Source organism: Bradyrhizobium agreste (genome assembly GCF_016031625.1).
GTDB lineage: Bacteria > Pseudomonadota > Alphaproteobacteria > Rhizobiales > Xanthobacteraceae > Bradyrhizobium > Bradyrhizobium agreste.
This window is the reverse complement of the sequence record NZ_JACCHP010000020.1, coordinates 56,367-251,874: the sequence shown is the minus strand read 5'-3', so window position 1 is coordinate 251,874 and position 195,508 is coordinate 56,367. Positions and strand designations below refer to the sequence as shown.

Below are 195,508 nucleotides of genomic sequence, written 5' to 3'. Positions count from 1 at the left end.
AACGTTCCGAGGTCCGTCTGGCCGCCTCCGCCAGCATCTCCTCGCAGGTGAACGCCTCGTTACGCAATAGCCGGGTCAGGCGAATCTCTCCCGCCCGATTGCCGCCCAATCGACGCACCCGCAGCTTTCGGCCGCCCGACGCGACCAGCCGGCCCAGGAGAAAGGCCCCCCTTTTTCCAGGCGACGGTCGCCAAACCGTCCCAGTCCAAGCTCCATGCCATCCTCCTCGACAATGAGAACAACACGGAATCAGACATTCTGCCCGTCTTCAACTTCGATGTGTGAATGCCGTAGCCCTTGTGGGGGAGGGCTAGGGAGGGGGGTAGCCCAGGAAAAGCTACCGGTTGTTGATGATGCAATTGGACTGGTGAACGAAGGAAAGAATTCCCGTGCGGCACCCCCCTCCCTGCCCCTCCCCCACAAGGGGGGAGGGAACGGATAGAGCGCTGTTGTGGAGCGAATTCGATCTGACCTCACGATTTAGAACGGCCGAACGATTCCGACGCGTGGGATCAGCGTGAGGATCAGACCGAAGACATTTGTCTTGCGATCCTCGGCCGGAATCGGCGCAGCTTCGTGCTTCGCCGGCAGCATCTTCACCGCGTGCAGGATCAGGAACATGCAGACCGCCCAGTTCGAGATCCAGCGCGAATAGTCGAACACCATCGCGAACATCACGAGATAAGCGACGCTGATGCCGACCAGGGCTGCGACGACGAGCCGCTTGTGCAGATCGCTCGCGAGCGCACCGATCAGGCGCGCAAGGTAGCGCCACAACGGCGTGTGCAGCCAGATCAGAAGCGCGAACACGGGCACGCCGAGGATGTTGTGCGGCAGGCGCCCCCATGTATCTGCAACCTCCTTCGCCAGCGGCTGGTACCAGATGTAGGCGAATTGCAGGAGGTCGGTACGCGCAGGATCGGCCATCCGGCTTTTGAGATAGGCGACGAAGTCTGCTTCGGGGATCGGCATCGTTCCCAGAAACTGCGCGGCGAAGAACAGCGCGGAGACGACGGCGAGAGCGATCACACCGAAGACGACATTGCCGCGATGGCAGCCGCAAGCAAGGTAGTGCCGGATCACGACGATGGCGATGATCGTCGGCACATACATCAGGAGATGAATGTGATGGATCAGCACCAGAACGATCGAGAATAGCGCAGCTGTCGCCACGAAGACGAGCGAGCCCGCCGGCATCAGCAGCAGGACGATGGCCAGCGCGCAGCCATAGATGTCGAAATGGCCGAGCGTGTGCATGAAGTTCTTGAGGAAGAACGGCGAGCCCGCGGTGAAGACGAACAGCGGCAGCGTTCCTGCGGTGAAGCCGAACGTTTTCTGAAACAGCCTTGCGTACAGGGCGAGCGTCGCAAGCCACGTTGCGCCGCCGAGCGCGAAAACCAGCCAGACCGGCACCTTGTCCGTGAACAGCGCGACGATTGCCCCGATCAGCGCGCGCTTGATGAAGCCGAAATGATAGTCGACCAGGAGATGGATGTAGGGGACGTAAGGCGGCAGCTGGATCTTGTGAACGAAGACGCCAACGAGGACCGCCGCGTTGAGCGCGAGCAGGAGCCGCCAGGGATTTTGCAGGATGCGTACGGTCACGCCGCATCCATAGCGTGACCGCCCCGAATTACAAAATGAACCGGCTCAGATCCGCGTTCTTGGCGAGGTCGCCGATGTGCTTTTGTACGTAATCCGCATCGAGCCGGACGGTCTCGCCGTTGCGGTCAGGGGCGGTGAAGGAGATCTCGTCCAGCACCCGCTCCATCACCGTCTGCAGCCGCCGGGCGCCGATGTTCTCGACCGTTGAATTGACGGCAACCGCAATGTCGGCCAGCGCATCGATGGCGCTGTCGGTGATGTCGAGCGTCACGCCTTCAGTCTGCATCAGGGCGACATATTGCTTGATCAGCGAGGCCTCGGGCTCGGTGAGGATGCGGCGCATGTCGTCGCGGGTCAGCGCCTGCAATTCGACGCGGATCGGCAGGCGGCCCTGCAATTCCGGCAAGAGGTCGGACGGCTTGGCGACGTGGAAGGCGCCGGAGGCGATGAACAGGATGTGGTCGGTCTTGACCGCGCCGTGCTTGGTCGAGACCGTGGTGCCTTCGATCAGCGGCAACAGATCGCGCTGCACGCCCTCGCGCGAGACGTCGCCGCCGACGCGGCCGTCGCGCGCGCAGATCTTGTCGATCTCGTCGAGGAACACGATACCGTTGTTCTCGACCGCGCTGATCGCCTCCAGCGTTAGCTGCTCGGTGTCCAGCAGCTTGTCGGATTCCTCGTTGACGAGAATCTCGTGCGAGCCTTCGACCGTCAGCCGCCGCGTCTTGCGTTGGCCGCCGAGCTTGCCGAAGATGTCGCCGATCGAGATCGCGCCCATCTGGGCACCCGGCATGCCCGGGATCTCGAACATCGGCAGGCCGCCGCCGGACGATTGCGTCTCGATCTCGATTTCCTTGTCGTTCAATTCGCCGGCGCGCAGTTTCTTGCGGAAGGATTCCCGCGTCGCCGAGCTCGCATTGGCGCCGACCAGCGCATCGAGCACGCGCTCCTCCGCGGCAAGCTGGGCGCGCGCCTGCACGTCCTTGCGCTTCCGCTCGCGCACTTGCGCGATCGCGACCTCGACGAGATCGCGGACGATCTGCTCGACGTCGCGGCCGACATAGCCGACCTCGGTGAACTTGGTCGCCTCCACCTTCAGGAACGGCGCATTCGCGAGCTTGGCGAGCCGCCGCGCGATCTCCGTCTTGCCGACGCCGGTGGGGCCGATCATCAGGATGTTCTTCGGCAGCACCTCCTCGCGCAAGGAGCCTTCGAGCTGCTGCCGCCGCCAGCGGTTGCGCAGCGCAATCGAGACGGCGCGCTTGGCGTCGCCCTGGCCGACGATGAAACGGTCGAGTTCGGAAACGATTTCGCGGGGGGAGAAGTCTGTCATGTCACCTTAGCTAGGGTCAGAAGCGGGTCGGGACAAGCTGCTTTTTTCCGCCGTCAGATGATCGGCGGGCCGGATTGCCATTGCTTCACGGCCTCGACCGGATGGATCAGCATCAGGATATTGAGCGTCAGATTGTCGCGAATGTGGAGCGCCAGCATGATTTCCAAGGCGAGCCCAAGCAGCACGGTCGCGGTGACAGGAAGCGCGCGTGCGGCCAGGAACCCCAGGATCATGGCGAGATTGTCCGAGACCGAATTGACGATGCTGTCGCCGTAATAATCCAGCGAGATCGTACCGGCGCGGTAGCGTTCGATGATGAACGGCGAATTCTCGACGATCTCCCACGTGCCTTCGATCAGCATCGCGATGATCAGCCGTGCGGGCCAGGAGAGAGGCAGGAACGGCAGCCGTGCGAACAGCAGCCAGGTCAGGCCGTAGAACAGGAAGCCGTGCAGCACGTGTGAGAAGCTGTACCAGTCGGCGATCTGCTGGGAATTCTCCGAGCTGTTCACCACGCCGTGCCACAGCTTGATGGTGCCGCAGGTGCAGATCGCCACGCGCCCCATCGCAAGCAGGATCGCCGCCTGCAGCGCCAGCAGCAACAGCGCGATGCCGGCCCAGCCGAGCGGCGGGACGGCGATCTTGGTCTCGCGGGCCTGCACCAGCGTCACGGTTCGCGCACCATCAGCAGTGCCGGACCATCAGGCGTCTCGACCATGCGATCGCGGACGAATCCTGCCTTCTCGTAGGCGCGTATCGCGCGTGCGTTGTGCGGGTCCGGATCGGTGACCATGCGCGGCAGTCCCTGCCGAAACCATTCGTCGACGAATTGGCGGATCAAGGCCGAACCATGGCCGCGCGCGATCATGTCGCCCTCGCCGATGAACTGGTCGATGCCACGCGTGCCCTCCGGTTGCGGCCCGAAGCCCGTATTCCAGGCGGTCAGGCGGTAGCATTGAAGATAGCCGAAGGGCTTCTCGCCGGCCAACACGATGAACTGGTCCATCGCCGGCTCGTCGAGATCGCCGCTGACGAGGGAAAACTGCACGTCCGGATCGCCCCACCACTCCCGCACATGCGCCTCACCCAGCCACCGCCCGATCAGCGGCAGGTCGGTCGTGCTCATCGGGCGGAAGGTGTAGGTGGGGGTCATAGATCAAGGCGTGACTAGCTGAACGAATTTCGGTCGGTAGCAACGCTCTCTCCGTTCCCTCCCCCCTTGTGGGGAAGGGTCAGGGAGGGGGGTGCCACTCGGGGATTCTTTCCGTCGCGCGACCGCACTTGGTGCATCATCAACAACCGAGACCTTTTGCTGGGCTACCCCCTCCCTAGCCCTCCCCCACAAGGGGGGAGGGAACGCATCTGTGTCGGGGCGCCGGCTGACCTTATCTCAGCAAGGCCTTACCCCGCCGCCAGGCTCTCGATCGTCACATTCCGGTTGGTGTAGACGCAGATGTCCGCGGCGATGTCGAGGGAGCGGCGGACGATGGTCTCGGCGTCCTTGTCGGTGTCGAGCAGGGCCCGTGCCGCCGCTAGCGCGTAATTGCCGCCGGAGCCGATCGCCATCACGCCGGCCTCGGGTTCGAGCACGTCGCCGGTGCCTGTGAGCACCAGGGAGACGTCCTTGTCGGCCACGATCATCATGGCCTCCAGCCGCCGCAAATAGCGGTCGGTGCGCCAGTCCTTGGCGAGCTCCACCGCCGCTCGGGTCAGCTGCCCCGGATATTGCTCGAGCTTGGATTCGAGCCGCTCGAACAGCGTAAACGCGTCAGCCGTGGCGCCGGCGAAGCCGCCGATCACGTCGCCCTTGCCGAGCTTGCGGACCTTCTTGGCATTGGACTTGATGACGGTCTGGCCGATCGAGACCTGGCCGTCGCCGCCGACCACCACCTTGCCGCCCTTGCGGACCGTCAGAATTGTGGTGCCGTGCCAGCCCGGCGAGCTGCCTTGGGAATCGCGCATGAATGATCCTCGTTGTCCGGCCTGATTTAGGCGGTCAGGACCGGGGGTACAACGGGCCGTTCCGGGCCGAATTCGCTCACCATAGGCAGAAGTGGAGCCCCGGTCGGCCGTTCCCGCAGTAGCGAAGGCGTCATTTGGCTGTTAAGAGACTGGCGTTTTCGGACCAAAACCCCAGCGAAAGCCTTCAATGCGCACCGCGACGATCAAGCGCAAGACCAAGGAAACCGACATCGAGGTCTCCGTGAACCTCGATGGATCAGGCGTGGCCAATATCGCGACCGGCATCGGCTTTTTCGACCATATGCTCGATCTCCTCGCCCGCCATTCCCGCATCGACCTCACGGTCAAGGCAGTGGGCGACCTGCACATTGATTATCACCATACCACCGAAGACACCGGCATCGCGCTTGGCCAGGCGGTCAGGCAGGCGCTCGGCAACATGGCGGGCATCACCCGCTATGCCGGCGTGCACATGCCCATGGACGAGACGCTGACGCGCGTGGTGATCGACATCTCGGGCCGCCCGTTCCTGGTGTTCAAGGCCGACTTCCCCCGGCACAAGATCGGTGAGTTCGACACCGAGCTGGTGCGCGAGTGGTTCCAGGCCTTTGCCATCAATGCCGGCGTGACTCTCCACGTCGAGACCCTATATGGCGATAACAGCCATCATATCGCCGAGTCCTGCTTCAAGGGTCTGGCGCGGGCGCTGCGCACGGCCGTGGCGATCGATCCGAAGGCGGCGGGCGAAATCCCCTCCACCAAGGGCTCGCTCGGCGGCTGACATCTCCGTCTTGCGGCGAATGCTGCTGGCGGCATCACTGAATTTCGAGAACGGGGCATCACCATGCCTGTCTACACAGTTCACGCTCCCTCACCCGCCGGAGCAAATCTGCGCGCGACCGACAAGATCGTGTTCGTGCGCGACGGCTTCCATTTCTGGGCGATGATCTTCGGTCCGTTCTGGCTGTTGTGGAATCGGCTGTGGCTGGCGCTGATCGGCTATCTGATCTTCGTGGCTGCGTTCAACGCGGGGCTGTCGAGCCTCGGGCTCGGGCGCTCCTCGATCTTCTTCGCCGACCTCGTCATCGCGCTGCTGATGGGCTTGGAGGCCTCGAGCCTGCGCCGCTGGACCTTGTCGCGCGGCAAGTGGCGGCAGCTCGACATCGTGGTCGCCGACGACAGCGATACCGCGGAGCGCCGCTTCTTCGAGCGCTGGAGCCAGAAGCAGAACGGCATCGCCAGCGATCAATGGGCCGTTGATCGCGGCGGGCCGCCGCCGACCCGGAACGTGCCGGGCCAGCCATTTTCGAATCCGCCGCCGATTCCGGCCGGCGGCATCATTGGATTGTTTCCAGAACCGGGAGGGTCAAGATGAGCGTCGCGATCATCGATTACGGTTCGGGCAATCTGCATTCCGCCGCCAAGGCGTTCGAGCGCGCCGCGCGCAGTCTCGAGAAGCCGCAAAAAGTCTTCGTCACCAGCGATCCCGATCAGGCTTACGAGGCTGACCGTCTGGTGCTGCCGGGAGTCGGTGCCTTCGCCGATTGCCGGCGTGGGCTCGATGCCGTCAACGGCATGGTCGAGGCCATCACCGAAGCGGTGCGCGTCAAGGCGCGGCCGTTCTTCGGCATCTGCGTCGGCATGCAGCTGATGGCGAGCCGCGGCAAGGAGCACGTCGTCACCGAAGGCCTGAACTGGATCGGCGGCGACGTCGAGAAGATCACGCCGCGCGATGAGAACCTGAAAATCCCGCACATGGGCTGGAATACGCTCGAGGTGCTCAGGGAGCATCCGGTGCTGGACAAGCTGCCGCTCGGCCCGAAGGGCCAGCACGCTTATTTTGTGCACTCCTATCACCTCAACCCCGCCAGCGAGGCGGACGTGCTCGCGCGCGCCGATTACGGCGGGCCCGTCACCGCGATCGTCGCGAAGGACACCGCCATCGGCACGCAGTTTCACCCCGAGAAGAGCCAGCGTTTCGGCTTGGCCCTGATCTCGAACTTCTTGCGATGGAAACCGTGATCCTCTTTCCCGCGATCGACCTCAAGAACGGCCAGTGCGTGCGCCTCGAGCAAGGCGACATGGCGCGCGCGACCGTGTTCAATCTCAATCCGGCCGCGCAGGCGCAGAGCTTTGCCGCGCAGGGTTTTGAGTATCTTCACGTCGTCGACCTCGATGGTGCCTTCGCCGGCAAGCCGGTGAATGCTGACGCCGTCGAGGCGATGCTGAAGACGATCAAGATTCCGGTGCAGCTCGGCGGCGGCATTCGCGATCTCGCGACCGTCGAAGCCTGGCTCGACAAGGGCATCACCCGTGTCATCATCGGCACCGCCGCGGTGCGCGATCCGGAGCTGGTGAAATCCGCTGCGAAGACATTCCCCGGCCGCATCGCTGTGGGTCTGGACGCGCGTGACGGCAAGGTCGCGGTCGAAGGCTGGGCCGAGACCTCGCAGGTCACAGTACTGGAGATCGCCAAGCGGTTCGAGGATGCCGGCGTTGCCGCCATCATCTTCACCGACATCGCGCGCGACGGCCTGCTCAAGGGCCTGAACTTAGAGGCGACCATCGCGCTGGCCGAGGCCATCACGATCCCGGTGATCGCCTCCGGCGGCCTCGCCTCGATCGAAGATGTCAAAGCCATGCTGACGCCGCGGGCGAAAAAGCTCGCCGGCGCGATCGCCGGCCGTGCACTCTATGACGGCCGGCTCGATCCCGCCGCCGCCCTCACCTTGATCCGCGACGCGCGCAGGAGCTGACCCATGTTCAAGGTGCGCGTGATCCCCTGCCTCGACGTCAAGGACGGCCGCGTCGTCAAGGGCGTCAACTTCGTCGATCTCAGGGATGCCGGCGATCCCGTCGAAGCCGCCATCGCCTATGATGCCGCCGGCGCCGACGAACTCACCTTCCTCGACATCACCGCGACCCACGAGAACCGCGGCATCATGCTGGACGTGGTCCGGCGCACGGCGGAAGCCTGCTTCATGCCCGTGACCGTCGGCGGCGGCGTGCGCGAGGTCAACGACATCAAGACGCTGCTGCGCGCCGGCGCCGACAAGGTCTCGATCAACAGCGCCGCGGTATCGCGGCGCGAATTCGTCAAGGAAGCGGCCGAAAAGTTCGGCGAGCAGTGCGTGGTGGTCGCGATCGACGCCAAGCGCGTCAAGCGTCCGGGCGGCGACCGCTGGGAGATCTTCACCCATGGCGGGCGCAACTCCACCGGCATCGATGCGATCGAATACGCGCAGGAGGTGGTTTCGCTCGGCGCCGGTGAGATCCTGCTCACCTCGATGGACCGCGACGGCACAAGGCAGGGCTTCGACATTCCGCTGACCCGCGCGATCGCCGACAGCGTACCCGTTCCCGTGATCGCCTCGGGCGGCGTCGGCAATCTCGACCATCTCGTCGACGGTATCCGCGACGGGCACGCCACGGCGGTGCTGGCGGCCTCGATCTTCCATTTCGGGGAATTCACCATCCGTGAGGCCAAGGAGCACATGGCGCGGCGTGGGCTGCCGATGCGCCTGGATGCCTGACGACTCCCGTTCGCAACGATGCTACATTGGCGGATGGGCATGGCCGCCGTGGCCAAATCTGTTGCCAAGCGTGTTTTTCGAGTAAGTCCGATGCCGCGTTTCACGATCCATGATCTGGCCGAGACCATCGACGCCCGCGCGGCGTCCGGCGGCGAAGCATCGTATACCCGCAAGCTGCTCGACAAAGGCCCCGAGCATTGCGCCAAGAAGTTCGGCGAGGAAGCAGTCGAAACCGTAATCGCTGCAGTCGAAAACGATCGCGCGCATCTGATCGCTGAAAGTGCCGACCTGCTCTATCATTTCCTTGTGTTGCTCAAGGCCCGCGGCATAAAGCTGGAAGAGGTCGAGGCCGCGCTGGACAAGCGGACCTCGATGTCAGGGTTGGAAGAGAAGGCGTCGCGCAAGGGCGGCTAGGGCGAATAGATCGCAACGGAAAGGCGGCGTCATGGATATCCGCGCACCCGAGCAGCAGTACAATCCCTACCGCGTCTATACGCGCGAGCAATGGGCGCGGCTGCGCGACGATACGCCGATGACGCTGGAGCCGGGCGAGTTCGACCGGCTGCGCTCGCTGCACGACCGCCTCGACCTGCAGGAGGTCGAGGACATCTATCTGCCGCTGTCGCGCCTGTTGTCGATCTACGTCGACGCGACGCAGCGGCTGTATTACGCCGAGCGCCAGTTCCTCAACATCCGGGATCGCAAGGTGCCCTACATCATCGGCGTCGCCGGCTCGGTGGCGGTCGGGAAATCCACCACCGCACGCGTGCTCCAGGCCCTCCTGGCGCGCTGGTCGCCGCGGCCGAAGGTCGAGCTGATCACCACGGACGGCTTTCTCTATCCCAACGCGGTGCTCGAGCGCCACGGCATCATGCAGAAGAAGGGTTTTCCGGAGAGCTACGATCTGCCGCTGCTGCTCAGCTTCCTCTCCGACATCAAGGCCGGCCGCCGCCACGTCCGCGCGCCGGTCTATTCGCATCTGACCTACGACATCGTGCCGAACCAATGGGCCGAGATCGACCAGCCCGACATCCTGATCGTCGAAGGCGTCAACGTGCTGCAGACCGGCAAGCTGCCGCGCGACGGCAAGGCGGTGCCTGTGGTCTCCGACTTCTTCGATTTCTCGGTCTATATCGACGCCGACGAAGCGGCGCTGCGGCAATGGTACATCAAGCGCTTCCTGGCGCTCCGCGACACCGCATTCACCGATCCGAAATCCTACTTCAACCGCTATGCGCTGTTGTCGGACGAGGAAGCCACCGCCACCGCGATCGCGATCTGGGAGCGTACCAACCTCGCCAACCTCGAGGACAACATCCTGCCGACCCGCCCCCGCGCGACGCTGATCCTCAAGAAGGGCGCCGACCACACGGTGGAGAGCGTGGCGCTCAGGCGGCTGTAAGCGCGCCGGACAGCCGGGCCGATTGCAATTTTCCGGCTGAGTATCTTTTGATGCAGACCGACAAAGGGTATTCCGATATGGCCTTCGAAAACGTGAGGGGCCATGGTTGATCGTCTCAGAAGCGCTGCAGAGCATCTTGAAGCGCCGACATGTCCAGACTGTCACGTCGAGATGAGGTGGTTCCGCTCGGAACTGCTCACGGACGAGCCGACCCCGGTCATCGCGCATCTCTTCGTGTGCCCGCATTGCAAGCGTGCCGCGCAGGCAAATACCGTCTTCCGGGGAGGCCAGACGACGCCCGACAGGCTGTCTGCACCGCGCTTTATTGCCTCTCCTGCATGGACATGCTGCGTCGGCCGATCGCTCCAGGCCCGGCATGACGATCATTTCGGGACCCCTGTTGCGACTTCGAGACGACGAAGATGTGCCACGTCGTCAGAAACATCGCAGCGACGAGCGGGCCGATGACGAAGCCGTTCGCTCCGAAGGTCGCAAGGCCGCCCAGGGTGGCAAGCAGCACGACATAGCTCGGCATCTGGATCGACTGGCCGACCAGGATCGGGCGAAGAAAATTGTCCGCAAGGCCGATCACGAAGGTGCCGAAAGCGAGCAGGATGATCCCCTTCGTGACGGCGCCTGCCACGAGCAGATAGAGCGCGACCGGAACCCAGACCAGGGCGGAGCCGAGCACGGGCAGCAGCGAGACCAGCGCCATGAGCGCGCCCGCCAGCAGCGGCGCAGTCAGTCCGAGCACCCAGAAGATCAGTCCGCCAAGCGCTCCCTGGATCATTGCAACCAGGATGATGCCCTTGATCGTCCCGCGAACCGCCAGGGTGAACGCATCCAGGATCTCGGCGGTATGGCTCACACGCAGCGGCAGCGCGCTGCGGATGCGCAGGTTCAGTTCGTCACCGTCGCGCAGGAAGAAGAACAGCAGGTACAGCATCACGAGCAGGCTCGCGACGAACTCCACGGTCAACTGGCCGATATTGATCGCGTGCCCCGCCAGTTGCTGTCCGGCCGGGACCACCAGGCTCGACAGGCGTTCTTTCAGGGCCGTCAGATCGATGCCAGCCAGGCGATCCGAGATGGACGCGGCCCAGCCCGGCAGCGCGGCTTTCAGCTGCTGCAGGGGATGCGCCAGATTGATTTCGCCACTTTGGACGCGCTGAACCAGCTCGCCTCCCTGCTCGATGAGCGAAGCGATCACGATCCCGACGGGGATCAGGACCATGACGACCACGACGATGACAGTGAAAAGTGCCGCAAGGTTGCGCCATTTCGGAAACGTTTCCAGGCAACGCCGATAGAACGGCGCGAAGATGATCGCCAGCAGCGTGGCCCACAACACAGCGCCGGAGAAAGGCCAAAGCAGCCAACCGAACGCGAGTGAGATCACGCCAAGCCAGACGAGGAATGAGCGGTTGTCCAATGGTCTCACGTGCTTGCCGTGCCTCCAGTCGCTACTTGCCCGGCGTGCTAGCACACGACGGAGGCTGGGCGGCAAGTTTCGCCCCGCCTCCGTCGCGCCGGCGGCGGGATCAGATGCGGCCTGTCACTTGCCGGCTTTGGCGGCCCAATCGGCCATCTTGATGCGGCCCACAAAGATGGCGGGGCCCGAGCTGCCGGCCTTGTAGACGAAGGCCTCGCCTTCCTGGACGTCGCCCGCGTCCTTGCCGAAGGCATCAGCGATGTTGGTCTTGTGGGTGACCAGGACCGTGTTGGTGCCGGCCTTCGGCGGCGCATCGACGAGCTGGCGCACGGCCTGCCCGGCCTTGGCATTGGCGCCGGTCGGGTTTGCCATTCCCGAGGCGCTGGCGTTGCTGCTCAAGGATCGTGACGCGCAACGCGCGCGATTTCGATTGCGATCGCCGGACGCGATCAGGTCCCCGTGAGATCCGGAACTGTCAGGTGCCGGGACGCGGCGAGGCCCGCCAGCGCCTCCTCGAGCTTCTCGCGGTCGAGCGGCTTGATCAGAAATCCGTTCATGCCCGCCTCGAAGCAAGCGTAGCGATCCTCCACCAGCGTGTTGGCGGTCAGCGCCAGGATCGGCGTGTGCTGACTGCCCAAGTGTCCGCCCAAGGCGGCCTCGTGCGCGCGGATGCGCTTTGTCGCCTCGATGCCGTCGAGCTGCGGCATCTGGATGTCCATCAGCACGAGATCGTAGGGCGTGCCGGCCGATGAGGCGGCGAGCCAGGATTCCAGCGCGGCCTCGCCATGGACGGCGATGACGACGCGGTGGCCGAGCTTGGTCAGCAGCGAGCGCATCAGCAAGGCGTTGATCTCGTTGTCCTCGGCGACGAGGATCGACAGGCCTTTCGCCGGCGCGGAGCCGGCGGACTTCGCAGGCGGCTCCGGCGCGAGATCGGGCGAGGCGACCTCCGGCGTCAGGGCAAGGCGCGCGGCGAGCGAGGCCGCGCGCAGCGGCTTAACCAGAAAGCCGGTGAAGGCCGGCGACAGCTTTTCGTGCCGCGAGCTCGACGTCAGCAGCACGAGGCGCTGCAAGGCGTGCGCGCGGGCGGCCTCACCGAGATGATCGGCCACGGCAGGACCGATCGCCCGATCGATCAGCACCGCGTGCCAGGAGCGTTCCGGCAGCAATGCTTCGGCAACCGCCGCATCTGCAACCAGGCAGGTCTGGCCGCCCCAGCGTTCGAGGCGCCGTGCGATGAGCGAGGCTTCGATGCCGTCGGCGACGAGGAGCATTGACTTGCCGGTGAGGTCGGGGCTCGGAAATGCGGTTTGCCCCGCGCTGCCTTGCGACGGCGCAAGCGGCACCGCGACCTCGAAGGTCGAGCCCTTCCCCGGCTCGCTGGTGAGCGTGATCCGCCCGCCCATGCGCTTGACGATGCGCTCGCTGATGGCGAGGCCAAGTCCGGTGCCCCCATAGGTGCGGGCGACGCGCTCGTCGGCCTGCTCGAATTCGCGGAAGATGCGCTGCTGGGCCTCGGCTGCGATGCCGATGCCGGTGTCGCGAACCAGGAAGCTGATCTCGTTCGGCCAGATGCCGGGCTCGACGATCAGTGCCACGCCGCCGTCGCTCGTGAACTTGATGGCGTTGCCGGCGAGATTGAGCAGCACCTGACGCAGCCGCGCGGCATCGCCGACCACTTCGAGCGGCAGGCGCTCGTCGACATAGGCGGCGATCTCGAGCGTCTTCGCCTGAGCGCGCGGCGCGAGCAGCTCGGTGATCTCCTCGACCAGGGTCGAGAGCGCGAAGGGACGTTGATCGAGATCGAGCTTGCCGGCCTCGATCTTGGAATAATCGAGCAGCTCCTCGATCAGCGCCATCAAGGCTTCGCCCGAGGTCTTCACCGCCCTGGCATAGGTCGCCTGCTCCGGTGTCAGATGGGTGTCGAGCAACAGGCCGCCCATGCCGATGATGCCGTTCAATGGCGTGCGGATCTCGTGCGAGGCCATCGCCAGGAAGCGCGACTTGGCGCGATTGGCAGCGTCGGCCTGGTCGCGCGCGTCGGATAATGCGCGTTCGGTCTCGGTGCGGTCGGTGACGTCGCGTCCCACGCTCTGCAACTCGGCGGGCTGGCCAGCATCGCGGCGGACATAGCCCTCGCGCCAGGCGATCCAGCGCGCGCCGAGCGGCGTTGCGATCTTCTGGTCGTGAATGCGCGTGCCGCTGCTCTCGCGGGCGCTGTCGCCCTGCTCCAGCACGTCGAAATCGAAGCGCGTGCCGACCAGCGCGCTGCGCGCCTGTCCTGCGAGCGCACAATAGGCCTCGTTGGCAAAGGTGATGCGGCCATCGGTAGCGCGCAGCACGATGAGGTCGCCCTGCTGCTCGAACAGGCTGCGGGCGCGCTCTTCCGCTTCCTTCAGCTCCCAATTGCGGTCGATCAACGTCTCATTGTGGGCGGCGAGCGTCCGCAGCCGCTTGTTGACGAAGCGCAGGCGCATGCTCAGCGTTGCAAGGCCGAGGCAGGCGAGTGCGAACAGGAAGCTGGCGCCGATCGCAAAGGTATGGGGATCGTAGCCGGAATTCTCGGACCGGCTGCCGGAGACGAAACCATAGGCGCCGCCGAAGGTCGCCGAGAAGATCATGAAGGAGCGGATCGCGAAGGCGAGCCTCGGATGTCGCCGCCTGAAGCGACGCATGCGCACCTTGATCCGGAACGTCCGACCCATCGCAACCGACCCTTGCCTGAAACCCCGCCGCCGCGTGCGACGATGGCCCGCCGACCTTGCGAACTGCTTGCGGCTGTGGCGCCGCCTCCGAACAGGGTTGACGAGGTGTTAACGGGGCAGAGCGCTCAAACAATTGAGCTCTACAGCGAAGCCGCCTGGACGCGGCCATGGCCGCCGCGCGCGCCGACGATCAGCGCCGCCGCCTCGCGCGGCGAGAACGTCTTCGAGCGCACATAGATGCGGTAATCCGCCGGTCCTTCGCTGGAGAGATAGACCACCTGGCCGCCGTCGACCGGCTGCGCGGCGATCGAGACGAGGCGCGTCGAGGGACTAGCTTGGCAGGAGTCCGGTTCGGAGCCGAGCCCGTCGTCGACCACGGCGAAATCCGCAGCGTCGGCATCCTCGGTGATCTGGACCCGCACCGTGGCCCGCGCGGGATCGTCGGTGAAGGCGACATGCACGCCGGCGGTCCAGAACAGCGAGGTGAGCTCGACCGATGTGTCGCCCAGCGCGATGCAGGGATGCGATACCGATCCGATCTCGACGCGGGCGAAGACCGCGGCCGCCAATAGGGGAAGGGCCGAGGCCAGGAACTTGAAACGCAACATGACGCTCTACTCGCCGGGCCCGTGGGGAACTCACAACCGAAACGCGTCGGGCCTCATGGTTTGCAGAGCGTAAAGGAAAGTCGTTACCGCCGGGTTGATGCGCGGGCACGCTTAGGCCAGCTGCCGCACATCCTCCGCGAGTGCGCGGTAGGACAGGGCTTCGGCGAGGTGCAGTCGGCCGATCTTGTCGGCATGGTCCAGGTCGGCCAACGTCCGCGCCACCCGCAGCACGCGGTGATAGCCGCGTGCCGACAGGCGCATCGTCTCGGCGGCATCGCGCAGCAGTTTGGCGCCTTGCGCGTCCGGCTTTGCGATCTCTTCCAGCACGGAAGCGGGTGCTTCGGCATTGGTGCGGACATGGGGCAGGCCTGCCTCCGCATAGCGCGCCAGCTGGATGTCGCGTGCGGCCGCGACGCGGGCGGCGACCTCGGCCGATCCTTCCGCCGGCGGCGGCAGGATCAGGTCGGCGGCGGTCACCGCCGGCACCTCGATGCGCAGATCGATGCGGTCCATCAGCGGACCGGAAATGCGCGCCTGGTAATCGCCGGTGCAGCGGTCGATGCGGCCGCGCTTGCAGGCATAGCCGGGCTCGAACGCATTGCCGCAGCGGCAGGGATTCATCGCCGCGACCAGCATGAAGCGGGCAGGGTAGGTGACGCGATGATTGGCGCGCGACACCGCGACCTCGCCGTTCTCCAGCGGCTGGCGCAGCGAATCCAGCACGCGCGGATCGAACTCGGGCAATTCGTCGAGGAACAGCACGCCCTGATGCGCCAGCGAGATCTCGCCGGGCTTGGCACGCGCGCCGCCGCCGGTGAGCGCGGCCATGCTGGCGGAATGATGCGGCGAGCGGAACGGGCGCCGCGCCGTTAGCGCGCCGCCTTCGATCTCGCCGGCGACGGAGGCAATCATCGAGACTTCCAGCAGCTCGCTGGGCGACAGCGGTGGCAGGATCGAGGGCAGGCGCGCGGCCAGCATGGATTTGCCGGCGCCCGGCGCGCCAATCATCAGCAGATGATGCCCGCCGGCGGCCGCAATCTCCAGCGCGCGCTTGGCGCTTTCCTGGCCCTTGATGTCGCGCAGGTCGAGCGTCGAGGCGGCGGCCTCGTGCACCTTTGGCGAGGGCCGCGACAGCACCTGCGTGCCCTTGAAATGGTTGGCGATCTGGATCAGCGAACTCGCCGCGATGATCTGGATGTCCGGGCTCGCCCACGCCGCTTCCGAGCCGCAGGACGCCGGGCAGATCAGCCCTTCCTCGCGCATATTGGCGCCGATCGCGGCGGGAAGGACGCCGGCCACCGGCGCGATCGAGCCGTCGAGGCCGAGCTCGCCGAGCACGGTGAAGCCGGTGAGCGCATCCGGCGGGATCGCGCCGATCGCCGCCATCAGCCCGAGCGCGATCGGCAGGTCGTAATGGCTGCCCTCCTTGGGCAGGTCGGCGGGCGCCAGATTGACGATGATCCGCCGCGCCGGCAGCGCCAGCCCCGAGGCGATCAGCGCCGAGCGCACCCGCTCGCGCGCCTCCGACACCGCCTTGTCCGGCAGGCCGACGATGGCAAAGGCCGGCAGGCCAGGCGCGACCTGCACCTGCACGTCGACCGCGCGGGCCTCGATCCCCTCAAAGGCGACGGTAGAAACCCGCTGAACCATGCCGAACCAGCCTGCCCTCTGCTGCAATTAGGGGTAGCAGAGCGCGGCCGGTTTCGCAAGAACAATACGGGAACGATCTGCCGTCATTGCAGCGTGTGGCCGCCATGCGTAGACCGATGCTGAGAAGAATAGATCCAATATGCGTGGAGAGCCTCTCTCTCTCTCTCTCTCTGGAGGAAAGGGTGCGCCGGCCTCACACCACGTAGGCAAGACCGGCGCGATACGCCTCAGGCTTTGAGGCACTCAGGGAGAGACAGCAAATTGTTCGGCTGCTCTCCATCGGCGGTCGTCTTCAGATACTTGTTACCAAAGCGGCTGGTGGCAACGAGAACCCAGACCCGGTCGGCATTGGCCGGCTTCACCCAGAACTTCCATTGCCTAGTCTCAATCAGGACAATGGCGTCCTCCTGGGTGAGGCGCCAACCACCGCCAGCATTTCCGCCTACATGCGTGATGCGCTCGTGCGGATTGTAACGGTCGCTCTTGTTGATGCAGCTGATCTGAGCGGTCTGAGTTTTGACCGTGATGTTCATAATTATCACCTGTGTCTTGCGAGACAGGCTTGACCACCGGCTGTATCTCCGATTCTATCGGAGTTGCGTAACGACCAATGTCCCGCTTGACCTGTCTCGCGGGTTGAGTAGCGGACAAGAACTACCGAAGCCGTTGAACCTTGCCGGGTTTGGCGGCTTCATTCGTTCAGGTTCCCACAGGTTGAGGGCTTCGTCCGATTCCGTCAAGTATTAGTCGCTGGTATCCGTGATCACCCCTACATGTGGGGTATAAGTGGGATAACTGGCTCTTCGGGCGTGCGCGCCGAGTTGCCGCCTCCGCCGCAGCCACCGATCCCAAATAGCGTTGATTCCGCCATGGAATGACGGCGGCCGTTTCAGGTGCCGCGGATCAGCATCCCCAGGGCAGTAATCAGAAATGTCGCAGCTCCAGCCACGTACCCGATGGAGCGCAGCGGATGAAACTCTCCCTGCTTGAAGAACCACTGCGCGAGGACGCCGGCCGCACGTAGAGAATTGATCGCTTTGGCGAAAGCGACACCCAGGGCGAAGAGCGGCAACCAAAGATGCACGAGCAGCGCCGGCACCAAGAAGGCCCATCTGAAGGTCCCGTTCCGGATGTATTGGCGCCACTCGTGAATATCGTCCAAGAAATAATGCCACTCGAAGGTTCGGGTGGAGATAGAAAATCGGGCTACATCCGTAAGATCGTAGCAAATCGCGACGATGGCTATCCCGAGCACAGGTGCAGTGGTCAGCGCGAGCAGGGGACGAAGTCCACCGAGAATGAGCCAGCGCCTAACCAAGAACAGCGACAAGTAATCGGCGAGAATGTTCTGCAGCAGCTGCCACACCGCTGAGAACCCGATGGCTTCGGGTGAATGCCGAATCAGCGCGAAGCTCATAGGAAACACTTGGTAGGCTACGATCACAGTGACGACAGTTGAGACGCCAGCTGATCGAAACACGGCCCGCCAGCCGAAAAGAGGCGCGGTGTAGAACTTATCGAAGACATATAGGACGGCAGCGGCCACGTCTTGCTGGTTGTAGTGAGGGCCCGCAAACCAGCCGGAAATTGCCTTGCGAGCGCGAGGCGCGGCGTTACGGTCCAGCAGCCAAAACAATGAGAATACCGCGAAGGCGTACACCAATGGCGGCCAGAAGCCGAGGATCTTGAGGACTTGTTGCATCACGTTCCCTACCCCTAGCAGGCAAGATAACGAGCAGGGTTGCAATTCCAAGACGCTCAAGCATTGAGATGACCGGCTGCTGAAACGTCGGCGGCGGCTGGCCCTTCAAGGCAAGGAACTGGAAGGCCCGGGCGCGAAGTCGATCAAAATAGGGTCCGGTGACCGATAGGGGACCCGTGGTGATATAGTTGTCATTGACAGCCAGCCTTTGGGAAGGCCGGCAGGCCGGGCGCGACCTGCACCTGCACGTCGACCGCGGGCCTCGATCTATTCAAAAGGCGACGGTGGAAACCCGCTGAACCATGCCGAACCCTGTCCCGCAATTAGGGCGGCAGAGCGCGGCCGGCTTCGGTGGTGCCTCAAGACAGGCACTACCCCCAGTTTCGCAAGAATAGTACGGGAACGGTCCCTTGGCGCCCGGTCAAATCTTAACCGGCCGTAAACGCGACGCGGAGACTACGTCTCGAATGCCACCGGCTCTCCTCAGCACATTCCAACGAATGTCCGCTATTCCTGGGCCTGCGGGATGGGCCGTGGTCTAACGGGTGAACAGTTCAAATGCTTGTAAATCGCCGGAGAAGCGAACGTCGGGTGTGCAGCCGGCTCGCAAAGATCCATTTTGGCGCGGGCTCGCTGCCGCGGGATTGCACGATCACGGATATTTCGGATGGCGGCGTGAAGGTGGTGGCGGAATTCTTGGAAGTGCCGCCGCAATTCACCATCATCTTCGCGCCGGATTATTCGCGCCAATGCCGCCTGCGCTGGCGCATCGGCTGCGAATTCGGTGCCGAGTTCGTCGATTGAGACGCGAAGGGTTCGCGTCCTTAACGGGACTTTAGCGTTAATCGGTAAGCATCTCTGATCAGTTGCCGAGTGATCAGAGTATGTCCAAGCGTTCGTTCCTCGCCTTTCCCCCGGCGGGCTATCTGTGTTCCGCCGTCCTGATCCTCGCCCTCGGCGGCTGTCAGACCGCCGGCATCGACGTCACCGGTGCGCTCGGCGGCAAGCAGGACTCCGTCGCCAAGACCGACGGCAAGACTGACAGCAAGGCCGACGCCAGGCCGGAGATGGACGCACTTCGCGAGCGTTACCGCGCCAAGCCCGGCGATCCCGCTATCGCTCTCGAATACGGCAAGGCGCTGCGTGGCAGCGGCCAGCGCGCGCAGGCAGTCGCGGTGCTGGAGCAGGCCGTGCTCGCCCGTCCCGGCAACAAGGCGTTGCTCGCCGGCTATGGCCGCGCGCTCGCCGACAACGGCAATTTCCAGCAGGCCTTCGACGTCCTCGGCCGCGCGCATTCGCCTGAGGATCCCGATTGGCGCATCCTGTCGGCGCAGGGCGCGGTGCTCGATCAGCTCGGCCGCAACGAGGAAGCCCAGCAATATTACGCCGCGGCGTTGAAGATCGTGCCGAACGAGCCGACCGTGCTGTCCAATCTCGGCCTGTCCTACATGCTGCAAAACAATCTGTCGAAGGCGGAACAGGTGCTCGGCCGCGCTTATCAGCGCAATCAGAACGATGCGCGGGTGCGCGCCAACCTCGCGCTCGTGCTGGGATTGCAGGGCCGCGAGGCCGAGGCGGAAATCCTCGTGAAGGCAGACTTGCCGCCGGACCAGGCCGCGGCCAAGGTCACGGCGCTGAGGCAGCTGCTGGCGAAGAAGCAGCAGCAGCGCGCCGAGAAGTAGCCCGTTCGTGCACCGATGGAGGTGCGTTCCCTCCCCCCTTGTGGGGGAGGGCTAGGGAGGGGGGTAGCCCAGGAAAAGGTACTGGTTGTGTTGACGATGCGCCGGGTGGTGCGCGACGGAAAGAGTCCCCGTGTGGCACCCCCCTCCCTGCCCCTCCCCCACAAGGGGGGAGGGAACGGAGGAAGCACCACTGTGGCCCTTACGACGCCTTGCGATGCGGGGCCGAGCTGCGTCCCGACTTGCCCTTCAGCTTCTTCAAAAGCGGCTCGAGCAGCGAGCGTCTCGGCTTCTTCACCTCGCCGCGGCCGGCGAGGCGGTTCGCCATGTTCTGGAACAGAAGGGTGGTGCGGTGGTTCTTCGAGACTTCCGCGATCATCTGGCCGTTATTGGCCGCGGTCGAGAACAGTTTCGAATCGAACGGGATCACCGCGATCGGCTGGCTCTCCATGGTCTTGGCGAAGGCCTTGACCTCGATCTCCGCGCGCTTGGGCATGCCGACCTGGTTGATGCAGTACAGCGGCGGCCGGTCGTTCGGTCGCGCCGCCTTCAGCACGCTCAGCATGTTCTTGGTGTTGCGCAGGTTGGCGAGATCGGGCTCCGCCACGATCACGATGTCGTCGGCGTTCACCAGCGCGCGCCGGGTCCAGCCGGACCATTGATGGGGGACGTCGAGCACGATGCACGGCGTCGTCATGCGCAGCGTGTCGAACACCGCATCAAAAGCTTCGGCACCGAAATCGTAGACGCGGTCGAGCGTGGCGGGCGCCGCCAGGAGGCTGAGGCGCTCGGTGCATTTGGCGAGCAGGCGCTCCATCAGCGCCGTGTCCGGCCGGTCCTGCGACAGCACCGCGTTGGCGATGCCCTGCACCGGATCCTGATTGTAGTCGAGGCCCGCGGTGCCGAAGGCGAGGTCGAGATCGATCACGACGGAATCGAGCGAAAGGTCGCGGGCGATGGTCCAGGCCAGATTATGCGCGACGGTGGACGCGCCGACGCCGCCCTTGGCGCCGACCACGGCGATGACGCGGCCGGTGATGATGGCCTCGGAGGCCGAGAACAGGCTGCAGATCGAGCGGACCACGTCGAGGGTGTCGACCGGTCCGACCACGTAATCGTTGACACCGCGGCGCACCAGCTCGCGATAGGGCGCGGTGTCGTTGGGGCTGCCGATCACGACCACGCGGGTGCCGGGATCGCAGACGCCGGCGAGGTCGTCGAGCCCCTCGAGGATGTCGCGCGTGCCGTCGGACTCGATGACGATCACGTTCGGCGTCGGCATCGATTCATAGGCTTCGATTGCCGCTGCGAGGCCGCCGTCCTTGGCGGTGAGGTGGGCCTTGGCGAGCCGGCGGTCCTGGCCGGCCGCGGTCACCGCCTTGAGCGTCTGCTCGGTCTCGCAGAAGGCTTGCACCGAAATGCGAGGAACCGGTGCGATGTGTTCCTCGGGATGCTGCGGATCGCCCGCGTCTTCGTCGTGGATGGCTGTCATCTGCCGGTGTCGCTGAGTTTGGCCTTGTCGGATTCGGGATAGGTGGTCGCCGTCGTCGTGCCCTTGCGATAGCGCTCGAACGCGATGTCGCGTCGTGCGGTATAGGCGGGCGTCTCGGCGCGCGGTTGCTCGAGGTCGGCCGGGTTATCGATCATCGCGGCAAAATTGCGCTGGCTGGCGCAGCCCAGGTTGAAATAGGGCCGGTTCTCGGTGTAGCCGGGATCGAGGATCGAAGGGCCGACGTCCTCCGGCCACAACCCGCAGGGGCCGGCGACCGCGCGCGCATTGGCAGTGTCGACGGGCACGTCGACGACGACCGAACCGGTGCCTTCGCGCACCCAGTCCCGCGCGATGCCGGCGACGTCCGCATGCTGCGCAGCCGAGAGGCCGCCTCTGCTCTTGCCGACAAAGATCACGATCGACTTCCTGCCTTCCTGCACCGCGATCGGATGGCGCTGGCGATAGTCGGTCGGCACCGTCTGGGTGACGATCTCGGTGGTGTTGCAGGCGCCGAGCACGACGGAGAGGCCCGTCAGTGCCAGCGCGATTCTCAAGCTGCGACGTCGATCGGCCGATAATGTCGTCATCGCCTGGTCCCCTCTTGCCCCGTGTCTTGCCCGGTCCGCAAACCGTTCGTCTCAGTCGATGATGAAGCCGAAATCGCCCGGCGTGCCGGCGATCGGATCGACACGGCTCGCGATGCCGTAGAGGCGGTTGACCCGGCCGAGCAGCGCTCTCTGCGCGTCCGAGGCCGGCGCGAAGCCGTCATCGGGCCGCGACAATTCTTTCTGGGCGACCGCGCGCACCACATAGGGCGTCACGATCACCATCAGCTCGGTCTCGTTGTTGACGAAGTCCTGGCTGCGGAACAGCGCGCCGATGATCGGCACCTGGTCGACACCAGGCAGTCCGTTGATCGCCTGCTTGGTCTGCTGCTGGATCAGGCCGGCCATCGCCATCGAGCCGCCCGAGGGAATTTCCAGGGTCGTTTCGGCGCGGCGGGTCTGGATCGAAGGAATGGTGATCGAGTTGGTCGAGTTCCCGGACGCGGCCTGCGTCAACGTGATCGAGTTGGTGTTCGACAGTTCAGAGACCTCGGTCATCACGCGCAGGCTGATGCGGCCTTCGCTGAGCACGACCGGGGTGAAGTTCAGGGAGATGCCGAACTTCTTGTAGGTGACCTGGGTGGTGCAGACGTGAGTGACCGGATCGCAGGCATAGCCGCCGGGAATCGGGAATTCACCGCCGGCAACGAAAGTGGCGGATTCGCCCGAGATCGCGGTCAGGCTCGGCTCGGCCAGCGTGCGCATGACACCGGCGCTCTCCATCGCCCGCATCGTGGCATTGACGGTGGCGACGCCCTTGGCGAAGCCGGTGACGCCGAGCCCATTGCTGCCGACGATCGGCCCGCCGGAGACCGAGAACGGATTGGAATTGTTGAAATTCACCACGGCGGTGCCGGCGTTCAGGCTGGCGCTGAGATCGACGCCGAGCTGCTTGACGATGTCGCGGCGGACCTCGCCGACCACGACCTTGAGCATGACCTGGTCGCGGCCGCGCACGACGATGTTGTTGACGACCTTGTCCGAGCCGCCGACCAGCTTTGCGGCGACGTCGCCGGCCTGCTGGGCCTCGACCGGGCTCGACACCGAGCCGGTCAGCATCACGCTGTCGCCGACGCCTTCGATCTGCACGCCCGGCAGCGACTGGCGCAGCGCTGCACGCATGCCGTTGAGGTCGCGCTTCACCGCGATGTCATAGGAGGCGACCTGCTGGCCGTCGGCGGCGAAGAACACGACGTTGGTCTGGCCGACCTGGCCGCCGATAATATAGGCGCGCTGGGCCGAGCGGATCACCGCATTGGCGATCTTGGGATCGGCCACCAGCACGTCCTTGACCTCGCGCGGCAGGTCGATGACGACGGACTTGCCGATGCCGAGCGACAGAAAACGCGTCCGCGCCGGTGCGATCGTCGCAACCGGCGACACGCTGAGATCCGACGCCTGCATCGGCGCCTGGTCGCCGACCGGCGCCTCCGCAGCACTGAGGACGCTCGGTGCCAGCAGCCCCAGCATCAACATCGTCCCCGTCAGGAACGAGCGCACGCGCTTCCCCCGAATGCGCAGGCCCGTCCGATCACCCCGGTAGTTCATGCTGTCCCCATCACTTCTGTGACGTCAGTTGCCATGCCTGGACGCCGTAACGGATCACGTTCACGCCGCCCGGGCGCTTGATCGCCTGGTCCTCGGGCGTGCCGTCGGCTGCGTTGGCATCGACGATGCTGCGCAGCGCGAGTGTCAGAGTGCCGCCCTGGCGTGCGGCCGAAAGCGTGGCGATCTGGTCGGGCCGGAGCTCGAGCGTGACGGTCTTGCCGACGACCGCGTTCTGGCCTTCCTTTTCCTTCGGGGCCTGGTCGATCGCGAGCACGCGGATGTTGGTGAGAATGACCTCGGACAGGATGAGGTCGTTGCCGCCGGTCGGGCCGTTGCTGTTGCCGCCGTCCGGATTCTTCAGCCGGCGGGTCAGGACGATGTCGACGCGGTCATTCGGCAGGATGAAGCCGCCGGCGCCGGTCTCGGCCGAAATCTCGGTGGAGACCGCGCGCATCCCGGACGGCAGGATCGCGGCCATGAAGCCGGAGCCTTCGGCCTTGACCAGCTTCTGCTCGCGGATCGGTTCGCCCTGCATCAACGGCACGCGCGCGATCGAGCCCGCGATCTGGGTCGGTGCCTGGGGCCTGCTGTCGCGGCGGATGAAGGCGCTGCTGGCGGTGGCCGCGGGCCAGGCCTGCCATTGCAGGTCCTCGGGCTTGACGGCCTGGCCGAGCTGGATGTCGTTCTTGGCGATGAGCACCTCGACCGTCGGCAGCTTCTCGGCGACGGACAGGACGGGCGCGGGCGGATTCTGGTAGCCGCTCGCCAGATACGCGGCGACGCCGCCGGCGCCGAGAGCGATGACGAGAACGACAATGCGTGCGGTATTCATACGCTTCTACTCTTACGCGGGGCACTCGAACCGCACCTGGCGTGTTCCCCCGCCTCGATGAGTAGGGAGCAAAAGTATAAGGGGTGTTGCGAGCCCGAACGCGATCGCCGGCCGCGATGCTGGTTTTCGGCAGATGGTGAACGCAGCGTTATTGGGCCGGCTGGCGGCCCCGTAGTTTCACGTAGGCGGGCACGCGCGTTCGCACGACGCGCGCGGGCGTCATGGTGAATACGTCGTTAGCGCGCCAGGTGGCCGCGAGCGTCGTCCGTAGCCCGGATGGAGCAAAGCGTAATCCGGGGCCGGTGCGAGTGATGAGCGTCCCGGATTTCGCTAACGCTCCATCCGGGCTACGCGCAGAGCTCTACTTCTTCCGCTTCGCTTCGATCACGTCCCAGATCTTCGCCGCGACATCGGGGCCGCCGAGCCGCGCGATGGCGCGGATGCCGGTCGGCGACGTCACGTTGATCTCGGTGAGGTTGCCGTTGATGACGTCGATGCCGACGAACAACAGGCCGCGCTCGCGCAGCGCAGGTCCAACTGTGGCGCAGATCTCGCGCTCGCGCGGTGTGAGCTCGGTCTCCTGCGCCGCGCCGCCGCGCACCATGTTGGAGCGGAGGTCGTCGGCGGCCGGCACGCGGTTCACCGCCCCGGCGAACTCGCCGTCGACCAGGATGATGCGCTTGTCGCCGTGCTTCACCTCGGGGATGAATTGCTGGATCACCCAGGGCTCCCTGAACGTCACCGAGAACATGTCGAACAGCGAGCCGAAATTCATGTCCTGCGGCATCACGCGGAACACCGCCGCGCCGCCGTGGCCGTGCAGCGGCTTCATGACGACGGCGCCGTGCTTGTCGCGGAACGCGTTGATCTCGTCGAGGTCGCGCGAGATCAGCGTCGGCGGCATCAGCTGCGGAAAATTCATCACGAACAGCTTTTCCGGCGCGTTGCGCACCGAGGCGGGATCGTTGACGACCAGCGTCTTCGGATGGATGCGCTCCAGGAAATGCGTCGAGGTGATGTAGGCGAGGTCGAACGGCGGATCCTGGCGCAGCAGCACCACGTCGAAGCCGTTCAGCGCCTCGCGCTTGGGCTCGCCGAGGGTGAAATGGTCGCCGGGCTCGTCGCGCACGGTCAGGAGCTGAACCGGCGCGACCAGTTCCTCGCCGACCATCGAGAGCTTGTCGGGCGTGTAATAGGACAGGCCATGGCCGCGCTTCTGCGCCTCCAAGAGCAGCGCGAAGGTGGAATCGCCCTTGATGTTGATGCGGGCGATGGGATCCATCTGGACGGCGACGTTCAGTTTCATGGGCTGCCTTTCAGGTCGAGGCGTCGAATGCCGCCAACACATGGCGCGGAAGCGAGCGCGGCGCAATCAGCATGGCGTCGAATCGCAATTCGAATTCGGCATGCTCGGGATGCGCTGCGAGCCAGCCTTGCGCGGCGTCGATGATGCGCTGCTGCTGGCGGGCCGTCACGGCGAAAGCGGCGTCGTCCAGCGTGGCGCGGGCCTTGACCTCGACGAAGGCGATCAGGTTGCGGCGCCGCGCCACGATGTCGATCTCGCCATGCGGCGTGCGATAACGTTTGGCGAGAATGCGGTAGCCCTTGGCCATGAGGTAGGCGGCGGCGCGGGTCTCCGCGGAAATACCCGTCTGGAACGCCGCGACGCGCTCCGGCGATGCGACTTTTGGTTCCGCAGGAGTCTCAGTCTTCGCCATCGCTGCCCCGCGATTCTTTTGCGAGCTCGAGCGCGCGGGCATAGACCTCGCGGCGCGGCCGGCCCGACAATGCAACCGCATGCGCCACGGCATCCTTGACGCTGTGCGCGGCAAGCTGCTTGCGCAACAGACCGTCGAGCGCGTCCGATGTCAGAACCTCGGCGTCGGCCGTGGGCGGACCGATCACCAGCACGAACTCTCCGCGCGTCTCGGGCGCGTCCGCTTGTCGCGCAAGCTCGGCGAGGGGCGCGCGTCTGACCTCCTCGTGCAGCTTCGTCAGCTCGCGGCAGACCGCGGCGTCTCGCTCACCCATGATCTCGGCGAGATCGGTCAGGGTGGCCTGCATCCGATTTCCGGACTCGAACATCACCAGCGTGGCGTCGATGCGCGCGAGCTCGGCCAGACGCGCGCGGCGTGCGGCGGATTTCGCAGGCAAGAAGCCTTCGAGGAAGAAACGGTCGGTCGGCAGCGCGGCGACCGACAGCGCGGCCAGCACCGAGGACGGGCCGGGCAGCGCATACACCGCGTGGCCAGCGGCGCAGACCTCGCGCACCAGCTTGAAGCCGGGATCGGAGATCAGCGGCGTGCCGGCGTCCGACACCAGCGCGACCGAGCCGCCCTGTCCGAGGGCTTCGAGGATTTTTGGACGCGCGGCCTCCGCATTGTGCTCGTGATATGGCTTGAGCTGCGCCGTGATCGCATAGCGCTCGGTCAGGCGGCGGGTGATGCGGGTGTCCTCGCAGGCGATGACGTCGACGCCGGCGAGCGTCTGTAGCGCCCGCAGGGTGATGTCGCCGAGATTGCCGATCGGGGTCGCGACCAGATGGAGGCCCGGCGCGGCCTTCGGCGCCGCGACCCGATGGGCATCGATGGAGAAACCGCGCGAGGCGGCATCTTGAGCTTCAGGCGTATTTATCGGGGCCGGCTTTGCGCGCATAATGAAGTCAACTTAGGCACGATCCGCGGGGCTGGGAACCAGCTCGCCGAAAAAGATCGTGCCGAGGTGAGGGGCGAGGAACGGACGGGAATGTGATCGGTGGAAGATCACGTCGGGAGGGAGTGAGGGCCCTCGCGCCATATTCGCGACGGAAACGCCGCCTTGATGAGTGAATGAGTGACGGCGAAGAGCTGCCGGGACGGGATGGCGGCCGCGTTAAGCGGTTGTTATCCTTTTGTTTTGGTTAACTATTTGCCGACACTATCCTGAATTCGCGGCCTGTGTCGCGGAAGCAATGTCGTGATCGGCCGGCGAACGGCGGGTCAGAAGAGAAGCTGCCATGGTCGGCCCGCGTCATCCAAAGTCTCACCTTCCGGGTCCCCGATCGCATGGGGCGACCCGGCGGACTGCGCTCGGCCTGTTGCTCGGTGCGCCCGTGCTGTCGGCCTGCGCGGGCGTGCAGCAAAGTCTCAGCCAGTTCTCCAACCCGTTCTCGAGCTCCGCACCGCCGGCCCAGCCGGCCGGCCCGCAGCAGCAGGCGACCACCGCCGGCACCGGCGGCGTGAAGGTCGGTCTGATCCTGCCGCTCTCGGCTGCCGGCAATGCCGGGCTCGCTGCGCAATCGATGCGCAACGCCGCCGAGATGGCGCTGGCCGAGTTCCAGAACCCGAACATCCAGCTCCTGATCAAGGACGACAATGGCAGCCCGCAAGGCGCGCAGGCCGGCGCGCAGCAGGCGGTCGACGAGGGCGCCGAGATCATTCTGGGGCCGCTGTTCGCGCAATCGGTTCCGGCGGTGGCGCAGGCCGCACGCGCGCGCGGCATCCCGGTGATCGCGTTCTCGACCGATTCCAGCATCGCCGGACGCGGCGTCTATCTGCTCTCGTTCCTGCCGGAGTCCGACGTCAACCGCATCGTCGAATATTCCGCCGGGATCGGAAAGCGCTCCGTTGCCGTGCTGGTGCCCGACAACGCCTATGGCAATGTCGTCGAGGCTGCCGTGAAGGCGGCAGTGCCGCGGCGGGGCGGGCGCATCGTCGCGTTCGAGAAATACGGCGCCGATCGCGCCACGCCGGCGCGCACCGTGGCGCAGCAGCTCGGCGGCGCCGATGCGCTGTTTATTGCCGATGATGGCGATGCCGTCGTCTCAGTGGCGGATGCGATGACGGCCGCGGGCGCGAACCTGCGCAACATCCAGCTGCTCGGCACCGGCCTGTGGGACAATCCGCGCGTCTATGCCAGCGCCGCGCTGCAGGGCGGCCTTTACGCCGCGCCCGACCCGGCCGGTTTTCGCGCGTTCTCGGGCCGCTACCGCACGAAGTACGGCGCGGAGCCGATCCGCACCGCAACGCTCGCCTATGACGCGGTCGCGCTCGTCGCCGCGCTGGCGCGCACGCAAGGCGGCCAGCGCTTCTCCTCCGACGTGCTCACCAATCCATCCGGCTTTGCCGGCATCGACGGCCTGTTCCGCTTCCGTGCGGACGGCACGAATCAGCGCGGCCTTGCGGTGATGAAGGTGACGCAAGGCGGCGGCGTCGCGGTGGCGGGCTCGCCGAAGAGCTTTGGGGCGTAGCTGGTTCACCTCTCTCGCTTGCGGAGACACCCTCTCCCCAACCCTCCTCCCGCAAGCGGGCGAGGGAGCGCACAGCCAGTTTGGCTAAGACTACGCCGCCAGATCCGCAACCACCGCGTCCAGCACTGGAAATCCGCTGCTGGTGACGCGCAGCCGTCCCGTCGCGTCGACCGTGATCGCGCCTTCCTCGCGCAAGAGCGCGATGCGGCGGGGGTCGAGCGGGCGGCCGGCGAGGGCCTTGTAGCGCTCGGGATCGATGCCCTCAGTGAGACGCAAACCCATCAGCAGGAATTCGTCGGCGCGCTCCTCGCTGTTGAGGAGCTCGTCGCTGACGATTCCGTCGCCGTTGGTCTCGACCCGCATCAGCCAGGCCTCGGGACGCTTCTCGGTGGCGGTGGCGTGCCTGATCCCGTCAATGTCGAGGCGACCATGTGCGCCGGGCCCGATGCCGGCATATTCCTCGCCGCGCCAATACACCAGATTGTGCCGGCACTCGGCGCCGCGCCGCGCGTGATTGGAGATCTCGTAGGCGGGTAGCCCGAGCTTGTCGCAGGTCTCCTGCGTGACGTCGTAGAGCGCGCGTGCGAGCGCTTCGTCCGGCGTCTTCAGCTTGCCGGCCTGGTGCAGGCCGAAGAACGGCGTGCCTTCCTCGATCGTCAATTGATAGAGCGACAGATGCTCGGCCGCTTCGTCGATGGCGTGCCGTAGCTCGCCCGCCCACATCGCCGGCGTCTGGTCGGGGCGGGCGTAGATCAGGTCGAACGAATAGCGCTCGAACGCGCGGCGCGCGATGGCGACGGCATCGAGCGCTTCGCGCGCGCTGTGCATGCGGCCGAGCGCCTTCAGCGAGGCATCGTCGAGCGCCTGCACGCCGAGCGAGACGCGGTTGACGCCGGCGATGCGATAGCCGGCAAAGCGCGTGGCCTCGACGCTGGTCGGGTTTGCTTCCAGCGTCACCTCGACGTCATCAGCGACGGTCCAGTGCTTGCCGATCGCATCTAACACCGCGCCGACGGTCGCAGGCTGCATTAGCGAGGGCGTGCCGCCGCCGAGGAAGATCGAGGTGACTTCGCGACCCGGCACGCGCTCGGCAGTCGTTGCGATCTCGCGCGCGAAAGCCGAAGCAAAGCGCGCCTCGTCGATCGCGGCGTGGCGGACATGGCTGTTGAAGTCGCAATACGGGCACTTCGACAGGCAGAACGGCCAGTGCACATAGACGCCAAACGCATCCTTGTTAGCGCGGCTCAAGGCAGATCTCCGCCAGTTTCCGAAAAGCGCGGGCGCGGTGCGACAGGCCGAGGCCGAGCGGCGGCAGGCCGTGCTTCTCGATGCTGGTCATCTCGCCGAATGTGCGCGTGTGCCCGTCCGGCAGGAACATTGGGTCGTAGCCAAAGCCGGCAGTGCCGCGCGGCGGCCAGATCAGCGTGCCGTCGACGCGCGCCTCGACCTCCTCGCGATGATCGTCGGGCCAGGCCACGCAGAGCGCGGAGACGAAGTGGGCCCTGCGCTTGTCCGGCGTGGTGGCGCCGCGCTCCTGCAGCAGCCGCTCGATCTGCGCCATCGCCGCTGCGAAGTCCTTGTTTGGCCCGGCCCAGCGCGCGGACAAAATGCCGGGCGCGCCGTTGAGCGCCTCGACCACGATGCCGGAATCATCGGCGAAGGACGGGAGCTTGGTTGCCCGCGCCGCCGCGATCGCCTTGATCGCGGCATTGCTGCGGAAATCGTTGCCGGTCTCTTCGGGTTCGCCCAGGCCGAGCTCACCGGCCGACACCGCCTCGATGCCGTACGGCGCAAGCAGCTCCCGCATCTCGGCGAGCTTGCCGGGATTGTGGGTGGCGATGACGAGCCTGTCGGTGATTCGACGGTGCATGGGCCTATTGACTACGCCACGGCCAGTTTCTGCAAGTCCACCAGGCGCGCAATGCCTTTTTGCGCCAGGGCGATCAGCTTCAGGAACTCGTCCTGCGTGAACGGCTCGCGCTCCGCGGTGCCCTGCACCTCGATGATACGGCCGTCGCCCGTCATGACGAAATTGGCGTCGGTCTCGGCCTCCGAATCCTCGGCATAGTCGAGATCGAGCACCGGGGTGCCGTTGAAGATGCCGCAGGAGATCGCGGCGACGTTGTCGCGCAGCACGTTGGCCTTCACCATGTTGCGCGCCTTCATCCAGTTGATGCAATCGGCGAGCGCGACCCAGGCGCCGGTGATCGAGGCCGTGCGGGTGCCGCCGTCAGCCTGGAGCACGTCGCAATCGACCGTGATCTGGCGCTCACCGAGCGCTTCGAGATCGACGATGGTGCGAAGGGAGCGGCCGATCAGGCGCTGGATCTCGACGGTACGGCCGCTCTGCTTGCCGGCGGAGGCCTCGCGGCGGGTGCGTTCGGAGGTCGCGCGCGGCAGCATGCCGTATTCGGCGGTGACCCAGCCGCGGCCTTGACCCTTCAGCCACGGCGGCAGGCGGTCCTCCAGCGTGGCGGTGACCAGCACATGGGTGTCGCCGAATTTCACCAGGCAGGAGCCCTCCGCATATTTGACCACGCCGCGCTCCAGCGTCACGGGGCGCAATTCGTCGGGCGCACGGCGGCTTGGCCGCATGGGAAATCTCCAAAACTCACGGGAAAAGGCTGCTCGCGGTGCTTGTAGGTGGGGCGGGGGTGGGCGGCAAGGGCTTATTCACGCCCTGATCGCAAGGCCGCAAACGCCGCGCTTGTCAGAAGCGGCCCGGATGGACAAATTATAAGCATCTGAGAGGAGTTACCGTCTGTGGCCCATCACGATCCGATCCATCTGATCGCGCCGCGCGCAGGCCTTGCCCAGCTCAACGAGCGTTCCCGCGACATCTTTCGTCAAATTGTCGAAAGCTATCTCGCGACCGGTGAGCCGGTCGGCTCGCGCAACATTTCCCGCCTGATCGCCATGCCGCTGTCGCCGGCCTCGGTCCGCAACGTCATGGCCGATCTGGAACAGCTCGGCCTGATCTATGCCCCGCACACCTCCGCCGGGCGGCTGCCGACGGAACTGGGCCTGCGCTTCTTCGTCGATGCCCTGATGCAGGTCGGCGACCTCAACGAGGCCGAGCGGCAGTCGATCCAGAGCCAGCTCTCCTCCGTCGGCGAGGCGCAGTCGGTCGAGGCGGCGCTGGACCAGGCCTTGATGCGGCTCTCCGGCCTGACCCGGGCCGCCGCCGTGGTGCTGACGCCGAAATCCAATGCGCGGCTGAAGCACATCGAATTCGTCCGCCTGGAACCGGAAAAAGCGCTGGTGATCCTGGTCGGCGAGGACGGCCAGGTCGAAAACCGCGTGTTGACGCTGCCGCCCGGAGTTCCCTCTTCAGCGCTGACGGAGGCCGGCAATTTCCTCAATGCACGGATCCGTGGCCGCACGCTCGCCGAGGCGCGGCTCGAGCTCGAAACCGCGCTCGGCGAGGCCCGTGCCGAGCTCGATCAACTGACACAGAAAGTGATCTCGGCCGGCATCGCCAGCTGGTCCGGCGGCGAGAGCGAGGACCGCCAGCTGATCGTCCGCGGCCATGCCAATCTGCTCGAGGATCTGCACGCGCTGGAGGATCTGGAGCGGGTGCGCCTGTTGTTCGACGACCTCGAGACCAAGCGCGGCGTGATCGATCTGCTCGGCCGGGCCGAGACCGCCGAAGGCGTGCGCATCTTCATCGGCAGTGAGAACAAGCTGTTCTCGCTGTCGGGGTCGTCCACCATCATCTCGCCCTATCGGGATGCCGCCGGCCACATCGTCGGCGTTCTCGGCGTGATCGGCCCGACGCGGCTGAATTATGCCCGCGTGATCCCGACCGTGGACTACGCCGCCCGCATCGTCAGCCGCCTCTTGGGGGGCTGACCGGCCTTTCCGCCGATCACGGGCGCTTGATTTTCGCGGGCTTAAGCACGATATCCGGGCCAACATCCCTGAAACCAGTTCGAGATCAGAGCCGATGACCGAGCAAGACCGGCAACCCGAAGACACGACTGCAGCGACCGGTGAGCCCGTGGTGTCGAAACCCTACATCATGCCCGACGAACCCGAGCCCGGCTCGCTCGAGACCCTGCAGAAGGAAGCCGCCGAGGCGCGCGACCGCATGTTGCGGACGCTGGCCGAGATGGAGAATCTGCGCAAGCGCACCGCCAAGGAAGTCGCCGACGCCCGCCTCTACGGCATCACCGGCTTTGCCCGCGACGTGCTCGAAATCGCCGACAATCTCCAGCGTGCACTCGACGCCGTTCCGGCCGACGCGCGGGCCGCGGCCGATCCTGGCTTGATCTCGCTGATCGAGGGCGTCGAGCTCACCGAACGCTCGCTGCTCAACGCGCTCGAAAAGCACGGCGTGAAGAAGCTCGATCCCCAGGGCCAGAAGTTCGATCCGAACTTCCACCAGGCGATGTTCGAAGTGCCCGATGCGTCGGTGCCGTCGGGCACCGTGGTGCAGGTCGTGCAGGCCGGCTACACTATCGGCGAGCGCGTGTTGCGCCCGGCGCTGGTCGGCGTCGCCAAGGGCGGCGCGAAGGCTGCGCCCGCGGCGAACAACAATAATGAGGCTAGCGGCGCGCCGAACTGAGCTTTGAGGTCATTCCGGGGCGATGCGTAGCATCGAACCCGGAATCTCGAGATTCCGGGTTCGGCTCTGCGAGCCGCCCCGGAATGACTGATTGGCACTTACGCGCTCACCGCGATCTCCGCAGACTGAATCCGCTTCACGCCCGCTTTGGCCATGTCGGCCCAGGCCTTGGCGAGCGAGCCCTGCGTGTCGATGCCGCGGCAGGCGTCTTCCACCACATAGACCTCGAAGCTGGCCTTGCGCGCATCGAGCGCGGTCCAGGCGACGCAGAAGTCCGTCGCGAGACCCGCGACGAAGACGCGCTTGATCTTGCGGCCCCTCAGGTAGCCGGCGAGCCCGGTCGAGGTCTTGCCGTCGGCTTCGAGGAAGGCCGAATAGCTGTCGACGTCTTTGTGAAAACCCTTGCGGATGATGAGCTCGGCATGCGGGATCGACAGGTCCTTCGACAGCGCCGCGCCGTCGGTGCCCTGCACGCAATGGTCCGGCCACAGCACCTGCTTGCCGTAGGGCAGGTCGATCGTCTCGAACGGCTTCTTGCCGGAGTGCACGGACGCGAACGAGATGTGGCCCGGCGTGTGCCAGTCCTGCGTCATCACCACGTTCGAAAACGCTTTGGCGATCCTGTTGATGACCGGCACCACCTGCTCGCCTTCCTTCACCGCGAGGCTGCCGCCGGGCAGGAAGCAGTTCTGCACGTCGATCACGAGCAGCGCGGACGCTTCGTCCGGCTTGATCGATGCGGCCGCGAACAGCGCGGTTGGCGCCAGCGTCGCCAGCGCCGTCGTTCCAAGCATTGCCAAGACTTGTCGCCGATCCAGCATTGCACGCCTCCCCTGAAGGTGATCCAACGGGAGGGAAGCCTAGTTCCGTTCGTGTACGAACAGAAGCCCGAAAATGCAGCCGGGTTTGCTGCAGGGTTGGGCTCGAGCCGCGGGCTCGGTGCACCTCTCCCGCTTGCTTGCGGGAGAGGTCGGCGCGCGAAGTGCGACGGGTGAGGGGTTCTCTCCTCTGGGGGAGCCCCTCTGCGGAGACACCCTCTCCCCAGCCCTCCCCCGCAAGCGGGGAGGGAGCGCATCTCGTTCGGAGATGCAGCTAGCCCTTCGGCTGAATCCCGTCGCGCACGGCGCGGAAGCGGGTGAAGGCGGCTTGCCATTGGTCGCGCGGGGCGCTGGCGATGATGCGCAATGATGCGCCGCCCGTCGAGAAGCGGATCCACTGCACCACCGTCACGGGGACCTTGTCCTTGCCGCTGACGCCGTCGATCCGGGTCTCGAAGCCTTGTTGGCCGTTGATGCGGATCGGCTCGGACATGGTGATGCGCGGCTCGCGCACGCCGGGAATCTGGAGCGCCGCCTCCTGGGCGAAGCGGGCGCGGTCGTCGGCGGCTTGCGGGCTGGCGCCGATCAGCCCGAGGATCATGAACGGCCTCGTTTCGTAGCCGGCGCTCTCGTTGCCGTCGGCCAGGATGATGCTCGAGCCCGGTGCCAGCGTTCGGATGTCCTTGAAGTCGGCGAGATCGGTGATCTTGAATGGCAGCAGCGCGATCTGCTCTTCGGCCGAGACCTGCCTGCGGGTGGTGGCGCTCGCGAACATCTGTCGCACCGCCTCGTCCGTGTAGATCTTGGTCGCATTCTCCGGGATCTGCACCGCGACATAGCCGGAGAAGCCGGCGCCGGGCACGATCATCGAATAGCGCTTCACCGGGGTATCGCCGGCCTTGCCGCTTTCGGTGGTGAAATAGGCAAGACCGGCGGGGGTCTCGACCTTGTCCTGCTTGACGCCGCCCGTCCCGCCGGGATTGGAATTGAAGGCGCTCACGACCTCGCCATAAGCGGCCGGCGGCAGCTCGGTGACCAGCACCTTGACGCTGCCGTCCTCGCTCTCGAAGCCCGGAAAGGTCTTGGCCGTGCTGAGGCCGATCAGCGGCACCATGCCGAGACGCAAGCCAGGTGGGAAAACGACGTCGGCGGCGAAGGCCGGAAGCGCGGAGGCGGCGAGGAGGGCGAGCGCGGCGAGGGGGCGGATCAGCATCATGGCCACTCTGATTGGTTCACATTGAGGCCGTTCGATGGTCGGCCACCGGGCCGCTTTGTCGCGCGAAGCAGCTGCGGCGGCTGTGCGGTTGGTCCGCCTTTTAGCCGGTTTGGCCCCGCCGCAACAGGGCGGACGGGCTCGCGGGTGCGGGGGCTTGCCGAAGCCCGGACCCGTTAATAATTCCTCACCGGCAAGGGCGGTTGAGCCCGGATATCATCTTCCAAAACCCGATGTTTTAGCGACAGAAACGTAGCTTCGGTCCTTGCGGGCCCCTCCCCCCCTCCTATATGAGCCTCAATCATCGCAATATCGCGGATGTTTGATCTTAGGGGGTTTCGGTCGGGTGCCTTCTGGGCCCAGCCAACCTGCCGCAAAAAGAAGGATATCAGGACCATGGGAAAGGTCATTGGGATCGACCTCGGCACCACGAATTCGTGCGTCGCCGTGATGGATGGCAAGAACGCCAAAGTCATCGAGAATTCCGAAGGCATGCGCACGACGCCTTCGATCGTCGCCGTCACGGATGACGGCGAGCGCCTCGTCGGCCAGCCGGCCAAGCGCCAGGCCGTCACCAATCCCGAGCGCACCTTCTTCGCAGTGAAGCGCCTCATCGGCCGCCGCTACGACGACCCGATGGTCGAGAAGGACAAGAAGCTCGTTCCCTACAAGATCATCAAGGCTTCCAACGGCGACGCCTGGGTCGAGGCCGACGGCCAGACCTACTCGCCCTCGCAGGTCTCGGCGTTCATCCTGCAGAAGATGAAGGAGACCGCGGAAGCCCATCTCGGCCAGAAGGTCGAGCAGGCCGTCATCACCGTTCCCGCCTACTTCAACGACGCCCAGCGCCAGGCGACCAAGGACGCCGGCAAGATCGCGGGCCTCGAAGTGCTGCGCATCATCAACGAGCCGACCGCGGCCGCGCTCGCCTATGGCCTCGACAAGACCAAGGCCGGCACCATCGCCGTGTACGACCTCGGCGGCGGCACGTTCGATATCTCCATTCTCGAAATCGGCGACGGCGTGTTCGAGGTGAAGTCGACCAACGGCGACACCTTCCTCGGCGGCGAAGACTTCGACATGCGCCTCGTCGGCTATCTCGCCGACGAATTCCAGAAGGAGCAGGGCATCAACCTGCGCAACGACAAGCTCGCCCTGCAGCGCCTGAAGGAAGCCGCTGAAAAGGCCAAGATCGAGCTGTCGTCGACGACGCAGACCGAGATCAACCTGCCCTTCATCACCGCGGACCAGACCGGCCCGAAGCATCTGACCATGAAGCTCACCCGCGCCAAGTTCGAGGCGCTGGTCGACGACCTCGTGCAGAAGACCATCGAGCCGTGCCGCAAGGCGCTGAAAGATGCCGGCGTCACCGCCGGTGAGATCGGCGAGGTCGTTCTGGTCGGCGGCATGACCCGCATGCCGAAGGTCCAGGAAGTCGTGAAGCAGCTGTTCGGCAAGGAGCCGCACAAGGGCGTCAACCCGGATGAAGTTGTGGCGATCGGTGCCGCGATCCAGGCCGGCGTGCTCCAGGGCGACGTCAAGGACGTGCTGCTGCTCGACGTGACCCCGCTGTCGCTGGGCATCGAGACGCTGGGCGGCGTGTTCACCCGCATCATCGACCGCAACACCACGATCCCGACCAAGAAGAGTCAGGTGTTCTCGACGGCTGAAGACAATCAGAACGCCGTCACCATCCGCGTCTTCCAGGGCGAGCGTGAAATGGCGGCCGACAACAAGATGCTCGGCCAGTTCGACCTGATGGGCATTCCGCCGGCGCCGCGCGGCATGCCGCAGATCGAGGTGACCTTCGACATCGACGCCAACGGCATCGTCAACGTCTCGGCCAAGGACAAGGCAACCGGCAAGGAGCAGCAGATCCGCATCCAGGCCTCGGGCGGCCTGTCGGAAGCCGACATCGAGAAGATGGTCAAGGACGCCGAGGCCAATGCCGAGGCCGACAAGAAGCGCCGCGAGGCCGTCACCGCCAAGAACGAGGCGGATGGCCTGGTGCATTCGACCGAGAAGGCTTTGGCCGAGCACGGCTCGAAGGTTGCCGAGAGCGAGCGCCGCGCCATCGAGGATGCCGTCAGCGACCTCAAGGAAGCGCTGAAGGGCGACGATGCCGAGGCGATCAAGGCCAAGACCCAGACGCTGGCCCAGGCTTCGATGAAGCTCGGCGAGGCCATGTACAAGCAGCAGGCCGAGGCCGACGCCAAGAAGGATGCGGCCAAGGACGACGTCGTCGACGCGGAATTCACCGAGGTCGACGACGACAAGAACAACAAGAAGTCCGCTTAAGCCCCGAGAGGGTGAACGATGCGGACGGCTTGGACCCCACACACGCTACCGGCCTCCTCCCTCGCGGGGGAGGCCGTCGTGTCGGGACGGACGGGCCAGGAGTCTTTTAAAGTCGGCCCCGTTACGATCGATCAATTCCCAGCCGTTATTCTCAACGCTGCGAGGCTGCCCTCTGCCGCAAGGTCGAAGGGCGCCTATATCGCCACATGTCAGCGTTGTTCCGCGCCAACTTGAATCGCGATTGGATAGACCGAGCTCATCATGTCCACGTCCACCAAGCGCTGCTATTACGAGACCCTCGAAGTCGACCGCGACGCCGACGAATCCAAGCTGAAATCGTCGTTCCGCAAGCTGGCAATGAAATTCCATCCCGACCGCAATCCCGGGGATGAGACCAGCGAAGTCAAGTTCAAGGAAATCAACGAGGCGTACGAGGTCCTGAAGGACAAGGACAAGCGCGCCGCCTATGATCGTTACGGCCACGCCGCGTTCGAGCAGGGCGGTGGCTTCGGCGGCGGCGCCGGTTTCGGTGCGGGCTTCGCCTCCTCTTTCTCCGACATCTTCGAGGATCTGTTCGGCATGGCCGGACAGCGCGGCCGCGGCGGCCGCGAGCGCGGCGCCGACCTGCGCTACAACATGGAAATCACGCTCGAGGAAGCCTTTGGCGGCAAGACCGCGCAGATCGAGATTCCGGTCTCGGTCACCTGCGAGGCCTGCTCAGGGATCGGTGCCAAGGCCGGCACCAAGCCGAAGACCTGCTCGACCTGCGGCGGCGCCGGCCGCGTGCGGCAGTCGCAGGGCTTCTTCACGCTGGAGCGGACCTGCCCGGGCTGTCAGGGCCGCGGCCAGATGATCGAGGACGCCTGCCCGTCCTGCTCGGGACAAGGGCGGGTCACCAGGGAGCGGACGCTCTCGGTCAACATTCCGCAAGGTGTCGAGGACGGCACACGGATCAGGCTCGCCGGCGAGGGCGAGGCTGGCGTCCGCGGTGGACCGCCCGGCGATCTCTACATCTTCCTCTCGCTGGCCCAGCATCAGTTCTTCCAGCGCGACGGCGCCGACCTGCATTGCCGCGTGCCGATCTCGATGGTGACCGCCGCGCTCGGCGGCGAATTCGAGGTGCCGACCATCGACAAGGGCAAGACCAAGGTGAAGGTGCCCGCCGGCACCCAGTCGGGCCGCCGGTTCCGCATTGCATCAAAGGGTATGCCGGTGCTGCGATCGCGCCAGATGGGCGACATGTATGTTCAGGTCGTGGTCGAGACCCCGCAGAACCTGACCAAGAAGCAGCAGGAATTGCTGGCCGAGTTCGAAAAGCTCTCCTCCGGCAACACCCAGCCGGAAGCCGAGGGTTTCTTCGCCAAGGTCAAGGATTTCTTCGGCAATCGGGCGAATTGACTCGTCTTGACCGTACCGCCTCAGGCCTATACGTCTTTATGACCATTTTCTGACACGCCGCGGTCCCGCGGTTCCGTCCGGTCCCGACATGCCATTGCCATCGTCCGCGCGTGCGTTGAAGAAGCCTCGTCTCGACGACGAGGTGCGCTTTCTCAGGTCGTGGATCGAAAAGCCGCTGCACATGGGCGCGGTGATGCCGTCCGGCAAGCTGCTGGCTCGGACCATGGCGCATTATGTCGATCCCGATTCCGACGCACCGGTGGTCGAACTCGGACCCGGCACCGGCGCCATCACGTCTGCGCTGATCGAGCGCGGAGTCGATCAGAAGCGTCTCGTTCTCGTCGAATACAATCCCGGCTTCTGCGCGCTGCTGCGCGACCGCTACCCGCAAGCCAAGGTGGTGCAGGGCGATGCCTACCGCCTGCGCGACACGCTCTGGAACGTCTTGAGCGCACCGGCAAGCGCGGTCGTCTCCGGCCTGCCGCTCGTCACCAAGCCGATGCTGACGCGGCTGCGGCTGGTTCGCGATGCCTTCACCGCGCTCGCGCCCGGTGCGCCCTTCATCCAGTTCACCTATGCGGTGGTGCCGCCGATCCCGAAATCGCTGCCCGGCGTGTCCACAGAGGCCTCGGAACGGATCTGGATGAACCTTCCGCCGGCCCGCGTCTGGGTGTATCGCAAGCATTAATTCCGCCGGCTCCTCTTTGCGCGGCGGTTGGTTTCGCCGAACGCAGGGAAGTGGATGCCCGCACCCAAGATCCTGATCATTCCCGGCTCGCTGCGCACCGGCTCGCATAATGCGAAGCTGGCCGCGGTGGCGGCCTACGAATTCCTTCAGGCCGGCGTCGACGTCACCCGCATCTCGCTCGCCGATTTTCCGCTGCCGATCTATGACGGCGATCTCCAGGCCAAGTCCGGCGTGCCCAAGAACGCGATCAATCTGAAGCGCATGATCGGCGCGCATCATGGCGTTCTCATCGTCTCGCCCGAATACAACGCCTCGGTGCCGCCGCTCCTGAAGAACGCGATCGACTGGGTCAGCCGGGTGCACGAGCTGCACGAGGCGCGCGGCGAGGTGTTCCGCAGCCGGATCTTCGCGCTTGCCGGCGCGTCCCAGAGCCGGTTAGGTGCCGCCCGCGCGCTGCAGGCCCTGCGGTTGATCCTCTCCGCGTGCCACGCCAACGTGATTGCCAGCCAGCTCACGCTCGCCTTTGCCGACCAGGCCTATGACGATCGAGACAGGCTGAAGAACGAAGGCGATATCGCCGCGCTGAAGGAGCTGGTGGCGCATTTGATCGACGTTTCCCAACGCATGATGTGAGGTGACATGACGCCAGCCGAGATCGCCCCGAAGGACCGCCTGATCGTAGCGCTCGATCTGCCGAGCGTTGATGCCGCGGAGGCGATGATCGCGAAGCTCGGCGACAGCGTCACGTTCTACAAGATCGGCTATCAGCTCGCTTATGCCGGCGGCCTGCCGCTGATCGGCAAGCTCGCCGACAAGGGCAAGAAGGTGTTCGCCGATCTCAAGATGCACGACATCGGCAATACCGTGACGCGTGGCGTGGAGAGCGTCGCCAAGCTGGGCGCGACCTTCGTCACCGTGCACGCCTATCCGCAGACCATGAAGGGCGCCGTCGAAGGCCGCGGCAGCGCCAGCCTGAAGATCCTCGCCGTCACGGTGCTGACGTCCTACAACGACGACGATTTGCATGCGGCGGGCTATCGGCTCAGCGTGTCGGAGCTGGTCGAGGCGCGTGCGCAGCAGGCGCAGGTGCTCGGTGTCGACGGCCTCGTGTCCTCGCCTGAGGAGGTCGGGGCCTTGCGCAAGATCGTCGGCCACCAGATGAGCCTCGTCACCCCCGGTATTCGTCCGGCGGGCGCTGCCAGCGGCGACCAGAAGCGCATCATGACCCCGGGCCGTGCGATCGCGGCGGGGGCGGATTATCTGGTCGTCGGGCGTCCGGTTGTGGAAGCCGCCGATCCCAAGGCCGTCGCGGACACCATCCACGCCGAGATCGCGCAAGCGCTCGGCTAACCACCAACACGAGGGAGAACAACAATGGCGAAGGGCTACTGGATCGGGCGTGTCGACGTCAGCAATGACGAGGGCTACAAGCCCTACGCGATTGCCAACGGGCCGATCTTCAAGAAATGGGGCGGCCGTTTCGTCGTCCGCGCCGGCAAGTTCACCACCGTCGAAGGCGCCAGCCGCAACCGCAATGTCGTGATCGAATTCCCGGACTACGAGACCGCGCTCGCCTGCTACAATTCGCCGGAATACCAGGCCAACATCAAGGTGCGCCAGCCGCACTCGATCGCCGACCTCATCATCATCGAAGGCTACGACGGCCCGCAGCCGCAGGACAGTTGAGACGCGATCTCTCTCACCCTCCCCTGGACGGGGAGGGTCGGCACGGAATCGAGCAAAGCGAGATTGCGTGGCGGGGTGGGGTGATCTCTCCACACGGGCACTGTTCGTTTCGGAGAGACCGTCACCCCACCCCGCTGCGCATTCCGCTTCGCTGCATGCTCAGCGACCCTCCCCCTCCAGGACCCCTCCAGGGGAGGGTAAGAGGCGTCGCTGCTCCTGATCCCCGTCGGTTGCCGGAACTGCCTCTCCCCGCTACAACGGCCCCGAAGAGGATCACACCATGTCCGACATGCGGTTGATTGTTGCGGGAGCCGGCGGCCGGATGGGCCGGGCGCTGGTGCGGGCGATTGCCGAAAGCGATGGCGCGGTGCTGGCGGGCGCGCTGGAGGCGCCAGGCTCGGAGCTGCTCGGCAAGGATGCCGGCGTGCTCGCCGGCCTGCCCGCCAATGGCATCACGCTCTCCGCCGATCTCTGGGCGATGTCGAAGGATGCCGACGGCATCCTCGATTTCACGGTGCCGGCGGCGACCATCGCCAATGTCGCGATCGCCGCCCAGCGCGGCCTCGTGCACGTCATCGGCACGACCGGCTTGTCCGGCTCGGACAATGCCGTGATCAAGAGCGTCACCAACCGCGCCGTCGTGGTGCAGTCGGGCAATATGAGTCTCGGCGTCAATCTGCTCGCCGCCGTGGTCAAGCGCGTTGCCAAGGCGCTCGACCAGAGTTTCGATATCGAGATCGTCGAGACCCATCACCGCATGAAGGTCGATGCGCCCTCGGGCACGGCGCTGATGCTGGGCCAGGCCGCAGCCAGCGGCCGCGGCGTCACCCTCGATGACCATTCCGAGCGTGGCCGTGACGGCATCACCGGCGCGCGCCGGCCGGGCAATATCGGTTTCGCCTCCTTGCGCGGCGGCACCGTGGCCGGCGATCACAGCGTGACCTTCCTCGGCCCGTTCGAGCGCCTGACGCTGTCGCATCAGGCCGAGGACCGCATGCTGTTCGCTCATGGTGCGCTGAAGGCGGCGCTGTGGGCGCACGGCAAGCCGCCGGGGCATTACTCCATGGCCGACGTGCTCGGCCTATCCGACATCTGAACTGAACAACACGGAAAGCAGTTGATGAGCGAACGTCTTCTCGTGCTCGTGCGCCACGGCCAGAGCGAATGGAATCTGAAGAACCTGTTCACGGGCTGGAAGGACCCCGACCTCACCGAGCTCGGCGTGAAGGAAGCCAAGGAAGCCGGCCGCAAGCTGAAGGCACAGGGCCTGGTGTTCGACGTCGCCTTCACCTCGGTGCTGACGCGCGCGCAGCACACGCTCGATCTCATCCTCGCCGAGCTCGGCCAGGAGGGTCTGCCGACTTCGAAGAACCTCGCGCTGAACGAGCGCGACTACGGCGATCTCTCCGGCCTCAACAAGGACGACGCCCGCAAGAAATGGGGCGAGGACCAAGTGCATGTCTGGCGCCGCTCCTACGACGTGTCGCCGCCGGGCGGCGAAAGCCTGAAGGACACGCTCGCGCGCGCGTTGCCATACTACGTGCAGGAGATTCTGCCCGGCGTGCTCAACGGCAAGCGCACGCTGGTTGCCGCCCACGGCAACTCGCTGCGCGCGCTGATCATGGTGCTGGAAAAGCTCTCGCCCGAAGGCATCTTGAAGCGCGAGCTCGCCACCGGCGTGCCGATCATCTACCGCCTCAACGCGGATTCGACGGTGGCCTCGAAGCTGGATCTGGCGGGGTAGTACGGTCTCGTAGGGTGGGCAAAGCGAAGCGTGTCCACCAAGGCCTGCGACTGCGGGACGACGGTGGGCACAGCGCGCGAAGAGCGCGCCTTAGCCCACCGTACGAAACCTACTGCAGCCCCAGCTGACCCGCCTCCCAGCCCAGCATCGCCTGCTTGCGGGTGATGCCCCAATGATAGCCGGTGAGCGTGCCGCTCTTGCCGAGCGCGCGGTGGCAGGGCACGACGAACGAGACCGGGTTCTTGCCGACGGCCGCGCCGACGGCGCGCGAAGCCTTCGGATTGTTGATGTTGCAGGCGATGTCGGAATAGGACACCGCGCGGCCCATCGGAATCTTCAACAGCGTCTCCCACACCCGCACCTCGAAATCGGTGCCGATCAAAACCACGCGCAGCGGCTGATCCGGCCGCCATAGCTTTGGATCGAAGATGCGCGCTGCGAGCGGCGCGGTGCCGTCGTGATCTTCCACATAGGTGGCGTTCGGCCAGCGTCGCGTCATGTCGGCGAGCGCGATCTTCTCCTCGCCGTGATCGGCGAAGGCGAGGCCCGACAGGCCGCGGTCGGTGGCGATCACGATCGCGGTGCCGAACGGCGAGGGATGGAAGCCGTAGCGCAGGGTGAGCCCCGCGCCGCCGTTCTTCCATTCGCCCGGTGACATCGCTTCATGGGTGACGAAGAGATCGTGCAGCCGGCCCGGCCCGGACAGGCCGGAGTCCAGTGCCGCGTCGAGGATGCTGGCGGAATCCCTCAGCAGGTTCTTGGCGTGGTCGAGGGTGAGCGCCTGCATGAAAGCCTTCGGCGTGATCGAGGCCCAGCGGCGGAACAGATGGTGCAGCTCATCCGGCGTCACCCCGGCCGCATCCGCCATCGCCTCGATGGTCGGCTGCGCGCGCCAGTTCGCCGAGATGAAGGCGATCGCCCGCCGCACCGAATCATAGTCGCGCAACGCGGCGTTCTGGGTGCCCGGTCTGGCCAGGCGCTGGTCATGTATCGCAAGGGTCATCATGACCGGAAATGTAGGGGAGGGGGCGGCGCGAAACCACCCGATTTCCGACTGTGCTCAGGTCACCGGATTATAAGTCGGGCCACGCCGCGCGGCGTTCAGAGCCACAACCAAGGCATTGTAAAAGCTAGCTTTTTCTTCCGGCCCGAGAAACCCTCCGATGAGCAGGCGGCGGCCGCGGGAGATCAGATAGAGGTGCTCGATGCCGTATTCCTCATCGACCTCCTGGTCGAGCCGGACCCAGAGCGGATTGAAGGTCCATTCGGCAACCTGGCCACGATGGCTGACGCGTCGCACCCGCAATTCCGACAGCGTCACCACGATCTCCTCGCTGGCCAGTGCCGCGCGAAAATTGACCTTGAAGGCCCACCAGATCACGAGCACGTCGAGACCGAAGAAGCCGAGCACCGGCCAGGCGCCCATCATCAGGAAAGCGAGGCCCGTGACGAAGCTGACGGCGCTCAGGAACAGCATCACGGCGAGAAAGCCGGTGCGGTTCAGCGAGCGGTGCGGCGTCAGCAGCGCGGAGAAGATCTGAGGCTCGTCCTCGCATTCAGATCGCGCTCGCGCAATTTCGTTGCCTGTGCTCATCGTCCATCAGTATATCCCGATCATGGCGAAAATCACCCGCAAGCCGGTCCCGCGCAAAGCGATAGTTCCGAAGAAAAAGGCAAAGCCGGTCGCGACCAAGCCGAAAGCGCCCGCGAAGAAATCACTCAAGGCCGCAAAACCGTGGACGCCGGCCGAGATCCACGAGGTCTTCAGCCGTTTCCGCAAGGCCAATCCGGAGCCGAAGGGCGAGCTCGAGCACATCAATCCGTTCACGCTTCTGGTCGCCGTGGTGCTGTCGGCGCAGGCGACCGATGCCGGCGTCAACAAGGCGACACGCGCGCTGTTCGAGGTTGCCGACACCCCGCAAAAGATGCTCGATCTCGGCGAGGAGCGCTTGCGCGACTACATCAAGACGATCGGCCTCTACCGCACCAAGGCCAGGAACGTGATCGCGCTGTCGAAAAAGCTGCTCAGTGAATTCGGCGGCGAGGTGCCGCGCACGCGCGCGGAGATCGAGTCGCTGCCCGGAGCTGGTCGCAAGACCGCCAACGTCGTGCTCAACATGGCTTTCGGCGAGCACACGATGGCGGTCGACACCCATGTCTTCCGCGTCGGCAACCGCACTGGCCTAGCGCCCGGCAAGACGCCGCTCGAGGTCGAGCTCGGCCTCGAAAAGGTGATCCCGGCCGAGTTCATGCTGCACGCGCATCATTGGCTGATCCTGCACGGCCGTTATACGTGCCTCGCCCGCAAGCCGCGCTGCGAAGTCTGCCTGATCAACGACCTCTGTCGGTGGCCGGAGAAGACGGTTTGAGACAGCGCCGGGCGCCGTCACCGCACCTGCCGCGCCGGCTCGATCAGCCCGGGCCGCGGGCCCGTCAGGCGCTTGTGCATGTGGACCATGAAGGCCATGCCGAAGATCGGCGTCGCCAGATTGACGATCGGGATCGAGACGAAGGCGGCGATGAACAGGCCGGCGGTGAAGATGGTCGCGGCATTGTCGCGCCGCATCGCCTTGGCGTCCTCCGGCGGGCGGAAGCGCATCGCGGCGAGCTCGAAATATTCGCGGCCGAGTAGCCACGCGGCGGCGAGGAAGAAGATCAGGAAACCGGCGCCGGCGAACAGCACCAGCGGCAGAGCGGCGAGATAGACCAGGATGGTCAAGAGCGCGGTCTTTATGCCCTCGAGCATTGCCTGGCTGAACGGCAGCGCGACGCCCGGCCGCTCGGCGGGATAATGCTCGCGCTCGACGATCTCGGCGACGTCATCGACGAACAGGCTCGCCACCAGCGAGGTGATCGCAGGCATCAGGAAGATGCCGCCGAACACCACACCCAGGCCGGCCGCGATCGAGACGATCCAGGAGAGAACCTCGAGCGAGGAATGCCAGCTCGGCCCGAGCAGGCCTTCCAGCCACACCTCGCCGGAGGTCGCAAACCAGCTGAGCAGCCGCTGCAAGCCGATCGCCAGCACGGTGATCAGCACCAGCGCGAGCCCGATCGACCGCCACAGGATCGAGCGCATCGGCGGCGAGATCATTTGCGACAGCGCCTTGATGGCGGCATCCAGCATGGAAGACCCTCTGAGGTAGACACTGCGCGAGAGGTAGACACCCATTGCGGCTTCGGCAAGGGCGGCTGGCCGCTGCGAAGATGCCGCGATTTCTTGCTTACCCTCCCCTGGAGGGGGAGGGTCGGCACGCGATCGAGCGTAGCGAGATTGCGTGACGGGGTGGGGTGACGGTCTCTCCACGGGTGCACTGCCCGTGTTGAGAGATCACCCCACCCCGCTCGCGCTGCGCGCGATCGACCCTCCCCCTCCAGGGGAGGGTAAGAGCGCTACTCTCTTCTGGAGTAGCCTAGTCGTGCCGGTGCCCGTGCTTGCGCGCTTTCGCCGGCTTGCCGTCGCCGGTCGGGATCATCACCACGCGGCCGTAGCGCACGCCGCGTTCTGCGATGATGTGGTCGGCGAAATGCCTGACCTCGGAGGCCGCGCCGCGTAGCGCCGTCATCTCCATGCAATTGTTGTGGTCGAGATGGACATGCAGCGTCGCCAGCGCGAGGTCGTGGTGGCCGTGGAATTCCTGCACCAGCCGTTTCGACAGATCGCGCGCCGCGTGATCATAGACGTAGACAAGGCCGGCGACGCATTGGCCGGTTTGCGCCGTGTCCTCGGCGCTCTGCTGCAGGCCGGCGCGGGCGAGATCGCGGATGATCTCGGAGCGGTTCTGGTAGCCGCGCGCTTCGGCCGCCGCATCGATCTCCGCCAGGAGATCGTCCTCGATCGTGATGGTGATCCGCTGCATCAGGTCCTCTCCGCGCATATCGCCGAACGGAGCTGTTTTACACGGATCTTGCGACGCTCACAGCCGCGTCGCGCGCAACCGCAGCGCGTTGCCGACGACGCTGACCGAGGACAGCGCCATCGCCGCCGCGGCGATGATCGGGGAGAGCAACAGACCGAACGCCGGATAGAGGATGCCGGCGGCGATCGGAATCCCGGCGGCGTTGTAGATGAAGGCGAAGAACAGGTTCTGCCGGATGTTGCTCATCGTCGCCTGCGACAGTCTTCGCGCGCGGACGATGCCGACGAGGTCGCCCTTGAGCAGCGTCACGCCGGCGCTCTCCATCGCCACGTCGGTGCCGGTGCCCATGGCAATGCCGACCTCGGCAGCCGCCAGCGCGGGCGCATCGTTGGCGCCGTCACCAGCCATGGCGACGCTGCGGCCGGCATTTTGCAGCTTGGTCACCACCGCGCTCTTCTGATCCGGCAGCACCTCGGCCTCGACATCGGCGATGCCGAGCCGGCGCGCCACCGCTTTCGCCGTGGTGCGGTTGTCGCCGGTCAACATGATCACCTTGATGCCCTCCGCCGCGAGCGCCTTCAGCGCCTCCGGCGTCGAGGCCTTGACCGGATCGGCGATCGCGAACAGGCCGGCGAGCCGGCCGTCGACAGCCATGTTGATCACAGTGGCGCCGTCGCCGCGCAGCCGTTCGGCCTCAGTGTCGAGCGATTGGGTGTCGATGCCGATCGACGACAGGTATCTGGCGTTGCCGAGCACGATAATCTTGCCGTCGACCTTGCCGGTCGCGCCCTTGCCCGTCGGCGAATCGAACTGCTCGACCTGGCCGAGGCTGAGCTGCTTCTCCTTGGCCGCGCGCACGATGGCGTCGGCCAGCGGATGCTCGCTGGCGCGCTCGACGGTGGCTGCCAGCCGGAGGACGTCGTCCTCCGCAAAGCCGGACGCCGGCACTATATCGACAACCTTGGGCTTGCCTTCGGTCAGCGTGCCGGTCTTGTCGACCACCAGCGTGTCGATCTTCTCCATCCGCTCCAGCGCCTCGGCGTTCTTGATCAGGACGCCGCCCTGCGCGCCGCGGCCGACGCCGACCATGATCGACATCGGGGTCGCCAGGCCCAGCGCACAGGGGCAGGCGATGATCAGCACGCTGACTGCCGCGACCAGGCCGAAGGCGAGCCGGGGTTCCGGTCCGAACCAGGCCCAGGCGGCGAAGGCGGCGATGGCGACGACGATCACGGCGGGTACGAACCAGCCGGCGACCTGGTCGGCCAGGCGCTGGATCGGCGCACGCGAACGCTGCGCATCCGCGACCATCTGCACGATCTGCGACAGCATCGTCTCGCGCCCGACCTTGTCGGCGCGCATGATGAAGCTGCCGGACTGGTTCAGCGTGCCGGCGATGACCTTTGCGCCGGTTTCCTTGGTGACCGGCATGGATTCGCCCGTCACCAGCGATTCATCGAGCGACGAGCGGCCTTCGAGGATGATGCCGTCGACCGGCACCTTCTCGCCGGGGCGGACGCGCAAGCGATCGCCGGCGTGGAGCGTGTCGATCTCGACCTCGTGCTCGCTGCCATCGGCATCGACGCGGCGCGCGGTCTTCGGCGCGAGCTGTAGCAGCGCCTTGATCGCGCCCGAGGTCGCATCTCGGGCGCGCAGCTCCAGCACCTGGCCGAGCAGCACCAGCACGGTGATGACGGCGGCCGCCTCGAAATAGACCGCGACCGCCCCTTCATGGCCGCGGAACGTGGCGGGGAAGATCTGCGGCGTGACCGTGCCGAGCACGCTGTAGACATAGGCAACGCCCGTGCCCATCGCGATCAGCGTGAACATGTTGAGATTGCGCGTCAGCAGCGATTGCCAGCCGCGGACGAAGAACGGCCAGCCGGCCCACAGCACCACGGGCGTTGCGAAGACGAGCTGGATCCAGTTCGACAGGGTCGGATCGATCCAGCTGTGGGGGCCTGCGAGATGGCCGCCCATCTCCAGCGCGATCGGCGGCAGCGACAGCACGGCGCCGATCCAGAACCGCCGCGTCATGTCGGCGAGCTCGGGATTGGGACCGGTCTCCAGGCTCGCGACCTCAGGCTCCAGCGCCATGCCGCAGATCGGGCACGTGCCCGGACCGACCTGGCGGATCTGCGGGTGCATCGGACAGGTGTAGATCGTGCCCGCGGGCATCTCCGGTTCGGGCGCCTTGTCCTTGGCAAGATATTTGCCGGGATCGGCGGCGAACTTGGTGCGGCAGCCGGCCGAGCAGAAATGGAAGGTCTCGCCATGATGTTCGAAGCGATGCTTCGAGGTCGCGGGGTCGACACTCATGCCGCAGACGGGATCTTTGACCTTGGTTGCGGCGTCGCCATGATCATGGCCGTGATGATGGTCGTGGCCGGCATGACCGCCGCAGCACGAGGAAGCCTCGGGCTTGGCCGCCGCCGCTGCGGCTTTCGTGGAACAGCCGCACCCGGAAGGCGTTTGCGTGCTGTGCCGATGCTCGTGCTCGTTGTTGTTCATTGCCATGTTCCGGCTCTTGCGCCCGGTCTTGAAACCTATACCCGGTAGGGGTATATAGACCCCATGCGCAAGGACATCAAGGCATCCGTCGGAAAGCGTCTCGGCCGGATCGAGGGCCAGGTTCGTGGCCTCTCGAAAATGGTAGAGGAAGACCGCTACTGCATCGACATCGTGACGCAGATCGCGGCGGTGCGTGCCGCGCTGCGCCGGGTCGAGGAAGAGATTCTGAAGGATCACGTCGCCCATTGCGTCGAGCACGCCATCGCGAGCGGCGACAAGGCCGACCAGCGCGCCAAGATCGCGGAGCTGATGGCGGTGATCGGACGAGCGGAGCGGTAACGCGCCCTCTCTCCCGACAAGAGGGGCGGGTGGTTACGCTGCCATCTCCCGCGCCCGCGCGCGGTAGATCGCGAGCTCGCTCAACTGCACGAAATGCGCGGAGAAAGCCGCGCTGATTTGCGCAGGCTGCGCACTCACTTCTTCAGCCGGAACTTCAGCCGGCGTCTCTTCGTCAATCGCCTCAGGAACGAGCGGCGGCGCACTGAGCGTTTCTGGAAACACACTGAACGTGCCCGCCACCTCCTCGAGCGGCTTCTGCTTGTCGGCCCAGTGCAGGGCGGTGTAGTCGAACCCGTGCACGATGGTGGGTTTGACGACTTCGAAATAGGGCGAGATGTCGAAGTCGCGGGGCATGTAGAGCGAGGAATCGCGGATGTGCAGGATTTCGCGCCGGGCGGCGCGGCTGCCGGCCTTGGTGATCTTCGGCAGGATCGGGTAGCGCACGGCGTCGAAGGCCTGCGCGATCAGGGCCGAGCAGATGATCTTGGTCGGGTCACCCGAGCCGATCGCGATCATGCGCCGGCGCCAGCGCTGCGGTATCGGCAGCGGGAACAGGTAGCGCATGAGGTCGACGATGTTCTTGGTGTCGTAGCCGAAGCCGATGCGGTTGATCGCATAGCGGCAGACCGTATGGCGGTCCTCATAGGACAGCCCGACCGGACGGCAGAGGCGGGTGTGATAGGGGAAATATTTCGACAGCGGCGCCGAGGTGACGCCTTCACCGATATTGGCCTCGATGAGAACGTGCGGCTCGCCGCTCGGCTCCTCGGCCCCCTCGATCGGGCCGACATAGAGCGCGGCATGCGACCAGGTCGACTGCGTCAGGTATTTGATGATGCCGGAGATGCGGTTGTTGCCCTCGACCAGCAGCACGTCGCCGGGTTCGATGACGCCGCGCAGATGCTCGGGGTCGCTCGGCGTGAACGGCTCATAGCCCGGCACCTCCTTCGAGAGGTACGCGGCAATCAGCTTGCCGACAGAATCCAGGACCGTCCCCATGTCGAACCCCCCACGGCCTTTTCCGGCCGTCTTTTTCCCTTCTCTATCATGGTCGAAACGTGTTGCAATTCGGTTCATTGCTCTGTGAGATCAACCATGATTGATTCACTATGCTGGTTGCTGCGCAACATCGGATACGGCAAGGTTCGCGGGCTGTTCACGTGCGCCGCAAGTCCCCGGAAACCATGAGATGACAATCACGCGCCGCGGCTTTCTTTCGGCGTCGGCGGCCCTTGCGGCGATGCCGGTGCTGCGCGCATCCGCCGCGCCCCTGCCGCGCGAGGCCGACATCGTCGTGATCGGTGCGGGGGCGGCGGGAATTGCCGCGGCGCGGCGTATCATGGCAACCGGCCGCAAGGTCATCGTGGTGGAAGCGGCCTCGCAAGTCGGCGGCCGCTGCATCACCGACAGCACGACCTTCGACACGCCGTTCGACCGTGGCGCGCGCTGGATGCACAATCCCGACACCAACCCGATGATCCGGCTGGCGCGCAATGCCGGGCTCGACGTGCTGCCGGCGCCCTCGGGCCAGAAGATGCGCATCGGCCGCCGCAACGCGCGCGCGGGCGAGACCGAGCAGTTCCTGGCCGCCCTGGTGCGCGCCAACCGCGCCATCGACGAGGCCGCGCGGGGCAAGCTCGACACCTCCTGCGCATCGGTGCTGCCGAAGGATCTCGGCGACTGGGCCGGCGCGGCCGAGTTCATGCTGGGAGCCAGCTTCGCCGGCAAGGACCTGAAGGAGCTGTCCGCGATCGACAAGGGGCGCGCGCAGGATCGCAACGCGGCGATCGCCTGCCGGCAGGGTTTGGGCACGCTGATCGCCAGGCTCGCCGAACAGGCGCCGGTGGCGCTGGCGACGCCGGCGAGCCGCATCGCCTGGAGCAACCGCGACGTCAGCGTCGAGACGCAAGCCGGCAAGATCGCCGCGCGCGCCGCCATCGTCACGGTCTCGACAAACGTGCTGACTTCGGGCGCGATCAAGTTCGCACCCGACATTCCCAAGCGGACCCTGGATGCGGCATCGAAGCTCAGCCTCGGCAGCTACGATCGTATCGTGCTGCAGCTGCCGGGCAATCCGCTCGGCCTCTCGCGCGACGACATCCTGATCGAGCAGAGCAATTCGACCCGAACGGCGCTGATGTTCGCCAATATCGGCGGCTCCTCGCTGTGCTCGATCGACGTCGGCGGCTCGTTTGGCCGCGATCTCGCCGAGCAGGGCGAGAAGGCCATGGTGGCTTTCGCCAAGGAATGGATCACAAAGCTGTTCGGCAGTGAGGCCGCTGCCGTGGTGCAAAAGACCAGCGCCACGCGCTGGAACGCCTCGCCCTATGTCATGGGCGCGATGTCGGCAGCCTCGCCCGGCGGCCAGCTCTCGCGGAAGATCCTGGCCGAGCCGGTCGGCAATGTGTTCCTCGCCGGCGAAGCCACGCACGAGACGCTCTGGGGCACCGTCGACGGCGCCTGGGAGAGCGGCGAACGCGCCGCGGACGCCGCCCTGCGCAAAATCGGCGCGCTCAAGGACGAACCGGCCGACGTGCCGACGCAGTCGACGAAGAAGCGGCGGGTAAGGTCGCAGTAGCGGCAGCCAAGCAGCGACAAACTCCACTGTCGTCCCGGACAAGCGCAGCGAAGCGGAGCGCAGATCCGGGATCCATACCCACAGGGCGTGATTTGGCGAAGACTTGGAGTTACCAGCTCGACCCATAACCACTCCCTGGGGTTATGGGTCCCGGGCTCGCGCTACGCGCGCCCCGGGACGACAGCGGAGATTGTCAGCGCAGCACGCCATCCAATGCCGGCAGCCCAAAAACCACCGCCAACGCAATCAGCGCATAGCAGATACCGCGAAACACCTTCTCGCTGGCGCGGCCGAACAATGAGCTGCCGAACGCAACCCCAGCCGCATAGACCGGGCCGACGATGAGCGACAGCAGCAGCGAGTCGCGGCTGATCAGGCCCGTGCTCGCATAGCTGATCATGGAGAAGAAATCCGAGGCGCCGAAGAACAGCACGATGTTGGCGCGCGCGACGACCGGCGCGATCGGGCGTCCCAGCCAGTAGCCGACGATCGGCGGCCCGCCGGTCTGCGCCAGTCCGCTGCAGAAGCCGGAGAGGCCGCCGATACCGACCGAGAGCCAGGCGTGGTCCTTGCCGCGATAGCGCCAGCCCGACAACAGCAGCAGCAACAGCGCGGCCACGAAAACGGAGATGATCCAGCGCGTGGTGACGGGTTCGAGCACGCTGAGGAAATAGGTGCCGGCGGGGACGCCGATCAGCGCGCCTAGCACGATCACCGCGGTGGCCTCGCGGTCGGCCTTTCGCCAGGCATCGGGCAGCAGCGGCGCGGCCGCAACGAAATCGATGACGAGCAGCACGGCGGCAACGAGCCGCGGCCCCGCGATGCTGCTCGCCAGCGGCATGAAGATCAGCGCCGCGCCGAAGCCGGAGAAGCCGCGCGCGGTGCCCGAAACGAAAGCGACGGCGCAGAGCGCCGCCGCAATCGTGAGGCTGACGTCCTCCGGAAGGAAATCCGCCAGCGTCATCCGCGAAGAGTGCCGCCGGTCTTCTTGGTGACCTCGGCGACGATCTTGGCACCGACAGCTTCGATCTCCTGATCGGTCAGGGTTTTCTCGCGCGGCTGAAGCGTGACCGCGATCGCGATCGACTTCTTAGCCTCATCGATGCCCTTGCCCTCGTAAACGTCGAAGACATTGACGCCGGTGATCAGCTTCTTGTCGACGCCTTGCGCCGCGCGGACGATGTCGCCGGCCTTGACGGCGCGATCGACGATGAAAGCGAAGTCACGCGACACCGGCTGGAACGCCGAGAGCTCGATCAAGGGCTTGGCGCGCGTCGGCTTCTTCTTCGCCTCGGGAATGCGGTCGAGGATCACCTCGAACACGACAAGCGGCCCGTCGGCGCCGAGCGCCTCGAGCGCTCTGGGGTGCACTTCGCCGAAAGTGCCGAGCACGTTCTGCGGCCCGATTTGGATCGTGCCGGAGCGGCCCGGATGCAGCCAGCCGGGACCACCCGCCACGATCTGCAGCGCCTGCATCGGCGCGCCGGCCGCCGCCAGCACCGCCAGCGCATCGGCCTTGGCGTCGAATACGTCGGCCTGCGCCGAGCCCGTCCAGTGCCGTCCGAGCCCTTCGGACGACGCAAGGCCGCGGCGCACGCCGCTCGCCGCCATGAACTGGTCCTGCGGGCGATCGCCCTTGAACACCTGGCCGACCTCGAACAGCGCGACATCGCCGAAGCCGCGATCGGCATTGGCCTGCGCGGCTGCGATCAGGCCGGCGAGCAGGGTCGGGCGCATGTCGGAGAGATCGGACGCGATCGGGTTGGCCACCTCTAACTCGCGCTGTCCGCCGCCGAACAATTCGGCTGCCGGCCTGGCGATGAACGACCAGGTCACGGCTTCGACCATGCCGCGACTCGCAAGCGCGCGCCGCGCGCGGCGGGTGCGCAGCTGCAGCGGCGTCAGCACCGGCTTGCGCGGCTCGTCGCCGCGCTCGAACGGCGTCATCGGCACCTTGTCGACGCCGAAGATGCGGACGATCTCCTCGACGATGTCGGCCTTGCCGTGCACGTCGGTGCGCCACGACGGCACCGCGACCTTCACCACCGGGCCGGGGCCTGCCATCATGAAACCGAGATGGGTCAGGATGCGCTTCATCTCGACCTGCGGCACGTCGATGCCGGAGAGGCGCTTCACTTCCGTGACCGGGAAGTCGATCACGCGGTCGTCGGCGAAGGACTTGCCGACCACGAACGTTTCGGACGGCGTGCCGCCGCACATCTCCATCACCAGCTTGGTCGCGAGTTCGACGCCGGGCACCATGAAGGCCGGATCGACGCCGCGCTCGAAGCGGTAGCGTGCGTCCGAATTGATGCCGAGCTTGCGGCCGGTCTGGGCGATGTTGATCTCGTTCCACAGCGCCGATTCGATCAGCACGTCAGTCGTGTTCTCGTCGCAGCCCGAGGCCTCGCCGCCCATGATGCCGGCGAGTGATTCGACGCCGTGCTCGTCCGCGATCACGCAAATGGCGGGATCGAGATTGTAGGTGCGGCCGTCGAGCGCCAGCAGGGTCTCGCCCTCGCGGGCGCGGCGCACGACGAGATTGCCCTTCACCTTCCTGGCGTCGAACACGTGCAGCGGGCGCGCGCGGTCGTAGGTCATGAAGTTGGTGATGTCGACCAGCGCGTTGATCGGACGCAGGCCGATCGCGGTCAGCCGCTTCTGCAGCCATTCCGGCGACGGTCCGTTCTTGACGCCGCGCACGAGGCGGAGCGCAAAACCCGGGCAGAGCGTGGCGTCCTCGACCGTGACCTTTACGGGGCAGGGGAATTCGCCCTTGATCGGCTTGATGGTCGGGTCCTTGAACTTGCCCATATCGGCGGCGGCGAGATCGCGCGCGATGCCGTGCACGCCGGTGCAGTCCTGCCGGTTCGGCGTCAAATTGATCTCGATCACGGGATCGCCGAGCCCGGCCCATTCGGCATAGGCAGCGCCAATGGGCGCGTCCGCCGGCAATTCCATGATGCCGTCATGGTCGTTGGAGATCTGCAGCTCGGCCGCCGAGCACAGCATGCCGCGGCTCTCGACGCCGCGGATGGTGCCGATTCCAAGCGTGATGTCCTTGCCAGGAATGTAGGTGCCGGGCGGGGAGAACACGCTGACGAGCCCGGCGCGCGCATTCGGCGCCCCGCACACCACCTGCACCGGCGCACCGCCGTCGCCGGTGTCGACCATGCAGACGCGCAGGCGATCCGCATTCGGATGCTGCTCGGCCGAGATCACCTTTGCGATGGTGAACGGCTTCAGCGCCTTCGCCTTGTCCTCGATGTTCTCGACCTCGAGTCCGATCATGGTGAGCTTGTCGACAAGCTTGTCCAGCGGCTCGTCGGTCTCGAGATGATCCTTCAGCCAGGAGAGGGTAAATTTCATGGCTGCTTCTTCTCCACGGAGACGGTCTGCTCCCTCCCCCGCTTGCGGGGGAGGGCTGGGGAGAGGGTTCTCTCCGCAATGGCAGTGATTATTGTTTCAAGAACACCGGAACGGTTTGTCATGACATCGAGATTGCTGAAGCGGAGCACCTTGAAGCCCTTCGCCTCGAGCACGGTCGAGCGGCGTGTATCCGCGCGCTCGCCTTCGTCCGAGAAGTGCTGGCCGCCATCGAGCTCGATGACGAGCTTGGCCGCGTGGCAGATGAAATCGGCGATGTAGTTCTCGATCGGCACTTGGCGGCGGAAACTCGCGCCGTTCAACCGCCCAGCGCGCAGCTCCGACCAGAGGATTCGCTCCGCATCGGTCGAGTCGCGTCTGAGCGCGCGCGCATTGGCGCGCAGCTTGTCGGATATTTTCCAGGCCGGATGCTTGGGATCGACCATTGGCAGCCCCATCGCGGAGAAACCCTCTCCCCACCCCTCCCCCGCAAGCGGGGGAGGGAGTCCGACCTGTCGGGCGGACAGAGAATACGTATCCATGAGATAGCCGCCCCACACACGCTCTTTCCATCCCCTCCCCCGCTTGCGGGGGAGGGGCAGGGAGAGGGGTGTCTCCGCGGAGGGAACGGAGAGAGTCTTGGCAGACTCCAAGTCGAGTGCCGCCCTCACGTGCTCAATCCCCCCGCCAGCGTCGGCACCTCCAGCGGCTTGAAGCCGTAGTGAGACAGCCAGCGGACGTCGCTGTCGAACAGCTGGCGCAGATCGGCGATGCCGTATTTCAGCATGGCGATGCGGTCGATGCCCATGCCCCAGGCGAAGCCCTGGTACTCGTCGGGATCGATGCCGCAGGCGCGCAGCACGTTGGGATGCACCATGCCGCAGCCGAGAATCTCGAGCCAATCCTCGCCCTCGCCGAAGCGGATCTCGCCCTTGTCGCGGCGGCACTGGATGTCGACTTCCAGCGACGGCTCCGTGAACGGAAAGAACGACGGGCGGAAGCGCATGTTGATGTGGTCGACCTCGAAGAACGCCTTGCAGAACTCGTGCAGGATCCATTTGAGGTGGCCGAGATGCGAGCTCTTGTCGATGACGAGGCCCTCGACCTGGTGGAATTGCGGCGTGTGGGTCGCGTCCGAATCGATGCGGTAGGTGCGGCCCGGGCAGATCACGCGGATCGGCGGTTTCTGGCTCAGCATGGTGCGCACCTGCACCGGCGAGGTGTGGGTTCGCAGCAGCATGCGCGAGCCGTCCTGCTTCGGATGGAAGAAGAACGTGTCGTGCATCTCGCGCGCGGGATGGCCCTCGGGGAAGTTCAGTTTGGTGAAGTTGTAATCGTCGGTCTCGATGTCGGGGCCTTCGGCCACCGAGAATCCCATGTCGGCGAAGATGGTGGTGAGCTCGTCCCAGACCTGGCTCAGCGGATGGATGCGGCCGGCTTCCGCCGGCGCATCGCGCAGCGGCAGCGTGACGTCGACGGTCTCGGATGCGAGCCGCGCATCGAGCGCCGCCGACTTCAGCACGTCGCGCCGCGCCGCAAGCGCCTGGCTGACTTCGTCCTTGGCCTGGTTGATCGCCGCGCCTTGCGTCTTGCGCTCGTCCGGCGACATCTTGCCTAGCGTGGCGAGCAGCGCCGAGATCGAGCCCTTCTTGCCGAGGGCTGCAACACGAACGGCTTCGAGCGCAGCCTCGTCGGCAGCCGCGGCGATGTCGGCGATGATCTGGGTTTGGAGCTGGGCAAGATCGGTCATGGCAATCCCTTTTGGCCAGGATGCTGAGCCGATGATCCTAGCCCGTCACGCCCGGCCCAAAAGCGCGAAGCGCGTCTTCGCGTTAGATTCGCCGGGCATCCACGTCGGAGAAGTGTGCTTGCGCGAGAGATGACGGCCGGGGCGATGAAAGCGCGACACGCGCCCTCTGCCCGGGCCATCACAAGCTCGATGCTGCGCAAGTCGCGCAGTGGAGCAGCTTTTACGCCGCCAGTGCGGCTTTGGCCTTCTCGGCGATCGCCTGGAACGCGGCGGGCTCGCGGATCGCGAGATCCGACAGCACCTTGCGGTCCACGGTGATGCCCGACTTGGCCAAGCCGTCGATAAATCGGCTGTAGGTCAGGCCAAACGGACGGACGGCCGCGTTGAGGCGCTGGATCCAGAGCGCGCGGAAGGTGCGCTTGCGACGCTTGCGGTCGCGGAAGGCGTATTGCTGGGCCTTCTCCACGGCCGGCTTGGCGGCGCGGATAGTGTTCTTGCGGCGGCCGTAGAAACCCTTGGCGGCCTTGTAGACTTTCTTGTGCTTGGCGTGGGCGGTCACACCGCGTTTAACGCGAGCCATGACGAAATCCTTCAGAGATGACTTTGGTTATCGGATTGCCGCGCGGACGCGGCAGGGATGGCAATGATCGTGGACGCGATCAGGCGTTCGGCAAGAAGTACTTCTTGACGTTGTCGCCGTCGGTCTTGAACAGCACGCGGGTGCCGCGCAGCTGACGGATCTGCTTCTTCGTCCGCTTGATCATGCCGTGACGCTTGCCGCGCTGGGCGTGCATCACTTTGCCGGTGGCAGTCACCTTGAAGCGCTTTTTAGCGCCCGATTTGGTCTTCAGCTTGGGCATTTGGCTCTCCTCATGGCCACAGAGATCCGCCCGCGAAGGCGGCTGGACCGTCAAAATTGCTCGTTAGAGCGTTGATTGTGCTCAGGTTTTGCGAACGAGCGCGAAACCCGCACGAGACATCGCCACGGCAGCCCGTAAATCAGCCGGGCGATGAAGGCTGGGCTTATGACAGAGGACAGGCCAATTGGCAACGATGAACCGCCGCAACCGGCTCGCCGACCATTGGAGGCTGCCACCTCATATCCAAGCCTTTCTCGTCTGAAGCAGGTCCAAAATGGCCCATTTCCAGCAATTTCCGGCTTCACTGGCCGATTTCGCCCATCCGCGCCGCCTGGCGCTGTTCGCCGTGCTCGCCGCGGCTGCGCTGCCGCAGGCGGCCGACGCCCGCGCCGGCGGCTATGATGGCATCTGGAACGTCACTTTCGCCACCACCCGCGGCAATTGCGGCTCGGGCTACAGCGTTCCCTTCACCGTGACAGGCAGCCGCGTCTCCTCCGCTGGCGGCGGCCGGGTCTCGGGCCGGGTCAACCGCTCCGGCGCTGTCGCCGTCCAGGTCTCGGTCGGCGCCTCCCACGCCAGTGGCGGCGGCCGGCTCGCCGGGGTGACCGGCGCCGGGTCGTGGAGGGGCATCATTTCCGGCGACCCGTGCAGCGGCACCTGGGTGGCGACGCGGGCGTAGTTGTCACGACGCCGGTGCGCTCCCTCCCCCGCCTGCGGGGGAGGGCTGGGGAGTGGGCTGTCTCCGCAACGGGATAGTCTCCCAGAGGAGAGAGCCCTCACCCGGCGCTTCGCGCCACCCTCTCCCGCAAGCGCCCCGCAAGCGGGCGAGGGTGCAGCGGCGCCCGCGGCTGCACCTCGACAAAAAACAAAACGGCCCGCCGGAGATCCGGGCGGGCCGTTGAATTCTCAAGTCCCAAAGCGTGGCGCGTCAGCGCGGCGCCAGCACCATCACCACTTGGCGACCTTCGAACCGCGCGTCCTGCTCGACCTTGGCGAGCTCGGCGACGTCGGTCTTGATCTTGTCGAGCAGCTTGGTGCCGATCTCCTGGTGCGCCATTTCGCGGCCGCGATAGCGCAGCGTGATCTTGACCTTGTCGCCCTCCTCGAAGAACCGCTGCATCGCGCGCATCTTCACGTCGTAATCGTGGTCGTCGATCATCGGACGGAGCTTGATCTCCTTGATCTCGACGGTCTTCTGCCGCTTGCGGGCTTCCGCGGCTTTCTTCTGGGCGGAATACTTGTACTTCCCGTAGTCCATGATCTTGCAGACGGGAGGGCTGGTATTCGGCGAAATCTCGACCAGATCCATTCCGACTTCCTGCGCCATGCGGATGGCGACGACGGTCTCGACGGTACCTTTGTTCTCACCGGTCTGGTCGATCAGCTGGATCTGCGCATTGCGGATATCATCATTGATGCGTGGCCCGTCTTTGCTGGCAGCGGGCGGAGCTTTATTAGGACGGCGAATGGGTGGTTCTCCAAAGTTGTGAAGGAAGCGGCTATCTTGAAGGAAGATGCGTTTGCCGGCAAGCAAGTCGCTGGGACGAGGCGCGAAAAACCCTCAAATGCGAGGCATTTTGGTCACGGCCCTCGGCACGCCGATCGACATAGACACCTTGCCTCTGTTCCGCAAGCGTCCCAACGGACCAATAGCGATGCCGGTCGTGCTTTCGGAACAGGTCCGGACAGCTCAAACCGCACAGCCAGAGTAAACGTTCCATGACCGATGCAATTCCCGATGCCGCGCTCGAGTTCATCGATGTGGGTGAGGGGCCGTCCGCACGCAGGATCGCGGTGCGCCGCCGTCACGGAAAAGATCCCGGCCTGGTCTGGCTGGGCGGATTCAAGTCGGACATGCAGGGCGGCAAGGCCGTGGCGCTGGATGCCTGGGCCCACGAGCGAGGCCGCGCCATCGTCCGGTTCGACTATTCCGGCCACGGCGAATCCAGCGGTGATTTCGCCAATGGGACCATCGGCAGCTGGCTCGAGGATAGTGTTGCGGTGTTCGAGCGCTTCTGCGATGGCCCGCAAATCCTGATCGGCTCGTCCATGGGCGGGTGGATGGCGCTGCTGCTCGCGCGCGAGATCAAGAAGCGTGCCGGCAAGGCGTCGCTCGCAGGGCTCGTGCTGATCGCGCCGGCGCCCGATTTCACCGAAGAGCTGATGTGGAAGAATTTTTCGCCCGCGGTGAGGAAGGAGATCGAGACCAAGGGCTTTTGGCTGCGCCCCTCGGAGTACGGCGACGGCACACCCTATCCGATCACGCGGAACCTGATTGAGGAGGGACGCAAGCACCTCGTGCTCGGCAGCGCCATCGATCTCGGCTGCCCCGTCCGCATCCTGCAAGGCGCGAAAGATCCCGATGTGCCCTGGCAGCACGCGTTTGCGCTGACCCATCGCCTGCCGGCCGACGACGTCGTGCTGACCATGATCCAGGATGGCGATCACCGCCTCTCACGCCCGCAAGACATCGCGCGCATTCTTGCCGCGGTGGCGGAGATCGGGTGAGATGCTTTTCTCTTCCTTCTCCCCTTGTGGGAGAAGGTGGCATAGGCGGCCTTCGGGCCCGCCGTTCTTGAGAACGCCGAAGCGTAGCTTCGGCTATGGCGCCGGATGAGGGGTTCTCTCCACGAGCCCGACTCGCGGAAGCAACCCCTCACCCAAATGAATGCGCGTCAACGAGCGGAGCCGCCCTCTCCCACAAGGGGAGAGGGCGCAATAACTGAGAGGCAACGCCAATGACCACCACCGCCATGCTGCGCGCCTTCTGCGACGCCGTCGAGCAGCGCAACGGCAAAGCCTTCGCCGAGCTGTTCACCGAGGACGGCGTCTATCACGACGTCTTCTACGGCACCTTCGCCGGCCGCACGAAGATCGCCGCGATGATCGACGACTGGTTCTATCGCACGGCGACCGATTTCCGCTGGGACATGCATGACCCCGTCACCGACGGCACCACGCTCTATGTGCGCTACACCTTCAGCTACAAATCGACCTTGCCGGAAGCGGGCGGCGCCCGCGCGATGTTCGAGGGCGTTGCGATCATGACGCTGAGGAGTGGCAGCCGTCAACTACCGTTTCGACGGATTCACCATCGGCTTGCGCTGCGCCAGCGCGGCCACCGTCGCGGTGCCGGCAAAGCCGAGCAGGCCGATGATGACGCGCCCGTGCAGCGATTTCGGATTCCATGGACCGTTGGCGGCTTCCGTCGGATGGAATGTATCGCCGTCGCGGGTGAAGAAAGGCATGTTTGTCATGCGCGCGAGATTGCGGGAATGCACGGGGAAATCAAGGGTAGTGAGGCGCCAGCCACAACACAGGTGTCATCGCCCGACTTAATCGGGCGATCCAGTACGCCGATACGGCAGTGATTGAGTCGAGAAGCCGCGGCGTACTGGATGCCCCGGTCCCGGCTCCGCCAAGGCTACGCCGGGGCCACAAGGGTGCTCGGCCGCCGAAGCCTTGGCGAAGGCGGCAAGCCGGGGCATGACAGCGGTGGACTAGGATGCGGCCCGCCACTCCTCGCGTACATTCTCATGGTGCTCGCTGCTCGCAGCAGCAGACTTCATCGCCTCAAACTCGTCCCGCTCCAGCAACTGCGCCAGCGCCCACACCGCCGCCCCACGCACCAGCGGGCTCGTGTCATCGAGCAGCCGCCGCGCCTCCTCAGCCAGCGAAACATCACCGGAATTGCCGATCGCAATCAGCACGTTGCGCAAGAACCGGTCGCGGCCGATGCGCTTGACCGGCGACTTCGTGAACAGCGCCCGAAACGCGGCATCGTCGAGCCGCGCCAGCTCGGCGAGCGAGGGCGCACGTAATTCATCGCGCGCGGCGAGCTTGGCCTCGCGCCCCTCTTGCGCAAACTTGTTCCACGGGCACGCGGCAAGGCAATCGTCGCAGCCATAGATGCGATTGCCGATAGCCTTGCGAAACTCGCGCGGGATCGGGCCCTTGTTCTCGATGGTCAGATACGAGATGCAGCGCCGCGCATCGAGCTTGTAGGGCGCAGGGAACGCCGCGGTTGGGCAGATGTCGAGACAGGCGCGGCACGAGCCGCAATGGTCGATCTCGGCAGCGTCGCGCGGCAGATCGAGCGTGGTGTAGATCGCACCGAGAAACAGCCATGAGCCGAACTCGCGCGAGACGAGGTTGGTGTGCTTGCCCTGCCAGCCGAGATGCGCGGCCTGCGCCAGCGGCTTCTCCATCACCGCCGCGGTGTCGACGAACACTTTCACCTCGCTTGGCGCGGTCGCGACCAGCCAGCGCGCCAGCGCCTTCAGCCGCTTCTTGATCAGGTCGTGATAGTCGTCGCCCTGCGCATAGACCGAGATCGCCGCGCGCGCGCGCTGCTTCAGGACCGCGAGCGGATCGGAGTCGGGACCGTAATTGACGCCGAGCATGATCACGCTGCGCACGTCGGCCCACAGCCCGCGCGGATCGACGCGCCGTTCCGGCTGGTTGGCGAGCCAATCCATGTCGCCATGGCCGCCCGAGGCGATGAATTCGAGGAAGTGCTTTCCGGCTGCATCGATCGTGCCCGGCGCGGTAACGCCGATGCAGTCGAAGCCGAGCGCGTGCGCTTCGCGCGCCAGCGCCGCCTTCAGCTCAGTCGGATCAAGGCTCAGAAATCCAGGTCCACATAGGTCCGCGACGCCGGCACGCCGGCCAGCCATTCGCTCAGCAGCGGACGGAACGACGGGCGGGATTTCACCCGCGCGTACCACGCCTTTGCTGCGTCGTCCTCGCTCCATGGCACGTCGCCCAGATAGTCGATCGCCGAAAGATGCGCCGCGGCGGCGAGATCCGCGTAGGTGAGCCGGTCGCCGGCGAGGAAATTGCGGGTCTGCGCCAGCCAGCCGATATAGGCCAGATGATAGCGCACGTTGGCCTTCGCTGCGCGCATCACGTCGGCCGAAGGCGGCCCGCCGCCGTTCTCCTCGCTCATGAAGCGCTTGTAGATGCGCTCGGTGACGAGCGGATGCGAGACCTCCTCGAAGAACTTTTCGTTGAACCAGGCCATCAGCCGGCGCACCTCGACGCGCTCGAAGGTCGTCTCCGGCATCAGGCGCTTGACGCCCATCCCTGCGCCATAGGCCTCATCGACATATTCGGCGATGATGGCCGCGCCCGGGATCGGCGGCTGTTCCCCGTCCACCAGCACAGGCGTGGTGCCGGCCGCATTGAGCAGCAGAAACGCCTCGCGCCGCTCCCAGCTGCGCTCTTCGATCAGCTTCAGGTCGAGCCCGTATTCGCCCACGATCAGGCGGATGAAGCGCGAATGCGGGCAGAACGGATGATGAAACAGCGTAAACATGAAGCCTTTGACTATTTGATGGTGCTTAAGAATCCATCAATGTTTGTGCGGCGCCACACTAGTCCCTCAAAACCGCGAAGCAAGAGCGTGATGCCGCATTTTGCGATTGCAGCATTGGGGGGAATAGGCGAGAAGAGCCCCGCTTTTCCAGCCGAAATGGACCGTAAATATGTCAGACGCAATACGGGCAGTGCTCCTCGGCATCATCGAGGGTGTGACCGAGTTCCTTCCCGTATCCTCGACCGGCCACCTCCTGCTCGCGGAGCGCTTCTTTCATCTCGGCGAAGGGACGTTCTGGGATTCGTTTACGGTTCTGATCCAGCTGGGCGCGATCCTCGCGATCGTGGGGCTGTATTTCCGGAAGTTGTGGGACGTCGCGATCGGCCTGTTCACGGGCGATGCCTATGCGCGCCGCTTCGTGATCGGCGTGCTGGTGGCGTTCCTGCCGGCTGTCATCGTCGGCCTCGTCGCCGGCAAATACATCAAGCTCATGCTGTTCAATCCGTGGGTGGTCTGTTTCACGCTGATCGTTGGCGGCGCCATCCTGCTCTGGGTCGATAAGCTCGAGCTCAAGCCGCGCGAGTTTGAGGCCACCAAATTTCCGCTGCTGATGTATCTCTATATCGGCATCGCGCAATGCGTGGCGATGATCCCGGGCGTGTCGCGGTCCGGCGCCAGCATCGTGGCCGCCATGCTGCTCGGCGCCGACAAGCGCGCGGCGGCGGAGTTTTCGTTCTTCCTGGCGATTCCCACCATGATCGGTGCGTTCGCCTACGATTTCTACAAGAGCCGCGCCGAGATGACGATGGACCATATCAACATCGTCGGGATCGGCTTCGTGGTGTCGTTCATCACCGCGGTCATCGTGGTGAAAACGTTCCTGACCTACGTCACCCGGCACGGCTTCGTGCTGTTCGCCTGGTGGCGCGTCATCGTCGGCACGCTCGGCCTGATCGCACTGGCGCTGGGACGGTAGGCTTGGGATCCGGGCTCCGCGCCAACCGCGCTTTCAACGCAATGTAAGCTTTTGATCGGTACTCAGTTTCGCAATGCAGGGCGGCGCGCCCGGCGCAGGAGCTGAGCCATGACCCTCGTCAGCGGTTGGGGGCGCTTCCCGGTCGTCGATACCGAGATGCTGCGCCCGCGCGCGTTCGCGGCGGTCGCGGACGCCGTCGTCTCCGGCACCGTCGCGCGCGGCAATGGTCGCGCCTATGGCGATGCCGCAATCGGGGCCGTCAGGACGGTGACGATGACGGGCTTCGACCGCATCAGGTGGTTCGATCCCGTGACCGGCAGCATCCGCCTCGAGGCCGGCGTGCTGCTCTCGGATCTGATCGAGACCTTCGGCCCGCGCGGCTTCTTGCCCTTCGTGCTGCCCGGCACGCGTTTCGTGTCGATCGGCGGCGCCATCGCCGCCGACGTCCACGGCAAGAACCATCATTGCGAAGGCGGCTTCGGCCGCTATGTCGACGCCATCCTGCTGCGCACGGGCTCGGGCGAGGTGATCGAAGCCTCGCGCGAGCAGAACTCCGATGCGTTCTTTGCAACCATCGGCGGCATGGGCCTGACCGGAATCATCCTCGAAGCGACCTTGCGGTTGCGCAAGGTCGAAACGGGGTGGATTCGCGAGCGCGTGATCTCGGCATCGGATCTTGATGCCGCGATGCGCGCGCTCGATGCAGGCGATGCCGCGACCTATTCGGTGGCGTGGATCGATTGCGCCGCACGCGGCAAGGATCTCGGCCGCTCGCTGATCTATCTCGGCGAGCACGCCGGCAAGGACGAGCTCCCTGCCGGCGCCGCCGTATTTCCCGCCGGCAAGGCTCCCGGTCTCGGCGTGCCGATCGATTTGCCCGCGATGACGCTGAACCGCCTTAGCATCCGTGCCTTCAACGAGCTTTATTACCGCATGGGTGCGCGCCGCGCCGGCGGCAGCCATGTGGTCTCGCTCTATCCCTATTTCTTTCCGCTCGACAGCATTGCCGACTGGAATCGCATCTACGGCAAGCGCGGCTTCCTGCAGCATCAATGCGTGATCCCTGAGAACCGCGCACGCGACGTGCTCGGCGAGATCCTCGATCGCGTCGCGCGGCGCGGCGACGCCTCCTTCCTCGCGGTGCTGAAGAAGCTCGGCCAAGGCGAGGGCATCCTGTCGTTTCCGTTGCCCGGCTACACGCTGGCGCTGGATTTCCCCGTGCGCGGCGACATCCTGAATTTTCTCGACGAGATCGACCGTCTCGTTGTCGCGGCCGGGGGCCGGCTCTATCTCGCCAAGGATGCGCGCCAGTCGCGGGAGACGCTCGAAGCCGGCTATCCCGCGCTGTCGCGCTTCAACGCGATCCGCAAATCGCTCGATCCTGCCGGCAGAATCCGCTCCAAGCTTTCACAACGTCTGTTTGATGAGGTCTAGGCCGTGACGTCGCGCAAGTCTGTACTGGTGCTGGGCGGCTCATCCGACATCGGCCGCGCCGCGGCGCGCGCCTTTGCCAGAGCGGGATACGACGTGGGGCTCGCCGGCCGCGATGTCGCCGCGCTGGAGCCTGACGCCGCCGATCTGCGCGCACGCTACAATATCGAGGTCGGTCTCCACAAATTCGACGTGCTCGACACCGCCTCTTTCGAGGGCTTCGTCGCCGGCCTTCCCGCGTTGCCCGATGTCGTCGTCTCGATCGTCGGCTTGCTCGGTGTGCAAGAGAGCGCGCAGAGCGATCTCGCCCACGCCACCGCGATCATGCGCTCCAACTACGAGGGCCCGGCGCTGATCCTCGGACTGTTCGCGGAAAAGTTCCTAAGCCGCGGCAGCGGCACGCTGGTCGGTGTGTCCTCGGTTGCCGGTGATCGCGGCCGCGCCTCCAACTACGTCTATGGCTCGGCCAAGGCCGGCTTCTCCGCCTTCCTGTCCGGCCTGCGCGCCCGCGCCAGCCGGGGCGGCGTCCATGTCGTTACGGTCAAGCCCGGCTTCGTCCGCACCAGGATGACGGAAGGCATGAAGCTGATCGGCCCGCTCACCGTCGAAGCCCCCGTCGTCGGCGATGCGATCCTTCGCGCCGTCGAGAACAAGACCGACATCGTCTATGTCAGCGCGAAATGGCGCCTCGTGATGCTGATCATCAAGACGCTGCCGGAAGCGGTGTTCAAGAAGTTGAAGTTTTGACGCTGTTGCCGCTCCGTTGGCGCGCTCCCTGGCGACGCTCGTCCTCGTCATGGCCGGGCTTGACCCGGCCATCCACGCGCATCCGCGACTGCAGCGATACGTGGATGCCCGGGTCAAGCCCGGGCATGACGATGGATAGAGAGGCGCTTCACACGCTCATGCGCTGGAACTGCCCTGCGGCGCGGAAGCGCCAGAGATATTGCGGGGCGATCGCCTCCAGCGAATCGGGCGTGATGCCGAGGCCTTCCAGCGTCAGCCCGGCCGCCTTGGCTGCCTCCGACACGACATTGTCGCGCTCGAGCAGCGTGACCTGGTCCGACGTCAGCTTGAACGCGCCAGGCGCGAATTGCAGGAAGGCCGCCTGGACGCGGGCGAGGCCGAACGACAGCGGCACCAGCATCCGCTTGCGGTCGGTGATTTCGAGGATGGTCTCGATGATCTCGCGCATGGTCAGCACTTCCGGCCCGCCGAGCTCGTAAGTGGCGCCCGCCTTGGCCTTGCCGTCGGCCGCATCGGCGATCGCGCTGGCCACGTCGCCGACATAGACCGGCTGCATCTTCGTCTCGCCCCCGATTAGGGGCAGCACCGGCGACATCCGGGCCAGTGCGGCAAAGCGGTTGGTGAACTGGTCCTCCGGGCCGAACATCACGGAGGGGCGGAAGATCGTGGCGGAGGAAACCGCGGCGAGGACCGCCGCTTCGCCGGCCGCCTTGGTCCTGGCATAGCGCGAGGGCGATTGCGCATCGGCCCCGATCGCCGAGACATGCACCAGCGTGCTACCTGCGGCGGCCGCCGCCTTGGCGACGGTCTCGGCGCCCTTGGACTGGACGGCGTCAAACGTCTGCGCGCCGCTCTCGGTGAGCACGCCGACGAGGTTGATCACGACATGCGAATCACGCAGCGCCGCCTCGACCGAGGCCGGATAGCGCAGATTCGCCTGGACGGTGTGGACCTGCCCGACCCGGCCGAGCGGCTGGAGGTATCCGGCGAGTTCCGGCCGCCGCACCGCAACCCGGACCCGGTAATCCCGCTTGCACAGGGCGCGGACCACGCTGCGGCCCAAAAACCCCGATCCGCCGAAAACCGTGACGAGCGTGTCCAGATTCGATGCCATGGGAGCCGTTCCTGCGGAAAAGAGTGCGTCGTGTCAGGCTTGTATCGGGCCGTTTTGCGATGCGCAATCGGCATCCCGACCCCGGCCTCACGCATGAATTGACAACGGCGTCACCGAACCGTAGTAACCGCCTCCGTGCCCCAAACGGCATGCCCAGGTGGTGGAATTGGTAGACGCGCTGGCTTCAGGTGCCAGTGGCTTAACGGCCGTGAAGGTTCGAGTCCTTTCCTGGGCACCATTTTGCGGGGTTTGGACCCAAAATAGAGCGACCTCAGATCGGTACGGATGGCAGGCGGCGAACGCCGCGCCGCTGCCGCGTGGAGGTCCCGGGAGCCCGGATCGGTCCTCTCCCCTCACACCCCCCTTTTCCCCGCCCGCTCCGCCACCGCCTTCTGCACGAAATACATCATCACCAGCGTGACGATCGTGGTGGTCACGACGACGTAGCCGACCCGATCGAAATGGAGCAGGGCGCCGTCCGCGCCTTGCGCGATGATCGCGCCGGCGAGCACCGAGCCGAGCCCGCCGGAGAGTTGCTGCAGCGAGGCGCTGACCGCGCTGAACGAGCCGCGCTGGCTCGCATCGGGAATCGCCGACATCAGCGCCTGCGACGGGATCATGCGCGAGAAGATGCCGACGAACATCAGCACGTTGACGAGGATCGCGGTCGCCAGCGAGACGTGGCCGAGATGGGTGTAGATCAGCACCATGAGGACGGTCATGGCGCAGCCGAACACGAAGGTCGAATATTTGCCGAACGCGTCGCTGGCGCGGCCGACCAGCGGCCCCGTGACGATGCTGAACAGGCCGGAGACGAGATAGATCGTCGGCAGGTGCGTGATGTCGATGCCGAGATTGTGCACGGTGTAGGCGCTGGAGAACGGCATCAGCATGTAGCCGCCGGTCGCCAGCAGCGTCGTGACGGCGAAGGCCAGGGTGTAGCGCGGCTCGGCGACCGTGGCGACCAGATGGTGGAACGGGTTTCTGTCCTGCTTCAGCTTCAGATGTGCGTCGACCGGCTCCATGGCGAACGCGATGACGGCGATCGTCACGAGCGACAGCACGACGATCGCGATGAAGCAGATGTGCCAGCTCCAGTGATTGGCGAGAAACAGGCCGGCGGGAACGCCGAGCACCTGGCTGGCGGCGAACGCCGTCTGGATGATTCCCATCACGCGGCCGCGCATCTGCAGCGGAAACAGGTCCGTGATGATGGCGAGCACGACCGCACCGATCACGCCGCCGAACAATCCGGTCACGATCCGGCCGATCAGCAGCACGTGGTAGTTCGGCGCCACCGCGCACAGCAGCGTGCCCAGCGTGAAGCCGACATAGAAGAACAGCAGGAGGCGCTTGCGATCGAAACGATCGGCAAAGCCGGCGGCGAGGATGCCCGATAGGCCCGCACTGAAGGCGTAGGCCGACACCGCGACGCCGAACTGCCCCGCCGTGATGCCAAGCGAGGGCATCAGGATGGCGCCGAGCGGCGACATGATGATGAAATCGAGGATGATCGTGAACTGCGTCAGCGCCAGCAGCGCGATGAGGAGGGACTGGTAGCGCGAGAATCCGCGTGGGCGCTGGTCGTCGATCGGCGCAGCGAGCGTTTGTTCGGTCATCACATCTCGATCGCAGTAAGGGGACAGGATAGTGCGGGGCTGGAAATAGATGGGGTGCGCCTGGGCGAATTGCAGCAGGCTCTAGTCCGGCGGGAAGAGCAGTGGCTCATAATCTCGCGCGCCATGGAGAATGTGAATCACCTCGATGGCATCGCGACCGACACGATAGAAAATCAGATAGTTCCCGAATGGGCGCCGGCGAATGCCTTTCTGCTCGTAGCGCGGCACCAAGGGGTAGCGGTGCGGTGCATCGGCGAGCGTTTCGCATCTGTCCCGCAATCCACGGATGAGCGTGAGTGCGCTTTGCGGGCTTTGCGCGGCAACGTAGGATGCGATCTCCTCGAGGTCAGACTCGGCTTCCGCGGTGAGGACGACGATCACGTGCGATCGGCCTTCTCGGCCAATCCCGCTTCGAGCCGGTCAAAAACCTCTGATAGCGATTTGACCCGTCCCGCGTCCGCATCGCTGAGCCCGCGCGCGATTGCTGCATCCAACGCAGCGAGCCGCGCCTCCCGCTCCTGAATGAGCCGCACGCCCTCCCTGAGCACCTCGCTCTTGGAGTGATAGCGTCCCGACGCGACGAGCTTTGTAACAAAGTTTTCAAGGGCTTCGCCGAGGTCTGCACTTACCGCCATACCGCGCCTCTCCGATGACTCATGCCTTAATAACTATTATTGAAATAGCTATTATTGAACCCTCCCCGTAGCAAGCACAGTCCTGCCCGGGTTAAGCCGGCTTTAGCGAATGATCCCATAGGGTTGGCCGTCCATTTCCTGCTCCCCCGGCCGAATGCCGGCCATGTTGCGGCAAGTCAGAGCGTTTTCGGATGGAGCAGCGTGCCCCGCAGTACGATCCTGGTGTGTCCGAGCCGTCGGCGGCCCGGACCCTCGTCATCGATCTCGAAGGCGGCCTGTTGCGTTCCGAGCTGCTGATGGAGGCGCTGTTCTCCAGCCCCGGCCACATGCTGGCGCGCTTCGGCGCGGGCGGACGGGCGGGGATGGCGGCGCTCACGGCGGTCCTGGCGCGGGCCGAGATCGACTACGCCCATCTGCCCTATGATTCCGACGTGATGAACCGGGCGCTGGCAGCACGGGCGCGCGGGGCGAAGATCTATCTCATCGCGGATCGGTTCGCCGCTCATGCCGCGGCAATCGCGGCGCGTCTCGGCTTCGATGGTGTCGTCACGCTGGCCGATCTCGCGGCGGGCAGCGTGCCGTTCGATCGTGCCTCCGTCGCGCGCATCGAACATCGGAAGGTCCGCAGAGCCGGCCTCACCACCTGGGTCAAGGCGCTGCGGGTCCATCAATACGCCAAGAACACGCTGGTGTTCGTGCCCGCGCTCACGGCGCATCAGCTGAGCCCTGCGGCGCTCGACTACGCGCTGCTCGCCTTCCTGGCGTTCTCGGCCTGCGCTTCGGGCGCCTATCTGATGAACGATCTGCTCGACCTCGCCGCCGACCGGCAGCATCCGAGCAAGCGCCACCGCGCGCTCGCAGCGGGCGATCTGCCGATCTCGTCGGCGCTGTCGGCCATTCCTGCGTTGTGGCTGCTCGCGCTCGCCGCCAGCCTCTGCATCTCGCCGCTGTTTCTCGGCGTGCTCGGCCTCTATCTCGTCACCACGATCGCCTATTCGCTCGTGCTCAAGCGCAAGATGCTGGTCGACATCGTCACGCTCGCCGGCCTCTACACGCTTCGCATCGTCGCCGGTGCAATCGGCGTCGGCGTCGTGCTGTCGGAATGGCTGTTGATCTTCTCGCTGTTCGTGTTCACCTCGCTCGCCTTGATCAAGCGCTTCAGCGAGCTCAGCATGCGCGAGAGCGCGGGCCTCGCCGATCCCTCCAACCGCGACTATCGCGTCACCGACCTTAACGTCATCGCCGCGATGGCGGCGGCAAGCGCCATGAACGCGGTGACCGTGTTCTCGCTCTACGTCTCGTCCTCGGCGGTGACGCCGCTCTACAGCCGCCCCTGGATGCTGTGGCTGCTCACGCCGCTGCTGCTGTACTGGTTCGGCCGTGCCCTGATGATGGCGCATCGCCGCGAGATGCCGGACGATCCGATCCTGTATGCTTTCCGGGACGGACCCAGCCGCATCGCGGTCGCGGCGATGATCTGCATCATGCTCGCCGCGATCTGACCGGCCCGTAAGGTCACGGCCGCTTGCGTGACCTTTCGCGACTGGCTACACCGCGATTCATTCGACTGGCCTATGATATCGACGCTACCATTCGACCCGAGGTTTTCATGACCGTACGACTGCACCGCGGCGACCTGCCCGACCTGTCCCGCTACACCGGAGCGGTGGCGATCGACACCGAGACCATGGGGCTGAACCCGCATCGCGACCGGCTCTGCGTGGTGCAGCTCTCGCCCGGCGACGGCAGCGCCGACGTGGTGCAGGTCCCCAAGGGCCATACCGACGCGCCGAACCTGAAGGCGCTGCTGGCCAATCCGGCCGTCACGAAGATCTTCCATTTCGCGCGGTTCGATATCGCGGTGCTGTACCAGACCTTCGGCGTCATGACCGGGCCGATTTATTGCACCAAGATTGCCTCCCGCCTGACCCGCACCTACACCGACCGCCACGGCCTCAAGGACCTCGTCCGCGAGGTGCTCAACATCGACCTGTCCAAGCAGCAGCAGTCCAGCGACTGGGGTTCCGACAGTCTGTCCGAGCCGCAGCTCGCCTACGCCGCCTCCGACGTGCTGCATCTGCATGCCTTGCGCGAGCGGCTCGACGCCATGCTGGTGCGGGAAGGCCGCAGCCAGCTGGCGCAGGCCTGTTTCGACTTCCTGCCGACCCGCGCCCTGCTCGACCTCCAGGGCTGGGCGGAAGAGGACATTTTCGCGCACTCCTGAAGGCCCTGAGCGGCGGTTCGGCTTGGGGTTGCCGCCCCGTTTCGGACACTTTCGTAACGGCCTGTCGCCGGCTGCATATTCGCCCGGCGCCGGATAGAATGGGGCGCCCCCTCGACTGGATGCGGCGAGCAATACGTCAGGAGCCAGGCAAGTAGGAACCCAGGTGAACTCGGCCCAGAATCCCACCTACGACGCCGCGCTTGCGGCGAAGTTCGCCAGCGCGGCGCGCCACAGCCGCATGGTGCGGATTCTGCGCATCGCGGTGCCGGGTGCGGTGCTGCTGTCCATGGCCGTCATCGTCGGCGTCTCGATCTTCAATCCCTTCCGCATGCTGATGCCGAAGCTGCCGCTCGATTCCGGAAATCTGGTGGTGTCGGGCACCAAGATCACGATGGAATCGCCGCACCTCGCCGGCTACACGCCGGACCAGCGGCCCTACGAGCTCTGGGCCAAGACCGCGACGCAGGACATCACCGATCCCGATCATGTCGATCTCAATGACCTCCGTGCGAAAGTGCTGATGGAGGATCAATCGACCCTGTTCCTCGATGCACGCACCGGCCGCTTCGACAACAAGCAGCAGCAGCTCGATCTGCGCAAGGACATCTTCCTGCGCACCTCGACGGGATATGAGGCGCGGCTGAACTCGGCCTTCGTCGACATGGGCAAGGGCACCGTCTCCTCGGACGAGCGCGTCGACGTCAAGCTGACCAACGGCACGCTGAGCGCGGATCGCCTGCGAATTACCGAAGGCGGTGACGTCATCCGCTTCGAGGGCAATGTGGTGATGCATCTCGACAAGCTGGACGAGCCCGCCGCTGTTCAGCCGCCGCCACCCGAGCCCGCGCCGACGAAGACACGCATGCCCCAGAACAAGTCGGCCAATTCGAAGTGATTTTCATGATGATCCGTTTTCCGCGCGATGCCGTTGTCAGCAAGGTCGCGCTCACCGTAGGCCTCGCGCTGCTCGTCACGGGTGCGGCCCTTGCGCAGAGCACGATGCAGGGCGTGCCCAATGCGATGCAGGGCTTTTCGCAGAACCGCGATCAGCCGATCCAGATCGAGGCCGCCGCGCTCGAGATGCGCGACAAGAAGAAGGAGGCGACCTTCTCCGGCAATGTGAAGGTCATCCAGGGCGACACCACCATGACCTCGAAGACGCTGGTGGTGTTCTATGAGTCCGGCGGCGACAAGCCGGCCGCGCCGCAGCCTGCGGCAAAGGCGAGCAAGAGCGCGCCGATGCAGTCGGCGCAGCCGGGGCCGGGCGGCAGCTCCTCGATCAAGCGGCTCGAGGCGCGCGGCAATGTCGTAGTCACCCAGAAGGACCAGGTGGTGACGGGCGAGACCGCCGTGTTCGACACCAAGACCAACCTCATTACCATGCTCGGGGGCGCGGGCGGCCAGGTGGTCATGACGCAGTGCAAGAACGTGATGCGCGGCGACCGGCTGACGGTCGACATGACCACCGGCGTGTCGCGCGTGGAATCCGACAGCGGCCGCGGCGTTCAGGTCCTGATGCCGCAGGGCGGCAGCAATGATTGCGGCCAGGGCGGCAAGCCTGGCGCGGCGCCGCCCCTGCAATTGCCCGGCGCAAGTAAACAAAAGTGAATTCAACGACTTGGATCGGGTGCTCCCGATCCGAGGTTGAAGCCTGGCGAGCGAGCCTGTATCTAGCGCGCAGGGCTTTCGAAGCGGGGTCCGCCGCTTTTCGGGCGTGTTTCACTGGGCATGAGACATCCCTTCACCCATGCTGCGTCAGCGAATCGCTCAGGCTGGCACGGCAGATCGCGCGGGTTTCGCGCAAGAACGGCGCGCAAGACGACGCACAAGGCTAGAAGGCGGGGATGGTCGATCTCTTCAGCATGTTCCGTCGGCGTCCCGCCAAGCGCGGCCGGCCAGGATTTACCCGCCAGGACATCACTGCGCTCGGTGACAGCGTCGGCGGCCTCGTGCCCAGTCCTGTCAGGGACGCGCCGATTGCGCGCGACCAGCCGCGCGCGCCCGACCAGTTCCAGGGTGATTACGAAGGTGACTACGAGGCCGACTATCAGGCCGAGCCGCGTCCGCAGGCGGTTCATCCGGTCCGGACGGCCGCCAGGTCCAACGGGGCCGGCGGGCCGCAGCTGTTGCAGCGGCCCGGCTTCCTGGCTGTGCATAGCGTGGAAAAGGCCTTCGGCAGCCGCCAGGTGGTGCGCGGCGTCAGCATCTATGTGCGCCGCGGCGAAGCCGTTGGCCTGCTCGGCCCGAACGGCGCCGGCAAGACCACCGTGTTCTACATGATCACCGGCCTGATCAAGGCCGATCGCGGCGCGATCGAGCTCGATGGCCACGACGTCACCAGGCTGCCGATGTATCAGCGCGCGCGGCTCGGCATCGGCTATCTGCCGCAGGAAGCCTCGATCTTCCGCGGCCTCACCGTCGAGCAGAACATCCGCGCCGTGCTCGAAGTGGTCGAGCCCTCGCGCAAGAAGCGCGAGCAGCAGCTCGATTCGCTGCTCGATGAGTTCAACATCACGCGCCTGCGAAAATCACCGTCGATCGCGCTGTCCGGCGGTGAGCGCCGCCGCGTCGAGATCGCGCGCGCGCTGGCGACACGGCCGAACTACATGCTGCTCGATGAGCCCTTCGCCGGCATCGACCCGATCGCGGTCGGCGACATCCAGGATCTCGTCCGCCATCTCACCAATCGCGGCATCGGCGTGCTGATCACCGACCACAACGTCCGCGAGACGCTCGGCCTCACCGACCGTGCCTATATCGTCTATGCCGGGGAAATCTTGACCGAGGGAACCCCGGATGAGATCGTTGCCGATCCGGACGTGCGCCGCCTTTACCTTGGCGAGGAATTCCGCCTCTAGCCCGTTTTTGCGTTTCGTCAAGACGTGTACATCGGGCTCGGACTAGGATAAGCAAAAATCGGACCATCTTTGGGAACGGTTCTTGCTTCATGGCGCTTACGCAGAGATTAGAGTTCCGGCAATCGCAGTCGCTGGTCATGACGCCGCAGCTGATGCAGGCGATCAAGCTGCTGCAATTGTCCAATCTCGATCTCACGACCTTCGTGGAAGAGGAGCTCGAGCGAAACCCGCTGCTGGAGCGGGCCAGTGACGAGGCCCCCGCGGGCGAAGCTTCGGCCGAACCCGGCAGTTACGGCGATTCCGAGGGCGGCCAGGGTGAGGGTCATGGCGACGCCCAGGGCGAGGACGGCTTCGGCGGCAGCGCGGAAGGCTTCGAGCCGGGCCAGGAAGAATGGCTGAGCAAGGATCTCGGCACCCGCGCCGAGATCGAGCAGACCCTGGACACCGGCCTCGACAACGTCTTCTCCGAGGAGCCGGCCGAGGCTGCGGCGCGCAACGCCCAGGATGCCGCGCCGACCACCTATACCGAATGGGGCGGCGGCGCCTCTGGTGACGAAGACTACAATCTCGAAGCTTTTGTCGCGGCCGAGACAACGTTGTCGGACCATCTCGCCGAGCAGCTCTCGGTCGCCTTCACCGCGCCCGCGCAACGCATGATCGGCCAGTACCTGATCGACCTTGTCGACGAGGCCGGCTATCTGCCGCCCGATCTTGGCCAGGCCGCCGAGCGCCTCGGCGCATCGCAGGCCGAGGTCGAAAACGTCCTCGCCGTGCTGCAGAAATTCGATCCGCCCGGCGTCTGCGCGCGCTCCCTTAGCGAGTGCCTGGCGATCCAGCTGCGCGAGCTCGACCGCTACGACCCTGCGATGCAGGCGCTGGTCGAGCATCTCGATCTGCTCGCCAAGCGCGACATCGCGGCGCTGCGCAAGATCTGCGGCGTCGACGACGAGGACATCGCCGACATGATCGGCGAGATCCGCCGCCTCAATCCCAAGCCCGGCATGAAGTTCGGATCGGCGCGCCTGCAGACCATGGTGCCCGATGTCTATGTCCGTCCGGGTCCCGACGGCGGCTGGCATGTCGAGCTCAACAGCGACACCCTGCCGCGCGTGCTGGTCAACCAGACCTATTATTCCGAGCTGTCGAAGAAGATCGGCAAGGACGGCGACAAGTCCTATTTCACCGACGCGCTGCAGAACGCGACCTGGCTGGTGCGCGCCCTCGACCAGCGCGCCCGCACCATCCTGAAAGTGGCAACCGAGATCGTGCGCCAGCAGGACGGGTTCTTCACCCATGGCGTCGCGCATTTGCGGCCGCTCAATCTGAAGGCCGTCGCCGACGCCATCCAGATGCACGAATCCACGGTGTCTCGCGTCACCGCCAACAAATACATGGCGACCAACCGCGGCACCTTCGAGCTGAAATATTTCTTCACGGCCTCGATCGCCTCGGCGGACGGCGGCGAAGCGCATTCGGCGGAAGCGGTGCGTCACCACATCAAGCAGCTGATCGATTCGGAGGAGCCCTCCGCGATCCTGTCGGACGACACCATTGTGGAACGCTTGCGCGCCTCGGGCATTGATATTGCCCGCCGCACGGTCGCGAAGTACCGCGAAGCCATGCGCATACCCTCCTCGGTGCAACGCCGCCGCGACAAGCAGAGTGCTCTTGGTAACGTCCTCTCTACCGCCTTGTCCGATCGCTCCCGCAATCCCGAACCGGCCTGATTGCGCTGGCGCCAAATCGCGCTACTCTCGATGCCCCATCGAGACCGATCCAAGCTGGGCACCAACCAAGCGAGGCATCACATGACTCTCAGAATCTCGGGAAAGAGCATCAGCGTCGGCGAGGCGCTGCGCGGCCGCGTTGCCGACCGCACCGACGAGGTGCTGCGCAAATATTTCGATGGCAATTATTCCGGCCACATCACGCTGAGCAAGGACGGCTTCGGCTTTCGCACCGATTGCGCCCTGCATCTCGATTCGGGAATCACGCTGGAGGCCGATTCAAACGCACCGGATGCCTATGCCAGTGCCGACCAGGCGCTGCTGATGATCGAGAAGCGGCTGCGGCGCTACAAGAACCGGCTCAAGGACCGCTCCGCGCGCAAGGCCCATGCCGCCTCCGAGGCGATGGCGGCGCTCGACGCCACCAGCTATGTGCTGGAAGCGCCCGGAGAGGGCGAAGAGGAAGTCACCGGCTACAGCCCCGTCATCATCGCGGAGCAGACCACGTCGCTGAAGCGGCTCTCGGTCAGCGAAGCCGTCATGGAACTCGACCTCAGCGGGGCACCCTGCCTGGTATTCCAGCATGGCTCGTCCGGCCGGGTGAACATCATTTACCGCAGGGCGGACGGCAACGTGGGCTGGATCGACCCGCCGGGAGCCAAGGTGGACGGCCAGTCCGGTGGCTAGGCCCGCCAGCCGGCACCCGCACCGGCCCTTAACAATGACGGGGGCAAAGCCGCACGCGGGAGTTGGCACCGGGATTGCGTTGGAGTAGAAGCCCCCCACATCTGGACTTGGCAGGACTTGGGGCTAAGTCCGCCTCCTGCTTCATGTTATTGACGCCGGCCGAGCTTGGTCTATCAAGCTGGCCAAATCGGAACCTGACGGTTTAATTCACCTCGGAAAGCTTCCATGCCGATTACCGATCTGGTCGCACCCGAGGCGATTCTCCCGGCATTGAAAGTCAACAGCAAGAAGCAGGCGCTGCAGGAGCTCGCGGCCAAGGCCGCCGAGCTGACCGGACAGAACGAGCGCGCGGTGTTCGAGGTGCTGCTGCAGCGGGAGAAGCTCGGCACCACCGCGGTCGGTTATGGCGTCGCCATTCCCCACGGCAAGCTGCCGAAGCTCGAGAAGATCTTCGGCCTGTTCGCGCGGCTCGATCGTCCGATCGATTTCGAGGCGATGGATGGCCAGCCGGTCGATCTCGTCTTCCTGCTGCTCGCCCCCGAAGGCGCCGGCGCCGATCACCTCAAGGCGCTCGCCCGCATCGCCCGCCTGCTGCGCGACCAGGACATCGCCAAGAAGCTCCGCGCCTCGCGCGATGCGCAGGCGATCTACTCGGTGTTGGCACTGCCGCCGGCGACGGCAGCGTAACTTTCCGTCCTTCCCGCCTTGTAAGGGCCCGATCCTGTCTGGCACCCGATTGTGAGGGCAGCGTCCCGTCATGCCAGCTTGATCACAAAGGTAGAAGGTACGACAATCTTCCCGCTTGAGACGCACGGCACATTGGGCGGCGCCAACATCCGCTAAGAGTCGTGAGAAGCTGTGGACTGAGCGGACGTGACTGGGAATGGAATGACGCCGTTGCGCCTCGCGGCCGCGGCGGGAGAACGGCCCTGGGAATCAGGCCTCGACCGGCCGATACCCGCGGCAGGCGCGCGTGCGAAGGCGCTCGTGGTGCGCGGTGTGGGAAGCTCCGCCGTGCTTCAGGCGGTCAGCTCATGACCAGCCTGCACGATTCCGAAGAGGATGACGGCGCGATTTGGCAAGCGCCCCGCGTCGGCGTGGAAAAGCTCGCCAGAAACGTGATGCGCGGCTCGATCACCGTCAACGTGATCGCGTCGATGGGTGTCTTCAACCCCGCGCTGCTTCCCGCAGAATGGAGCTTTGTGCAACAGGCCATTGCGCTCTTGATGTGGGTCGTCCTGATCTATGCCAGTGCGTTCGTGCGTCCCTGTGTGCGCGTGCAGCCCAATCCCGATTTCATCGCGCTGCTCGCATTCTATGCTCTCGCCGCTGTGTCCGTGCTCTGGACCGGCCTCGCCGCTGCGGCGATCATGAAGAGCGCGGCCCTCGTGATGACGACCTTCGGAGCCTACTGCCTCATCACGCGGATCGACATCGACGAGATCGTCGGAGCGACGGCGCTGGGGCTCTTCATGTTGGTTGCCGCCTCGGCCCTGTGTGCGGTCTTCGTGCCCGAGATCGGCGTCGATCAGAGCTGGATGCACAACGGCCAGTGGCAAGGGATCTACGAATCGAAGCAGACCCTCGGCTTCATCAGCGCCTACCTGATGTTCTTTGCCTGCTATCGGAAGATGACGGGCCAGGGCTGGATTGCTTTCCTCCTGATGTTTCTCCTGGCATCGACATGCGTCATCGCCTCGGAATCCCGTGGTGCCGGCGCCGTCGCCATTGCCGCCGGTGCATTGCTCGTGACCTCGATGTGGTCGATCCGCTGCATGAGGATTTACGCGGTGCTGCCGGTCGTCATGTGCATCCTGGCTGCGCTGCTGATCCTGTATTTCTACGTCACGGGGTACGATTCCATCCATCTCGGCGAATCGACCATCAATTTGACCGAACGGACCTTCATTTGGCAGTACGCCATCGGTCATTTCAACGATGCGCCGCTGCTGGGCTTCGGCATCAACGGATTCTGGACGCGCCCTGCGATTTACGACTATTTCAACCAGAACCATGGCTGGGTGCTGGACAATTATCATAGCGGCTACATCGCGGTGGCGATGGAAACCGGATTCCTGGGCTACGTGCTGTTCGTCGCGAGCGTCTATCTGTTCTCGGAAAAGGTCCTGTACCTGATCGCCACGCGGTCGATCGACCGTCGTCATTGCGCTCTCATCATCGGATTCGTCGTCCTTAGCTTTCAATCGAATTTCACCGAGACGATGTTCCTGCGCTCGACGATGTTCACCTCGGTACTGCTCGTCGCATTCTTCTTCGCAGTGTGCCGGCCGGTGCCGCAACAAGGCTCGTAGGAATGATGGAGCAGGCAGGATGAATGCCATCTGCGTCCGCCGGCCGATAGCTTTCGGTGTCGCACTGGCGCTGTCCGTGTTTGCGATCTGCTCTCCAGCGGCCGCAGCCTCGCAGGCCCACGCGCTCCCAAAATTGGGGCGCGGCATCAACATCCTCGGCTATGACGGCATCTGGGCGGGAGGCCGGAACGCGCCATTTCGCCTGGACAACCTCACTGCGATCAGGCGCGCCGGGTTCTCGCACGTCCGGATCAATTTCTTCGGCTTCAAGTTCATGAATGCGGAGAATTCGCTGGATGAAGCCGTCTTGGGGCGGCTCGACGCCGTGATCGAGGAGGTGCTCGCCCGAAAGCTCATCCCCATCCTGGATGAGCACGATACCCATGTCTGTCAGCGCGACGTCTCCGCGTGCGCCGAGAAGCTGAAAGCGTTCTGGACGCAAATCGCCGCGCGCTATGCCGGAAAATATCCGAGGCTCGTCTTCGAGGTGCTCAATGAGCCGGGCGGGCTGATGACCTTTGCCGCCTGGAACGCCCTTCTGAACGAGTGTCTCGGCATCATCCGCGCCACCAACCCGCGGCGGCCGGTGATCGCGGCGGTTCTCAACGTCGATGAGATGCCGGTCGAGGACCTGGTCCTGCCGCCAGATGACCGAAACCTCATCGTCACGTTTCACTATTACGCGCCGATCCGCTTCACCCATCAGGGCGCGCCGTGGTCGCCGACGTTCTCGAAAATCGGGCCGCTCGATTGGGGCACGCCGGAGGACGAGCAGAAGGCGCGCGCCGATTTCGACAAGATCCGGTCCTGGTCCGAAAAGGAAAAACGTCCGATCTATCTCGGCGAGTTCGGCGTGTACGAGGCCGCACCAGCCGAAGCCCGGACGCGATATCTGTCGTTCGTGGCGCGAAGCGCAGAGCGGCTCGGCTGGGCCTGGGCCTACTGGCAGTTCGACCACGATTTCGCTGCCTTCGACGGCACGCGCCAAGCCTGGAGGCCGGAGATCATCCGAGCGCTGATTCCGGCCGGGCGCTGAGGCGGGAGGCTTTTGGAAGTTGAGCTTGGTCACGCCGGGCTGTGTCCGCAAGCTCGTCGCTCCAGGCGTTGGCTACAGCGGCTTCGCGGCGTGCGCGTCCAGCTAATCCGAAAGCCGCTCCAGCACGTCGCGCACCAAGCCTTGCAGAAGATCGAGCTTGTAGGTCGTCATCGGCAATGGTTTGGCACCCGAGCTTGCCGCTTTCGCCGCTTCTGCGATCGATGCCGCATTGGCAATCTTGCCACTGAGCTGGTCTTCCGCGGCGGTGAGGCGAAGCGGCACGGGCGCAACGCCGCCTGCAGCGAGACGCACGAGCTCGAACTTGCCGCCGGCGATCACGACGCGGGCGCAGAGTTCCGCCAGCGGCCATTCCGCATAGGTCCGGCTGATCGCCCGCTTGTAGGAAGCGCGCTCGCCTTGAAGCGGAGCAGGAAGCGCAATGCTCTTGATCATCTCGCCTGCTGCGAGCGTATGATCGGCGTGCGAGATCGAGCCGTCGCCGAGCAGGTCGGCAATCGTCAATCCGCTGCGCCGGTCCGTGGTGATGGTTGCATCATAGGCGAGTAGAGCCGCCGCCATGGTCGAGGGATGCGGCGCGACGCACGGGCCGAGATCGAAGGCAACGCCATAGAGATGATTGCCGGACCGGGCAGGGCAGGTGCTGCCGCTTTTCTTCAGGCAATCGATGTCGGCCCGGCGGAAATACCAGCAGCGTGAACGCTGCGCGAGATTGCCGCCGAGCGTTGCAACCTGGCGGACCTGTGGCGTGGCAAGCCCTTGCGCGCTCGCCGCAAGTCCGGGATAGGCAGCGGCGATGCGCGCGTCGGTCGCGATCGCGGCGATGGTGGTCAGCGCCCCGATCCGGGCTGCTCCGTCGGCGTCCCAGGTGATCGTCTTGTCGCCGGTGGCCGAGATATCGATCAGCATTCCCTGCGACACGCCGCTGCGGCGGCGTTCGCTGAGGTCGGTGCCTCCAGCGCGGAATTCAGGCGTGGGCTTGGCAGTCGGCTTGGCGGTCATGACGGCGACGCTCATGCTGCATCCCTCCCTTTCAGCGCGGTCAAAAGACGATCGGGCCGGAACGGAATTTCGGTCAGTCTCACGCCGATCGCATCGCGGATGGCGTTGGCGATCGCGGGCGAGGTCGGCACGGTGGCGACTTCGCCGATGCCGACGCTGCCGCCCGGCACATGCTCGAAACCGGCCTCGTCGAAATGCACGTCCAGTTTCGGCATGTCGGCAATCCCCGGTATGCGGTAATCCTCCATGCTGCCGCTCAGGACGTGGCCGCTCGAGGGATCGGTCTCCCGCGACTCATAGAGTGCGTAGCCGATGCCCTGGATCACCGCGCCTGCGGCCTGGCTGCGCGCCAGCGTCGGCGCGGCGAGCTTGCCGACCGCAAGGCCCGTATAGGCGTTGAGCACGCGCACATGGCCGAGCCAGGTATCGACCTCGACTTCCATCACCTGCACCGAGCTCGGCACGCCGGCGCCGACCACCATGTGGGTCATCAGCCGCAGCACCCAACCGAACACCCGGCCCATGATGCCCGCTTCGTGCAGCGCGGGCCTGACGCCGGGTGGCGGCTTGCCGTCCTCCTGGCGTCTCGCCGACACGGCGATATCAGGGGAAGCCGCGATCATCTCGCGCCACGGCGCGTTCGAGCCCGGAGCAGGTGTGCGAGACGCGGTGCGCTTGATTTCCGCTTTCAGCTTGTCGATGGCGAGCAGGGTCGGCGGCACCACCGAGGCGGTGACGCGGCTGCCGCCGGAGCCCGGTCCGGGCGGCAGGTTGGAGCGGCCGATGCGAACTTCCACATCCTGCGGCTCGAGATCGAACGCCTTCGCGACGGTGTTCGCGATCACGCTGCGCGTGCCCGTGCCGATATCCTGCACCGCGCAGCTTGCGACGATGCGGCCGCCCTTGATCGCGAGTTCGACCGAGGAGCCGGTCTGCCAGAGATAGAGCCAGTAGCCGGTGGCGACGCCGACGCCGCGCCGGTAGCGGCCGGTCTGCGAGGCGGCCGGCTTGCGGTTCTTCCAGACGTCGAGGCCGGCAGCCCAATCGTACAATCGCTGGCGGTTGGGATCGGGGTCCCAGAGCTTGCGCAGCTGAATCGGATCGACCTTCATGCGCAGCGCCGCCTCGTCGACCGCCTGCTCCAGCGCAAACGACATCGGCGGACCGCCGGGGCCGCGGAACGGCGCGCCGGGCGGCAAATTGCTGAGCACGTCGAAGTCGACGAGCTCCTTTGCCTCGGCCGGATAGATCAGGCGCGCCAGGCCGGCGATCAGCGAGTTCACGGCGGCGCCGGTATCCGCCTGGGCGGTGAGCGACAGCGCCTTGAGGCGGCCCTCCGCCGAAGGCAGCAAGGACAGCTTCAGCTCGGCGGCCGGACGATAGCCGGTGACGGAAAGCTCCTCTTCACGATCGAAGGCGACACGCACCGGCGCCTTCGCGGCGCGCGCAAGCTCGATCGCGGCGATGGTCTCCAGCCCAACGCTGCCCTTGGAGCCGAACCCGCCGCCGACGTGATCGGCGATCACACGCACCTTGTCGTGCGGCAGGCCATAACGCTTGGCGATCTTCTCCATGCTCTCGTGAATGGCTTGGGTCGAGATGTGCACAATGAGCTGATCGCCATCGAACCTGGCTACGGCAGCATGTGGTTCGAGGCTTGCGTGCTGTTGCGTCGAGACGCGGAAGGTCTGCTCGACCAGCAGCGGATTGCGCTGCTGGCGCGCCTCGTCAAGCCAGCTCCTGGCCTGCTTGGCTTTTTGCGAGAACGGCGCCGAAGGCCCGCGCACATTGCCCTTCCACGACACCGGAGCGCCGCCGGCACCCTCGGATACGTTGCCGGCACGCTTACGGTCCTTCTTTTCGAACACGACGGGCGCATCGTCGCGTCGCGCTGCATCGAGCCCGATCACGGCGGGCAAAGGCTCGGGTTTGAAGTTGATCGCGGCGATGGCCTGCAGTGCGGTGCGGCGATCCTTGGCCGCGACGGCGGCAATCGGCGCGCCGACGAAGCGGACCATGTTGTCGTCGTCGAGCAGCGGAACGACCGCGGCAACACCGGCAATGGCGCGCGCCGGTGCCAGATCGAGCCCGGTGATCCTCGCATGCGCGACGTGCGCGCGCAGGATGACGCCTTCGAGCTGGCCGTCATGGTGAATGTCGACCGTGTAGCGGGCCAGTCCCGTCACCTTGTCGCGGGCTTCCAGCCGCGGCGCGATGGGATCGATGCCGTCGAAGCGGCCCGAGCATGCTTCGGCGACGGCGCGATAGATGCCTTCATAGGCGCCGCAGCGGCAGAGATGTCCCGATAGCGCGGCGGCGATCTCCTCGCGCGAGGGAGTCGCCGCGCCCCTGGTCGCGCGCCAGCTGTCGTGGAAGGCGGTGGCTTCGACGACGAAGCCGGGCGTGCAGAAGCCGCATTGCAGGGCGTCGTGCGCCATGAACGCCTTCTGCACCGGATGCAATCCGGCGGCTCCGACGCCCTCGATGGTCGTCAGCGATTTGTCGGCGGCGGCCTGCGCCGGCAACAGGCAGCTCACGACGGGCGTGCCGTCGAGCAGCACAGTGCAGGCGCCGCAGACGCCGGAGCCGCAGACGAGTTTGGTGCCGGTGAGGCCGCCATCGCGGATCACGTCGATCAGGAGCGCATCCGGATCGTCGGGCAGCACCAGAGGCCGTCCATTGATGGTCGTGGTGGTCATTTTCGAACTCCCGTTTTGCGTAGGGACTTCTTTGCGGACGGCGCCATCGCGCCGGCGATCAGCATGCGCAGCATGGTCTCGAGCTGTTTCAGGAACGCGTCGACCGGCTGCATGGAAGGGAAAGCGGATTTGGTGCCGTGGATCGCCATCTCGACACACCGCGCGAGCTCGCTCACGCTGACGCCGCTTTCGAGCGTGAGCTTACGCTTGCGGCACACCCGAGCGATCGTGGTTGCGATCTCGTCGGCGAAACGATTGGAATAGCTCTGGTAGAGGTCGCGCGCCTGCGCGAGGTGCTCGGAAAACAGCTCCTCGGTATGGGGCGAGTCCTTGAGCGAAGCGAGCAGCGACTGCATTCGCGCGCCGATCTCGGCGACCAGGATGTCGGCAAGCTCGAGGCCCGCTTCTTCCGCCGCCTTCGCTGCCGCGATTTCGGCAGCGAGCCCCTGCTCGTAGATCCGCTCGAGCACGGCGCGAAACAGCGCCTCCTTGGAGGCGAAGTGATGATAGAGCGCCTGCCGCGTCAATCCGGCTTCCTCCGCCGCCTGCTCGATCGAGGAGCGGCGGAAACCGTGGCGCCGGAACACGCGCAAGGCGGCGTCGAGGATACGGTCCTGGGGAGGGGCCTTGGCCTGCATTTTGTCAGATTTGACAAATACGAATGAATTGTCAAATCACGGATTGATGAGGGTCTCGTGCGCAAGAGCCAAGGCCGCCCCGCGCGCGGGCGGGGGACATCGCGTTTGAATTTTGCAGAGGTCGTCATGCCCGGGGCTTGCCCCGGGCATCCACGTTCTTTGTGCTGCGTGGAAAGGCGTGGATGGCCGGGACAAGCCCGGCCATGACGCCGTCGACACAGTCGGTGCCCTTAGCCACATCTGATATAGGCGACAGCCCTGTCGCACGCGGGCGGGGCCGTCGCCGAACTCCCGCTGGCCGGCGATGGCGACGCGAAAACATCACCTCTCAAATGAAAACGGGCACGCCTTCTTGCGAAGGCATGCCCGTTTGAAACCCTATTCGTGCGACGCGTGCGCTTAGTGCACGCTCACTGCTTGCAGCTCGTTGCTCCAGGCGTTGGCGATCGCGGCTTCGCGGCTGTCGGTCAGCATGATCGGCGTGCCGTCGGCGGCGTGGAGCGCGAAGAGCTTGAGGCCCGGCGCAATCTTGGGCGCCTCGGGGAACAGGTCCGGCACGTCCTCGGAACGGATCTGCTTCACATAGGCGATATGGCCTTCGCCGAGGGTTGCCAGCGTCTCCGGAGAGACGGATCTGGCTTCGTATTCGAACGCAACGTGACCTTCACTCATGGTCTCGACTCCTCTGGAACACTAAGCGGTCGAGTCCGCTACTCGTTCCATTATTCGTGCTCATTGATAGCGATTGTCTTAACGATCCGCTCCGGTTCAGGCCGGGCCAGATCGATCGACAACAGCCCGTTCTTCAGATCCGCACCCAGCACCAGCATCCCCTCTGCCAGCACGAAGGTGCGCTGGAAGTGGCGCGCGGCGATGCCGCGATGGATGTATTGCCGGGTCTTGTCGTCCTGCTGCCGCCCGCGGATCACGAGCTGGTTTTCCTCAATGGTTACATCGAGTTGGTCGCGCGTAAATCCGGCGACCGCCAGCGTGATGCGCAAACGCTCGGGCTGGCCGTCCGTGCGGTCGCACCTCTCGATATTGTAGGGAGGATAACCGTCGGCGCCTTTGACGACCCGATCGAGCACGCGCTCGATCTCGTCGAAGCCCAGCAGGAAGGGACTGGAGAGCGTTGGAACACGAGACATAGTTTACAAAGTCCTCGCAGAAGCGACTTTGGTGTTTCAGGGCCCGCGCGCGGCACCCCTTGGTCAGCAATATGGGCATGTTCCCGTGTGGTTTCAAGGACGTAGCGGGGAGGCTGTGGACGGGCCGATTCCACCGTCAATAGGCTCGACATAGCCTCAGCTGCGTCATGGCCGGGCTCGTCCCGGCCATCCACGACCTTGCTCGCGGCACTGAGAACGTGGATGCCCGGGCCTTCGCCGCGCCGAAGCGGCTTCGGCCGCGCAGGCGGGACAAGCCCGGGCATGACGAAATCGCGAGAAATTTCTCCAACGAAAACAAACCCCCTTCTACTGTGCATGGGGTTGTTTTCGCACTTTTGTTGTCTGGCTCTTCGGAAGCCGTCAGGCCTCGATCCGCTTCCGGCCGTCGCCGCTGAACAGATGCAGCTTGGCCCGCACCGCCGCGACACGGATTCTCGCGCCGATGGCGGGGGCGCCGGTTCCGGGGATGCGGACGATGACCTCGCCGGGCGGCAGCTCGCCGGGCGTGGCGGCGACGTGCTGGTCCTCCTGCTCGCGGGAGCCGTAGACGAAGGTCTCGGCGCCGACGCGCTCGATGGCTTCCACGGTGAGCGGCAAGGCGACGCCGCCGGCCGGCGTCTCCTCGGTGATGACGAAGTCCTCCGGGCGGATGCCGAGGATGCCGGCATCGGCAGCATTGCTGCCGGCGAGCTGCGAGCGGATCTCCTCGGGCCGCGTCGACATCAGGTTCATCGGCGGTGCGCCGATGAAGGAGGCGACGAAGGTCGTGGCTGGTTTCTCGTAGATCTCGAGCGGATTGCCGATCTGCTCGACCTGGCCGCCATTCATCACCACGAGAATGTCGGCGAGCGTCATCGCCTCGAGCTGGTCATGGGTGACGTAGATCGACGTCGTGTTGAGCCGGCGCTGCAATTTGCGGATCTCGACCCGCATCGCGATGCGCAGTTTGGCGTCGAGGTTGGAGAGCGGCTCGTCGAACAGGAACACTTTCGGCTGGCGCACGATGGCGCGGCCCATGGCGACGCGCTGGCGCTGGCCGCCGGAGAGCTGGCGCGGCTTGCGCTCCAGCATCGGCGCGAGTTCGAGGATACGCGCAGCTTCCTCGACGCGGGTCTTGATCTCGGCCTCGGCCATGCCGCGGTTGCGCAGGCCATAGGCCATGTTGTTGTAGACGCTCATATGCGGATAGAGCGCGTAGTTCTGGAACACCATCGCGATGTCGCGGTCGGCGGGCTCGATTCCGTTGACGACGCGGCCGCCGATGTCGATCTCGCCGCCGGTGACGGTCTCCAGCCCCGCGACCATGCGCAGCAGCGTGGACTTGCCGCAGCCGGAGGGGCCGACCAGCACGCAGAACTGTCCGTCGCCGACATCGACGTCGACGCCCTTGATGGCCTCGAAGCCACCGGGATAGGTCTTGCGGACGCTGCGCAGGGTGACGTTAGCCATTGCGCGCTCCGCTCGCGCGAGTGGCGAATAAGGAGTGGCGAATAGTGAAGCGGCGTGAAATGCCGCAGTCGTTCAATCGTTGGCGTCCCATTCGCCGTTCGCTATTCGCCATTCGCCCCCTCACTTCTCCGTCTCGACCAGGCCGCGCACGAACAATTTCTGCATGGCGACGACGACGAACACCGGCGGCAGCATGGCCAGCACGGCGGTTGCCATCACGACCGGCCATTCGGTCAGCGCGTCGGTGGTGGTGATCATCTTGCGGATGCCGATCTGGATCGTCTGCATGTCGTCGCGCGTGGTGATCAAGAGCGGCCAGAGATATTGATTCCAGCCGAGGATGAACAGGATCACGAACAGCGCCGCCATGTTGGTGCGCGACAGCGGCAAGAGCGTATCCCAGAAGAAGCGGAAGGGGCCGGCGCCGTCGATTCGTGAGGCTTCCAGGAGCTCGTCCGGCACCGTCATGAAGAACTGGCGGAACAGCAGCGTCGCGGTGGCCGATGCGATCAGCGGCAGCGACAGGCCGGCATAGCTGTCGAGCATGTGCAGATCGGCGACGATCTTGTAGGTCGGATAGATGCGGACCTCGACCGGCAGCATCAACGTGATGAAGATGAGCCAGAAGATCGACATCCGGAACGGAAAGCGGAAGTACACGATCGCATAGGCCGAGATGATCGAGATCGCGATCTTGCCGACCGCGATCAACAGCGCCATCACCAGCGAGTTCAGCATCATGTGGCCGACCGGCTCGCGCGTCGTGCCGCTCGTGCCGACGAAGATGGTCTGATAGTAGGTCTTGAAGAAATGACCGCCGGGCAGCAGCGACATCTGCCCGTTGGCGATCACCGCGTTGTCCTGCGTCGACGCCACGAAGGCGAGATAGACCGGGAAGGCGACGACCGCGATCCCGATCCAGAGGACGATATGGGCAATGTAGCGCCGAAAGCCTTCTTCCTCGACCATCAGTAGGTCACCTTGCGTTCGACGAAGCGGAACTGGATGCCCGTCAGCACGATCACCATGATCATCAGGATCACCGATTGCGCCGCGGAGCTGCCGAGGTTTCCGCCGAGCAGGCCGTCGGTATAGACCTTGTAGACCAGCGTCTCGGTCGATTTGCCGGGGCCGCCGCGGGTCATGGTGTCGATGATGCCGAACGTGTCGAAGAAGGCATAGACGATGTTGACGACCAGGAGGAAGAAGATGGTCGGCGACAGCAGCGGGAAGATCACGGTCCAGAACCGCCGCATCGGGCGGGCGCCATCGATCGCAGCCGCCTCGATCACGCTTCTGGGGATGCTCTGCAGGCCGGCGAGGAAGAACAGGAAGTTGTAGGAGATCTGCTTCCAGGCGGCGGCCAGGATGATCAGCGCTGCGGCCTGGTCGCCGTCGAGCAGCGGATTCCAGTCGATGCCCAGCGCCCGCAGGTAGCGCGAGAGCACGCCGAGCGAGGGATGCAGCATGAAGATCCAGAGCACGCCGACTACGGGCGGCGCCACCGCATAGGGCCAGATCAGCAGCGTGCGGTAGAGCATCGAGCCGCGCAGCGGCTTGTCCGCCATCACGGCGAGTAGCAGCGCGAACGACAGCGACGAGACCGCGATCGCGAACGAGAAGAAGAAGGTGCGCAGGATCGCCTCGAAGTAGGCGCGCTCCCTGAACAGCTCGAGATAATTCTCGAACCAGACGAAGCTGGTCGACAGGCCGAAGGCGTCCTGGAGCAGGAAGGACTGGATCACCGCCTGCAAGGCCGGCCAGTAAAAGAAAATCAGGACGACCGCGAGCTGCGGCGCAACCAGCGCATAGGGCAATAGCTTCGACTGGAAAATGGCTTGCTTTTGCATGATGCCCGCGGGGGCGGCAGGCCGGCTGACCGGCCTGCCGCTTGTCGCCTTACTTCACGGCGGTCTTTTCGAACTGGCGCAGCATGGTGTTGCCGCGCTCGACGGCCGCGTCCAGCGCCTGCTTGGCGGTCTTCTTGCCGGCCAGCGCCTGCTCGATCTCCTCTGCCCAGACATCACGGAGCTGCACCATGTTGCCGAGGCGCAGGCCGCGCGAATTCTCGGTCGGCTCCTTGTTGGTCAGCTCGAGCAGCGGCGTCTCGAGATAGGGCTGATCCTTGTAGAAGCCCTCGGCCTTGGCCTTCTCATAGGCCGCCTTGGTGATCGGCAGATAGCCCGAGGCCTTGTGGATGTAGACCTGGCGATCGGTGTCCGAAAGGAAGGTGAGGAATTTTGCGACGCCCTTGTACTCCTCGGCCGCCTTGCCGCCCATCACCCAGAGCGAGGCACCGCCGATGATCGAGTTCTGCGGCGCGCCCTTGGCGTCCGGATAATAGGGCATCGGCACCGCGGTGAAGGCGAACTTGGCCTGCGCCTTGACATTGCCGAAGAAGGCCGACGAGGTCAGGTAGAGCGGGCATTCGCCCGACGTGAAGCGGCCTTCGCCGGTGTTGGTGCGCCCGGCATAATCGTAGGTCTTGTCCTTCTGGAGCTCGACCAGGTTTTCGAGATGCTTGACCTGGAGCGGTCCGTTGAAGGAAAGCACGGTGTCGAAGCCGTCGAGGCCGTTGGCCTTGGTTGCCAGCGGCACGTTGTGCCAGGCGGACAGCTGCTCGAGATTGACCCAAGTGACCCAGGAGTTGGAGAAGCCGCAGGTGGCGTGGCCGTTGGCGCGGAGCTTCTTGGCCGCCTCGAAAACTTCCGGCCAGGTTTTGGGGATCTCGACATTGGCCTTCTTCAGCTCGTCGAGGTTGACCCACATCACCGTCGAGGACGAGTTGAACGGGAACGAGAGCATCTCGCCCTTCGAGGTGGAATAGTAACCGGTGATCGCGGGCAGATAGGCCTTGGGGTCGAACTTCTCGCCGGCGTCCTGCATCAGCTTGTAGACCGGCTTCACGGCGCCGGTCGCCGCCATCATGGTGGCGGTGCCGACCTCGAACACCTGCATGATGTGCGGCGCGTTGCCGGCGCGGAACGCGGCGATGCCGGCGTTCATCGTGTCGGCGTAGTTGCCCTTGTAGGTCGGGATCACCTTGTAGTCGCTCTGGGTGGCGTTGAAGTCGTTGGCGAGCTTGACGATGACGTCGTTGTTGGCGCCGGTCATCGCGTGCCACCACTGGATTTCGGTCACGGCAAGTGCCGGCGAGGCGCCGAGACCGGCCGTGAGCGCGACAGCCGCCGCCGCGCCAAAATGTCGAAGAGCCATCAAGAAAACCTCCCTTGCCCGTCACTAAAGAAGCGCTTGCGCTAGCAGCGCCATATGACGTTCACATGACTGTGTAAGCGGCAGAAACGAAAGCAGCAAGCGCTGCCAAATGGGAAGCCGTCAAATAGGCGAAGACGGAGCGGTCAGCCGACTCCGTTCGCGCTGCACAGGCACGCGCGCGCCGCAGTGCGGCATTGGACATGTGAGTTGATGACCGGGCCGCAGGCTCGAAAACCTCTCCCGCTCTTGTCCGCCGAAGCCTTGGCGAAGGCGGATGCGGGAGAGGTCGACGCGTCCGGGCGATGCGAAGCATCGTCCCGCGCGTCGGGTGAGGGCTTTCTCCTCTAGGGGATTGTCCCGTTGCGGAGAGACCCTCTCCCAGCCCTCCCCCGCAAGCGGGGGAGGGAGCGCACCGGCGCTGCCGCTCGATTGCGTTTTAGCGTTTCCGCTCGGGACCGCAGACCGTGCCTTTTGCGACCATCCCGTCGATCTCGGCCTTGGAGTAGCCGAACTCGCCCAGCACCTCGGCCGCGTGCTGGCTGAACTTCGGCGGCACGCGGCGCAGGCTCGGCTTGCTGCGCTCGAGCCGGATCGGCGAGGCCACGCCCTTGTACCAGTCCTTCTCGATAATATCGCCGCGGTAGATCGTGTGCGGGTTGGTCAACGCCTGGTCGATCTTCTGCACCGGCCCCGCGGGCAGGCCGGCCGCGAGCAGGCGATCGCACAGCGGCTCGGCCTCGTGCTGGCTGAACACGGCGGCAAGCTCGGCGCGCAGCGCCTCGCGATTGGCGATGCGGTCCTTGTTGCGGGCAAAGCGCGGATCGGTGCCGAGCTCGGGCTTGCCGATCTCCTTGGCGAGCTTGCGGAAGGTGCCGTCATTGCCGACGCCGATGAAGATGTCGTCGGTCTTGGTCGGGAAGATCGCATAAGGCACGAGATTCGGATGCTCGTTGCCGGTGAGGCTCGGCGGCTTGCCGTGCATGAAATAATTCGCGGTATGGGGATGCATGATGGCGAGGCCGGTCTCGTACAGCGTCGTCTCCAGGAACTGGCCCTTGCCCGAGCGCTGCCGCTCCGACAGCGCCATCAGGATGCCGATCGCCGCATAAAGTCCGGTGGTGATGTCGACCAGCGGCACGCCAATCCGCATCGGCCCGCTCTCGGGCGAGCCGGTCGCCGCGATCATGCCGGTCATGGCCTGGATGATGGCGTCGTAGCCGGGATTGCCGCCGCGCGGGCCGTCGGCGCCGAAGCCGCAGATCCGGCAATGCACGAGGCGCGGGAATTTCTCGCGCAACACCTCGTTGCCGATCCCCCATTTCTCCAGCGTGCCCGGCTTGAAATTCTCGATCAGGACGTCGGCGGTCTCCAGCATCTTGAGCAGCACAACGCGGCCGCCTTCGGAGGCGAGGTCGAGGCCGATCGAGCGCTTGTTGCGGTTGATGCCGACGAAATAGGCCGCGTCCTCCTCGTGGAACGGAGGGCCCCATTCGCGCACCTCGTCGCCCGCGGGCGGCTCGACCTTGATGACGTCGGCGCCGTGGTCGGCGAGGATCTGGGTGCAGTAGGGACCGCCGAGCACGCGCGTGAGATCGATGACGCGCAGTCCGGTCATGGCACCTGTGGCCGCTTCAGAACTCATACCGTCGCTTCCCCTGTGTCGCTCGTTTGATCACAGGCCTAGCGAGGTTTGTTTGCGCCAGCAATGGCGCCGAGCGTGGAGCCGTATGCGCCGCCGTGCAGCCATGCCGCGAGGTGGCAAATTCGGTCGAAAGCGGCCGGCCCGAGGGGGATCCCGGGCCGGCCGATCCGCGCTGCCGATCAGACCACCGTCAGGCGAACGTCGACATTGCCGCGCGTGGCATTGGAGTACGGGCACACCTGGTGGGCCTTCGCGACCAGCGCCTCGGCGTCCGCGCGAGCGAGGCCCGGCAGCGAGACGGCAAGGTCGATGTCGAGGCCGAAGCCGCCCTCGGAGCGCGGGCCGATGCCGACGGTGGAGGTGACGGAGGCGTCCGCGGGCACCTTCGGGCCGCCCTGCGAGGCCACGAACTTCATCGCGCCGATGAAGCAGGCGGCATAGCCTGCCGCGAACAGCTGCTCCGGATTGTTGCCGGCGCCGCCGCCGCCGCCGAGCTCCTTCGGCGTGGTGAGCTTGACGTCGAGCGCGCCGTCGAGGGTCGCAGCATGGCCGTCGCGGCCGCCGGTGGCCTTGGCGCTGGTCTTGTAGAGGACGTTCACGGACATTTTCGTCTCCTCGGTCTTTCCGGGTTGGGTGCGAGCTTTATCGCAGACAATTAGATTGTGCGCAATCGAATTTGCTGCGGCTCACATTTAATTGTTCGCAATTGAATGTCCCGCCGGCCGGGCCCAGAATGGGTGAAACGCGAAAGATTCGTCATGGCCCGGAAATCAACGGCGGTAGACCCGCTTCGCCTCGACAACCAGATCTGCTTCGCGGTCTATTCCGCCACGCACGCCTTCAACCGCGTCTACAAGCCGCTGCTCGATCGGCTCGGCCTGACCTATCCGCAATATCTGGTCATGCTGGTGCTGTGGGAGCGCGACGACGTGCCGGTCAAGGAGATCGGCGAAAAGCTGTTCCTGGATTCGGGCACGCTGACGCCGCTGCTGAAGCGGCTCGAGGCCGCCCATCTCGTCAGGCGCACCCGCTCGCGCGAGGACGAGCGCCAGGTCCTGATCGCCCTGACGCCGCAAGGCCATGCGCTGAAGGAAAAGGCGCGCAGCGTGCCGCAGTCGATCCTGGCCGCGTCGGACTGCTCGGTGTCGGAGCTGTTGGCGATGAAGGACGAGATCGTCGCGCTGAGGGATCGGCTGAATGCGGTGATCGGGGAGTAGGGGGCTTTCGTTAGAGTCCGGCGTCGCCCTTCGGGCTACGCCGCGGCAGCCTTCGCTAGCTTCGCTACGACAGAACGACGCTGGCTTGCCCAGCCGAAGCTCGCGAAGCGAGCGAAGGCTGGTGGAGCCAGGCGGGATCGAACCGCCGACCTCTTGCATGCCATGCAAGCGCTCTCCCAGCTGAGCTATGGCCCCTTAACCTTAGACGGGGTGAACCTGGTTGATCACCCCGGACCGGCGAGCCTTTCGACTCGCGCGGTGCACCCTTTTTCACAGATCAGGGCTGATCTCAAGTCTCTTCGTCACCGCCGACATCACCAATGATGTCGGTCACGTCCTCATCGCCCTCTTCCTCATCGGCAATGAAGGTCGAATCGTCGTCATCATCGTCGTCGATGGTCTCGTCGACCTCGATATCGTCCTCCGATTCGGGCACGATGGCCTTGACCTTGCCGGTGTTCTCCTCGGCATCGGCCTCCTCGAGCGAGACCAATTCTTCGGCCTCCGCCGGCTCCGGCGCGTTGTCCTGGGCCATGTTGCGGGCCTCGGCCCCACGGGGCCCGCGGGCAGGAGCGACCGGGGCGATCGGCACCACTTCGCCGGTATAGGGTGAGATCACGGGATTCTTGTTGAGGTCATAGAACTTCTTGCCCGTGGTCGGGCAAATACGTTTGGTTCCGAGTTCGGACTTGGCCACGGCAGGAATCCTGGGAATGTCTGAAAAGCGGTGCTTCACTTGGCTAGTTGGCGGCCCTCTGTCAATAGCGCATTACGGAAGAACGACATGCCCGTGACGGGGCGCGGACCATGTGGTACCTGCGCGCCAGCCCACCGGGCCTATTCAAGGACACAATCTTGACCCATTCCGACCAACCGAGGCCGCTCCAGTCTCGCGCCAGCGGTCCCCTGACCGGGAAAGTACGGGTGCCCGGCGACAAGTCGATCTCCCACCGCGCCTTGATCCTGGGCGCGCTCGCGGTCGGCGAGACCAGGATTTCGGGCCTCTTGGAGGGCGAGGACGTCCTCAACACCGCCAAATCGATGCAGGCGCTGGGCGCCAGGGTCCAGCGCACCGGCGATTTCGCCTGGACCGTCAACGGCGTCGGGGTCGGAGGCTTCGCCCAGCCCAAGGCGCCGCTGGATTTCGGCAATTCCGGTACCGGCTGCCGGCTGGTGATGGGCGCCGTGGCCGGCTGTCCGATTTCGGCGGTGTTCGACGGCGACGCCTCGCTGCGCAGTCGCCCGATGCGCCGGATCCTCGATCCGCTGGAGAAGATGGGTGCCAGGGTCACCGCCGGCGAGGGCGGGCGCCTGCCGCTGACCCTCCAGGGCGCACGCGACCCCCTGCCGATCACCTACCAGACCCCGGTCGCCTCGGCCCAGATCAAATCGGCCGTGCTGCTGGCGGGCCTCGCAGCACCCGGCACCACCACGGTGGTCGAGACCGAGGCCAGCCGCGATCACACCGAGCTGATGCTCAGGCATTTCGGCGCCGACATCACCTCGGTGCAGGAAGGCCGGCACGGCCGCCGCATCACGCTTGTCGGCCAGCCCGAGCTGCATGGCGCCAATGTCGCGGTGCCCGCCGATCCCTCGTCAGCGGCCTTCCCGATCGTCGCGGCGCTGATCGTCGAGGGCTCCGATGTCGTGCTGTCCGATGTCATGACCAATCCGCTGCGCACCGGCCTGTTCACCACGCTGCGCGAAATGGGCGCCTCCATCGAGGAGAGCGAAGTGCGGGGCGACGCCGGCGAGCCGATGGCGCGCTTGCGCGTGCGCGCATCAAAACTGCGCGGCGTCGAGGTGCCGCCGGAGCGCGCGCCGTCGATGATCGACGAATATCTGGTGCTGGCGGTGGCGGCGTCGTTCGCCGAAGGCACCACGATCATGCGCGGCCTGCAGGAGCTGCGCGTCAAGGAATCCGACCGGCTCGAAGCCACCGCCGCCATGCTGCGCGTCAACGGCGTCACGGTCGAGGTCTCCGGCGACGATCTGATCGTCGAGGGACGCGGCCACGTCCCAGGCGGCGGCACTGTCGCCACCCACATGGACCATCGCATCGCGATGTCCGCGCTGGTGATGGGCTGCGCCTCCGACCAGCCCGTAAGCGTCGACGACACCGCCTTCATCGCCACCAGCTTTCCGGACTTCATTCCGATGATGCGTTCGCTAGGGGCCGATTTCTCATGATCATCGCCATCGACGGGCCCGCGGCTTCGGGCAAGGGGACGCTCGGCAAGCGTCTCGCCCACCATTACGGCTATCGTCATCTCGATACCGGCGTGATCTACCGCGCGGTCGCCTATGCCCTGATGCAGTCGGGGCACGATCTCAACGACGAGGCGGCTGCGGTGCAGGCCGCGTTGGAGCTCGATCCCGAAAAGTTCGGCAATCCTGCGCTGAAGACCCAGAAGGCCGGCGAGGGCGCTTCGATTGTCTCGGCGATCCCGAGGGTCCGCGAGGTTCTGGTCAATTTCCAGCGCCAGTTTGCCGCCGATCCGCCCGGCGCCGTGCTCGACGGCCGGGATATTGGAACCGTGATCTGCCCCCATGCCGACGTGAAGATCTTCGTGGTCGCCGATCCCAAGGTCCGCGCCCGCCGCCGCACCATGGAGGCCAGGGCGCGGGGCGAGGATGCGGACGAGGCGGCCGTGCTCGCCGACATCCTCCAGCGCGACGAACGCGACAAGAATCGGCCGATTGCGCCTTTGAAACCGGCCCCGGATGCTTACTTGCTAGATAACTCCCAACTGGATATAGAAGGCGGCGTCCGGGCCGCCATCGACATTATCGAGGCTGTCCGAGCGGGCCGGTCGCGGGGTTAAGCCGCCGCCGTCATTGGAGGAAGTGCCCGCTCCCGCTCTTTGAGGTCGATACGCTCCGTCCCGGTTTCGGGACCGGTGCGATCCAGGTTCCGGACAAAGCTTTCCACGTATCGAACGCGCGGGCCTCAGCCGGCCCGCTTCCGCTGTTCTGGTCGCAAGACCGGGGCAACGAGCGGTCGCTCGAAGGTCTTGCGGACCTTCCGACACTGCGCGCGCGATGCGCCCATGAACCCAACGGCCGGCAAGACATCCGCAACTGGAGAACAAATGGCTTCGACTTCTGCTGATACCTATAGCCCATCGCGCGACGATTTCGCCGCGATGCTCGACGAGTCCTTCGCAGGCGGCAACCTGCAGGAAAGCTCCGTCGTCAAGGGCAAGGTGGTTGCAATTGAAAAGGACATGGCCGTCATCGACGTCGGCCTGAAGACCGAGGGCCGCGTCGCCCTTCGCGAATTTTCCGGCCCCGGCCGTGAGAGCGACCTCAAGGTCGGCGACGAGGTGGAAGTGTTCCTCGATCGCATCGAAAACGCCCTCGGCGAAGCCGTGCTGTCGCGCGACAAGGCGCGCCGCGAAGAGAGCTGGGGCAAGCTGGAGAAGGCGTTCCAGAACAACGAGAAGGTCAACGGCGTTATCTTCAACCAGGTCAAGGGCGGCTTCACCGTCGACCTCGACGGTGCCGTGGCCTTCCTGCCGCGCTCGCAGGTCGACATCCGCCCGATCCGCGACGTCGCGCCGCTGATGAACAACTCGCAGCCGTTCCAGATCCTGAAGATGGACCGCCGCCGCGGCAACATCGTCGTGTCCCGCCGCACGGTGCTGGAAGAGACCCGCGCCGAGCAGCGCCAGGAGCTGGTGCAGAACCTCGAAGAGGGTCAGGTCATCGACGGCGTGGTCAAGAACATCACCGATTACGGTGCGTTCGTTGACCTCGGCGGCATCGACGGCCTCCTGCACGTCACCGACATCGCCTGGCGCCGCGTCAACCATCCGACCGAGGTGCTCTCGATCGGCCAGACCGTGAAGGTCAAGATCATCAAGATCAACCACGAGACGCACCGCATCTCGCTGGGCATGAAGCAGCTGCTGGACGATCCGTGGCAGGGCATCGAAGCCAAGTACCCGCTGGGTGCCCGCTTCACCGGCCGCGTCACCAACATCACCGATTACGGTGCGTTCGTCGAGCTCGAGCCGGGCATCGAAGGCCTGATCCACGTCTCCGAGATGTCGTGGACCAAGAAGAACATGCACCCCGGCAAGATCGTGTCGACCTCGCAGGAAGTCGACGTGCAGGTGCTGGAAGTCGATTCCGTCAAGCGCCGCATCTCGCTCGGCCTCAAGCAGACCATGCGCAACCCCTGGGAGGTCTTCGTCGAGAAGCACCCGACCGGTTCGGTGGTCGAGGGTGAGGTCAAGAACAAGACCGAGTTCGGTCTGTTCCTGGGCCTCGAGGGCGACGTCGACGGCATGGTCCACCTGTCCGATCTCGACTGGAAGCTTCCGGGCGAGCAGGTGATCGACAACTACAAGAAGGGCGACATGGTGAAGGCCGTGGTGCTCGATGTGGACGTCGAGAAGGAGCGTATCTCGCTCGGCATCAAGCAGCTCGAAGGCGACCCCTTCGCCGAGCCGGGCGATGTCAAGAAGGGCGCGGTCGTGACCTGCGAAGTGCTCGAAGTGAAGGAGAGCGGTATCGAGGTGAAGATCGCCGGTACCGACTTCACCACCTTCATCAAGCGCTCGGAGCTTGCCCGTGACCGCAACGACCAGCGCGCCGAACGCTTCGCCGTCGGCGAGAAGGTCGATGCCCGCGTGATCCAGTTCGACAAGAAGGCCCGCAAGGTCCAGGTGTCGATCAAGGCGCTCGAAGTCGCCGAAGAAAAGGAAGCCATCGCGCAGTACGGCTCCTCGGATTCGGGTGCGACGCTCGGCGACATCCTCGGCACCGCGCTGAAGAACCGCGACAGCAAGTAAGCGAAACGTCCGTTTTGCTGCATCAAGGCCCCGGCGCGAGCCGGGGCCTTTTTTGTTGCGGCATACTCGAACTCCGCTGTCGTCCCGGACAAGCGCGCCCTCAGCGCGCGTAGATCCGGGACCCATAGCCACAGGGAGTGGTTTGGCGCGAGCTGGCAACCCCAGGTCTTCGCCAAACGCAATCCTTTGGTTATGGATCCCGGATCAGCGCTCCGCTTCGCTGCGCTTGTCCGGGATGACGAGGAGTGTGTGACAGGGCTCGGCCTCCACCAAGCCAAGCCTTCATTTCTTCAAATTGGCCCGCAATTGATGTATCCAGATAAGCCAATGGTCACGCTGTGACGGCACAACGCGCCTGATCTTTCATTTGGAGATATTCCGATGTCGCTCGATTCGGACATCATCGTCGATCGCCGCAGGATTCGCCGCAAGCTGACGTTCTGGCGCGTGATGGCGGCGCTGATCGCGATCGCGGCGATTGCAAGCTTTGCGCTGATTGCGACGCCCGGCGCACGCGGCACCTTCGCATCCGCCGGCTCGATCGCGCGCGTCCACATCGAGGGATTGATCCGCAGCGATTCCGATCGCACGCAGGCGCTGGAGCGGCTGGAGAATTCACAGGCCGCCGCCGTCGTCGTTCACATCAACTCGCCGGGCGGCACCACCGCCGGCTCCGAGCAGCTCTATGACTCGCTCGTCCGTCTCAAGGCGAAAAAGCCGCTGGTCGTGGTGGTGGAGGGCTTGGCTGCCTCCGGGGGCTACATCACGGCGATTGCGAGCGACCACATCGTCGCCCAGCAGAGCTCCCTGGTCGGGTCGATCGGCGTGCTGTTCCAGTACCCCAACGTCACCGAGCTCCTGAAGACCATCGGCGTCAAGGTCGAAGAGGTGAAGTCGTCGCCGCTGAAGGCCGCGCCCAACGGTTTCGAGCCGACCAGTCCCGAGGCCCGCGCCGCGCTCGATGCGCTGGTGAGGGATTCCTATGCCTGGTTCAAGGGCATGGTGAAGGAGCGGCGTGGCATGGATGACACGCAGCTCGAAAAAGTTGCCGACGGCCGCGTCTTCACCGGACGCCAGGCGATCGATCTCAAGCTGATCGACCAGATCGGCGACGAGAAGACGGCTGTGACCTGGCTGGTCGAGCAGAAGGGCGTCAAGAAGGGCCTTCCCGTGCGCGATTACAAGCTTCAGCCGCGCTTCGGCGATCTGCCGTTCCTGAAGGCCGCGGCCGCATTGACGCTGGAAGCGCTCGGTTTGGGCTCGATCGCGCACCAGATCGGGCAAACCGGGGTCGCACAGGCCGTGGATCGGCTCGGAATGGATGGAATGCTGGCCTTGTGGCAGCCGGCTGCGTCCAACTGACCGTTAGCAGGCGAGTTCCAGTGCTTTTTCCCGTCTGGCGCGTGCTGGTACAGCCCGCTTTTTCGGCATTTGTCACGCATTTTCACGGCGCCCATCCTTGATTTAGCGTCTTGACAGATCACGGTATTTTCACGGAAATGGTTATCCGCTCGCTTCCGGGTCCTATCTCTCGATGATCAAATCCGAACTTGTTCAGCGTATCGCCGAGCACAACCCGCATCTGTACCAGCGGGATGTCGAGAACATTGTGAATGCGATTCTCGAAGAGATCGTAGCGGCGCTTGCACGCGGTGATCGCGTCGAGCTGCGCGGCTTCGGTGCCTTCTCGGTCAAGCATCGCCCTGCGCGCGCAGGGCGCAATCCACGCACCGGCGCCCATGTGCCCGTCGATCAGAAGAGCGTTCCGTTCTTCAAGACCGGCAAGGAAATGCGCGAGCGGTTGAACCGCGACCATCCGGATCCCGGCGCGGCGGACTGAAGCGCGACGTGAGCGCGCTTTAGGGTGTTCGCGGTCGCACAGGATGCGGCCGCAGGCTTGATTCGAGGCGAGCAAAGCGAGATGCGAAAGTTCCTGACCGCGCTGATCGTCGTTCCGCTCGGCCTGATCCTGGTGGCGTTCGCCGTCGCCAACAGGCATTTCGTCACGGTCTCCTTCGACCCCTTCATTTCTGACGACCCCTCGCTGTCGATCACCCTACCGCTGTTCCTGCTGCTGATCCTGGTGGCGGCGCTCGGCGTTGTCGCGGGCGGCTCCGCCGTCTGGTTCGGCCAGCGGCGCTGGCGGCGCGCGGCGCGCCGGAACGATGCGGAGGCCCGGGCCGCCCGGGCCGAACTGGCCGATCTGCGCGCCCAGGCGACGGCAGCGAAGGCGGAGTCCCGGCGCCTTCCCGTTCCCTCCGGGGTCGGCCTGTACGGGCCCGTCGGGCGAGACAAGCAGCGCGCGACGTTGTAGAAGCGGCCCCGACCGAAAAGCCCCGTTTTCCGGCCGCGGACCCCGCGGCCTTTACCCGCTTTGAGACCATGTCCCTGCTCGTCAAGATCTGCGGCCTGTCCACGCGCGAGACGCTCGAAACGGCGCTCGACGCCGGCGCTGACATGGTGGGGTTCGTGTTCTTCCCGCCGTCGCCCCGGCACCTGTCCCTCGAACTCGGCCGTGACCTCGGCCGTCAGGTGAACCGGCGCGCGCTCAAGGTGGCCCTCACGGTCGATGCCGATGACGCAACGCTCGACAACATCATGGACGCGCTGTCGCCGGACATTTTCCAGCTCCACGGCAGGGAGAGCGTCGCGCGGCTGCGCGACATCAAGCAGCGCTTCGGCCGCCCGGTGATGAAGGCGGTGCCGGTCGCGATCTCAGCCGATCTCGCGGTGCTGCCCGGCTACGCCGCCGTCGCGGACCGCATCCTGTTCGATGCGCGTGCGCCGAAGGACGCGACGCGGCCCGGAGGTCTCGGGGAACCCTTCGACTGGCACCTGCTCGAAAACCTCGATCTGAAACTGCCCTACATGGTCTCGGGCGGGCTGCACGCCGGCAATCTCACTGAGGCCCTTCGCCTCACCCGCGCCGGCGGCGTCGACGTGTCCTCCGGTGTCGAGAGCGCCCCCGGCGTGAAAGACCCAGAGATGATCAAGGCCTTCATCCGCGCCGCGCGCGCAAGCCAAGATGCAAGTCAAGAGTTGAGCGTTCGATGAACATCGCCAAGCCAAACTCCTATCGCAGTGGTCCCGACGAGCGCGGCCATTTCGGCATTTTCGGCGGACGCTTCGTCGCCGAAACCTTGATGCCGCTGATCCTCGATCTGGAGAAGGGCTACACCGCGGCCAAGGCCGATCCGGCGTTCCAGGCCGAGATGAACGGTTATCTCAAGAACTATGTCGGCCGGCCCTCGCCGCTCTATTTCGCCGAGCGCCTGACCGAGCATCTCGGTGGCGCCAAGATCTACCTCAAGCGCGAAGAGCTCAACCACACCGGCTCGCACAAGGTGAACAATGTGCTCGGCCAGATCATGCTGGCGCGGCGCATGGGCAAGAAGCGCATCATCGCCGAGACCGGCGCCGGCCAGCACGGCGTCGCCACCGCGACGCTGTGCGCGCGCTTTGGCCTCGAATGCGTGGTCTATATGGGCGCCGTCGACGTCGAGCGGCAGCAGCCCAACGTCATCCGCATGGAGATGCTGGGCGCGAAGGTGATGCCGGTGCAGTCGGGCACGCGCACGCTGAAGGACGCCATGAACGAGGCGCTGCGCGACTGGGTCACCAACGTGCACAACACCTTCTATTGCATCGGCACGGTGGCGGGTCCGCATCCCTATCCGACGCTGGTGCGCGATTTCCAGTCGGTCATCGGCAACGAGACCAGGGCGCAGATGCAGGAGATCGAGGGCCGCCTGCCGGATTCGCTGGTCGCCTGCATCGGCGGCGGCTCCAACGCGATGGGCTTGTTCCATCCGTTCCTCGACGATCCCTCCGTCGAGATCTTCGGCGTCGAAGCCGCCGGCCATGGCCTCACGCAGCTGCATGCCGCCTCGATCGCAGGCGGCCGTCCCGGCGTGCTCCACGGCAACCGCACCTATCTCCTGATGGATGCCGACGGCCAGATCCAGGACGCGCATTCGATCTCGGCCGGTCTCGATTATCCCGGCATCGGCCCCGAGCATTCCTGGCTGCACGAGGTCGGTCGTGTGAATTATCTCTCCGCAACCGACGACGAGGCGCTTGCCGCGTTCCAGCTGCTGTCGAAGCTCGAGGGCATCATCCCCGCGCTCGAGCCCGCGCATGCCATTGCCAAGGTGATGGAGCTCGCGCCGAAGCGGCCGAGAGACCACCTGATGGTCGTCAATCTCTCCGGCCGCGGCGACAAGGACGTCCCGCAGGTCGGCGACATCCTGAGGGGCAAGAAGTGACCACGCGTATCGACACCCGTTTTGCCGAGCTGAAAAGCCAAGGCCGCGCGGCCTTTGTCACCTATGTGATGGCCGGCGATCCCGATCTCGCGACCTCGCTCGAGATCGTCAAGGCGCTGCCGAAGTCCGGCGCCGACGTCATCGAACTCGGCATTCCCTTCACCGATCCGATGGCGGATGGTCCTTCCATTCAGGCTGCAGGCCTGCGTGCGCTCAAGAACGGCATGACCTTGAAGAAGACGCTGGAGCTGGTGCGCGACTTCCGCAAGGACGACAACGTCACGCCGCTGGTGCTGATGGGCTATTACAATCCGATCTACATCTACGGCGTCGACAAGTTTTTGGCCGACGCCAAGACGGCCGGCGTCGACGGCCTGATCATCGTCGATTTGCCGCCGGAGGAAGACGACGAGCTCTGCATTCCCGCGCTGAAGGCGGGGCTCAACTTCATTCGCCTGGCGACCCCGACCACAGACGACAAGCGCCTGCCTGCGGTGCTCGCGAACACATCAGGCTTTGTCTATTACGTCTCGATCGCCGGCATCACCGGTGCAGCGGCGGCGGACGCCAATGCCGTCGGCGAAGCTGTCGCGCGCATCAAGCGGCATACCGGCTTGCCGATCTGCGTCGGTTTCGGCATCCGCACGCCGGAGGCGGCGCGCGCCATTGCCGAGAAGGCCGATGGGTCGGTGGTCGGCACGGCGCTGGTCGATGCGCTCAAGAACAGCCTCGATGCCGAGGGGCGGGCGACCGCCAAAACCGTTAACGCCGTCGCCGAATTGACGGCCGCCCTGGCCCAGGGCGTCAAGGGCGCACAGCAGGCGGCGGAATAGGCCATAATTCCGCTTTAGCTCTTTAGTTTGAGCATGATCTGGTCGGAAAACCGCTTCACACTTTTCCGGATCATGCTCTAACGCGGGCGACACCGCGGCTTGCCGGGCAGATGTCCGGCCGCCATATATCCTTCAGGCGATTCCCAGCGGGATCGCACATCGGAGCAACCCATGAACTGGCTTACCAATGTGGTCCGGCCGAAGATCCGCAACATGCTGCGGCGGGAGACGCCGGAGAATCTTTGGATCAAGTGCCCGGATTCCGGACAGCTCGTGTTCTACAAGGACGTCGAGGCCAACCAGTTCGTCATCCCCGGCTCGAATTACCACATGCGCATGGGCGCGGTGGCGCGTCTCAAGTCGATCTTCGACAACGAGACTTGGTTCGACGTCGCGCTCCCCGAGGTCACGCCTGACCCGCTCAAGTTCCGCGACGAGAAGAAATATGTCGACCGCATCAAGGATGCGCGGGCGCGGACCAATCTGAACGATGCGGTCAAGGTCGGCTACGGCAAGCTCGAAGGCGCCGCCGTCGTCGTCGCCGTGCAGGATTTCGACTTCATGGGCGGCTCGCTCGGCATGGCCGCGGGCGAGGCGATCGTGCGCGGGATGGAGCTCGCGGTCGAGAAGAAGTCGCCGTTCATCGTGTTCGCCGCGAGCGGCGGCGCACGCATGCAGGAAGGCATTTTGTCCTTAATGCAGATGCCGCGCACGACCGTTGCGGTGCAGATGCTGCGCGAGGCAAAGCTGCCCTACATCGTCGTGCTGACCAATCCCACCACCGGCGGCGTCACCGCGTCCTATGCGATGCTCGGCGACGTGCAGATCGCCGAGCCCGGCGCGCTGATCGGTTTTGCCGGCGCGCGCGTGATCGAGCAGACCATCCGCGAGAAGCTGCCTGAAGGTTTTCAGCGCGCCGAGTACCTCAAGGAGCACGGCATGGTCGACATGGTCGTGCATCGCCACGAGCTGCGGCCGACGCTGGCGCGGCTCTGCCGCCTCTTGACCAACGCGCCGGCGCAGGAAGGCGCATCGAAGCCGGCGCAGCCGGTGACGAGCCCGGCGCAGATCGTATCGGCGGCCGAGACGGCGCCGGCCGCGCCGCACGCGTGAACGCCTCCCCTGAGAGAGCAAAGACACCGCTCGGCGAAGTGATCGCGCGGCTGTCGGCCCTGCATCAGAAGCGCATCGACCTCGGGCTGGAGCGGATGCAGCGCCTGCTCGAGCGGCTCGGCCATCCCGAGCGCAAGCTGCCGCCGGTGATCCACATCGCCGGCACCAACGGCAAGGGCTCGACGCTGGCTTACCTGCGCGCGACGCTGGAGGCTTCGGGTCTTCGTGTCCACGCCTACACGTCCCCCTATCTGGTCCGCATCAACGAATGCTTCCGGCTCGGCCGCGTCGGCGGCGGCGTGCTCGTCGGCGACGACGAGCTGCGTGCCGCGCTGGAAGAGGTCGAGCGCGTCAATAGCGGCGAGGCCGCGACATTGTTCGAGCTGAAGACCGCCGCCGCCTTGCTGCTGTTTGCGCAGAATCCGGCCGACATCGTGCTGCTCGAAGTCGGCCTCGGCGGCCGGCTCGATTCCACCAACGTGATCGATGCGCCGGCGGCCTCTGTGATCACACCTGTCAGCATGGATCACATGGATTTTCTCGGCGATACGCTGGCATCGATTGCCGGCGAGAAGGCGGCGATCATCAAGCGCGGCGTGCCCGTGATTTGCGCCGAGCAGATGCCGGAGGCGATGGCCGTGATCGAAGCGCAGGCGAGGCGCATGCGCGCGCCGCTGTTCGCCGCTGGCGAGAGCTGGCACGTCAATGTGGAGCGCGGACGTCTGGTCTATTCCGACGATCGCGGCTTGATGGACCTGCCGGCGCCGCGTCTGTTCGGCCGCCACCAATTCGCCAATGCCGGGCTCGCGATCGCGACGCTGCGCGCGCTGCCGACCATCAAAGTCAACCACGCCGCGTTCGAGGCCGGCATCGTCGGTGCCGACTGGCCGGCGCGGATGCAGCGCCTCACCTCGGGCGAGCTGCTGTCCTGGGGTCCGCAGGGTTCGGAGATCTGGCTCGATGGCGGCCACAATGCGGAGGGCGGCCGCGTTGCGGCGGCGGCACTCGGCGATCTCGAGGAGCGGGTGTCGCGGCCGCTGGTGATCATCGCCGGCATGATGGCCAACAAGGATGCGCAAGGCTTCCTCGCCAATTTCGCCGGCCTCACCCGCCACATCATCGCAGTGCCGATCCCTGATACCGAGAATGCGATGCCGGTCGACCGTCTCGCCGATGCCGCGCGCAGCCTCGGCATGCGCGTCGAGCCCGCCCCCGGCGTCGAGGCCGCCCTGCGCGCGCTGGCGCATCTCGCCTACGAGTTGCCGCCGCGCATCCTGATCACCGGCTCGCTGTATCTCGCCGGCCACGTGCTGGCCATCAACGGCACGCCGCCTGCATAGTTTTTTCGTGTCCCGGACGCGCGAAGCGCGAGCCGGGACCCAGAATGCCGCACCATGGGCCCCGGCTCAGCAGCGCACCACTGCGTGCTGCGCTGCGTCCGGGGCACGGAAGAGGGAACGTCCATGCGCTTTGCCGCGATTGCCGATATCCACGGAAATTACCTCGCGCTGGAGGCCGTGCTTGCCGACATTCGCGCGCAGGGCATCGTCGAGATCGTCAATCTCGGCGACATGCTGAGTGGGCCGCTCGATGCACGCCGTACCATCGAGATCCTGATGCCGCTCGACGCCGTGCATGTGCTCGGCAATCACGATCGCTATTTGCTCGACCGTCCGCCGGAGAAGATGGGTTCGTGGGATCGCCCCGCCTACGAACAGCTCGATGCCGCCCACCTCGACTGGCTGCACGCGCAGCCGATGACACGTGTCTTCTGCGAGCAGGTGTTCCTGTGCCATGCGACGCCCGGCAGCGATGAGGTGTATTGGCTCGACACCGTCCATCCCGACGGCGCGGTGGCGCTGTCGCCGCTGGACCGGATCGAGCAGCTCGCGGGAGGCATCACCCAATCCCTTATCCTCTGCGCCCACACCCATCTCGCCCGTGCCGTGCGCCTGCGCGACGGCCGGCTGATCGTCAATCCCGGCAGCGTCGGCAGCCCTGGCTTTCGCGACAAGCATCCGTTCCCGCATGTGGTGGAGGCCGGCACGCCGCACGCGCGTTATGCGATTCTCGAACGCGTCGATGGGACCTGGCAGGTGACGTTCCGCCACGTCGCATACGATCACGAGGCCATGGCCGCGCTGGCGCGGCGCAATGGTCAGCCGGAGCTGGCGAACGCGCTGGCGACGGGGTGGGTCAAGTAGCCGTCACTTCGTAGCCTGGATGGAGCACAGCGTAATCCAGGAATCTTGCCGCAAGCGATAGCAGCCCCCGGATTGCGCTGCGCTCCATCCGGGCTACGGGCTACGTTCACTTCAACAGCTTCATCGGATCGGCCGCCTTCTGCTTCAGCTGCTCGAATGTGCATTGCCGCGGCGCCTTGTCCGGGCGCCAGCGCAGGATCGAGGTGCCGTGGCGAAAACGCTCGCCGCTGAAATGGTCGTAGCAGACCTCGACCACCAGCTTCGGTTTGAGCGGGCACCACTTTGCGGAACGCTCGGTCGACCAGCGGCTCGGCCCGCCCGGCGCATTGCCGGTGAAGCCGGGCTCGCCGATCAGCGCTTCGAGCCGGTCGGTCAGATCAGGCTTCGCCTCCGCCTTGATCGCCGAGGTGAAGCCGACATGGTGCAGCCGGCCGTCATCGTCGTAGAGCCCGAGCAGCAGCGAGCCGACGACGTTCCGGCCGGCGATCTTGTTGGTGGCGTAGCGGAAGCCGCCGACCACACAATCGGCGCTGCGAAATTTCTTGATCTTCTGCATGCCGTCGCGATTGCCTGCCTGATAGGGCAGGTCGATACGCTTGGCGATGACGCCATCCGAGCCGCCGCCGGATTGCGCCAGCCACTTTTTTGCCGTGGCGTAGCTCGTCGTCACCGGCGACAGGCGGAAGAGGCTGTCCTTGAGGTTGCCTTTCGCGAAGACTTCCAGCGCTGGCCGCCGTTCGCGCAGCGTCTTCTCGGCCAGGCCCTTCTGTCCGGATGTCGCGAGCAGATCGAAGACGAGGTAGAGCGCCGGTGTCTCCGCTGAGAGCTTCTTCACGCGGCTCGCCGCCGGATGGATCCGTTGCAGCAGCGCGTCGAAGGAAAAGCTCTTGCCTTGCGGCACGACGAGTTCGCCGTCGAGCGTGAAGCGGTCGGCCTTCAGCTCCAGGGCCGCGGCGACGACTTCCGGGAAGTAGCGCGCGAGGTCTTCGCCGGATTTGGAGCGCAGATCGACGTCGCTGCCGTTGCGCGACAGCAGGCAGCGGAAGCCATCCCACTTGGGTTCATATTGCCATTCACTGCCGCGCGGGATTTCATCGACTGAACGCGCCTCCATGGCGGCGAGAGCGGTGGGCTTGCGGTCGCGCTTTCGGGGAGGAGCAGGCAAGGGCGGGACTCGTCATACGCTGAACACGTCCCATCAACGCAAAACGGCCGGCTTCCGCCGGCCGCTGTCGAAAATAATCTTGCGCCAATAATCTTGCGCGAGGTGGATCAGACCGCGGAGGTGATCCACTGCTGCAGCTTCGCCTTCGGCGCAGCGCCGACCTGGCGCGAGGCCATCTCGCCGCCCTTGAAGATCATCAGGGTCGGGATCGACATCACGCCATACTTCGAGGCGGTCTTCGGGCTCTCGTCGACATTGAGCTTCACGATCTTGACCTTGTCGCCCATCGCGCCGGCGATCTCGTCGAGGGCGGGTGCGATCATGCGGCAGGGGCCGCACCATTCGGCCCAGAAGTCGACGACCACGGGGCCGTTCGCCTTGAGCACTTCGGCTTCGAAATCGGCGTCGGAAACCTTGCTAACGGCCATTGGGAGTACCTCACTCGGTTGAAAGCGAATCGGCGCGACCTGGAATCGCCCCGGGATCATGCGGTCAACCTATGAACGGCCCCTTGCCGGGTCAAGGACGCTCACACCGAGATGAAGGGATGCCAGCGCCGCGTCCAGCGCGGGGGCCGAAATCTCCATATATTCAAGGGCCTCGGTCCAGAGCAGGACGGCCCTGACCGGCTTTTGGGGATAAAGCCGCGACAGCACCGCCCGGTACAGCGCAAGCTGGCGGACATAGGTCGCCGGCGCCTCGGCCGCGCTTCTAGGCGCTGCCTGGTTGGTCTTGAAGTCGACGATCAGGACCTCCGCGGGGCGCACCACCAGCCGGTCGATCTGGCCCGATACCAGGGCCGGCGTGCGGCCCGGCCGCTCCAGCCGGCCGGCGATCGCGACCTCGGCCCGGCTGCCGGCGGCAAAGACGGGCGCAAAACGCGGGTCCGTGATCAGGGCGAGCACCTTGTCGGCCAGTGCGATGCGGTCGGCTTCCGGCCAGTCCGCAGCGTTGCGCGCCATGAAGCTGAGCGCGGCCTCGCGCCGGCGCTCGCTGGCGATCTCGGGCAGCGATTGCAACAGCCGGTGCACCAGCGTGCCGCGTTGCAGCGCCAGCGCGCGCGACTGCACCGATTCGCCCGATCGGACGCTGCGGCCCTCCTCGGCAGACTGCCCCGAGGGACGCACGGGATCCTCGTCGATGATCTCGCGCGGTGCCGGTGTCCGCAGCCAGTCCGGCAGCGCGATGGTCTGGTGCACGGAGGTCGCCGGCGCGCCCAGCGCCGCGACGTCCTCGGGACGGGCGAACCGCGTCACCTTGCCGAGCGGTGTCTCGATCGCCTGCTTGTCGAGGCCGGAGCCTTCGAGCCCGGTGTCGACGAGGTCGTACCAGCTCAGCTTGCGCACCGTCTTCATGTTGCCGGGCATGCAGCCGCCGACGATCAGCCGGTCGGCCGCGCGCGTCATCGCGACATAGAGCAGGCGGCGATATTCGTCCTCGGTCTCCTCCAGCATCGCCTTGCGCGCCTCGGCCACGGGCTTGGGATCGTCGGCCTTGCGGCCGGCCCAGACCACGACCTCACCGCCATTGCCGCGCGGCACATGGATCAGCCGCAGCCGCTGCGAGTCCGCGGGCGAGGACGTGGTGTCGACCATGAACACGACCGAGGCCTCCAAGCCCTTGGCGCCGTGCACGGTCATCACCCGCACCTCGTCGCGCGAGATCTCCATGTCGCGCTTCACCTCGGTGTCGGCCGAGCGCAGCCAGGCCATGAAGCCCTGCAGCGAGGCCGGCGCCTTGCGCTCGTAGTTCAGCGCGAGTTCCAGGAATTCGTCGAGCGCGTCATTTGCCTCGTGGCCGAGCCGGGGCAGGATGCGTGCCCGCCCGCCATCGCCGCCCAGCAGCCAGGCGTAGAACGCGAACGGCGTTTCCTCGCGGGCGCGGATCTCGCAGGCTTCCAGGCGCCGCAGCGCTGTGGCGAATTTCTCGCTTGTGGCCGCATGCTCGCCGAGCGCGCGGCGTAGCGAGCCCTTGCGGTCATGGGCGAGCTTGAAAAGATCGTCGTCATCGAGCCCGAACAGCGGGCTCTTCAGCGCCACCGCGAGCGCAAGATCGTCCTGCGGCAGCAGCAGCGCGTCGGCAAGGTTCATCAGGTCGATGATGGCGATGTGCTCGGTGAGCTTGAGCCGGTCGGCGCCGGCGACGGGAATGCCGGCGTGCTTCAGCGCCTGGATCACGGCGTCGAATGCGTTGCCGCGCCGGCGCACCAGGATCAGCATGTCGCCATAGCGCAAGGGACGACGCTCGCCCTCGTGCCCGGTCAGCGTGCCGCTCTCGACCAGCCGCTTGATCTCGGCCTGGATGCGGCGGGCGAGCTTGACCTCGGGGCTGGTCACGGCGACGCCGTCGAACGGCGCGCGCCAGCCCTCGATGTCCTGCCGATCGTCGGCCTCCGCAAGATCCCACAGCTCGATCACGCTCGGGCCGGCATCGCTGAGCGCGTTGTGCAGGGGATGGCCGATCTCGACCGAATGGATGCTCTTGTAGATCGCGGGATCGCGGAAGACGTGGTCGACCGAATGCAGGATCGTCGCGCCCGAACGGAACGAATAGGTGAAGGCGACCGGATCGAACTTCAGCCCGGCGGCGGTGAACTTGCGGTGCAGCTCGCGCCGGCGCGCGTCGAATTCGTGGGGAGCCGCGCCCTGGAACGAGAAGATCGATTGCTTCTCGTCTCCAACCGCAAACACCGTTCGGTTGAGCCCCTCGCGCGCGCCTTCGCCGGCGGTGAACTCGGAGATGATGTGCGCGATGATGTCCCATTGCCGCGGGCTGGTATCCTGCGCCTCGTCGATCAGCACGTGATCGACGCCGCGGTCGAGCTTGTAATGCACCCAGCCCGAGGCGATGCGGTCCAGCATCGCCAGCGTCTTGTCGATGAGGTCGTCGTAGTCGAGCAGCCCGCGCTCCTGCTTCTCGCGGCGGTAATTCGCGGCGGCCGCGGTCGCGATATGCAGCAGGGCCGCGGTGCGGTCCCGAACGGTCACGGCGCGGCGCTTCTCGACCAGCCCTGCAAGGCGCTGCGCCTCGGCCTCGAACAGGCGGGCCACGGACGGATTGTGATCGCAGAACTTCTTGGTCAGCACCGCCTTGCGCGGCAGCTTGTCGTCGGTGAGGAACACGGACAGATAGGCATCGACCTGATCGCTGCCGGAAAATGCCTTTGCCGCGCGCAGCCGCCCCGCCTGGTCATTGTCGGATTTGCTGCCGTCCTCCAGCGCCAACGCAATGTCGTCCCAGCGCGCGCGCGGCAGGAACGGGCCATCGAGAATCTCCGTCTCGACGGCCTCGATGCGATCACTCGCCTCGACGCCCAGCACGGAAGCCATCTGCGCCGCTGCGGCTTCCGCATTGCCGGCCTCATCGGTCCAGGCCATGAAATGATCGCGGCTGAGGCACGCCTCGCGCACGACCTCCTTGAAGGTGACATCGGCGGCGCTCGCCATCGCCGTCAGCAGCGCGCGGCCGGTGACGCTTTCGGAATCGCGCGCGGCTTCGAGCAGCACCTTCAGATTGGCGCGCTCCATCATGTCGGTCTGGTCGCGCTCGTCGATCACGGCAAAGCGCGCGGGAACGTTGGCCTCGAACGGAAATTGCTGGAGCAGGCGGGTGCACAGCGCGTGGATGGTCTGCACCTTCAGCCCGCCCGGCGTCTCCAGCGCGCAGGCAAACAGTTTTCGGGCGTCGCGGCGCAGTTTTGCGCCGGGATGCGGGATGCCGACCGCGCGGATCGCCGCGTCGAGCGCCTCATCGTTCAGCGTCACCCAATGACCGAGCGTGGTGAACACGCGCTCAGCCATGTTGGCGGCGGCAGCCTTGGTGAAGGTGATGCAGAGGATTTTCTCCGGCGGCACGCCTGATAGCAAGAGGCGGATCACGCGCTGCACCAGCACATGCGTCTTGCCCGAGCCGGCATTGGCCGAGACGAAGGCCGATGCCGTCGGATCGGAGGCGCGCGCCTGCCGCGCGCGCACCTCGTCGGGGATGGGACGCGGCGCCTTCACCATTCCTCGATCCCCAATCCGCCGGCCGCGGACCATTCCTTGATCCGGGCAAGGTCGTCATAGGTGCCGTAGCGGTTCGCCCACATCGGCAGGTTCAGCGAGGTATAGGGCTGGTTCTCGTCCTCGAAGGCGCGGATCAGCGCTTCCAGCTTGGCCCGCGCTTCTGCGGCCGCGGTGTCCGGCGGCTGCGGCTCGTCGCCCGGCTTGAACTTGAGCTCAAGGATGCGCTCTTCGCCCGGCGGGTTGTTGCCGCTGAGGCGGACATAGACGAGCTCGCTCACGGAGGCGCCGGCATCGATATCGGGAAAGCCGCCCTCGCGCAGGATCGCGGCTTCCAGCGTCAGCTGCGGCGACAGGCCCATGCGGACCTGCTTGCCCGTCGGCGGCTGCCCGGTCTTGTAGTCGAGGATGGCGTAGCCGCCACCCTTGCGCCGCTCGATGCGGTCGGCGCGGGCGGAAAGGCGGAAACTGCGCTGAGGATCGAGCGTGATCGAGATCTCGCCACGGGTCTCCGCGACGATCGCCTCGATCGCCTCGCGCCGCGCCGTCTCCCATTCGCCGAACCAGCGCGCGATGCGCTGGAAGCGCGGCCACCACAGCGCCTTTGCCTCGGGCCGCTCCATCAGCGGCGCAAAATGCTTCTCGCCGATCGCGCGCAGCACCCGCGCGGGATCGTCGGGCAGACGCCTCGCATAGCTCTCCGTGAATTCGCCGATGGCATCGTGAATCGCCGAGCCGCGATCGGCGGCCGAGAGCGGCATGTCGACGGGGTCGAGCGCATCGAGCCGCAAGATACGTTTGGCGTAGATCGTGTAGGGGTCGCGCAGCCAGTCTTCGATCTCGGTGACGGACATCTTGAGCGGGCGTGTCGCGCGCGGCGGCCGCGGTTCCGGCTGCTTGATCGGCTTGACCTCGGCGGGCTGGTCGAGCGCCGCAGCGAATTGCACGTATGTCTCGCCGGCGCGAACGGCCGCCTGCCAGAGCTCGTCGCCGGCGACCGCCTCCAGCCGATGCAGGAAGCGCGAGGCCACCGCCGGCGCGCCGCCGGCCTTGGCGGAATGAGTGAGAATGACCTCTTCGCCGCCGAGCAATTGCGTGAAGTCATGGGCGGAAAGGCCGATGCGCCGTTCCGGCAGATCGAGCCCGAGCTCGTGCCGCATCGGACGGCTCAGCCAGGGATCGATGCGCGGCGCCGGCGGCCAGACGCCTTCGATCAGGCCGCCGATGATGATACGGTCGGCCTGCATCAGGCGCGATTCCAGCGGGCCGTAGATTTGCAGCCGCGCGCCCGGCCTGTCCCGCCGCCGCACCGCGCGATCACTGAACGCGGTCTGGAAGACGTCCGGATAATCCGGCAGCGGCACCAGCAATCCGCTGGTCGTGCCGCCGCGCAAGAGGTCGTCGAACGCGCCGGCGAGCGCGAGACCATCGCGGTCCTCGAAGCCTAGTGGAATGCCCTGCTCGTCGCGCGACAGCTCGATCATGATCTCGCGATGCCGATGCGCGAGCTCGGCGAAATCGTAAGGTTTCGACGGCGGCAGGCTCTCGATCGGCGCCAAAGCCTTTTGCAGGGCATCGATCAGCGCCTGGACGCGATCGAGATCCTCAGCTTTCAAGCGCGCCCGCGGCTCGGCGCGATGCAGCGCGGAGACCTCGCTGCGCCACAGCTTTGCCAGCTCCTCGCGGAAGCGATTGAACTCGCGCAGGAGGCCGGCCGTGCCTGCCGGTGGGCGCGTGCCGCGCAGCACCGCAAGCTCCAGGCTCTCGATTGCCATCTTCCAGGCGCCCGGCGCGCGGCCGAGCCGGCACAGCGGATGCTTCAGCATCGCCAGCAAAGTCGGTGGCTCCAGGCCCTTGGTCGCCGCCTCTGCCGCGAGGCGCGCAAACGTGCCGGCGGAGGTTTCCATCAAGACGTCACCGCCGGAATCGTCGAAGGCGAGGTCCCATCGGGTCAGCGCCGCCATCACCCGCCGCGCCAGCGCGCGGTCGGGCGTCACAAGGGCAGCCGACTTGTCGAGATGGCGCGCCTCGCGCATGGCGATGGCGATGGCGAGCGCTTCCATTTCAGGGTTGGGAGCCTCAACCACCGCGAGGTTCTTCATGCCACCCGCGATCTTCGCGGCGACATCGGGCTGCTTCAGCCGGTCGTGCCAGACTTCGGTCTTGGCGGACGGCCGCATCGATTCCGACGCGAGCAAATCGCGGCCGCCTTCCGCCGGCGGATGGAGAATCTCGACATCGCTGCGCTTGATGCCGAAGCGATCCAGCAGCGCGTGCATGGCATATTGCGGATGGTTCGAGGTGGGACTCTCGATGATGCCCAGCAGGTCCCTGCTGCCGCCGATGCTTCGCCAGGCCTCCTCATCGAGATCGGTGTCGAGACCTGGCAGCACCACAGCGCCGTGCGGCAGCAATGCGACTGCATGGAGAAATTTTGCAGTGGCCGGCATCGAGCCGGTCGAACCCGCCGCGACCACGAGTCCATTTGGATGCGCGGTCAAGCGCCTCGCCTCCGCGGCGATCAGAAGATCGCGCCGCGCGGCCGGCTCGATCCGGTTGATCTCGGCGAGATGGTTGGGCCAGGCGATGCGGGCGATGCGCAGGAATTCGAGCGAGTGCTGCCAGTAGCGGTCGAGATTGTCAGGCACCAGGCCATCGAGCGCGCTCCAGTCGACGCCGCGCGTCACCATGTCGTCGATGAGACGCGCAAGGTCGCCGGCGAGCGCCAGCGTCGAGGCGGGGCCGCCGACCACCAGCGGCGCCAGCACCGGGCCCTTGGCCCAGGCGGCGACAAGCTGCGCCAGCGTCAGTCGCCGTTCGAGCTCGCCCAGGCGCGGCGGAATATCGAGCGGCGCAGCCCCGGAAAACTGTTCGCTTTCGCCCGCGAAAGCGAGCTCGTCCTCGTCGATATCGCCGAGCGCAACGATGCGCGGCAGCACGACGGCATCCGCCTTCATCTCGTCGAGGAAGATCTCGCGGACGACGCGCATGGCGCGCCGCGTCGGCAGATACAGCGTGGCATCCGCCAGCCGCGCCGGTTCCTTGCGCGCCTCGAATCCCTCCACCAGCCGGCCATCGAGCAGGGCCGTGACGACCGTGCGCAGGAACGGAACCGAGATGGGAACGCTGAAAACGCGCATGAGCTGCCTGATTCGAAGGATCAGGCAATATAGGCAGGCGGACTCGAATGGTCATGGGTTCGGGCGAGTCATCCCCGCTCTCCCCCCGTCATTCCGGGGCGGTGCGTAGCACCGAACCCGGAATCTCGAGATTCTCGGGTGCGCAATTGCGCACCGTAGTTCGCGCTCGCGCGCGCCCCGGAATGACGGGGGTTTACGCCACGCTCTCCAGAAACGCCTCTTCCGCGGCGTGCACGGCGTCGGGCGTACCGACATGCATCCAGACGCCGTCGAGACGCAGGCCGAACAGCCGCTCCTGCTCCTCGGCGCGGTCGAACATCTTCGTCAGCGAGAATTCGCCCCGAGGCGCATCCGCAAAGATCGCGGGCGACATGATCGCTGCGCCGGCATAGACGAACGGAACGACCTCTTTCTCCTTGCGCTTGCGCAAGGCGCCGTCGGGCAGCATGCCGTAATCGCCGCGTCCGCCATAGCCGATGCTGGTCGCGGTCGGCGCCATCAGGAGCAGGATGTCCATCCGATCCGCGTCGAAGTTTTCGGCGAGCCGCAACAGGTTGGAGCGCACGCCGTCGATCCACAGCGTGTCGGAATTGACGTGGAAGAACGGCGCGTCGCCGAGCAGCGGCAGCGCCTTGACGACGCCGCCGCCGGTGCCGAGCACCCGGTCGCGCTCGTCGGAAATGGTTATGCGTGGAAGCTGGCGTGATGCGACGTGATTGATGATCTGGTCCGGCAGGTAGTGCACGTTGACCACCGCCTCGGTCACGCCGGCCCGGCCGAGCTTGTCGAGCACGTGGTCGAGCAGCGGCTGGCCCGCGACCGGCACCATCGGCTTCGGCATCTTGTCCGTCAGGGGGCGCATGCGCAGGCCAAACCCTGCGGCGAGCACCATGGCTTTGGTCGGTTTGACGGACATCCTTCGCTTTCTCAGACCTTTCGCGTTCGCAGCAATCCTAACACGAGGCTCGATCTGCCGCACCGCATCTCGACCGCCTTAACCACCCGCCGTGACGGTTATACGACGGGTGTTGCCGTCACGCCCCAACGGCTGTGGAACGGACCTTTTTCTTCTTGTCGCCCACTTTCAGGAAATTGACGCCGATCTGGTCGCCATTGACCCAGGCCAGTTCGCAACGCCGGTAGGCAAGCCCCGTGGACGACAGCAGGAGAAAGAATTCCTTCAGATGCAGGCCCTCGACCGAACCGTCGATCGTCAGCTTGGCGCCGCTCTCGGAGACGTCCTCCATGGTGCAGTCGCGCCGCCAGGTGCCGTCGATTCCCATCATCTGGGCCGAAAATCCGCGCTCGAAAACGACCCGGCTGTTTCCGCGCTGATCCGCTTTCGCTGCCATCTGCCTCGCTCCAGCCCCGTAATGATCCGGCTGCCTCGCCGCCAGAATAGCGACATCTTGGCTAACGGCCGGTAAATCGGTCCTGAATCAGCCTGGCGGCGGGACGTTGGCGAGATACCAGTCGCGCAGATGGGCGAGCGCCGGATGTGCCAGCGAGCGCTGCAGATAGGTCCAGATCCGCGGCTGGTGGCGCAGATAATACGGCTTGCCATCGCGGCGGTTGAGCCGGGCGAAGGTGCCGAGCAGGCGCGTGTTCCGCTGTGCCGACATGATCGCGTAGAGCTCGGCGAAGCCGGCGGCGTCGAAGCTCGTGTCCTGCGCCCGCCGCGCCTTGATGTAGCGCGACAGCAGCGTCAGCTCGATGGTCTCGGGCACGTCGATGCGGGCGTCCTGGAGCAGCGACACCACGTCGTAGGATTGCGGCCCCAGCACGGTGTCCTGGAAATCGATCACGCCGACGCGTTCGATGCCGCTGCGTGTCCCGAGCCAGATCAGGTTGGGCGAGTGATAATCGCGGATGATCCACGTCTTGGGCGCCGCCAGCGGCTTTTTGAGCAACTCGCGCCACATCGCGAAAAATTCCGCGCGCGTCTCCTCGCTCAGCGGCGCGTTGCGATCGGGCAGATACCATTCCGGCATCAGCCCGATCTCGATCAGCAGCGCTTCGACGTCGAAGACGGGGATCGCGTAGGTCTGCCCGTCCAGCGGCAGCGTCTCCGGCAGCGTCTTGCCGTGCAGCATCGACAGCACGTCGGTCGCGGCTTCGTAGCGCTCGAGAATCGGTCGCGGCGGATCGCCCTCGATCACGCCCTCGCTGCCGAAATCCTCGGTGATCAGGAAGCCGTGGTCGAGATCGGAATGATGGATCGCGGGCGCGGAGATTCCTTGCGCGCGGAGGCCTTCGTCGATGGCGACGAACGGTCTTACATTTTCGGCGAGATGCACCGCAGCGCTGTAGGACTTGCCGTTGTAGAGGGCCGCACCATCGGGCCGCTGCGGGAAGTTCATGAGAATGACGATCTCGTCATCGCGCAGCAACCGCGCATAGGAGCGCGTCGATGCGTCGCCATTCATGCGCCGCCGCGTCGCGTCGATATAGCCGGATGCATCGAGGAATTCGCGCAGCGCCTTCAGCCGCGCGACTTGCGCAGCGCCCTTGCCGTAACCGGTGATATCGGCAGCGCGCGCATTCGACCCCAGCGCCGGCCGATGCGTCAGTGTGATGTCGATGCGATCCGCGGGCATCGCCGACGGCGCGCGCTCCGGCCATTCGATCAGCACCAGCGTGGCATCGGGCAGCGGCGACAGCCCGATCTCCTCGAGCTCGCCCTCGTCCTCGACCCGGTAGAGATCGGCATGCAGCACCGGGAAGGGCGGCAGCTCGTAGCCCTGCACCAGCGTGAAGGTCGGGCTCGGCACTTCCAGCGCGTCGTCGCCGGCGAGATAGCGGATCAGGCTACGCGCCGCCGCGGTCTTGCCGGCGCCGAGATCGCCGGTGAGGGTGATGACATCGCCGGGGCCGACCAGCAGCGCGAGATCCGCCATCAATTGCGCCGTGGCCGTCTCGTTGTGAAGCGCGACGGAGAATGTGGTTGTATCCGTCATTCGGCGGCGTCGCGGTGCGCCGCCTGGTCGGTCGGGAAATCGCAGATCACGACCGTTCCGCGGCCGACGATCGAATCCACCCGCACCTTGCCGCCATGCAGCTCGACGAAGGAGCGCACCAGCGACAGGCCGAGCCCGGCGCCGCGATGACGCGAGCCCTGCGAGCGGCTTTCGAACCAGTTGAACACCTTGTCCTTCATGTCGGCAGGTATTCCAGGGCCGGAATCTGTCACGGTGAAGACCACGCTGCGTTCGGTGCGCCGGGCGCTGATGCCGACGGTGGAATCCTGTGGAGAAAACCCGACGGCATTGGCGAGGAGGTTATACAGCACCTGCACCACGCGCTTCTCGTCGCCGACGAAGCTGCCGACATCGGGCGCGATCTCGACCTTGAGGCGGATGCGGTCGGTGGCGAGCCGGTCCTGGATGCCCTCGGCGGCAAGCTCGATGGCCTTGCTGACGTCGACCTGCCCGAGTTCCAGCTTCATGGCGCCGGCGTCGATGGTGGCGAGATCCAGGATGTTATTGGTGAGCGCAAGCAGCGCGTTGGTCGATTTGGTGACGTAGTCGAGATATTCGGCCTGTTTCGGCGTCAGCGGTCCGGTCGAGGGATCGCTGAGGAAATGCGCGAAACCGATGATGGTGGTGAGCGGCGAGCGCAGCTCGTAGGAGACGTGGTGGACGAAATCCACCTTCATCTGGTCGGCCGCCTCCAGCGCCTCGTTGCGCTCGCGCAGCGCGCGCTCGACATTCTCGGTGTCGGTGATGTCCTGGAAGGTCAGCATGGTGGCGCCGTCGGGCAGCGGCCGGATCATGCCGTCGAGCACGCTGCCGTCCTTGCGCTCCAGCTTCAGCGGCACGTCGACGCGGTTCTCGATCGAGGTGATGGCCTCGCGGATCTGGCGCCAGACCTGCGGATCGTCGAACAGCTGATGGCACCAGCCTTCGACGGTCTGGATATGCGGCTCGTCGCGCATGGCATCGCTCGACAGCTTCCACATCCGCACGAAGGCCGGATTGAACAGCTGCGCCTTGCCGTTGCTGCCGAACACCGCGACGCCTTCGGCGAGGCTGTCCAGCGTCTCGCGCTGGACGCGGATCAGGCCGTCGAAGCGGCGGGCGAGGTCGAGGCTTTCGGTGACGTCGTCGAACAGATAGGTGACGCCTCCTTCCGGGTTCGGCGTGGTGACGACCGAGAGTGCGCGGCCGTCAGGCAGGAACCAGGTGTCCTTGGCCGTCTCGACCGCGCGATAGGCCTCGTGCAGCTTGGCTTTCCAGGCGCGGAAATCCGGCTGCTCCGGCAGCTTGCGCGCGGCGCGGAGCTGGTCGAGCACGCTGGAATCGTCCGGATGGGCGTCGAGGAAGTTGCGATCGAGATCCCACAGCCGGCGATAGGAATCGTTGTAGAAGGCAAGGCGCCGCTGGCCGTCGAACACGGCAACGCCGGAGGAGAGCTGGTCGAGCGTGCGGCGGTGCGCTTCCGCCATGCGCACCAGCGCCGAGCTCAGCGCATCCGCTTCGCTGGCATCGATGGCGACGCCGACGCTGCCGCTGCCGACATTGACGGCGCGTACGTCGTAGATGCGCCGCTCGCCGCCGACCACGATCGGCAGCCGCGAGGTGAAATTGGCGGCGTCCTTCAGGCCCCGCTCCATCGCGGTGCGGTCGGCGCTGTCGAGCAGCTCGAGCTTGCGCTCCTGGGCATCAATGGCGCTGGTCGCCTCGGTGGCGCGCACATAGGCCGGGTTGGCGTAGGTCAGCGCGCCGTTCTCGCCCTTTGCCCAGATCGGCCACGGTGCCGCCGCGGCAAAGCCACGCAGCATCTCGGTCTCATCGGAGAGCGCCTTGTAGCGCAGATGGGTCTCGGCCAGATCGCGGCGCAGTCCGGAGAGCTCGCGAATGCGGACGATGGCCTGGCCGCCGATGGCGCGCCCGATCGCTTCCAGCATATGGCCGTGCGCCGTGGTCAGCGTCAGCTGGAACCCGTCGCCGCGCTCGCGCAGCGCGTCGACCGCGTGGTCCATCTGCAGCGCCGGTTCCGGCGGCAGCCAGGTTCCGAACGCCAGCACGCGCTGCGGCGAGGAATCGCGCGGCAGCACCAGCGCGATGTCGCCGGAAATCTGCGCGCGGTCGTCGCCGGCCGGCCACGAGATCAGGATCTGCGGCTCGGCGAACAGCAGCGCGCCGAAACGGTCGGCCTGGAGCTGCAGTTCCCCGATCCGCGCGCGCAGCCGCGCCTCGTTCTTCGCCGTGCGCACCCGCGTGCGCATCAACAGGATCGCGGCCACGACCGAGAAGCCGAGCAGCGCCAGGGCGGTGGCGAGCACCGCGAGTTCCTGCCGGTTGAAATCCATCACAAGGGAGAGGGTGTCGACGAGGTCGGCGGCCTTGGCCGGCGCAGCCGGCAGCAGCGCTGCGAGAGCGCCTCCCACCAAGCCGTTGCGCGCCAGCGATGTGCACGACAGCAGCGTCCGACGCATCGATACGATCACGCCTGACATAATTGCCCCAAGACGCGGAAGTTCAAGACCGCACGAATTGACGCGCGGCGACCCCCGTCGCGCGCGAATCAAAAGACAATACCCTCACCGTGACTCCGCCGGTAAGAGTCCAGATCGTGAACGCAAAGGCGGGTCCCAAAAAAGTGCCCCGCGCGCGGTTCCCGGTGCACGTAATTCTTCGGGTGATTCGGCTGGGATTGCCGCGCGTTAGCGTGTGAGATGAAACTCCACTGGCGCTCCAATGGAGGTGCGTTCCCTCCCCCTTGTGGGGGAGGGCTAGGGAGGGGGGTGGCTCAGGAAGAAGTGCCAGTTGTTGACGATGCAACGAGGACGGGGAGCAATTGATAGAGTCCCCGTGTGGCACCCCCCTCCCTGCCCCTCCCCCACAAGGGGGGAGGGAACGGAGAGAGTGTCGCTGTCGATCGGACTCTGTTCGACGTCAACCGACCACGTCCTACCGTCCCGTCGAGCCGAAGCCGCCGGCGCCGCGATCGGTCGCCGACAAGGTGGCCACGGGAACCAGCGCGGCCTGCAGCACCGGCGCGATCACCATCTGGGCGATGCGCTCGCCGCGCTTGATCACAAACGGCGCGGTGCCGTGATTGATCAGGATCACCTTGATCTCGCCGCGGTAGTCCGCATCGATCGTGCCCGGCGAATTCAAAACGGTGACGCCGTGCTTGGCAGCAAGCCCCGAACGCGGCCGCACCTGCGCCTCGAGCCCGGGCGGCAAGGCGATGGCAAGACCGGTCGGCACCAGCGCGTATTGGCCAGGTGCGAGCGTCATGGGCTCGTTGTCCGGCACCGCGGCCATCAAATCGAGGCCGGCGGCCTCGCGGGTCTGATAGGTCGGCAGCGGGAGGCCTTCCGCATGGGCGAGGCGTTGCAGCTCGACAGTGACCTCAGTGCTCAAGATGCGGACTCCAGGGATTTGCCGGTCACGCTTTTCGCGATCTGCGCGACCAGTTCGATGGCGACCTGTTCCTTGGTCATTGCCGGCCAGGAATCAACTGCAATCTCGCCGTCCTGCGCACCGTTCTTGCGGCTGAGCAGGTGGACCGTGTTGCGGTCGCCGCCCATCACCCCGGTGGCGGGCGAGACGTCGTTGGCGACGATCCAGTCGCAGCCCTTGCGCGCGAATTTTGCTTTGGCGTTGTCGATGAGGTGCTCGGTCTCGGCGGCAAAGCCGATCACGAGCCGCGGGCGCTTGTCGGTGAGCTTGGAGATGGTGGCGAGGATGTCGGGGTTCTCGACCAGCTGAAGCGGGGGCATGCCGGCGGAAGTCTTCTTCAGCTTCTGCTCGCCCTCATTGGCGACGCGCCAGTCGGCGACCGCGGCGGCGAAGATCGCGACGTCGGCGGGGAGTGCCGCCTTGACCTGCTCCAGCATCTGCCGCGCCGATTCGACATGCTTCACCGTCACGCCAGGGGGATCATCGAGGTCGACCGGACCGCTCACCAGGATCACCTCGGCGCCCGCGGCCTGCGCAGCGGCGGCAATGGCAAAGCCCTGCTTGCCGGAGGAACGGTTGGCGATGTAGCGCACCGGGTCGATCGCCTCGTGGGTGGGACCTGCGGTGATCAACACGCGCTTGCCGGCGAGCGGCTTCGGCGTCGGCGGCCGCAGCAGCCGCTCGGCGGCATTGGCGATCTCGATGGCTTCCGACATGCGGCCCGTTCCGGCTTCGCCGGCTTCGGCCATCTCGCCCGCATTCGGGCCGATCAGCACCACGCCGTCGCGCTGCAGCTGGGCGACGTTGCGGCGCGTCGCTGGGTTGCTCCACATCAAGGGGTTCATCGCCGGCGCCAGCAGCACCTTGCGGTTGGTCGCGAGCAGGATGGCGCTGGCGAGATCATCGGCATGACCATTCGCCATCTTCGACATCAGGTCGGCGGTGGCCGGCGCCACCACGATCAGGTCGCAGTCGCGCGCGAGGCGTATATGGCCGGCGTCGAACTCGCTCTGCGGGTCGAACAAGTCCGTATAGACGCGCTCATGCGAGAGCGCGCTCGCGGCCAGTGGCGTCACGAATTGCTGGGCCGCCTTGGTCAGCACGCAGCGGACCTCGATGCGGCGCTCCTTCAACCTCCGGATCAGGTCGAGCGACTTGTAGGCCGCAATCCCGCCCCCGATGATCAGGGTGACGCTGGCCTCGGGCAGGGCGCCGGCGCGCTGGGGCGCCGGGGTGGCGGATGGTGCCGGCGGCGCCGAAAACGGCGTCAGCGGCTCCTCGCGGCCCTCGATCAGCTCCCGCAGGATGACCCGGACCTCCTCCTCGACCGACCTGTGGTTCCTGGCCGAGCGCAGCCGCAAATAGGTTTTGACGGCGTCGTCGAGCTTGCGGATGGTCAGGCTTGCCATGACGCCCTCCGGCAGAGAATGATAGCGATGCTATCACTCGCGTGATTGCAGTGCAATCATAGATTCCGGACCGCGACCAGGATCCCAATGAAGGTCGCGGCGATGATCCAGAGCGCCACCGTGCGCCAACGGTTCTTGCGGCCCTCGCTGCGTCCCATCGCCGCGATGCTCTCCGGCGACAGCCTGATGCCCTCCCGCGTCATGGTCTCGAGCTGCTCGAGCACTTTGACCGAACGCTCGGCGATCTCCGGCAGTCGCATCAGGACCCGCGCGATGTCCCCGGTCCCGGCGAGCGTGCCCTCGATGCGGCCTACGGGTCCGAGATTGCGCTCGATCCATTCGCGCACCACGGGGTCGGCGATCCTCCAGATGTCGAGCTTGGGATCAAAGCCGCGCGCAACGCCTTCGACCACCACCATGGTCTTCTGCAGCAGGATCAGCTCGGGCCGCGTCCTCATGTCGAACAGGCCGGTGACCTCGAGCAGCAGCGTCAAGAGCCGCGCCATCGAGATTTCCTCGGCGGTACGGTTGTGGATCGGCTCGCCGATGGCACGGATGGCTTGCGCGAAATTCTCGACCGAATGATGCGCGGGCACATAGCCGGCCTCGAAATGCACCTCGGCCACGCGGCGATAATCGCGGGTGATGAAGCCGAGCAGGATCTCGGCGAGAAAGCGCCGCTCCTTCATGCCGAGCCGGCCCATGATGCCGAAATCGACCGCGACGAGACGGCCGGTATCATCCAGGAATAGATTGCCTGGATGCATGTCGGCGTGGAAGAAGCCGTCGCGCAGCGCATGGCGCAGAAAACTCTGGATCACCTTGCGGCCGAGATCGGGTAGATCGACCTGTGCCTCTGCAAGGCGCTTGTGATCGTTCAGCGCGATGCCATCGATCCACTCCATCGTCAGCACGTTGTGCGTGGTGCGATCCCAGTCGACGGCCGGCACGCGGAAATCGGGATCGTCGCGCGTGTTCTCCGCCATCTCCGACAGCGCGGCGGCTTCCAGCCGCAGATCCATCTCCATCGCCACCGAGCGCGACATGGTGTTGATGACTTCGATCAGGCGCAGGCGCCGCGCCTCGGCCGAATAGGCTTCGGCCTTGTGGGCGACGAAGAAAAAGTCGGAGAGGTCGCGGCGGAAACGCGCGGCGACGTTGGGCCTTAGCACCTTGATCGCGACCGGCTTGCGGACGCCGTCGCGCAAAATTTCGCCGCGATGCACCTGCGCGATCGAAGCCGCCGCGACCGGCGGGCCGAAGCTCACGAAGATGTCCGTCAGCGGCCGTTCCAGCGAGGTCGCGATCGTGGCCTTGGCCTCCTCCTGCGGAAACGGCGGCAGGCGGTCCTGCAGGCTTTCGAGATCGCGCGCCATGATGACGCCGACCACGTCGGGGCGCGTGGCCAGGAATTGGCCGAGCTTGAGATAGGCCGGGCCCATCCGCGTCAGCGCGCGTGAGATCCGTGGACCGTGCTTGGCGCCGCGGCGTTCGACGAGGCGCGCCAGCTTCAGCGCGAGCTGTCCCGGCGGCGGCACCAGGCTCGGATCGACCGCGCCGAAGACACCTTCGCGCGCAAACACGAACGCGGCGCGGATCAGGCGCGCAATGTGGGTGACGGCAGAGATCACAAACGCCAGCCCGAATGCAGTGCGACGATGCCGCCGGAGAGCGTCTGCCAGCTGACGCGGGCAAAGCCGGCCTCGCGGATCATGTCGGCGAAGGCGGCGGGCTTTGGAAATTTGCGGATGGATTCGACGAGATATTGATACGACTCGGCGTCGCCCGTGACCATGCGCCCGAGCGGCGGGATCACTTTGAACGAGAACAGATCATAGAGCTTGTCCAGCCCCGGCATCTCGACGGTGGAGAATTCCAGGCACAGGAAGCGGCTGCCGGGCCTCAGCACGCGATAGGCCTCGCGCAGCGCAAGATCGATCCGCGGCACGTTGCGAATGCCGAACGCGATCGTATAGGCGTCGAAGCTGCGGTCCGCGAAGCCGAGCGATTCGGCATTGCCTTCGACGAAATCGACCTGGGTTTCGAGATGACGCTTGGCGGCGCGTTCGCGCCCCACGGCCAGCATGTCCGGATTGATGTCGCACACCGTGGCATGGAAGCCGGGGCCGGCCGCCTTGGCGGCGCGGAACGAGATGTCGCCGGTGCCGCCGGCGACATCGAGCAGGGCGAACGGCCGGTTGCCTCTCGGCGGATCCAGCGCGGTGATCATGATGTCCTTCCAGACCCGGTGCAGGCCACCGGACATCAGGTCGTTCATCAGATCATAGCGCGACGCCACGCTGTGAAACACATCGTTCACCAGCGTCTGCTTGTCCCCCAGGGGAACGTCCCTGAAGCCAAAATGCGTGGTTTCGCCCGGCCGATCCATTACTCTGCTCCACTCGGCGGACCATAGCCTGCCCGCCGCAATGGCGCTATCACACCGCCCTCATAAGGTGAATGCCCGACCATGCCTGAATTGCCCGAAGTCGAGACCGTCCGCCGCGGCCTTCAGCCCGTGATGGAGGGCGCGAAAATCCTCGATGCGGAGGCCCGCCGGCCGGATTTGCGCTTTCCGTTCCAGCCCGACTTCGTGGCCCGGCTCAAGGGGCAGGTCGTCACGGGCCTCGGGCGCCGTGCAAAATATCTCATGGCCGATCTCGCCTCCGGCGACGTGCTCCTGATGCATCTGGGCATGTCGGGCTCGTTTCGCGTCATCAAGCCGGACAACGAGGCTCAGCCCGGCGAGTTTCACTATCCGAAGGCCAAGGACTCCGCGCACGATCACGTGCTGTTTCGGATGTCCTCGGGCGCCGACATCCTCTTCAACGATCCGCGCCGCTTCGGCTACATGAAAGTAATCGCGCGTGGCGCGCTCGAGGACGAGCCCCTGCTGCGCGGGCTCGGCCCCGAGCCGCTCGGCAACGAATTCGATGCGGCGATGCTGGCGCGCTCCTGCCAAGGCAAGACCACGAGCCTGAAGGCCGCGCTGCTCGACCAGCGCGTGGTGGCCGGGCTCGGCAACATCTATGTCTGCGAGGCGCTGCACCGCTCGCACCTGTCGCCGCGGCGCATTGCTGCGACATTGTCGACGAAAAAGGGTGAGCCGACCGACCACGCCAAGCGATTGGTCGGCGCCATCCACACCGTGCTGAACGACGCAATCAAGGCCGGCGGATCGTCACTGCGCGATCACCGCCAGACCTCAGGCGAGCTCGGCTATTTCCAGCATTCGTTCAAGGTCTACGACCGCGAAGGCGAAAAATGCACGACGCCGCGCTGCGGCGGCACGATCAAAAGGTTCGTGCAGAACGGCCGCTCGACCTTCTGGTGCCCGAAATGTCAAAAGTGATGCCGCTCGCAATGACGGGAGGATAGAGCCTGCGCTACACCGCACGAGGCGAAGCAATCCGGCCGGGCTGGTGGTCGGATTGCTTCGTCGTTTCTTTCACCGGATGGCGAAGAGCACGACCGCCGTCCGAGCGATCGCCCCGCTCAGGACGCCAGTGTCGTGGTTTCGTCCGCGGGCTGTTCTGCAGCGATCTGCAGCATGCCGTGCGCAGCCGAGATGACCTGATCGATCAGGTCATTGCTCGTGGCTTCGAGCTCGAGCCGGGTCTCGATCCAGCGCCAGAGGCCGCGGATCTCGTCCGCCGATTTGCCGTTCGGCGCGAATTCGCTCACGGCAAGGCCGCTGGCGAGCGAGTCCTGGTGATCGTTGCGCATCACGATCAGCGGACGCGCGAGCACGTCGGCAAGATCGAGCGCGGCTTCCTCGGCGAGCGCGCCAGCGGCGTTGTCGATGCGCTGGCCGCGGATCGGCGTCTGATTGAGCACGAAGCTGTAGGGCCGCTTCCAGGCGCGCGCGACGCTGAGCGTCGAGACGGTTGCCTCGATGTCGGCGACGCTGGGACGAGCCGGGATCAGGCAGAGGTCGGAATGGCGGATCGCGGCGGTGGTGGCGGCGGAAAGGCCGGCTGCGGTGTCGACGATCGCGAGCTGGAGCCCGCTATCGGCCAGCATCTTCAGACGCGGCGCGATATCGGCTGCATGATAGATCGGCTCGACGACGAGATCGTCGGTGCTGCGACGCCGCTGCCAGTTGGAGAGAGTGCCCTGCGGGTCGGTCTCGATCAGGCGGACGGTGAAGCCGGCCTGCTTGGCGGCCAGGGCGAGGCCGACGGCGAGCGTGCTCTTGCCGCTGCCGCCCTTTTGGGTGGCCAGTACGATCGTATGCATTGAAGATCAATCCTTTGGAGTGCTGGGTCAGGGATACGCCACGCGAACGTGCATCGCTTCTGGATGCTGAGCGCTTCTCGCTCGGGACGTGCCGGCCCGATCCAAAGGGGATCGCGGAGGTCCGAATCAACGGTAACGATGATGGCGGAATAGCGAATGCCAGCGAATCCGTACCATTACCGGCTCCGTAGTCGTACGTAAGCCGCATATGCAACCGTGCCCCGGACAAAGCGCATCGCATAGCGATGCGCTGCAGAGCCGGGGCCCAGTCTTTCTTGCAACGAATGTGGATGCATGGGTCCCGGCTCTGCGCGGCAACGCTGAGGCGTTGCAGCGCGTCCGGGACACGAGACTTACTTCCGCACGCAGATGACGCGCACGACCGCGGCCTTTGCATCGGTCGACGTGCCATTCGCGGCGACGCCGTTCGCCTTCAGGAATCCGCGCACCGCGTCTGCGGAGACCATCACCGCCTGTGACGCCGGTACCGATGTCGCGGGTCCTGCGACCATGGCCGGCTTCAGCAGCGCGACGCCGGCGAACTTGCCGTCGGCGTCCACGGCCGGGCTGCCGGAGAAGCCGACCGCCGGCGGCGGCGAGAGCGAGGAATTGCTGCTCGTCACCGGCGCCAGCGCGGCTTTAAGGCTCGACACGCCGGAAGCGCCGCCCTGGCTTTGCGGATCGGCGATGCCGACGACATCGACACTCGTCTTCGCGGCCGCGCCGGCGAGGCTGAGCGGCTTCAGGCCGCGCGCGCCGTAGATGTGCAGCAGCGCAAGATCGTGCTCCTTGTCCTCGGCGAGACGGTCGGCGCTGCCATGACCGGCGATCGTGATCGCAAGGCAGCCATCGGTGACGAGACGATCGGTGACGATCGCGCCCTCCTCGCTGACGACGATGCCGGTGCCGTATTCCACGGTCTTGCGCGGCGGCGGCCCGGCCAGCGGTCCCGACGGAAACGCGTTGAACGCGCTCGACATCGCGATCACGACCGGTTCGACGATGTTCTCGGTCGCCTGGTCGTAGAGGATCGTCATGGTGCGGACCTCGTCGCCCTTGAAGGTGCCGCGGACGTAGAACTTCTTCAGGCCCTGCAAGCCCGACAGCACGAAGAAGTCGGGCTTCACCACGGTGTAATCGACCTTGCGCCCGGACGGCTCCTTCTCGAGCTCGGCGAGCTTGGCCGAGGTCGGGTTCGCCTCCTTGCGGCGGCTGAGAACCACCTGGACCGTCCCTGTCGGCGAGGTCCATTTCGAGCCGTTGGCGTCGCTGGCCTGCTGCGGCACCAGCTTGCCGGGAATGCCGAGCCGGGCGCCGCTGGTCGGCTCCGTCACGATCTTCCAGCCGACGCTCTCTTGCTTCTTTCGTGCCGTCTCGGCGAGCGCGGCGCGCTCCTGCGGATTGAGCACGCCGGTCGGCTTGCCGCCCCTGGCCTTCTGGTATTCCTTGATGGCGTTGACCATGCGCTCGCTGGCATCGCCCGTAATGGCACCGTTATACTGGCCGACCCAGGCGAGGTCGGACTGGAGCGCCAGCCGCTCCGCCTTTGCCATGGCATCGGCGGTGGCCGACGGCGTCTGCATTGCGGGAGGCTGGACCGGGACGGTCTGGACCGTTTTCGGCTTGGTGCCGGCGACTTGCGATGTCGTCATCTGGGCATGCGCGCCCGTGGCGGCCGCCAACATGAAGGTTGCCGCAAGCATCGGTCTCATGACAAATCCAGCCAGCCCATTGAACGTCAAGACATTGAAAAGCGTGCCATTGAAGCACATCTCGTTGGTCGCGAACAATGTAGGGGTGGTTCAGGCGGCTTGGTGGCTACGAACTGAGCTCCTCATCCTGAGGAGCGGCCCGGAGGCCGCGTCTCGAAGGATGGCCGCAGGCGACATCGGGGCCTTCATGGTTCGAGACGCGCGTACCGCGCTCCTCTCCATGAGGGTCGAGAGGAACGACGGACGATGCTGAGCCCGGACGAACTGGAACGCTATGCCCGCCACATCGTGCTGCGCGATGTCGGCGGCCCCGGCCAGGCGGCGCTGAAGCGGGCCTCGGTGCTGGTGATCGGCGCCGGCGGGCTCGGCGCGCCCGCGCTGATGTATCTTGCGGCCGCCGGCGTCGGCACGCTCGGCGTGGTCGACGACGACGTGGTGTCGCTGTCCAACCTGCAGCGCCAGGTGATCCACACGACGCCCGACATCGGCCGGCACAAGGTCGAGAGCGCGGCCGAGCGGATCGCGGCGCTCAATCCGCATGTCCGCTTCGTCGGCCATGCCACCTGGCTCAACGTCGACAATGCACTCGGCCTGATCGGCGATTACGACCTCGTGCTCGACGGCTCCGACAATTTCTCGACGCGTTATCTGGTCTCCGACGCCTGCTTCTTCGCCAAGCGGCCCTTGATCACCGCAGCGCTCGGCACCTTCGACGGCTCGCTCACCACCATCCGTGCGCACGAGAAGAACGAAGCGGGCGAGTTTAATCCGACCTATCGCTGTTTGTTTCCGGAAGCGCCGCCGCCCGGCACTGTGCCGGCCTGTGCGGAAGCCGGCGTCATGGGCGCACTGGCCGGCGTGCTCGGCTCGATGATGGCGCTGGAGGCGATCCGCGAGATCGTCGGCTTTGGCGACGGTCTCGTCGGGCGCCTGCTGATGATCGATGCGCGCGCGATGCGCTTCGAGACGCTGCGCTATGCGCGCGATCCCGCCAATCCGCTCAACGGCGACGGGCCGGTGGTCACCGATCTCAGCGCCCATCGTATCTGAGCGCGGCGCTGATCAACGCGATCAGAGCATGCTCGGCAGCACGCGATCCGGCGGCTTGTGGGCATCGAGGAAGGTGCGGATGTTGATGATCACCTTCTCGCCCATCTCGACGCGGCCTTCGATCGTGGCCGAGCCCATATGCGGCAGCAGCGTCACCTTGCCGGCCTTGGCGAGCCGAACCAGTTTTGGATTCACCGCGGGCTCGTGCTCGTAGACGTCGAGGCCGGCGCCGCCGATCTCGCCGCCCTCGATCAGCTTGATCAGCGTGTCCTCGTCGGTGACCTCGCCGCGCGCGGTGTTGACGATATAGGCGTCTTTACGGATCAGCTTCAGCCGCCGCGCCGAGAGCAGGTGATAGGTCGCCGGCGTGTGCGGACAATTCACCGAGATGATGTCCATCCGCGCCAGCATCTGGTCGAGGCTTTCCCAATAGGTCGCCCCTAACTCCTCGGCGATCACGGGCGCGACGGGACGGCGGTTATGATAGTGGATCTGCAGGCCGAAGGCGCGGGCGCGGCGCGCCACTGCCTGGCCGATGCGGCCCATGCCGATGATGCCGAGCCGTTTGCCGCCGATGCGGTGGCCGAGCATCCAGGTCGGCGACCAGCCGGGCCAGGGTTTTCCTTCGGTCAGGATCGAGGCGCCTTCAATCATCCGGCGCGGCACGGCCAGGATCAGCGCCATGGTCATATCGGCGGTGTCTTCGGTCAGAACTTTTGGCGTGTTGGTGACGGTGATGCCGCGGGCATGCGCGGCCGCGACATCGATATTGTCGACGCCGTTGCCGAAATTCGCGATTAGGCGCAGCTTGCAGTCGGGCTGGTTGACGATCTCGGCGGTGATGTGGTCGGTGACGGTCGGAACCAGCACGTCGGCGGTGCGGGCGGCTTCCGCGATCTGCTCGGGCGACATCGGCGTGTCGTCGAGATTGATCCGCGCATCGAACAATTCGCGCATCCGCGTCTCGATCGAATCCGGCAGCTTGCGCGTCACCACGACGAGGGGCTTTTTCTTCACCGACATGTCCTGCTCTCATGAGGCACGGCAAGCCCGCCTCTGTCGCCAAAGGCCGGTCGTTGAGGCCTCATTAACCCGGTTGTTCGACACTGCCCTTGCCGTGTCCGTCCCCGGCGTTTCCTCCAAGCTCACCCGACATTTCCGGCCGGAAAATCGGGGCCAATTGGTTGCTCAAGTGCCCGTTCTCTCTAGCAGAAGGCCGGGCCAAGACAAGAACCACGGCTCGATGCCGGGAACCGGCGGAGGGCGGGAGAAGGGGCAGGCGCGGCACGGTTTTGGAATTTGGGGTGAGGACCCGGTCTGCCGGGTCTTCGAAGGAGACGGGTTGATGGCGTTGGGGCGTTTTTGTTCGGTGATGGCGCTCGTTTGCACCTGGTTGAGCGCCTCGGTCGGCCCCGCGCATGCGGCGAAGGACAACACCCCGCAGACCGCCAGCGGCTTGCCGGTGCCGCGCTATGTCAGCCTCAAATCCGATCACGTGAACGTCCGCGCCGGTCCGACCAAGGACAACGACGTCGCCTGGGTCTACACCCGCGCCGGCCTGCCGGTCGAAATTACCGCCGAGTTCGAGAACTGGCGCCGGGTGCGCGATTCCGAAGGCGCCGAGGGCTGGGTCTATCATTCGCTGCTGTCGGGCCGCCGCACCGCGGTCGTCACCATGAAGCACAAGGACGATCTCGCCCCGATCTATGACCGGCCCGATCCCGACAGCGCGGTTGCGGCCAAGCTGCAGGCCGGCGTTGTCACCCAGATCAAGAAATGCGCCGCAGGCTGGTGCCGCGTCATCGGCAATGGCTTCGACGGCTGGATCCAGCAGGAGCGCCTCTGGGGCGTCTACGCCGACGAGCAGGTGAACTGACGCCGACAGGCAGGCGAGCAATCTACCGCCCAGCGTCATGCCCGGGCTTGTCCCGCCTGCGCGGCCGAAGCCGCTTCGGTGAGGCGAAGGCCCGGGCATCCACGACCTTTGCGCTGGTCCAAAAACGTGGATGGCCGGGACAAGTCCGGCCATGACGATCTCAGTTCGATCTTAAGACGATCTCAGCGCTTCTTGCGCAGGCGCACGACCATATCGATGCGGGAGATCTCGTAGCCCTCGGGCACCTCGGGCATCTTGGACAGCGCCAGATGCGGATCCTCGATGTCGACCAGCTCGTGGCTGTTCTCGAGATAATAATGGTGGTGAGTGGTGACGTTGGTGTCGAAATAGGTCTTGGTGCCGTCGACGCTGACCTGGCGGAGCAGGCCGGCGTCGGTGAGCTGGTTCAGCGTGTTGTAGACGGTCGCCAGCGACACCGGAACCTTGGCGAGGGTGGCTTCCTCGTAGAGCATTTCAGCCGTGAGGTGGCGTGCGCCCTTGCCGAACAGGAGCCAGCCCAGCGCCATGCGCTGACGCGTCGGCCGCAACCCGGCGGACTGCAGCATTTCGTTGACGTCGTGCCAGGGACACCCGGTCAGGGCCGGCTGCCGGCCGGACAACAGGGCCGCGGCATGGTCGTCGTCGTGTTGGGACGCGATATTCTCGTTCATTTCCAAGATTTCGGGCACGCGTGAACAATATCTCCCTGCAATATAAGAACAGAAAGATGCAGATGCAAGTTTCTCGCAACTAGAGAGGTTCTAATCAGTCTTGGAACCGGCCGGGAAGCGCGTCATTTTACCTTCATGTCTGCGCTTTGCCACCCGAAATGGCCTGTGTTAGAGAGCGCGCGGTTCCGCTTAGCCGATTTTGGCGCAGCCGGGCATGGAGGCCCGGTCGGCAGTCCATGCGAAGCTTGCGCAAGTCGCGGCCGGCGGTGGCAATTGGCGTTGCTGTCCGATCGAGACGGGGCCCATTTTCGCCAGGAACGCCGCTCAATCGGGATTTGAACAGAGGCTCGTGAATGCTGAACAGGCGCAACGGTTACGATTACGAAGATCTGCTGGCCTGTGCCCGCGGCGAGATGTTCGGCCCAGGCAATGCCCAGCTGCCGCTGCCGCCGATGCTGATGTTCGACCGCATCACTGACATCAACGACAATGGCGGCGAGTTCGGCAAGGGCTTGGTGCGCGCCGAGCTCGACGTGAAGCCCGACCTCTGGTTCTTCGGCTGCCACTTCAAGAACGATCCCGTCATGCCCGGCTGCCTCGGCCTCGATGCGCTGTGGCAGATGGTCGGCTTCTATCTCGGCTGGAGCGGGGGCGAAGGCCGCGGCCGGGCCCTCGGCCTGAGCGAGCTCAAGTTCAGCGGCCAGGTGCTGCCGGAAGCGCGCAAGGTTGTGTACAACGTCGATATCAAGCGCGTGATGCGTTCGAAGCTCGTGCTCGGCATCGCCGACGGGTGGCTTTCGGTCGATGACCAGATTATTTATCGCGCCAAGGATCTGAAGGTTGGCCTGTTCAAGCAGGGCACGAGCCTGGGCTGAGCGCATTACCAAGAAGACAACGATTGAGGCGAGGCTGTCATGAGGCGGGTTGTGGTCACCGGGATGGGCATCGTCTCGTCCATCGGAAACAACACCCAGGAAGTGCTTGCGAGCCTTCACGAGGCGAAGTCGGGCATTTCGCGGGCTGAGAAATATGCCGAGCTCGGCTTCCGTTCGCAGGTGCAAGGCGAGCCGACGCTGGATCCGTCGACGGTGGTCGACCGCCGCGCGATGCGCTTCCTCGGCCAGGGCGCGGCGTGGAATCACATCGCCATGGAACAGGCGATCCAGGATTCCGGCCTGTCGCCCGACGACGTCTCCAACATCCGCACCGGCATCATCATGGGCTCCGGCGGCCCCTCGGCGCGCACCATCGTCGAGGCCGCCGACATCACCCGCGCCAAGGGACCGAAGCGTGTCGGCCCGTTTGCGGTGCCGAAGGCGATGTCCTCCACGGCGTCCGCGACGCTCGCGACCTGGTTCAAGATCAAGGGCGTGAACTATTCGATCTCCTCGGCCTGCGCGACCTCCAACCATTGCGTCGGCAATGCCTATGAGACGATCCAGATCGGCAAGCAGGACGTCATCTTCGCCGGCGGCTGCGAGGAGCTGGACTGGTCGCTGTCGGTGCTGTTCGACGCCATGGGCGCGATGTCCTCGAAGTACAACGACACGCCGGCCACGGCCTCGCGGCCCTACGATCTCAATCGCGACGGCTTCGTCATCGCCGGCGGCGCCGGCGTCTTGGTGCTGGAAGAGCTCGAGCATGCCAAGGCGCGCGGCGCGCGCATCTATGGCGAGGTCGTCGGTTATGGCGCGACCTCGGACGGTTACGACATGGTCGCACCATCAGGCGAAGGCGCCGAGCGCTGCATGCGCATGGCGATGTCGACGGTGAAGACCAAGGTCGACTACATCAACCCGCACGCGACCTCGACCCCGGCCGGCGACCCGCCGGAGATTGAGGCGATCCGCAAAGTGTTCGGCGTCGGCGAGAAGTGCCCGCCGATCTCGGCGACCAAGGCGCTGACCGGCCACTCGCTCGGCGCCACCGGCGTGCAGGAGGCGATCTATTCGCTGCTGATGATGAACAACGGCTTCATCTGCGAGAGCGCGCACATCCAGGAGCTCGACCCCGTGTTCGCCGACATGCCGATCGTGCGCAAGCGCATCGACAACGCCAGGATCGGCACCGTGCTGTCGAACTCGTTCGGCTTCGGCGGCACCAACGCCACGCTGGTGTTCAGCCGGCTGGATGCGTGACAACGTTGTCGACGCGTTCGTGATTTCTCGTCATGGCCGGGCAAGAGCGCGAAGCGCGTCTTCGCGCTAGATGTCCCGGCCATCCACGTCTTAGGTTCTGGCTGCAAAGGGCGTGGATGCCCGGGACAAGCCCGGGCATGACGAAGAGCGGAGAGTAATTTCGCAATGGAAGGTTTGATGAAAGGCAAGCGCGGTCTGATCATGGGCATCGCCAATGATCATTCGATCGCCTGGGGCATGGCGCGGACGCTGCATGCCCACGGCGCCGAGCTTGCCTTCACCTTCCAGGGCGAGGCGCTCGGCAAGCGCGTCAAGCCGCTGGCGGAGCAGCTCGGCGTCGATCTGGTGCTGCCTTGCGATGTCGAGGACATCGCCAGCGTCGATGCCACCTTCGCGGTGCTCCGCGAGAAGTGGGGCAAGCTCGACTTCGTGATCCACGCGATCGGCTTCGCCGACAAGAACGAGCTCAAGGGCCGCTACGCCGACACCAGCCGCGAGAACTTTTCGCGCACCATGGTGATCTCCTGCTTCTCTTTCACGGAGGTCGCAAAGCGCGCCGCCGAGCTGATGACGGAAGGCGGCAGCATGATCACGCTGACCTTCGGCGCCTCGGAGCGCGCGATGCCGAACTACAACGTGATGGGCGTCGCCAAGGCGGCGCTGGAAGCCTCCGTGCGCTATCTCGCCGCCGATTTCGGACCGCGCGGCATCCGCGTCAACGCGATCTCCGCAGGCCCGATCCGCACGCTGGCCGGCTCCGGCATCGGCGAGGCGCGGGCGATGTTTGCCTTCATGCAGAAGCATGCGCCGCTCCGCCGCGGCGTCACGCTCGACGACCTCGGCGGCTCGGCGTTGTATCTGTTGTCGGATCTGTCCGGCGGCGTGACCGGCGAGATTCATTACGTGGATTCCGGCTACAACGTCATCCTGATGCCGCGGCCGGATGATTTGAAGGCGGAATAGGCCGCGACGTTTCCTCCCGCCCCACGATCATGGGGCTGACTCGACCACAGATCTATGCTTGCTGCACCCGGTGGCGCCGCAGGGCCGTATCCTCTGCGGTTCGGGAGGACCGATCGTGCCGATAGTGCATGCGATGTGTCGCGCAAGCGCGCTGGCGTCCGTTGCTGGCGCGGTGCTGCTCTGTGGCGGTTCGCAGGCCCTGGCGCAGTCGGCGATCTGGGATTCGACCCTGTCCAACACGCATTGGTATGTGCCCACGGCGCAATTGCTCGCCTATGCCGCACCGAAGACCGGCTTCTCCAATCCGATCCCCATCGGCGACCAGACTCTGTGGTCGCTCGCGACGGCGACGAACGGCTCCTTCACCGGCACGAGCGTGGCACAGCTCAAGATCGGGCCCGCACTCCTGACCGACACCTCGACCATCCAGGGCTTCGTCACGACCGCGGGCCAGATCACGATGCTGTTCACGCCAACCGCGGGCGGCGCTGCAACGGTCGGCCTTGGCCACATGAGGACAATTGGCGGCGTGACCTCGATGGAGATGCAGATGATCACGGGCGACAGCGTGCTCGTGAGTCATTGGGCCTATATGCTTCCTTATGATCCCGCGACCTTCACGCCACCCGCTTCGCAGCCTGTTCCCGCCAACTCCGTCCCGCAATGGGCGTGGACGTCGGGCACACCGTGGCGGATCACTAGCAATGCCTTGTTCGGCACGTCGGCGCCCGGGCGCTTCGTCATCACGAATTACCAGAACGGATATTTCTGGGGTGCTGGGGTGGCGCCCGCAGGCAGCAGCGCCGCCAATTTCACCCTGCTGGGCTCGGTGACGCCGGAGGGCAACGTCCTCTTCAACACGCTCTCGCGCGGCACGCTCGCCAGCCTCTATGGCACGGCCAGCGGCGACGCATCGGGCGCGCAGATGCTGGTCAGCACCTATGATCTGTCAGGCAATTCGGCCGGCGGCGTTGCTTATCTCTCTTTGGTGCGGCCCTACGCCGAGATGCTTCAGGCGCAGAACAGCCGTGCCGGGTTGGGCGCAGCCGATATGCTCTACCGCCTGTCTGCGACATCGCTTGGCTGGACCGGCAGCATGGCCACCGGTTTCACTGCGCTGGACAATCTCAGCGGCTCCGGTCTCGTCAATGCCGTCAACCAGACCCTGCCTGTTCTCACCGGTGCGGCATCGCAGGCGACCTATGCCACGCAGCGCGTATTCCAGCAGGCGATGACGGGACGATTGGATGACGTGCTCGGGCTGAATGCCGGTATCACAGCTGAGCGGAATTTCTGGATGAAGCCGCTCGGCGGTAGCACCCGGCAGGGCAGCGTCGATGGCGTTCCCGGCTACAACGCCTCCGGTGGCGGCATGGCCGTCGGTGCGGACGCGATGCTCTCCGCGCGCGCAATGCTCGGCGGCGTGTTCGGTTATTCGCATCAATCCATCACCGGAAGGGAGGACGCAGTCCCGAACCGGCTTGCCATCGACTCGTATCAGGCGGGGCTTTACGGCGCGTATGCGCTCGGCCACGGGGTCCAGGTCGACGGCCAGATCGACGGCGCACTGAACGACAATGGCGAGAGCCGCTCGCTCACCTTCATCAACAGCACGGCCGGTGCGGGCTATCGATCCTATGGCGGTCACACGGGTGTCGGCGTCCGCAAGCTGATCCCGATCGAGCCGGGACTTGCGCTCGCGCCGTCGCTGCGGCTGGACTATGGTCAGGTTCGCTCTCCCGCCTATCACGAAGGCGGCGCCGGCGGCTTCAGCCTCAACGTGGATTCGCAAACCTATCGCGAGCTGACGCTGACAGCGGGACTGAAGGGTGCATACAGGATCGCGAAGCAGGTCTATCTCACCGGCGATGTCGGCGTCGGTTACAACACGCTGAACCAGGGACTGCAGATCAAGTCCGCGTTTGCCGGCGGCGGCGACGCTTTCGTCACCAACGGCCTTGCGTTGTCGCCGTGGATCTACTCGACCGCGCTGGGCCTCGTCGCCGCCGACGGCAGAGGCTTCGATCTCGGCATCCGCTATGGCGCTGCGGCGACATCCTCCGGACTGCTTCAGCAGTCCGGACTGGCCGTCCTCAAGATCAAGCTATAGGCGGCGGGCTGCTTCATCCCGCCGCGATCTTCTCCGCGCGCTGGAACGCCGGCCGCGCCGTGCAGCGCGCGAGATAAGCATCGAAGGCCGGGCGCGACGGGACCATCTTGAACCGGCGCACCGCAAAATTCAGGCCCGCGCCGATCACGACATCGGCGGCGGAAAAGTGCTCGCCGAGAATCCACGGACCCTTTTCGAGCGCAGCTTCCAGCACGTCGAACACCTGCGTCGCGCTGCCCCAGGCCGCGGTCGAGGCCGGGACCTCGATCTTGGTGAAGATCTGGATAATGGCCGGCTCGATGCAGCCCGGCGAGAAGAACAGCCATTGCAGATAGCGCGCCCGGCGCGGGTCGGTTACGGCGGGCGCGAGCCTGGTCTCGGGATAGCGGTCGGCGATGTAGGCGCAGATCGCCGCGGCTTCGCCGAGCGCGGCCTCGCCGTCCGTCAGCGCCGGCACCTTGCCCATCGGATTGATCTTCAGATAGTCCGGCGCCTTCTGCGCGCCGGTCGAGATGTCGGTCAGCACGCGCTCATAGGGCAGGCCGCTCTCCTCCATCAGCCAGAGCGTCGTGAACGAGCGCGAGCGGGGCGACCAATAGAGCTTGATCATGGTGCGGGGCCTTATTGCTGGAGCAGTTGTGGTAATGTCCGGTCGAGGCTCGTCGTCAATAAGGCACGGACACCGTCGCGCAGCTTCGCGTTCGCCGCGACCTCGGCGGGAGCCGATGGAAAGGCCGCCTCGTCCAACTCCCTGTTGGGACCACTGATGGGGTTGATCCCGATCAGGCGGGACATCATCGGCTCGTCATCCAGGCTTGCGGCGCCCTTCTTGATGGCCTCGAATGACTGCCCGTCGTACACGGTGATGTAGGTCAACGCGAACAGGAACGTGCGACGCTTGATGGGGTTGCCCCATTTCACGATGCCAAAGCCTTCGACGGACTGGTTGGTATTGCTGAAGCGATTCTGGTACCGCTCGACAAGAACATAGCGTTGACACTTGGTGGTGGCAGCGCTCTGCTGAACGAACTCCTGTCGTTCCGGGTTCCGACGCAGCATCGGCGATCCAGATTCCACGGCATGCGCAAAAGCAGCGGGCGAATACGCAATTCGCCTGACCGACTTTCCGGCTGCGGCGGCACGAAGCCGCGACAGGATGAGATCGTCCAGCCCCCAACTGTCGACCGGGACGGGTGTGTACTCGTTGCCGAACACGGTGAAGCCGACCTGCTGAACGCCGAAGCGATTGGCGGGCGCGGCCAGGAGGCCGATTTCGCATGGGCCGGCGTCAACAGCGCCCGCCTGCTTGGGATTCGGTGCGCCTTTCGGAGTTGCGCCCTTGACTGGTCGCGTCGTGGGCGTCGCCGATGGCGGTGCAGGCTGCGCCGCGGCGACGCTGATGAGACCAACAAGGGAGAGCGCGGTCAAACAGATGCGAAACATGGAATCGGCGGGGGGATCACCAGCTTGAAGATGTCCGCTGAGGACTTGAGATAAGTCTTAGAGCGAGCCGATGACAACCGCAAGGTGAGGGTCTCGGCGCGCTACGTGGCGGTGGTCCTTCGCATCCACCGATAATATTTCATCACGAACCCGTTCGACGGCTCGATCTCTTCCTTCTCGAACACAAAACCTTCGCGCTCGTACCAGCGCCAGGCCTTCTCGTTCTCGCGGACGCAGCGCAGATACATTTCGTCCGGCATTTGCGTGCGCGCGAAGGCCAGCAATTGCCGGCCGAGCGATTGGCCCTGATAGGCGGGCGCGACGAACAGCATGTCGAGACAGAGCTTTGGCAGATGCAACGCCAGCATCGCGGCGATCGTGCCGCAATCGTCGGCGACGAACAGGCTCCAGCCGTTCTCGATCTCGCGCCTGATGCGCGCACGCAAGTTCGCCAGCAGGAAGTCGCTGGCTTCGGCGAGGCCGGTGGAGACCCAGCTCTCCATCCAGACCCGGCCGATCTCGTCGTATTCGTCCGCGCGGGCGGGGCGGATGACCGGATGCGACATCAGCGCGTCAAGCCTTCTGGCTGCGCACGGATTGCCGCGCGCGCACCTTGCCGGCCGACAGGCACACCACCTCGGAGATCTGCAGCAGCTGCCGCGCCAGCGGGCTGGTCTTGCGCCAGACCATGCCGATGGTGCGCGACGGCTCGGGGTCGCGGAAGCGCGCCAGCGAGACCGAGGCGGAGCGCGTCTCCACCGGCACCGCCATCTCCGGGATCAGGGTGACGCCAATCCCGGCGCTGACCATCTGGACCAGCGTCGACAGCGAGTTCGCATCCAGCATCTCGCGCGGCGGCGCCGATTGCATGTTGCAGAAGGAGAGCGCCTGGTCGCGGAAGCAGTGTCCCTCCTCGAGCAGCAGCAGCCGCATCTCGCGCATCATTTCGCGCGACGGCACCGGTGTGCCTTCATCGGCGCCCGGCCGCACCAGCAGAAACTTCTCCTCGAACAGCGCGACCTCGGTGAGCGAGGGCTCCGACACCGGCAGCGCCACGATGGCGGTGTCGAGCCGTCCCTCCACCAACTCCTGGATCAGCCGCGGCGTCATGGTCTCGCGCACGCGGATGTCGAGCTCCGGATGCATGCGCGTGAGGTTCTTGGTGATCTTGGGCAGCAGGTAGGGCGCGATGGTCGGGATCATGCCGATGCGCAGGCGGCCGGCAAAGCGGTCCTGCGAAGCACGGGCGAAATCGCCGAGCTCGTCGACCGAGCGCAGGATGTCGCGGACCCGTTGCGCCAGCTCCTCGCCGAACCGGGTCAGCGCGACCTGCCGCGCGCTGCGCTCCAGCAGCAGGCCGCCCAGCGCCTCCTCGAGTTCCTTGATCTGCATCGACAGGGCGGGTTGCGAGATCGAGCAGGACTCGGCCGCGCGGCCGAAATGGCCGTGACGGGCCAGCGCATCGAAATACCGGAGCTGGCGCAGCGTGACGTTGAGCATCAGGAAATCTTATTGCAGCGATCATTAAAGTCAACTTCACCTGATCGAACGTGGAGCTTAGAGTGCTTCTACCTGGTCAAAAGGTGCGAGTTCGACGCCGCCAGAGGAGGTATTCATGGACGACACTTCGAAGTGCCCGTTTTCGGGCGGAAAACCCACGCGCACGAATCGCGACTGGTGGCCGACGCAGCTCAACATCGAGGTGCTGCACAAGAATTCCGATCTGTCCGATCCGATGGGCAAGGAATTCGACTATGCCAAGGAGTTCAAGTCGCTCGACCTGAACGCGGTCATCAAGGACCTCACGGCCCTGATGACGGATTCGCAGGAATGGTGGCCCGCCGACTTCGGCCACTACGGCGGCCTGATGATCCGCATGGCCTGGCACAGCGCGGGCACCTACCGCATCACCGACGGCCGCGGTGGCGCCGGCGCCGGTCAGCAGCGTTTCGCCCCGCTCAACAGCTGGCCCGACAATGCCAACCTCGACAAGGCCCGCCGTCTGCTGTGGCCGATCAAGCAGAAATACGGCCGCAAGATTTCCTGGGCCGATCTGATGGTGCTCGCCGGCAACGTCGCGCTGGAATCGATGGGCTTCAAGACGTTTGGATTTGCGGGTGGCCGCGCCGACGTCTGGGAGCCGGAGGAGCTGTATTGGGGCCCTGAGGGCACCTGGCTCGGCGATGAGCGCTACAGCGGCGAACGCCAGCTCGCCGAGCCGCTCGGCGCCGTGCAGATGGGCCTCATCTACGTCAATCCGGAAGGCCCGAACGGCAAGCCGGACCCGGTCGCCGCGGCCAAGGACATCCGCGAGACCTTCTTCCGCATGGCGATGAACGACGAGGAGACCGTCGCGCTGATCGCCGGCGGCCACACTTTCGGCAAGACCCATGGCGCGGGCGATCCGTCGCTGGTCGGCCCGGAGCCGGAAGCCGGCGCGCTGGAAGATCAGGGCCTCGGCTGGAAGAGCAAGCACGCCTCGGGCCTCGCGGGCGACGCCATCACCAGCGGCATCGAGGTGACCTGGACGCAGACCCCGACGAAGTGGAGCAACAACTTCTTCGAGAACCTGTTCAAGTACGAATGGGAGCTGACCAAGAGCCCGGGCGGTGCCAACCAGTGGGTGGCGAAAGGCGCCGATGCGATCATTCCCGACGCCTTCGACAAGTCGAAGAAGCATCGGCCGACCATGCTGACGACCGACCTCTCGCTGCGCATGGATCCGGCCTATCAGAAGATCTCGCGGCGCTTCTACGAGAATCCCGATCAGTTCGCGGACGCCTTCGCCCGCGCCTGGTTCAAGCTCACCCATCGCGACATGGGTCCGATCCAGCGCTACCTCGGCCCGCTGGTGCCGAAGGAGACGCTGATCTGGCAGGATCCGATTCCCGCCGTGGATCACGAGCTGGTCGGCGAGCAGGATATCGCCTCGCTGAAGAGCAAGATCCTGGCTTCGGGCCTCTCGGTGTCCGAGCTGGTCTCGACCGCCTGGGCGTCGGCCTCGACGTTCCGCGGCTCGGACAAGCGCGGCGGGGCCAACGGCGCGCGCATCCGCCTTGCCCCGCAGAAGGACTGGGAGGTGAACGAGCCGGCCCAGCTCGCCAAGGTGCTCGGCAAGCTCGAAGCGATCCAGAAGGACTTCAACGCGTCTTCAGGCGCGAAGAAAGTCTCGCTTGCGGACCTGATTGTGCTCGGCGGCACCGCCGCGGTCGAGAAGGCCGCCAAGGATGCCGGCGTCGAGGTCAAGGTCGGCTTCACGCCGGGCCGCATGGATGCTTCGCAGGAGCAGACGGACGCGGCCTCCTTCGCGCCGCTGGAGCCGCGCGCCGATGGCTTCCGCAATTACATTGGCAAGCGGCATCAGTTCATGCAGCAGGAGGAAGCTCTGGTCGATCGTGCGCAGCTCTTGAGGCTCACCGGCCCCGAGATGACGGTGCTGGTCGGCGGCCTGCGTGTGCTCGGCGCCAACGCGAACGGCTCGAAGCACGGCGTGTTCACCACCAAGGTGGGAACGTTGAGCAACGACTTCTTCGTCAACCTGCTCGACATGAGCACGCAGTGGACGCAAGCGGCCGACGGCAGCTACGAAGGGCGCGACCGCAAGACCAATGCGGTGAAGTGGACCGGCACGCGCGTCGATCTCATCTTCGGCGCACACTCGCAGCTCCGCGCCTTCGCCGAGGTCTATGCCACCTCGGACTCCAAGGAGAAGTTCGTCAAGGACTTCGCCACGGCCTGGACCAAGGTGATGAACCTCGACCGCTACGACCTCGTGGCGTGAGGGTGCCACCTCTTTCGCTCTTGTCCGCCGAAGCCTAAGCGAAGGCGGATGCGGGAGAGGTGATCTCGTAGCCCGGATGGAGCGCAGCGCAATCCGGGACGCCGTCCCGCATTCCGCTTCGCTTCATACGGGCTACGGACCGATCGACAATACAACACAAACAAAAAGGGCGGCCTCTCGGCCGCCCTTCGTGTTTCTGACGTGGTTGAGCGATTACTCGCCCGCCGCTTCGCGCGGGGCCTTCTCGCCCTCGGCGGCCTTGTCCTTGGCTTCGAGGTCCTCGCCGGTGGTCTGGTCGACCACCTTCATCGACAGGCGGGTCTTGCCGCGATCGTCGAAGCCGAGCAGCTTGACCTTGACCTTGTCGCCTTCCTTGACGACGTCGGAGGTCTTCTGCACGCGGTTCGCCGCGAGCTGGCTGATGTGGACGAGGCCGTCCTTGGAGCCGAAGAAGTTCACAAAGGCGCCGAACTCCATCACCTTGACGACGGTGCCGTCATAGATCTGGCCGACTTCCGGCTCGGACGCGATCGACTTGATCCACTTGATCGCGGCCTTCATCGCCTCGCCGTCGCTGGAGGCGACCTTCACGGTGCCGTCGTCCTCGATGTTGACCTTGGCGCCGGTCTTCTCGACGATCTCGCGGATCACCTTGCCGCCGGTGCCGATCACTTCGCGGATCTTGTCGGTCGGGATTTTGAAGGTCTCGATGCGCGGCGCGTATTCGCCGAGCTCGGCGCGGGCCGCGGTGAGGGCCTTGGCCATCTCGCCGAGGATGTGGATGCGGCCTTCCTTGGCCTGGCCGAGGGCGACGCGCATGATCTCTTCGGTGATGCCCTCGATCTTGATGTCCATCTGTAGCGAGGTGATGCCCTGTTCGGTGCCGGCGACCTTGAAATCCATGTCGCCGAGATGGTCCTCGTCACCGAGGATGTCGGAGAGAACGGCAAAGCGCTTGTCCTCGAGGATCAGGCCCATGGCGATGCCCGCGGTCGGCCGCTTCAGCGGCACGCCCGCATCCATCAGCGCCAGCGAGGCGCCGCAGACCGAGGCCATCGACGAGGAGCCGTTGGACTCGGTGATCTCCGAGACCACGCGCACCGTGTAGGGGAATTCATGGTGCGGCGGCAGCACCGGATGGATCGCGCGCCAGGCCAGCTTGCCGTGGCCGATCTCGCGGCGCTTGGTGCCGCCGAGGCGGCCGGTCTCGCCGACCGAATAGGGCGGGAAGTTGTAGTGCAGCAGGAACGTCTCCTTGTACGTTCCCGACAGCGCGTCGATGTACTGCTCGTCCTCGCCGGTGCCGAGCGTGGTCACGACCATCGCCTGGGTCTCGCCGCGGGTGAACAGCGCCGAGCCGTGGGCGCGCGGCAGCACGCCGACTTCGGCGACGATGTTGCGCACGGTCTTGACGTCGCGGCCGTCGATGCGCTTGCCGGTGTCGAGGATGTTCCAGCGGACGATCTTGGCCTCGAGCTCCTTGAACACGCCGGCGACACGGAGCTTGTCGTATTTCGGCTCCTGGCCCTCCGGGAAGTAGTGGGCCATCACCTTTTCCTTGGCGACGCCGACGGCGGCATAACGCTCCTGCTTGATGGGAATCGCGTAGGCGGCACGCAGCTCCTGCTCGATCAGGCCGAGCATTTCCTTCTCGAGCGCCGCATTGTCGATCGCGGTGACTTCGCGCGGCTCCTTGGCGGCCTTCTCGGCGAGCTCGATGATCGCGTTGATGACCGGCTGGAAGTGGCGGTGACCGAACATCACGGCGCCGAGCATTACGTCCTCGTTGAGCTCCTTGGCTTCCGATTCGACCATCAGCACGGCGTCGGCAGTGCCGGCGACGACGAGGTCGAGCTGGGTGTCGACCATCTCGTCGAGCGTCGGGTTGAGGACGAATTCGTCATTGGCAAAGCCGACGCGGGCCGCGCCGATCGGGCCCTTGAACGGCACGCCGGACAGCGTCAGCGCGGCGGAGGCCGCGACCATCGCCACGACGTCGGGATCGTTCTCCATGTCGTGCGACAGCACGGTGACGATCACCTGGGTCTCGTTGCGCCAGCCGTCGACGAACAGCGGGCGGATCGGACGGTCGATCAGGCGGGAGACCAGCGTCTCCTTCTCGGTCGGACGGCCCTCGCGCTTGAAATAGCCGCCGGGAATGCGGCCCGCAGCGTAGGCCTTTTCCTGGTAATCGACGGTCAGCGGCAGGAAGTCGACGCCTTCGCGCGGCGCCTTCGCCGCGACGACGGTGGCGAGCACCACGGTCTCGCCATAGGTGGCGACGACGGCGCCGTCGGCCTGACGGGCGATCTTGCCGGTTTCGAGCTTGAGTGGGCGTCCGCCCCAGTCGATCTCGACTGAATGCTTATTGAACATAGAGGTCTTCTTTCATGGGTTCTCGAAAGAAGGGACGGCGCTCGAAAAACAAAAACCATGCGCAAGATTGCGGGACGCTGATCGGAGCGGATGATCAGCGTCCTGCGATCCTGCCATGGTTTTTGGATGTCGGATGGCGTCCATCCTTTCGGGTCATACGGGCGCCTTGCCCGTTGTGCCCAGCCGCCGGATTGCTGCTGGACTGTCAGTCGGCACGAGCGCGAACACCGAACTGCGGTCTTCGCCGTTCATGCCCGGATGCGAATCGTCATGATCTGCATCCGACGCGCACGCAGCCTCGATCAAAAACCTTTAAGGAAGCGCTTTCGTTCGAAACCACGTGCGAAAACGCGCGCCGGTGGCGCGCGCAGCAACTCTTAACGACGAATATTGTGCTTCTCGATCAGCGCCTTGTACCGCGCCTCGTCCTTCCTCTTGAGATAGTCGAGGAGCGAGCGGCGGGTCGAGACCAGCTTCAAGAGGCCGCGACGCGAATGGTTGTCCTTCACGTGGGTCTTGAAATGGTTGGTGAGGTTGTTGATGCGTTCCGACAGGATCGCGACCTGAACCTCGGGCGAGCCGGTGTCGCCGGCCTTGGTGGCATTCGTCTTGATGACTTCCGCTTTGCGTTCTGCGGCAATCGACATCGTCAGTTTCTCTCGTTGCGACCGGGGCTGGCAGTCAGGCCGGTCAGGTTGAACACACGCTTGGGGATGATTTCGCCATTGCCAACTTCGGCAAGCGCCAAAAGACGGCCTGCCACCGTGACATAGACTGTGCCGCTACAAGTGGGCGCATCCCGTCCGCGCAACAAAACGGCCTGGCCCCGATGGAGCCTTGCCGCATCAGCCCGAGTGACGGCCAGTGCCGGGATGTCGTCCAGCGCGGTCTCAACGGGCAAAAGCGCGTCGGCGAGGCTGCCCTCGCCGGACGCGGCTCTATCGCACAAAGCCTCCAACTGATCCAGCGGAATCATGTCGTTTTCGCCAAATGGGCCGACCAGGGTCCGCCGCAGCGCGCAGATATGGCCGTAAGTGCCGAGAATCCGGCCCATATCGCGGGCGAGCGCCCGGACATAGGTGCCCTTGCCGCATTCGGCCTCGAACACGGCCCGGTCGTTATCTGGTTGATCGACAAGGGTTAAATGGTGAATCTCGACCGGGCGGGGCGCCAGTTCCACGACCTCGCCGTCGCGGGCGAGATCATAGGCGCGCTCGCCCTGGACCTTGATCGCCGAATAGCGCGGCGGGATCTGCTCGATCACCCCGGTGAAGCGGGGCAGCAGGGCCAGGATCGCCTCCCGGCTCGGGCGCCGGTCCGAGGTCGCGGTGACGCGGCCCTCGATGTCGTCGGTGTCGCGCTCCTCGCCCCAGCAGACCGTGAAGCGGTAGCGCTTGCGGCCGTCCATCACGAAGGGGACGGTCTTGGTGGCCTCACCGAGCGCGATCGGCAAGCCCCCGGAGGCGAGCGGATCGAGCGTGCCGGCGTGTCCGGCCCGCTTGGCGTTGAACAGGCGCTTGAGCACGGCGACCGCCTGCGTCGAGGTCATGCCGATCGGCTTGTCGAGCACGACCCAGCCATGGACGTCGCGGCGGTCGCGGCGGACCTGGTTGCCCTTCTGCTGCTTGGCGCGCGGATCGTTGTTGACGCGGCGCGGCTCCTGATGCGGCTGCGAATTCTCCGCGAAATCATTGTTCTGCACGTCGCGCTGATCGGTGTCGTTGCCGCCGATCGCGCCGTGAGCGGGGTCCATGGTCATTGCTCTTCTTCCCGATCCGAATGCGGATCCTGTTCCAAATCCTTCTGCACCGCAGGCGTTCGCAAAAGCTTCTCGATCCGTTCCGCCTCGTCGAATCGTTCGTCGACGCGGAAGCGAATGTCAGGTGCAAATTTCAGGTTAACGCGCCGCGCGACCTCGCCGCGCAGGAATTTCTTGTTGCGCTCGAGCGCAGTGATCACGAGCTCGGTGTCGCGGCCGCCGAGCGGCATCACGTAGACCGTCGCGAGCTTCAGGTCGGGCGACATCCGCACCTCCGGCACGGTGATGATGTGACCTTCGAGGTCGGCATCATGCACGTTGCCTTGCGCCAGAATATCGGCCATCGCGTGGCGAACCTGCTCGCCGACGCGCAACTGACGCTGCGAGCCGCCGGGCGCGGAACTCTTCTTCTGATGATGCCGTGGCATTTTTCGAAAATCACCTCGTCATGCCCGGTGCCTGCGGCACGGGCATTGTCACTTGTCCTGTTGAAACGAAGAGGGGTGGATGGCCGGAAAAATCCGGCCATCGCACTCCCGCAATCTCAGTTCAAAAAGATCCGAACGCTTCGGTAAGATTTGGACTTACAGGGAGCGCTGGATCGTCTCCACGCGATAACACTCGATCACGTCACCGGCACGCATGTCGTGATAGTTCTCGAAGGCCATGCCGCATTCCTGGCCGGACTGCACTTCCTTCACTTCGTCCTTGAAGCGCTTCAGCGTCGATAGCTTGCCTTCGTGCACGACGACGTTGTCGCGGATCAGGCGCACATTGGCGCCGCGTTCCACGGTGCCGTCGGTGACGCGGCAGCCGGCGACCTTGCCGACCTTGGAGATGTTGAAGATCTCCAGGATCTCGGCATTGCCCAGCATGGTTTCGCGCAAGGTCGGCGCGAGCAGGCCGCTCATCGCCTTCTTCACGTCGTCCACGAGGTCGTAGATGATGTTGTAGTAGCGGATTTCGATGCCGTTGCGCTTGGCGGCCGCAGCGGCCTCCTTGTTGGCGCGAACCGAGAAGCCGATGATCGCGGCGTTGAAGCCTTCGGCCAGCGTCACGTCGGATTCCGAGATGCCGCCGACGCCGGCATGCAGGATGCGGGCGGCGACCTCGTCGGTGCCGAGCTTCTCCAGCGAGCCGAGGATGGCTTCGAGCGAACCCTGCACGTCGGCCTTGACGATCAGCGGGAATTCCTTGCGGCCCGCCGTCTTCAATTGCGACATCATCTGCTCGAGCGAGCCGCGCATGCCGGAGATCGAGGCTGCCGCGTTCTCGCGCTTCTGGTGCGCGCGGTAGCTGGTGACCTGGCGGGCGCGGGCTTCGTTCTCGACCACCGCGAGACGGTCGCCGGCCTCCGGCGGGCCGTTGAAGCCGAGCACCTCGACCGGCACCGAGGGGCCGGCCTCCTGCACGGTCTCGCCCTGGTCGGAGATCAACGCGCGGACGCGGCCCATTTCGGCACCCGCGACGATGATGTCGCCGACGCGGAGCGTGCCGCGCTGCACCAGCACGGTCGCGACCGGACCACGGCCGCGATCGAGCTTGGCCTCGATCACCGTGCCTTCGGCCGGACGCTGCGAATTGGTCTTCAGGTCGAGGATTTCGGCCTGCAGCGCGATCATCTCGAGCAGCTTGTCGAGATTGGTCTTGTTCTTGGCGGACACCTCGACGTCGACGACGTCGCCGCCGAACGACTCCACCTGCACCTCGTGCTGGAGCAGCTCGGTGCGCACGCGCTCGGGCTTGGCGTCGGGCTTGTCGATCTTGTTGATGGCAACGATGATCGGCACCCGCGCCGCCTTGGCGTGGTTGATGGCTTCGACCGTCTGCGGCATGACGCCGTCATCGGCCGCGACCACCAGCACGACGATGTCGGTGACCTTGGCGCCGCGGGCGCGCATCGCGGTGAACGCGGCGTGGCCGGGCGTGTCGATGAAGGTGATCTTCTTGCCGCTTTCCGGCGAGACCACCTGGTAGGCGCCGATGTGCTGGGTGATGCCGCCGGCTTCGCCCGAGACGACGTTGGCGTGGCGCAGCGCATCGAGCAGCGACGTCTTGCCGTGGTCGACGTGACCCATCACGGTCACGACCGGCGAACGCGTCTCGGTGTCGGTGGAATCGTCGACGATGTCGAACAGGCCTTCCTCGACGTCGGATGCAGCGACGCGCTTGACGGTGTGGCCGAGCTCTTCGGCGATCAGCTGCGCGGTGTCGGCGTCGATCACGTCGGTGATCTTGTGCATCGCGCCCTGCTTCATCAGCAGGCGGATGACGTCGACCGCGCGCTCGGACATGCGGTTGGCGAGTTCCTGGATGGTGATCGCCTCCGGAATGGTCACTTCGCGGACCAGCTTTTCCTTCGGCTCGTTCGAGGCGTGGCCCTTCAGGCGCTGGGTGCGACGGCGGAACGAGGCGATCGAGCGCTCGCGCACGTCGTCGGCGTTGAGCGCGGTGACGACGGTGAGGCGGCCGCGTTCCTTCTGCGGGCCGGGCTTGTGTGTGGTCTTCGGGGCTGCGGCGGGACGCATCGCGCCGCCGGGACCTCGACGCACCTGGCGCGGAGCCTCGTCGTCCTCAGGCTCGGCCGCAACGGCGGGGCCGCGGCCAGCCGGTCCACCGGGACGCTGCGCGGTCGTCGCTGCAGGGCGCGCCGGCGCGGTTCCCGGGCGTGCCGTCGTGGTGCCCTGGCGCGGCGCAGGCGCGGCCGATGCCGCGGCGGCGGGACGCGGCGCGGCCGGCTGCTCGCCTTCGCCAAAACGCTTCTTGGCCTCGGTCTCGGCCTTGCGCTTGGCTTCGTCCTCGTGGCGATGCCGCTCTTCCTCGGCCTTGCGGCGGGCTTCGGCGGCTTCGCGCTCGGCGCGCTCGGCGGCCTCACGGGCGGCGCGGCGCTGCGCCTCTTCCTCGGCCTGGCGGCGTTCCTCGACCTCGCGCAGCTTGGCATCGGCCAGCGCACTGGCGCGGGCCGAACGCTCGTCCTCGGTCAGGGTTCGCAGCACCACGCCGGAACCTGCGTTGCGCGGCGGCGCGGACGGCGCCGGGCGCGACGGCGCGGCGGGTGCGGCCGGCGCCGGTTTTGCCGTCACCTCAGGTGCATGCGGCTCGGGTCCGTCGCCCATGCGGCGCTTGCCGCGCTTCTCGACCACGACCTGCTTGCTGCGGCCATGGCTGAAGCTCTGGCGCACGGTGCCCGTTTCGACGCGCGGCTTGAGCGATAGCGTCTTGCTCGGAACGCTCAGCTTCTTGTCGCCAGGGGTCTTGGTATCAACCATTCAGCAGTCCTAATCCTGATTTATCAGTGTTGTGCGTTGCCGCACCATCCAATTGGGCCGTCGTTGTCTCTCAGAAATCCTGGCCGGGTTTTTCGACAGTCTTGTCGTCGTCCGCCATCCGGTATCGGACCAGGATCTGGCTACGTGACAGGAATGACTTGCTCGCCGGGCCCGCGAGCAGGGCAGCATGTATCACATTTGACCGGGTCAGTGCCAAATCCAATTCTATCGATTTCAGAGCGGTGACGACGGGAATCTGCGCCTTAGCACCGCGATTCCCGGCATTCTGACGCGCCAGCATGTCCAATTTGCGGATTCCGTCCGCGGCCCCGTCGCTGGCATGGATCAGGACCTCGACCGTTCCTTCCCGAAGGGCGCTCTCGACCTTGCCGAAGCCGGCCACGACCTGACCCGCCTTGGCGGCGATCCCAAGGGCTTCGGTCACGCTCCGGACCAGGAGCGCCTCGATGTCGGTGGGCAGCGTCTGAGGGACGCGCAGCTCGCGCTTGAAGGCTTTGCTAAATTGGTGACGCCGCACCGCTTCCGCAACCATCTTGCGGGAGGCGGTGAGCCACATGCCGCGGCCGGGCAGCTTGCGCTTGAGATCGGGAACTAATTGTCCGTCAGGCGAGACGACGAAGCGGATCAGCTCGTCGATCGGCCGGACCTCGCGGCTGACCGCGCACATGCGCATGGTCGCGGACCTTTCGGTCCGCGGCCCATGGTCGAGTTCGCTGTCAGTGCTGGCGAGCATCCGGGCGACATCCTCCTTCGCCTTCTAAGTCGCGTGTTCTTTACGCAAAACCGGTCTCCACTTTTGCTGAACACGCCTTAAGCCGGCTGATCTTCGGTCGCCTCGGCCTCCTCAGTGGGCTTGGCGAGATCGGCCTCGGTGATCCAGCCGGCCTTGACGCGGGCCTGCATGATCATCGCTTCGGCGTCGTCACGGGAGATGTCGATGCCGTCCAGCGCGCCGGCGTGCTTGGTCGGCTCGCTGCCTTCCTTGCGTTCGGTCCAGCCGACCAGATCGTCGGTGGCGCAGCCGGCGAGGTCCTCGACGGTCTTGATGTCGCTCTCGCCGAACTTCACCAGCATCTTCGAGGTCACGCCGGGCACGTCCTTGAGCGCGTCCTCGACGCCGAGCTCCTTGCGCCTCGCCTCGAGCTCGGCTTCCTGCTGCTCCAGATATTCGCGGGCGCGGTTCTGCAGCTCCTGCGCGGTCTCCTCGTCGAAGCCCTCGATGCCCGCGAGCTCCTTGACGTCGACCATCGCGAGCTCCTCGACCGAGGTGAAGCCTTCGGACGCCAGGAGCTGGCCGACCACCTCATCGACGTTGAGCGATTCCATGAAGACGCGGGTCGAGTTCTCGAAGTCTGCCTGGCGGCGCTCGGATTCCTCCTGCTCGGTCAGGATGTCGATGTCCCAGCCGGTGAGCTGCGAAGCCAGGCGCACGTTCTGGCCGCGGCGGCCGATCGCGAGCGAGAGCTGGTTGTTGGTGTCTGGCACCACGACCTCGATGCGCTCGCGGTCCTCGTCAATGACGACCTTGGAGACTTCCGCCGGTGCCAGCGCGTTGACGACGAAGGTGGCGATGTCGGGCGACCAGGGAATGATGTCGATCTTCTCGCCCTGCAGCTCGTTCACCACGGCTTGCACGCGCGAGCCGCGCATGCCGACGCAGGCGCCGACCGGATCGACCGAGGAATCGCGGGAAATCACGCCGATTTTCGCACGCGAGCCCGGATCGCGGGCCACCGCCTTGATCTCGACGATGCCGTCATAGATCTCCGGCACTTCCTGCGCGAACAACTTCGCCATGAACTGCGGATGGGTGCGGGAGAGGAAGATCTGCGGGCCTCTCGTCTCGCGGCGCACGTCGAAGATGTAGGCGCGGACGCGGTCGCCGTTGCGGAACACCTCGCGCGGCAGCATCTCGTCGCGGCGGATGATGGCTTCGCCGCGGCCGAGATCGACGATCACGCTGCCATATTCGACGCGCTTGACGACGCCGTTGACGATGTCGCCGATGCGGTCCTTGAATTCCTGGTACTGCCGGTCGCGCTCGGCCTCGCGCACCTTCTGCACGATCACCTGCTTGGCCGATTGTGCGGCGATGCGGCCGTATTCCAGCGGCGGCAGGGTGTCGGCGATGGTGTCGCCGACCTGGGCGCCGGGATTGGCGCGCTGCGCGTCCACCAGCGAGATCTGGTTGGCATGGTTTTCAACCTTGTCGACCACCAGCATATGGCGCGACAGCCGCAGCTCGCCCTTCTTCGGGTCGATCTCGGCATGAACGTCAGTCTCGCTGCCGTAACGTGCCCGCGCCGCCTTGGCGATGGCGTCCTCCATCGCCGCGATGACGATGCCGCGGTCGATCGACTTTTCGCGTGCGACGGCGTCCGCGATCTGAAGCAATTCAAGTCGGTTGGCGCTGACTGCCATGGCTAGTCTCCTTGGTCAGGCTCGATCTCGCCGCGCCGCGCGCGTTCGGCGGCAAGGCGATGTTTCTTCGTGTTGGTCGGGGCCGGCTTCTTCTTCGGCCTGGTGTTCTTGGTGGTCTTCTCGCTGATCCTGGCGTGCGGTGCCTGCGGCGGCTCGAGACCGAGATTGCGCCGCATCTCGCGCGCCTCGGCCTTGCCGCGGCGCATGGATTCGGCGATCAGCTCGTCGGTCAGCACCAACCGGGCCTCGCCGATATCCTCCATCGTCAGGAGAACGTCGGCATCGTCGCCAGCCTTGGCATCGTCGCGACGCAGATGCACGCGGTCGCCCTCGACCGCGCCGAGCGTGCCGCGGAAGCGCTTGCGCCCCTCATGCGCGACCGCCATCTCGATCTTGACCAGATGCCCGCAATAGCGCTCGAAATCGGAGCGGCGCACCAGCGGACGGTCGATGCCCGGCGAGGAGATCTCGAGGCGATAGGCGCGGTCGATGGGATCGGCGACGTCGAGCACGGGCGACAGCGCCCGCGAGATCGCCTCGCAATCCTCGATCTGCATCGAGCCGTCCGGCCGCTCGGCCATGATCTGCACGGTGCAGCCGGCTTCCCCGGAAACGCGGATCCGGACCAGGCGGTAGCCCATGCCCTGCAGCACGGGAGTGGCCACCGCGGACACCCGTGCCGCGACGCCGGGCTCGACCACGAGCCGCGGCTCGGCCAGCAATTCGGCATCCTTGGAACCAGGGTTCGGTTCGGTCATGTCCAGGGTCAGGGCGCTCGATGGTTAAGGCTTGGTTACGATTTCAAAGCCCGCTTCGGAACTTTCCCGACGACGCGTCGGGCGCATCTCCCGCCAAGCCGCGTTCAGGTAATAAAAAAGAGCGGGTCCTTGCGGGCCCACTCTCACTACGCGGATCGTATGAGAAGATGAATTGGCGCTGATATAGCGCTTTCCCACACCCCGGACAAGGCCCATTGCAGCGGGAACGGGCCTTTTTGCGCCCGTCTGCGGACCCTGTTCAACGCTTCCTTCATCAAGCCGGCCTAGATTCCCCGATTGTGGGGCGGCTTGAACCAAGGGCGCACCCGCGGCGTGCCCCGTTCGAGTTGCGTTTTCATGACCGTTGCCACGTCGCTCATTCCTGGACTGGACGATATCGTCAAGCGCGGCGATCCGCGCCGCCGCGGCGAGATCGCGCGTGCCATCTCCCAATTGTTCTTTCGGGATGCGGACAAGCTCCGCCCCGAGCTGATCGATCTCTTCGACAATCTCCTGATCGATCTCGTGCCCCATGCCGAGCTCGCCTCGCGCGTCGATCTGGCCGAGCGCTTCTCGCGCCTCAACAACGCGCCGCCGCATCTCGTCAATCAGCTCGCGCGCGAGAACGAGATCATGGTGGCTGGCCCCGTGCTGCGCCGCTCGCCCGTGCTCGATGAGGCGGCTCTGGTCGAGATCGCGCGCCTGAAGGGCCAGGGCCATCTGCTGGCGATGACGGAGCGTCCTGCTTTGTCTCCCGCCGTCACCGACGTGCTGGTCGAGCGCGGCGATCGCGACGTGGTGCGCCGTGCCGCCGGCAATGCCGGTGCGGCGTTCTCGCCAGGAAGCTATTCCGAGATGATCAAGCGCGCGGCGCAGGACGGCGTGCTGACGCTGAAGATCGGCCAGCGCAACGACCTTTCCGGCGAGCACTTGAAGCAGCTGCTGGACGGGACGCTCGACGTCATCCGCCGCCGGCTCTCCACCATGGTCAATCCCGTGCGCCAGGCCGAGATCAAGCGCGCGATGGCGGCGATCGAGGAGGCCGCGCTGCCGCCGGGCCCGCGCCGCGATTTCTCCGCGGCACAGCGCACGGTGCTGACCTTGAATCGCGAGGGCCATCTCGGCGAGAGCGCGCTGCTCGGTTTCGCCAAGGCGCATAAATACGAGGAATCGGTCGCCGCGCTCTCGGCGATGTCGGGCGTTCGCCTCCAGATCCTTGACCGTCTCCTCGCGGGCGACCGCTACGATCCGCTGCTGCTCCTCGGCCGCGTGCTGAACCTCGGCTGGCCCACAGTGCGCGCGCTGATCCTGCTCTGGTACGGCTCGAACCGCACGCCGGCCGATGCCGACATCGAGGCCGCCCGCATCAACTTCACGCGCCTGATGCCGACGACCGCCGAACGCGTCGTGAATTTCTGGCGCAATCGGCAGACGATCTGATCAAAGTTCAGGTCTCACCGTCATGGCCGGGCTTGTCCCGGCCATCCACGTTCTTCGTCCCACGGGAAGAAAGTGCGTGGATGCCCGGGCCTTCGCCTTGCCGAAGCGGCTTCGGCCGCGCAGGCGGGACAAGCCCGGGCATGACGACTGCGGATGGATCGCGCGAAAAGTTACACCCGCCGAAACCGCAAGTACGCCGCCTTGCGCCCCTCGCGCGCGGCCTTCCGGCCGTAGCGCGTCATGGTGTAGCCCGGCCATGGCTGCCGGAAATCGTCGGCGCGTTCGGCGAGCCAGACGAAGTCGGGCGAGCGCGCAAGATGCAACAAGGTCCAGGCGCAGTAATCGTCGATGTCGCAGACGAAGCGGAATTCGCCGTTCGGCTTGAGCACGCGCGCCATCGCCGCGATGGTGCGGTCCTGGACGAAACGCCGCTTCCAGTGTCGCCGCTTCGGCCAGGGATCGGGATGGATCAGGTCGATCCGCGACAGCGACTCCCTGGGCAGCCAGGCGAGTAGCTCGGCGGCATCGCCCGCGAACAGGCGGATGTTGCCGATGTTGGCCGCCTCGATCTGCGCGAGGATCTTGGCCATCCCGTTGACATAGGGCTCGCAGCCGATGAAGCCGGTGGCGGGAAAGTTTTGCGCCTCGGCCGCCAGATGCTCGCCGCCGCCGAAGCCGATCTCGAGCCTGACGTCGTTGCTTGCGGGATCGAAGATGTCGCGGGCGTCCGCCGGCGCCTTGCGGTCGATGTCGAGGGCAAGATGCGGCAGCAGCTGCTCGATCAATCCGGCCTGGTGTTGCCTCAGCTTGTGGCCCTTGCGGCGCCCGAAGAAGGCGCGCTCGCTGTCGTCGCGGTCGTGGCTTGATTTACGTTCGCTCATCGCAGCGTCTGATAAAGCCGATGAAGCAGCCGCGCGCGCGGTGCGAGCGAGGAGACATAGAGCTGCTCATAATGGGTGTGTGCACCCTTGCCGTCGACGCCGAGCCCGTCGAGCGTCGCGGTGAAGGGAGCGGTGAAATTGCCGTCCGAGCCGCCGCCGGTATGGGTGTCGATCAGCTCCAAGCCGATCTCGCTGGCGAGCGTCCTGGCATGCTCGTACAGCGAGGCGCCGGCATTGCTCTTCTCGTAAGGCGGCCGGTTGAGCTCGCCGGTGACCGTGACGGTGACGCCGTCGGTCTTCGATCTCAGCCCGAGGATCTTGCCGACGAACTCGTCTGCGTCCCTGAGGCTCACGACGCGCAGGTCGACTTCCGCATAGGCGTCCTCGGGCGTGACGTTGGGACGCGTGCCGCCGCGCACCACGCCGACATTGACGGTCACGCCGCGCGCCAGATCGTTCATTCCTTCCAGCGCCAGGATGATGTTGCCGAGCTCGCGGACGGCGCTGCGGCCGTCTTCGGGCCGCGAGCCGGCATGCGCGGGCACCCCCTTGATGGACACCCGGAAGCGCCCGACGCCCTTGCGCCCGGTGACGATCTTGCCGCCGTCGCGCGCCGGCTCGGTCACCAGCACATATTTGGCCTTGCGCCCTTCCGTCTCGATCAGCGCACGCGACGTCGGGCTGCCGATCTCCTCGTCGGACGTGAACAGATGCGTGATGCCGAGCGGCGGGCGATCGCCCGTCGCGCAAAGCGCGCGGAAGGCGTGGTGCGCGATGTAGGCGCCGCCCTTCATGTCGTAGATGCCCGGACCGAACGCGACGTCGCCTTCGACCTTGAACGGCAGGCGCTCGATGAAGCCGATGGGATGGACGGTATCGAGATGGCTCAGCACCAGGATGCCCGGCTGATCCTGCCCCCAATTCGTGCGCGCCACGAGATGGTCGCCGCAGCCGTCCGTGCCGGCGATGCGTTCCAGCGTGACGGGCAGATCGCGGTACTGCTCCGCGACCACGGACACCAGCTTGTTGACCTGTTCAGGTGCTTCCGTCGGCGTCTCGATCTCCACCCAGCGGCGGATGCCATCGAGAATAGTTTGCGGATCGAACCAATTGGAGCCGGTCATGGACGCATCTGTGCCTTTGAATCGCATCATCGAAGCGGACGCGCATCAAAGCGCGGTCGTCAATGACGACATAGGCCAGATTTGATGCAGTCTCAAATCGCCGTTGAGATGGCGTTCAGCGCTTGTCGGGGCCTTCGCGGGCCGCAATCTGCTCGACGAGATCGACGATCGAGCGGCGCATCTTCGAATCGGCGATTCGCGTGAACGCCTTGGTCAAAGCGAGCCCTTCGGAGGTGGCGAGAAAGTCCGAGACGTAAGAGGGCGAGGCGCCTTCGCTGAAGCCTTCCGGTCCCGGCACGCCGCTCGGGCCGCCCTCGAACAGGAAGGACACCGGCACCTGGAGAATCTCGGCGATCTGCTGGATGCGGCTCGCACCGACCCGGTTGGTGCCCTTCTCGTACTTCTGAATCTGCTGGAAAGTCAGGCCCAAAGCTTCGCCGAGCTTTTCCTGGCTCATGCCCAACATGATGCGGCGCATGCGCACGCGACTGCCGACATATTTGTCAACAGGGTTGGGCGCTTTCGACATTTCCTCAGCCCTCCAAGAACCACCTTCAGCGCAATGATCAAACATGCCTCGGGTGCAACATCGTCAAAAACCAGAACCCTGTTATTGGGAAACATTGCGGAGAAATTTAGCAACGTACCGCTGTCTTTCGCAGCTGGTGCAGAATGGGGAGCCTGCGTGCAGTCTGTCAACCGTGGGACTACGGTTGTCAAAGGATTCCGGCCGCTGCGGCGGCGGTGCGATCAGGGCTTGCGTTTGCCTGTTGGTCGGCGGACCGCCAACAGCACGGCCACCGCGACGAGCATGGCTGCGGGCGCATCACCCAACCGTGCATAAACGGTCGGTGGGATCGCGGCCGGCAGGTTTGCGTCCAAAATGCCTTCGAGGCCGAGACCGAGGCTCGCAGTGGTGCGGCCGACCGGATCGATCACTGCGGAGATGCCGGTATTGGCCGAGCGGACCAGCGGCAATCCGAGCTCGATCGCGCGCATCCGCGACTGCTCCAGGTGCTGGTAGGGGCCGGTCGAGATGCCGAACCAGCCGTCATTGGTGAGGTTCACGATCCAGCCCGGACGTTCGCTCCGTCCCGCCACTTCGCCGGGAAAGATCGCCTCGTAGCAGATCAGCGGCAGTGCGGGCGGCGCGCCGGCGACGGGGAGCGCATGCCGCACGGTCCCTGGAATGAAGCCGCCGCGCACACGCGTCAGTTGCTCGAAACCGAGCTTCTCCATCAACGACTGATAGGGAAGAAATTCTCCGAACGGGACCAGATGCAGCTTGTCGTACACGGCGAGCACGCTGCCGTCGTGATCGATGACGTAGATCGAGTTGTAGGCGCGCGTGATCGGCGTGCCTCGCGGCACATCGGGCGCACGGACCGATCCGGTGATCAGCACGGTGCCCTTCGGCAAGAGATCGGCGATTTGCGCCATAGCGTCGGCTTCGCGGGTCAGGAAGAACGGAAAGGCGGATTCCGGCCAGATCAGGATGGTGGCGTCGCGCACGCCGGTCGATTGCGGGCCGGAGGCGCGGTCCGACAGTGCAAGGTATTTCTTCATCACCTCCGGCTTGGCGGCGTAGTTGAATTTCGCGTCCTGCTGCAGGTTGGGCTGCATCAGGCGCAACTTGGCGCCGGATAGGGTCGTGGTCGGATGCAGCGACAGGCGGATAGCGCCGAAGATGCTCATGACGAAGAGGAGCGCGAGGGCCGCGGCCGGCACCCGCCATAGCAGGCGGCGATCGGGCGTGCGGTCGATCAGCGTTGCCGGGCTCGCGAAGATCGCAATTGTCAGGAACGTCATGCCCCACAGGCCGATCAGCGAGGCGGTCTGCGCCAGCGGCAATGGCTCGGACAGCGCATAGCCGAACGTGTTCCAGGGAAAGCCGGTCAGCGCATGGCCGCGCAGCCATTCGCTGATGGTGAGGCTCGCTGCGAGCGCCAGCACGCGCGTGGCGTTCTTGCTCCAGAGCAGGCGCGCCAGCGCAAAGCCGATCGCCGTGAAGATCGCAAGATAGGCCGGCAGGCCCAGCACCGCGAACGGCGTCAGCCAGGCGAATGTGTCGGCCTCGACGAAGAAGGCGTAGCCGATCCAGTAGAGGCCGGGCACGAAATAGCCGAGCCCGAACCAGTATCCGGTCAGGGCGGCGGCGGGGACGCCGCCATAGCGGCCGGCCCCGGCGCCGTCGATCAGCCAGACCAGCACCGGGAAGGTGATGAACAGCACCGGAAACAGGTTGAATGGCGCCAGCGCCAGCACCGACAGCGCTCCGCACCCCATGGCGATGATGGCGCGCTGCCATCCCCAGGTGAGGATGATGGCAAGCGCAATTTGCCGAAGGCGCTGCGATGGGCTCACTGCGGGGCGGCCCCGTCGCGCGGTGGCGATGTCGGCGTGTCGCTGGCCGGCGCTTGTCCGCTCTCCGGCGTGGCGTCACGCCGCCGGCTCTCGCGCTGGGTGCGGGGCGCCGGGCGCTCCTTCCGCGTCGCGATGCGCAGCCGCTTGACGCGGCGCGGATCGGCATCGAGCACCTCGACCTCGTAATTGCCGGGGCCGGAGATCACCTCGCCGCGCACCGGCAGGCGCCCGACGAAGCTGACGAGATAGCCGCCGAGCGTCTCCACCTCCTCGCCGGCCTCGCCGGTGACGAAATCCTCGCCGATCACGGAGCGGACGTCGTCGAGGCTGGCGCGGGCGTCGGCGATGAAGGCGTTGTCGGGCAGGCGTACGATCGAGGGCGGCTCGTCGCTGTCGTGCTCGTCGTCGATCTCCCCGACGATCTGCTCGACGATGTCCTCGATCGAGACCAGCCCGTCGCTGCCGCCATATTCGTCCACCACCAGCGCCAGATGGATGCGCGAGGCCTGCATCTGCGCGAGCAGGTCGATCGCCCGCATCGACGGCGGCACGTAGAGCAGCTTGCGGATGATGTGCGCCTCGTGAAGCGGCAGCGCGAGATCGACCGCGCGCAAATCGAGCCCGGCCGGCAGCGGCTTCTTGCGCTTGGTCTTGGTGGCTTCCGACACGCGGGCGCGCGCGGTCATGAAGGCGAGCAGGTCGCGGATGTGGACGATGCCGACGGGATCGTCGAGCGTTTCGTTGAAGACCACGAGGCGCGAATGGCCGGCGCTCTCGAAGCGGTCCATCAACTCCCCGAGCGGGATGTCGCGCTTCACGGCGATGATGTCGGCGCGATGCACCATGACGTCGGCGATGCGGCGCTCGTGCAGGCCGAGGATGTTGCGCAGCATGGTGCGCTCGACCGCGGAGAAGCCGGTGTCGTCGGGCGTCGAGGCGTCGAGCACGACCTGGAGGTCGTCGCGCACCGAGCCCGCCCTCCAGCCGAACAGCGTGCGGATGGCGCGCAGCAGCCAGCTTTCTGCGCTCGGGCGCAGCACCTCGCCCGGCGTCACCACGGCCGGCAGGTTGGCGGTGGTGCGGGGATTGTCGTGGATAGGCTCGGAATCCGGCATCTCAGTGCGTCCCCGGGCGGTCGGCATAGGGATCGGGGATGCCGAGATGGGCGAGGATCTCGGTTTCGAGCGCTTCCATCTCCTCGGCGTCGTCGTCGTTGTCGTGGTCGTAGCCGATCAGGTGCAGGAAGCCGTGCACGGCGAGGTGGCTCAGATGATGGTCGAACGGCTTGTGTTCCTCGTCCGCCTCGCGCCGCATGGTCTCGTAGGCGATCGCGATGTCGCCGAGCATGCGCGGCGCATCGCCCGGCTTCCGCGCGCCCTCGGGCTGGAGCGCGGGGAACGACAGCACGTTGGTCGGCTTGTCGATGCCGCGCCAATTGCTGTTGAGCGTGCGGATGCCGGCGTCATCGGTCAGCATCACGGCCACTTCCGCGTCGGCAACGTCCGCCTCGACGCTCTCGGCGGCCGCCGCCAGTGCGCGCTGGATCACGGCTTCAGAATCGGGCTCGCGCTGCCAGCAATCGGCGACGACGAGCACCTCGGTCATGGGAAGGTTGGAGTGGGACATTGTGTTGTTTCGGACGAGGGGCGCCGTGCTCGCGCCCTCTTTGGTCCGGTGTTACCTCGTCAGGATTGACCGGTAGCCGACCGCTGCGGCGGCCCTTCGTAGGCAGCGACGATCCGCGCCACGAGCTCGTGGCGGATCACGTCCTCCGCCTTGAAATGAACTTGGGCGATGCCCTCGACGCCGTTCAGGAGGCGGGTCGCCTCGGCCAGGCCCGAGGTCTGGCCGTTCGGCAGGTCGATCTGCGAGGGATCGCCGGTGACGATCATGCGGCTGTTCTCGCCGAGACGCGTCAGGAACATCTTCATCTGCATCGACGTGGTGTTCTGGGCCTCGTCCAGGATGATGGCGGCGTTCGTCAGCGTGCGGCCGCGCATGAAGGCGAGCGGCGCGATCTCGATCTCGCCGGTCTGCAGCGCGCGCTCGACGATGCGTGCGTCCATGAGGTCGTAGAGCGCATCATAGATCGGCCGCAGATAAGGATCGACCTTCTCGCGGAGATCGCCGGGCAGAAAGCCGAGCCGCTCGCCGGCTTCCACCGCCGGACGCGACAGGATGATGCGGTCGACCTCCTTGCGCTCGAACAGCTGCGCGGCATGCGCGACGGCGAGCCAGGTCTTGCCGGTGCCGGCCGGACCGATGCCGAACACCAGCTCGTGCCGCTTCAACGCGCGGATATAGGAATCCTGCGCGGCCGTGCGCGCGCGCACCGGGCGCTTGCGCAAATTGATGCTGTCGAAGGTCGACTTGGCCGATTTGGCGTCGAACTCGAACAGCGAGCCCTGCGCGATCACGGCGCGGATGGCGCCCTCCACCTCGCCCTGGTCGAGATCCTGCCCCTTCACGGCCTGCGAGTAGAGCATCTCCAGCACCCGGCGCGCGGCGTCGCAGCCGTCGCGGGTGCCGCCGATCGTGATGTGGTTGCCCTTGGAATCGACCACGACGCCGAGCCGCCGCTCGATCTGCGCCAGGTGCTGGCCGTACGGGCCGACCAGCGCGGAAGCGGCGCGGTTGTCGTCGAAGTCGATGACGACCTGGGTCTCGGGCGGAACTTGCATGTCGCGGTCAAATTTGCGGCTGGGAGCGAACGAAGACGAATCCGATGCGCTTTTGGGCAAGGGTTCAGGCTCCACTGGCTTGCGATAAAGCGGGCTCGCGCGCCTTGCGCGGCGTTACGAGCTCGCCGAGAAAACTGTAGCGCTCGAGGCTGTCGATCCTGACCGGCAGGATCTGTCCGATGATGTCGGGCGGGGCCATCACATGGGCGGGCTGGAGGTAGGCGGTGCGGCCCACGATCTGGCCCTGCTTGCGCGCCGGACGCTCGAACAGCACGTCGACCGTTGAGCCAATCGCGGCCTTGTTAAAGGCCGATTGCTGGCTGTCGATCAGTTCCTGGAGCCGCTCCAATCGCTGGTCCATCTCGGCGGGGGACACCGTCTCCTGCATGTCCGCGGCCGGCGTTCCCGGCCGGGCGGAGTATTTGAACGAATAGGCCGCAGCGTAGCCGATTTGCGTGACAAGCGCGAGGGTGGCGAGAAAATCTTGCTCGCTCTCGCCCGGAAAGCCGACGATGAAATCCGATGAGAAAGCAATGTCTTGGCGTGCGGTACGGAAACGGTCGATGACCCGCCGGTAATCATCGGCGGTATGTTTGCGGTTCATGGCCGCCAAAATCCGGTCCGAGCCCGACTGCACCGGCAGGTGCACGAACGGCATCAGGGCACCGAGGTCGCGATGGGCCGCGATCAGGCTGTCGTCGACATCGCGGGGGTGGCTGGTCGAATAGCGCAGCCGCGCGACCCCCGGAATCGCCGCCAGATGTTCGAGCAATCGGCCGAGCGGCCAGGTTTTTCCGTCCGGCCCCTCGCCGTGATAGGCGTTGACGTTCTGTCCGATCAGCGTGAGCTCGCGCACGCCGTTGTCGGCGAGCCGCTTCACGTCGTCGACGATCTTCGCCACCGGGCGCGAGACTTCGGCGCCGCGCGTGTAGGGCACGACGCAGAAGGTGCAGAACTTGTCGCAGCCTTCCTGCACGGTGACGAAGGCGGAAATGCCGCGCGCGCGGATCGCATCGGGCTTGGGCTGGGCCAGGAAGCCGAATTTGTCCTCGGCCGGAAATTCGGTCTCGATCGCGCGGCCTTCGTCGTCGGCGCGCTTCAACAGCTCCGGCAGATGATGATAGCTCTGCGGGCCCACCACGACGTCGACCACGGGCGCGCGGCGCACGATCTCCTCGCCCTCGGCCTGCGCCACGCAGCCCGCCACCGCGATTTGCATCGCGCGGCCTGCACGCGCAGCCTCGTCCTTGGCGAGGCGCAGGCGGCCGAGCTCGGAATAGACCTTCTCCGAGGCCTTCTCGCGGATATGGCAGGTGTTGAGGATGACGAGGTCGGCATCCTCCGCGCTCGCCGTCTCCACGAATCCTTCCGGGGCCAGCGTGTCCACCATGCGCTGGGCATCGTAGACGTTCATCTGGCAGCCATATGATTTGATGTGCAGCTTGCGCGGCGGCGTCATGGAACCCGAAATGGAGGTGGAGGACGGTCCTCAGATATAGGCTGGAGGGCCGAAAATCCAGCGAATGCGGCCATTTGCGCCGTCATTCCGGGGCGCGCGCAGCGCGAACCCGGAATCTCGCGCCAAAACCTCCGGATTTCGCCGTTCACGCGCGCGCGTGCCCCGGAATGACGGTCCGGGGCAACAATCAGCCAGCCAGAGCGTCCGCCTCGACCCGCCGCACCAGCTCCGGCAGCTGATGCATGTCGGCAAAGAGCAGGTCGGCGCCGGCCTGGCGCAGCGTCTCGGCATAGCCGTCGCGGCAATGGCTGCCCCCGTAAAAGCCGAACACGGTCATGCCGGCGGCGCGGGCGCCGGCGATGCCGGCCAGGCTGTCCTCGATCACGACGCAGCGCTCGGGCGGCACCCCCATTTGGCTCGCCGCGAACAGGAACAGGTCCGGCGCCGGCTTGCCGTTCTTGACCTGCGAGGCCGAGAAGATATTTGGCGCGAGGCGCTCGTGCAGCCCGGTGCTCCCGAGGCTCACGCGCATGCGCTGGTGCGAGCCGCTCGAGGCGACGCAGACGGCTTGCGTGACGACATCGAGCACGTCGTGGATGCCGCGGATCGCTTCGAGGTCGGCCTCGAACGAACGGAACAGCTCGTCCTGCAGATCGCCATGATAGGCCTCGGGCAGCTTGCGGCCGAGCTCGGTCTCGATCTCCAGATTGGCCTGCTTTGTCGAGCGGCCAAGGAAGCGCGCGAACACCTGCTCCGACGTGATCGGATAGCCGTGCCGCGTCAGCACATCGGCATGTGCACGACAGGAGATCACCTCGCTGTCCACGAGCACGCCGTCGCAATCGAAGATGATGAGGTCGATGGGCATTCAGTTCATCGCACGGGCGGTGCAACCTCTCCCATCGGGAGAGGTCGGCGCGAAGCGCCGGGTGAGGGGTTTCGCTCTCTCGTGGGACCTGTGCCCCCTCACCCGATTTGCTGCGCAAATCGACCTCTCCCCAACGGGGAGAGGTGAAGAGAGCGCGCCGAATGGTAGGTTCATCAATTCGTCGGCTTGTCGTCGTCGAGCGGGACGCAATAGAGCTCGAGCCGGTGATCGACCAGACGATAGCCGAGCTTGCGGGCGATCTCCGCCTGCAGCTTCTCGATCTCCTCCGAGGTGAACTCGATCACCTTGCCGTCGCGCAGATTGATCAGGTGGTCGTGGTGGCTGTCGCGCATCTGCTCGTAGCGCGCGCGGCCCTCGCGGAAATCGTGGCGCTCGATGATGCCGGCGTCCTCGAACAGTTTCACGGTACGATAGACCGTCGAGATCGAAATCTTGTCGTCGACCGCAACGCAGCGCCGGTACAGTTCCTCGACATCGGGATGATCGATCGCTTCCGCCAGCACGCGGGCGATGACGCGGCGCTGCTCGGTCATGCGCATGCCCGTTGCGGCGCAGCGCGCCTCGATATCGGACGCCTTGGATGCAGAAGAATGTTTCAGTGTGGTCATAGCGTTGTCTGCCTGGCGGGCGCTTTCTGCCACCGATGTTACGCCAAGTCACGTCGCATCAGAAGGGCGTTCAATTGTTCCCCGTTGGGCTGTTTATAGTAGCGATCGCGGCGCCCGACCACCACGAATCCGGCTCGATCGTAAAGCCGCCGCGCCGGCTGGTTGTTCTCCTCCACCTCCAGAAATATCGTGCGCACGCCGCGCCCGGCGAGGTGGCCGAGATGGGTCATCAGCAGCGTGCGGGAGAGGCCGCGGCCGCGATAAGCCCCGTCCACCGCAATCGAGAGAATTTCCGCTTCGTCCGCGCCGATTCGCGACACCGCAAAGCCGATCGTCTTGCGGCCGAGCCGCAGGCGATGCACCAGCGTGTTGCGCTCGCTCATCATGCGCTCGAACTCGCCTTCGCCCCAGCCGTGCGCGAAGGCGGCGCCGTGCAGCTGCGCGAGGCGCGCGGCATCGCGCATGGTCGCGGGCTCGACGGCGGCGGTGCCGCCGCGCCACCACTGCGACAGCCATCCCATCATGAGGTCGCGGCTTGTACTGCGAGCGGCGTCTGGGCCGCCGGCTTGGCGTCGGGCGCTTTCAGATAGAACGGCCGCGCCGGATTGGTATCGGGATTGGCCGCCGCGCCGAGCCAGGCAACCCAGCTGATGTCGGGCGCGGGCTGCGCGTCGACCGCGACAGGTTGCGGTCCGTCCTTCGGCCAGCGATCGGCGAGGATCCCGGCGGCATTGCCGACCAGATGCGGCGCGCCGAATTGCGCGGCCGCGATCGCCGCGTCGATGGAGGCAACACAGGGGCGCACCAGCTGGCTGCCGTCGCCGGCGACGATCTGGAAATAGACGTGATCGTGCCGCGCATCGATCGCGGAGATCACCGGCGCCGTTCCGCTCTGGCCGACGACACCGGCGGCATAGGCCGACAGCGTCGTCAGCCCGACCGCCGGCCGTTTCGCCGCAAGCGCAAGACCCCGCGCCGCCGAGATGCCGACGCGCAGGCCGGTGAAGCTGCCGGGCCCGACGGTGACCGCGATGCGGTCGAGCGAGGTGAAGGCAAGGCCGGCCGATTGCATCACGCGCGCGATCATCGGCATCAGCGCCTCGGCATGGCCGCGCTTCATCAGCTGCGATTCCCGCGCGAGCAGCTCGCCGGCATCGGTGTCGAGAACGGCGGCCGCGCAGGCTTCGAGCGCAGTATCGATGGCAAGAATCAGCATGATGAAGCAAAGGGCGAGTGGCGAATGGACGGCACTCTAGCGAACCAGGCGCCTGTCCGCCATTCGTCACGCACGATTTGCAGTCCCCCGATATGCCCTATTTCGTCAGGTGAGCAAGCGCGCGCGCCTTGCGGACAAGCCGCGCTGCCGACCGGCGCGCGGGCTATGCCTCGCGTGCGTTCCTGAATTCCTTGGTCGCCTTGTCCAGCACGAACAGCGACCCCTCCGCGACGCCGAAATAGGCGCCGTGGGTCTGCATCTGCCCGCTCTCCACCGCCTTGCGCACGAATGGGAAGGTCATCAGGTTTTCCAGGCTGCGGAACACGGCGGCCTTCTCGATGCGCTCGACGAATTGCGCCATGGTCTCGTGCTCGCGCTGCTCGACCACCTCGCCCGGCTTGATGAACATCTGCATCCATTTGCCGATGAAGTCGCCGGGCGTCAGCGGCTCGATCTTGTCGATGAAGGCGCGGATGCCGCCGCATTGGGCGTGGCCGAGCACCACGATGTGCTTCACCTTCAGCACCGTCACCGCAAACTCCAGCGCTGCCGAGACGCCGTGCGCGCCTTCGTCAGGCTGATAAGTCGGCACCAGATTGGCGATGTTGCGGACGACGAAGAGCTCGCCCGGCCCCGCGTCGAAGATCACCTCGGGGGAAACCCTGGAGTCGCAGCAGCCGATCACCATGGTCTCGGGTGACTGCCCCTTGACCGAGAGTTCGCGGTAGCGGTTTTGCTCGGTCGGCAGCCGCTGAGTGGCGAAGGCCTTGTAGCCGTCCAGCAATTGCTTCGGGAATGTCACCATGGCCCATGCCTAACCACATACCGCCAAAGCCGACAAGCCTTTCGAATGGGCAGGCCAAGTGCTATCGGCTGGGGTCGGACGACAGACCAGGAAGGAACGCCAGCATGACCCGCCCGCGCCGCAGCCATCTGTTCATGCCCGGATCCAACCCGCGCGCGCTGGAAAAGGCGCGCAATCTCCCCGCCGACGGCCTGATCCTCGACCTCGAGGATTCCGTCGCCCCGGAGGCCAAGGCGGCGGCGCGCGACGGCATTGCGGCGGCGATCGCCGCCAAGGGTTTTGGCCGGCGCGAGGTCCTGATCCGGACCAACGGGCTCGACACGCCCTGGTGGCCGGATGACGCCGCCATGGCCGCCAAGGCGTCGCCGGACGGCATCCTGGTTCCAAAAGTTTCGAGCGTCGAAGATCTCGACGCCATCGGCCGCAAGCTGGCCGAGCTCGGCGCCGCGCCGACCGTGAAGGTCTGGGCCATGATCGAGACCGCGCGCGCCGTGCTGCACGCCGAGGAACTGGCCGCGGCGGGGCGCGATCCATCGAGCCGCCTCTCGGGCTTCGTGTTCGGCCCGAACGACATCTCGCGCGAGACGCGGATCAGGATGCTGCCGGGCCGCGCCGCGATGATCCCGATGATCACCCATTGCATCCTGGCGAGCCGCGCCCACGGTCTCGAGATCCTCGACGGTCCTTACAGCGACATCGCCAATTCCGACGGTTTCGCCACCGAATGCGCGCAGGGCCGCGACCTCGGCTTCGACGGCAAGACGCTGATCCACCCCTCCCAGATCGACGCCTGCAACGCCATCTTCACCCCGCCGGAAGAGGAGGTCGCCCGCGCGCGAAAGATCATCGCGGCGTTCGAACTGCCGGAGAACGCCGCCCGCGGCGCGATCCGCCTGGACGGTGCGATGGTGGAGCGCCTGCACGCCGACATGGCCCGCCGCACCATCGCGATCGCGGACGCGATCGCGGCGATGGCGAAGGGCTGAGGCGTCAGCTCGAAAAAGCGATATCCGCTTTTCCGCGACAAACGGCAATCTTCCGTTCGCCAGGAGCCGGGGACGCTGTGGCCAATTCCTCGCAATACATGCGATCGATCGTGCGCTGCATGAGCGCATAACAATCGCATGCGACCTTCTCGAGCCGCGCCCGATCGATCTCTAGAAACCCGCGCCGGTCGGCCGGGACCGCGCCGACCTCGCGTAGCTTGCTCATCGTCAGAGTTACTGTCGTCCGTCGCACCCCAAGCAGTTGCGCAAGCGCCTCCTGCGTCACCGGAAGCCGGTCATCGGGCACGCGGTCGTGAAGCTGCAGGAGCCATCGCGCCATGCGGCCATCCACCCGGTGCAGCGCGTTGCAAGCGGCTACGTGCTGGAGCTGCAATAACACCGCGCGGGCGTGGACCTGCACGACGTTCCTGATGGCTGCGCTTTGCGCATGGGCAGCGCGAAATTTGGCGGCGGAAATCACCGATGCAGTTCCGGCTATGCGGGCAATCGCGGTCACGGATGAAGGCGACGGGCCGAGCACGGAGAACGAGGCCAAAGCGCCTTCCCGTCCCATCAAGGTGGTCGCGACCGTTTGCCCGTCCGGCATATCGAGCATGAAGGCGATTGCGCCGCTATGGGGAAAATAGACCGGGTCGAGCTCATCGCCCGATCGCACCAGGACGGCATCGGGTTCGAACGAGACCTTTTGGAAGTGGGGCGTGAGCAAGGCGAGATCCGCCGGCGGCAACGCTGCCAGTAGCCGATTCCCGATACCCGCGCGGTGAACGGTCCCGATGCTTACTTGTGAACGAACACCCAATGAACGACGGTATCGAGCTATTTCATTTGCCATGATTATCCGAAATACGAATGTCCGAAGGACGACCATCCAAACAGAGCCACTCGTCGAGATCAAGCGCGGACAATTGCGGAGACCTGTCGTCGCGCAAACAGGTCTTGCATACATCATACTATTCGAGATCTTTGCCGCTCGCGAGGTGCCCGCGAAGTGATCGTAGCGGCAACGCGTGCGTCTGCCCTTGGCCCGGCGCTGACCTCTGAGGACATCTGCTATACGCCGCTATCAGCGGTACAGCGGACCATGCCCAGATCCAAGGCAGCGCCGCGGGCGAAATCTTCCGCGCCGCCTCACCGCGGCGGGTGTTCGGCCCGCTCGAGCGTCTCCAGCGTCGAGGCGTTGGCGCAATAGCCGTGATAGTTCTCCGCGGCGGTGCCGTCAGCGAGATCGCGGTCGCACTGTCCCTTGTGATTGCAGAGCGAGCAGACGCGCTCGAGATCGCGCAGCAGGAGCGGCTGCGCGCGGCCGAGCGCATCGGCGCTGATGCCGAGCTGCTCAAGCATCTTCGGCAGCTCGTCGGCGGCGTGGCGGCCATGACGGACCAGCTCCTCCAGATCGTCGGGCGCGATCCTGAGATCATTGGCGATCCGGTCGAAATCGGCGCGGTCGAGCTGCCGCATCTCGTTGATCTCGCGGCGGTGCTTCAGCCAGCTCGCGAAGGACTCGATGAGATCCTGGACAATGGGATAGGGCCTGGTTGCGGTGCTCATGGAAAGCTCCATTCGGACGTCGAACTTGGAACGAGATAAGCACAATGATGCAGGGGCGCGTTGCGCTGGATCAAACAGGGAATACGGCAAGGACGTGGCTCTCCTGTCCCGGACGCGCTGCAGCGTGTCCGGGACGGGCACGATGTGATCGCAGGGAGGGCGCAAGTCCTTCCACGTCGTCATGGCCGGGCTTGACCCGGCCATCCACGCCTTGCTGCGCAGTGCAAAGAACGTGGATGCCCGGGACAAGCCCGGGCATGACGACCTCTTACGCTGCGATGTGATCGTTCAAGGTAAAGGAGAGCTACCCAAACCGCTCCGCCGCCCACGCATACAGGCTGCCGGGAATCGGCTTCTCGCCGCCGCGGCCCTTCGGCGAGATGTGCAGGCCGATGATGGCAGGGTCGGTGACGAGGCCGAGATAGCTCGAGGGATCGAAGAACAGTTTCGGCTCGGCATGCACGGCGTAGAACGACTGCTTCGGCAGCGCGCATCTCGATTCACCGGTACGCCGCGCGAGCGCGGTGAGTGCCGCGGGCCCGTAGATCGCGACGCGAATATCCGAGAGCCTGTTCGAGCCGCCGCGCAGGCGCCGCATCATGAAAGTAATGCGATGACGCACGGACAGCCAGTTCGGCGTCAGCTCCTCCTGCTCCATCAGCTCCTCGAACGCGGCGACGATGCCGTGCGCGGGCGGCAGATAGAGCACGGAATTGCCGAGCTGGCGCGGCCGCTCCCAGGCGAAGTACGGCTTTGCCGGATCGATCTCGACGGGTTTCAAGAGCAGTACGTCGGCATCGAGCCAGAGGCCGAGGCCCTTCGCCATCAGCTTCATGCGGAAGAAATCGCTGAACTGCAGGATGGTCCAGTCGCGCCAGCTGCCGTCCGGCTGCGGCGGCCGCAGGCGTTCGGAGAACGCGTGCGGCAGGATCGCCTCGGCCTCGGCATTCGCGACGCCCGCGGGCAGGGCGGGAATGGGATCGAAGCTGTAAACCGTGACCTTGTGACCGGCAGCCAGCTGCGAGCGCAGACAGGTCTGGCGCAGCGCATCCATCGGGCCATGCCAGAAGGTGACGATCTCGGGCAGCATGCGGGACGTCATAAGGCGATAATCAGGACAAAGAAAAAAGCCCCGGCGCGCATCGCACCGGGGCTCCAACGAAAATCCGCGATCAGGCCCAGGCGCGTTCGCGCTTGAGCTTGTCCTCGTAGGAGTCGATCGAGGCCTTCTTCTCCATGGTGAGGCCGATGTCGTCGAGGCCGTTGATCAGGCAGTGCTTGCGGAACGGGTCGATCTCGAACTTGACCTTGCCGCCGTCGGGCCCACGGATCTCCTGGTTCGGCAGGTCGATCGTCAGCGTCGCATTGGCGCCGCGCTCGGCGTCGTCGAACAGCTTGTCGAGGTCTTCCTGCGACACGCGGATCGGCAGAATGCCGTTCTTGAAGCAATTGTTGTAGAAGATGTCGCCGAACGAGGTCGAGATCACGCAGCGAATGCCAAAGTCGAGCAGCGCCCAGGGCGCGTGCTCGCGGCTCGAGCCGCAGCCGAAATTGTCGCCGGCCACAAGCACCTTCGCATTGCGATAGGCGGGCTGGTTGAGCACGAAGTCCGGATTCTCGCTGCCGTCGTCCTTGTAGCGCTGCTCGGAGAAGAGCCCCTTGCCAAGGCCGGTGCGCTTGATGGTCTTGAGGTACTGCTTCGGAATGATCATGTCGGTGTCGACATTGATGATCTTCAGCGGCGCCGCGACGCCTTCCAGCGTGGTGAACTTGTCCATGGTTGCGCTTTCTGGTTCAGGGAAGGCGTATTTATCGCGATCGAGCCGGAAATCCTAGGCCGAAATGGGCAGATCTCGTCTGCCTTAGAGGGTGAGGCCGAACTGGCCCGGCATCGGGATTTCACCTCTCCCTTGGGAGAGGTCGGCGCGTAGCGCCGGGTGAGGGGTTACGGTGTCACTTGGGGCAGCACCCCCTCACCCGATTTGCTGGCGCAAATCGACCTCTCCCCGCTGGGGAGAGGTGAACCGAGACCGCTTACTCCGCCTTGGCCTCGATCGCGGCCATATCGTCGTCCGAAAGGCCAAAATGGTGGCCGATCTCGTGGATCAGGACGTGGCGGACGATGTGGCCGAGGCTTTCGTCGTGCTCGGCCCAATAGTCCAGGATCGGGCGGCGGTAGAGCCAGACCATGTTGGGCAGCCGCGCCACGTCGCCAAAGCTCTGCTGGGGCAGGCCGATGCCCTGGAACAGGCCGAGCAGGTCGAACTCGCTCTCGCATTCCATCTCGTCCAGGACCTCCTCGGTCGGGAAGTCGTCGACACGGACGATCACGCCCTGGCAGAGACTGCGAAACTCCGCCGGCAGGCGCTCGAACACGTCGTGGGCCATCGCTTCCATCTCGGCGAGCGAAGGGGCTTTCAAGTCCGTCCACATGAGACCCTCATACCGCGGGTTCCGCGGCGATGCATCCCGCATTATAAGCGCGGCGAGGTTGACGGGCGCCGCCAAAACGGGGAGCGTGGGACCTCAACGGGACGTTTCAGGTGGGCGGAAAAATGCGAGCGAAAACAGCGCTGACTCTACTGTGCATGGGGTTGTTTTCGCAGTTTTGGGTTGGCGCCGAGGCGCAGGCCGCCAGTTCCGGAATCCAAATGGCCCAGTTGGTCTCGCCGGACGATATTCCCCCGCCGCGCAAACGGCCCCCGGCGCGCCTGCGCGTCACGCCCTATTACAGCCCGGACGGCGTCTATCCCCGCTACAATCCCGGCCCGGACGCTGTCCGCGTCTGCAACGCCACCTATGTGCAGGAGTACCGGCCGAGCGGCACGGTGATCGTGCCGCGCGTGAGCTGCTACTGGCGCCGGGGCTGACGCCGTCGATGCCCGCGCCAGCGAGCTCCGCGGTAGGGTCGTGATGGCGAGATGGATCGCATTGGCCGTTGCCGCCGCGCTTGTCGCCGGGCTGCCTTGCGCGTCCGCCGCGCCAAGGGCGACGATCCCGGAGGCGTCGGCGGGGATCGCGGTGTTCGATGTGCGACGACACGCGCGGATCTATGACATCGCGCGGCCTGCCGTACGCCGTGATCCGCGCTACTACGCGCGGCCCGTCCAATACCGTCCCTATCCCTACCGCGTGCCCGCACCCTTCGTCTTCAGCTACGGGCCCTTCTGGTAAGGCGCCGCCTTAGACCGCCGGCGTAAATCCCTTCACCAGCAGCACCGTCGCCTGCGCACCCGCCTTGCGATCGCGCGAGATCTCTTCGTAATCGGGCGAGGTCGAGAAGGCGAGGAATGCGGCCTCGTCGGGGAACGACATCATGACAAGCTTGTCATGCGGCCAGGCGCCTTCGAGCACGCGCGGCTGTTCGTCGGCGGCGAGCAGACGTCCATTGTACTTCCTGAACACGTCGAAGAACCGCGCCTGATAGCGGTCATAGGCGGCGCGGTCCGTCATCTTCAATTGCGCAATGGCGTAGACAGTCATCTGCAAAATTCCTTTCGTCGCGGCACGGCGTCGTATCGCCGCGTCTCGTTCATTCATGGCGCATTCACATCGCTGTCCGCAATTTAATCGTGGGAGCGACTGCAATTGAACGGCAATGGCGCGGCCGAGACGTCGCAGCTCTGCTGTCCGGATTCAGGGAGGATTTCATGCTGAGGATGTTGGGTCGTCGGGCGAGCCCGATGCGCCTGCTTGGGCTTGCGGCCGCCGCGGCGCTGATGCTGTCGGCCGGCAGCGCGCGTCGCGCTGAAGCGCTGAGCTTGATCAACCCGGCGACGTCGCCGGTGACGAAGGCCGCAACCGACGATCTCGTCACGCAGGTTCGCCATGGCGGGCACGGCGGACATGGTGGCGGGCATTTTCACGGCGGAGGTTTCCGCGGTGGCGGCGGACATATCGGCGGCTTTCGCGGCGGCGGCATGCGCTACGGCGGCTTCCGTCACTACGGCGGCCATCACCACCACTGGGGCTATCGCCCCCATTACGGCTATCGCCACTTCCACCGGCGCTATTATGTCGGCGGCTATTATCCCTACTACCACTATCCGCGCCGCTGCCGGATCATCTGGACCTATTACGGCCCGCGCCGCGTCTGCCGCTGGCCGCGCTGGCACTATCCGTATCGGTATTGGTGATGTGAACTATTCGAACAGCGTCATGGCCGGGCTTGTCCCGGCCATCCACGTTTCTCGGTGACGTGATGAAAGGTCGTGGATGCCCGGGACAAGCCCGGGCATGACGGAGAATGCGGCTACGGCCAATCCTTCAGCTTCCAAGACGAAGCCTTCCACCGCATCAGCGTCTCGACCTTCCACTGCCGAAACATCGCCGGCGGCCAGCGGCTGAGCTTGGAGGTCTCCTCGACCTCCGGCTTGGCGACGATGCGCAATGGCGCCGCGCGCCGCCGGTGCTGGCGCGTGGCCTCGCTGATCAGATCGACATATTCCGGCTTGTTGGCCATGACGTGTCCTCGCGAAACCGTCGCGAGGACACTGTCGGCGCCGCCGATTAACGACGCTTTGCCGCGATCGCTACAATTGCAGGAAGTAGCTTAGCGCCAGTCCCTGACGTCGACGAAGTGACCCGCGATCGCCGCCGCAGCCGCCATCGCCGGCGACACCAGATGGGTGCGGCCCTTGAAGCCCTGGCGGCCCTCGAAATTGCGGTTCGAGGTCGAGGCGCAGCGCTCTTCCGGCTTCAGCTTGTCCGGGTTCATGGCAAGGCACATCGAGCAGCCCGGCTCGCGCCATTCGAAGCCGGCCTTGATGAAGATCTTGTCGAGGCCCTCGGCTTCGGCCTGCTCCTTCACGATGCCGGAGCCCGGCACGACCATGGCGTTGACGTTGGCGGAGACAGTCTTGCCTTCGGCAATCTTCGCCGCGGCGCGCAAATCCTCGATGCGGCCGTTGGTGCAGGAGCCGATGAAGACGCGGTCGAGCTTGATGTCGGTGATCTTCGTCCCGGCGGTCAGGCCCATATATTTCAGCGCGCGGTGCTTGGAGATGCGTTTGGCCTCGTCCTCGATCTTGTCGGGGTCGGGCACGATGCCGGTCACCGAGATCACGTCTTCAGGGCTGGTGCCCCAGGTCACGATCGGCGGCAGCTTTGCAGCATCGAGGCGCAGCTCGTGGTCGAAATGCGCGCCCTCGTCGGAACGCAAGCCCTCCCAATAGCGCATCGCCGCATCCCAGGCCGCGCCTTTCGGGGCCTTCGGACGATCGCGCAGGAAGTCGAACGCCTTCTGGTCCGGCGCAACCAGGCCGGCGCGGGCGCCGCCTTCGATCGACATGTTGCAGACCGTCATGCGGCCTTCCATCGAGAGCGCGCGGATCGCCTCGCCGGCATATTCCAGCACGTAGCCGGTGCCGCCGGCGGTGCCGATCTCGCCGATGATGGCGAGGATGATGTCCTTGCCGGTCACGCCGTCGGGCAATTTGCCGTCGACGGTGACGCGCATGTTCTTGGCCTTCTTCTGGATCAGCGTCTGCGTCGCCAGCACGTGCTCGACCTCGCTGGTGCCGATGCCGTGGGCGAGCGCGCCGAACGCGCCATGCGTCGAGGTGTGGCTGTCACCGCAGACGATGGTGGTGCCGGGCAGCGTAAAGCCCTGCTCGGGGCCGATGACGTGGACGATGCCCTGGCGCTTGTCGAACTCGTTGTAATATTCGATGCCGAATTCCCGGGCGTTCTCGGCCAGCGCCTTGATCTGCTCGATGCTTTCAGGGTCGGGATTCGGTTTGGTGCGGTCGGTGGTCGGCACGTTGTGGTCGACGACGGCGAGCGTCTTCTCGGGCGCGTGGACCTTGCGCCCCGTGGCGCGCAGGCCTTCGAACGCCTGCGGCGAGGTCACCTCGTGCACCAGATGGCGGTCGATGTAGATCAGGCAGGTGCCGTCCTCGGCTTCGTGCACCAGGTGGTCGTTCCAGATCTTGTCGTACAGGGTGGTCGGCTTGGACATGAGCTTGAGCTCCGAAGAATGTGTGTCAGCGATGAGCGCGGCAGAGCGCGCGGGCAACAAAATCGTCAGCGCAGCCTTCAGGCTGCGCGGCTAAGCTCTGACGTTGCCGAGGTCGCGAAGCGTCCGAAGAACCGGCCAGGCAGCCGCGAGCGATCGTCGATGACGATGCGCTGGATGGGGGCGAAGCTGGTCAGATCTGGAAACATTCTAGGAATATATAGCAGGCCGAATTGGAAGCGCGAGAGCTTTGACGCGCGCACCTGACGCAACAAAAAAGCGCGGAGCCGAGCCCCGCGCTTTGGAAAGACTCGCCTGGCGGCGAAGCTTACTCGCCGACGGCAGCCTGACGGTCCTGCTTCTCGACGATGCGGGCCGACTTGCCGCGCAGGTTGCGGAGATAATAGAGCTTGGCGCGACGCACCTTGCCGCGGCGCACCACCTTGATCGAGTCGATCATCGGGGAGAGCAGCGGGAACACGCGCTCGACGCCCTCGCCATAGGAGATCTTGCGCACGGTGAAGCTCTCGTTGAGGCCACCGCCGGAACGGCCAATGCAGACGCCCTCATAGGCCTGCACGCGGGTGCGGTCGCCTTCGACCACCTTCACGTTGACGATCACGGTGTCGCCGGGGGCGAATTCCGGGATGTCCTTGCCGGCGGACAGCTTGTCGAATTGCTCCTGCTCGAGCTGCTTGATCAGGTTCATGGGTAAATCTCCATCGGCGCGCCCAGCCTTTAAGAAACGGGGGCTGCGTGAAATTCGTCTATCCAGCCATTGCGGATTTGGCCGCTCCTATAAGGCAAGCCGGAGCGTTTGTCACCCGTCTGTCTTGTTTTTTGGCGTTTTTTGGCCGCTCCCCCGATTCGCGGCCTTTTCCCACAAATCCGGGCGCCGGGCGGCCGTCAGGGCCTCGGATTCGGCCCGGCGCCAGGCCGCCACCTTGGCGTGGTCGCCGGAGGTGAGGATGGCCGGGATCGGAACCCCCTCGAACAGCTGCGGGCGGGTGTATTGGGGGTATTCGAGCAAGCCATCCGAAAAGCTCTCCTCGGTTCCGGAGGCCTCCTTGCCCATCACCCCCGGCAGCAGCCGGACGCAGGCGTCGATCAGGGCCATGGCGGCGATTTCGCCGCCGGAGAGCACGTAATCGCCGATCGAGACCTCCTCCAGGCCCCTCGCGTCGATCACCCGCTGATCGACCCCCTCGAACCGCCCGCAGACGATCAGGGGGCCGGGGCCCCGGGCGAGCTCGACCACCCGGGCCTGGGTCAATGGCCGACCCCGGGGGCTCATGAGCAGGCGTGGCCGCTCCGGACCGATCCCGGCGGCATCGATCGCCGCGGCCAGAACATCCGCCCGCAGCACCATTCCCGGCCCGCCGCCGGCCGGCGTGTCGTCGACGCTGCGATGGCGGTCGGTCGCGGAGGCCCGGATGTCGCGCGCCTCGATCTGCCAGAGCCCCGAGGCGAGCGCCCGGCCGGCGAGGCTCACGCCCAGCGGCCCCGGAAACATCTCCGGAAACAGCGTCAGCACCGTCGCGCGCCAGGGTGAGGGGTTTGTCATCGCAGTCAGCTTAGCCAAAACCACGATCTGTGGTTACGAATCCTCGCGATCGTGGGAACGGCTCGCGGATTGAGCGTCCTCGCCCTCGATCTCCTGCGGCAGCGCGATCACCACGCGGCCGCCGCCAATGTCGACCTCCGGCACCACCGCGTTGGAGAACGGCAGCAGCATCGTCGGGCCCTTGGGCGGTGCGATCTCGATGATGTCGCCGGCGCCGAAATTATGGATCGCAACGACCCGGCCGAGAGCATCGCCGCCCGTTGTGACGGCGGCGAGCCCGATCAAATCGGTGTGGTAATATTCGTCCTCGTCCGTCGCGGGCAGTTTGTCGCGCGGGACGTAGAGTTCGATGCCGTTGAGGCGCTCGGCCTCATCGCGGGTCGCGACACCCTTGAACGTCGCGACCAGATGATCCCTGGCCTCGCGCACCTCTGCGATCTCGAACTGGCGCCGGCCGTCCTTGGTCGACAGCGGTCCGTAGCGGCGGACGGCGAAGGGATCTTCGGTGAAGGTCCACAGCTTGACCGCACCGCGCACCCCATGCGCGGCGCCGATCCGCGCGACGCAGACCAGCGCCGACATGATCCAGCCTTACGCCTTGGCGGCGGCTTCGGCCTGCGCCTTGCGCTCCTTGCGCGGCACGGCCTTCTGCGGGTTGTTGCGGGCTTCGCGCTTCTTGACGCCGGCGGCATCGAGGAAACGCGCGACGCGATCGGACGGTTGCGCGCCCTTGGCGAGCCAGGCCTTCACCTTGTCCATGTCGAGCTTGAGGCGGGTCTCGTTGTCCTTCGGCAGCAGCGGATTGAAATAGCCGAGACGCTCGATGAAGCGGCCATCGCGCGGAAAGCGCGAATCCGCGACGACGACGTGATAGACGGGACGCTTCTTGGTGCCTGCACGGGCGAGGCGGATAACGACGGACATTCAGTTCTCCTTCAAAGTACGTTTTGTTCGGTTGATTGGCATTTTCGCGCCGCGCGAGACCGATGCGACCCCTCGCGACGAATTCCTCATTTCTTCTTGCCTGGGAAACCGCCGAGGCCCGGCAGCGTCGGCTTGCCGCTCAGCCCGGTCAGACCAGGAAGGTTCGGCAGGCCGGTGCGAAGACCGGGCGGCAAGTCCTTCGGCAGATTCGGCAGGCCTTGTCCGCCGCCGCTCTGCATCTTCTCCTGCAGCGCCTTCATCTCTTCGGGCGAGGGCATCTTCATGCCGCCGCCAAATCCCATCGCCTGCGCGATGCCGGCGAGCGGGCCGCGCTTGCCCGAGCCCATGGCCTTCATCATGTCGGCCATGTTCCGGTGCATCTTCAAGAGCTTGTTGACGTGCTCGACGCTCTGGCCGCTGCCGGCCGCGATGCGTTTCTTGCGGCTCGCTTTCAAGAGGTCCGGATGACGCCGCTCCTCGCGCGTCATGGAATCGATGATCGCGACCTGGCGCTTGAGGATCTTGTCGTCGATGCCGGCTGCCGCGATCTGGTTCTTCATCTTGGAGATGCCGGGCATCATGCCCATCAGCCCGCTGATGCCGCCCATGCTCGACATCTGCAGCAGCTGCTCGCGCATGTCGTTGAGGTCGAACTGACCCTTGCGCATGCGCTCGGCGGTGCGCGCGGCCTTCTCGGCGTCGATATTGGCGGCGGCGCGCTCGACCAGCGAGACCACGTCGCCCATGCCGAGGATGCGGCCGGCGATACGATCGGGGTGGAAATCTTCCAGCGCGTCGGTCTTTTCGCCGGTGCCGATCAGCTTGATCGGCTTGCCGGTGACGGCGCGCATCGACAGCGCGGCACCGCCGCGGCCGTCGCCGTCAACTCGTGTGAGCACGATGCCGGTGAGGCCGACGCGCTGGTCGAACGAGCGCGCGAGGTTCACCGCGTCCTGGCCGGTGAGCGAGTCCGCAACCAGCAGCACTTCATGCGGATTGGCCGCGGCTTTGATCGCGGCCGCCTCCTCCATCATCTCTTCGTCGAGCGTGGTGCGGCCGGCGGCAGCACCTTGCGCTTGTCGCGCTGGACCAGGCGGCGGGCGAGCTTGGCGGTGGTGGTGGTCTTGCCGGAGCCCTGCAGGCCGACCATCATGATCGGCACCGGCGGCACAGCATTGACGTCGATGGTCTGGCCTTCGCTGCCGAGCGTGTTGACCAGCTCGTCATGGACGATCTTGACCACCATCTGGCCGGGCGTGACCGACTTGACGACGGTGGCGCCGATCGCCTGCTCGCGCACGCGCTCGGTGAAGCTGCGGACCACCTCGAGCGCGACGTCGGCCTCCAGCAGCGCGCGGCGCACCTCGCGCATCGCGGCGTCGACGTCCTTTTCGGTCAGCGCGCCGCGCCCCGTCAGACGATCGAGAATGCCACCAAGCCGTTCCGACAGATTGTCGAACAATGCCGTTGTCCTCTTCTACCTCTCCCCGCCTGCGGGGAGAGGTCGCCGCCCTCTTGGGCGGCAGGTGAGGGGGTACGGAACCGTCTACGCGCAGCCTGCGCGGAGAGAGCCCCTCACCCCGACCCTCTCCCCGCAAGAGCGGGGCGAGGGAGCAGAAAACCAAACACCTTTGCGCCCGAGGGCGCACAGCGCTGTCGGGCGTTGACCTCCGGCCTCCAGGGCCGGTCGGCGGGTCGAAAAGAAAGCCTTTCCGAGAAAGTGGCGGGGTTAAACGCCGCTCCCGCCCAAAAGTCAAGGAAAGTTAGGGTGCCGGCTCGCCCTTGGTAAGGCAAGGTTTTGAAAACGTGATCCTTTTGTCGCGGGTTCCTTTTCCGCCAGCCCCGCCCATATAGGCGGTGATGTCTTACCCCTCCGACCATCCCTAGAAGCCCCCCGTGCCGATCACCCGCCGCCGCGTTCTCGGATTGCTTGCCGGCGCCGGCGCGCTGGTCGGCGCGCCCTCCCTCTGGATGTCCTACATGAAAACCTACGACGGCCCGGTCTCCGATCATTTCGACGGCCTGACCTTCTTCGATCCCGATGGGTCGCCGCCGAAATCGCTGCGCGAGGTGCTGCGCTGGCAGTTCAGCGGCAAGCGGCGGCGGGCGACCTGGCCGGATTGGGCACCCAGCCCGCACGCCGACACCCCGCCGGCGCGTGTCGATGGCGACAAGGTGCGGCTCTCCTTCGTCGGCCATGCCAGCTGGCTGATCCAGGCCGGCGGCCTCAACATCCTGGTCGATCCGGTCTGGTCGGAGCGGGTCTCGCCGGTCGCCTTCGCCGGGCCGAAGCGGCACAACGACCCGGGCATCGCCTTCGAGAAGCTGCCGAAGATCGACGTCGTGCTGGTCTCGCATGGCCATTACGACCATCTCGACATCGCGACGCTGTCGCGGCTCACCAAGAATTTTAACCCGCGCGTGGTCACCCCGCTCGGCAACGACGTCACCATGCGCAGCACCGATCCCACCATCAAGGCGGAAGCGTTCGACTGGCACGATCGGGTCGAGCTCGGCGAAGGCGTCGCGGTGCATCTGGTGCCGACCCGGCACTGGACCGCGCGCGGCTTGTTCGACCGCAACAAGGCGCTGTGGGCGAGCTTTGTCCTGGAGACGCCGGCCGGGAAGATCTATGTGGTGTGCGATTCCGGCTACGGCGATGGCCGCCATTTCCGCCGCGTCGCCGAGAAGCACGGCAGGCTGCGCCTGGCGATTCTTCCCATCGGTGCCTACGAGCCGCGCTGGTTCATGCGCGACCAGCACATGAATCCGGAAGATGCGGTGAAGGCGCTGGCCGATTGCGGCGCGGAGCAAGCGCTCGGGCATCATCACTTCACGTTCCAGCTGACGGACGAAGCGATCGATGCGCCGGCGAAGGCGCTGGTCGAAGCGCTCGATGCGGCGAAGATCCCGCAGGAAAGATTCGTGGCGATGATGCCGGGGCAGGTCGTGGAGATTTAGCTCGCTCCGCGCGCGCCGCTCGTGCCCCGGACGCAGCGCAGCACGTCAGTGATGCGCTGCTGAGCCGGGGCCCATGTCGCAGCGCTGGACGGGTCAGCTTGCTGGGTCCCGGCTCTGCGCAGCGTCACTGCGTGCCGCAGCGCGTCCGGGACACGAGACTTATTGCGCGGCCTTGATCGCCCAGCTCACATTCACCGTCACCGTCAGCGTCTCCTCGCCGGGTGCGACAGCGGCCGGCGCCGCCATCGGTGCGGTCGCCATGCGCCCCTTGAACAGCGGCACGGGCGCACCGCCCTCGGTGACGCTGAGCGGCGCGCCGAGCGTGACGCCGGTGGCCTTGGCATAGATCTCCGCCTTGCGCCGCGCATCCGCCACCGCCTGCTCGCGCGCATCATCCAGCAGCTTTGACGCCTGGGTCACCTCGAACGAGATATTGCCGATGTCGTTGGCGCCGGCGGCAACCAGCGTGTCGATGATGCCGGCCACCTTGGTGACGTCGCGGATCTTCACGGTGACGCGGTTGCTCGCGCGGAAGCCGACCACCGGCGAGGCGCCGGTGGATTTGTTCTGGCCGTATTGCGGCTGCAGCGACAGCCGCGAGGTCTGGTAATCCTTCTCGGCGATGCCGGCGCCCTTCAGCGCCAGCAGCACCTTGCCCATCGCGGCGTTGTTGGCATCGGACGCTTCCTTCGCCGTCTTGGCGTCGCTGGCGACGCCGGCATCGATTTGCGCGAGATCGGGTGCCACGGAAATCATGGCCTCGCCGCTCACCGAGATCGCGGAGGGAAAATCGTCGGCGCGCGCGGGCGCGGCGAGCAGCGTGGTGGCGAGGACGGCGGCAAGCAGGGCAGGCTTTTTCATCAGTCTCATTTCAGCGGCACGTAAACATTGATCACGAGCTTGTCCTCGGCCGTCTTCAGGGGATCGGTGAGGTACTCCTCGATGAAGGTGTCCTTGGCTTCCAGCCTCTTGTCGTCGAGGTGGTTGGTGATCGCCTCATAGGTGTTGTCCATGTTGTCGTAGGAGCCGCGATGGACGAATTTCAGCGCCTTGCCTTCAGGCGATTTGCCGACGCTCATGTCCTTGGACAGGTTCTTCGGGTCCTGATCGACCGGGATCTCGGCAAGGAAGGTGAAGCCGGTATCGTCGGTCGAGGTGTAGACGATCATCGAATTGCCCGACGGCTTGATGCCCTGCTTGTCCAAGAGCGTGTTCAACGCCTTGAAGGCATCGATCAGCGTGTCGAAGGCGGAGTCCCAATTGGCGGTGCCCTTGACCATCACGACCTTCTTCGATTCGAGCGTGGTCTCGAGGCCGAAGGGATCGGCGGTCTGCACCGGGGCGGGCGTCGCGGCGGCCGCCGGGGGCGGGGCCGTCGGGCTGGGTGAAGCGCTGGCCGCGGGCGAAGGCGTTGCCGCAGAGGACGGCGAGGCGCTGGCCGCCGGCGACGGGCTCGCCGCCGGGGCTGGCGAAGCGCTTGCGGCCGGGGCGGGTGCTACCGATGGCGCCGGTGACGGGCTCGCGGAGGCCGCCGGTGCGGGGCTCGGCGTCTGCGCCAGAGCGCCTGACAGCCCAAGCGACAAGGTCGCAGCCGGGATCAGCGCGGCCAAAGCGAGGCGACGAAAACTGGTCATTCTGTTCTCCCCAAGGCCCCGCTTCATCGGGGCCTGAATACATCAAGGCCTTACCCACCAAGGCCTTAACCCGGCCGCGCGTCCCGGTCCGCGCGAACCGCGCCGTTCTAACACGCGAGCGCCGAATTCGTCCCATGACAGATGCGTCATGGCAGGCGCCTTGGCCGATGTCCCGGCCCGGGTGGCAAATCACTGGCCAAGCGGCCGAGGATCGCCATATAAGGCAGGCGAAATTCGGGAATTTTCATGAGCGCGCTGGCCAACCACGCATTTGCCAAGATGAACGGCATCGGCAACGAGATCGTCGTTGTCGACTTGCGCGATTCGACGGCCAAGGTCACGCCGGACGACGCCCGCGCCGTGGCGTCGGCGAACGGCGGCGTGGCTTACGACCAGCTCATGGTGCTCTCGAGGCCGAGGCTCGACGGCACCGAGGCCTTCATCAGCATCTACAACAATGACGGCTCGGAAGCCGGCGCCTGCGGCAATGGCATGCGCTGCGTCGTGCGCCGCATCTTCGAGAAGACCGGGCAGACCACCGCGACGTTCGAGACCGCCGCCGGCCTGCTCAATGCCTGGCAGGGTCCGGCGCCCGATCTCTACACCGTCGACATGGGCGCGCCAAAATTCGGCTGGCAGGACATTCCGCTGGCGGAAGAGTTTCGCGACACCCGCTACATCGAATTGCAGATCGGGCCGATCGACAATCCGATCCTGCATTCGCCCTCGGCGGTGAGCATGGGCAATCCGCACGCGGTGTTCTGGGTGGACGATGTTGACGCCTACGATCTTGGCCGCTTCGGTCCGCTCCTGGAAAACCATCCGATCTTCCCCGAGCGCGCCAACATCACGCTCGCTCACATCGTCGACCGCGAGCACATCACGATCCGCACCTGGGAGCGCGGCGCGGGCCTGACCATGGCGTGCGGGTCGGCGGCCTGTGCCACGGCCGTCGCCGCCGCGCGGCTGAAGCGCGCCGAGCGCAAGGTCGAGATCAAATTGCCCGGCGGCAAGCTCGGCATCGAATGGCGCGAGCGCGACGACCACGTGCTGATGACGGGCACGGCGACCTTCGAATATGAGGGCACCTTCGATCCGGCGCTGTTCGCGCCGGTCGCCTGATGGCCGTCGACATCGTCACCTTCGGCTGCCGCCTCAACGCCTTCGAGGCCGAGGTGATTCGCAGCAAAGCGGAAGCCGCGGGACTTTCCGACACAATCGTCATCAACAGCTGCGCCGTCACCAACGAGGCGGTGGCGCAGGCGCGCCAGTCGATCCGCAAGCTGAAGCGCGAGCGCCCCGAGGCGCGCATCGTCGTCACCGGCTGCGCGGCGCAGACGCAGGCTGCGATGTTCGCCGGCATGGCCGAGGTCGATCGAGTCGTCGGCAATGACGACAAGATGCGCGGCGAAGCGTGGCGGGACACGCGCGCCGCTTTCGATCTCGGCGCCAGCGAGAAGATCGCCGTCAGCGACATCATGGCGGTGAAGGAGATGGCGCCGCATCTCGCCAAAGGCTATGCGAGCGGCCTGCCGCGCGTGTTCGTGCAGGTGCAGAACGGCTGCGACCATCGCTGCACCTTCTGCATCATCCCGTTCGGCCGCGGCAATTCGCGCTCGGTGCCGATGGGCGCGGTGGTCGAGCAGGTGCGCACCCTGGTCGAACGCGGCCATGCCGAGGTCGTGCTGACCGGCGTCGATCTCACCAGCTATGGTACGGACCTGCCCGGCGCGCCCAAGCTCGGCATGCTGACGAAGCAGATCCTGCGCCATGTTCCGGACCTGAGGCGCCTGCGCATCTCCTCGATCGATTCGATCGAGGCGGATGACGACCTGCTCGATGCCATCGCTGAGGATGCGCGGCTGATGCCGCATCTGCATCTGTCGCTGCAGTCAGGCGACGACATGATCCTGAAGCGCATGAAGCGGCGGCATTCGCGGCAGGACGCGATCGCATTCTGCGCGCAGGTGCGCCGCCTGCGCCCCGATGTCGTCTTCGGCGCCGACATCATCGCGGGCTTTCCGACCGAGACCGAGGAGATGTTCTCGCGTTCGCTCGACCTCGTCGAGCAATGCGGCCTGACCTTCCTGCACGTCTTCCCCTATTCCCCGCGGCCGGGCACGCCGGCCGCACGGATGCCGCAGGTGGCCGGGCCTGAGATCAAGGCGCGCGCGAAGCGGCTGCGGGCTGCGGGGGAGGCGGCCTTGCGGCAGCGCCTGCAAGCCGAGATCGGTTCGATGCGCGAGGTGCTGATCGAGAGCGACGGGCAGGGCCGCACGGAGCATTATCTGCCGGTGGCGATTGCGGGCGAGCGGATCGGAAGCGTGGTGTCGCTGAGAATAGCCGGCAGCGATGGCGAGCGTCTGACCACATAATTGGTGTCGTCGCCCGGCTCGACCGGGCGACCCAGTACGCCGCGGCTTCTCGGTTCAATCTCCGTCGTCTCTGGAATACTGGATTGCCCGCTTTCGCGGGCAATGACAGCGGAATGTGTAATGAACAGCAAGCGCCTACAACGCCCTTACCTGCCAGAATCGCAGCGTCCGCTTGGCGTTCTCCGCCGTCATTCTCGCAAAATGCCCCTGTGCCCTCGCGATGTCCGCCGGCTTCATCGCGCCTGTCGCGAAACGGCATTCGAGCACGGCGATGGTCGTTTCCCAGCCAAGCTGGGCGGCCTTGCACGGCACCAGCAGGCCGTCCTCGCGGAGACTCTGCATCAGCGGACGAATCACCTCGATCGTCGACCCCGATAACGCTGCCAGCGCCGCCACCGTCTCCTCATAGCGCCGCTGTTTGGCGAAGCCGAGCAACGTCGCCTCGTTGAGCTGGCCGGTAGCCTTTAGGCCGGCAATGGCGCGCTTGGCACCTTCGAAATCGCGCACCGCCGACATTTCGCGCTCGGCGCCAATGGTGACGGCGGCGATCGCGCTCTGGATCTCCTCGAACAGATGCGGCGGGGCGCGCGACAACAGGCGGGTGCGCACGGCATCGGTCGCCGAGCGCAGCAACTGGCGGCGCAGCTCCGAGGGCAAATCGACGCGAACGCCGACGCTGACCGCGAGTTCCGGATCGCTTTCGGCCTGGCCGACGATGATGGCAAATCCTTTACCGGAGACGCGCGCGCCGGGATTGGCGGCCAGCCGCCGGCTGACGCTGGGATAGCGGCGCGCCAGCAGGGCGTCGGTGACGATCTCCTTCAGCCACCAGCGGCCGGCGACCGCGAGCAGATGCGGCTCACCCTTGCTTGAGGCGATCTTCACCAGCTCGCCGTCGTCGAGGCGCGCGGATTCCTGCAGCACGGGGCCGGCGATGCGGATCTCGTCATTGTTGGCGAGGCGACGGATCACCGACGGAGGCGCCTGCGCGATCGGCGCCAGCTGCGCGCTGATCTCGGCCAGCGCAATGCGCGCGGCCACATCGGCGATGGCGCGCAGCTCGATGGTGCCGATCAGGCGCTCGAGCACCTCGTCGAACAGCGCGATCTGCTCGTCGTCGAAATTGCCGGCGGAGGAGAGGAACAGCTCGGTGACGCGCCGGGCCGTCGCCAGACCCTTTTCCGGCGAGCCGATCCGAAGTGCGGATTCGACCTCGTCGATGATCGATAACCCGGCCTTGGTCATCACGCGCGGCTCGTCCTGAGCGGTTACGGAAGCTTTTTCTAAGCAACCGCTATCATTAGAGGCGAGCGCTGAAGGTTTGGTAAACCATGGCCGGGACGTGGTCGTTGCAGCGAGATGCCGCCGCGAATGCGGGTGCGCTCCCTCCCCCGCTTGCGGGGGACTTGCGGGGGAGGGGTGGGGAGAGGGTGTCTCCACAACGGGACATCCCCAAGAGGAGAAAGCCCTCTCCCGGCGCTTCGCGCAGACCTCTCCCGCACGCGGGAGAGGTTGAGCACCACCTCCGCTACTCCCCGCTCCACCCGCAGGCGCGGAGCTTCTCATGCATATGCGGCGGGGCCGGCGCTACCACGCGGACCGGCTCCTTGTTGCGGGAGATCGGCACCACGATCTCGCGCGAATGCAGGTGCAGGCGCGGTTCGCCGAAGCGCGGGCCGTTGCCGTAAATGTTATCGCCGTAGATCGGCCAGCCGCTCGCGGCCGCATGCACCCGCAATTGATGGGTCCGGCCGGTCACCGGTTCCATGGCGAGCCAGGTGAAACCGTCGCCCCGGCCCAACACCTTCCAGTTGGTGATGGCCTTCTGCCCTTCCAGATCCGGCTTCTGCCACCAGCCGCGTTCGGCATTGAGCCGGCCGAGCGGCATGTCGATGGTGCCTTCATCTTCGGCAGGGCCGCCTTCGACCACGGTCCAGTAGGTCTTGCCGATCTTGCCGTGCTTGAACAAAAGGCCCAGCGATGCCGTCGCCTTGCGGTGGCGGCCGAGAACGAGGCAGCCCGAGGTGTCCTTGTCCAGCCGGTGGGCCAGCACCGGCGGCCGCGGCAGGCCGAAACGCAACGCGTCGAAGGAATCCTCCAGATTGGGGCCGCCCTTGGGGCCGCGATGCACCGGCAGGCCGGCGGGCTTGTCGATGACCAGCATCAGCCCGTCGCGATGGAGCACGCGGCCTAAGATTTCATCGGATGTCAATTGGGGAACATCGAGCAATTGCAAGACTTTCGGTCAAGGCTTTCGTTTACGGGCCGGAACGGCTAACACGCCAGCATGAACGATACCACGTCAGATCCCCCCAAGCTGAGCTGGTGGCGCCGCCTGTCCAACGGGCTGAAGCGCACCTCGTCCTCGCTCGGGACCGCGGTCGCCGACCTCGTCACCAAGCGCAAGCTCGACCGCGCCATGCTCGACGATATCGAGGACGTGCTGCTGCGCGCCGATCTCGGCACGTCCGTCGCGGTGCGCATTGCCGACGCCGTCGGCGCCGGCCGCTACGACAAGGCGATCTCGGCGGACGAGGTCAAGGACGTCGTCGCCACCGAGGTCGAGAAGGTGCTGTCGCCGGTGGCAAAGCCGCTCGTGATCGATGCGGCCAAGAAGCCGTTCGTGATCCTCGTCGTCGGCGTCAACGGTTCCGGCAAGACCACCACCATCGGCAAGCTGTCGCAGAAATTCGCCTCCGAAGGCCGCAAGGTGATGCTGGCCGCCGGCGACACGTTTCGCGCCGCCGCCATCGAGCAGCTCAAGGTCTGGGGCGAGCGGACGAAGACGCCCGTCATCGCAGGCGCGCAAGGCTCGGATTCGGCGAGCCTTGCCTTCAACGCGCTCACCGCGGCAAAGGAGCAGGCCATCGACGTGCTGCTGATCGACACCGCGGGGCGCCTGCAGAACAAGGCCGAGCTGATGAACGAGCTCGAGAAGGTCGTGCGCGTGATCCGCAAGGTGGATGACACCGCGCCGCATGCGGTGCTGCTGGTGCTGGATGCCACCGTCGGCCAGAATGCGCTGTCCCAGGTCGAGGCCTTCCATCGCACCGCCGGGGTCACCGGCCTCGTGATGACCAAGCTCGACGGCACCGCGCGCGGCGGCATCCTGGTGGCGCTCGCGGAGAAGTTCAAGCTGCCGGTACACTTCATCGGCGTCGGCGAAGGCGTCGATGATCTCGCGCCCTTCACCGCGCGCGACTTCGCCCGCGCCATCGCCGGAATCGAATAGCGTCATCCTTCGAGACGCCGCTTGCGCGGCTCCTCAGGATGAGGTCGTGCCACACATGAGGTCCTCATCCTGAGGAGACCGCGAAGCGGTCGTCTCGAAGGATGGGAGAGACGGAAGAGAGAATGGACAAGACCCAGCCGCATCCGCTGTTCAAGCTCGCGACCGAGCTCGGTCCGCTGCTCGTGTTCTTCTTCGTCAACGCGAAGTTCAATCTGTTCGCCGCGACCGGCGCCTTCATGGTCGCGATCGTGGCGGCGATGGCGGCGTCCTACATGGTGACGCGCCACATCCCGATCATGGCGATCGTCACGGGCGTGATCGTGCTGGTGTTCGGCACGCTGACCCTGGTGCTGCACGACGAGACCTTCATCAAGGTCAAGCCGACCATCATCTACGGCCTGTTCGCCGCGATCCTCGGCGGCGGCCTGTTGTTCGGCCGCTCCTTCATCGCCGTGATGTTCGACCAGGTGTTCAACCTGACACCGCATGGCTGGCGTATCCTGACGCTGCGCTGGGCGCTGTTCTTCGCCGGCCTGGCCGTGCTGAACGAGATCATCTGGCGCACCCAGAGCACGGATTTCTGGGTGAACTTCAAGGTGTTCGGCGTGACGACGCTGACCATGATCTTCGCCGTCGCCCAGCTGCCGCTGACCAAGCGCTATCATCTCGCGCCGGTCTCGCTGGAGAGAAGCGAGGCCGAGGCGGGGGATGTGAGCAAGGGGTAGTTGCCGGGTTCAGGCCTGCGCCTGCCGGCGGCGACCGCCTCTATTCACGCCAACGTGCACTTGGTCCGGACCGGTTCCTTCATTGCTCCGTAACCGCAGGCCCAGATTATTCAGCGCTTTACCTTGCTGAAAGGTCGGGGGCGATAGCCTTATGAACAGAGAGGATGGCTCGCCGGAGGGCCCGGTGGTGAGCGCAAGACAGGACCAGACCGCTGAACACCTGATTCAGTATCTCCGGCAGCTCGCGCCGCAGGTCCGGCGCCGCCTGCTTGCCGAACTGGAACGGCTGCATCTCCTCGGCGAGGACATTCCGCATTCCGAGCCATTGATCGCGGCGCTGCGTGCCGAGTTTCGCAACACCGGCCAAAATCACTATCGCGTCGGAAATCCGTCACGCTACTTCTTCGAGCCACTCGAGCCGGTCCTGGTGGACAGCGCCCCGGAGCGCGCCAATAGCGGGCAGATCGCCCGTGGATCGCTCGCGCCGATCTGGAGCCTCGTGACGGAGCAATTGCTGCGCAGCATGGCCGCCGACTACATCGCCAATGCGACCAAGGTCATCTCTGCCGACAAGCAGGCCGAGGCGCGGCAGATGGCCCAAGCCTTCCAGAAGAAGGTCCTGACCTCGCTCAACGGCCAGCTCGGGTCCGCCGAGGGCGCAGCCCGCATTCGCGATGGGCTGATGGCCTATACCAGCTCGCATGCGACGTTCGACGACCTCAAGAAGATGCTGCGCTACCTCGACATGCAGCGGGAGCTCGACGATTTCGGCCGTGCGCTCGCACCGAAGATCGCCCGGCTCGAGGGCGTCAGCCTCGACAAGGTTCTCGGCCAATTGAGCACGCTAAGGGCCAAGCGTGCCGATGCCCTTCCGTTCGCGCTCACGATCCTGGCAAAGCATCTTGAAACTCCCTGGGAGCTGCTGTCCGTCGCGATCGCTCCGACCGACGACCGGGCTGCGGCGCGGATCGCGGCGGGCCCATTCGCGATTGCGGTGTCGATGGTGCTCGATCAGATCGAGGAGAACCATCACCTCTTGCTGTTTGCGCTCAGGAACAACCGTCCGGTGCGCGCCAAGGAGATCGTTGGCGAGATCTACCGGATCGAGCAGGCGCTGAGAACGCAGATCGAGCTCAAAGGGTCGGGCTGGGCGCGGCGCCTGGATGACCTGATGGCGCAAGTCCACGCCACCGTCGCCTCGGAGATCAGCAGCATTCCCGGCGATCATCGCCACTTGACGCACATTCTGGAATCGCCGCGGCTGCGCCCGGACGATTCCTTCGGCCACAAGGTCGGCCACATGTTCGGGAAAGGCTGGGATGTCGTCGCCGGCTTGCTCGCGGGCCACACCGACACGACCAATCGCCGCGACGGCGCTTCGTGAATTCGCGCCGTGGCGCGGCTCGTGCGCAGCAGGTCAGCTTCCCGCCTTCAGCGCCTTCTCCAGCTCCGGTATCAGCACGGCCTTGAGATTTTGCGGCGTGATCGGCCCGACCAGCTTGTAGACAATGGTGCCCTCGCGCCCGACGACGAACGTCTCCGGCACGCCGTAGACGCCCCATTCGATCGAGGCGCGGCCGTTGGCGTCCACGCCGACGTGGCCGAACGGGTTGCCGTAGCGGCCGAGGAAGCGCCGCGCATTGTCGGCGGCATCCTTGTAGTTGATGCCGACCAGTTGGAAGCGTTTGTCCCTGGCGAGCTCGGTCAGCAGCGGCGCTTCGTCGTGGCACGGCACGCACCATGACGCCCAGACGTTGACCAGGCTGACCTGGCCCTTGAACGCGGCCGGATCGAGTCCCGGCACCTGCGTGCCGTTGTCATGCAACCCCTCGAGCGGCGGCAGCACGGTCTGCGGTGCGGGCCGCCCGATCAGCGCCGAGGGAATCCGCGAGGGATCGCCGCTGCCGAGCCGGAACCAGAACAGAAGCGCAAGGCCGATGAAGGCGATCAGCGGCAGCACCATCAGGAAGGTGCGGCGCTGCGGCGGAGCGGGAGCAGGTTGATCGCTCATCGCGGCTCCGTCGCGCTGCGGCCCGACCGGCGGGTGATGCCGCGCTGCTCCAGCTCGCGCAGGCGCTGCGTCTGGCTGCGATAATCGAGCATGACCCAGCCGATCAGGATCGCGACCACGAGGGCGGCAGCTGCGTAAGACGCCACGATGAAGGAGGCGTAAGGACCGAGCGACATCGTCATGCAGCCTTCTGGCTCGCCTGCGTCATCTGCAGCGAGCGGACACGGCGGCGCAAAATCTCGTTGCGCATCGCGGCCAGGTGCAGCGTGACGAACAGCAGCGTGAAGGCGACCGCCATCACCAGCAGCGGAATCAGGAACGACTTGTCCAGCGCCGAGCCGCCCATGCGCATCACCGAGGCGGGCTGGTGCAGCGTGTTCCACCAGTCGACGGAGAACTTGATGATCGGCAGGTTGATCGCGCCGACCAGGGTCAGCACCGCGGCGGCGCGCGCCGCGCGCGAGGGATCGTCGACCGCGCGCCACAGCGCCATCAGGCCGAGATACATCAGGAACAGGATCAGCACCGAGGTCAGCCGCGCGTCCCATTCCCAATAGGTGCCCCACATCGGCCGGCCCCACAGCGAGCCCGTGAGCAGCGCGAGGAAGGTGAAGGCGGCGCCGATCGGAGCTGCGGCCTTGGCGGCGACGTCGGCGAGCGGATGCCGCCACACCAGCGTGCCCAAGGATGCGATGCTCATCACGCCCCACACGAACATCGAGAGCCAGGCATTGGGCACGTGGATGAACATGATCTTGACGGTGGCGCCCTGCTGATAGTCGTCCGGCGCGGAGGCGGATTGATAAAGGCCGATCGTGAGCAGGATGATTGTCGCGGCCGCCAGCCACGGCAACACCCGCGCTGTCAGCGCGAGGAACCGCGTGGGGTTGGCGAGGTCGATCAGCGTCATGGTATCGTGATAATCACCGGGAGCCGCTCAGGCAATCAGCACGAAAGTCCGTTGCGAAAGTTGATCGGGGTCAAGATCGGTCGAGGCCATCTCAATCGAGACCATGCCGCAGGCTCGCCGCCGCCGCGAACGGGCCGATCACGAGGCTGACCAGCGAGAGCGCGCACAGGATCGAAAACGGCGCGCCGAACGTCATCGGGCCGACAATCACCGCCTGCGAGGCCGCAACGCCGAAAATCAGCACAGGAATCGACAGCGGCAGCACGAGGACGGCCATCAACAGCCCGCCGCGATGCAGCGTCACCGCCAGCGCCGCCCCGATCATGCCGGTGAAGGTCAGCGCCGGGGTGCCCGCCAGCAGCGTCAGCGCCACCGCCGCGGTGGCGACCATATCGAGGTTGAGCAACAGGCCGAGCACGGGGGTTGCGACAATCAGCGGCAGGCCGGCGGCGAGCCAATGCGCCAGCGCCTTGGCGGCGCAGGCCAGTTCCAGCGGCGTCCGGCTCATCGTGATCAGGTCGAGCGAGCCGTCTTCATGGTCGGCCATGAACAGCCGGTCGAGAGTCAGCAGGCTCGCCAGCAGGGCGCCGAGCCAGAGAATGGCCGGGCCCAGCCGCGACAGCAGCGCCAGATCCGGCCCGACCGCGAACGGCATCAGCACCACCACGGTCAGGAAGAACAAGACGCCAATCAACGCCCCGCCGCCAACGCGGAGCGCGATCCGGATGTCCCGGCGGATGAGGGCGGCGAGGGCGGTCATGGGGGGCTTCCGGCGGTTGGGAAAACGTTCGCCGCCGGCCACAGGCACACTGCACTCCCTCCCCCCTTGTGGGGGAGGGCAGGGGAGGGGGGTAGCCCCGGGCGAGATGCCCGCTGGGCGCGAGCCTCCACCAACAGAGCACCCGCTGCTCGAACGTCAGAGCCGAGAAGCCGCGTCGTGTGGCACCCCCCTCCCTGACCCTCCCCCGCAAGGGGGGAGGGAACGGTGAGAGCAGGGCCTAGCCGCTCGGAAAGCTGAGGGTGCATCGGAATCACACCACACCCCCGATCCGCAGCTCCCGCGATTCGATCCCGAGCGGGGCATGCGTCGCCGCGACGATCATGCCGCCGGCAGCCAGATGCTCGCGCATCAGGCCGCCGAACATGTCCTGGCCGGCCACGTCCAGCGCGTTGGTCGGCTCGTCCAGGAGCCAGACTGGGCGGCGGACGGTCAGCAGCCGGGCCAGCGAGAGCCGGCGGCGCTGGCCGGCCGACAGGAATCCGGCGGGCAGATGGATGGCGTGGTCGAGGCCCACCTTGGCGAGGCTCTCAGCCGCATCAAAACGCTCGCCGCCGAGAAAATCAGCCCAAAACGTCAGGTTTTCGGCCACGCTCAGCGCCGGCTTCAGGGCATCGCGATGGCCGAGATAGTGGCACTGCTCGGGCAGCGTCAACTCGGCGTCGCCCCCCTCCAGCGCGATCGTCCCGCCGGCGGGAACGAGCAGGCCGGCGATCAGCCGCAGCAGCGAGGTCTTGCCCGATCCATTGCGGCCGACGACCGCGACCGTCTCGCCCGAGCCGGCCGCGAAATCGAGCCCGGCGAACACCTCGCGGCCGCCCCGCACGCATCTCAGCCCCTGCCCGGACAGCCGCATCTCGCCTTTGTTCGGTCCGCTCACAGCCAGGCCTCAGGAAATCTTGGGGTAGCGCATGGGAATTTTTGGCTCGCGGATTGCTGCGGCACGATAGTGGCTGTGGCGGCGCGGTTAGAAAGCTTCTATAAGCCCGGAACTACTTGATGCAGCAACTCAACCTGCCCCTGCAAGCGGCCCAGCCTGATACGCTGAAGGTGTTAAAATACCCTGCCGGGTATAACTAACAATTGGGATCTCCTACATGACCTCGCTCGACAGCTTCAAATGCAAAAAGACCCTCAAGGTCGGCGCCAAAACCTATGTCTATTACAGCCTGCCTACCGCCGAGAAGAATGGTCTGAAGGGAATTTCGAAACTTCCCTATTCGATGAAGGTCCTGCTCGAGAATTTGCTGCGCAACGAGGACGGCCGCTCGGTCAAGAAGGACGACATCGTCGCGGTGTCGAAATGGCTGCGCAAGAAGTCGCTGGAGCATGAGATCGCCTTCCGCCCGGCGCGCGTCTTGATGCAGGACTTCACTGGCGTGCCGGCGGTGGTCGACCTCGCCGCGATGCGCAACGCGATGCAGAAGCTCGGCGGCGATGCTGAGAAGATCAATCCGCTGGTGCCCGTCGACCTCGTCATCGATCATTCCGTGATCGTGAACTTCTTCGGCGACAACAAGGCTTTCGGCAAGAACGTCACCGAGGAATACAAGCAGAACCAGGAGCGCTACGAGTTCCTGAAGTGGGGCCAGAAGGCGTTCTCGAACTTCTCCGTTGTGCCGCCCGGCACCGGCATCTGCCACCAGGTCAATCTCGAATATCTGGCCCAGACCGTCTGGACCAAGAAGGAGAAGATGACGGTCGGCAAGAAGACCGGCACGTTCGAGGTGGCCTATCCCGATTCGCTGGTCGGCACCGACTCGCACACCACCATGGTCAATGGTCTTGCCGTGCTCGGCTGGGGCGTCGGCGGCATCGAGGCGGAAGCCTGCATGCTCGGCCAGCCGCTGTCGATGCTGCTGCCCAACGTCGTCGGCTTCAAGCTGAAGGGCGCGCTGAAGGAAGGCGTCACCGCGACCGACCTCGTGCTGACCGTGACGCAGATGCTGCGCAAGCTAGGCGTCGTAGGCAAGTTCGTCGAGTTCTTCGGCCCCGGCCTCGACCACCTCTCGGTCGCCGACAAGGCGACCATCGCCAACATGGCGCCCGAATACGGCGCGACCTGCGGCTTCTTCCCGGTCGATGCCGCCGCGCTCGATTATCTCAAGACCTCCGGCCGTGCCTCGGCCCGCGTTGCGCTGGTGCAGGCCTATGCCAAGGCGCAGGGCCTGTTCCGCACCGCCAAGTCGCCCGATCCGGTGTTCACGGAGACGCTGACCCTCGACCTCGGCGACGTCGTGCCGTCGATGGCCGGTCCGAAGCGTCCCGAAGGCCGCATCGCGCTGCCGACCGTTGCGGACGGTTTCTCGCTCGCGCTCGCCAGCGAGTACAAGAAGGCCGAGGAGCCGGCCAAGCGCTTTTCCGTCGAAGGCAAGAACTTCGACATCGGCCATGGCGACGTCGTGATCGCCGCGATCACCTCCTGCACCAACACCTCGAACCCGAGCGTCCTGATCGGCGCCGGCCTGCTCGCGCGCAATGCGGCTGCGAAGGGCCTCAAGGCCAAGCCGTGGGTGAAGACCTCGCTCGCCCCCGGCAGCCAGGTGGTCGCGGAATATCTCGCCAATTCCGGTCTGCAGCCCGATCTCGATAAGGTCGGATTCAACCTGGTCGGCTTCGGCTGCACCACCTGCATCGGCAATTCCGGTCCGCTGCCGGAGGAGATCTCGAAGGCGATCAACGACAACGGCATCGTTGCGGCCGCCGTGCTCTCCGGCAACCGCAATTTCGAAGGCCGCGTCTCGCCGGACGTGCAGGCGAAC

187 protein-coding genes, 2 tRNA genes and 3 pseudogenes (1 of these 192 running past the window's edge) are annotated in these 195,508 nt (G+C 65.6%); 73 read left to right on the top strand and 119 right to left on the bottom strand.

The genetic code is table 11. The features are described 5' to 3' along the window. Window positions 1-480: 480 nt before the first annotated feature. From HZZ13_RS27265 to hslV, 5 genes are all read right to left on the bottom strand, one after another. Window positions 481-1,605, bottom strand: a complete 1,125-nt coding sequence (locus HZZ13_RS27265) for a hypothetical protein (RefSeq protein ID WP_197962566.1) — start codon at window positions 1,603-1,605, stop codon at window positions 481-483. 28 nt (window positions 1,606-1,633) lie between these two features. Continuing rightward, on the bottom strand, window positions 1,634-2,938 hold the full coding sequence (gene hslU / locus HZZ13_RS27260) for an ATP-dependent protease ATPase subunit HslU (RefSeq protein WP_197962565.1): 1,305 nt from the start codon (window positions 2,936-2,938) through the stop codon (window positions 1,634-1,636). 53 nt (window positions 2,939-2,991) lie between these two features. Further along, window positions 2,992-3,603 carry a DUF2585 domain-containing protein gene (locus HZZ13_RS27255; RefSeq protein WP_210349494.1) on the bottom strand — a complete coding sequence of 204 codons (612 nt, stop codon included), beginning with the start codon at window positions 3,601-3,603 and terminating at the stop codon, window positions 2,992-2,994. 2 nt (window positions 3,604-3,605) lie between these two features. Further along, window positions 3,606-4,091, bottom strand: a complete 486-nt coding sequence (locus HZZ13_RS27250; protein WP_197962563.1) for a GNAT family N-acetyltransferase — start codon at window positions 4,089-4,091, stop codon at window positions 3,606-3,608. A 248-nt stretch (window positions 4,092-4,339) separates the two neighbouring features. After that, window positions 4,340-4,900 (bottom strand): ATP-dependent protease subunit HslV, encoded by a 561-nt coding sequence (gene hslV, locus HZZ13_RS27245; protein WP_197962562.1) that lies wholly within the window; start codon window positions 4,898-4,900, stop codon window positions 4,340-4,342. Between the two features lie 187 nt (window positions 4,901-5,087). Here hslV and hisB point away from each other — a divergent pair, with 187 nt between their 5' ends. From hisB to coaA, 7 genes are all read left to right on the top strand, one after another. Continuing rightward, complete coding sequence (hisB, locus tag HZZ13_RS27240; protein ID WP_197962561.1) at window positions 5,088-5,681, top strand: imidazoleglycerol-phosphate dehydratase HisB; 594 nt, start codon at window positions 5,088-5,090, stop codon at window positions 5,679-5,681. Between the two features lie 63 nt (window positions 5,682-5,744). Next, window positions 5,745-6,275, top strand: a complete 531-nt coding sequence (locus tag HZZ13_RS27235; protein ID WP_197962560.1) for a DUF2628 domain-containing protein — start codon at window positions 5,745-5,747, stop codon at window positions 6,273-6,275. After that, window positions 6,272-6,922, top strand: coding sequence for an imidazole glycerol phosphate synthase subunit HisH (hisH, locus tag HZZ13_RS27230; RefSeq protein ID WP_197962559.1), 651 nt, complete (start codon window positions 6,272-6,274; stop codon window positions 6,920-6,922). The genes HZZ13_RS27235 and hisH overlap by 4 nt, the downstream gene beginning before the upstream one ends. Then, window positions 6,910-7,656 carry a 1-(5-phosphoribosyl)-5-[(5-phosphoribosylamino)methylideneamino]imidazole-4-carboxamide isomerase gene (gene hisA, locus HZZ13_RS27225; RefSeq protein WP_197962558.1) on the top strand — a complete coding sequence of 249 codons (747 nt, stop codon included), beginning with the start codon at window positions 6,910-6,912 and terminating at the stop codon, window positions 7,654-7,656. Before hisH ends, hisA begins: the two co-directional genes overlap by 13 nt. A gap of 3 nt (window positions 7,657-7,659) precedes the next feature. Beyond that, on the top strand, window positions 7,660-8,433 hold the full coding sequence (gene hisF / locus HZZ13_RS27220) for an imidazole glycerol phosphate synthase subunit HisF (protein ID WP_018646048.1): 774 nt from the start codon (window positions 7,660-7,662) through the stop codon (window positions 8,431-8,433). Window positions 8,434-8,523: 90 nt separating this feature from the next. Further along, a complete protein-coding gene (locus HZZ13_RS27215; protein ID WP_036044993.1) occupies window positions 8,524-8,847 on the top strand; it encodes a phosphoribosyl-ATP diphosphatase in 324 nt (107 codons plus the stop codon). A 31-nt stretch (window positions 8,848-8,878) separates the two neighbouring features. Then, the gene (gene coaA, locus HZZ13_RS27210; RefSeq protein ID WP_197962557.1) at window positions 8,879-9,835 is read left to right on the top strand and encodes a type I pantothenate kinase; all 957 of its coding nucleotides are present in this window, start codon (window positions 8,879-8,881) and stop codon (window positions 9,833-9,835) included. Window positions 9,836-10,157: 322 nt separating this feature from the next. On the opposite strand, the gene HZZ13_RS27205 is transcribed toward coaA, so the two are convergent. From HZZ13_RS27205 to HZZ13_RS27175, 7 genes and pseudogenes are all read right to left on the bottom strand, one after another. After that, the gene (locus HZZ13_RS27205) at window positions 10,158-11,276 is read right to left on the bottom strand and encodes an AI-2E family transporter (RefSeq protein ID WP_197962556.1); all 1,119 of its coding nucleotides are present in this window, start codon (window positions 11,274-11,276) and stop codon (window positions 10,158-10,160) included. Between the two features lie 114 nt (window positions 11,277-11,390). Next, window positions 11,391-11,663: pseudogene (locus HZZ13_RS27200) on the bottom strand (histidine phosphatase family protein); the annotation flags it as partial. 53 nt (window positions 11,664-11,716) lie between these two features. Next, window positions 11,717-13,972, bottom strand: a complete 2,256-nt coding sequence (locus tag HZZ13_RS27195) for an ATP-binding protein (RefSeq protein WP_197962555.1) — start codon at window positions 13,970-13,972, stop codon at window positions 11,717-11,719. A 140-nt stretch (window positions 13,973-14,112) separates the two neighbouring features. Continuing rightward, a complete protein-coding gene (locus HZZ13_RS27190) occupies window positions 14,113-14,580 on the bottom strand; it encodes a hypothetical protein (RefSeq protein ID WP_197962554.1) in 468 nt (155 codons plus the stop codon). A 111-nt stretch (window positions 14,581-14,691) separates the two neighbouring features. After that, the gene (locus HZZ13_RS27185) at window positions 14,692-16,230 is read right to left on the bottom strand and encodes a YifB family Mg chelatase-like AAA ATPase (protein WP_197962553.1); all 1,539 of its coding nucleotides are present in this window, start codon (window positions 16,228-16,230) and stop codon (window positions 14,692-14,694) included. A gap of 227 nt (window positions 16,231-16,457) precedes the next feature. Continuing rightward, on the bottom strand, window positions 16,458-16,763 hold the full coding sequence (locus HZZ13_RS27180; protein WP_197962552.1) for a DUF3892 domain-containing protein: 306 nt from the start codon (window positions 16,761-16,763) through the stop codon (window positions 16,458-16,460). 356 nt (window positions 16,764-17,119) lie between these two features. After that, complete coding sequence (locus HZZ13_RS27175) at window positions 17,120-17,935, bottom strand: hypothetical protein (protein WP_197962551.1); 816 nt, start codon at window positions 17,933-17,935, stop codon at window positions 17,120-17,122. Window positions 17,936-18,490: 555 nt separating this feature from the next. Between HZZ13_RS27175 and HZZ13_RS27170 the strand changes: the two genes are divergently transcribed. Next, a complete protein-coding gene (locus HZZ13_RS27170) occupies window positions 18,491-18,736 on the top strand; it encodes a PilZ domain-containing protein (protein ID WP_028145870.1) in 246 nt (81 codons plus the stop codon). A gap of 80 nt (window positions 18,737-18,816) precedes the next feature. Continuing rightward, window positions 18,817-19,614, top strand: a complete 798-nt coding sequence (locus HZZ13_RS27165; protein WP_197962550.1) for a tetratricopeptide repeat protein — start codon at window positions 18,817-18,819, stop codon at window positions 19,612-19,614. A 199-nt stretch (window positions 19,615-19,813) separates the two neighbouring features. Here the strand turns inward: HZZ13_RS27165 and HZZ13_RS27160 are convergent, their stop codons facing one another. From HZZ13_RS27160 to rsmI, 7 genes are all read right to left on the bottom strand, one after another. Then, window positions 19,814-21,103: a CpaE/TadZ family protein gene (locus HZZ13_RS27160; protein WP_197962549.1), complete on the bottom strand. Its 1,290-nt coding sequence runs from the start codon at window positions 21,101-21,103 to the stop codon at window positions 19,814-19,816. Further along, a complete protein-coding gene (locus HZZ13_RS27155) occupies window positions 21,100-21,690 on the bottom strand; it encodes a CpaD family pilus assembly protein (protein WP_197962548.1) in 591 nt (196 codons plus the stop codon). Before HZZ13_RS27155 ends, HZZ13_RS27160 begins: the two co-directional genes overlap by 4 nt. A gap of 51 nt (window positions 21,691-21,741) precedes the next feature. Further along, window positions 21,742-23,256 carry a type II and III secretion system protein family protein gene (locus tag HZZ13_RS27150; RefSeq protein ID WP_197962547.1) on the bottom strand — a complete coding sequence of 505 codons (1,515 nt, stop codon included), beginning with the start codon at window positions 23,254-23,256 and terminating at the stop codon, window positions 21,742-21,744. 10 nt (window positions 23,257-23,266) lie between these two features. Then, window positions 23,267-24,088, bottom strand: coding sequence for a Flp pilus assembly protein CpaB (gene cpaB, locus HZZ13_RS27145; protein ID WP_197962546.1), 822 nt, complete (start codon window positions 24,086-24,088; stop codon window positions 23,267-23,269). Window positions 24,089-24,449: 361 nt separating this feature from the next. After that, complete coding sequence (gshB, locus tag HZZ13_RS27140) at window positions 24,450-25,394, bottom strand: glutathione synthase (RefSeq protein ID WP_197962545.1); 945 nt, start codon at window positions 25,392-25,394, stop codon at window positions 24,450-24,452. 10 nt (window positions 25,395-25,404) lie between these two features. Beyond that, window positions 25,405-25,806, bottom strand: a complete 402-nt coding sequence (locus tag HZZ13_RS27135; protein ID WP_197962544.1) for a YraN family protein — start codon at window positions 25,804-25,806, stop codon at window positions 25,405-25,407. Then, window positions 25,793-26,743, bottom strand: a complete 951-nt coding sequence (gene rsmI / locus HZZ13_RS27130) for a 16S rRNA (cytidine(1402)-2'-O)-methyltransferase (protein ID WP_197962543.1) — start codon at window positions 26,741-26,743, stop codon at window positions 25,793-25,795. The genes HZZ13_RS27135 and rsmI overlap by 14 nt, the downstream gene beginning before the upstream one ends. Window positions 26,744-27,083: 340 nt before the next feature. Here rsmI and HZZ13_RS27125 point away from each other — a divergent pair, with 340 nt between their 5' ends. Continuing rightward, window positions 27,084-28,316: a penicillin-binding protein activator gene (locus HZZ13_RS27125; protein WP_197962542.1), complete on the top strand. Its 1,233-nt coding sequence runs from the start codon at window positions 27,084-27,086 to the stop codon at window positions 28,314-28,316. Between the two features lie 90 nt (window positions 28,317-28,406). Here the strand turns inward: HZZ13_RS27125 and hemW are convergent, their stop codons facing one another. The 3 genes from hemW to rph are packed head-to-tail and all read right to left on the bottom strand — an operon-like array spanning window position 28,407 to window position 30,911. Beyond that, entirely contained in the window at window positions 28,407-29,564 is a 1,158-nt protein-coding gene (gene hemW, locus HZZ13_RS27120; RefSeq protein WP_197962541.1) for a radical SAM family heme chaperone HemW, read from the bottom strand. Then, entirely contained in the window at window positions 29,551-30,186 is a 636-nt protein-coding gene (gene rdgB, locus HZZ13_RS27115) for an RdgB/HAM1 family non-canonical purine NTP pyrophosphatase (RefSeq protein ID WP_197962540.1), read from the bottom strand. Before rdgB ends, hemW begins: the two co-directional genes overlap by 14 nt. A gap of 11 nt (window positions 30,187-30,197) precedes the next feature. Further along, on the bottom strand, window positions 30,198-30,911 hold the full coding sequence (gene rph / locus HZZ13_RS27110) for a ribonuclease PH (RefSeq protein ID WP_197962539.1): 714 nt from the start codon (window positions 30,909-30,911) through the stop codon (window positions 30,198-30,200). 168 nt (window positions 30,912-31,079) lie between these two features. Here rph and hrcA point away from each other — a divergent pair, with 168 nt between their 5' ends. Then, window positions 31,080-32,168, top strand: coding sequence for a heat-inducible transcriptional repressor HrcA (hrcA, locus tag HZZ13_RS27105; protein WP_197962538.1), 1,089 nt, complete (start codon window positions 31,080-31,082; stop codon window positions 32,166-32,168). A 94-nt stretch (window positions 32,169-32,262) separates the two neighbouring features. Continuing rightward, window positions 32,263-32,883, top strand: a complete 621-nt coding sequence (gene grpE / locus HZZ13_RS27100; protein WP_197962537.1) for a nucleotide exchange factor GrpE — start codon at window positions 32,263-32,265, stop codon at window positions 32,881-32,883. Window positions 32,884-32,981: 98 nt separating this feature from the next. On the opposite strand, the gene pncA is transcribed toward grpE, so the two are convergent. Both pncA and HZZ13_RS27090 read right to left on the bottom strand, forming a co-directional pair. After that, window positions 32,982-33,704 (bottom strand): bifunctional nicotinamidase/pyrazinamidase, encoded by a 723-nt coding sequence (gene pncA, locus HZZ13_RS27095; RefSeq protein WP_197962536.1) that lies wholly within the window; start codon window positions 33,702-33,704, stop codon window positions 32,982-32,984. A gap of 271 nt (window positions 33,705-33,975) precedes the next feature. Then, window positions 33,976-34,917: a hypothetical protein gene (locus HZZ13_RS27090; protein WP_197962535.1), complete on the bottom strand. Its 942-nt coding sequence runs from the start codon at window positions 34,915-34,917 to the stop codon at window positions 33,976-33,978. A 393-nt stretch (window positions 34,918-35,310) separates the two neighbouring features. Between HZZ13_RS27090 and dnaK the strand changes: the two genes are divergently transcribed. The 8 genes from dnaK to HZZ13_RS27050 all read left to right on the top strand — a co-directional run bounded on the left by dnaK (window position 35,311) and on the right by HZZ13_RS27050 (window position 42,728). Next, window positions 35,311-37,212 carry a molecular chaperone DnaK gene (dnaK, locus tag HZZ13_RS27085; RefSeq protein ID WP_197962534.1) on the top strand — a complete coding sequence of 634 codons (1,902 nt, stop codon included), beginning with the start codon at window positions 35,311-35,313 and terminating at the stop codon, window positions 37,210-37,212. 261 nt (window positions 37,213-37,473) lie between these two features. Then, a complete protein-coding gene (gene dnaJ, locus HZZ13_RS27080) occupies window positions 37,474-38,610 on the top strand; it encodes a molecular chaperone DnaJ (RefSeq protein WP_197962533.1) in 1,137 nt (378 codons plus the stop codon). An 88-nt stretch (window positions 38,611-38,698) separates the two neighbouring features. Then, window positions 38,699-39,298, top strand: a complete 600-nt coding sequence (locus HZZ13_RS27075; RefSeq protein WP_172787786.1) for a class I SAM-dependent methyltransferase — start codon at window positions 38,699-38,701, stop codon at window positions 39,296-39,298. A gap of 54 nt (window positions 39,299-39,352) precedes the next feature. Further along, complete coding sequence (locus tag HZZ13_RS27070; protein ID WP_197962532.1) at window positions 39,353-39,931, top strand: NADPH-dependent FMN reductase; 579 nt, start codon at window positions 39,353-39,355, stop codon at window positions 39,929-39,931. A gap of 6 nt (window positions 39,932-39,937) precedes the next feature. Then, window positions 39,938-40,648, top strand: a complete 711-nt coding sequence (pyrF, locus tag HZZ13_RS27065; protein WP_197962531.1) for an orotidine-5'-phosphate decarboxylase — start codon at window positions 39,938-39,940, stop codon at window positions 40,646-40,648. Window positions 40,649-40,672: 24 nt separating this feature from the next. Then, on the top strand, window positions 40,673-40,984 hold the full coding sequence (locus HZZ13_RS27060; protein ID WP_197962530.1) for a DUF1330 domain-containing protein: 312 nt from the start codon (window positions 40,673-40,675) through the stop codon (window positions 40,982-40,984). 280 nt (window positions 40,985-41,264) lie between these two features. Then, window positions 41,265-42,080, top strand: a complete 816-nt coding sequence (gene dapB / locus HZZ13_RS27055) for a 4-hydroxy-tetrahydrodipicolinate reductase (RefSeq protein ID WP_197962529.1) — start codon at window positions 41,265-41,267, stop codon at window positions 42,078-42,080. Between the two features lie 24 nt (window positions 42,081-42,104). After that, on the top strand, window positions 42,105-42,728 hold the full coding sequence (locus HZZ13_RS27050) for a 2,3-bisphosphoglycerate-dependent phosphoglycerate mutase (RefSeq protein ID WP_197962528.1): 624 nt from the start codon (window positions 42,105-42,107) through the stop codon (window positions 42,726-42,728). Between the two features lie 109 nt (window positions 42,729-42,837). Here the strand turns inward: HZZ13_RS27050 and HZZ13_RS27045 are convergent, their stop codons facing one another. Together HZZ13_RS27045 and HZZ13_RS27040 are read right to left on the bottom strand one after the other, a co-directional pair. Further along, on the bottom strand, window positions 42,838-43,734 hold the full coding sequence (locus HZZ13_RS27045; protein ID WP_197962527.1) for a methylated-DNA--[protein]-cysteine S-methyltransferase: 897 nt from the start codon (window positions 43,732-43,734) through the stop codon (window positions 42,838-42,840). A gap of 54 nt (window positions 43,735-43,788) precedes the next feature. Beyond that, window positions 43,789-44,322 carry a DUF2244 domain-containing protein gene (locus HZZ13_RS27040; protein WP_197962526.1) on the bottom strand — a complete coding sequence of 178 codons (534 nt, stop codon included), beginning with the start codon at window positions 44,320-44,322 and terminating at the stop codon, window positions 43,789-43,791. A 22-nt stretch (window positions 44,323-44,344) separates the two neighbouring features. On the opposite strand from HZZ13_RS27040, the gene nth reads away from it, so the two are divergent. Continuing rightward, window positions 44,345-45,097 carry an endonuclease III gene (gene nth, locus HZZ13_RS27035; protein WP_197962525.1) on the top strand — a complete coding sequence of 251 codons (753 nt, stop codon included), beginning with the start codon at window positions 44,345-44,347 and terminating at the stop codon, window positions 45,095-45,097. Window positions 45,098-45,114: 17 nt separating this feature from the next. Here nth and HZZ13_RS27030 read toward each other — a convergent pair whose 3' ends face one another. The 3 genes from HZZ13_RS27030 to HZZ13_RS27020 all read right to left on the bottom strand — a co-directional run bounded on the left by HZZ13_RS27030 (window position 45,115) and on the right by HZZ13_RS27020 (window position 49,099). Next, window positions 45,115-45,855, bottom strand: coding sequence for a sulfate transporter family protein (locus HZZ13_RS27030; RefSeq protein WP_197962524.1), 741 nt, complete (start codon window positions 45,853-45,855; stop codon window positions 45,115-45,117). Between the two features lie 286 nt (window positions 45,856-46,141). Continuing rightward, the gene (gene nikR, locus HZZ13_RS27025) at window positions 46,142-46,588 is read right to left on the bottom strand and encodes a nickel-responsive transcriptional regulator NikR (protein ID WP_197962523.1); all 447 of its coding nucleotides are present in this window, start codon (window positions 46,586-46,588) and stop codon (window positions 46,142-46,144) included. 57 nt (window positions 46,589-46,645) lie between these two features. After that, window positions 46,646-49,099, bottom strand: coding sequence for a heavy metal translocating P-type ATPase (locus HZZ13_RS27020; RefSeq protein WP_197962578.1), 2,454 nt, complete (start codon window positions 49,097-49,099; stop codon window positions 46,646-46,648). A 63-nt stretch (window positions 49,100-49,162) separates the two neighbouring features. Between HZZ13_RS27020 and HZZ13_RS27015 the strand changes: the two genes are divergently transcribed. Further along, a complete protein-coding gene (locus HZZ13_RS27015; RefSeq protein WP_197962522.1) occupies window positions 49,163-49,438 on the top strand; it encodes a metal-sensitive transcriptional regulator in 276 nt (91 codons plus the stop codon). A gap of 33 nt (window positions 49,439-49,471) precedes the next feature. Here the strand turns inward: HZZ13_RS27015 and HZZ13_RS27010 are convergent, their stop codons facing one another. Further along, on the bottom strand, window positions 49,472-50,437 hold the full coding sequence (locus HZZ13_RS27010) for a YiiX/YebB-like N1pC/P60 family cysteine hydrolase (protein ID WP_197962521.1): 966 nt from the start codon (window positions 50,435-50,437) through the stop codon (window positions 49,472-49,474). Between the two features lie 190 nt (window positions 50,438-50,627). On the opposite strand from HZZ13_RS27010, the gene HZZ13_RS27005 reads away from it, so the two are divergent. Next, a complete protein-coding gene (locus HZZ13_RS27005) occupies window positions 50,628-52,016 on the top strand; it encodes a flavin monoamine oxidase family protein (RefSeq protein ID WP_197962520.1) in 1,389 nt (462 codons plus the stop codon). 193 nt (window positions 52,017-52,209) lie between these two features. On the opposite strand, the gene HZZ13_RS27000 is transcribed toward HZZ13_RS27005, so the two are convergent. The 6 genes from HZZ13_RS27000 to rpmI all read right to left on the bottom strand — a co-directional run bounded on the left by HZZ13_RS27000 (window position 52,210) and on the right by rpmI (window position 57,992). After that, window positions 52,210-52,980, bottom strand: a complete 771-nt coding sequence (locus HZZ13_RS27000) for a sulfite exporter TauE/SafE family protein (protein ID WP_197962519.1) — start codon at window positions 52,978-52,980, stop codon at window positions 52,210-52,212. Next, entirely contained in the window at window positions 52,977-55,385 is a 2,409-nt protein-coding gene (gene pheT, locus HZZ13_RS26995; protein WP_197962518.1) for a phenylalanine--tRNA ligase subunit beta, read from the bottom strand. The genes HZZ13_RS27000 and pheT overlap by 4 nt, the downstream gene beginning before the upstream one ends. Further along, the gene (locus tag HZZ13_RS26990) at window positions 55,382-55,828 is read right to left on the bottom strand and encodes an endonuclease domain-containing protein (RefSeq protein ID WP_197962517.1); all 447 of its coding nucleotides are present in this window, start codon (window positions 55,826-55,828) and stop codon (window positions 55,382-55,384) included. Before HZZ13_RS26990 ends, pheT begins: the two co-directional genes overlap by 4 nt. Window positions 55,829-56,049: 221 nt before the next feature. Continuing rightward, on the bottom strand, window positions 56,050-57,132 hold the full coding sequence (gene pheS / locus HZZ13_RS26985) for a phenylalanine--tRNA ligase subunit alpha (protein WP_197962516.1): 1,083 nt from the start codon (window positions 57,130-57,132) through the stop codon (window positions 56,050-56,052). A gap of 220 nt (window positions 57,133-57,352) precedes the next feature. Continuing rightward, a complete protein-coding gene (gene rplT / locus HZZ13_RS26980; RefSeq protein WP_084810005.1) occupies window positions 57,353-57,712 on the bottom strand; it encodes a 50S ribosomal protein L20 in 360 nt (119 codons plus the stop codon). 79 nt (window positions 57,713-57,791) lie between these two features. Beyond that, entirely contained in the window at window positions 57,792-57,992 is a 201-nt protein-coding gene (gene rpmI, locus HZZ13_RS26975) for a 50S ribosomal protein L35 (RefSeq protein ID WP_008539890.1), read from the bottom strand. 274 nt (window positions 57,993-58,266) lie between these two features. On the opposite strand from rpmI, the gene HZZ13_RS26970 reads away from it, so the two are divergent. Continuing rightward, complete coding sequence (locus HZZ13_RS26970; RefSeq protein ID WP_197962515.1) at window positions 58,267-58,671, top strand: hypothetical protein; 405 nt, start codon at window positions 58,267-58,269, stop codon at window positions 58,669-58,671. Between the two features lie 249 nt (window positions 58,672-58,920). Here HZZ13_RS26970 and infC read toward each other — a convergent pair whose 3' ends face one another. Next, entirely contained in the window at window positions 58,921-59,460 is a 540-nt protein-coding gene (gene infC / locus HZZ13_RS26965; protein WP_027574769.1) for a translation initiation factor IF-3, read from the bottom strand. Between the two features lie 251 nt (window positions 59,461-59,711). On the opposite strand from infC, the gene HZZ13_RS26960 reads away from it, so the two are divergent. Beyond that, a complete protein-coding gene (locus HZZ13_RS26960) occupies window positions 59,712-60,500 on the top strand; it encodes an alpha/beta hydrolase (protein ID WP_197962514.1) in 789 nt (262 codons plus the stop codon). Between the two features lie 230 nt (window positions 60,501-60,730). Further along, window positions 60,731-61,054, top strand: a pseudogene (locus HZZ13_RS26955) (nuclear transport factor 2 family protein); the annotation flags it as partial. A gap of 438 nt (window positions 61,055-61,492) precedes the next feature. On the opposite strand, the gene queG reads toward HZZ13_RS26955, so the two are convergent. Both queG and HZZ13_RS26945 read right to left on the bottom strand, forming a co-directional pair. Further along, the gene (queG, locus tag HZZ13_RS26950; RefSeq protein WP_197962513.1) at window positions 61,493-62,668 is read right to left on the bottom strand and encodes a tRNA epoxyqueuosine(34) reductase QueG; all 1,176 of its coding nucleotides are present in this window, start codon (window positions 62,666-62,668) and stop codon (window positions 61,493-61,495) included. Beyond that, entirely contained in the window at window positions 62,617-63,309 is a 693-nt protein-coding gene (locus HZZ13_RS26945; RefSeq protein ID WP_197962512.1) for a glutathione S-transferase family protein, read from the bottom strand. The genes queG and HZZ13_RS26945 overlap by 52 nt, the downstream gene beginning before the upstream one ends. A 169-nt stretch (window positions 63,310-63,478) precedes the next feature. Between HZZ13_RS26945 and HZZ13_RS26940 the strand changes: the two genes are divergently transcribed. From HZZ13_RS26940 to HZZ13_RS26930, 3 genes are all read left to right on the top strand, one after another. Then, on the top strand, window positions 63,479-64,285 hold the full coding sequence (locus tag HZZ13_RS26940; protein ID WP_197962511.1) for an undecaprenyl-diphosphate phosphatase: 807 nt from the start codon (window positions 63,479-63,481) through the stop codon (window positions 64,283-64,285). A 108-nt stretch (window positions 64,286-64,393) separates the two neighbouring features. After that, a complete protein-coding gene (locus HZZ13_RS26935) occupies window positions 64,394-65,719 on the top strand; it encodes an FAD-binding oxidoreductase (RefSeq protein WP_197962510.1) in 1,326 nt (441 codons plus the stop codon). Between the two features lie 3 nt (window positions 65,720-65,722). Further along, window positions 65,723-66,463 (top strand): SDR family oxidoreductase, encoded by a 741-nt coding sequence (locus tag HZZ13_RS26930; protein WP_197962509.1) that lies wholly within the window; start codon window positions 65,723-65,725, stop codon window positions 66,461-66,463. A gap of 148 nt (window positions 66,464-66,611) precedes the next feature. On the opposite strand, the gene HZZ13_RS26925 is transcribed toward HZZ13_RS26930, so the two are convergent. Further along, the gene (locus HZZ13_RS26925; protein WP_197962508.1) at window positions 66,612-67,577 is read right to left on the bottom strand and encodes a complex I NDUFA9 subunit family protein; all 966 of its coding nucleotides are present in this window, start codon (window positions 67,575-67,577) and stop codon (window positions 66,612-66,614) included. Between the two features lie 151 nt (window positions 67,578-67,728). On the opposite strand from HZZ13_RS26925, the gene HZZ13_RS26920 reads away from it, so the two are divergent. Beyond that, a tRNA-Leu gene (locus tag HZZ13_RS26920) sits at window positions 67,729-67,815 on the top strand. A gap of 115 nt (window positions 67,816-67,930) precedes the next feature. On the opposite strand, the gene HZZ13_RS26915 is transcribed toward HZZ13_RS26920, so the two are convergent. The 3 genes from HZZ13_RS26915 to HZZ13_RS26905 form a co-directional block, all read right to left on the bottom strand. Beyond that, window positions 67,931-69,196, bottom strand: a complete 1,266-nt coding sequence (locus HZZ13_RS26915) for an MFS transporter (protein ID WP_197962507.1) — start codon at window positions 69,194-69,196, stop codon at window positions 67,931-67,933. Window positions 69,197-69,277: 81 nt separating this feature from the next. Then, window positions 69,278-69,577 (bottom strand): type II toxin-antitoxin system RelE/ParE family toxin, encoded by a 300-nt coding sequence (locus tag HZZ13_RS26910; protein ID WP_197962506.1) that lies wholly within the window; start codon window positions 69,575-69,577, stop codon window positions 69,278-69,280. Beyond that, window positions 69,574-69,831: a type II toxin-antitoxin system ParD family antitoxin gene (locus HZZ13_RS26905; RefSeq protein WP_197962505.1), complete on the bottom strand. Its 258-nt coding sequence runs from the start codon at window positions 69,829-69,831 to the stop codon at window positions 69,574-69,576. Before HZZ13_RS26905 ends, HZZ13_RS26910 begins: the two co-directional genes overlap by 4 nt. Window positions 69,832-70,022: 191 nt before the next feature. Between HZZ13_RS26905 and HZZ13_RS26900 the strand changes: the two genes are divergently transcribed. From HZZ13_RS26900 to HZZ13_RS26855, 10 genes are all read left to right on the top strand, one after another. Beyond that, window positions 70,023-71,333 carry a UbiA family prenyltransferase gene (locus tag HZZ13_RS26900; protein WP_197962504.1) on the top strand — a complete coding sequence of 437 codons (1,311 nt, stop codon included), beginning with the start codon at window positions 70,023-70,025 and terminating at the stop codon, window positions 71,331-71,333. A 107-nt stretch (window positions 71,334-71,440) separates the two neighbouring features. Further along, window positions 71,441-72,055, top strand: coding sequence for a ribonuclease D (locus tag HZZ13_RS26895; RefSeq protein WP_197962503.1), 615 nt, complete (start codon window positions 71,441-71,443; stop codon window positions 72,053-72,055). A gap of 163 nt (window positions 72,056-72,218) precedes the next feature. After that, complete coding sequence (gene lptC / locus HZZ13_RS26890; protein WP_197962502.1) at window positions 72,219-72,950, top strand: LPS export ABC transporter periplasmic protein LptC; 732 nt, start codon at window positions 72,219-72,221, stop codon at window positions 72,948-72,950. Window positions 72,951-72,955: 5 nt separating this feature from the next. Continuing rightward, window positions 72,956-73,663 (top strand): LptA/OstA family protein, encoded by a 708-nt coding sequence (locus HZZ13_RS26885; protein ID WP_197962501.1) that lies wholly within the window; start codon window positions 72,956-72,958, stop codon window positions 73,661-73,663. A gap of 236 nt (window positions 73,664-73,899) precedes the next feature. After that, a complete protein-coding gene (lptB, locus tag HZZ13_RS26880; protein WP_197962500.1) occupies window positions 73,900-74,913 on the top strand; it encodes an LPS export ABC transporter ATP-binding protein in 1,014 nt (337 codons plus the stop codon). Window positions 74,914-75,002: 89 nt separating this feature from the next. Then, entirely contained in the window at window positions 75,003-76,640 is a 1,638-nt protein-coding gene (rpoN, locus tag HZZ13_RS26875) for an RNA polymerase factor sigma-54 (protein WP_197962499.1), read from the top strand. A gap of 81 nt (window positions 76,641-76,721) precedes the next feature. After that, on the top strand, window positions 76,722-77,327 hold the full coding sequence (gene hpf / locus HZZ13_RS26870; RefSeq protein WP_197962498.1) for a ribosome hibernation-promoting factor, HPF/YfiA family: 606 nt from the start codon (window positions 76,722-76,724) through the stop codon (window positions 77,325-77,327). 225 nt (window positions 77,328-77,552) lie between these two features. Continuing rightward, window positions 77,553-78,014, top strand: a complete 462-nt coding sequence (ptsN, locus tag HZZ13_RS26865) for a PTS IIA-like nitrogen regulatory protein PtsN (RefSeq protein ID WP_063681444.1) — start codon at window positions 77,553-77,555, stop codon at window positions 78,012-78,014. 347 nt (window positions 78,015-78,361) lie between these two features. Beyond that, window positions 78,362-79,639, top strand: a complete 1,278-nt coding sequence (locus HZZ13_RS26860; protein WP_197962497.1) for an O-antigen ligase family protein — start codon at window positions 78,362-78,364, stop codon at window positions 79,637-79,639. A 19-nt stretch (window positions 79,640-79,658) separates the two neighbouring features. Continuing rightward, window positions 79,659-80,675 (top strand): glycoside hydrolase family 5 protein, encoded by a 1,017-nt coding sequence (locus HZZ13_RS26855; protein ID WP_197962496.1) that lies wholly within the window; start codon window positions 79,659-79,661, stop codon window positions 80,673-80,675. Between the two features lie 102 nt (window positions 80,676-80,777). Here the strand turns inward: HZZ13_RS26855 and HZZ13_RS26850 are convergent, their stop codons facing one another. From HZZ13_RS26850 to HZZ13_RS26800, 11 genes are all read right to left on the bottom strand, one after another. Next, window positions 80,778-81,710 (bottom strand): FAD binding domain-containing protein, encoded by a 933-nt coding sequence (locus HZZ13_RS26850; protein WP_197962495.1) that lies wholly within the window; start codon window positions 81,708-81,710, stop codon window positions 80,778-80,780. After that, window positions 81,707-84,394, bottom strand: a complete 2,688-nt coding sequence (locus HZZ13_RS26845; protein WP_197962494.1) for a molybdopterin-dependent oxidoreductase — start codon at window positions 84,392-84,394, stop codon at window positions 81,707-81,709. Before HZZ13_RS26845 ends, HZZ13_RS26850 begins: the two co-directional genes overlap by 4 nt. After that, window positions 84,391-85,032, bottom strand: coding sequence for a TetR/AcrR family transcriptional regulator (locus HZZ13_RS26840; RefSeq protein ID WP_197962493.1), 642 nt, complete (start codon window positions 85,030-85,032; stop codon window positions 84,391-84,393). Before HZZ13_RS26840 ends, HZZ13_RS26845 begins: the two co-directional genes overlap by 4 nt. Before the next feature lie 399 nt (window positions 85,033-85,431). Then, a complete protein-coding gene (locus tag HZZ13_RS26835; RefSeq protein ID WP_197962492.1) occupies window positions 85,432-85,704 on the bottom strand; it encodes a BQ00720 family protein in 273 nt (90 codons plus the stop codon). A 50-nt stretch (window positions 85,705-85,754) separates the two neighbouring features. Next, window positions 85,755-86,180 carry an Hsp20 family protein gene (locus HZZ13_RS26830; protein WP_024338612.1) on the bottom strand — a complete coding sequence of 142 codons (426 nt, stop codon included), beginning with the start codon at window positions 86,178-86,180 and terminating at the stop codon, window positions 85,755-85,757. 381 nt (window positions 86,181-86,561) lie between these two features. Then, on the bottom strand, window positions 86,562-87,650 hold the full coding sequence (locus HZZ13_RS26825) for a sn-glycerol-3-phosphate import ATP-binding protein UgpC (RefSeq protein WP_197962491.1): 1,089 nt from the start codon (window positions 87,648-87,650) through the stop codon (window positions 86,562-86,564). A gap of 120 nt (window positions 87,651-87,770) precedes the next feature. After that, window positions 87,771-88,619, bottom strand: coding sequence for a sn-glycerol-3-phosphate ABC transporter permease UgpE (gene ugpE / locus HZZ13_RS26820; protein ID WP_197962490.1), 849 nt, complete (start codon window positions 88,617-88,619; stop codon window positions 87,771-87,773). After that, a complete protein-coding gene (gene ugpA / locus HZZ13_RS26815; RefSeq protein WP_197962489.1) occupies window positions 88,619-89,500 on the bottom strand; it encodes a sn-glycerol-3-phosphate ABC transporter permease UgpA in 882 nt (293 codons plus the stop codon). The genes ugpE and ugpA overlap by 1 nt, the downstream gene beginning before the upstream one ends. Window positions 89,501-89,549: 49 nt before the next feature. Beyond that, a complete protein-coding gene (ugpB, locus tag HZZ13_RS26810; RefSeq protein WP_197962488.1) occupies window positions 89,550-90,866 on the bottom strand; it encodes a sn-glycerol-3-phosphate ABC transporter substrate-binding protein UgpB in 1,317 nt (438 codons plus the stop codon). Between the two features lie 436 nt (window positions 90,867-91,302). Next, window positions 91,303-92,508 carry a CaiB/BaiF CoA transferase family protein gene (locus HZZ13_RS26805; protein ID WP_246504564.1) on the bottom strand — a complete coding sequence of 402 codons (1,206 nt, stop codon included), beginning with the start codon at window positions 92,506-92,508 and terminating at the stop codon, window positions 91,303-91,305. 179 nt (window positions 92,509-92,687) lie between these two features. Continuing rightward, window positions 92,688-93,113, bottom strand: coding sequence for an organic hydroperoxide resistance protein (locus tag HZZ13_RS26800; RefSeq protein ID WP_036009140.1), 426 nt, complete (start codon window positions 93,111-93,113; stop codon window positions 92,688-92,690). Window positions 93,114-93,266: 153 nt separating this feature from the next. Between HZZ13_RS26800 and HZZ13_RS26795 the strand changes: the two genes are divergently transcribed. After that, window positions 93,267-93,725 (top strand): MarR family winged helix-turn-helix transcriptional regulator, encoded by a 459-nt coding sequence (locus HZZ13_RS26795; protein ID WP_197962487.1) that lies wholly within the window; start codon window positions 93,267-93,269, stop codon window positions 93,723-93,725. Between the two features lie 119 nt (window positions 93,726-93,844). Here the strand turns inward: HZZ13_RS26795 and HZZ13_RS26790 are convergent. Continuing rightward, window positions 93,845-93,920, bottom strand: a tRNA-Ala gene (locus tag HZZ13_RS26790). 94 nt (window positions 93,921-94,014) lie between these two features. Beyond that, window positions 94,015-94,422 carry a TIGR02300 family protein gene (locus HZZ13_RS26785; protein ID WP_197962486.1) on the bottom strand — a complete coding sequence of 136 codons (408 nt, stop codon included), beginning with the start codon at window positions 94,420-94,422 and terminating at the stop codon, window positions 94,015-94,017. A gap of 158 nt (window positions 94,423-94,580) precedes the next feature. Between HZZ13_RS26785 and aroA the strand changes: the two genes are divergently transcribed. The 12 genes from aroA (at window position 94,581) to HZZ13_RS26725 (ending at window position 106,939) form a co-directional block, all read left to right on the top strand. Continuing rightward, complete coding sequence (gene aroA / locus HZZ13_RS26780; RefSeq protein ID WP_197962485.1) at window positions 94,581-95,915, top strand: 3-phosphoshikimate 1-carboxyvinyltransferase; 1,335 nt, start codon at window positions 94,581-94,583, stop codon at window positions 95,913-95,915. Beyond that, window positions 95,912-96,550: a (d)CMP kinase gene (gene cmk, locus HZZ13_RS26775; RefSeq protein WP_172788604.1), complete on the top strand. Its 639-nt coding sequence runs from the start codon at window positions 95,912-95,914 to the stop codon at window positions 96,548-96,550. The genes aroA and cmk overlap by 4 nt, the downstream gene beginning before the upstream one ends. Before the next feature lie 267 nt (window positions 96,551-96,817). Beyond that, window positions 96,818-98,524: a 30S ribosomal protein S1 gene (gene rpsA / locus HZZ13_RS26770; RefSeq protein ID WP_036009120.1), complete on the top strand. Its 1,707-nt coding sequence runs from the start codon at window positions 96,818-96,820 to the stop codon at window positions 98,522-98,524. 381 nt (window positions 98,525-98,905) lie between these two features. Continuing rightward, window positions 98,906-99,886, top strand: coding sequence for a signal peptide peptidase SppA (sppA, locus tag HZZ13_RS26765; protein WP_197962484.1), 981 nt, complete (start codon window positions 98,906-98,908; stop codon window positions 99,884-99,886). Between the two features lie 172 nt (window positions 99,887-100,058). After that, on the top strand, window positions 100,059-100,364 hold the full coding sequence (locus HZZ13_RS26760; RefSeq protein WP_008539997.1) for an integration host factor subunit beta: 306 nt from the start codon (window positions 100,059-100,061) through the stop codon (window positions 100,362-100,364). An 81-nt stretch (window positions 100,365-100,445) separates the two neighbouring features. Next, entirely contained in the window at window positions 100,446-100,838 is a 393-nt protein-coding gene (locus HZZ13_RS26755) for a lipopolysaccharide assembly protein LapA domain-containing protein (RefSeq protein ID WP_197962483.1), read from the top strand. Between the two features lie 68 nt (window positions 100,839-100,906). Beyond that, window positions 100,907-101,578 (top strand): phosphoribosylanthranilate isomerase, encoded by a 672-nt coding sequence (locus tag HZZ13_RS26750; protein ID WP_197962482.1) that lies wholly within the window; start codon window positions 100,907-100,909, stop codon window positions 101,576-101,578. Continuing rightward, entirely contained in the window at window positions 101,575-102,789 is a 1,215-nt protein-coding gene (gene trpB / locus HZZ13_RS26745) for a tryptophan synthase subunit beta (RefSeq protein ID WP_197962481.1), read from the top strand. The genes HZZ13_RS26750 and trpB overlap by 4 nt, the downstream gene beginning before the upstream one ends. After that, on the top strand, window positions 102,786-103,622 hold the full coding sequence (trpA, locus tag HZZ13_RS26740; RefSeq protein WP_197962480.1) for a tryptophan synthase subunit alpha: 837 nt from the start codon (window positions 102,786-102,788) through the stop codon (window positions 103,620-103,622). The genes trpB and trpA overlap by 4 nt, the downstream gene beginning before the upstream one ends. A gap of 171 nt (window positions 103,623-103,793) precedes the next feature. Beyond that, window positions 103,794-104,735: an acetyl-CoA carboxylase, carboxyltransferase subunit beta gene (gene accD / locus HZZ13_RS26735; protein ID WP_197962479.1), complete on the top strand. Its 942-nt coding sequence runs from the start codon at window positions 103,794-103,796 to the stop codon at window positions 104,733-104,735. Further along, a complete protein-coding gene (locus HZZ13_RS26730; RefSeq protein ID WP_197962478.1) occupies window positions 104,732-106,075 on the top strand; it encodes a bifunctional folylpolyglutamate synthase/dihydrofolate synthase in 1,344 nt (447 codons plus the stop codon). Before accD ends, HZZ13_RS26730 begins: the two co-directional genes overlap by 4 nt. Window positions 106,076-106,198: 123 nt before the next feature. Beyond that, a complete protein-coding gene (locus tag HZZ13_RS26725) occupies window positions 106,199-106,939 on the top strand; it encodes a metallophosphoesterase family protein (protein ID WP_197962477.1) in 741 nt (246 codons plus the stop codon). 106 nt (window positions 106,940-107,045) lie between these two features. Here HZZ13_RS26725 and HZZ13_RS26720 read toward each other — a convergent pair whose 3' ends face one another. The 12 genes from HZZ13_RS26720 to ubiE form a co-directional block, all read right to left on the bottom strand. Then, on the bottom strand, window positions 107,046-108,053 hold the full coding sequence (locus tag HZZ13_RS26720; RefSeq protein WP_197962576.1) for an ATP-dependent DNA ligase: 1,008 nt from the start codon (window positions 108,051-108,053) through the stop codon (window positions 107,046-107,048). Window positions 108,054-108,211: 158 nt separating this feature from the next. Beyond that, window positions 108,212-108,532, bottom strand: coding sequence for a thioredoxin (gene trxA, locus HZZ13_RS26715; RefSeq protein WP_008540017.1), 321 nt, complete (start codon window positions 108,530-108,532; stop codon window positions 108,212-108,214). Between the two features lie 69 nt (window positions 108,533-108,601). Beyond that, window positions 108,602-112,111 carry a double-strand break repair helicase AddA gene (gene addA, locus HZZ13_RS26710; RefSeq protein WP_197962476.1) on the bottom strand — a complete coding sequence of 1,170 codons (3,510 nt, stop codon included), beginning with the start codon at window positions 112,109-112,111 and terminating at the stop codon, window positions 108,602-108,604. Continuing rightward, on the bottom strand, window positions 112,105-115,248 hold the full coding sequence (gene addB, locus HZZ13_RS26705) for a double-strand break repair protein AddB (protein WP_197962475.1): 3,144 nt from the start codon (window positions 115,246-115,248) through the stop codon (window positions 112,105-112,107). The genes addA and addB overlap by 7 nt, the downstream gene beginning before the upstream one ends. Before the next feature lie 193 nt (window positions 115,249-115,441). Then, window positions 115,442-116,164 (bottom strand): nucleotidyltransferase family protein, encoded by a 723-nt coding sequence (locus tag HZZ13_RS26700; RefSeq protein ID WP_197962474.1) that lies wholly within the window; start codon window positions 116,162-116,164, stop codon window positions 115,442-115,444. 118 nt (window positions 116,165-116,282) lie between these two features. Next, complete coding sequence (locus HZZ13_RS26695) at window positions 116,283-116,600, bottom strand: PilZ domain-containing protein (protein WP_197962473.1); 318 nt, start codon at window positions 116,598-116,600, stop codon at window positions 116,283-116,285. Window positions 116,601-116,687: 87 nt separating this feature from the next. Further along, window positions 116,688-118,205: a tRNA (adenosine(37)-N6)-threonylcarbamoyltransferase complex ATPase subunit type 1 TsaE gene (gene tsaE, locus HZZ13_RS26690; protein ID WP_197962472.1), complete on the bottom strand. Its 1,518-nt coding sequence runs from the start codon at window positions 118,203-118,205 to the stop codon at window positions 116,688-116,690. Further along, window positions 118,202-120,706: a sensor histidine kinase gene (locus tag HZZ13_RS26685; RefSeq protein WP_197962471.1), complete on the bottom strand. Its 2,505-nt coding sequence runs from the start codon at window positions 120,704-120,706 to the stop codon at window positions 118,202-118,204. The genes tsaE and HZZ13_RS26685 overlap by 4 nt, the downstream gene beginning before the upstream one ends. Before the next feature lie 454 nt (window positions 120,707-121,160). Further along, window positions 121,161-121,619: a dUTP diphosphatase gene (dut, locus tag HZZ13_RS26680; RefSeq protein ID WP_197962470.1), complete on the bottom strand. Its 459-nt coding sequence runs from the start codon at window positions 121,617-121,619 to the stop codon at window positions 121,161-121,163. Continuing rightward, complete coding sequence (gene coaBC, locus HZZ13_RS26675; RefSeq protein ID WP_197962469.1) at window positions 121,616-123,067, bottom strand: bifunctional phosphopantothenoylcysteine decarboxylase/phosphopantothenate--cysteine ligase CoaBC; 1,452 nt, start codon at window positions 123,065-123,067, stop codon at window positions 121,616-121,618. The genes dut and coaBC overlap by 4 nt, the downstream gene beginning before the upstream one ends. 56 nt (window positions 123,068-123,123) lie before the next feature. Continuing rightward, complete coding sequence (gene ubiB / locus HZZ13_RS26670; RefSeq protein WP_197962468.1) at window positions 123,124-124,698, bottom strand: 2-polyprenylphenol 6-hydroxylase; 1,575 nt, start codon at window positions 124,696-124,698, stop codon at window positions 123,124-123,126. Beyond that, the gene (ubiE, locus tag HZZ13_RS26665; protein ID WP_197962467.1) at window positions 124,695-125,456 is read right to left on the bottom strand and encodes a bifunctional demethylmenaquinone methyltransferase/2-methoxy-6-polyprenyl-1,4-benzoquinol methylase UbiE; all 762 of its coding nucleotides are present in this window, start codon (window positions 125,454-125,456) and stop codon (window positions 124,695-124,697) included. Before ubiE ends, ubiB begins: the two co-directional genes overlap by 4 nt. An 81-nt stretch (window positions 125,457-125,537) precedes the next feature. Between ubiE and mutM the strand changes: the two genes are divergently transcribed. Next, on the top strand, window positions 125,538-126,419 hold the full coding sequence (mutM, locus tag HZZ13_RS26660) for a bifunctional DNA-formamidopyrimidine glycosylase/DNA-(apurinic or apyrimidinic site) lyase (protein ID WP_197962466.1): 882 nt from the start codon (window positions 125,538-125,540) through the stop codon (window positions 126,417-126,419). Window positions 126,420-126,562: 143 nt separating this feature from the next. On the opposite strand, the gene HZZ13_RS26655 is transcribed toward mutM, so the two are convergent. After that, the gene (locus HZZ13_RS26655) at window positions 126,563-127,306 is read right to left on the bottom strand and encodes a nucleotide-binding protein (RefSeq protein WP_197962465.1); all 744 of its coding nucleotides are present in this window, start codon (window positions 127,304-127,306) and stop codon (window positions 126,563-126,565) included. 353 nt (window positions 127,307-127,659) lie between these two features. Next, complete coding sequence (locus HZZ13_RS26650) at window positions 127,660-129,018, bottom strand: serine protease (protein WP_197962464.1); 1,359 nt, start codon at window positions 129,016-129,018, stop codon at window positions 127,660-127,662. Between the two features lie 246 nt (window positions 129,019-129,264). On the opposite strand from HZZ13_RS26650, the gene HZZ13_RS26645 reads away from it, so the two are divergent. Next, window positions 129,265-130,068 (top strand): HesA/MoeB/ThiF family protein, encoded by an 804-nt coding sequence (locus HZZ13_RS26645; protein ID WP_197962463.1) that lies wholly within the window; start codon window positions 129,265-129,267, stop codon window positions 130,066-130,068. Window positions 130,069-130,089: 21 nt separating this feature from the next. Here the strand turns inward: HZZ13_RS26645 and HZZ13_RS26640 are convergent, their stop codons facing one another. Then, window positions 130,090-131,091 (bottom strand): 2-hydroxyacid dehydrogenase, encoded by a 1,002-nt coding sequence (locus HZZ13_RS26640; protein ID WP_197962462.1) that lies wholly within the window; start codon window positions 131,089-131,091, stop codon window positions 130,090-130,092. A 322-nt stretch (window positions 131,092-131,413) separates the two neighbouring features. On the opposite strand from HZZ13_RS26640, the gene HZZ13_RS26635 reads away from it, so the two are divergent. Then, window positions 131,414-131,944 (top strand): SH3 domain-containing protein, encoded by a 531-nt coding sequence (locus HZZ13_RS26635; RefSeq protein ID WP_197962461.1) that lies wholly within the window; start codon window positions 131,414-131,416, stop codon window positions 131,942-131,944. A gap of 182 nt (window positions 131,945-132,126) precedes the next feature. On the opposite strand, the gene irrA is transcribed toward HZZ13_RS26635, so the two are convergent. Next, window positions 132,127-132,615: an iron response transcriptional regulator IrrA gene (irrA, locus tag HZZ13_RS26630; RefSeq protein WP_197949007.1), complete on the bottom strand. Its 489-nt coding sequence runs from the start codon at window positions 132,613-132,615 to the stop codon at window positions 132,127-132,129. A gap of 353 nt (window positions 132,616-132,968) precedes the next feature. Here irrA and fabA point away from each other — a divergent pair, with 353 nt between their 5' ends. From fabA to HZZ13_RS26610, 4 genes are all read left to right on the top strand, one after another. Continuing rightward, the gene (gene fabA / locus HZZ13_RS26625; protein ID WP_197962460.1) at window positions 132,969-133,490 is read left to right on the top strand and encodes a bifunctional 3-hydroxydecanoyl-ACP dehydratase/trans-2-decenoyl-ACP isomerase; all 522 of its coding nucleotides are present in this window, start codon (window positions 132,969-132,971) and stop codon (window positions 133,488-133,490) included. Window positions 133,491-133,529: 39 nt separating this feature from the next. Continuing rightward, the gene (gene fabB, locus HZZ13_RS26620) at window positions 133,530-134,753 is read left to right on the top strand and encodes a beta-ketoacyl-ACP synthase I (RefSeq protein WP_197962459.1); all 1,224 of its coding nucleotides are present in this window, start codon (window positions 133,530-133,532) and stop codon (window positions 134,751-134,753) included. Window positions 134,754-134,918: 165 nt separating this feature from the next. Further along, on the top strand, window positions 134,919-135,716 hold the full coding sequence (gene fabI / locus HZZ13_RS26615) for an enoyl-ACP reductase FabI (protein WP_197962458.1): 798 nt from the start codon (window positions 134,919-134,921) through the stop codon (window positions 135,714-135,716). Window positions 135,717-135,849: 133 nt separating this feature from the next. Further along, the gene (locus tag HZZ13_RS26610; RefSeq protein WP_197962575.1) at window positions 135,850-137,826 is read left to right on the top strand and encodes an autotransporter family protein; all 1,977 of its coding nucleotides are present in this window, start codon (window positions 135,850-135,852) and stop codon (window positions 137,824-137,826) included. Between the two features lie 13 nt (window positions 137,827-137,839). Here HZZ13_RS26610 and HZZ13_RS26605 read toward each other — a convergent pair whose 3' ends face one another. From HZZ13_RS26605 to HZZ13_RS26590, 4 genes are all read right to left on the bottom strand, one after another. Beyond that, the gene (locus HZZ13_RS26605) at window positions 137,840-138,436 is read right to left on the bottom strand and encodes a glutathione S-transferase family protein (RefSeq protein ID WP_197962457.1); all 597 of its coding nucleotides are present in this window, start codon (window positions 138,434-138,436) and stop codon (window positions 137,840-137,842) included. 11 nt (window positions 138,437-138,447) lie between these two features. Continuing rightward, window positions 138,448-139,269 carry a hypothetical protein gene (locus tag HZZ13_RS26600; protein ID WP_197962456.1) on the bottom strand — a complete coding sequence of 274 codons (822 nt, stop codon included), beginning with the start codon at window positions 139,267-139,269 and terminating at the stop codon, window positions 138,448-138,450. A 101-nt stretch (window positions 139,270-139,370) separates the two neighbouring features. Then, a complete protein-coding gene (locus tag HZZ13_RS26595; RefSeq protein WP_197962455.1) occupies window positions 139,371-139,835 on the bottom strand; it encodes a GNAT family N-acetyltransferase in 465 nt (154 codons plus the stop codon). Window positions 139,836-139,842: 7 nt separating this feature from the next. After that, a complete protein-coding gene (locus tag HZZ13_RS26590) occupies window positions 139,843-140,769 on the bottom strand; it encodes a hydrogen peroxide-inducible genes activator (RefSeq protein ID WP_197962454.1) in 927 nt (308 codons plus the stop codon). Window positions 140,770-140,884: 115 nt separating this feature from the next. Here HZZ13_RS26590 and katG point away from each other — a divergent pair, with 115 nt between their 5' ends. After that, window positions 140,885-143,050: a catalase/peroxidase HPI gene (gene katG, locus HZZ13_RS26585; protein WP_197962453.1), complete on the top strand. Its 2,166-nt coding sequence runs from the start codon at window positions 140,885-140,887 to the stop codon at window positions 143,048-143,050. Window positions 143,051-143,263: 213 nt separating this feature from the next. Here the strand turns inward: katG and pnp are convergent, their stop codons facing one another. From pnp to rimP, 8 genes are all read right to left on the bottom strand, one after another. Then, window positions 143,264-145,426 carry a polyribonucleotide nucleotidyltransferase gene (pnp, locus tag HZZ13_RS26580; protein WP_197962452.1) on the bottom strand — a complete coding sequence of 721 codons (2,163 nt, stop codon included), beginning with the start codon at window positions 145,424-145,426 and terminating at the stop codon, window positions 143,264-143,266. Window positions 145,427-145,803: 377 nt separating this feature from the next. Continuing rightward, the gene (rpsO, locus tag HZZ13_RS26575; RefSeq protein WP_197962451.1) at window positions 145,804-146,073 is read right to left on the bottom strand and encodes a 30S ribosomal protein S15; all 270 of its coding nucleotides are present in this window, start codon (window positions 146,071-146,073) and stop codon (window positions 145,804-145,806) included. 2 nt (window positions 146,074-146,075) lie between these two features. Then, the gene (gene truB, locus HZZ13_RS26570) at window positions 146,076-147,185 is read right to left on the bottom strand and encodes a tRNA pseudouridine(55) synthase TruB (RefSeq protein ID WP_197962450.1); all 1,110 of its coding nucleotides are present in this window, start codon (window positions 147,183-147,185) and stop codon (window positions 146,076-146,078) included. Further along, on the bottom strand, window positions 147,182-147,613 hold the full coding sequence (gene rbfA, locus HZZ13_RS26565; RefSeq protein ID WP_197962449.1) for a 30S ribosome-binding factor RbfA: 432 nt from the start codon (window positions 147,611-147,613) through the stop codon (window positions 147,182-147,184). Before rbfA ends, truB begins: the two co-directional genes overlap by 4 nt. Before the next feature lie 156 nt (window positions 147,614-147,769). Further along, on the bottom strand, window positions 147,770-150,454 hold the full coding sequence (gene infB, locus HZZ13_RS26560) for a translation initiation factor IF-2 (RefSeq protein WP_197962448.1): 2,685 nt from the start codon (window positions 150,452-150,454) through the stop codon (window positions 147,770-147,772). 70 nt (window positions 150,455-150,524) lie between these two features. Continuing rightward, window positions 150,525-151,208, bottom strand: a complete 684-nt coding sequence (locus HZZ13_RS26555) for an RNA-binding protein (protein ID WP_197962447.1) — start codon at window positions 151,206-151,208, stop codon at window positions 150,525-150,527. A 77-nt stretch (window positions 151,209-151,285) separates the two neighbouring features. Next, the gene (gene nusA, locus HZZ13_RS26550) at window positions 151,286-152,896 is read right to left on the bottom strand and encodes a transcription termination factor NusA (RefSeq protein WP_197962446.1); all 1,611 of its coding nucleotides are present in this window, start codon (window positions 152,894-152,896) and stop codon (window positions 151,286-151,288) included. 2 nt (window positions 152,897-152,898) lie between these two features. Further along, window positions 152,899-153,654 (bottom strand): ribosome maturation factor RimP, encoded by a 756-nt coding sequence (gene rimP, locus HZZ13_RS26545; protein ID WP_197962445.1) that lies wholly within the window; start codon window positions 153,652-153,654, stop codon window positions 152,899-152,901. Between the two features lie 357 nt (window positions 153,655-154,011). Here rimP and HZZ13_RS26540 point away from each other — a divergent pair, with 357 nt between their 5' ends. Continuing rightward, on the top strand, window positions 154,012-155,094 hold the full coding sequence (locus HZZ13_RS26540) for a DUF2336 domain-containing protein (RefSeq protein WP_197962444.1): 1,083 nt from the start codon (window positions 154,012-154,014) through the stop codon (window positions 155,092-155,094). A 170-nt stretch (window positions 155,095-155,264) separates the two neighbouring features. On the opposite strand, the gene trmB is transcribed toward HZZ13_RS26540, so the two are convergent. The 13 genes from trmB to HZZ13_RS26475 all read right to left on the bottom strand — a co-directional run bounded on the left by trmB (window position 155,265) and on the right by HZZ13_RS26475 (window position 167,121). Next, complete coding sequence (trmB, locus tag HZZ13_RS26535) at window positions 155,265-155,975, bottom strand: tRNA (guanosine(46)-N7)-methyltransferase TrmB (RefSeq protein WP_197962443.1); 711 nt, start codon at window positions 155,973-155,975, stop codon at window positions 155,265-155,267. Continuing rightward, on the bottom strand, window positions 155,972-157,129 hold the full coding sequence (locus tag HZZ13_RS26530) for a M20 family metallopeptidase (protein ID WP_197962442.1): 1,158 nt from the start codon (window positions 157,127-157,129) through the stop codon (window positions 155,972-155,974). The genes trmB and HZZ13_RS26530 overlap by 4 nt, the downstream gene beginning before the upstream one ends. Window positions 157,130-157,214: 85 nt before the next feature. Next, window positions 157,215-157,628 carry a helix-turn-helix domain-containing protein gene (locus tag HZZ13_RS26525; protein WP_197962441.1) on the bottom strand — a complete coding sequence of 138 codons (414 nt, stop codon included), beginning with the start codon at window positions 157,626-157,628 and terminating at the stop codon, window positions 157,215-157,217. A gap of 221 nt (window positions 157,629-157,849) precedes the next feature. Beyond that, a complete protein-coding gene (lnt, locus tag HZZ13_RS26520) occupies window positions 157,850-159,463 on the bottom strand; it encodes an apolipoprotein N-acyltransferase (protein ID WP_197962440.1) in 1,614 nt (537 codons plus the stop codon). After that, the gene (locus HZZ13_RS26515) at window positions 159,460-160,578 is read right to left on the bottom strand and encodes a hemolysin family protein (RefSeq protein ID WP_246504563.1); all 1,119 of its coding nucleotides are present in this window, start codon (window positions 160,576-160,578) and stop codon (window positions 159,460-159,462) included. The genes lnt and HZZ13_RS26515 overlap by 4 nt, the downstream gene beginning before the upstream one ends. Window position 160,579: 1 nt before the next feature. After that, complete coding sequence (ybeY, locus tag HZZ13_RS26510) at window positions 160,580-161,089, bottom strand: rRNA maturation RNase YbeY (protein ID WP_197962438.1); 510 nt, start codon at window positions 161,087-161,089, stop codon at window positions 160,580-160,582. Window positions 161,090-161,148: 59 nt separating this feature from the next. Then, complete coding sequence (locus HZZ13_RS26505) at window positions 161,149-162,144, bottom strand: PhoH family protein (RefSeq protein ID WP_197962437.1); 996 nt, start codon at window positions 162,142-162,144, stop codon at window positions 161,149-161,151. Between the two features lie 64 nt (window positions 162,145-162,208). After that, window positions 162,209-163,603, bottom strand: coding sequence for a tRNA (N6-isopentenyl adenosine(37)-C2)-methylthiotransferase MiaB (miaB, locus tag HZZ13_RS26500; RefSeq protein WP_197962436.1), 1,395 nt, complete (start codon window positions 163,601-163,603; stop codon window positions 162,209-162,211). A gap of 187 nt (window positions 163,604-163,790) precedes the next feature. After that, window positions 163,791-164,471 carry an HAD family hydrolase gene (locus HZZ13_RS26495; RefSeq protein ID WP_197962435.1) on the bottom strand — a complete coding sequence of 227 codons (681 nt, stop codon included), beginning with the start codon at window positions 164,469-164,471 and terminating at the stop codon, window positions 163,791-163,793. Window positions 164,472-164,644: 173 nt separating this feature from the next. Beyond that, window positions 164,645-165,100: a Fur family transcriptional regulator gene (locus tag HZZ13_RS26490; RefSeq protein WP_124162454.1), complete on the bottom strand. Its 456-nt coding sequence runs from the start codon at window positions 165,098-165,100 to the stop codon at window positions 164,645-164,647. A gap of 38 nt (window positions 165,101-165,138) precedes the next feature. Then, window positions 165,139-165,624, bottom strand: coding sequence for a ribosomal protein S18-alanine N-acetyltransferase (gene rimI / locus HZZ13_RS26485; RefSeq protein WP_197962434.1), 486 nt, complete (start codon window positions 165,622-165,624; stop codon window positions 165,139-165,141). Beyond that, on the bottom strand, window positions 165,621-166,316 hold the full coding sequence (tsaB, locus tag HZZ13_RS26480) for a tRNA (adenosine(37)-N6)-threonylcarbamoyltransferase complex dimerization subunit type 1 TsaB (protein WP_197962433.1): 696 nt from the start codon (window positions 166,314-166,316) through the stop codon (window positions 165,621-165,623). The genes rimI and tsaB overlap by 4 nt, the downstream gene beginning before the upstream one ends. A gap of 163 nt (window positions 166,317-166,479) precedes the next feature. Continuing rightward, window positions 166,480-167,121: a carbonic anhydrase gene (locus HZZ13_RS26475; RefSeq protein ID WP_197962432.1), complete on the bottom strand. Its 642-nt coding sequence runs from the start codon at window positions 167,119-167,121 to the stop codon at window positions 166,480-166,482. Window positions 167,122-167,225: 104 nt separating this feature from the next. Here HZZ13_RS26475 and HZZ13_RS26470 point away from each other — a divergent pair, with 104 nt between their 5' ends. Continuing rightward, window positions 167,226-168,107: an HpcH/HpaI aldolase/citrate lyase family protein gene (locus HZZ13_RS26470; RefSeq protein ID WP_197962431.1), complete on the top strand. Its 882-nt coding sequence runs from the start codon at window positions 167,226-167,228 to the stop codon at window positions 168,105-168,107. A 4-nt stretch (window positions 168,108-168,111) separates the two neighbouring features. Here HZZ13_RS26470 and HZZ13_RS26465 read toward each other — a convergent pair whose 3' ends face one another. The 5 genes from HZZ13_RS26465 to HZZ13_RS26445 all read right to left on the bottom strand — a co-directional run bounded on the left by HZZ13_RS26465 (window position 168,112) and on the right by HZZ13_RS26445 (window position 172,109). Next, complete coding sequence (locus HZZ13_RS26465; RefSeq protein ID WP_376707081.1) at window positions 168,112-168,960, bottom strand: Crp/Fnr family transcriptional regulator; 849 nt, start codon at window positions 168,958-168,960, stop codon at window positions 168,112-168,114. Window positions 168,961-169,256: 296 nt separating this feature from the next. After that, window positions 169,257-169,676: a hypothetical protein gene (locus HZZ13_RS26460; RefSeq protein ID WP_197962430.1), complete on the bottom strand. Its 420-nt coding sequence runs from the start codon at window positions 169,674-169,676 to the stop codon at window positions 169,257-169,259. A gap of 304 nt (window positions 169,677-169,980) precedes the next feature. Then, window positions 169,981-170,766, bottom strand: coding sequence for a glycosyltransferase family 32 protein (locus HZZ13_RS26455; protein WP_197962573.1), 786 nt, complete (start codon window positions 170,764-170,766; stop codon window positions 169,981-169,983). An 82-nt stretch (window positions 170,767-170,848) separates the two neighbouring features. Beyond that, window positions 170,849-171,454 carry a 3-isopropylmalate dehydratase small subunit gene (gene leuD / locus HZZ13_RS26450; protein WP_027573022.1) on the bottom strand — a complete coding sequence of 202 codons (606 nt, stop codon included), beginning with the start codon at window positions 171,452-171,454 and terminating at the stop codon, window positions 170,849-170,851. A gap of 256 nt (window positions 171,455-171,710) precedes the next feature. Continuing rightward, window positions 171,711-172,109, bottom strand: coding sequence for a metallopeptidase family protein (locus tag HZZ13_RS26445; RefSeq protein WP_197962429.1), 399 nt, complete (start codon window positions 172,107-172,109; stop codon window positions 171,711-171,713). Window positions 172,110-172,264: 155 nt separating this feature from the next. Between HZZ13_RS26445 and HZZ13_RS26440 the strand changes: the two genes are divergently transcribed. After that, entirely contained in the window at window positions 172,265-172,546 is a 282-nt protein-coding gene (locus tag HZZ13_RS26440; protein WP_197962572.1) for a hypothetical protein, read from the top strand. Window positions 172,547-172,589: 43 nt separating this feature from the next. Beyond that, window positions 172,590-172,850, top strand: a complete 261-nt coding sequence (locus HZZ13_RS26435) for a hypothetical protein (RefSeq protein ID WP_197962571.1) — start codon at window positions 172,590-172,592, stop codon at window positions 172,848-172,850. Between the two features lie 9 nt (window positions 172,851-172,859). On the opposite strand, the gene HZZ13_RS26430 is transcribed toward HZZ13_RS26435, so the two are convergent. Next, window positions 172,860-173,159 (bottom strand): DUF1330 domain-containing protein, encoded by a 300-nt coding sequence (locus HZZ13_RS26430; RefSeq protein WP_197962428.1) that lies wholly within the window; start codon window positions 173,157-173,159, stop codon window positions 172,860-172,862. A gap of 167 nt (window positions 173,160-173,326) precedes the next feature. On the opposite strand from HZZ13_RS26430, the gene HZZ13_RS26425 reads away from it, so the two are divergent. Beyond that, window positions 173,327-173,812, top strand: a complete 486-nt coding sequence (locus tag HZZ13_RS26425; RefSeq protein ID WP_197962427.1) for a hypothetical protein — start codon at window positions 173,327-173,329, stop codon at window positions 173,810-173,812. Between the two features lie 116 nt (window positions 173,813-173,928). Here the strand turns inward: HZZ13_RS26425 and HZZ13_RS26420 are convergent, their stop codons facing one another. The 7 genes and pseudogenes from HZZ13_RS26420 to HZZ13_RS26390 form a co-directional block, all read right to left on the bottom strand. After that, window positions 173,929-174,138 (bottom strand): hypothetical protein, encoded by a 210-nt coding sequence (locus HZZ13_RS26420; RefSeq protein ID WP_197962426.1) that lies wholly within the window; start codon window positions 174,136-174,138, stop codon window positions 173,929-173,931. Window positions 174,139-174,228: 90 nt separating this feature from the next. Continuing rightward, a complete protein-coding gene (gene leuC, locus HZZ13_RS26415; RefSeq protein ID WP_197962425.1) occupies window positions 174,229-175,635 on the bottom strand; it encodes a 3-isopropylmalate dehydratase large subunit in 1,407 nt (468 codons plus the stop codon). Window positions 175,636-175,960: 325 nt separating this feature from the next. Beyond that, the gene (gene rplS, locus HZZ13_RS26410) at window positions 175,961-176,341 is read right to left on the bottom strand and encodes a 50S ribosomal protein L19 (protein ID WP_130221017.1); all 381 of its coding nucleotides are present in this window, start codon (window positions 176,339-176,341) and stop codon (window positions 175,961-175,963) included. A 111-nt stretch (window positions 176,342-176,452) separates the two neighbouring features. Beyond that, entirely contained in the window at window positions 176,453-177,196 is a 744-nt protein-coding gene (gene trmD, locus HZZ13_RS26405) for a tRNA (guanosine(37)-N1)-methyltransferase TrmD (RefSeq protein WP_197962424.1), read from the bottom strand. Window positions 177,197-177,229: 33 nt separating this feature from the next. Then, window positions 177,230-177,778 (bottom strand): ribosome maturation factor RimM, encoded by a 549-nt coding sequence (gene rimM / locus HZZ13_RS26400; protein WP_197962423.1) that lies wholly within the window; start codon window positions 177,776-177,778, stop codon window positions 177,230-177,232. Between the two features lie 9 nt (window positions 177,779-177,787). After that, on the bottom strand, window positions 177,788-178,120 hold the full coding sequence (rpsP, locus tag HZZ13_RS26395) for a 30S ribosomal protein S16 (protein WP_197962422.1): 333 nt from the start codon (window positions 178,118-178,120) through the stop codon (window positions 177,788-177,790). Between the two features lie 86 nt (window positions 178,121-178,206). Beyond that, a pseudogene (locus tag HZZ13_RS26390) lies at window positions 178,207-179,582 on the bottom strand (signal recognition particle protein). Window positions 179,583-180,016: 434 nt separating this feature from the next. On the opposite strand from HZZ13_RS26390, the gene HZZ13_RS26385 reads away from it, so the two are divergent. Further along, window positions 180,017-181,081, top strand: a complete 1,065-nt coding sequence (locus tag HZZ13_RS26385; RefSeq protein ID WP_197962421.1) for an MBL fold metallo-hydrolase — start codon at window positions 180,017-180,019, stop codon at window positions 181,079-181,081. Between the two features lie 159 nt (window positions 181,082-181,240). Here HZZ13_RS26385 and HZZ13_RS26380 read toward each other — a convergent pair whose 3' ends face one another. Beyond that, window positions 181,241-181,951: an SIMPL domain-containing protein gene (locus HZZ13_RS26380; RefSeq protein WP_376707080.1), complete on the bottom strand. Its 711-nt coding sequence runs from the start codon at window positions 181,949-181,951 to the stop codon at window positions 181,241-181,243. Further along, complete coding sequence (locus HZZ13_RS26375) at window positions 181,948-182,715, bottom strand: GyrI-like domain-containing protein (protein ID WP_197962419.1); 768 nt, start codon at window positions 182,713-182,715, stop codon at window positions 181,948-181,950. Before HZZ13_RS26375 ends, HZZ13_RS26380 begins: the two co-directional genes overlap by 4 nt. A 246-nt stretch (window positions 182,716-182,961) precedes the next feature. On the opposite strand from HZZ13_RS26375, the gene dapF reads away from it, so the two are divergent. Further along, complete coding sequence (dapF, locus tag HZZ13_RS26370) at window positions 182,962-183,837, top strand: diaminopimelate epimerase (protein ID WP_197962418.1); 876 nt, start codon at window positions 182,962-182,964, stop codon at window positions 183,835-183,837. Further along, window positions 183,837-185,090 (top strand): tRNA (N(6)-L-threonylcarbamoyladenosine(37)-C(2))-methylthiotransferase MtaB, encoded by a 1,254-nt coding sequence (mtaB, locus tag HZZ13_RS26365; protein ID WP_197962417.1) that lies wholly within the window; start codon window positions 183,837-183,839, stop codon window positions 185,088-185,090. Before dapF ends, mtaB begins: the two co-directional genes overlap by 1 nt. A gap of 135 nt (window positions 185,091-185,225) precedes the next feature. Here the strand turns inward: mtaB and HZZ13_RS26360 are convergent, their stop codons facing one another. Then, window positions 185,226-186,335, bottom strand: coding sequence for a DUF2336 domain-containing protein (locus HZZ13_RS26360; RefSeq protein ID WP_197962416.1), 1,110 nt, complete (start codon window positions 186,333-186,335; stop codon window positions 185,226-185,228). A gap of 283 nt (window positions 186,336-186,618) precedes the next feature. Further along, window positions 186,619-187,320, bottom strand: a complete 702-nt coding sequence (locus HZZ13_RS26355; protein WP_197962415.1) for an RluA family pseudouridine synthase — start codon at window positions 187,318-187,320, stop codon at window positions 186,619-186,621. A gap of 57 nt (window positions 187,321-187,377) precedes the next feature. Here HZZ13_RS26355 and ftsY point away from each other — a divergent pair, with 57 nt between their 5' ends. The 3 genes from ftsY to HZZ13_RS26340 all read left to right on the top strand — a co-directional run bounded on the left by ftsY (window position 187,378) and on the right by HZZ13_RS26340 (window position 190,431). Continuing rightward, the gene (ftsY, locus tag HZZ13_RS26350; RefSeq protein ID WP_197962414.1) at window positions 187,378-188,322 is read left to right on the top strand and encodes a signal recognition particle-docking protein FtsY; all 945 of its coding nucleotides are present in this window, start codon (window positions 187,378-187,380) and stop codon (window positions 188,320-188,322) included. A gap of 122 nt (window positions 188,323-188,444) precedes the next feature. After that, a complete protein-coding gene (locus HZZ13_RS26345) occupies window positions 188,445-189,047 on the top strand; it encodes a septation protein A (RefSeq protein WP_197962413.1) in 603 nt (200 codons plus the stop codon). Window positions 189,048-189,198: 151 nt separating this feature from the next. Then, window positions 189,199-190,431, top strand: a complete 1,233-nt coding sequence (locus HZZ13_RS26340) for a hypothetical protein (protein ID WP_197962412.1) — start codon at window positions 189,199-189,201, stop codon at window positions 190,429-190,431. Between the two features lie 33 nt (window positions 190,432-190,464). Here the strand turns inward: HZZ13_RS26340 and HZZ13_RS26335 are convergent, their stop codons facing one another. From HZZ13_RS26335 to ccmA, 5 genes are all read right to left on the bottom strand, one after another. Further along, window positions 190,465-191,058, bottom strand: coding sequence for a DsbE family thiol:disulfide interchange protein (locus HZZ13_RS26335; RefSeq protein ID WP_197962411.1), 594 nt, complete (start codon window positions 191,056-191,058; stop codon window positions 190,465-190,467). After that, window positions 191,055-191,240, bottom strand: coding sequence for a heme exporter protein CcmD (ccmD, locus tag HZZ13_RS26330; RefSeq protein WP_197962410.1), 186 nt, complete (start codon window positions 191,238-191,240; stop codon window positions 191,055-191,057). The genes HZZ13_RS26335 and ccmD overlap by 4 nt, the downstream gene beginning before the upstream one ends. After that, complete coding sequence (locus HZZ13_RS26325; RefSeq protein WP_197962409.1) at window positions 191,237-191,968, bottom strand: heme ABC transporter permease; 732 nt, start codon at window positions 191,966-191,968, stop codon at window positions 191,237-191,239. The genes ccmD and HZZ13_RS26325 overlap by 4 nt, the downstream gene beginning before the upstream one ends. Before the next feature lie 91 nt (window positions 191,969-192,059). Further along, window positions 192,060-192,728 (bottom strand): heme exporter protein CcmB, encoded by a 669-nt coding sequence (gene ccmB / locus HZZ13_RS26320; protein WP_172789706.1) that lies wholly within the window; start codon window positions 192,726-192,728, stop codon window positions 192,060-192,062. 271 nt (window positions 192,729-192,999) lie between these two features. Continuing rightward, window positions 193,000-193,602, bottom strand: a complete 603-nt coding sequence (gene ccmA / locus HZZ13_RS26315; RefSeq protein WP_197962570.1) for a heme ABC exporter ATP-binding protein CcmA — start codon at window positions 193,600-193,602, stop codon at window positions 193,000-193,002. A 241-nt stretch (window positions 193,603-193,843) separates the two neighbouring features. On the opposite strand from ccmA, the gene acnA reads away from it, so the two are divergent. Then, on the top strand, window positions 193,844-195,508 hold the 5' portion of the coding sequence (gene acnA / locus HZZ13_RS26310; protein ID WP_197962408.1) for an aconitate hydratase AcnA. 1,056 nt of this gene lie beyond the right edge of the window; the window shows 1,665 of its 2,721 coding nt (coding positions 1-1,665); its start codon is at window positions 193,844-193,846; its stop codon lies off the right edge, out of view.

Bases quoted from the DNA above. Each gene is read 5' to 3' on its own strand.
- hisH (WP_197962559.1), top strand. From the start codon at position 6,272: ATGAGCGTCGCGATCATCGATTACGGTTCGGGCAATCTGCATTCCGCC.
- sppA (WP_197962484.1), top strand. From the start codon at position 98,906: ATGTCGCTCGATTCGGACATCATCGTCGATCGCCGCAGGATTCGCCGC.
- HZZ13_RS26645 (WP_197962463.1), top strand. From the start codon at position 129,265: ATGCTGAGCCCGGACGAACTGGAACGCTATGCCCGCCACATCGTGCTG.
- HZZ13_RS27195 (WP_197962555.1), bottom strand. From the start codon at position 13,972: ATGGGTCGGACGTTCCGGATCAAGGTGCGCATGCGTCGCTTCAGGCGG.
- HZZ13_RS26725 (WP_197962477.1), top strand. From the start codon at position 106,199: ATGCGCTTTGCCGCGATTGCCGATATCCACGGAAATTACCTCGCGCTG.
- HZZ13_RS27180 (WP_197962552.1), bottom strand. From the start codon at position 16,763: ATGAACATCACGGTCAAAACTCAGACCGCTCAGATCAGCTGCATCAAC.
- ccmA (WP_197962570.1), bottom strand. From the start codon at position 193,602: ATGCGGCTGTCCGGGCAGGGGCTGAGATGCGTGCGGGGCGGCCGCGAG.
- HZZ13_RS26460 (WP_197962430.1), bottom strand. From the start codon at position 169,676: ATGAGCACCGCAACCAGGCCCTATCCCATTGTCCAGGATCTCATCGAG.
- HZZ13_RS26335 (WP_197962411.1), bottom strand. From the start codon at position 191,058: ATGAGCGATCAACCTGCTCCCGCTCCGCCGCAGCGCCGCACCTTCCTG.
- HZZ13_RS26515 (WP_246504563.1), bottom strand. From the start codon at position 160,578: ATGCCGGATTCCGAGCCTATCCACGACAATCCCCGCACCACCGCCAAC.
- HZZ13_RS26805 (WP_246504564.1), bottom strand. From the start codon at position 92,508: ATGAGTTCTGAAGCGGCCACAGGTGCCATGACCGGACTGCGCGTCATC.
- HZZ13_RS26830 (WP_024338612.1), bottom strand. From the start codon at position 86,180: ATGTCTCGTGTTCCAACGCTCTCCAGTCCCTTCCTGCTGGGCTTCGAC.
- lptB (WP_197962500.1), top strand. From the start codon at position 73,900: ATGGTCGATCTCTTCAGCATGTTCCGTCGGCGTCCCGCCAAGCGCGGC.
- HZZ13_RS27155 (WP_197962548.1), bottom strand. From the start codon at position 21,690: ATGACGACATTATCGGCCGATCGACGTCGCAGCTTGAGAATCGCGCTG.
- coaBC (WP_197962469.1), bottom strand. From the start codon at position 123,067: ATGGCAAGCCTGACCATCCGCAAGCTCGACGACGCCGTCAAAACCTAT.
- mutM (WP_197962466.1), top strand. From the start codon at position 125,538: ATGCCTGAATTGCCCGAAGTCGAGACCGTCCGCCGCGGCCTTCAGCCC.
- rimI (WP_197962434.1), bottom strand. From the start codon at position 165,624: ATGATGGGATGGCTGTCGCAGTGGTGGCGCGGCGGCACCGCCGCCGTC.
- HZZ13_RS26595 (WP_197962455.1), bottom strand. From the start codon at position 139,835: ATGTCGCATCCGGTCATCCGCCCCGCCCGCGCGGACGAATACGACGAG.
- HZZ13_RS27040 (WP_197962526.1), bottom strand. From the start codon at position 44,322: ATGAGCACAGGCAACGAAATTGCGCGAGCGCGATCTGAATGCGAGGAC.
- HZZ13_RS27160 (WP_197962549.1), bottom strand. From the start codon at position 21,103: ATGACAGCCATCCACGACGAAGACGCGGGCGATCCGCAGCATCCCGAG.
- gshB (WP_197962545.1), bottom strand. From the start codon at position 25,394: ATGAAACTGAACGTCGCCGTCCAGATGGATCCCATCGCCCGCATCAAC.
- HZZ13_RS26525 (WP_197962441.1), bottom strand. From the start codon at position 157,628: ATGTCGAAAGCGCCCAACCCTGTTGACAAATATGTCGGCAGTCGCGTG.
- HZZ13_RS26850 (WP_197962495.1), bottom strand. From the start codon at position 81,710: ATGAGCGTCGCCGTCATGACCGCCAAGCCGACTGCCAAGCCCACGCCT.
- HZZ13_RS26505 (WP_197962437.1), bottom strand. From the start codon at position 162,144: ATGCAAGTTCCGCCCGAGACCCAGGTCGTCATCGACTTCGACGACAAC.
- dnaJ (WP_197962533.1), top strand. From the start codon at position 37,474: ATGTCCACGTCCACCAAGCGCTGCTATTACGAGACCCTCGAAGTCGAC.
- irrA (WP_197949007.1), bottom strand. From the start codon at position 132,615: ATGAACGAGAATATCGCGTCCCAACACGACGACGACCATGCCGCGGCC.
- HZZ13_RS26795 (WP_197962487.1), top strand. From the start codon at position 93,267: ATGGCCCGGAAATCAACGGCGGTAGACCCGCTTCGCCTCGACAACCAG.
- HZZ13_RS26435 (WP_197962571.1), top strand. From the start codon at position 172,590: ATGGCGAGATGGATCGCATTGGCCGTTGCCGCCGCGCTTGTCGCCGGG.
- hisF (WP_018646048.1), top strand. From the start codon at position 7,660: ATGTTCAAGGTGCGCGTGATCCCCTGCCTCGACGTCAAGGACGGCCGC.
- rpmI (WP_008539890.1), bottom strand. From the start codon at position 57,992: ATGCCCAAGCTGAAGACCAAATCGGGCGCTAAAAAGCGCTTCAAGGTG.
- HZZ13_RS26590 (WP_197962454.1), bottom strand. From the start codon at position 140,769: ATGCTCAACGTCACGCTGCGCCAGCTCCGGTATTTCGATGCGCTGGCC.
- rplT (WP_084810005.1), bottom strand. From the start codon at position 57,712: ATGGCTCGCGTTAAACGCGGTGTGACCGCCCACGCCAAGCACAAGAAA.
- leuD (WP_027573022.1), bottom strand. From the start codon at position 171,454: ATGGACAAGTTCACCACGCTGGAAGGCGTCGCGGCGCCGCTGAAGATC.
- HZZ13_RS26970 (WP_197962515.1), top strand. From the start codon at position 58,267: ATGGCCCATTTCCAGCAATTTCCGGCTTCACTGGCCGATTTCGCCCAT.
- HZZ13_RS26900 (WP_197962504.1), top strand. From the start codon at position 70,023: ATGGAGCAGCGTGCCCCGCAGTACGATCCTGGTGTGTCCGAGCCGTCG.
- pyrF (WP_197962531.1), top strand. From the start codon at position 39,938: ATGACGCCAGCCGAGATCGCCCCGAAGGACCGCCTGATCGTAGCGCTC.
- pheS (WP_197962516.1), bottom strand. From the start codon at position 57,132: ATGACCGATCTTGCCCAGCTCCAAACCCAGATCATCGCCGACATCGCC.
- ybeY (WP_197962438.1), bottom strand. From the start codon at position 161,089: ATGTCCCACTCCAACCTTCCCATGACCGAGGTGCTCGTCGTCGCCGAT.
- HZZ13_RS26640 (WP_197962462.1), bottom strand. From the start codon at position 131,091: ATGTCGGTGAAGAAAAAGCCCCTCGTCGTGGTGACGCGCAAGCTGCCG.
- HZZ13_RS27070 (WP_197962532.1), top strand. From the start codon at position 39,353: ATGCCCGCACCCAAGATCCTGATCATTCCCGGCTCGCTGCGCACCGGC.
- ccmB (WP_172789706.1), bottom strand. From the start codon at position 192,728: ATGACCGCCCTCGCCGCCCTCATCCGCCGGGACATCCGGATCGCGCTC.
- rpoN (WP_197962499.1), top strand. From the start codon at position 75,003: ATGGCGCTTACGCAGAGATTAGAGTTCCGGCAATCGCAGTCGCTGGTC.
- HZZ13_RS26425 (WP_197962427.1), top strand. From the start codon at position 173,327: ATGCTGAGGATGTTGGGTCGTCGGGCGAGCCCGATGCGCCTGCTTGGG.
- ubiE (WP_197962467.1), bottom strand. From the start codon at position 125,456: ATGGATCGGCCGGGCGAAACCACGCATTTTGGCTTCAGGGACGTTCCC.
- HZZ13_RS26360 (WP_197962416.1), bottom strand. From the start codon at position 186,335: ATGACCAAGGCCGGGTTATCGATCATCGACGAGGTCGAATCCGCACTT.
- queG (WP_197962513.1), bottom strand. From the start codon at position 62,668: ATGGCTGGCCGGCGTGCCGGCGTCGCGGACCTATGTGGACCTGGATTT.
- HZZ13_RS27060 (WP_197962530.1), top strand. From the start codon at position 40,673: ATGGCGAAGGGCTACTGGATCGGGCGTGTCGACGTCAGCAATGACGAG.
- HZZ13_RS26650 (WP_197962464.1), bottom strand. From the start codon at position 129,018: ATGAGACCGATGCTTGCGGCAACCTTCATGTTGGCGGCCGCCACGGGC.
- HZZ13_RS27190 (WP_197962554.1), bottom strand. From the start codon at position 14,580: ATGTTGCGTTTCAAGTTCCTGGCCTCGGCCCTTCCCCTATTGGCGGCC.
- HZZ13_RS26935 (WP_197962510.1), top strand. From the start codon at position 64,394: ATGACCCTCGTCAGCGGTTGGGGGCGCTTCCCGGTCGTCGATACCGAG.
- rimP (WP_197962445.1), bottom strand. From the start codon at position 153,654: ATGACCGAACCGAACCCTGGTTCCAAGGATGCCGAATTGCTGGCCGAG.
- trpB (WP_197962481.1), top strand. From the start codon at position 101,575: ATGAACATCGCCAAGCCAAACTCCTATCGCAGTGGTCCCGACGAGCGC.
- HZZ13_RS27135 (WP_197962544.1), bottom strand. From the start codon at position 25,806: ATGGCGAAGACTGAGACTCCTGCGGAACCAAAAGTCGCATCGCCGGAG.
- HZZ13_RS26945 (WP_197962512.1), bottom strand. From the start codon at position 63,309: ATGTTTACGCTGTTTCATCATCCGTTCTGCCCGCATTCGCGCTTCATC.
- HZZ13_RS26835 (WP_197962492.1), bottom strand. From the start codon at position 85,704: ATGAGTGAAGGTCACGTTGCGTTCGAATACGAAGCCAGATCCGTCTCT.
- HZZ13_RS26345 (WP_197962413.1), top strand. From the start codon at position 188,445: ATGGACAAGACCCAGCCGCATCCGCTGTTCAAGCTCGCGACCGAGCTC.
- nth (WP_197962525.1), top strand. From the start codon at position 44,345: ATGGCGAAAATCACCCGCAAGCCGGTCCCGCGCAAAGCGATAGTTCCG.
- fabB (WP_197962459.1), top strand. From the start codon at position 133,530: ATGAGGCGGGTTGTGGTCACCGGGATGGGCATCGTCTCGTCCATCGGA.
- fabA (WP_197962460.1), top strand. From the start codon at position 132,969: ATGCTGAACAGGCGCAACGGTTACGATTACGAAGATCTGCTGGCCTGT.
- dapB (WP_197962529.1), top strand. From the start codon at position 41,265: ATGTCCGACATGCGGTTGATTGTTGCGGGAGCCGGCGGCCGGATGGGC.
- ugpA (WP_197962489.1), bottom strand. From the start codon at position 89,500: ATGCAAAAGCAAGCCATTTTCCAGTCGAAGCTATTGCCCTATGCGCTG.
- HZZ13_RS26895 (WP_197962503.1), top strand. From the start codon at position 71,441: ATGACCGTACGACTGCACCGCGGCGACCTGCCCGACCTGTCCCGCTAC.
- HZZ13_RS26760 (WP_008539997.1), top strand. From the start codon at position 100,059: ATGATCAAATCCGAACTTGTTCAGCGTATCGCCGAGCACAACCCGCAT.
- addA (WP_197962476.1), bottom strand. From the start codon at position 112,111: ATGGTGAAGGCGCCGCGTCCCATCCCCGACGAGGTGCGCGCGCGGCAG.
- HZZ13_RS26855 (WP_197962496.1), top strand. From the start codon at position 79,659: ATGAATGCCATCTGCGTCCGCCGGCCGATAGCTTTCGGTGTCGCACTG.
- HZZ13_RS26840 (WP_197962493.1), bottom strand. From the start codon at position 85,032: ATGCAGGCCAAGGCCCCTCCCCAGGACCGTATCCTCGACGCCGCCTTG.
- HZZ13_RS26455 (WP_197962573.1), bottom strand. From the start codon at position 170,766: ATGCTGCCCGAGATCGTCACCTTCTGGCATGGCCCGATGGATGCGCTG.
- HZZ13_RS26605 (WP_197962457.1), bottom strand. From the start codon at position 138,436: ATGATCAAGCTCTATTGGTCGCCCCGCTCGCGCTCGTTCACGACGCTC.
- dnaK (WP_197962534.1), top strand. From the start codon at position 35,311: ATGGGAAAGGTCATTGGGATCGACCTCGGCACCACGAATTCGTGCGTC.
- rph (WP_197962539.1), bottom strand. From the start codon at position 30,911: ATGCGGCCAAGCCGCCGTGCGCCCGACGAATTGCGCCCCGTGACGCTG.
- rdgB (WP_197962540.1), bottom strand. From the start codon at position 30,186: ATGCACCGTCGAATCACCGACAGGCTCGTCATCGCCACCCACAATCCC.
- dapF (WP_197962418.1), top strand. From the start codon at position 182,962: ATGAGCGCGCTGGCCAACCACGCATTTGCCAAGATGAACGGCATCGGC.
- cpaB (WP_197962546.1), bottom strand. From the start codon at position 24,088: ATGAATACCGCACGCATTGTCGTTCTCGTCATCGCTCTCGGCGCCGGC.
- pnp (WP_197962452.1), bottom strand. From the start codon at position 145,426: ATGTTCAATAAGCATTCAGTCGAGATCGACTGGGGCGGACGCCCACTC.
- HZZ13_RS26540 (WP_197962444.1), top strand. From the start codon at position 154,012: ATGACCGTTGCCACGTCGCTCATTCCTGGACTGGACGATATCGTCAAG.
- infB (WP_197962448.1), bottom strand. From the start codon at position 150,454: ATGGTTGATACCAAGACCCCTGGCGACAAGAAGCTGAGCGTTCCGAGC.
- HZZ13_RS26475 (WP_197962432.1), bottom strand. From the start codon at position 167,121: ATGGTGACATTCCCGAAGCAATTGCTGGACGGCTACAAGGCCTTCGCC.
- cmk (WP_172788604.1), top strand. From the start codon at position 95,912: ATGATCATCGCCATCGACGGGCCCGCGGCTTCGGGCAAGGGGACGCTC.
- HZZ13_RS26600 (WP_197962456.1), bottom strand. From the start codon at position 139,269: ATGTTTCGCATCTGTTTGACCGCGCTCTCCCTTGTTGGTCTCATCAGC.
- HZZ13_RS27090 (WP_197962535.1), bottom strand. From the start codon at position 34,917: ATGATGCTGATCCGCCCCCTCGCCGCGCTCGCCCTCCTCGCCGCCTCC.
- leuC (WP_197962425.1), bottom strand. From the start codon at position 175,635: ATGTCCAAGCCGACCACCCTGTACGACAAGATCTGGAACGACCACCTG.
- HZZ13_RS27030 (WP_197962524.1), bottom strand. From the start codon at position 45,855: ATGCTGGATGCCGCCATCAAGGCGCTGTCGCAAATGATCTCGCCGCCG.
- pheT (WP_197962518.1), bottom strand. From the start codon at position 55,385: ATGAAATTTACCCTCTCCTGGCTGAAGGATCATCTCGAGACCGACGAG.
- HZZ13_RS27250 (WP_197962563.1), bottom strand. From the start codon at position 4,091: ATGACCCCCACCTACACCTTCCGCCCGATGAGCACGACCGACCTGCCG.
- HZZ13_RS26695 (WP_197962473.1), bottom strand. From the start codon at position 116,600: ATGGCAGCGAAAGCGGATCAGCGCGGAAACAGCCGGGTCGTTTTCGAG.
- HZZ13_RS26340 (WP_197962412.1), top strand. From the start codon at position 189,199: ATGAACAGAGAGGATGGCTCGCCGGAGGGCCCGGTGGTGAGCGCAAGA.
- HZZ13_RS27000 (WP_197962519.1), bottom strand. From the start codon at position 52,980: ATGACGCTGGCGGATTTCCTTCCGGAGGACGTCAGCCTCACGATTGCG.
- fabI (WP_197962458.1), top strand. From the start codon at position 134,919: ATGGAAGGTTTGATGAAAGGCAAGCGCGGTCTGATCATGGGCATCGCC.
- HZZ13_RS26555 (WP_197962447.1), bottom strand. From the start codon at position 151,208: ATGCTCGCCAGCACTGACAGCGAACTCGACCATGGGCCGCGGACCGAA.
- HZZ13_RS26445 (WP_197962429.1), bottom strand. From the start codon at position 172,109: ATGTGGACGGACTTGAAAGCCCCTTCGCTCGCCGAGATGGAAGCGATG.
- HZZ13_RS26825 (WP_197962491.1), bottom strand. From the start codon at position 87,650: ATGGCTAACGTCACCCTGCGCAGCGTCCGCAAGACCTATCCCGGTGGC.
- HZZ13_RS27075 (WP_172787786.1), top strand. From the start codon at position 38,699: ATGCCATTGCCATCGTCCGCGCGTGCGTTGAAGAAGCCTCGTCTCGAC.
- HZZ13_RS26700 (WP_197962474.1), bottom strand. From the start codon at position 116,164: ATGTCCGTCAAACCGACCAAAGCCATGGTGCTCGCCGCAGGGTTTGGC.
- HZZ13_RS27125 (WP_197962542.1), top strand. From the start codon at position 27,084: ATGGTCGGCCCGCGTCATCCAAAGTCTCACCTTCCGGGTCCCCGATCG.
- HZZ13_RS26635 (WP_197962461.1), top strand. From the start codon at position 131,414: ATGGCGTTGGGGCGTTTTTGTTCGGTGATGGCGCTCGTTTGCACCTGG.
- HZZ13_RS26940 (WP_197962511.1), top strand. From the start codon at position 63,479: ATGTCAGACGCAATACGGGCAGTGCTCCTCGGCATCATCGAGGGTGTG.
- mtaB (WP_197962417.1), top strand. From the start codon at position 183,837: ATGGCCGTCGACATCGTCACCTTCGGCTGCCGCCTCAACGCCTTCGAG.
- nikR (WP_197962523.1), bottom strand. From the start codon at position 46,588: ATGCAGCGGATCACCATCACGATCGAGGACGATCTCCTGGCGGAGATC.
- hslU (WP_197962565.1), bottom strand. From the start codon at position 2,938: ATGACAGACTTCTCCCCCCGCGAAATCGTTTCCGAACTCGACCGTTTC.
- hisB (WP_197962561.1), top strand. From the start codon at position 5,088: ATGCGCACCGCGACGATCAAGCGCAAGACCAAGGAAACCGACATCGAG.
- HZZ13_RS27150 (WP_197962547.1), bottom strand. From the start codon at position 23,256: ATGAACTACCGGGGTGATCGGACGGGCCTGCGCATTCGGGGGAAGCGC.
- HZZ13_RS27050 (WP_197962528.1), top strand. From the start codon at position 42,105: ATGAGCGAACGTCTTCTCGTGCTCGTGCGCCACGGCCAGAGCGAATGG.
- hpf (WP_197962498.1), top strand. From the start codon at position 76,722: ATGACTCTCAGAATCTCGGGAAAGAGCATCAGCGTCGGCGAGGCGCTG.
- HZZ13_RS26925 (WP_197962508.1), bottom strand. From the start codon at position 67,577: ATGGCATCGAATCTGGACACGCTCGTCACGGTTTTCGGCGGATCGGGG.
- nusA (WP_197962446.1), bottom strand. From the start codon at position 152,896: ATGGCAGTCAGCGCCAACCGACTTGAATTGCTTCAGATCGCGGACGCC.
- addB (WP_197962475.1), bottom strand. From the start codon at position 115,248: ATGCGCGTTTTCAGCGTTCCCATCTCGGTTCCGTTCCTGCGCACGGTC.
- HZZ13_RS26325 (WP_197962409.1), bottom strand. From the start codon at position 191,968: ATGACGCTGATCGACCTCGCCAACCCCACGCGGTTCCTCGCGCTGACA.
- HZZ13_RS26490 (WP_124162454.1), bottom strand. From the start codon at position 165,100: ATGACCACACTGAAACATTCTTCTGCATCCAAGGCGTCCGATATCGAG.
- HZZ13_RS26750 (WP_197962482.1), top strand. From the start codon at position 100,907: ATGTCCCTGCTCGTCAAGATCTGCGGCCTGTCCACGCGCGAGACGCTC.
- HZZ13_RS26720 (WP_197962576.1), bottom strand. From the start codon at position 108,053: ATGGAGGCGCGTTCAGTCGATGAAATCCCGCGCGGCAGTGAATGGCAA.
- truB (WP_197962450.1), bottom strand. From the start codon at position 147,185: ATGACCATGGACCCCGCTCACGGCGCGATCGGCGGCAACGACACCGAT.
- rpsP (WP_197962422.1), bottom strand. From the start codon at position 178,120: ATGTCCGTCGTTATCCGCCTCGCCCGTGCAGGCACCAAGAAGCGTCCC.
- rbfA (WP_197962449.1), bottom strand. From the start codon at position 147,613: ATGCCACGGCATCATCAGAAGAAGAGTTCCGCGCCCGGCGGCTCGCAG.
- pncA (WP_197962536.1), bottom strand. From the start codon at position 33,704: ATGCTGGATCGGCGACAAGTCTTGGCAATGCTTGGAACGACGGCGCTG.
- ccmD (WP_197962410.1), bottom strand. From the start codon at position 191,240: ATGACGATGTCGCTCGGTCCTTACGCCTCCTTCATCGTGGCGTCTTAC.
- HZZ13_RS27005 (WP_197962520.1), top strand. From the start codon at position 50,628: ATGACAATCACGCGCCGCGGCTTTCTTTCGGCGTCGGCGGCCCTTGCG.
- HZZ13_RS27215 (WP_036044993.1), top strand. From the start codon at position 8,524: ATGCCGCGTTTCACGATCCATGATCTGGCCGAGACCATCGACGCCCGC.
- ftsY (WP_197962414.1), top strand. From the start codon at position 187,378: ATGAACGATACCACGTCAGATCCCCCCAAGCTGAGCTGGTGGCGCCGC.
- HZZ13_RS26655 (WP_197962465.1), bottom strand. From the start codon at position 127,306: ATGCATACGATCGTACTGGCCACCCAAAAGGGCGGCAGCGGCAAGAGC.
- grpE (WP_197962537.1), top strand. From the start codon at position 32,263: ATGACCGAGCAAGACCGGCAACCCGAAGACACGACTGCAGCGACCGGT.
- HZZ13_RS27045 (WP_197962527.1), bottom strand. From the start codon at position 43,734: ATGATGACCCTTGCGATACATGACCAGCGCCTGGCCAGACCGGGCACC.
- HZZ13_RS26420 (WP_197962426.1), bottom strand. From the start codon at position 174,138: ATGGCCAACAAGCCGGAATATGTCGATCTGATCAGCGAGGCCACGCGC.
- HZZ13_RS26530 (WP_197962442.1), bottom strand. From the start codon at position 157,129: ATGATGCGATTCAAAGGCACAGATGCGTCCATGACCGGCTCCAATTGG.
- HZZ13_RS26375 (WP_197962419.1), bottom strand. From the start codon at position 182,715: ATGACCAGTTTTCGTCGCCTCGCTTTGGCCGCGCTGATCCCGGCTGCG.
- HZZ13_RS26960 (WP_197962514.1), top strand. From the start codon at position 59,712: ATGACCGATGCAATTCCCGATGCCGCGCTCGAGTTCATCGATGTGGGT.
- rpsA (WP_036009120.1), top strand. From the start codon at position 96,818: ATGGCTTCGACTTCTGCTGATACCTATAGCCCATCGCGCGACGATTTC.
- HZZ13_RS26685 (WP_197962471.1), bottom strand. From the start codon at position 120,706: ATGTCAGGCGTGATCGTATCGATGCGTCGGACGCTGCTGTCGTGCACA.
- HZZ13_RS27015 (WP_197962522.1), top strand. From the start codon at position 49,163: ATGCGCAAGGACATCAAGGCATCCGTCGGAAAGCGTCTCGGCCGGATC.
- HZZ13_RS27170 (WP_028145870.1), top strand. From the start codon at position 18,491: ATGCTTGTAAATCGCCGGAGAAGCGAACGTCGGGTGTGCAGCCGGCTC.
- trmD (WP_197962424.1), bottom strand. From the start codon at position 177,196: ATGACAAACCCCTCACCCTGGCGCGCGACGGTGCTGACGCTGTTTCCG.
- HZZ13_RS27185 (WP_197962553.1), bottom strand. From the start codon at position 16,230: ATGGTTCAGCGGGTTTCTACCGTCGCCTTTGAGGGGATCGAGGCCCGC.
- tsaE (WP_197962472.1), bottom strand. From the start codon at position 118,205: ATGACGGATACAACCACATTCTCCGTCGCGCTTCACAACGAGACGGCC.
- hslV (WP_197962562.1), bottom strand. From the start codon at position 4,900: ATGCGCGATTCCCAAGGCAGCTCGCCGGGCTGGCACGGCACCACAATT.
- HZZ13_RS27165 (WP_197962550.1), top strand. From the start codon at position 18,817: ATGTCCAAGCGTTCGTTCCTCGCCTTTCCCCCGGCGGGCTATCTGTGT.
- rplS (WP_130221017.1), bottom strand. From the start codon at position 176,341: ATGAACCTGATCAAGCAGCTCGAGCAGGAGCAATTCGACAAGCTGTCC.
- HZZ13_RS26380 (WP_376707080.1), bottom strand. From the start codon at position 181,951: ATGAGACTGATGAAAAAGCCTGCCCTGCTTGCCGCCGTCCTCGCCACC.
- HZZ13_RS27020 (WP_197962578.1), bottom strand. From the start codon at position 49,099: ATGAACAACAACGAGCACGAGCATCGGCACAGCACGCAAACGCCTTCC.
- HZZ13_RS26465 (WP_376707081.1), bottom strand. From the start codon at position 168,960: ATGGCAAATGAAATAGCTCGATACCGTCGTTCATTGGGTGTTCGTTCA.
- HZZ13_RS26430 (WP_197962428.1), bottom strand. From the start codon at position 173,159: ATGACTGTCTACGCCATTGCGCAATTGAAGATGACGGACCGCGCCGCC.
- HZZ13_RS27235 (WP_197962560.1), top strand. From the start codon at position 5,745: ATGCCTGTCTACACAGTTCACGCTCCCTCACCCGCCGGAGCAAATCTG.
- katG (WP_197962453.1), top strand. From the start codon at position 140,885: ATGGACGACACTTCGAAGTGCCCGTTTTCGGGCGGAAAACCCACGCGC.
- accD (WP_197962479.1), top strand. From the start codon at position 103,794: ATGAACTGGCTTACCAATGTGGTCCGGCCGAAGATCCGCAACATGCTG.
- HZZ13_RS27010 (WP_197962521.1), bottom strand. From the start codon at position 50,437: ATGGGGACGGTCCTGGATTCTGTCGGCAAGCTGATTGCCGCGTACCTC.
- HZZ13_RS26495 (WP_197962435.1), bottom strand. From the start codon at position 164,471: ATGCCCATCGACCTCATCATCTTCGATTGCGACGGCGTGCTCGTGGAC.
- hisA (WP_197962558.1), top strand. From the start codon at position 6,910: ATGGAAACCGTGATCCTCTTTCCCGCGATCGACCTCAAGAACGGCCAG.
- HZZ13_RS26905 (WP_197962505.1), bottom strand. From the start codon at position 69,831: ATGGCGGTAAGTGCAGACCTCGGCGAAGCCCTTGAAAACTTTGTTACA.
- HZZ13_RS26915 (WP_197962507.1), bottom strand. From the start codon at position 69,196: ATGACCGAACAAACGCTCGCTGCGCCGATCGACGACCAGCGCCCACGC.
- trmB (WP_197962443.1), bottom strand. From the start codon at position 155,975: ATGAGCGAACGTAAATCAAGCCACGACCGCGACGACAGCGAGCGCGCC.
- rsmI (WP_197962543.1), bottom strand. From the start codon at position 26,743: ATGCGCGCAAAGCCGGCCCCGATAAATACGCCTGAAGCTCAAGATGCC.
- HZZ13_RS26845 (WP_197962494.1), bottom strand. From the start codon at position 84,394: ATGACCACCACGACCATCAATGGACGGCCTCTGGTGCTGCCCGACGAT.
- HZZ13_RS26470 (WP_197962431.1), top strand. From the start codon at position 167,226: ATGACCCGCCCGCGCCGCAGCCATCTGTTCATGCCCGGATCCAACCCG.
- coaA (WP_197962557.1), top strand. From the start codon at position 8,879: ATGGATATCCGCGCACCCGAGCAGCAGTACAATCCCTACCGCGTCTAT.
- ptsN (WP_063681444.1), top strand. From the start codon at position 77,553: ATGCCGATTACCGATCTGGTCGCACCCGAGGCGATTCTCCCGGCATTG.
- HZZ13_RS26755 (WP_197962483.1), top strand. From the start codon at position 100,446: ATGCGAAAGTTCCTGACCGCGCTGATCGTCGTTCCGCTCGGCCTGATC.
- HZZ13_RS26440 (WP_197962572.1), top strand. From the start codon at position 172,265: ATGGGGTTGTTTTCGCAGTTTTGGGTTGGCGCCGAGGCGCAGGCCGCC.
- HZZ13_RS26800 (WP_036009140.1), bottom strand. From the start codon at position 93,113: ATGTCCGTGAACGTCCTCTACAAGACCAGCGCCAAGGCCACCGGCGGC.
- miaB (WP_197962436.1), bottom strand. From the start codon at position 163,603: ATGACGCCGCCGCGCAAGCTGCACATCAAATCATATGGCTGCCAGATG.
- trxA (WP_008540017.1), bottom strand. From the start codon at position 108,532: ATGGCCGTTAGCAAGGTTTCCGACGCCGATTTCGAAGCCGAAGTGCTC.
- HZZ13_RS26990 (WP_197962517.1), bottom strand. From the start codon at position 55,828: ATGGTCGATCCCAAGCATCCGGCCTGGAAAATATCCGACAAGCTGCGC.
- ugpB (WP_197962488.1), bottom strand. From the start codon at position 90,866: ATGGCTCTTCGACATTTTGGCGCGGCGGCGGCTGTCGCGCTCACGGCC.
- HZZ13_RS26860 (WP_197962497.1), top strand. From the start codon at position 78,362: ATGACCAGCCTGCACGATTCCGAAGAGGATGACGGCGCGATTTGGCAA.
- rpsO (WP_197962451.1), bottom strand. From the start codon at position 146,073: ATGTCGATTGCCGCAGAACGCAAAGCGGAAGTCATCAAGACGAATGCC.
- HZZ13_RS26610 (WP_197962575.1), top strand. From the start codon at position 135,850: ATGTGTCGCGCAAGCGCGCTGGCGTCCGTTGCTGGCGCGGTGCTGCTC.
- ugpE (WP_197962490.1), bottom strand. From the start codon at position 88,619: ATGGTCGAGGAAGAAGGCTTTCGGCGCTACATTGCCCATATCGTCCTC.
- tsaB (WP_197962433.1), bottom strand. From the start codon at position 166,316: ATGCTGATTCTTGCCATCGATACTGCGCTCGAAGCCTGCGCGGCCGCC.
- rimM (WP_197962423.1), bottom strand. From the start codon at position 177,778: ATGTCGGCGCTGGTCTGCGTCGCGCGGATCGGCGCCGCGCATGGGGTG.
- HZZ13_RS26885 (WP_197962501.1), top strand. From the start codon at position 72,956: ATGATGATCCGTTTTCCGCGCGATGCCGTTGTCAGCAAGGTCGCGCTC.